134 protein-coding genes are annotated in these 182,817 nt (G+C 48.7%); 80 read left to right on the forward strand and 54 right to left on the reverse strand.

Annotated elements, in window-relative coordinates:
- The 6 genes from EKK48_07720 to EKK48_07745 form a co-directional block, all read right to left on the reverse strand.
- A partial coding sequence (locus EKK48_07720; GenBank protein ID RTL43624.1) for a hypothetical protein occupies window positions 1-425 on the reverse strand: 425 nt, incomplete at its 3' end.
- A 359-nt stretch (window positions 426-784) separates the two neighbouring features.
- Entirely contained in the window at window positions 785-1,141 is a 357-nt protein-coding gene (locus tag EKK48_07725) for a single-stranded DNA-binding protein (protein RTL43625.1), read from the reverse strand.
- Window positions 1,142-1,832: 691 nt separating this feature from the next.
- The gene (locus tag EKK48_07730; protein RTL43626.1) at window positions 1,833-2,915 is read right to left on the reverse strand and encodes a J domain-containing protein; all 1,083 of its coding nucleotides are present in this window, start codon (window positions 2,913-2,915) and stop codon (window positions 1,833-1,835) included.
- Window positions 2,916-2,961: 46 nt separating this feature from the next.
- A complete protein-coding gene (locus tag EKK48_07735) occupies window positions 2,962-3,375 on the reverse strand; it encodes a hypothetical protein (GenBank protein RTL43627.1) in 414 nt (137 codons plus the stop codon).
- 75 nt (window positions 3,376-3,450) lie between these two features.
- Window positions 3,451-3,675: a DNA-binding protein gene (locus EKK48_07740; protein RTL43628.1), complete on the reverse strand. Its 225-nt coding sequence runs from the start codon at window positions 3,673-3,675 to the stop codon at window positions 3,451-3,453.
- A 15-nt stretch (window positions 3,676-3,690) separates the two neighbouring features.
- A complete protein-coding gene (locus EKK48_07745; GenBank protein RTL43629.1) occupies window positions 3,691-3,966 on the reverse strand; it encodes a DNA-binding protein in 276 nt (91 codons plus the stop codon).
- Window positions 3,967-4,547: 581 nt separating this feature from the next.
- Here EKK48_07745 and EKK48_07750 point away from each other — a divergent pair.
- The 3 genes from EKK48_07750 to EKK48_07760 are packed head-to-tail and all read left to right on the forward strand — an operon-like array spanning window position 4,548 to window position 10,379.
- Window positions 4,548-6,110 carry a type I restriction-modification system subunit M gene (locus EKK48_07750; GenBank protein RTL43630.1) on the forward strand — a complete coding sequence of 521 codons (1,563 nt, stop codon included), beginning with the start codon at window positions 4,548-4,550 and terminating at the stop codon, window positions 6,108-6,110.
- A gap of 1 nt (window position 6,111) precedes the next feature.
- Window positions 6,112-7,296 (forward strand): restriction endonuclease subunit S, encoded by a 1,185-nt coding sequence (locus EKK48_07755; protein RTL43631.1) that lies wholly within the window; start codon window positions 6,112-6,114, stop codon window positions 7,294-7,296.
- Complete coding sequence (locus EKK48_07760; GenBank protein RTL43632.1) at window positions 7,293-10,379, forward strand: type I restriction endonuclease subunit R; 3,087 nt, start codon at window positions 7,293-7,295, stop codon at window positions 10,377-10,379. Before EKK48_07755 ends, EKK48_07760 begins: the two co-directional genes overlap by 4 nt.
- A 52-nt stretch (window positions 10,380-10,431) precedes the next feature.
- Here EKK48_07760 and EKK48_07765 read toward each other — a convergent pair whose 3' ends face one another.
- From EKK48_07765 to EKK48_07780, 4 genes are all read right to left on the reverse strand, one after another.
- On the reverse strand, window positions 10,432-15,402 hold the full coding sequence (locus EKK48_07765; GenBank protein ID RTL43633.1) for a hypothetical protein: 4,971 nt from the start codon (window positions 15,400-15,402) through the stop codon (window positions 10,432-10,434).
- Complete coding sequence (locus tag EKK48_07770; GenBank protein RTL43634.1) at window positions 15,395-17,194, reverse strand: hypothetical protein; 1,800 nt, start codon at window positions 17,192-17,194, stop codon at window positions 15,395-15,397. Before EKK48_07770 ends, EKK48_07765 begins: the two co-directional genes overlap by 8 nt.
- Window positions 17,195-17,215: 21 nt before the next feature.
- A complete protein-coding gene (locus EKK48_07775; protein ID RTL43635.1) occupies window positions 17,216-21,265 on the reverse strand; it encodes a hypothetical protein in 4,050 nt (1,349 codons plus the stop codon).
- Window positions 21,266-21,442: 177 nt separating this feature from the next.
- Complete coding sequence (locus tag EKK48_07780; GenBank protein ID RTL43636.1) at window positions 21,443-21,802, reverse strand: hypothetical protein; 360 nt, start codon at window positions 21,800-21,802, stop codon at window positions 21,443-21,445.
- A gap of 397 nt (window positions 21,803-22,199) precedes the next feature.
- Between EKK48_07780 and EKK48_07785 the strand changes: the two genes are divergently transcribed.
- Window positions 22,200-23,093 (forward strand): WYL domain-containing protein, encoded by an 894-nt coding sequence (locus EKK48_07785; GenBank protein RTL43637.1) that lies wholly within the window; start codon window positions 22,200-22,202, stop codon window positions 23,091-23,093.
- On the opposite strand, the gene EKK48_07790 is transcribed toward EKK48_07785, so the two are convergent.
- Window positions 23,090-23,413, reverse strand: coding sequence for a hypothetical protein (locus tag EKK48_07790; GenBank protein ID RTL43638.1), 324 nt, complete (start codon window positions 23,411-23,413; stop codon window positions 23,090-23,092). The genes EKK48_07785 and EKK48_07790 overlap by 4 nt on opposite strands.
- A 253-nt stretch (window positions 23,414-23,666) precedes the next feature.
- On the opposite strand from EKK48_07790, the gene EKK48_07795 reads away from it, so the two are divergent.
- The 4 genes from EKK48_07795 to EKK48_07810 all read left to right on the forward strand — a co-directional run bounded on the left by EKK48_07795 (window position 23,667) and on the right by EKK48_07810 (window position 26,897).
- Complete coding sequence (locus tag EKK48_07795; GenBank protein RTL43639.1) at window positions 23,667-24,350, forward strand: hypothetical protein; 684 nt, start codon at window positions 23,667-23,669, stop codon at window positions 24,348-24,350.
- 614 nt (window positions 24,351-24,964) lie between these two features.
- Window positions 24,965-25,720: a hypothetical protein gene (locus tag EKK48_07800; GenBank protein ID RTL43640.1), complete on the forward strand. Its 756-nt coding sequence runs from the start codon at window positions 24,965-24,967 to the stop codon at window positions 25,718-25,720.
- 173 nt (window positions 25,721-25,893) lie between these two features.
- The gene (locus EKK48_07805) at window positions 25,894-26,340 is read left to right on the forward strand and encodes a helix-turn-helix domain-containing protein (GenBank protein ID RTL43641.1); all 447 of its coding nucleotides are present in this window, start codon (window positions 25,894-25,896) and stop codon (window positions 26,338-26,340) included.
- A 5-nt stretch (window positions 26,341-26,345) separates the two neighbouring features.
- Window positions 26,346-26,897, forward strand: coding sequence for a PIN domain-containing protein (locus EKK48_07810; GenBank protein ID RTL43642.1), 552 nt, complete (start codon window positions 26,346-26,348; stop codon window positions 26,895-26,897).
- Between the two features lie 201 nt (window positions 26,898-27,098).
- On the opposite strand, the gene EKK48_07815 is transcribed toward EKK48_07810, so the two are convergent.
- The gene (locus EKK48_07815) at window positions 27,099-27,614 is read right to left on the reverse strand and encodes a hypothetical protein (GenBank protein ID RTL43643.1); all 516 of its coding nucleotides are present in this window, start codon (window positions 27,612-27,614) and stop codon (window positions 27,099-27,101) included.
- Between the two features lie 223 nt (window positions 27,615-27,837).
- On the opposite strand from EKK48_07815, the gene EKK48_07820 reads away from it, so the two are divergent.
- Window positions 27,838-29,724, forward strand: a complete 1,887-nt coding sequence (locus tag EKK48_07820) for a PAS domain-containing sensor histidine kinase (protein ID RTL43644.1) — start codon at window positions 27,838-27,840, stop codon at window positions 29,722-29,724.
- The gene (locus tag EKK48_07825; protein ID RTL43645.1) at window positions 29,654-31,474 is read left to right on the forward strand and encodes a PAS domain S-box protein; all 1,821 of its coding nucleotides are present in this window, start codon (window positions 29,654-29,656) and stop codon (window positions 31,472-31,474) included. The genes EKK48_07820 and EKK48_07825 overlap by 71 nt, the downstream gene beginning before the upstream one ends.
- A 5-nt stretch (window positions 31,475-31,479) precedes the next feature.
- Here the strand turns inward: EKK48_07825 and EKK48_07830 are convergent, their stop codons facing one another.
- From EKK48_07830 to EKK48_07840, 3 genes are all read right to left on the reverse strand, one after another.
- Window positions 31,480-32,157 (reverse strand): response regulator transcription factor, encoded by a 678-nt coding sequence (locus EKK48_07830; protein RTL43646.1) that lies wholly within the window; start codon window positions 32,155-32,157, stop codon window positions 31,480-31,482.
- Window positions 32,158-32,200: 43 nt separating this feature from the next.
- Complete coding sequence (locus EKK48_07835) at window positions 32,201-32,653, reverse strand: sel1 repeat family protein (protein ID RTL43647.1); 453 nt, start codon at window positions 32,651-32,653, stop codon at window positions 32,201-32,203.
- Between the two features lie 191 nt (window positions 32,654-32,844).
- Window positions 32,845-33,684 carry a hypothetical protein gene (locus tag EKK48_07840; protein ID RTL43648.1) on the reverse strand — a complete coding sequence of 280 codons (840 nt, stop codon included), beginning with the start codon at window positions 33,682-33,684 and terminating at the stop codon, window positions 32,845-32,847.
- Window positions 33,685-33,880: 196 nt separating this feature from the next.
- On the opposite strand from EKK48_07840, the gene EKK48_07845 reads away from it, so the two are divergent.
- The 3 genes from EKK48_07845 (at window position 33,881) to EKK48_07855 (ending at window position 39,443) form a co-directional block, all read left to right on the forward strand.
- A complete protein-coding gene (locus tag EKK48_07845) occupies window positions 33,881-35,599 on the forward strand; it encodes a hypothetical protein (GenBank protein ID RTL43649.1) in 1,719 nt (572 codons plus the stop codon).
- Between the two features lie 302 nt (window positions 35,600-35,901).
- Complete coding sequence (locus EKK48_07850; GenBank protein RTL43650.1) at window positions 35,902-38,154, forward strand: LysM domain-containing protein; 2,253 nt, start codon at window positions 35,902-35,904, stop codon at window positions 38,152-38,154.
- Window positions 38,155-38,189: 35 nt separating this feature from the next.
- The gene (locus EKK48_07855; protein RTL43651.1) at window positions 38,190-39,443 is read left to right on the forward strand and encodes a glycosyl transferase; all 1,254 of its coding nucleotides are present in this window, start codon (window positions 38,190-38,192) and stop codon (window positions 39,441-39,443) included.
- Window positions 39,444-39,489: 46 nt separating this feature from the next.
- Here EKK48_07855 and EKK48_07860 read toward each other — a convergent pair whose 3' ends face one another.
- Window positions 39,490-41,847, reverse strand: a complete 2,358-nt coding sequence (locus EKK48_07860; GenBank protein RTL43652.1) for a glycoside hydrolase family 31 protein — start codon at window positions 41,845-41,847, stop codon at window positions 39,490-39,492.
- Between the two features lie 248 nt (window positions 41,848-42,095).
- Here EKK48_07860 and EKK48_07865 point away from each other — a divergent pair, with 248 nt between their 5' ends.
- Window positions 42,096-43,052, forward strand: coding sequence for an NAD(P)-dependent alcohol dehydrogenase (locus tag EKK48_07865; GenBank protein RTL43653.1), 957 nt, complete (start codon window positions 42,096-42,098; stop codon window positions 43,050-43,052).
- Between the two features lie 80 nt (window positions 43,053-43,132).
- Window positions 43,133-43,762 carry a hypothetical protein gene (locus EKK48_07870; GenBank protein ID RTL43654.1) on the forward strand — a complete coding sequence of 210 codons (630 nt, stop codon included), beginning with the start codon at window positions 43,133-43,135 and terminating at the stop codon, window positions 43,760-43,762.
- Between the two features lie 73 nt (window positions 43,763-43,835).
- Here the strand turns inward: EKK48_07870 and EKK48_07875 are convergent, their stop codons facing one another.
- Window positions 43,836-45,542, reverse strand: coding sequence for a hypothetical protein (locus tag EKK48_07875; GenBank protein RTL43655.1), 1,707 nt, complete (start codon window positions 45,540-45,542; stop codon window positions 43,836-43,838).
- A 262-nt stretch (window positions 45,543-45,804) separates the two neighbouring features.
- On the opposite strand from EKK48_07875, the gene EKK48_07880 reads away from it, so the two are divergent.
- The 3 genes from EKK48_07880 (at window position 45,805) to EKK48_07890 (ending at window position 53,493) form a co-directional block, all read left to right on the forward strand.
- Window positions 45,805-49,608, forward strand: coding sequence for a hypothetical protein (locus tag EKK48_07880; GenBank protein RTL43656.1), 3,804 nt, complete (start codon window positions 45,805-45,807; stop codon window positions 49,606-49,608).
- A 234-nt stretch (window positions 49,609-49,842) separates the two neighbouring features.
- Window positions 49,843-51,177 carry a hypothetical protein gene (locus EKK48_07885; GenBank protein ID RTL43657.1) on the forward strand — a complete coding sequence of 445 codons (1,335 nt, stop codon included), beginning with the start codon at window positions 49,843-49,845 and terminating at the stop codon, window positions 51,175-51,177.
- Window positions 51,178-51,294: 117 nt separating this feature from the next.
- Complete coding sequence (locus EKK48_07890) at window positions 51,295-53,493, forward strand: hypothetical protein (protein ID RTL43658.1); 2,199 nt, start codon at window positions 51,295-51,297, stop codon at window positions 53,491-53,493.
- Window positions 53,494-53,537: 44 nt separating this feature from the next.
- Here the strand turns inward: EKK48_07890 and EKK48_07895 are convergent, their stop codons facing one another.
- Complete coding sequence (locus tag EKK48_07895; protein RTL43659.1) at window positions 53,538-54,071, reverse strand: hypothetical protein; 534 nt, start codon at window positions 54,069-54,071, stop codon at window positions 53,538-53,540.
- 128 nt (window positions 54,072-54,199) lie between these two features.
- On the reverse strand, window positions 54,200-55,582 hold the full coding sequence (locus EKK48_07900) for a hypothetical protein (protein ID RTL43660.1): 1,383 nt from the start codon (window positions 55,580-55,582) through the stop codon (window positions 54,200-54,202).
- Between the two features lie 546 nt (window positions 55,583-56,128).
- On the opposite strand from EKK48_07900, the gene EKK48_07905 reads away from it, so the two are divergent.
- Window positions 56,129-57,598, forward strand: a complete 1,470-nt coding sequence (locus tag EKK48_07905; GenBank protein ID RTL43661.1) for a hypothetical protein — start codon at window positions 56,129-56,131, stop codon at window positions 57,596-57,598.
- A gap of 350 nt (window positions 57,599-57,948) precedes the next feature.
- Here EKK48_07905 and EKK48_07910 read toward each other — a convergent pair whose 3' ends face one another.
- The gene (locus tag EKK48_07910; GenBank protein RTL43662.1) at window positions 57,949-58,629 is read right to left on the reverse strand and encodes a hypothetical protein; all 681 of its coding nucleotides are present in this window, start codon (window positions 58,627-58,629) and stop codon (window positions 57,949-57,951) included.
- Between the two features lie 862 nt (window positions 58,630-59,491).
- Between EKK48_07910 and EKK48_07915 the strand changes: the two genes are divergently transcribed.
- Both EKK48_07915 and EKK48_07920 read left to right on the forward strand, forming a co-directional pair.
- A complete protein-coding gene (locus tag EKK48_07915) occupies window positions 59,492-60,460 on the forward strand; it encodes a hypothetical protein (GenBank protein ID RTL43663.1) in 969 nt (322 codons plus the stop codon).
- Between the two features lie 71 nt (window positions 60,461-60,531).
- Entirely contained in the window at window positions 60,532-61,899 is a 1,368-nt protein-coding gene (locus EKK48_07920) for a peroxidase (GenBank protein ID RTL43664.1), read from the forward strand.
- A gap of 1,429 nt (window positions 61,900-63,328) precedes the next feature.
- On the opposite strand, the gene EKK48_07925 is transcribed toward EKK48_07920, so the two are convergent.
- A complete protein-coding gene (locus EKK48_07925) occupies window positions 63,329-63,427 on the reverse strand; it encodes a YSIRK-type signal peptide-containing protein (protein ID RTL43846.1) in 99 nt (32 codons plus the stop codon).
- A gap of 569 nt (window positions 63,428-63,996) precedes the next feature.
- Here EKK48_07925 and EKK48_07930 point away from each other — a divergent pair.
- From EKK48_07930 to EKK48_07940, 3 genes are read left to right on the forward strand one after another with little or no spacing between them, the layout of a single operon-like run.
- Window positions 63,997-64,698 (forward strand): hypothetical protein, encoded by a 702-nt coding sequence (locus tag EKK48_07930; GenBank protein RTL43665.1) that lies wholly within the window; start codon window positions 63,997-63,999, stop codon window positions 64,696-64,698.
- Window positions 64,691-65,884: a hypothetical protein gene (locus EKK48_07935; GenBank protein ID RTL43666.1), complete on the forward strand. Its 1,194-nt coding sequence runs from the start codon at window positions 64,691-64,693 to the stop codon at window positions 65,882-65,884. Before EKK48_07930 ends, EKK48_07935 begins: the two co-directional genes overlap by 8 nt.
- Window positions 65,881-66,555, forward strand: coding sequence for a hypothetical protein (locus EKK48_07940; GenBank protein RTL43667.1), 675 nt, complete (start codon window positions 65,881-65,883; stop codon window positions 66,553-66,555). The genes EKK48_07935 and EKK48_07940 overlap by 4 nt, the downstream gene beginning before the upstream one ends.
- Window positions 66,556-66,926: 371 nt before the next feature.
- Here EKK48_07940 and EKK48_07945 read toward each other — a convergent pair whose 3' ends face one another.
- The gene (locus tag EKK48_07945; protein RTL43668.1) at window positions 66,927-67,148 is read right to left on the reverse strand and encodes a hypothetical protein; all 222 of its coding nucleotides are present in this window, start codon (window positions 67,146-67,148) and stop codon (window positions 66,927-66,929) included.
- Window positions 67,149-67,205: 57 nt separating this feature from the next.
- Between EKK48_07945 and EKK48_07950 the strand changes: the two genes are divergently transcribed.
- Window positions 67,206-67,922, forward strand: a complete 717-nt coding sequence (locus EKK48_07950) for a GNAT family N-acetyltransferase (protein ID RTL43669.1) — start codon at window positions 67,206-67,208, stop codon at window positions 67,920-67,922.
- A gap of 53 nt (window positions 67,923-67,975) precedes the next feature.
- Window positions 67,976-68,188, forward strand: coding sequence for a hypothetical protein (locus EKK48_07955; GenBank protein ID RTL43670.1), 213 nt, complete (start codon window positions 67,976-67,978; stop codon window positions 68,186-68,188).
- Between the two features lie 96 nt (window positions 68,189-68,284).
- Here the strand turns inward: EKK48_07955 and EKK48_07960 are convergent, their stop codons facing one another.
- Both EKK48_07960 and EKK48_07965 read right to left on the reverse strand, forming a co-directional pair.
- Complete coding sequence (locus EKK48_07960; GenBank protein ID RTL43671.1) at window positions 68,285-70,021, reverse strand: caspase family protein; 1,737 nt, start codon at window positions 70,019-70,021, stop codon at window positions 68,285-68,287.
- A 40-nt stretch (window positions 70,022-70,061) separates the two neighbouring features.
- Entirely contained in the window at window positions 70,062-71,186 is a 1,125-nt protein-coding gene (locus EKK48_07965) for a hypothetical protein (protein ID RTL43672.1), read from the reverse strand.
- Window positions 71,187-71,252: 66 nt separating this feature from the next.
- Here EKK48_07965 and EKK48_07970 point away from each other — a divergent pair, with 66 nt between their 5' ends.
- The 4 genes from EKK48_07970 (at window position 71,253) to EKK48_07985 (ending at window position 77,028) form a co-directional block, all read left to right on the forward strand.
- Window positions 71,253-72,518, forward strand: coding sequence for a hypothetical protein (locus tag EKK48_07970; GenBank protein ID RTL43673.1), 1,266 nt, complete (start codon window positions 71,253-71,255; stop codon window positions 72,516-72,518).
- Window positions 72,519-72,597: 79 nt separating this feature from the next.
- Window positions 72,598-73,266 carry a response regulator transcription factor gene (locus tag EKK48_07975; protein ID RTL43674.1) on the forward strand — a complete coding sequence of 223 codons (669 nt, stop codon included), beginning with the start codon at window positions 72,598-72,600 and terminating at the stop codon, window positions 73,264-73,266.
- Entirely contained in the window at window positions 73,235-75,145 is a 1,911-nt protein-coding gene (locus EKK48_07980) for a sensor histidine kinase (GenBank protein ID RTL43675.1), read from the forward strand. The genes EKK48_07975 and EKK48_07980 overlap by 32 nt, the downstream gene beginning before the upstream one ends.
- Window positions 75,146-75,225: 80 nt before the next feature.
- Window positions 75,226-77,028 carry a HAMP domain-containing protein gene (locus tag EKK48_07985; protein RTL43676.1) on the forward strand — a complete coding sequence of 601 codons (1,803 nt, stop codon included), beginning with the start codon at window positions 75,226-75,228 and terminating at the stop codon, window positions 77,026-77,028.
- On the opposite strand, the gene EKK48_07990 is transcribed toward EKK48_07985, so the two are convergent.
- Window positions 77,017-78,192, reverse strand: coding sequence for a hypothetical protein (locus EKK48_07990; protein RTL43677.1), 1,176 nt, complete (start codon window positions 78,190-78,192; stop codon window positions 77,017-77,019). The two genes, EKK48_07985 and EKK48_07990, sit on opposite strands and share 12 nt — an antisense overlap.
- Before the next feature lie 155 nt (window positions 78,193-78,347).
- On the opposite strand from EKK48_07990, the gene EKK48_07995 reads away from it, so the two are divergent.
- The 4 genes from EKK48_07995 to EKK48_08010 all read left to right on the forward strand — a co-directional run bounded on the left by EKK48_07995 (window position 78,348) and on the right by EKK48_08010 (window position 93,230).
- A complete protein-coding gene (locus tag EKK48_07995; GenBank protein RTL43678.1) occupies window positions 78,348-88,142 on the forward strand; it encodes a hypothetical protein in 9,795 nt (3,264 codons plus the stop codon).
- Between the two features lie 42 nt (window positions 88,143-88,184).
- The gene (locus tag EKK48_08000; protein ID RTL43679.1) at window positions 88,185-89,573 is read left to right on the forward strand and encodes a hypothetical protein; all 1,389 of its coding nucleotides are present in this window, start codon (window positions 88,185-88,187) and stop codon (window positions 89,571-89,573) included.
- 171 nt (window positions 89,574-89,744) lie between these two features.
- Complete coding sequence (locus tag EKK48_08005) at window positions 89,745-91,388, forward strand: response regulator (GenBank protein RTL43680.1); 1,644 nt, start codon at window positions 89,745-89,747, stop codon at window positions 91,386-91,388.
- Window positions 91,389-91,598: 210 nt separating this feature from the next.
- Window positions 91,599-93,230: a hypothetical protein gene (locus tag EKK48_08010; protein RTL43681.1), complete on the forward strand. Its 1,632-nt coding sequence runs from the start codon at window positions 91,599-91,601 to the stop codon at window positions 93,228-93,230.
- 6 nt (window positions 93,231-93,236) lie between these two features.
- Here EKK48_08010 and EKK48_08015 read toward each other — a convergent pair whose 3' ends face one another.
- Together EKK48_08015 and EKK48_08020 are read right to left on the reverse strand one after the other, a co-directional pair.
- Entirely contained in the window at window positions 93,237-93,491 is a 255-nt protein-coding gene (locus tag EKK48_08015) for a hypothetical protein (GenBank protein RTL43682.1), read from the reverse strand.
- Window positions 93,492-93,593: 102 nt separating this feature from the next.
- Window positions 93,594-95,384 carry a PAS domain S-box protein gene (locus tag EKK48_08020; protein ID RTL43683.1) on the reverse strand — a complete coding sequence of 597 codons (1,791 nt, stop codon included), beginning with the start codon at window positions 95,382-95,384 and terminating at the stop codon, window positions 93,594-93,596.
- 83 nt (window positions 95,385-95,467) lie between these two features.
- Here EKK48_08020 and EKK48_08025 point away from each other — a divergent pair, with 83 nt between their 5' ends.
- From EKK48_08025 to EKK48_08035, 3 genes are all read left to right on the forward strand, one after another.
- Window positions 95,468-96,145 carry a response regulator transcription factor gene (locus tag EKK48_08025; protein ID RTL43684.1) on the forward strand — a complete coding sequence of 226 codons (678 nt, stop codon included), beginning with the start codon at window positions 95,468-95,470 and terminating at the stop codon, window positions 96,143-96,145.
- Between the two features lie 339 nt (window positions 96,146-96,484).
- A complete protein-coding gene (locus tag EKK48_08030) occupies window positions 96,485-97,588 on the forward strand; it encodes a hypothetical protein (GenBank protein RTL43685.1) in 1,104 nt (367 codons plus the stop codon).
- Between the two features lie 142 nt (window positions 97,589-97,730).
- Entirely contained in the window at window positions 97,731-98,873 is a 1,143-nt protein-coding gene (locus EKK48_08035) for a hypothetical protein (protein ID RTL43686.1), read from the forward strand.
- Between the two features lies 1 nt (window position 98,874).
- On the opposite strand, the gene EKK48_08040 is transcribed toward EKK48_08035, so the two are convergent.
- From EKK48_08040 to EKK48_08055, 4 genes are all read right to left on the reverse strand, one after another.
- Complete coding sequence (locus EKK48_08040; protein RTL43687.1) at window positions 98,875-99,096, reverse strand: hypothetical protein; 222 nt, start codon at window positions 99,094-99,096, stop codon at window positions 98,875-98,877.
- Window positions 99,097-99,244: 148 nt separating this feature from the next.
- Window positions 99,245-101,032, reverse strand: a complete 1,788-nt coding sequence (locus tag EKK48_08045; protein RTL43688.1) for a hypothetical protein — start codon at window positions 101,030-101,032, stop codon at window positions 99,245-99,247.
- 195 nt (window positions 101,033-101,227) lie between these two features.
- The gene (locus tag EKK48_08050; protein ID RTL43689.1) at window positions 101,228-101,812 is read right to left on the reverse strand and encodes a hypothetical protein; all 585 of its coding nucleotides are present in this window, start codon (window positions 101,810-101,812) and stop codon (window positions 101,228-101,230) included.
- Between the two features lie 40 nt (window positions 101,813-101,852).
- The gene (locus EKK48_08055) at window positions 101,853-102,938 is read right to left on the reverse strand and encodes a hypothetical protein (protein RTL43690.1); all 1,086 of its coding nucleotides are present in this window, start codon (window positions 102,936-102,938) and stop codon (window positions 101,853-101,855) included.
- A 303-nt stretch (window positions 102,939-103,241) separates the two neighbouring features.
- On the opposite strand from EKK48_08055, the gene EKK48_08060 reads away from it, so the two are divergent.
- Window positions 103,242-104,483: a cytochrome P450 gene (locus EKK48_08060; protein RTL43691.1), complete on the forward strand. Its 1,242-nt coding sequence runs from the start codon at window positions 103,242-103,244 to the stop codon at window positions 104,481-104,483.
- Window positions 104,484-104,492: 9 nt separating this feature from the next.
- Here EKK48_08060 and EKK48_08065 read toward each other — a convergent pair whose 3' ends face one another.
- The 5 genes from EKK48_08065 to EKK48_08085 form a co-directional block, all read right to left on the reverse strand.
- Window positions 104,493-105,680: a type II toxin-antitoxin system HipA family toxin gene (locus EKK48_08065; GenBank protein RTL43847.1), complete on the reverse strand. Its 1,188-nt coding sequence runs from the start codon at window positions 105,678-105,680 to the stop codon at window positions 104,493-104,495.
- A gap of 76 nt (window positions 105,681-105,756) precedes the next feature.
- Window positions 105,757-106,098 carry an XRE family transcriptional regulator gene (locus EKK48_08070; GenBank protein ID RTL43692.1) on the reverse strand — a complete coding sequence of 114 codons (342 nt, stop codon included), beginning with the start codon at window positions 106,096-106,098 and terminating at the stop codon, window positions 105,757-105,759.
- A 183-nt stretch (window positions 106,099-106,281) separates the two neighbouring features.
- Complete coding sequence (locus tag EKK48_08075) at window positions 106,282-106,947, reverse strand: hypothetical protein (GenBank protein ID RTL43693.1); 666 nt, start codon at window positions 106,945-106,947, stop codon at window positions 106,282-106,284.
- A 220-nt stretch (window positions 106,948-107,167) separates the two neighbouring features.
- Window positions 107,168-107,686 (reverse strand): response regulator, encoded by a 519-nt coding sequence (locus tag EKK48_08080; protein ID RTL43694.1) that lies wholly within the window; start codon window positions 107,684-107,686, stop codon window positions 107,168-107,170.
- A 169-nt stretch (window positions 107,687-107,855) separates the two neighbouring features.
- A complete protein-coding gene (locus tag EKK48_08085; GenBank protein RTL43695.1) occupies window positions 107,856-110,525 on the reverse strand; it encodes a S9 family peptidase in 2,670 nt (889 codons plus the stop codon).
- A gap of 308 nt (window positions 110,526-110,833) precedes the next feature.
- Here EKK48_08085 and EKK48_08090 point away from each other — a divergent pair, with 308 nt between their 5' ends.
- The 8 genes from EKK48_08090 (at window position 110,834) to EKK48_08125 (ending at window position 124,892) form a co-directional block, all read left to right on the forward strand.
- Window positions 110,834-111,934 carry a DUF1624 domain-containing protein gene (locus EKK48_08090; GenBank protein RTL43696.1) on the forward strand — a complete coding sequence of 367 codons (1,101 nt, stop codon included), beginning with the start codon at window positions 110,834-110,836 and terminating at the stop codon, window positions 111,932-111,934.
- Between the two features lie 141 nt (window positions 111,935-112,075).
- On the forward strand, window positions 112,076-115,897 hold the full coding sequence (locus EKK48_08095) for a DUF4132 domain-containing protein (GenBank protein ID RTL43697.1): 3,822 nt from the start codon (window positions 112,076-112,078) through the stop codon (window positions 115,895-115,897).
- Window positions 115,897-117,060 (forward strand): AAA family ATPase, encoded by a 1,164-nt coding sequence (locus tag EKK48_08100; protein ID RTL43698.1) that lies wholly within the window; start codon window positions 115,897-115,899, stop codon window positions 117,058-117,060. The genes EKK48_08095 and EKK48_08100 overlap by 1 nt, the downstream gene beginning before the upstream one ends.
- On the forward strand, window positions 117,053-119,581 hold the full coding sequence (locus tag EKK48_08105; protein ID RTL43699.1) for a hypothetical protein: 2,529 nt from the start codon (window positions 117,053-117,055) through the stop codon (window positions 119,579-119,581). The genes EKK48_08100 and EKK48_08105 overlap by 8 nt, the downstream gene beginning before the upstream one ends.
- An 82-nt stretch (window positions 119,582-119,663) precedes the next feature.
- Window positions 119,664-120,737, forward strand: coding sequence for a VWA domain-containing protein (locus tag EKK48_08110; protein ID RTL43848.1), 1,074 nt, complete (start codon window positions 119,664-119,666; stop codon window positions 120,735-120,737).
- Window positions 120,737-122,971: a hypothetical protein gene (locus tag EKK48_08115; GenBank protein ID RTL43700.1), complete on the forward strand. Its 2,235-nt coding sequence runs from the start codon at window positions 120,737-120,739 to the stop codon at window positions 122,969-122,971. The genes EKK48_08110 and EKK48_08115 overlap by 1 nt, the downstream gene beginning before the upstream one ends.
- Before the next feature lie 128 nt (window positions 122,972-123,099).
- Window positions 123,100-124,116: a DUF4253 domain-containing protein gene (locus EKK48_08120; protein ID RTL43701.1), complete on the forward strand. Its 1,017-nt coding sequence runs from the start codon at window positions 123,100-123,102 to the stop codon at window positions 124,114-124,116.
- On the forward strand, window positions 124,107-124,892 hold the full coding sequence (locus tag EKK48_08125) for a hypothetical protein (protein ID RTL43702.1): 786 nt from the start codon (window positions 124,107-124,109) through the stop codon (window positions 124,890-124,892). Before EKK48_08120 ends, EKK48_08125 begins: the two co-directional genes overlap by 10 nt.
- 135 nt (window positions 124,893-125,027) lie before the next feature.
- Here the strand turns inward: EKK48_08125 and EKK48_08130 are convergent, their stop codons facing one another.
- Complete coding sequence (locus EKK48_08130) at window positions 125,028-125,654, reverse strand: hypothetical protein (protein RTL43703.1); 627 nt, start codon at window positions 125,652-125,654, stop codon at window positions 125,028-125,030.
- A 248-nt stretch (window positions 125,655-125,902) separates the two neighbouring features.
- On the opposite strand from EKK48_08130, the gene EKK48_08135 reads away from it, so the two are divergent.
- From EKK48_08135 to EKK48_08150, 4 genes are all read left to right on the forward strand, one after another.
- Window positions 125,903-126,925, forward strand: a complete 1,023-nt coding sequence (locus EKK48_08135) for a radical SAM protein (protein ID RTL43704.1) — start codon at window positions 125,903-125,905, stop codon at window positions 126,923-126,925.
- Window positions 126,926-126,943: 18 nt separating this feature from the next.
- Window positions 126,944-128,800, forward strand: coding sequence for a hypothetical protein (locus EKK48_08140; protein ID RTL43705.1), 1,857 nt, complete (start codon window positions 126,944-126,946; stop codon window positions 128,798-128,800).
- Window positions 128,801-128,839: 39 nt separating this feature from the next.
- Window positions 128,840-130,687: a hypothetical protein gene (locus EKK48_08145; GenBank protein RTL43706.1), complete on the forward strand. Its 1,848-nt coding sequence runs from the start codon at window positions 128,840-128,842 to the stop codon at window positions 130,685-130,687.
- 168 nt (window positions 130,688-130,855) lie between these two features.
- The gene (locus EKK48_08150; protein RTL43707.1) at window positions 130,856-132,280 is read left to right on the forward strand and encodes a hypothetical protein; all 1,425 of its coding nucleotides are present in this window, start codon (window positions 130,856-130,858) and stop codon (window positions 132,278-132,280) included.
- Window positions 132,281-132,355: 75 nt separating this feature from the next.
- Here the strand turns inward: EKK48_08150 and EKK48_08155 are convergent, their stop codons facing one another.
- The gene (locus tag EKK48_08155) at window positions 132,356-133,501 is read right to left on the reverse strand and encodes a TIGR02281 family clan AA aspartic protease (GenBank protein RTL43708.1); all 1,146 of its coding nucleotides are present in this window, start codon (window positions 133,499-133,501) and stop codon (window positions 132,356-132,358) included.
- Window positions 133,502-133,625: 124 nt separating this feature from the next.
- Between EKK48_08155 and EKK48_08160 the strand changes: the two genes are divergently transcribed.
- From EKK48_08160 to EKK48_08180, 5 genes are all read left to right on the forward strand, one after another.
- A complete protein-coding gene (locus tag EKK48_08160) occupies window positions 133,626-134,342 on the forward strand; it encodes a tetratricopeptide repeat protein (protein RTL43709.1) in 717 nt (238 codons plus the stop codon).
- A 13-nt stretch (window positions 134,343-134,355) separates the two neighbouring features.
- The gene (locus EKK48_08165; GenBank protein RTL43710.1) at window positions 134,356-135,372 is read left to right on the forward strand and encodes an NAD-dependent epimerase/dehydratase family protein; all 1,017 of its coding nucleotides are present in this window, start codon (window positions 134,356-134,358) and stop codon (window positions 135,370-135,372) included.
- Window positions 135,373-135,595: 223 nt separating this feature from the next.
- Window positions 135,596-137,506 carry a hypothetical protein gene (locus EKK48_08170; protein ID RTL43711.1) on the forward strand — a complete coding sequence of 637 codons (1,911 nt, stop codon included), beginning with the start codon at window positions 135,596-135,598 and terminating at the stop codon, window positions 137,504-137,506.
- Window positions 137,499-138,584, forward strand: a complete 1,086-nt coding sequence (locus EKK48_08175; protein ID RTL43712.1) for a hypothetical protein — start codon at window positions 137,499-137,501, stop codon at window positions 138,582-138,584. Before EKK48_08170 ends, EKK48_08175 begins: the two co-directional genes overlap by 8 nt.
- Window positions 138,585-138,923: 339 nt before the next feature.
- Window positions 138,924-139,430 carry a hypothetical protein gene (locus EKK48_08180; GenBank protein RTL43713.1) on the forward strand — a complete coding sequence of 169 codons (507 nt, stop codon included), beginning with the start codon at window positions 138,924-138,926 and terminating at the stop codon, window positions 139,428-139,430.
- Between the two features lie 307 nt (window positions 139,431-139,737).
- Here EKK48_08180 and EKK48_08185 read toward each other — a convergent pair whose 3' ends face one another.
- The 3 genes from EKK48_08185 to EKK48_08195 all read right to left on the reverse strand — a co-directional run bounded on the left by EKK48_08185 (window position 139,738) and on the right by EKK48_08195 (window position 143,234).
- Entirely contained in the window at window positions 139,738-140,694 is a 957-nt protein-coding gene (locus EKK48_08185) for a hypothetical protein (protein ID RTL43714.1), read from the reverse strand.
- Window positions 140,695-140,731: 37 nt separating this feature from the next.
- Window positions 140,732-141,847 (reverse strand): TonB family protein, encoded by a 1,116-nt coding sequence (locus tag EKK48_08190; GenBank protein ID RTL43715.1) that lies wholly within the window; start codon window positions 141,845-141,847, stop codon window positions 140,732-140,734.
- A gap of 217 nt (window positions 141,848-142,064) precedes the next feature.
- Window positions 142,065-143,234 (reverse strand): alpha/beta hydrolase, encoded by a 1,170-nt coding sequence (locus EKK48_08195; protein ID RTL43716.1) that lies wholly within the window; start codon window positions 143,232-143,234, stop codon window positions 142,065-142,067.
- A 93-nt stretch (window positions 143,235-143,327) separates the two neighbouring features.
- On the opposite strand from EKK48_08195, the gene EKK48_08200 reads away from it, so the two are divergent.
- The 6 genes from EKK48_08200 to EKK48_08225 all read left to right on the forward strand — a co-directional run bounded on the left by EKK48_08200 (window position 143,328) and on the right by EKK48_08225 (window position 148,431).
- Entirely contained in the window at window positions 143,328-143,933 is a 606-nt protein-coding gene (locus EKK48_08200; GenBank protein ID RTL43717.1) for a hypothetical protein, read from the forward strand.
- 200 nt (window positions 143,934-144,133) lie between these two features.
- Window positions 144,134-144,820, forward strand: a complete 687-nt coding sequence (locus EKK48_08205; protein RTL43718.1) for a response regulator transcription factor — start codon at window positions 144,134-144,136, stop codon at window positions 144,818-144,820.
- Window positions 144,798-146,189: a sensor histidine kinase gene (locus EKK48_08210; protein ID RTL43719.1), complete on the forward strand. Its 1,392-nt coding sequence runs from the start codon at window positions 144,798-144,800 to the stop codon at window positions 146,187-146,189. The genes EKK48_08205 and EKK48_08210 overlap by 23 nt, the downstream gene beginning before the upstream one ends.
- A gap of 362 nt (window positions 146,190-146,551) precedes the next feature.
- Entirely contained in the window at window positions 146,552-147,193 is a 642-nt protein-coding gene (locus tag EKK48_08215; GenBank protein ID RTL43720.1) for a GGDEF domain-containing protein, read from the forward strand.
- A 53-nt stretch (window positions 147,194-147,246) separates the two neighbouring features.
- A complete protein-coding gene (locus EKK48_08220; GenBank protein RTL43721.1) occupies window positions 147,247-147,456 on the forward strand; it encodes a hypothetical protein in 210 nt (69 codons plus the stop codon).
- Between the two features lie 222 nt (window positions 147,457-147,678).
- Window positions 147,679-148,431: a DUF4240 domain-containing protein gene (locus EKK48_08225; GenBank protein ID RTL43722.1), complete on the forward strand. Its 753-nt coding sequence runs from the start codon at window positions 147,679-147,681 to the stop codon at window positions 148,429-148,431.
- A gap of 31 nt (window positions 148,432-148,462) precedes the next feature.
- Here EKK48_08225 and EKK48_08230 read toward each other — a convergent pair whose 3' ends face one another.
- Window positions 148,463-149,194 carry a hypothetical protein gene (locus EKK48_08230; GenBank protein ID RTL43723.1) on the reverse strand — a complete coding sequence of 244 codons (732 nt, stop codon included), beginning with the start codon at window positions 149,192-149,194 and terminating at the stop codon, window positions 148,463-148,465.
- 532 nt (window positions 149,195-149,726) lie between these two features.
- Between EKK48_08230 and EKK48_08235 the strand changes: the two genes are divergently transcribed.
- Window positions 149,727-151,352: a class I SAM-dependent methyltransferase gene (locus EKK48_08235; protein ID RTL43724.1), complete on the forward strand. Its 1,626-nt coding sequence runs from the start codon at window positions 149,727-149,729 to the stop codon at window positions 151,350-151,352.
- Window positions 151,353-151,424: 72 nt separating this feature from the next.
- Here the strand turns inward: EKK48_08235 and EKK48_08240 are convergent, their stop codons facing one another.
- From EKK48_08240 to EKK48_08265, 6 genes are all read right to left on the reverse strand, one after another.
- Complete coding sequence (locus EKK48_08240; protein RTL43725.1) at window positions 151,425-151,733, reverse strand: hypothetical protein; 309 nt, start codon at window positions 151,731-151,733, stop codon at window positions 151,425-151,427.
- A gap of 1 nt (window position 151,734) precedes the next feature.
- Window positions 151,735-152,889 (reverse strand): hypothetical protein, encoded by a 1,155-nt coding sequence (locus EKK48_08245; GenBank protein ID RTL43726.1) that lies wholly within the window; start codon window positions 152,887-152,889, stop codon window positions 151,735-151,737.
- A gap of 78 nt (window positions 152,890-152,967) precedes the next feature.
- Window positions 152,968-154,119 carry a 3-keto-5-aminohexanoate cleavage protein gene (locus EKK48_08250; protein RTL43727.1) on the reverse strand — a complete coding sequence of 384 codons (1,152 nt, stop codon included), beginning with the start codon at window positions 154,117-154,119 and terminating at the stop codon, window positions 152,968-152,970.
- A 141-nt stretch (window positions 154,120-154,260) separates the two neighbouring features.
- Window positions 154,261-154,983, reverse strand: coding sequence for a hypothetical protein (locus EKK48_08255; protein ID RTL43728.1), 723 nt, complete (start codon window positions 154,981-154,983; stop codon window positions 154,261-154,263).
- A gap of 279 nt (window positions 154,984-155,262) precedes the next feature.
- Window positions 155,263-155,442 (reverse strand): hypothetical protein, encoded by a 180-nt coding sequence (locus EKK48_08260; GenBank protein ID RTL43729.1) that lies wholly within the window; start codon window positions 155,440-155,442, stop codon window positions 155,263-155,265.
- 161 nt (window positions 155,443-155,603) lie between these two features.
- The gene (locus tag EKK48_08265; protein ID RTL43730.1) at window positions 155,604-156,119 is read right to left on the reverse strand and encodes a DUF1269 domain-containing protein; all 516 of its coding nucleotides are present in this window, start codon (window positions 156,117-156,119) and stop codon (window positions 155,604-155,606) included.
- 330 nt (window positions 156,120-156,449) lie between these two features.
- On the opposite strand from EKK48_08265, the gene EKK48_08270 reads away from it, so the two are divergent.
- The 4 genes from EKK48_08270 (at window position 156,450) to EKK48_08285 (ending at window position 162,361) form a co-directional block, all read left to right on the forward strand.
- Entirely contained in the window at window positions 156,450-157,478 is a 1,029-nt protein-coding gene (locus tag EKK48_08270) for a hypothetical protein (GenBank protein ID RTL43731.1), read from the forward strand.
- Between the two features lie 119 nt (window positions 157,479-157,597).
- The gene (locus EKK48_08275) at window positions 157,598-160,225 is read left to right on the forward strand and encodes a WG repeat-containing protein (GenBank protein ID RTL43732.1); all 2,628 of its coding nucleotides are present in this window, start codon (window positions 157,598-157,600) and stop codon (window positions 160,223-160,225) included.
- Window positions 160,226-160,235: 10 nt separating this feature from the next.
- Window positions 160,236-160,610 carry a cysteine methyltransferase gene (locus tag EKK48_08280; GenBank protein ID RTL43733.1) on the forward strand — a complete coding sequence of 125 codons (375 nt, stop codon included), beginning with the start codon at window positions 160,236-160,238 and terminating at the stop codon, window positions 160,608-160,610.
- Window positions 160,610-162,361: a hypothetical protein gene (locus tag EKK48_08285; protein ID RTL43734.1), complete on the forward strand. Its 1,752-nt coding sequence runs from the start codon at window positions 160,610-160,612 to the stop codon at window positions 162,359-162,361. The genes EKK48_08280 and EKK48_08285 overlap by 1 nt, the downstream gene beginning before the upstream one ends.
- 46 nt (window positions 162,362-162,407) lie before the next feature.
- Here EKK48_08285 and EKK48_08290 read toward each other — a convergent pair whose 3' ends face one another.
- A complete protein-coding gene (locus tag EKK48_08290; GenBank protein ID RTL43735.1) occupies window positions 162,408-163,076 on the reverse strand; it encodes a VUT family protein in 669 nt (222 codons plus the stop codon).
- Window positions 163,077-163,455: 379 nt separating this feature from the next.
- The gene (locus tag EKK48_08295) at window positions 163,456-164,229 is read right to left on the reverse strand and encodes an AAA family ATPase (protein RTL43736.1); all 774 of its coding nucleotides are present in this window, start codon (window positions 164,227-164,229) and stop codon (window positions 163,456-163,458) included.
- 80 nt (window positions 164,230-164,309) lie between these two features.
- On the opposite strand from EKK48_08295, the gene EKK48_08300 reads away from it, so the two are divergent.
- Window positions 164,310-165,386 carry a hypothetical protein gene (locus EKK48_08300; protein ID RTL43737.1) on the forward strand — a complete coding sequence of 359 codons (1,077 nt, stop codon included), beginning with the start codon at window positions 164,310-164,312 and terminating at the stop codon, window positions 165,384-165,386.
- Between the two features lie 97 nt (window positions 165,387-165,483).
- On the opposite strand, the gene EKK48_08305 is transcribed toward EKK48_08300, so the two are convergent.
- Complete coding sequence (locus tag EKK48_08305; protein ID RTL43738.1) at window positions 165,484-166,083, reverse strand: TetR/AcrR family transcriptional regulator; 600 nt, start codon at window positions 166,081-166,083, stop codon at window positions 165,484-165,486.
- Between the two features lie 355 nt (window positions 166,084-166,438).
- Here EKK48_08305 and EKK48_08310 point away from each other — a divergent pair, with 355 nt between their 5' ends.
- From EKK48_08310 to EKK48_08360, 11 genes are all read left to right on the forward strand, one after another.
- Window positions 166,439-166,738 (forward strand): hypothetical protein, encoded by a 300-nt coding sequence (locus EKK48_08310; GenBank protein RTL43739.1) that lies wholly within the window; start codon window positions 166,439-166,441, stop codon window positions 166,736-166,738.
- Window positions 166,739-166,813: 75 nt separating this feature from the next.
- The gene (locus tag EKK48_08315; GenBank protein RTL43740.1) at window positions 166,814-167,878 is read left to right on the forward strand and encodes a hypothetical protein; all 1,065 of its coding nucleotides are present in this window, start codon (window positions 166,814-166,816) and stop codon (window positions 167,876-167,878) included.
- 119 nt (window positions 167,879-167,997) lie between these two features.
- Window positions 167,998-169,278 carry an exo-alpha-sialidase gene (locus EKK48_08320; GenBank protein ID RTL43741.1) on the forward strand — a complete coding sequence of 427 codons (1,281 nt, stop codon included), beginning with the start codon at window positions 167,998-168,000 and terminating at the stop codon, window positions 169,276-169,278.
- 40 nt (window positions 169,279-169,318) lie between these two features.
- Window positions 169,319-170,119, forward strand: a complete 801-nt coding sequence (locus EKK48_08325; GenBank protein RTL43742.1) for a class I SAM-dependent methyltransferase — start codon at window positions 169,319-169,321, stop codon at window positions 170,117-170,119.
- Window positions 170,120-170,280: 161 nt separating this feature from the next.
- Window positions 170,281-172,230: a serine/threonine protein kinase gene (locus EKK48_08330; GenBank protein ID RTL43743.1), complete on the forward strand. Its 1,950-nt coding sequence runs from the start codon at window positions 170,281-170,283 to the stop codon at window positions 172,228-172,230.
- Complete coding sequence (locus EKK48_08335) at window positions 172,230-172,718, forward strand: metallophosphoesterase (protein ID RTL43744.1); 489 nt, start codon at window positions 172,230-172,232, stop codon at window positions 172,716-172,718. The genes EKK48_08330 and EKK48_08335 overlap by 1 nt, the downstream gene beginning before the upstream one ends.
- 17 nt (window positions 172,719-172,735) lie before the next feature.
- On the forward strand, window positions 172,736-173,092 hold the full coding sequence (locus EKK48_08340; protein RTL43745.1) for a hypothetical protein: 357 nt from the start codon (window positions 172,736-172,738) through the stop codon (window positions 173,090-173,092).
- A gap of 101 nt (window positions 173,093-173,193) precedes the next feature.
- The gene (locus EKK48_08345; protein ID RTL43746.1) at window positions 173,194-174,042 is read left to right on the forward strand and encodes a hypothetical protein; all 849 of its coding nucleotides are present in this window, start codon (window positions 173,194-173,196) and stop codon (window positions 174,040-174,042) included.
- Between the two features lie 179 nt (window positions 174,043-174,221).
- Window positions 174,222-175,325 carry a citrate synthase gene (locus EKK48_08350; GenBank protein RTL43747.1) on the forward strand — a complete coding sequence of 368 codons (1,104 nt, stop codon included), beginning with the start codon at window positions 174,222-174,224 and terminating at the stop codon, window positions 175,323-175,325.
- Between the two features lie 15 nt (window positions 175,326-175,340).
- Window positions 175,341-177,497, forward strand: a complete 2,157-nt coding sequence (locus EKK48_08355) for a hypothetical protein (protein ID RTL43748.1) — start codon at window positions 175,341-175,343, stop codon at window positions 177,495-177,497.
- Between the two features lie 93 nt (window positions 177,498-177,590).
- Window positions 177,591-178,649, forward strand: a complete 1,059-nt coding sequence (locus EKK48_08360) for a hypothetical protein (protein RTL43749.1) — start codon at window positions 177,591-177,593, stop codon at window positions 178,647-178,649.
- A gap of 4 nt (window positions 178,650-178,653) precedes the next feature.
- Here EKK48_08360 and EKK48_08365 read toward each other — a convergent pair whose 3' ends face one another.
- Window positions 178,654-179,610, reverse strand: coding sequence for a tetratricopeptide repeat protein (locus EKK48_08365; protein ID RTL43750.1), 957 nt, complete (start codon window positions 179,608-179,610; stop codon window positions 178,654-178,656).
- A gap of 220 nt (window positions 179,611-179,830) precedes the next feature.
- On the opposite strand from EKK48_08365, the gene EKK48_08370 reads away from it, so the two are divergent.
- Together EKK48_08370 and xth are read left to right on the forward strand one after the other, a co-directional pair.
- The gene (locus EKK48_08370; GenBank protein RTL43751.1) at window positions 179,831-180,475 is read left to right on the forward strand and encodes a hypothetical protein; all 645 of its coding nucleotides are present in this window, start codon (window positions 179,831-179,833) and stop codon (window positions 180,473-180,475) included.
- A 31-nt stretch (window positions 180,476-180,506) separates the two neighbouring features.
- Window positions 180,507-181,280, forward strand: a complete 774-nt coding sequence (gene xth, locus EKK48_08375; protein ID RTL43752.1) for an exodeoxyribonuclease III — start codon at window positions 180,507-180,509, stop codon at window positions 181,278-181,280.
- A 9-nt stretch (window positions 181,281-181,289) separates the two neighbouring features.
- Here xth and EKK48_08380 read toward each other — a convergent pair whose 3' ends face one another.
- Together EKK48_08380 and EKK48_08385 are read right to left on the reverse strand one after the other, a co-directional pair.
- On the reverse strand, window positions 181,290-181,703 hold the full coding sequence (locus EKK48_08380; protein RTL43753.1) for a peptide-methionine (S)-S-oxide reductase: 414 nt from the start codon (window positions 181,701-181,703) through the stop codon (window positions 181,290-181,292).
- Window positions 181,704-181,965: 262 nt separating this feature from the next.
- Window positions 181,966-182,322, reverse strand: a complete 357-nt coding sequence (locus tag EKK48_08385; GenBank protein RTL43754.1) for an arsenate reductase family protein — start codon at window positions 182,320-182,322, stop codon at window positions 181,966-181,968.
- Between the last annotated feature and the right edge of the window lie 495 nt (window positions 182,323-182,817).

Raw genomic sequence — 182,817 nt, forward strand, 5'->3', positions numbered from 1 at the left:
TGCCGAGCTTCCTTTTCGTGCAAACTAGTGCATGGCACTGTTTCATTGCGCTCCTCCGAGTTACTCGGAATAGTCCGGAACTCTGGATATTCGCCAACATCATGAATGCGCAGTGTCCAAGGTGTGTGGCTCTGGGTGCCGGTTATCGAGGCTGCAAGCCAGTCGCTCGGTCTAACTGTGTCGATGAGCGAGATGAGATTTTCTGCGAGACGTTCGGGACCTCCGTTCGCCAGGAGAAGCTCAATTGTGCGAAGGTTGCGTTCCCGACGGGCTTTCTGGCCGCTTGTTCGATACCGAACTCCGTTTCCATAGCAAACCTTTTTGCAGATGTCGGTCGCGCCGATGCAAGTCGCGCTGCGCGGTAAGCTGAAGGCCCAAGATGCCTTGCTGTTGTTGGTCAGCTCAAGACCGTAATTCTTTTCCATGTTCATACCTCTGGTTAGTGCGGCGTTTCGCCTCAAAACCGGGGGGGGGGGCACGGGGTTGGCTCCGTGGGTCAAGCGGAGATGTAAGAGTGGAGAGAAATGTGCTGCGATGCGCTTGACGCGCGGTGGCGCCGACCTCGTAAACTCAAGGAAATAGAAACGCTAAGACAAAGTGCTGCTGCGACTGATCGCGATACGAGCTAGGCAAGGCGTCATCGCATTCGTATATTCATATAACTACTGCGGGGCGATACTTAAGTACGGCTACGAGAAGCAGTGACGACAGCGCATGAAGGAAGAAAGAAAAAGGAATTAGCAGGGACTTGCGCCCCTGCTTCAATCCCGATTCAGGACTAGAGCTAGGCGGTCTGCGCCTCATCGCGAGCTGGCTTCTTGCCACAGAGGTGGAAGCTGGTGAGCTTGATGACAGGTTTTGTCATTTGCACTTTGACACCGTTCACTTCCTTGGGATAGGTGCTTATCGCTAGCCGGCCATTTACCACCACTTCGCGTCCCTTTGTGATGCTCTTTAAGACGCGCTCACCAAGACCGTTCCAGGCGTCAATGTCGATCCACATTGTTTTGTCTTCGTCGGTATTGGAAGAAAACTCTTTTACCGCTACCGAGAATTTCACGACCTTGTTACCGGTGTCTCCGAAAGAGACTGTGTGGGGGGCTTGTCCGACATGTCCGACGATAGTGATTGAGTTGTTCATTTGGCACCTCCAGTGCGTGTTAGTGCCTCGGAAAAAGACACAAGCGTCAGCCGCGCACGCGCTTTTTGCTGCTGCATGGACGCGTAGCGCCCTTTAGGGTTTGCCATTGCAGCAAGCAAAAAGTTGTGTCACTGTTGGCACGTTAAGACATGCACCGGTGGTAGCCAATTACTTCAACTCGTTCTCGGACGGGCTTGTTGGTGTGCGCTCCAGTTTCCTTCGGTGCAAACAACAAGGCGTGTTGCCCGGTCGCGGAAGAAGGCCGGAGTCAATGCAGCGAAAACAAACAACGTAATTGTCGGCGGAACTGGTCGTCAGCGGCGCAAAATCACAATGGAAAGGGGTGGCAGCAGGCGCGGAAACACAACTCATGGCAGGAATGGTTGGTTGAGTTACAGTCACCGGTCCCAGCCGGGCAATCGAACAAGCGCGGTGCTACTGCCGGATTCGTTTGTCCTGAGCGGAAAGGATCGAGGCGGGTGTATCAGTGCGCTGCTTTGCTTGCCCTGTGTGTCTTGACCGCTCCGCTAAAATCTCCAGGGCGAAGGCGCGCTTGTTTTGCATCTGCCGTCTATCGCCCGCCTTCGCTCGTAAAGTGAGAAAGCGGGGCGAGTCAAGACGGGTCGTCAGGTTCATTCAAGGACTAGTAAAAGAAACGGACCCGGCGTCCAGCCGAGCCCGTCGATGAGTTTTAAGCTGCTATTTCTTGCAGCTCCTTCTTGAGGTCAGTAACAACCTTTTCCGCAACTCGCTTACAGGAGAAGGAGTTGATTGGTGATGTCGCTTTGACTTCCATTGCGAATACCACTGCGTAGGCTCCGGGTCTGGCTTCGAAACGAATCTTCAAGCAACGGGAGCGCTTCACTTCAGGAAAGACTTCTTCTTCGAAGTGTAGCGTTGCTTCAGTAGCGCCTCCAGCTGCGACGAACCTCCAGCTTCCATTTGGAACGGTGTGCTTTTCGATGATGCTTTTCGCGAGGTCAACGGTATCACCGAGGCTGCGACCACTGCGGAAGTACATCTCTTTCTGCTGGAGCTTTATTAGTTCAGCTTCTGCGAAGAACCAGCGAAAGATGTAGCATGTGCACCAACCAGAGGCACCCAACATCGTCATCATCAGCCAATCTGGGTAGTGTCCTGGCAGCTCCGGGAATACGGAGCCGAGCGTTCCCGATATCACGAAGAGCGGTCCGAAAATGGCCGCGAATGCAAGAATCATTCCGAGGAATGATGGGTCGGTGCCGCTACAGCAGTGTTTGTCGATCTTCTCAACAAGGTCTTGCATCGGCGTAAGCTTTAACTCGGAAGCTGTGAACCAGCCGGTATTTGGAGGCTTTGCCGACGCTCCTTGCGATGAAGTTGACGACTTCGCTTGCGAGTTGGTTTGCCGTTGGTTTTGGCTCGCATGCGATTGCTGTTTGCTTTGAGTTCCTTGTTTTGTTTGTGAGTTCGTGTTGTTTGATTGAGATTTGTTGGCGTTGTTGTTTGACGTATTCGCGTTCGCCGATTTGTTCTGCGTCTGCTGAGAACCACTTGTGCTGCCGGGCGGGGTTGCATGCGGGTTCGTCTCAAACCATTTCTTCAAGATGTCCCGCGCATTGTTCAATTGCTTTTGTTTTTCAAGTGCAATCTGATAGTTCTTGGGATTGCGCGCGTGACGATCAGGATGATGGATTCGTGACAACTTCCGCCAGCGTTCGTTAACTTCTTTAAGACCAGCACCGAAGGGTAGTTCGAGTGCTCGATAACACGCTTCAAAATCCATGTTAGCCATGTTCAGTTCCTCTTGATGCGCTTGAAACAAGCGAGAAGAGCGGGCATTACTGCCCGCTCCGTATTGAAATTGGTTGTGGGTTCACTTGAAGTACAAGAGCAAGCGCGTTGTATTTCATTGCTTCGCGATGCTTGCCTTGTCTGCAGCAAACGTGACCGAGAAGCTTGTAGATCGTGATGATGCGCGCATTGTCTGCTGGAGCGATCTTCGCAACGATTCGATATGCCGTGGTCAGCGCTTTTTCAGCGAGGCGGAAACCATTTCGTCGTCCGACTTGTGCTTTCGCTGCTTTGATGAGGGCATCGGCAACGCGTTCTGGTGATTCGATGCGATTTGCTACATCTTCTCCAAGTGCGTAAAGTCTTTCGACGAGTTCTTCGTAGAGAGCTTCGGCTCGGTCGAGTCGCGTGAACGCTGAATTGCCGAAGGCCACAGCGTCTTTCAAATTGAGTTTTTCCATGATGTTTCTCCTTAGGCAGGAAGGAGAGACCCAAGAAATTCAGCCCTCTCCTTCCGAAAAGTTTTTGTTTAGCGATTAACGGAAGATGATTCCGCTTCTAGGACACACGCTTGGTATTGCGTAGGTGTTCTTTTTGATTAGGTGTGCGATTCCGCTCCTGGTGACCATGATGCGCTGTTCAATTCGAACCACTGGCAGCTTGCGTTGTTTGATCAATCTGCGAATTGTGTGTTCCGACATATCGAGCAATTTTGCTGTATCACGCACGGTAAGGAGCTGAAGGTTATTCGCATCTGTCATGATGTCCTCCAGTAGTTAGGCGATTTCGTTCTCGGCATTTCGATAACCGCAGCTGATCGTGCGGCTGTTGATGAACGCATCGAGGTCGGCTTTTCTATATTTTGCTAACCGCCCGACTTTTACAAACCGTAGCGGATAACGCCTAGTAGAAGCCCATACAGCGAGCGTTTCGGGAGTTACTCCGAGGTATGCTGCTGCCTCTCGACGGGTGAGAAGATCTGATTGAAATCTTGGTGTGATTGCGGGACTTTGGGTCGATTGAACGACCTCTAGTTTTCTGTCGTTTGACATTGTGTTCTCCTTATGGAGCACCATTTACGGTGCGCGAAAAACGCGCTCAGGAAATGTCGAAGCCTGGTCGGATGTATTGAAGAAGCAAAAAAGAATTTGCAGGAAAAACCAGAAATGTCCATCAAATCTGGTCAAACAAAAAGCCCGAGGCGCCTGTATCTTCAGCTTGCCTCGGGTTAAATTGGCGCGTCGAGCGCCATGTATTTATCGTACCGCCGCTTTCGAAAATCGCACCATAGGGAAAACCCTGGGACGAAAATTTAGATATGGGCAATTCTGTCGACTACTGTGATGAGTTCCGCAGCCCCGCCCGAGCAAGTCTGATGCGTTGCCGCTGCATGCCGATAGCCGCGGATGCATAACGGCGCTGCAATGGATATAAAAGGGGACAAGCCTCGAAATCTTACGCCGCCGCAGAGATTCGGCGGTTGTCATGATCGGCTTAAAATGCATTCTAGGTTATTCTTACATGTTTACTTACTAATGCGATTCGGTGGTTGTCAGTGGCTCGATTCGAAAAACTAAGTTCTGCGGTGCGCGTCAAACCATCAGATGACATTGATATTGTCGGGAAGGTTCGAGTGAACAACAACAAGGAAGCAGAACGAGCGGAACTACACAAAACGATCTGGCGTATTGCCAACGACTTGCGCGGCAGCGTCGATGGATGGGACTTCAAAAGCTACGTGCTCGGTATGTTGTTTTACCGGTTCATCTCAGAGAACCTGACAGCTTACCTAAATACGCAGGAGCGCAAAGCTGGCAAAAAAACATTCGACTATGCAGCTCTGTCCGATGAGGACGCTGAATATGGCCGCGTCGAGACAGTTAAAGAAAAGGGCTTCTATATACTGCCGTCCCACCTGTTCGCCAATGTGCGGAAGCAAGCGCAGGACGATGGGAATCTAAACGAAACTCTGTCCAAAGTGTTCAAGGGCATCGAAGGCTCGGCCGTTGGTGCGGATAGTGAGAACGACATCAAGGGATTGTTCGACGACCTAGACGTCAACAGTAGCAAGCTCGGTCCATCGGTTATAAAGCGCAACGAAAAGCTCGTCAAACTGCTCGATGCCATCGGCGATCTTCCGCTGGGAAATTTCTCAGACAACACCATCGACCTTTTTGGCGATGCCTACGAATACCTGATGCAAATGTATGCCTCCACAGCGGGCAAGTCGGGCGGAGAGTTTTACACGCCTCAGGAAGTCTCCGAATTACTCGCTTGCATCGCTGTGGCAGGCAAGACAGAGGTTAACAAAGTCTATGACCCCGCCTGTGGGTCAGGGTCGTTGCTGCTGAAAGTCGTCAAAGTACTGGGTCAGGACAAGGTGCGCCAGGGGTTTTTCGGACAGGAGGTGAATCTGACGACCTATAACCTGTGCCGGATCAATATGTTCTTACATGACGTGAACTATGAAAAGTTCGACATCGCGCACGGTGACACACTCACAGACCCGCAGCATTGGGATGACGAACCCTTCGAAGCTATTGTTTCCAATCCTCCGTATTCGATCAAATGGGCGGGTGATAGTAACACGTTGCTTATCAATGACCCACGCTTTTCGCCGGCTGGTGTGCTGGCGCCCAAGAGCAAGGCCGATCTTGCATTCACTATGCACATCCTGAGCTGGCTTGCTGTCAATGGTACGGCAGCGATCGTTGAATTTCCTGGTGTCCTATATCGCGGCGGTGCGGAGCAGAAAATCCGGCAGTACCTGATCGACAACAACTATGTTGATACCGTTATCCAGTTGCCGCCTGACCTGTTTTTTGGTACTGGAATTGCCACATGTATCATCGTGCTCAAGAAATCCAAGCGCGACAACGCGACGCTGTTCATCGACGCTTCGTCCGAGTTCATTCGGGTTGGTAACAAGAATAAGCTTACCCAGGACAATCAAAAGAAGATTCTCGATGCCTTCACCGCGCGAAAAGACATTGCCCACTTCGCAAGATTGGTCGACAATGGCGACATCGGCAGTAACAACTACAATATCGCGGTGTCCTCGTATGTGGAGCACCAGGACAAACGCGAAGCGGTGGACATCAAGGCGCTCAATAGCAAAATCGCCGGGATTGTCGCTCGACAAACGGAACTGCGAAGGCAGATCGAAACCATAGTTGCGGACCTGGAAGGGGAATAACATGAGCCGCATTAACGATCTGATTGGGCAGTATTGCCCGGATGGCGTGGAGTTTAAGCCGCTGGGCGATCTTCTGTCATACGAACAGCCTGGAAAGTATCTTGTTAAATCGACGGCTTACGACGATTCTTATTCTACTCCAGTACTTACCGCAGGACAGACCTTCATCCTTGGATATACGGATGAAACGGAAAACTTGTACCCAGCGTCATCGAAAAACCCCACCATCATTTTTGATGACTTCACGACGGCCTTTAAGTGGGTTGACTTCCCGTTCAAGGCTAAATCGTCAGCAATGAAGATGCTTACACCTAGACCGACGGAAGAGGTCAACTTCCGGTTTGTGTACTATGCAATGCTCTGCATCCAGTTTACCCCACAAGAGCATGCACGCCAGTGGATCAGTCAATACTCCACGTTCCGCGTGCCGGTGCCGCCGCTGGATGTCCAACGGGAGATCGTGAAAGTACTCGACACTTTTACGGCGTTGGAGGCAGCGCTGGAGGCAGAGCTGGACGCACGTCGTCAACAGTACAAGTACTACCGGGACGAGCTCCTCACCTTTGATCATCGCGCGCCGGAAACAAGCAAGGAATGGACAACCCTGAGTGAAGTTGGCAAGTTTACGCGGGGACGGCGATTCACTAACAATGATTTTGTAGAATCCGGTGTCGGCTGCATCCACTACGGGGAGATCTACACCCACTACGGTCTGAGCGCGACGGAGACCAAATCCTTTCTGAACCCTGAGCTGGCAGCAACTCTCCGCAGGGCGAAGAAGGGTGAGCTAGTGATCGCGGGCACCGGAGAAAGCGTCGAGGATATCGGCAAGGCGGTCGCGTGGCTAGGCGACGACGAAGTGGCTGTCCATGATGATTGCTACATTTTCAGCCATTCTCTCAATCCGAAGTACATGGCCTACTTTTTCCAATCGAGCCATTTCAATGAGCAGAAAGTGAAGCATGCTGCTGGAGCAAAGATGATCCGAGTGTCCAGCGAGGGGTTGGGAAAAATCCGAATCTACGTTCCGCCAGTTGAAGAACAGGAACGCATTGTCTCCATCCTCGATTCTTTCGATGCGTTGATAAATGACCCCACGTCCGGTCTTCCAGCTGAAATTCAGGCGCGGCGGCAACAGTACGAGTATTATCGCATTCAATTGCTCACATTCGAGGAAGCGTCGTGAGCGAAAACCAGAAGCCCAGCCGCTATGAGCCGATTGCGCTTTCGAGCGAAAGTACGGTCGTTGCTGAATTCGTGCGCGAGAACAAAGTGCGTGAAGAAAGTTACCAGACCGAAGCGGAGCTGGAATCAAACTTCCTTAAGCGCCTACAAATTCAGGCTTATGATTACCTGCGTATCAAGAGCGAGGCTGATCTCATCGCTAACTTGCGCCGCCAGCTGGAGGCGTTGAACAAGATCGAATTCAGCGAGAGTGAATGGCAACGCTTCTTCAGCGAAAAAATAGCTGGAGCAAACGATGGCATTGTTGAAAAAACTACACGCATTCAGGAAGACCACATCCAATTACTCAAGCGCGACGATGGCACCACAAAGAACATTTACTTGATTGATAAGCAATCAATTCATAACAATCGCCTGCAAGTTATCAACCAATACGAAGTAGAGGGGATGCGCAGTAACCGATACGATGTGACTATCCTGGTAAACGGACTGCCGATGATACATGTTGAACTCAAGCGTCGGGGCGTGGAAATCCGCGAGGCGTTTAATCAGATCAACCGCTACCAGCGAGACAGCTTTTGGGCTGGCTCCGGGTTGTTTGAGTACGTCCAACTCTTCGTAATCAGTAACGGTACTCTCACAAAGTATTACAGCAATACCGTCCGCGAGGGACACCTAGCAGAGCAGCGCAATAAGCGGAACCGAAAGAAGACCTCAAACAGTTTTTCCTTCACCAGCTGGTGGGCCGATGCAAAGAATAAGCCGATCACGGAGTTGACCGATTTCACGAAGACTTTCTTCGCTAAGCATACGCTGTTGAATATCCTCACCAAGTACTGTGTGTTCGATGTGGATCGGAAGCTGCTAGTAATGCGTCCATACCAAATTGTTGCAGCCGAATCGATCCTGCAGCGCATCGTAACAGCAACGAACCATCGACAACTGGGCACCATATCAGCTGGCGGTTATATCTGGCATACGACGGGATCCGGCAAAACACTGACGAGCTTCAAGGCGGCGCAGCTGGCACGTGCACTGGCGGAGATCGACAAGGTGCTATTCGTTGTTGATCGAAAGGATCTGGACTACCAGACCATGCGCGAATACGAACGCTTTCAAAAGGGCGCAGCTAATTCCAATACTTCCACTGCGGTGCTTCAACAGCAACTCGAAGATCCAGCGTCGCGCATCATAATCACCACCATCCAAAAGCTCAGTCGCTTCGTCGCGAAGAACAAAAAGCACTCGGTTTACAACTCACATGTCGTAGTAATTTTCGACGAATGTCATCGCAGCCAATTCGGCGACATGCACACAGAAATTACGAAAGTGTTCAACCGGTATCATCTGTTTGGCTTTACTGGTACGCCAATCTTCGCCGCCAACGCCGGGAGCGGTGGCAATCCACAACGCCGGACCACGGAGCAAGCATTCGGCGACAAGTTGCATACCTACACCATTGTCGATGCCATCAATGACAAGAATGTCCTTCCTTTTCGAATCGACTATATCAATACCATAAGAACCGCAGCAAACGTCCGCGACAAAAAGGTGTCGGCCATCGACAAAGAGCGGGCACTACTCGCCAAGAAACGCATCACTCAAATAGTGGGATATATCCGTGAACACTTCGACCAGAAAACGAAGCGCGGTGGCAATACTGTCTATCAGCACGGAATAGTGACAAATGTAGAAGAGGTTATCGCCAGCAGAAATAAGATTGAAGAAATCCGGCGTAGCCAGCGAGTCAGTGGATTCAATTCCATTTTTGCCACGGCATCTATCGACGCCGCGAAACGCTACTATGCTGAATTCACTAGCCAACAGCAAGACATCCCAATTGCTCAGAAGCTGAAGATCGGATTGATCTACAGCTTCGCCGTCAATGATGACGATGAGGACGGTCTTCTCGGCGAGGAAGAGTTCGAGACCGAAGGGCTGGACCAGAGCTCGCGGGATTTTCTGGAGGCTGCTATCAAAGACTATAACGCTTTGTTTGCCACCAGCTATGATACCTCTGCTGATAAATTCCAGAACTACTACAAAGATTTGTCGCAGCGGTTGAAGAACCGCGAGCTTGACGTCGTTATTGTGGTCAACATGTTTCTGACGGGCTTCGATGCCACCACATTGAACACACTGTGGGTCGACAAAAATCTGCGCGCGCACGGATTGATACAGGCATACTCCAGGACAAATCGCATCCTCAACTCAGTTAAGACTTACGGCAACATTGTTTCTTTTCGGAATTTAGAAGAAGAAACGAATGACGCGCTTGCGCTTTTCGGTAATAAGGACGCCAAGGGCATCGTATTGCTCAAGCCCTACAGGGACTATTATTCGGAATATCAGAAGAAAATCGCCGAATTGGTCAGTAACTTTGAACTAGGGATGCCGATCATCGGTGAGAATTTGCAGAAACAATTCATCAAACTGTTTGGCTCGATCTTACGACTCAAGAACATTCTCAGATCATTTGACGATTTTGCTGGAAATGAAATACTCAGTGAACGAGATTTTCAAGACTACCAGAGCGTGTATTTGAATCTGTATGCCGAATTCCGCAGCGCTTCCACGGCGGAGAAAGAATCCATCAACGATGATGTAGTGTTTGAAATTGAGCTTATTAAGCAGGTCGAAATCAACGTCGATTACATTCTGATGTTGGTGGAGCGATACATTAAGTCGAAAGGTACTGGTGAAGACAAAGAGATCCTGGCTACCATCGAACGAGCGATCAGTTCCAGTCCGTCGTTGCGTAACAAGAAGGACCTTATTGAAGAGTTTGTCGATTCTCTCACAACGGCGGCCAAAGTTGATGCAGACTGGCTTACGTTCATCAAGGTCAAAAAGGCAGAAGAACTAGATTGCATTATCATCGATGAGAGCCTCAACGCTGAGGAGACAAGGTCATTCGTGGAAAATGCTTTCCGCGATGGGGCAATACCGACCAGCGGCACAGCAATTACTAAGATCATGCCGCCTGTCTCAAGATTTTCCAAAGACAGCGGTCATTCGACGAAGAAACAAACGGTCTTGGACAAATTGTCGAGGTTCTTTGAACGCTACTTCGGGCTTTCCTAAGGCGCGCAGGCAAAGGTCTCAACGACGGTCTTAATCGTTCGTTCAGTCCAGCTCACAGTTTGAGGAGCGAAATGGTTTCAGGTCGCGGCGAGCCTTCGGTAAAAAACATCGCATTGTGCTTTGGCATAGTTTTGAGGCGATCAGTGATGCGACTGACCATGTCGGTCGGCGCGACATTCTTCGCTGCAATTCGTGCGTCTGTATCCGTTAGGCGAAGGAGCAGATAGTTGGACACGGCAGCGAACAGAGAGCTGCTAAAGTCTTTGACTTCCTGTGATGCAACTAAAAGCGAAATGCCATATTTTCTGCATTCTTTGCCCATACGTCCCAAGAGGCTCAGTTTTGATGCTTTGTGTGCTTCGTCGAAGATAACCGCATCGCAAATTCGATTGCGTACTCCCCTTATGAACATTTCTTGATAGATGTTATACAGAACGAATGAGGCAAATGCTTTTTGGAGGGACTCGTTGCTAGTTTGGTGTAACCGAACTATCTTGAGACCGTCCTGGGTTAGGGCGCTTCGCATCTCACCAGAGCTTGCGAAGAATCCGTAATCATTCAGCTCAGCCAACCGCGCCATCAGCCCGGGATTAACGCGTTCTTGCGAATTCAGAATGTCGAAAAACCGCTGGAACGCGGGTATTGCTCTTTGTTCTTGATTCGTATGCTCGGACCCCCACCCAAGTTCCAAATAGCTTTGCTTAATCGATTCGCGAATGCGCTCGGTCTGTAGGTCTCCAAGCTCTGAGAAAATTGCAGAGAAGATATCCCGGAGCATTCCTGCATTATCCAAGTATGCAAGCGGGTTCTCAGTCACGATCCGCAATGGATTGAATCCTAACCCACGATAATCAATGAACGAAATGTTGTCACCGCCCACGATATCAGTGATCCGTTGATCAAAGTCATCATGATAGGAAAAGACAACCGGATTTATCCCGGCTTGCAATAACTGCTTAGTGATCGTAATCAGCGTCGTAGTTTTTCCCATACCGGGCAGTCCGACGATCATCAGATGTGGATTGTTGGAAATAGACGGACGCCAGATGACCTCTTCTCCGCTCGTTAGACTTGTCCCGAGAATTATCTCGCCCACGGGAATTTTGGACTCAATTTGCCCACTCGGCGGTTCGGCAACTGCGACAGAACCTGGACTGGGTGGGTTTTCCTGCTGACTATCTATGGGTTCGACGGGATCAGACTGCAGCTCATTAAGCTGTTCTGGATTTGGGGTGACTGCTGGGAGTCGTGGAGAATGTACGGGTTCATCACGCAGATCGTGAGTGAGATCTTTGGAAGGTTGTGGGCGCGGCTTGCCATGGTCCGGCATTTGCGCCGGCCCGAAAAGATGTATGTCGACTTGTTCGCTGAACGGTATCATTTCAGGTGCGTCACCGGGAAATTCTGGGCAGAAGATGAATCCTTTGTCCGGCAATAGATTGACTTGATACTTGTTAGCTTGAGAGATGAATTTGTCTATTTCCTTTAACAGTCGTAAAAACACATCCTCTTTCAGATAGTGTCGTCGCGCTTTTTCAGCATAGAATCGCAGGATCTTTCCGACCATACTCCGCCGTATGCTCGCTTCTGATGGTGTCAGTGAGTCGGAAAGGAAGAACGTTTCCCAATGCGTTCTAGTGTTTGTCAGTTGAGAGTGAATCGAGTTCAACAAATCTTCTGTTCGTGCCATTCGCAAATGACGTCTATATTTGACTTCCACGAAAGAGAGGCAAAGCGATCCCCGCTTAGTGGCGGTCACATAGACGAGATCCGCTCTAACTTGTGAGGCACCGCCGTCTTTTTTCGCCGGGCACAATTCCGGGACATCATCGAGGGGAACGAAAAATCCTTCATTTAAATCGCACCAACCGGAATGTTTTTCACGCAGGCAATTCGAATACAGAAGTGAAAGTGCGATTAGTTCTCCAGGCTGCTGAGAAGAGTTTGCTAACCGCATCGCCAACCTTCCACTGAGCCCTTTCAATTGCATAAGGAGGAACTCGCAATTCCGTGGACTGCAGCTCAGATTCATCTCCACTAAGGGTTTGGCTAACAGCGTCGTCACCTCGCTCAGATGAGTGGTAGAGGTGACGAGTTGCATAGTGCCGAGGGAAGGTCTCTCGGGAACGCAGTCTATTACATACGCTTCATAAGTATCCTTTGCTTCACACGGAGAATCAAAGTACTCAAGTCCACCGTGCCGATCTATGGTTATTACCCAATCGCTCGTTTCATGGACTTTCGACAGTGTGTTCTCTTCAGATTGACTCAAACTGGTTTTGAGCACTGCATTTCCTAACACCGCAGGTCCCGATTCTTTTGAGATAGAACGAGAGGTGGCAGAGAGCAAGAAGTTCTGAATGCGGAGTAAGCGATCTGTAAATACTTTCCCAGCCGGATGTTTTTCACCGTCAACGCTCGTTGCATTGCCCGTCATCCAGACTGGGTGTGGACGCATTTTAAAATTGCGATAGATCGGTGCAACCAATCCATACACTTCTAATGGTCGAGTTTCAGGAGGTCCTGCTGCGACATCAGGGACTACCGAGGTATCGAATGTGTCAAAGGAAACTGATAAATGCGACGGGGGCGGAGAATCGGCTTCGAACTGCTTTGCCCAATTTAGACGGGGCAATTGTTGACCTTCGAATTCATAGGACTCCAGCATCCATCTGTCTACTCGTGCAATTTGGCCAATACCAGCGCGGCGTTTTTCACTACTCTCCGTGAGAAAGCTTCCGGCCGTCCCATGTTCTCTGGCAGAACCGATTAGCCGCAAAGTAAAACCAACGTCTTGTGTGATGGGTGGGGCGTCTGGTTCATCAGCAATGTCGGTGCCCAAACTGCATCCAAGCGATCTTGCAATTGTGCAGCCATCGCCCGCTTTAAATGCGTTAACGTGAATATTATGATAGCTCTGGTGCAAATTCGCATAGCGTGCGATTTCGCGGCCGAGATAGCGGCTTACAGAAGAACTGATCGAAGCAGGCACAGGATTCGCTTCGTCAGACAGTGCTTTCGATAAAAGTGCTATTGATGCCCGCGGTTCTGTATCAGACTGTAGAACCATTGCAACGCAGTGAAATCCCAACATATCGCCGAAGACAAAGTTTTGATCTGGTTTCGGTCCCGGAATAATCAGCGGATAGTGTGCGCCGTTTAGTGAAGCGACAAGTCCTTCAATGCGTTTTACCGATACATTCTCTTCATAGGCGAGCTGCTGCACGAGCGCGTCGTACGAATAATGCCAGGCGACTCTAACAGGGTGCCAAGGCAGAATTATCAGTCCTATGGTTCTCCCGGAAAGGCTTTGCACTTCGACAGTGCCTGCAAGACAAAAATCTGGCGATCCTTGTTCAAATGTCGATGACCATGCATTTATATATTCATCAATAACTTTGCTTTGCTGATAAATAGCGCCATAAGTGCTTCTGCACTTGGCAATGTAGTCAGCGAATTGGCGACACGCATCCGTGAGACGCGACGTGGATGGGTCGTCCATTTGAATGTATTCAATCGCCGAGTGTCTTGTGCCGTCGGGTCGGAGCCTCACAATCCAGCGGGATGGACGACCACGGTTGTCATTCCACTCGGTTTCAAGAAGCTTGACAAGGGTTGGGCGGTGAACTCGATAACTGCGTTGATTTGCCTTGAAAACGATGTAGCCACGACGATCTTCGTTGTAGCACTTGTCCACATCTGGTGAGTTGAGAAGAGACTGAAGAACATCTCGTTCAAGTGCTATTGCTCCATCAATAAGACAACGAAGATGCTGTCCACTTGCGGAGCGCACGTCTTTCGATTCTCTACCGATGGAAAGAATAAACTCTTCTGTTTCAATTTCGCGGACGTTTTCGATACCGACCGCCTTGATGATTATCTTCGCCTCGAACTTCGAGCCCTCTTCTATGTCGGCGAAGTCCTCTTCGGTAAATTTACTTTTCTGCGGGTCCTTTCCAGAGTGCGATACAACTTGCTCCGCTAAGACCTCGTCTCCTGCGACCACTGTTACATTGTACTGAACCGCATCGCGCTTGAGCCCTTCGGGTATGGCTTTCCATCGTACTTCCAGCTTAGACCGTTCTTTGGCACTGCTCGGAGTCGGATTAATGGCAATTTTGAGCATGCCACCGTCAGCCTCACTCAGACTAAGTCCTGACCATACCTGCGCTTTTGCGTCATTGCGCCCCCGCCACTTCAATAGCTCCAAAGAAACGAGGTCGCTGGAACCGAAGAAACCTGGGTTAATGCTATTCAGCCACAGCTCTTCTTTATTTCTCAAGTCTGTCAGGGCCTGAGTCCATCGTGTCCCGGTCGAACTACGAACAAATGATTCCAGCTCCTTGATCTGCGCATCAGAAGCGTCGCGCAATAGCAACGAAGCGACTCTTGAAGAGGGTGGTTGAGCGGCGCCCGTGGCTAAGAGCAATCGCTCCACTAACCTAACTGATTTTTCTATCTCGGCTTCGTCCGGCGGCTCGTCCGAAACCTTGATGGGCCACAATCCTAGGTCGATAAGATGGTTTCCAAAGTCTTTCAAATCCGCAGCACACTTTGCGAGGAAAGCAAATTCCGCCATCGGCGAAATGGTGTTCTGCCGGCCAATCTTTCTTGTGCGATCAACTGCTTTTTTGCAGATCGGCTGCCATCGCTGGTCGATACGAAGCACCGCCAACCTAATTGCTTCTTCGAAAAAGGCCTGTTCAGTAACTTCGAAACAGGCGCTGTAGATGCCGTCCATTCCGCTTTTTGCGCGGCTCGGATCTACGAGTAATAGATGGCTGCCTTGTTTCTCTTCGCGTAACTCAACGGCTTTGTCTGCGCTGATCAATCTGTTAGAGCTCTTACTTACGTCTATGACGCCGTTTGCGGTCCATCCGGTGACATCAAAAGTTTGCGACTGGCAAAGATCTTCAATAACTCCACCATCCAAGAAAGTCACAAATGCCACGTTACCATCAGCCGGTTGTGGCAGCAGTTTTGCGAAAGCTTGAGATAGAAGTTGGCATTCAAAATCAGTCATTGCTATTGTCCTCAGCCACATACCGCGCCGTCAGTCGTTTCATTGTTTCCGCATCGTTGACACCAACCAACAATCCGAGGTCGCGTAAGCGACGTTCCAGGAACTTCTTATTCGCTGACAACAATTCGTTTGCGATTGGCATTCCTTCTGGAGAGCGATCCACGAATAAGCCATACCGTTCTCGTAGCAAGACAAGGAAATTCTGCAAGCTAAGAACTTGTTCGCCTTTTCCCTTTTTGTCTTTTCGCAGATGTCGATGTACAAGAAAGTCAATCATCGTATTGGTCAATACGATTGACCGGGCCTCTGTAAGCCGCTTCTTACCCATCGTGGATACCATTACCTTTCGCTTACTTGCGAGGCCGCTTGGCGAATCAACCATAAGGCAAGATTCGAGAGCTTTCTGAAAGTGCGATCGATTGAGCTTGTCACCCATCAGAGCAACCAATGCTTCGCCAAGTCTTGTTGCTGGCTCGACCTCGGGATTTCGGAGAAGCTCCGTGACAGCCAATTGCTCTTCGTCCGCTTCAAGTGCATCCGCTAATTCGCGGCACTTTCGTTTTAAATCCTTCGCTAAAAATTGGGAATTTTCATGTCTGCCATCTCTAATGGCGCCTAGGAGGTTGAGCAATCCTTCGCTGTGAGGTGATTGCTTCAGAGACTTCACCTCGGCACGCATGTCCTCGTCATAAGACACTGCTTGATCGAGAATTCTCATGGTCATCAACGTTATTGGTAATCGATCAAGTCTTCTGAAGCAGTCTTCAAAGGACTCTTCGGCCAACCGACGTAAGTCATTATTCGCGCCAGAAGAACAATCAACGAATAGCTGCCATGGACGATCTTCTTTGGGCAACGAGAGTTCGTTTGTCTTTTCCCAGCCGAGCGCCAGCTGCGCACTTGAAAGAAAGATGTTGGAAAGCCCGAGCGAAAGGCAAGCTTCGAGCATTGGTATCAATGCATGCCTCGGAATAACGGTTCCATATGCCTGTAGAAAAACGCTCAGGTCTCGCGAGAATCGTTGTGCAGCGTTTTTTGATAGTGGCTTAGAGTTTGGTATTAAACCACTTTCGCTCGGTCCCCTCAATTTCTGGGGTGCCTGTGTACAAGATTGTGCCATTCTCACAGTAAGTAGCTGATCGATTCCTATTTCTGCGCTTTCTGAATATCGCTCGGCAGAAACGTTGGCTTCTCGACCTTCAGAATACACGCCAGTTCCAAGGAGTTTCAGTAATTCGTTATCCTCCATACTCCTGCCGGCCGAGAATCTCGATTTAACACGCCCCGACTCGATATGCGAACCGTCCGGTTGATCAACGAGCAGCGCAACAATCATTTCGGGAACAGAACGCAAGTGTCCGATCTGTTTGGGAAGATCTATCCAGCTCGCGAAATAATGGGTAGGAAAAGCTCGGATAACTTGATTCGTTCGGCCCGTTGAATGGTCCGTATTTTCCAAGCAATAAGTCAGTAGCAGATCGCCAAGTATTGCTAGAGTTGTTTCATCCTTGAAATTTGCAAACCACTGATCCTTTTCGACAAGCTTTTTTGCGATTTGATCAATCGACAGTATCGGTTCAGTTTCGCTTGTAAATGCAGAAGCGAATTTGCCTGCGCCTCTACGATGTCCCCAGCGAAACATGTACAGCACCGCAGGCAGCACCGCTTCCATCGAAAAGTCTTGCGGCGTAATCGGAATGACTGCGGAGTAATTGGACGACCAAAGCTCTCTGACGCGTTGAGGCGTTAGCACGTTCTCGACTATAGTTTTTGTGGGATTTGTTTGCCGCATTGCAGTCCTCTTTCTGAGAGATCAATGGATTTCCAGACAGCGAACTTCATTCTGAAGACTCGCGGTAAGTTTGTATGTCTTGTTCTCATTTGCTGGGTTCCATGCCATCAACTCGGTCTGGTCCTCCTGAGCTAACCGACCGATGAATATCGACAAGTTAGCGAAGGTATCGTCGAGCGCAGCATTTACGAACTGATGCCCCTCCTTTAGTTCCATCAATATGGAGAACAGGTCGGCGCCAAGGTAGAGATCTTCATTGAAGCCATTCTTGTACTGGTAAGTGAGTACCAGATGTGTGTGGAGGGCTTCCATATCGCTGTCCTGATCACTCAGAGCGCAGCGAAGCGAAAAGCGCGATATTGGTTTGTTGACCCAGAGTACGGTTTCGGTCGGGGTGCGCGGAGTTATTCGTAGCGGTACTTGATCCGGTTGGTTGAGAACTACGTCTGGCAGGTCAACGAGTCTCGACAATCCTACGCAGAGGTCGCGGCAGATTTGAGATTTTTCTTCGGCCTTCAGTAATGGAAACCTTCTAAACAGCTGGAAGTGGGCCGATCTGCGAATGCCGAAGAGGTTCGCACCATTACTTGCAAACTTCGCGACTTCCTCGTCATTCCATTCAAAGAAGGCTCGTCTGCGCGCGGATGATAGTTCCAGGTCGGGGTAACGGGGTGAAGACGAACCTTCGTTAGTTTGTTCGAGTCCTAGCAGGAATCTGTCGAGATTCGGATTAGATTCAAGTGCCGGATCCAGCGTGCAGAGCTCCATCAAGACCTCGCCTTGCCGTCTGGGGGATTTTGCCGAAAACGCACGATCCCAGAATGGGAGATATTCCTCCATCCTTTCCGCGTGTATGTCTTTGCAGTTGTGAAGTCCGAATATGATGTAGCTTAGCGCTCCCCGGAGGTCCCTAGCGGTTATGTGTACTTCGGCTCTTTGATGTACGGCCTGCAGTGCCGTATACAATCTCTGCCTCATTAACAGAGCATTTTCTTTGGTATATGAGTTTGTACCGCGTACGCGCGAGACGGTGTTGAAAATAGGACAGGACGGTTGCGCGGTACAGCTGGCGCACGGTGACCAAATTTCATCAGCTTTCTCAGAACCTAGCAACGCATCAACAAGTTGATCTACGAATTCGGTCGAGATCATGTTTTCACCGCGATTGACTCCACCTACTAGAGACCGATCATTGAAATCGATGAATCGCAACCAACTCGGCAAGTCTTCATAGTTGCCTTCAATCGCTGACCAAAGTGCGGAAATCAGAACTGACTCTTTGCCGGGATTGCGTCCGGCAAAGTCCTCTATCCAAGCCAGAAGAGGGCCGCTGTTGATGGCCACTAAATGAACCGCTATTGGGGAAACGGCACCATTGTGGAATTGGCCGAATAACTCATCTAATAGTTCGGTAGCGCTTCTTCCTTGATAGGAAGCCGAACCATCCAGATTGATTCTCACTCGGAGACCGTTAGATATTGTTTGATCGACAATGCGCGTGCTCGATTTTTCGACCGGGACACCTAATGAATTTGCCAAGTGTTGTAGAAATGCGGTTTTACCATCGCCTGCGTTACCAGTTAGGATCACAAGTTTCACGTCACGTTTCATTATGCCTTGACAAAGATTTCGCTCCAAGTCAGTCTCAACGTAGGTGTGTTTAGCAAAGTCACTATCGAGTCCGCGAGTCTCTGCGTTGCCGAATCTCGATTTTGGGTAAGCTTTTAAAACCTCGGTCAACCAAAGTACTTCGTTTGGTGTTCGATTTTCATCCGCCGCAGAACCCGTCTCGAACTCACCCTCATCGACTCTTTCAAGTCGGTTGTTAAGGAACCGAATCGCTTCGGAAGCTGAACGCAGGCGCGCGGATTCATCGGGAGTAGTACAGAGTTTCAGAAACTCGATAACATTCAAAAACTGGTCACAATCAACTCCGTCCCAGTTCAGACCAGCGTTTTTTCGTAGCTCGCCATTAAAGTCAAACGGAAGCTTGTCAAACAGCACATGAAAAAACGACGCTCCCAGAGAAAAGATGTCATCGCCGGGAGCTAGTTCATGTTCAGTTTGCATTGCCGACGAACAGTACGGCAAGGTACCTTTGCTGATTGATTTCAAGCCAATTCTGGTTGCAAGATCATAGTCGGTTAGGAAAATATCCTGTCCGACTACAATGAGATTCTTTGGCGTAACATCTCCGTGTACGTATCCCGCCTGATGTAACTGAGAAAGTCCCTGGCAAACGCGTACTAGCCACTTCATGACTAATTCTTCGACGGAGCTTTCGCCATATTTATCTGCGTACGCTGAAATCTCTCCCGTCAGCGATGCGAGCGGAACTCCATCGATCCACCTCATTAACGCTACAAAAGCATCTGGTCTCCATCGCTCTGCGATTTCATGGATCATTGAAAGCGAATTGTGTATTGTATGCGCACGAATCTTTTTGTATGCGCGTATCGCGCTGTTACCTTCGGATTCAGTGTGAATGGCTTTTGCCACGTACGTCCCATATTCTTCATCACTAGTCTTATCGATTTCGACAACCTTGAAAGTGGTGCCCCAGCCGCCCGAACCTAGTTTTGAAACAACACGGTAACGAGATTGGTTGAAATCAAGCTCCGTGCCTTCATCCCAATATTGCGCCGATGGTAATGCTTCTGGTTTCGTAATGGACGAGGTGGTAGGTTGTTTGATTTGTTCGCCAATTTGAGATGCAATCATTGCGGCTGACGGACGATCTTCCGAGTTCGCATTTAGACCAGCTTCAAGTAGTTTTTGAACTTTACCAAGTGTTGCTCCGGTACCTTCAGCAAGCAGATCTTTGAGACTCGCGCACATCGAGTACACGTCTGAAGCTTTCGACGCTGCTGCAATCCCACCACTTATCACTTCTGGGGCCGTACAACTGTCGTGCTGTTGCGGAGCCGGCTGGACCGGAAGAGAAGTCATTTCCGCGATTCTGCTGAGGCGCAGACCGGTAAAAAGCGGGTTTCCATTTGTTCTCACGTGGATAGTGCTTTGATTCAAGTTGCGATGGATAATGGCTGGGTTGTCGGGATCAGCTGGTTCGTGAAGATCCGAAAGCGCAGAAAAACATCGTGCCACGAACGCAATTTTGTCGTCCGTTTTCCAATTACGATCAACCTTTCTCATTAGGACTGTTGGTGCGCCCGGATCTACGAGTGAGAAAAAATAGAGTTCGCCCGGATACTCCGGTGCTTCTTGAAACGACTCCATAAGCTTTGGCAGCCACGGCGACTTTTGCAATCGCTGAATCGTCTCGAATTCTCGTCTTGCAATTAGATCGGGATTATTCGAATCTGACGCAGAGTAATCGTAGATGTGAAGGACAACTTTGTCTTGCGTTCTTGCGTTCTGACCACGATAAACGCGATGAACCCTGTCGTCGCGTGGTGAGGATAGTTCTAAATTGCTATAGTTTCCGAAATGTCGAATATCTCCAGTCAGCGTGACTCGTGCAGAAGGCATGATTGACGATGCAAGTTCATCTGTTTGTTTCGCTGTCAACAATTGTTTTGCGCTAACATCTAACAGTTCTTTCCAATCACGCAATGCATAGAATCCGGCTCCCTTTATGGGTGACAATGTACTGGCATAGGAAATATTTTCACCCTTCGTCAGTAAAAACTTTCCTTGAATGAAGTTGGCCGACGCCCATAATCTCTTCACCTTCCCTGCGATCCGCCGCGCTTTCTTGTTCAGAATTTCGGACTGGTCGTCGACTGTAAGAGCGTTGGCTTTGTTCTCAACGTACTTGTTGTCCCAGTGTTTGGTTTCTAAAACGTGGACACCAGATGGACCCACCACCAAAAGATCAATCTCGTCCGGACGGCTGGATGGTGTCGTCCCAAATTCGATGTTCGAAAAGAGAACCCACAGACCATCCCCGCTCAACGATTCCAATTTTTCTTTCAAAAACTCTGTTGCCCGGCGCTCGCTATCATTGGCATAAGGACCGCACTGTATGAGTTTTACTTTCATTGAACACCTGACACTTGTGGCGTTTGAGGAAGAAATGGTTCGCTCGACACTTGGAATCAATCTAAGCATCTGCCGCTGCAAATAATATGCAGTGCAAAATAGCCTGATAAGAGATGCCTGTCGGATACCGAATAGGCGGTCAATTATAATGCAAGTTTAAGGCTTGTGAGTTACCAGAAGGTCTTGGAAAGTGCCGCGCCATAAAAACGAAGACTGCCGCATTATCTGTATTCGCAAAACAAAAATCTATTTGCGCGACTTCGAGCTACGTTTTGACTTAGCGTTAGAGGATGACTTGCTCCGAGCTTTGTTCGGGCCATCATCAGCCGCATTTATAGTCGGCTCTTGCGCCTGACGTTTCATTGCCTCAAGCCAAGCTTGTTGGGCCTTCTGCCTTGCTTCTAGTTGAACTTGCTGGCTTGTCCGAATGTATGCCTTCAGCGTAGTTCGAGTGTCTGTGTGGTTGAGCGCGGCTCTGACAACCGAGACGTCTGCCCCAGTATTGGCCATTGATGAGGCCAAACTTCTGCGCAAATCGTGTATCCACAGATCGCTCATTTCAAGCTTCTCGCGCAACGTTTCCCATGCGTTGCCTGGATCTACCATGTGCCCGGCCGCTCCTTTCCCGGGAAAGACACGTGATTCTTAACTTTAGCTGGAGTCGTATTTCACAAAGGGGTGTTCATATGATTCAACGAGTCGATTGCGGCTTGGCCTTCCGTAACATTCGAGACATTGTGTCGGATATAGTCGTCATTAACTTTCTGGGAACCCGTCACAAATCTTTGCCTAATCTTCAAGACAACTGTAAGCACGAAAAGACCCGAACCCAGAACTACCAGGTCACCAACAGATTTGGGTATATACGTCAAACGCGGCTCGAAACCGAGCATAGTACAGCGGCCCAATCTTTAATACTAGTAAAACCGAAACACAACCCGATAAACCACGATGACATCAAAATTAGAGCGCCTAATCAAAATGGAAGACGAAATTCTGCGAGATGTTCGAAGTCCAGCCAAGAACAGTCTACGACGATATTCGAGAGTTGAAAGAGCGCTGCGGGCTGGACATCGAATTCGATAGATTCAAAAACGGCTACTACAATAAAAATCCGAAAAAGCAGCTACCGACATTCGAGCTTTCTGACGGCGAGCTGTTTGCCATCACACTCGGGAATGAAATGCTGTCAGAGTACACAGGTACATCGTTCGAGCCAATCTTGAGTAGCGCGCTCGAGAAGATCTACGAGCGCATGCCAGACCGCTCTGAAGTTGACTTGGGCGAACTACGGAGCATGGTGAATTTCAACGCCGGCTCTGTGATCAAAATCAAGCGAAGAACGTTTTTCGATTTCAACAGCGCCTGCGAAAAGAATTTAGTGATGACGCTGGAATATTTCACAGCCAGCCGAGGTGAAGTAACAAAGCGCGAGATTGAGCCGTACAGGCTACTAGAAAGCAGAGGTACCTGGTACGTGGTGGCGCATTGCCGCATGCGCAATGCACTAAGACTCTTCGCACTGCATAGGATGCGCGATTACTTTATTAAGGACGAAAAATTTACACCGATAGATGACGGGAAAATTCAAGAGTGGATTGATTCTGCGTTTTTCCTGGAGCACACGGAAAAAGAAAGCAACATCAAGATCAAGTTTGACCCTGACGCCAGTCGATACATTCGAGAGCGGAAGTGGCATCCATCGCAAGAATTGATTGAGCATCAAGACGGCAGCTGCACTCTATCTTTTACGGCACCCAGCCTTGACGAAATCAAAAGGTGGGTCATGTCTTATGGCGCTCAAGCTGAAGTCCTGGAGCCGGAAGAACTCAAGTTGCTCATGCGCGTGGAATTCGAGGCGGCGCTGCAAATCTACAAGAAAGACGGAAGCTACTAGTCGGGCAACTTCTCGGCCTGCACGGTCTTAGTTCGATAGATTTGCGCTTCCACCACAAGTATTAACTTGCTACATTTGCTGTCCATAACAGTTTTAGTGTCGACAGAATAACCGCGCATCGGCAAGCGTGCGCAGACGATAGAAATTTCGTGGCGGTCATAGAGATACTTGTATTCACTCGACGGAAATTCTCTCACAGCAACAACGACCTCACCGTCGAATGCGGCTGCTCTCTCGCAATCAGCCTGGAGATCGGGACTGCTGCGGTCGACTGATATTTGAACTTGCCGCTTGGCTGGCTCAGGAGAATCGGTTGGCATGTAACTACCCCTAATACTGGGTGTTGCCCCGCTTAGTTGGCTGATGCGGGTGGGTCTGGACTAATCCAATTTAAATGAGGTAACTGCAGCATGTTCGCAGTACAGAAAAAATTTGGCGGGTTCTCAGTAATTAATCAAACGGAAAGACAACATGACTGCAGATATTTTGCAGTGAAGTCCTATATGCTTAAACAAACGCCGATTTGATACTCTGCTTGCGGGCGCTTAACCAGTCAGCTAAAGCGAGGTGCTTATGGTTATTCACTCATACGGCTATGCAGCATCGTCGGAAGCAGATGCTGGAAGTCGAAATCGTTCTCGTGACTTGTTGCTCCAGAATTTCGATCTGGTGCTTAAATGCCACCACAAAATACTCAGTTGCGCAGAGTATTTTTTCTGCCAGCCGTCATTTGCAAGTTGCTCGTGGCCCTACGTCGGCGGCGACGGTCCGCTTCCAATCGGTTACCTTCTAATTGGTTGGCTCGAAGGTACACTTGTTGAGCAGTGTACAAAATGTACTGACAATGTGTACTTGACGTCCTTCAGTGGATCAATGCTATCAAACAGCACTTGCTGGACCGGAATTTGCCGCAGCTGCCGATCTTTCATTTCAGGCAAAGGCTCTACGCATAAATCTTTCATCGAGCGAATTCAGTTCATTGCAAACCTGCGCCGAAAGTATCCCGCACAAGTATCTGAGTGGACCGAGTACAACGGTCATATCTTCAGCTGGGGCGGCAATGGCCTGCAACCATCGAAAAAGAGACGGCTAACAATAAAAGCGACGGCGAATCCAATTCCATTCGATCTCCTTTTGTCTGAACTTGCCAGTGGCGTCGAGCGTTTAAACGATCTTCCCAACGTGGAGTTGTTAGAGTTTTCAACCGGAATCAAGTTAGGCAGAGGAACTCAGATAAGCAGTGAACTTTATAGTTGAGAATTCCTTCTTATGAGCCCCCCCTGTTTCTAACTGACACAACTTACGTGATCGGCTGATGCCCGCATCACACAGGCATCAACCAATCTCAAGTGCGCATATCGTTACGCGAAAACGAAAAACGCTACTCTGAACACCGGACCGATCACTGGAATGGTGCCGAGAACTTTCTCTGCCATCCAGATCAGCGCCTTGTTGAACAGTCTGCTCAAAACATTTCTTTTGCGGTTCTTCATGACTCGCCCTCCTAAACGTGTATGTGGATTTCACGTCGGAACGCGCGCAAAGACGCAGGCTTATTCATCCGCTAAACAGCTCAATTTCAATCCCAAAAAATTGCCAGCCTGGTCCCTACGCGCGGCTTCTACTCGAAGGGCGTGCCAGGAGCTTTGCAAGCAAATATGCATCAACTCGTCTCAGTATGATGAGCATAGCTTCCTCCGGGTCAATAAGGGACACAAAACCACTACTATCCAGTCTAACCCAGCCTTTGAAATCTGCGCAACTCACCCTTCATCCATTATTAAGTAAAGGTTCAAATTAAAATGTCTTGAAACCGCTGAGCCAAATATCAAGTAAATTAGCGTCCGGAGCGTTTTCAGCGAGGCGGTGTCATGCGATTCAAAACTGACCCATTCTTACTTGAACTAGAAGCTGGCAAAAAGGAAGAACTGCATCGCATTCTCTCGCGACTCTCATCGTCTGATGAGAGCATCCTCAGGCTGACAAAGGATATCGCAGCTTTTACTTACAGCGAGGAGCGTCAAAAATCCGACGTCATTGAGAATCGCGCATTTGGCTTGATGCAATTTGCCAAAGTCGGATTGACCATCATCATCGGAATAGCCGGGCTGATCGCTACAACTAACGTGCATGATACCCCGTTCCGAGAATCGCTTATTTTCCTGCTTTCCATCGCCGCTGCTTTTCTGGCCAAGCTGTTTTATCGCGGACTGAATGTCGTAAAAATCGGAAGCTTTTTTCGCCCTCAATTCGATGCTTACGTCAAGCCAAATGAAAAAGACATCTATGAAACGCAAGACGGCGAAACATACATGGTGGCATTGAAGCATCACATTGCGAGCACGATCTGGTATTTGCAGTACACCGCAAATGATAATCACATTCGCAGCATTCAGTGTAAGTGCTGCTACGTCAATTCCTTTGGTTTTCTCATCGCGTTTCTTGCGTTCTTTGTCTTGAGTATGGTGCATTTGCTGGAACCAAGCCTTACACTGAACATGCCAGAGCACCGGATCATCGGCGCCATCCTCTTGGCTCTGGCTTTGACAGCCGACAATATCGCGCAATCAATGCGTTTGGGTTGGTTCGATATTGAACCAGCACCAGCAGAAGCAACAACGGCATGATGGTTTAGGAATCGTTGAATCTCAATTCAGGAGTCTAGACTAGTCCTGAATTACTGATACCAAACCCTGCTGTCTCGGTTAATCGCACACAGTCGCTGAAAAACGACACCTTGCAATAATCGAAGCAATCGAATATAATCGAAATATTCGAAATCATCCAAATTAGGTGCCACATGGTTCAATCAACCTCACTCAGAGAACCAATTTACGCTGAAAGAGAGCAGGCGGCTGCTGTACAGGCGTTTGGCAAAGCGCTGCATACTATTAAACAGGCACGCCTGGTAGGTCCAGAGGGGCAAGAAATACCGCTTCCTGAGCCCCTTTACCGTGTTCTTGAGCAGGTTGTTCCATTACTTGCAGCCGACATGGCAGTGTCAATTGTTCCAGTTGGACATTTGCTTACTACGCAAGAAGCAGCGGATTTGCTCAATGTGTCGAGACCGTATCTCATCAAACTTCTACAAGAAGGAGACATCAGTTTCGAGCGAGTGGGAACGCATCGACGCATTCGATTCGAAGATCTCATGGAGTATAAACACAAGCGCGACAAGAAGCGTAGAAGCGCGTTAAAGAAACTCACGAAGATGGCACAGGAAGCTAGCCTTTACGATGAGGAGTAAATCGCTTGGCAGTTTTTCCAGCTGTTCTTGACGCGTGTGTTCTTTTCAATCGTCCCGTAACAGATACCCTTCTGCGGGCGGTCGAATACGGGCTCTACCGTGTGCATTGGTCACAGCTTATTCTTGACGAGACTACGCGAAACCTCATAAAACGAAGAAAAATGAATGACGCTCAAGCAGCACATTTACAAGAAGAGATGGCTAAAGCCTTTCCAGAAGCAATGGTGTCCGTACCGGACAAGCTAATCGAGCAGATGACCAATGATGAAGGCGATCGCCATGTCACTGCTGCCGCTGTAGTCGCTCAGGCGCAAGTGATCGTGACTTTCAACATAGACCACTTCAAACCGAAAGATCTTGAACCATGGAATCTCGAAGCGCAGCACCCAGACGTATTTCTATCGCATCTGTTCGACCTGGATTCTTTTCTCTTCCTTCAAATAATCGAAGAACAAGCTGAAGACTTGACTGACGTGAGCGTGCCAGAGCTTTTAATGAAGCTTGAACCACATGTACCAAATTTTGTTTTACAGGTTCGCTCGCTCGCATCGTCGTAGATGATAGTGGGAAAACCCTCAAAAACTTCAGTCAAGGTCGGCGCTTATTGACTACCTCAGAATAGACATCACGAAAAACTTAGCGCCAATTTTTGGCAAAGTCCTGACATGACGTTTGGTCAGCTGGTAACTTCAAACAGACCCAAGATCGGAATCACTCAAGTTTAGTCGGAGCATCGCGAACGTTCAGCAGGTGTCGATCTACTCAAGCCAATCTTCGAGCGCAGCGTTACCCGGCAAAGGACGCGCAGGATAGTGTTTCGTCTTACCGTTCGCTTCGTAAACGATCTTACTGCCGTTTTTCTTTTCTACTGTAACTGTTTCAATTTTCTCGCCATTTTTCTTTGATTCAGTCACGCTCACGACATCTCGCTCCCTGCGTGCGTGTTCGGCAATCTTGTGTTGAACTTCGTTGGCGCTTTTCACGATTTCGTCCCAGGATTTCAACTTAGGCAATTCATCAGGGGCTGAATGCTTGACGCCCTTTTCTGCCTTGTCGTACAAAGGTTGTGATTTAGTGTCATTGAATTGTTTAAGCAAATCATCACAGGAAGGAAGGTCACAGGTCGGCAAAAAACTCTTTGAAGCGCTGATCGCTTTCTTGTATAAGTCGTTGCCGCCCTGGGTGAAAAGCGCTTCTGTAGAAAGTGCCGTAGTAAATTTCTGGCTGGATTCGGTGCGACCTTCAAAACTCTCAGCGGCTGAATTAAATGCCATTTCCGTATTCCTCACTTTTGCTCGACGCATGGGCGTTCTCTACCGATGGAGGGAGAATACGGAAAACTTGTATACAAGTTGTTTGCGTGCTTGCTGACGCGAATTCTGAAACCAGGTCTATACGCGCAAGGTTATTCTGCTCCTGCTCGAACTAAGTTTCGTGACCCTCCACTAAACATCGACACAAAAGTCTGGATCCTGGCGACGATTCGGGCATAATCTATTGCAATCTAGTGCGCAGGCACACAGCCGCAGCAGGGAAGGGGCAGCTCTGAATCTACTATCAAATCTCAATGCCAATCAGAAGGGACTGCTCTTGATACTGGTTCCTATCGTTTTTGAATTGATTTCCCTTTCGGTATTGGCAGGCACGCTCCTCTCCGCTGAAAAAGAGCTCACCACTCTGGAGCACGAGCAGCAAGTACTTCTCGATCTGCACAACATCGCCCGAATTTGCACACAAGCCTTTTTTGTGGTTGGTCGTAGCGACCAATCCGCAGACACCACCGAAGCTTTACGCGAGCTGGAGAAAGTCGAAGAACTCCTCAACACCATAACGAAAAATCGAGCCCTCAATCGAACTATCAGTCCTGAATTGAACGAAGTCATGGATGAAGCACAGTCGATGCTGCGAAGCATCTTAGCTATCGAGCAACAAGCAAAACGATATTTACTGGGTCCTCACGAGAGAATCACCCACATCGACGGCTTCCGCAGAGAAGTGGTGTCAACTGTAATTCAGTTCAGTGAACTATCGCACAAAATCGTCGCTATAGAATCAACTGTAGAAGCGACCAATGAGCAAGCGGTGTCAACCATCCGCCTCAAACTGAGTTTGTTGCTCTTATCAATCATTTCTTTGAGTGTACTCCTCACAATCGGACTGGTTTCGCTGTTTACGCGCGACTTACTTGGACGACTGTCATTGGTGAGCGATAGCGCAATCAAGCTAGCCATACGCGAGAAGTTGCCGCCATCTCAAGGCGGCAAAGACGAAATCGCCCAACTTGATCGAGCGCTCCATGATGCCGAGACAATTTTGACCGATGCTCGCATGCATGAAATGGCTATCCTAGACAACGCAAAGGACGTCTTATGCTCGTTAGACAAAAATCTGAAATTCGTCACGGTAGGTGATTCTGCAGTAAAAGAGTGGTCGTTCGAGCAATCGTCTTTAATCGGGAAATCTCTATTGACCCTGGTGACTGCCGGTACTCTAGAGGTCACTAAAAACACACTTCAGCGCATAGGAACTGGTCCAGCGGAAGGCACACTTGAAAATGCCATAGTCTGCGGAGACCGCTCGATAAAATACTTGCGCTGGTCGATACGTTGGCTAACGGCAAAGCAGATCTATTCTTGCGTCGTACATGACATTACAGAACTGGTAGAAATAGAACAATTGAAAAATCAGTTCCTCAGAATTGTCAGTCACGATCTGCGCACACCACTCAATTCTATCGGGCTGAGTGTTGACCTGCTTCTTTCAGGAAGGAACGGCATTCCAGGTACAGCCGTTGAAACGCAGCTACTCAAAATTCAACCGATCAGAGTTCGATTAAAGACTCTTATTGACGAACTTCTCGATTTAGAAAAATTGAAATCAGGAACCTTTGTTACTAATACAAAGTGCTTGCGAGTACATGGCTTTTGCTCACTGGGAATTGAGGCGGTGAGCTCATTAGCAGAAGCCGCTCAGATAACTATAGTAAGACCGATGAACGACGCTTTTGTTATGGGCGATGAGGGACGCCTGATTCAAGTCGTCGTCAATTTGCTATCCAATGCAATAAAGTTCTCCCCACCTGGATCGCGCATTACTGTAAAAATCGAAAAGCAAGCAGACGTCGTGGAAGTGCAGATTTCTGACCAGGGATGCGGTGTGCCTCCCGAAGATTTGAGCGTCGTTTTTCAAAAGTACAAGCAATCGAGAGCTACCGCGAACCGCACTAAAGTTCATAGCAGTGGACTGGGGCTAGCTATAGTGAAATCAATAATCGAAGCACACGGCGGAACTCTGGGAGTATTTAACAATCAGGATGCCGGAAGCACTTTCTGGTTCAATTTGCCTCGCTATCGCAATCCCGAAATCGAAGATGAGGAGCTCTAATATGAACCTGCTCCAGCGAGGCATACTGGTCACAACTTTTCCGCTTATTTGCCAGATCCTGTTTGTTGGCTGGCTGAGTTTTCTTTTGTGGCAAGTTCAAACATCACTAATCAGAATTTCGCACGCACATCAGATTACGAAAGAGACACACGAGTTAGTTGCGAATCTCACTCAAGAGAACGTTATGAATTTACTTTCTCTGGAGCCGCAGCCAATCGCAGCTACCATGGACAAATTCAATAAAAGCATCGACCATTTAGCATCCGAGACCAAAGACGACCTGGCACTGCAAGAACAATTGAACAAAGTACGGGCAGCATCCGATAACAATTTCCGCGTCATCTTGCTTCGCGCCAGGCATGGACCACAGTGGCATCAGCTCGAGATCGATCGCCAATTAATGAAATACAGCAGTATTTTTTACTCTGCCAGTTCAGCCCTGATCGATCAAGTGGAAATGAAATACGGGGCGCATCCGGTCGATATAGACAATTTAAAAATGTACATTGCCTCGGCTATCGCCTTTGCCGTTCCAAGCAGCCTGATTATCTCGTTTTTGCTAGCTCGAAGTTACGCGCGTGGAATTCGAAACCCATTAACACACATTTGTGCGAACAGCCAGTTGATGTCCAATGAGCAACCACTCCTGGAACCACTTAAGAGTCATGACGAAATTGGTCGTTTAGATCGCCTGATCCATCAAGTTGCACGATCGCTGGAAGAGACTCTCGCCAGAGAAAGAGATCTCATTAGCAATGCCGCAGAACTGATCTGTGTTATCGATGTTAATGGATTTTTCGTTAGCGCGAACCCTTACGCCGAGCGCCTTCTTGGCGTTAAATCTGAACAAATTATCGGCAAGCACTTAGTCGATGTGGTGGCTCAGCACGATAGAAGCACAGCAGACGACAAGATCGGAAAGACACACGCTGATCAGGGATCGTCTGTTTTTGACCTACAGCTTGTGAGAGCAGACGGTGAACTGATTGATACTACCTGGTCAATTTTCTGGTCAGCGATGAGGCAAAGTTTCTTTTGCGTGGTGCAAGACGTTACGGAGCAAAAAAAGGTTGACCGCATGCGTCAAGATTTTGTGGATATGATTAGCCATGACCTTCGCAGTCCGCTTTGCGCGATCAATGTTTCGCTAGAAGTTGCGTATGAGCACGCAAAGCGGCTTGGACTAGATGACACCTTATCAGAATTGAAGTCTTCTATAAAAAACACAGAGCTCTTGATAAATTTCGTTAATAGCCTTCTCGATTTCCAGAAGTTGAAGTCAGGCAAAATGGAAATTCAGCGAGTGAGATGCGACATAGTGCAGCTAATATCGCAAGCATCCGATTTGGTGCTCAGTTCTGCGGAAGCGAAAGGCATCAATGTCGAGATTCCATCCAATCAATGTTTCGTCGAATGCGATCCTCAAAAAATAATTCAAACAGTAATGAATTTACTCAGCAACGCCATCAAGTTTTCAAACAAGAACACCAGTGTGTGCGTCTCAATCGAACATCTTGCGAATTTTACAAAGGTGCTGGTCAGCGACAATGGTCCCGGGATTCCGGAGGAAAACCGCGAAAACATTTTTGATGCCTTCTATCAAATCGGCGCAGCCAACTCAAAAGAAGGCACTGGGCTCGGTCTGGCGATATGTAAGCTAATCATTGAAACGCACGGCGGAACAATCGGCGTCACAGGCAACCATCCTAACGGCAGCATCTTTTGGTTCACGCTGCCCAACTCGCAATAACTAAACTACTCCTGATTATCGAGTAGATAGCCGGACCCTTGCACGGTGCGAATCAGATCAGACTTACCGGCACTCTCCAGCTTCTGTCGAAGGTTTCGCATCCAACTTCTTACCGTCTGGCTGGAGGCACTTTTATCTGATGGCCATACCGCATCTAGTATGTCTTTCGATCCGAAAAAACGATTCGGATGTCTCAAAAAATGCTCAAGCAGTGCAGATTCAGTTGGCATCAAGCGATAGGGAACGTTATCCACGAACATAGTATGCGAAGGCGCGTGCAGAACCAAATTCCCGCATCTCAGCTCATTATGGAGCAGACCAGCTGTTCTGCGCATTACGCTGCGAATGCGGCTTGAAAGTTCTCTCACGTCAAACGGTTTAACGAGATAGTCATCAGCGCCAATATCCAATCCTTCTAATTTATCTGTTATTTCGCCGCGCCCAGTCAGAAAAATAATGGGCGTTCTCCCGCCGGTTGCACGGAATCGCTTGCAGACCTCGGTTCCAGAAATCCCTGGCAAAGTACGATCTAACAGCACGACATCGAACTGAAAATTACTCAACATCTGCAGAGCGTCTTCGCCCGTGTTGACCGATTCGAAAAGATAACCTTCGTCAGAAAACCAAATTTTGAGTTTCTCTGCTAATTCGCCATCGTCTTCGACCAGCAATAATTTTGCCACTTTTCATAATCTCGGCCAAACACACACAAAATAGCATATTCCCCTAGGCCACCATGGCTAAATTCTTTCGCGCAGCCTCCAGTCCCTTGGCAGCTGCGATGGCAAAACTTACTCTGGCAAGGGTGAGATCTGCTTCTTCCGTGAGACCAAAACCCATCATCAGACCTAGATTATTTTCTGCACTCGGGCATCCTCTTGATACAGCCTCTTCGAGGAGGAATCTGGCGATAGTGTAATTTCTTTCCACGTGGATCCCCTGCACATACATGTAAGCCAGGTTTGAAAGTGCGGAGAGGCAGCCATGGTTGCACGCAGTCTTGAACCAGTAATAGGCCGCGGAACTGTTCCGATCAATATCTGTGCCAGCCAGAAGCGCGACGGCAAAGGAATTTTGTGCCTCAGCATCATTTTCCAGAGCTCGCAGCCACAATTCGCTTGTTGCAATGTTGAAGGCTATTTTCTGTTCTGGAGCAAAATTTTGAAAACCGCATTCCATGTGTCAAAATTCCTTGTGATTGAATTTCCTGGCGATTAAGGTTCCTGGTGATTGAAGTTCCTGGTGATTGTTGATGCCTGTAGTCTTTGCTGATAAGAGTTCAGCAGTCACGCTGATTGCGATAGCGAAACTTCAAGTGAACTCAAGATAGACTAGAGAGCGTGCAAAATGCGTGCAACTCTAATGCCAGGCTAGCGGCTGGCATTTCCCAAATTTGACATCAGACGCTTCAATCTGTCTCTATCTTTATCGTAATTAGAACGACCGACCTCTTCATCGATATGAGTGCCGATAGCCGCTCCCGCTAACGAAAAGACAGCAGCACCAACTAACATGGCCGGGAGCTTCGGAAATGCATTCACTGCTCGCCCGAGAAACGCAGCACCAGCCTCTCCCTCACAACATTGACTGAGAGAGCGGAGGAAATTCATTCTCAACCGAGCACCGGCTCCTGCTCCCAGTATTGAACCGGCAGTGACACCAAGAAAACCAGCACCGATCTCTGTTCTGGCTGTCTGTTCATACAGTTGCCGCTCTCTATTGCTGGTGTCAGAACAACCTCCGTCCACTCTTGTTTTATATATGTCATGAAAAAGTTTGACATCTTCTTTTCTGATACCACTATTCAATCCCCAGGAGGCTCTGCTAAGTCCTTTTAAATCGTCAAAATTTGCAGACAATTCATCAAGCATGGCTTCGCGGCGAGATTCTGCAGGATTTATCCAGGTGCGCAGAGATGACGGCAGTCTTAAAGGATTGTGCTTATATGTTTCAATATCCGCCTCTGTTATTTGAGTTCGATCCCGAGAAATGGTCTGGAAAGAGTCGTTGAACTCTTTATAAAATTCTTCGGCTGTCAGTGCCGGTTTGGCGTTAACTGGTCTTGCTTGCTTTCCAATCAGATCTAGATATTGATTCGTCAAAGCGGAGGGTGAATGTTCGCCAAACGATGAAGGCTTCTCGTGGTCATCGGATACGGATTTCTTTGCTAAACGCGTATCTTCGCATTTTGTCGAACTCTCAAGTGTCATATCTTTACTCCAAGCTATCTTTTGAAAAGATGCACCAAAAATGCTTCACCTTCGGACACCGTCACCTTAGCAACACAAGTGTGCAAATACCGTGCAACTGCAAAAGCCGCGCAATTGAGCAATTGCCACAGCTTTGCACGCTATTTGCACCCGGAAAAATCTATGTTTAACGTACCTATATCTGAGGCAAGCGTATATGGCAAGTGAGATCAAAACCGAAGAATTTGCCCTGACTGGCAAAAACGAGCAGTCATCGGTGGCAGCCGCGCTGTTGGCTGATACCTACAATGCTGTGAAATTTGCCGACAAGTATCCGACCTGGATGTATGAGACTGTCCAACCGCTGTTGCTTGGTTTGGCGAGCGACAATAACGATAAATTAGATGAACGACAAAAAAACTTCTTTTCACCAGGCGAAACAATTGCGGCTGAGGAATCCAGTAAAAAGAATGAGCCTCGTATTGATTTTGATAAAGTTCCACGTCCCGGCGATTTTAGAGGCAGTATCCAGATTGATGGAGTCGAACGTGAATATCTGCTGCACGTGCCACCCGGCTACAGCGGCAGCCAACCAATACCACTCGTGGTGGCTTTGCATGGATTAGGCGGCAACGCCAGCCAGTTTGCGCGTGAGAGCAACATAAGCACCCTGGCCGACAAACATAACTTTATTGTAGTTTATCCAGATGCAAGACCATGGTTCGGCGAGAAACAATTGAAGATCTGGGACGCTGCTAACGGTCTGGTGAACGGGAACCAGGGCGACAACGAACTCAAGTTTTTACGGTCCATAATTGAGAAAACTCAAAGCCAAGCCAGCATCGACAGCCAGCGCATATACGTGACCGGAATTTCGAACGGTGGCATGATGACGTTTGATGCAGCGGCGGCTCTGTCCGACAAAATTGCAGCGATTGCCGTCGTCAGCGGTGCGATGAGTGGTAAAGAAAAGCCACCCAGTCAACCGCTCTCAGTACTAAATATACATGGCACCGATGACGCCATTATTCCAATCGAGGGTGTCGAAGGAGTGCCTTCTCTTCTTTCCGAGGCAGGAATTCCAACGCTTAAGCCAAACTGGTATGTGTCGAATTATTGGAATGCAGTTAATGGCAACGCAGAACCATCGCAAATCGAATTTAAGGAGAATCAGGTCATTGAGCGCTGGACCAATTCTAAAAGCGGCGCCGAAGTCGAGCAGAGGATCATAATAGGTGGACGGCATAAACTGGATGAACCAGCACAGACAGCCGATGCTATCTGGCAATTTTTTATGCGCCACCCAAAGATCGCTTCAACTGAGACCAAAACTCCACCGCATGATCATCCTCAAGACTCAGTAGCCGAACAAGCAAATGAAAACAGCAACACTGTTCTACCAAACTCACAGATAGGACATTTAGTGGAGCGTGTGCAGAACCTTCCTGATGGCTCCTTCAACCCCGGCAAGCTCTACTCGAAGCTAGAAGGTGGCTTGCACAATAAGCTGAGCACTAGATGCGATCAGTTAATCAGGGCAATAAATACTGCGTCGAAACAGGGAAACCATTTTGAGTTAAAGCTGAATCAGTCTGAAAAAATTCCATTGTCGACTCAAGTTCCTGCGCTTGGCACCACGGTTAGCCTGGACGATCTCGAAATCGGCAATCTATCGTTTGATATGAGCAAAGAAAACAATCTGGTGCACGTAGAGCATGTTGCCGGTCTGACAATACATGGCAACTTCTGGGGGTGGAACTTATCGAGTCGCGTGGATCAACTCGCTGAGCAGGTAAACAGGGAAGGGCAGCATTTTTACCGCCTTCAATTCGACAACCCGATGCCGTATGTACTTCGACAGGTTTCGATGACTCCAGAGAAGTTGTCCGTTGATGTCAGAATGGAAACGGATGGAACGGCGACGATTATGCGCTAGGCTAGAAAGCTTTCCTGACTTATACAAAACTCGCCACGCTGGATCCAAGGGTTTATCAGCTAAATAGCTGCTTATCTCTGCAAGAACCGTGCTTCTTGAATAACCTCACTCGCCATTAACTGCTATTCAGTTGCCCTATTCAAGCCTAATCGACAAAATTGGCAAAGTTCTGGCAATCGAACCGTCCTGCCCACCGGTTTAATTAGCCTTTTTGCCAAAAATAACTTACTATCTTCAACACCCTTGGCATCCTTCTTACCAGTACCCCCTGCTCTTCAACAACGCCTTGGACGTGTCATTAAATGGCATCGGACAAACCTGATTCTATTGAACGGGCACCTGCCCCGACAAACGCTGTCTGGACTTCCGATCTAATGGACGGCGGACGTATACAGCGGCGCATAAACAGGGCCCTGAGCGAGTCGCTGGGATTGCCGAAGGTAGCCATCGACTTTGCCGACAATCAAGACCATACAGTTGCTCTAAACAACAACGCGGTTCAGCAAGACTCACGCTCGCCCGACGAACGAGTGCGCGACCCGAAAAAAGCCGATGAGCGCGGGCTCGGTCTCGAACACGCACATGAGCAGGATACACGCCCGCCTGACGAGCGCGTGCGTCCTGCTCAAAAAGCAGATGCCAGCTGGGATCCATATGAATCGCTGCAAGCAGGCAACGGCGATTTATCCGATCTTTTAAATCAAGTAAGCAACTATCGCGGCGCCGAAATTCACTTAAAAGTAGAACCCGGCACATACACTGCTAAGCCGGGTGAAACGCTCGAACGCATCGCTGAAAAGCACCTCGGTCCTACCGCAACGAAGGAACAAATAGCACAGCATGCCGGGGAGATAGCTCGCTACAATCAAATTTCGCCAACAAGAGAAGCCGGATTCGGTCTGCATGTTCTGCGGCCGAACGAACAAGTTAGATTGCCTGGACACGACAAAGACGGAAGCACGATCTTCACAGACTCGCAGGGCACACGCTTCACCTACAGCACCGACGGCAAAACAAAAGCTGAATTCAAAGACGGCACCACTTACGTCCGTACTCCTGACGCATCAGGCGGATACACCGACGTTCACAACGGACCCAGACCGGAAGATCGTTTCGAAGTCACAATCAACAAGGATGGCAGTGTCGAGAAAACAACTCGTGCAGAGGCACCAACACAGGACAAAAATGCCGAAAGAGAAAAGCTCGATCATCTTGCTGACACTAAAATAGGACTACTCAAAGAACGCGCTCAATTCAAAGAAGACATGATAGCTTTCGAGCAACGCGCCAGAGAGCAGCACCTGAGCGACGAAGAAGTGGCGAAAACTTATCACGAAATCTCTCGGGTGCTTGAAGCAAAAGGCACGCAACCGATGGACGATCGCAAAAGAGTGCGCGTCGCTCTTGGCATAATGGCGGTGGCAGCCGAGCCGACTTCTAACGATCAAGGGATGCACAATACCTGCAATGTCACGGCAATAGAAAACAGATTATTCACGCGCGAACCATCCAGCGCTGCGAAATTAGTCGCAGATGTCGCCACCACCGGCAAATACACTGCGCCTGACGGAACCACAGTGAAATTAGACAGGTCCAGCTTCTCCACATTCGGCGAAGAAGCCAACAACGCGGCCCGCGGCACAAACGAACGAAATTACGCCAGCCAACTCTTCAACGTCACGGCAGTGAATTTGCTTCTGGTGAAACACAACGAAGCCACCATTCCTCCAGGCGATCTTCGATACAGCCAGGAACGGTCGACAGGTCACAAAGACAGCGGAGAACGCCTTCGCGACTACTCTACTAATCCGCCCACCAAGATCGCTGAAGATCCTAATGAAGCTGCCATGTTTAACGGCATGCTCACTATCAATACGACGCTTACTGGTCGTTTCGAACCGCAAGCTTTCATGAGCCACAAAGATTCAATAACGGCGCAGGACGACAAGATCGCTTCATATGCAACCAAAGAAGAATTTGAAGCGAAACTAGCGGCAGCCAAAGCCGACGGTACCTTTCCAATCGTGCTGGGCGTGCACGCAAGCAATCGTCCATTCTTCGACCCGAATTCGAAACGTCCGTTACATGTGGACCAGGCACTCGCGGACGGTCACATTGTTTTGGTGACGGGTTACGACCCAGTCAAGCACACTGTCACCTACGATAATCAGTGGGGTAACAGCGAAGATCACAGTGATGACAAGCCGGTTTCGATTGATGACATGTTCAAGGCGACAAAGCGTGTGTCAGCGACTGAGTGGCTCGATCGCATTGAGCAGAGACACTCGCAGATGACGGAAAACCAATATGCAAATAACATCGAGAAACTCGTGAAAAATTACGAGATGCTTTGGAACGCTCAGAAAGGTGGCGATGTGCCTGGAGCAGTAGATGAGCAGGATCAGCTAGCAGCGATCGCTAAAGTCAACGCAATGCTGAAAAAGATCAGCCCGGCACGAGCCGATCTGGTGCGGAAACACTTGAAGGATTTTCTGGAGCATAATGAAGACCCTCCAGCTGTGAATAATACAATCGCCCCGCCAGTAGCAAACTGATTCAAGATTCATAGAACCGCACTGAATTGTACCCGATGTCAAAATACTATTTTTTTAGTGGACCACAATCTGGAAACGTTAACCCAACTCTTGCTATTGCGCAGGGTCTCGTAGAGCGCGGCAACCAGGTTGTGTATTACTTGACGGAGGAATATAGAGACGTCATTGAAAGCACTGGTGCAACCTTTCGTAGCTACAATTCGGTCTTGAAAAGCTCCATCGGTAAACCTCAGTCCGATACGCAGAGTAATCGAGACCTGCAAGTGAGCGCTCCCTGGATTAATAGCAACTTGGTTAAGGAGTGCTCAATCGTTGTGCCAAACGTGCTCCAAGATTTGAACACCGAAGCAAAGCCAGATGCCATCATTTACGGACAAATGGCACTTTGGGGACGAATGCTCGCACAGATTCTGCAGATACCAGCCGTGTTGCTTCGGCCAACATTCGCGTCGAACGAGCACTTCAATCTTCTTGAAACGTTGCACAAAATGTTTTACACCGCTGAACAAAGACAGGAACGTACTTTAACGTTTGCGAAAGCAAATAAGGAGATGCATGAACTTTGCGAACACTATGCTATTGAGCCATTTCCGGTTACTGACGCGATGGATTACGGCGAACCCTTAACGCTAGTGACACAGCCACGCTCGTTTCAATATGAGGGCACCACCTTCGACAAACGCTTTCACTTTGTTGGACCGTGCATCCTACCGCGTCCTGATTTCAGTCATTTCCCACTTGAGCAAATTGAGTCGAAGCCAACTCTGTACATCTCTTTGGGCACCGCATTCAATGGCAATTCGGAATTCTACAATATGTGCTTTAAGGCCTTTTCTGATACCAAATGGCAGGTCGTGCAATCCATCGGCAATCGGTTGAAATTAGAGCAGCTTGACCCCGTGCCAAACAACTTCATTGTCTCCCCATACGTGCCGCAGCTTGATGTATTAAAACGATCAGACATATTTGTGACGCACGGTGGAATGAACAGTGTGATGGAGGGACTAAGCAATGGGGTGCCGCTTGTCGTTGTCCCACAATCGGGCGAGCAGATGTTGAGCGCGCAACGCGTTGAGCAACTGGGTATCGGTCTTGCCCTGCACCCTCGCGACGTCACAGTATCCAGCCTGCGGAAGGCAGTCGAACAAATCTCCAGTCAGTCCTCTTATCGTGAACGCGCAAGTTCACTTCAGGAGGATATACAACGCGCTGGCGGCTACCAAACAGCAGTGGATGCTATTACCACTTACACAAAAAATCGCAAATTGCCCGGGTACTCAATCCTTTGACGACGCTTAATTTGACTCCGCAAAAAGGAATGAGCCGGAAATTCTTCTACTGCGCGCGAACCGTTATTGCGGAGCCAGGCAGAGGTTTTGCAACATTATCTCTGTCCGATGCTGATGTCGCGTTGCCGCCCTTGTACTTCAGTGTGAAGTGCTCGCAGACTCCCTTCAGATAAGCCGGCGTCGTGCCATCGTCCTGATACAAATGACCGACGGCAGCACCTTCACTGTCTGGATAGACTTCGTATTTAATCGCATCGCCACCAGGCTGTCCGACAAAATCGACTGCTGCGCCGGTCGGTATGATGCTGCCGGCTTTGACGAAAAGAGGCACCGTATCAAGTGGCGCATCGACCGAAATATACTGACCGCCCTCGTACTTTTTACCGGAGAAATAGTCATACCATTGACCTTTAGGAAGATAAAGATCGCGTTTGGTAACGCCGGGATGTAAAACCGGTGCAGCAAGCAAGGCATCGCCAACCATAAATTCATCGTCGATACCGAGAACATTGTAATCGTCTTGATCTTCGAGAATCAGCGGACGGAACCATGGCGTTCCCGTCTCGTGCGCTTCTGCCAAAACGGTGTAGAGATAAGGCAAAAGGTGATATCTCAACTTTACGAATTTCCGAATGATGTCTTCGTATTTTTTACCGAAGCGCCATGGTTCCTGATCGTTATGATCGACAGCATGATGATTTCTGAGAAACGGAGTCAGGAAACCAATCTGATACGAACGTGTCAAAAATTCCCCGTCACTTCGCCCCATATAGCCGCCGAGATCGGCTCCGACAAAACTCTCGCCGCTCAGACCGAGCGTTTCAAACATCGGGATACTGAGCGCCAGAGCTTCCCATGAAGCGTTGCTGTCACCAGTCCACATGGTGGCATAGCGTTGAATACCAGCGTATCCGCTTCGCGTGATCACATATGGGCGCTCGTCAGGACGCAACCGTTGAAGCCCCTCATAAGTTGCCTTGCACTCCAGAAGAGCGAAAAGATTGCGCATTTTGTCATGCTTTGAATGTTCGCCATCATCGTAGTTGACGACATCTTTCCACAATCCGCCGTCACGACTGACAAAATCGGCAGGTTCGTTCATGTCATTCCAGATGCCTGAAACGCCTGCATCCAATAAGCTTCTGTGTTGGTCGCCCCACCACTTTGCCGCATCGGGCAATGTGTAATCGACAAACACAGACTTCCCTGGCCAGACCTCTCCGACATATGGTTCACCATTTGCCTTTTTGAGGAAGTAGTTATGTACAGTGCCCTCATTGAACACGTTATAAGTGCCGCCTGACTCGTGTTTCACACCCGGGTCGATGATTGTCACAGCTTTCACGCCCTGTTCGTTTAACCACTTTATCAACCCTTTCGGGTCAGGAAAGCGCTCATGGTTCCACGTGAAGACGCGGTAGCCGTCCATGTAGTGAATGTCTAAATGCAGAGCATCCAGTGGAATATTTTCCTTCTTGTAACGGGTAACGACGTCTCTAACTTGCTGTTCGTTCGCGTAGCTGTAGCGGCTTTGCTGATTGCCCAGTGCCCACTTCGGCGGCAGCGGCATGCGCCCTGTAAGTTCTGTATAGCGGTTGAGAATTTTCTTTATGGAAGGTCCATAGAAAAAGTAGTAATTCATTTCACCGCCATCAGCCTGAAAAATAACGTGCTCAGGATCTGTGGACGACAGGTCGAAGTGAGTGCGATAGCTGTTGTCGAAGAAGATGCCATAGGCAGAACCGCGCCAGGCAGAATCGGCGGGGTCCATCAAAAGTCCAATGTAAAACGGGATGCTCTGGTAGATCGGGTCTCGACCGAGCACATAGCCAGGTGTATCCGAACTCCACATCTCATAAGCATCGTGGCGCTTGTCGAGATGCGCCGCCTTTTCGCCCAACCCGTAGAAGTGCTCTTCAGAACTTATGGACTTGGCTGCTGCCACCGCACCAGTCGACGAGTTATATTGCATCGGCAGCCCGTCTGCATTGATCAGTCGGTTAGTGTGCGCATCGTAGAAGGAAATCTTCAAAGGTTTGCGGCTTACAACTACGTGCAGCTCGGATGTGTCCAACGAGAGTTCATCCTTAGTCTGCGAAACCTTGAACGGAACGCTATCCCATTTTGTACGTGCAATTGCCCACGAATGATCGTGCTGCGGCAAACTGGTTTTAAACGCGGCCCGCACGCGCACCAAATCTGGTGCAAGAACTTGCAGACGTATATGGCTATTATCGTCACAATCGATCAACACACCATCATCTGTTTTCGTCATTCCAGCAAAATTGCCAATCGCCTGCATGGTGGTCAAGTCAACAGCGAACGCTTGCGAACCACTTGAAAGCATCAACAGACAAATAAGCAACAGGTACGCCACTACTTTAAAAGACGCTGGGGATCGCATGACATTCCTTTTCGATGAAGGCTGGAGCTGCAGTCTCTGAGGCGGTCAGAACACTTCTGGCAGAGCCGACCAGAATAAGGCAGGTTCTTCCGCTTATCCGCAACAAATATACTAGACCAGCAGATAACCGGCTAGGTAATGCACCGCGCTAATTTGTCCCGCGTCGACTTGTCACACTTTGACTTGTCACACCCTGCCTTCTCCCACGCTGTAGTATCCTTTAGCTCCGACACGCAGGGGAGAATGCAATGCGCGCTTTAACCATCCACGAATATGGCTCACCAGATGTATTCAAGGTGGAAGATATCGAAAAACCGATACCTGGAAATTATCAGGTTCTTGTCGAGGTGAAAAGCTCATCAATCAATCCGGTTGATTGGAAAATTCGCGCTGGTCATTTATCTCTGATAATTCCAAAACATTGGCCGAGAGTATTAGGCGTCGACTGCGCAGGCGTAGTTGCAGAAGTCGGCAGCGCCGTTCGTAAATTCGCGCCTGGTGACAAAGTTTTCGGAATGTCAAACCCGCTTAGAACACCATTTGGAGCGTACTCTCAATACTGCATTTGCGAAAAGGACAGCCTCGCAAAAATGCCAGAGGGACTTTCGTTCGAAGATGCAGCGTCAATTCCAGTTGCCGCACTGACCGCCTACAAAGCCTTCAAGCAGCAAATTAAACTACAGACCGGTCAAACTGTTCTCATCAACGGTGCTTCCGGTGGAGTCGGTAGTTTCGCTGTCCAGATCGCCAGATCGATGGGCGCAAAAATTGTGGCGACATGCGGTGCCGACAATATAGAATTTGTCAAAGAACTCGGCGCCGACGATGTGATCGATTACAAAGAGCAAGACGTGGCGAAGCTTACGCAAAAGTTTGACGGCATATTTGATGCCAGCGCGAAGCTGAATTTTCGTACAGCGTCGAAGATGTTGAACAAGCATGGTGTCTACGTTACAACGGTACCGGATGCATACACGATTCTCGGCTTGCTGACGTCACCTTTCTGCCGACAGAAAGCATATATTGTCAGTGCCGGAAGCGGTGCATTTGTGTCGCAAGAGCTCTCGGAAATCGCCGAACTGGTTTTATCAGGACAGGTAAAACCGATCATTGCAACATCAATATCGCTGGAACAAGTGCCGGAATTTCAAAAACTTTCAGAGGCAGGACATGCGCGCGGAAAAACAGTCATAAAGGTCTCTTAGTGAGCTTAAGGCTCTGTCGGAAACAAAAGATGATATTGTTGAATTTCCGTTGGTAAGATCCCGTAACTGGAGGAAGCATAATGTCTAGAACTTGGTTGAGAGTCGTATTCGCTATATCTGCAATTTTTTCTCTCAATGCATCCGCAGCTGACGCAGCAAGTCATGATGTCTTCCTTTCGCCGTACTATTGCCTGCCCGGCAATGGTGTGACTGATGCCACAGCATCATTCATCACGATCAATGGTGGTCGAGGCTCTATTCCTGCGTTGAATCTCGTTGTACCGCAGAATAGCGCCACGATCGGCGCATACGGTCTTGTACAAAGTGCAGCGCCAGTCGCATTCGGTTCGCTGAGCTTTGACGCTAAAGATACAAACCGCAGTGCTTTTGTCGTTGTACACGTGACCCAAAAGAATGGTCAGCCGAATGCCGGGGTTGCTTTTTTCTCGGACTGTGTCACGGCGCCAACCCTTGACACCCCTTCTGGTTGGTCTCACTGCGTAGCCCTGACTAGTAAGTTTTTTGCTTTCGACAATGGTCCTTTCGATAAGGACGCTACCTTTGCGTACGCTACACTTCTGCAATTTGAAGACAGCAGCGCCACCCGTTCAACGCAAATTGCCAATGTTAGACTAAATGCTCAAGCCAAAAATGCCGTTGCGGTGACGCGTCAAGCCGAAAATAACTGTGCGCTGATCGACGAGAAATAATTTCACGGTTTTTTTTACGTCAGTTTGTTCTTCAGGTGCGCGTTTTACCGCCAGCCTGTGGAACCCAATCCAGTCAACCAGCACTGATTATTCTGAGCCGATCCTTTAGCAGCTTCGCGATTGCCAGTTGTTTTCGTGCGACGGCTCTCTCTGTCGCTCTTCGCAGTGGTGCAGTTAAGTCATCCTTACTGTCGTCATCAATGCGGCCTACCTGTTTGTAGAAACTCAAAGCTTCATCATGACGGCCCAGCAAATCCAAGAAGACTGCCTGCTCTAAGGTCGCATGTGTCCACGCCTTCGAATCCTCTGAGTAAGAGTCACGAAGCCTTTCTAAGTGCTCGATCGCATCCTGGTAGTGGTCCATCGCTCGACAACAATCGATAATCCGCTGACGCGCACGCAATTGATTTTCAGTCGTAAGCCGCACGAGTAGAGGAATGAAAAACCGTCTGGCGGCAAAGTATTCTTTCCTCTGAAACAACATTTCTCCATATTCGAGTTCGGCTACTGCAATCTCTGCTTCACTTGCTCCAATTTTTTTCAACCAGTCGATCCTCGAGAGCGCATTGCCTTCTCGTTCATCTTCGTCCCTGTTTTCGCTTTGGCATAAAAACTTGAAAGTTCGTCTTATTGCCTCATGATCGGTAATGCCGAAGCTAGTTCTAATAGCCTTTGCTCTTTTTAGAAGCCATGAATCAAAAAATCCATCGTGTGTGATCGCGACGAGTTCCATCAAATCCACCTGCTCGGCACGGGTCATTGCGTGCCGATTTATAGCGGTCACAGCCTGATCATAAGTCTGATTCTTCTCGCTCAATCGCTTTGCTAACCGAACACGATATTTGTCTGCGCGTTCTAATTCTCCAGCCCCATCACAGCTGATAAGCAACGTCACTAGTTCAGATGTCTGCAGATTCTCTTCGGGCATACCAAAGCTGTCAGGAACCTTTTCCAGAGGAGTGCTCATCGGGACTCGACAATTTGCTTTGATACCGTTTTCGATGGCATCAATTGCTCGCTTATACTCGCCGTAGCCATCCAACAAACAATTTGCAAGCTCGTACATGTAGTACGAGTATTGCGGGGCAAGAGGAAAGCATCCGGAGTGTCGCTTGTCCATCGTTTGCTTGCGAATGTCCTTTTCTGCTATTTGCTGTTCAATCATTTTGAGAGCAGCCTCGAAATCACCGATTTCCAAATAGCACCTGATTGATAATGCTTCCTCGCGCATTTTCTCAACGTAGAGCCGAGCTAGCCTGTCCTTCTGTCGTGTGCGCTTGAATAGCCTTTCGAGAGCCAGAGCCATGTCAACATTCCGATTGCCAGGCATTTGGTAACTTCGCTCCAGATTTATAATCGCTTCGTCCAGATCACCCAACGATTGGTTTATTTCCGCCAGGCGCCTTGCTACTTGAGGGTCCTTATCACTGTGGGCGTGTTTCGCGTCGGTACGAGGAAAGTGCCTGAGCCGCTCGTCTGGTCTCCCCCAAGTTTCATAGAGGTGTGAAATCGAATGTCCCAGGCTGTGCAGAACGTGAAATCTGTGCTCCGGGTGGGTCTCTGAGTAATTAAAAGCGCGCAGTAGAAGCGGCTCTGCGTCGACGAAGTTTCCATTCGAAAGATAGAATTCGCCGAACAATCCTTCAATTTCAAGCAGAAGGCTCTCCGGGGCCGTCTCACGCAAAACTGCAAACTTTTGTTCTGCGGTTTCGACGTCTCCTGCTGCGAGCAGCGATGAAATCAATCTTGCTACTACGATCTGTTCAGGTTCTTCAGACATTTTGCGACCTGGCTAAGTGTGTGTAATCTACAATCTTATCCCTCGCATACAGCACCGTCAAAACTGACTCAACGAAATACAGGAAAAACCCTGTAGATAGCCCAAAGCATTGTCCGTATATTAAACGAGCCACCTTCAGGCAAGTTCGACTGACCGCACTTACTACAATCAAAGATTCGGCACTGCTATCGTTATTTGATGGCAGCTGAATTTGACTGAGCACCTAACGGTGTTGGGTTTAATTTCTAGCGAGGATTTTTATATGTCTTCTGACCACGAACCAAACAATGGCAAGAATGGTGGTACGGCGCAACTTCCATCACCGCCTCTACCAGCCTCGCCACACACACATTCATCGGCACCAATCACTGCTTCGCCACAAGCACATTCATCGGCACCAATCACTGCTTCGCCACACGCACCTACCTCGCCACATCAGTGCCCCGGCTGCGGTGATAGCAGCCACATTTTGTATCCATTAGCAGATTTATTGAAGGCAGTAGCCTCATCATTGCAAAGCCAAAATGGACACAGCCCCGAACAAGTTGCTGAAAGGTTGATGGAAGAAAGTGCGCGGCAAACACCCGCGCAAACTGCTGCCGCAGAAGAGAATTCGAGAACGCCCGCACAAAACGCTCAGCAAAATTCAGCTCGCACATTCATTGAAAATTTCGCGCAAACTTTGAACACGCCGCTCTTCAAGCCGCAGAGCAAAGCGGAGAGCGCGGCGACGCAAGCGAAGTCGCCTCTACCGCATCACCGGGCAAGCAATGAGGCTGCATCGCATGCGAACGGTATAAATGAAAGTCCAAACCATCAAGCAAAAACGGAACAAGAGCATGAAAACGACGGAGGTGGAAGAAGCAAAGAACTAGAACATGAGGAACCCAAATACAGAGACCAGATCGGAGAGGAATCAGAAAGAGAAGAAGAAGGAGAAGACGAGGATGAAGACGATGCTATAGACGAATCTGATGTGACCAATCTGGCTGCAGCACGCTCAAAGAAGCGTTCGCACAGCGACGCCCGCAACAACAACAACAACAACAACAACAACAACAACAACAACAACAACAACAACAACAACAGCCACAGCAGTGGCAGTGGCTGTGGCAACACACGCAAGTTCCCAACGAAACTAATCAACTTCCTCCGCCCCAACCAATCAAGTGATAGTGCGGAAGAAAACGAAAACGCCGAAACCAGCGTCGATGAGTGGGGCGATCCGATCCCTCAAAAGCCCAAACCCAAACGATTCAAAGTCTGGCAAGGGTTAGACGGCATTGCCGTCATGATGTTCGGTGTGATCATTCCTGCCACGATTTTGGCTGCAAGTTGCGCATCTGTGCCGAAGCGACTCACCCTCGTTTTACTCGATCATCCTGTCGAAACAATAGTTGAACTATTGCTGCTGGCTCTCATACCGCTAACGAATTACGCAATGTGGTCCGCTTTCCGCAAAGACGACGTGCGCATGACCCTGAAGCGCGGCATTGCACTTGGCTCGGCAATGATCACTTCCCTCGCCGTGAGCGGAATCTCCATGGCAGCTCTCTGTAACAGCAATCAGACGATGCTTGAAACAGAAATCGGCACCAGTTTCGACGCTGGTTTCATATGGCTTTCAGTCATGGCTCTGGCAGCAGCAATTTCGACAGGATACATTGTCTACAGCTTCCAGAAGACACTAGATTTTGCCCGGTCGCGCCGAATGATAGTGGCTTACACCGCAGCAGGAGCGGCGCTTACTTCGGCAACAATTCTTGGTTCCGAGGCGAACACATGGAACGTGCGCATGGCAGAGCGCCTGGCTGTTTCCACTAACAAGCAAGAACGGCTGCAAGGTCTGGAACGACTGAGACCAATTTTTTCGGAAAGATCTATGCGCATGGAGTGCACAGACTCACGCGCCGCCGGCTTGAGCGGACTGTTCTTTCCAATAAAAGACACTCCGCACCAGGAATTATATTTCAGAATGACTGGCAGACCGTTCTCATTCAAGGACGAGCACAATGACATCGCTGTCATGCCCGACGACTACGTTACGCGGCACGCAGTTGGAGACAAAATAAACGGGCTTGGATTGGTGCGCTCCGAGATGAGTGCGGCGGTGCAGCCATCGACACTGACCACGGCTGTCGACTGGACATTCGTTTTCGGCAACGAATCGAACAATACCGACCAGGCTCGCACCGAAATCAGTGTGCCACCAGGTGCGGTGGTAACGGGAATGACCGAATGGGTCAATGGTCAACAAATTCACGGCACCTTCACAGCCGGAAAAAATCAGCAAGACACGAGCTGGGGCTCCGCCACTTCTGCCGCTGTCACAGACCTCGGTCACGGACGGGCATTACTGCGTTGCTCCGCGGTTCCTGCCGGCGCGCAACTGAAGATGAACGTCAAGATGATTGTGCCGCTCAAACCAGAGAGCGTCAAAACCAAGGAAGGACGTCAGACAGCGTCATTGCTGTTGCCGAAACTAATTGCCACCAATTATTCGGTTGAAGATGAAAACGTCGTTCAGCTCTATTCGCCATTAAAACTTTCAAGCGACTTCGCTGAGTTGAGAAAAACATCGTCGAACGGAGTGCAACGTCTCGCCGGAACTCTTGAAGGCAAGCGTCTGGAATCAGCTGAAGTGTTGGTGACGGTCGAGCGCCCAGAGCCTGAATCGATCGCAGTGCTGGACAAGACTGCGGTCAAACTGAAAATGGAAGACGACCGCCGTCTTGCAGAGAAACAGCGGGCTGCGCGTGGATCCAACTACACACCACTGCCTCAGCAACTGACCGTCATCGTGGACGGTCGCCAGGGGCTGCAACAGCAGTTAAACCAGCTCGCTACAGGACTCAATCATCATCGCGACGCGCATGGTCTTAAGCCAAGCATTAGAACGGTCAAACCGCTCTACGTTGTTCAAGATGTAACGCGCGTCAAAAATACTGCCCCCAAACACCTGCTTATCGTGGTGGATGGTTCAGAGGCAATGAAGCCACATCTGGGTGAACTGAAGCAAGCGCTTACGAAAAAATCAATTCCGGTCGATCATGTTGAAATGATGATTGCATCGCAGGATCATCCGGAACTGTCACGCAAAGTCTCGCTTGACCGCGGAGTGAAACTTCTGGAGGAAAAGAATTTCGGTGCCGGTCAAAACAATTTGCGCACAGTGATCGACGCCGCCGAAGAAGCTGGCTCCGCTAAAGGCGGCGCGGTACTCTGGATTCACGGACCACAACCGATATCCAGTGGTGAGGTGTATATCACTACACCTTATGCAGCGCATCCAGCATTGTACGAATTGCCGATTGCCAACGGCGAGATTGATACTGCTGAATTCTTCAAAAATCACAGCGATATCGGTCAGTTCATGCAGGTATCACACAAGTCCAAGTTGGATACTGATGTTGCCTGCTTCTTCGACAAGTGGCAACCAGACAATATCGACTACGTTGTAGCGATGAAAGGTGCCAATGCCAAGGCAGCAACCGTGCGCGAGATCAGCGAAGTGGAAGGAAAAGGAATCCTCCAGCTGAATGCCTACAACAAATGTATGCAGCTGCTCAGCGAGCACAAGTCAGGCGCCGCAGCACGTATTGCTATTGCCTACGGAGTGCTGACACCGGTGAGCTCGATTGTCATCGAGCAAGCCGCTCAAAGCGCTCAAGCAGTTTATGGCGCTCAATCCGCTGATGGCGCGCAATCAGATGAGAGTGCGCAATCAGAAGCACCATCACTTCAGGGAGCGACGAATGGATCGATTGGGCCGCAAGGCGCAGACGCAACTTATATCACAGGGGTGAATACAGCCGGAACAGTTCGGGTGAACAATCTGGCTAACCTCGAAGCGCTACTGAACATCATCGCCAATGGAATGGAAATCCTCGGCGTTGTCTGGGGAGGTGCGACGATGATCATGGGCTTCATGCGCCTGGGATCAGGTGCTGATGGAGCCATAAGCCGAATAATTCTCGGCGCAGTCGGAGTGTCTGGAGGATTGTGCACGCCAGGCATCATCAACTGGCTTGTTGCCTCAGCCCGCGATGCGAACTTGTTCAGCTAACTTGCGAGGATAAAAGGAGAACCGTCTGAGCAATTGCGAGAATGAAGGAGAAGCTTCGGACTCACCCGGTCCGAAGCTTCTTTTTGCGCCGGCATGGTCAAAGAAATTTAGACAGCTGCCTCCAGATGGATTTGTGAAATTCCAATAGATACCGTCCCCTGTGCAATTACACATTCAAGTCCGTTCGAGCTTCCTATACGCTCAATTATGTCAAACATCACCGGAGAGACAAAAATGAGCCCTTTTGACTTAATCTATTCAGACCCGAAAGATAGGCAAACGCGTTTAGAGAACTCAAACCTATTTCAGGCATCTAGCAAATTTATTGAAGACACATTCCAGAATCCAAATGCTAGAGCGAGGCAAGCTGCTGCTCTAGTTGAAGGATGTGTTGTCGGCGGCATTAAGTCGATACCGGATCGGATCGTCAATCATCCAGCCGAAACCTGCAATCAAATTTTGATCGGCGCTGGAACTGGAGCACTGTTCGGGATGGCAGCTATGCTAAATGCACCGATAGTGACCGGAGCTCTGGCAGTGGGTGGTACAGCAATGACACTTGCATATACCTGGGACTTGGGACAGCGCCTGGGTCAAGACCGAGGTCTACAAAGTTCGCTCGACGAACTATGGCGCAATGGTGATTCGAAAACCTACAATTCGGCGCTGCCCATTATTGAAAATAGGCTGGGAAAAGAAGCCTTTGATTGTTCAATAGCCCTGTTGTCAGCGGGAGCAGGAGCAAGAGCGGCAAAATTGGCAGCTGAATTGATCTGTCCAATTAGCGCCAATCTCAGCTTAGCAAGCGCACCGCTTGCGATGACAGAGAATGTTTCTCCGTCTAGAAAAACACCGGATAATGTACTCGCGATGGTTTGGCACAGAGACAGATTCGGCTTTACAAGGGACAAAACTGATCCAAAAACACTTGAGTCATACATACAAAAAGCACCATTGTCGCAAAGGTTAGACACAATCGAGACAGCCATCAACAAAGGCGAACTCAACAAAGCGTATAACCATGCTGAAGCCAACCTCAAGTGGCACCAAGAAAGATCGGGGTCTTACGACGATGAACACGATCGCCTGAGCCGCGAGTTCATGAACATCGCCATGGTGACAAGAAATGCTTGGGACACCAGCGACAACTTTTGGTTGAACAAAGCCCGAGAACAGATTACGCAAATTCGTAAACAGTTTCCCAACAAAACCGGATGGCCAACAAACTTGAAGGTCGATCCAGACAATTTGACGAACCTTGCACGATTAGCCAGCACACCACTGACGAGGCGGGTAGCGGAAATACAAGCATTGGTCAATCATGGAATGTTCAAAGATGCAGCGCGACTAGCTAACACTAATTGTATTTTGCATCGTACCACCCAAAGCAGTTACGCGAGAAACAACATCAACGATGCGCCGACGAACCATCAGCGGGACATCTCTGATGAATTCGACAAATTGTTTTTACACCTGCACAGAATGTATGATGAGAATTTGGAAAGTCTGGTGCCAGAGACCTCACTTGCAGTAATCAGCGAGCACCTCGCAGCGCTCAAGAGAATCTGAAAGAAGACCGATGCATACTTATTCTCGTTACTAAATGCCTGCGATTCAGAATTCATCAACGCTAAGCCGTGCCAGTTTCCCAGCTGGGTATAACAAAAATACCAACTGGTAAGAGAAATGAGCACAAGCGCCCTGAGCGAATCCCAATTGGAGACCCTGGTTAATCTGGCGCTAGCCTATGCAGAAGGCAGCGCGGATTCAGGCGTGCAGCTGATCGCAAGCGTCGACGAAGAGACAATTCCGCTCTTGCCGCACGAGCTCAGAGTCACGGTCCTCGACGCGCTACTGACGGGAAAGAAAACGGCACTCGACGATCGCAGTAAGGCGCTAGTGCAAGCCATTCTCAACGCAACGACCGACGAGAGCTTCCTCGTCAAGAAGGCTGAATCCTACATCGAAGCACGCGAGCAACTGGGCGCAGAAACACTGCTCAAGTGGCGAGTCAAGCAAGCGGCGCGGAAACAAGCAGGAAGCAACGTTCACGTTGAGGCGCTGATTGACCTCGGCGAGGTCTATCAGTCAGGCGGAAAAAGCAACGATGCTCGTGCCATGCGAGAGGCAGCAGCCAATGCCTGCGAGTCAGGAGAGGTTCAGAAAGCAGGCGTCGGGAAACTGCTGGTGAAGGTTGCTCAGTCGTGTTATGACGCGTCCGATTTGACTCAGTCCCAAGAAATTTTAAAACGCGCGGTCAATCAGTTCGAGACATCTGCTAAGGATGTCTCACCTGATGATGCAGCGAAGCGTTCTACCGAGCTCAAAGATTGCCTGCGGCTGCAGCACTCCATCGCGCAAAAAGTGCAGCCCAGTGACGACGCACTGTCGGTTGCTCGGCGCATTCAAAAACTTCTGGGCGAAAAAACCAGAATCGATGAAATCGACCGATTGCTGCTCACTTACGCGAACCTGCCCGATCAATTCGATCTCACTGTAAGACCCGATGGAGTCGATTTGATTTCTGATGATTTTCCAAAGATAGTTAAAGAGTTTTCTGGATTAGACCTGGAAAGATACTTTATCGACGCCTTCTCGCAATCGCCTGGTCTCACCGACGAGCAGCGAACCAGGGTGGCAGCAGACTTGTTCAACGTACTGCGGACGGTGACAAAGATTGTAACTTCGACCACAGGTTCGACGTTGACACTTTCGGAGGAAGTCTCAGTAGATTTGCCCCGGGGTCTATCGGATGGCTACGTTCAAAAAGTAAATTTCGGCACCACCGTAACATTCACGCTCGTTCCAATTCCACCCGATGAAGCGATCTTTGCCAATTTGACCGGTATCACATTCAGTGTCGGAGGGAAATTGATTGCGGTGCCCCAGCTAGCACTGAAAGCCGAAGGAAATATTTGCATCGTCAAACCGACGCTTGCCGAATGCGGTACAGTTGCACAAACAGCGTCGTCAAAGTTGCAAGCAATCGCAAACCTGGGCAGAAACATCGTTGTCGGACTGCTACTGAAAACGACAACGTTCTCAACCAAATTGCCCATCGATCAAAACGAATACCGGAGTTACCTGGATAGTGCCATCAATCTTAAGCGAGCATTGCAATATCAGGAAAAGGACTTGCTCTCACTCTTCGAGAGATGCGCGCGTATCGAAGTAACCGACCCGCTGACCAGATCGATTTTTCAAAATGGCACACGCATAGGCAGAAACGTGGAAAGCGTTCAGATCGTTCGACAGGGCGAATCGTCCTGCGACTTTAATGGCGTCGCCTTGAAATTCGCCCCGACTGTCAATCTGGACATGAAAAAGACAACGCGCGAACTAGACATAACCGAACTGGAAGGAGTTGACATGAGCGTGGCGTTCAACACGCCATCAGAACTCAGCGCAATAGGTCTTGACTTGAGGCGTTCTATCCCCTCGCACATAGAAGCGATCAATCTCAGCCCTCCCAAAAATCATTGCCGCCGTATTGTTGTTCGGACAGCACCAGGCAGATGGATCGGATTAGATCTCAACGAGCAAACGATGCTTCCCGCCTTCGACCAAAATGGATACTGGATGCTATTTGGCGTCACGAGCAACCCCATATCTGGTGCTACACAAAGCTTTTATTTGAGATTGGACCGCAACAACGAATTGAAAATGTCCACACGCGAGCTTACATCATTGGTTCGCCAAACAGCTCTAAAAGGTTGGGACCCTGGCGACCCTTCAACATGGCAATGGGGCGCCGTAGCAATTGGCGCAGAGACCGTGCTAGCCGCCGGCACCATCTTGCGAGGCACCATCGGCGATGAGGAAACCGACAAAATAGTCGACGAAGTAAAGGACGTGGCGAAGTTTTTCAAGGACTTGTTTTTCTAAGCTACTTACATCGAAGGGTTGTACCCCCCCTTGCCATCCCACCTTCAACAACTCGCATATGGCATTAACTCCAGATAGATAGCCTCGTCCAACCTGACGATCGCGAGTAACAGTGGCTCAAGATCGAACGGTGGCGAGGATGCGAAAGTCCAATTGTTTCGTTCCCAAGTTGCGTCGTATGAGCCATGAATCCACTCAATTGTACGCACGTTTCCCTTGCCACCTTGAACAAGAAATCGATACTCGCACAGGTCACTCTCGGATTTCCGCAACAACTCGTCATCATCAAACAAGACATTGTATGTTCGTCCCAAAATTGGATTGCTTGCACGATCGACAACAACTGTGCGAGGTGTAGCTCGCGCACTTGAAAAATCGGGTAAGACAACACCCCTCTCATTTGCCAATGCAAGGCAGTCTACGGCCCTGTCGATGCACAGCTCACCATCATCATCAGACGTTAGCGCAAAGAAGTATTTGTCGTGTAATACTGCTCCATTTTCGTTGAATGTAAATACGAATTCAGACTCAAGCTGCGTATCATCTTTTTCTATTTCGCAAACTGCTACTTGACGCATGATGCTAAGCAGCTGCGCATGGTCGTCCTTTCCGATCTGATCGAATCTTGGCCGACAGCGCAGCCTGCATTCATCCGGGCTCACAACCGTCAGCGAAACTGGTTGCAGTCTTTTCATCACTCCCCCAATCAACGTCTCGCCACAGCTTGTCCTGTCCAATGGTCCATGAAATCATTCATCGTCATCTGATAAATTGTACCGTCACCAGGGTCTCTAATCACAACTCGACCGGCGACATTAACACCATCGACAACCACAGCGTGAGCATCGACCTGGAAGGCTTTAAGCGTTACCGCAAAAGGCTGTTTGGTGGTTAGTAGCTCTTCAAACAACGGCTCAAAGTCTATTCCCTGTCTTTTTGAGACGGTTTTGAACTGCCAGTCTTTTCCAAGTTCAACGGCTAAATCCTGAAGAGCAAGCAGTGACTCCTTCCCTCTCAACTCAGGCAATAAATATTGTTCCAGTCTTTGAACCAACGAATTTTGGTCAATTTTCCCTTCTGTAAGCATCTCGCCAGCAGCCGCTACGCATGCATTTTTATGGCACTGAATCGGGACCTCAGGAGAACGAACCTTCTCGATTTCTTCGTATTTGAAACGTCCGTTGGTAGCTCCGGCGAAGTGCTTCTCGCCGTCTGCATGATGTACTTCACCAGCGCGTTTTGAAACATTGTTTGACTGAATCTCTTCTGGTAGCAGTGGTTTCTTTGCGGCAGATTCAATGCCGAAATGCAAACGATTTGCGTCAGCTTTCAACTTGAACGCATCCATCTTTTCTAACACACCTGCGAATGCTTCGGATGCAGTGGATAGCACTTTTCCAGTCGCAATACCAATTCCAACGCAAACAACTTGCTCAGTGGCAACGCTGGTTTTCTGCCCGGGTGTAAGTTTTTCGAACTTCTCGTATTCTTTGTGCGCGACATTGCCCACATCAGTCAACGGCTTAGAGTAATCGCCTCTGGCCTGCGCCTCTTGTACGGATTTAGCGTAAGCGCCGACAGCATGCAAGAATTTTGCGTCATCTACGATTGCTTTGCCAACATCGTCCCCGAATTTCGCAGAGTCTTCGATTGCTAAGGCTGGGTTTTTAATCGTGTTTGCCAACCAATTTCCAACCCTTGCTGGCGGGGAGACGATCGCATTTCCAATCCCTGCAAGACCATTCCCAACTGAATAAACAGCCTTGACTGTTCCAACTTCTAGAGCAAGCACGTGATCGCTGACTGACCCATTAGAATGTGCGAGCTTCTTTTCTGCTTCGCCCAAACCATCTGGAGGCTGAAATCCACCGAACGGCTTGGCGCACCAGTCTCTCAATGCATCAGAGGCAGCAGAATTGGATATAGTCACGTGTCCAAACTCGTCGATAGCGCTGGTTTGCCGTGTTTCATGCGAGTGCGACGCTTTTGGTCCCCATACATCTAGCTGAATGCTGCGTACTCCTGAGTCAGTACTGCCAGAACTCTGATGAGCACGGTCGCCAGGGTTGTGTTGTTCGATGCTAGGCATGCTAGGCGTCCTTGTAAGCCACGCCTTGATACTAGTGAAAAGTTTTGGCACGTTGTTGGCACGGCTGCGGCTAGGACGATCGCCAATTGCAAGCCACTGTACCACAGTACAACGAACCAAATTTCTCAACCAGAGACGACCAAGCTAACTAAATAAAGACCCAAACATGGCAAAATTCTGAGTTAGGCGTCCATTAAGATCGTTCCTAGAAAGAACTTTATAGCAGCGAAAACTCAAGAGATACATAATCTCTGTGCAACCATCGCACAGTGTCACTCAGATTCAATTAGTTGCATATACAAAAAGTGCCTGCCATAATATTCAAGGAGACACTTATTTCCGCTATTGTCCTGCAATGACGACTTTGGGTTCATTGAAGCAGGCTTCATTCCAAAGGTCGAAATAAAAGGCGCTCCAAGTTCGTGCGAACGATAAAACCTCTTGGAGCTACGTTTCGACTACCAAATTCACAATCAATCGCTGAATTCAGCAATTGTTTCTGATTAGAGTGAAACTTGATAAAATTCTACCACCAAGAGGTTTAGAATGTTTCTCGTTTTGCAATTGCCATTTACAGACATTCGACGATTTCTATCAGTACCCACAAATCTCCTACTTCAGCCAGAATGGGCAATTTCGCCTGAACCCGGTCGACATTTTGTACGCTCTTTCGGACGTATCGCTCGTCGTCCAAGAGGTTCAAAAAACAACTGGCACTCATCACATCTATTTTGTCGCGTTAAAGGATTGATCAAATTTGACGCTAAGACGGAATACGCACCTTCCTTTCAGAGCTTCTATTCCGATGGCGTGGGCAAATCAATTTATGAATTTGGATTCGCATTCGCACCCAGCCAAGATTTATTTGACTTGCAAACACTTCTCAAGCAAACAGTTGCAATTAGAAGTCGCGAGAACAGCATAACAACCACAAGATTGATCCGGATTTCGAAACACCTAGCCCATCGAATTCTCGATTCGTCAACATCGAAAAGAATAACACCACAATTAGCAAATTCTTCAAAAGCATCGGAGATCTTTGTACCGCAAGACTGGTGGATCACACCAGGACGCCCATTGCTGTTGATCGACTACGATCTACATGAGAATTTGAAAGTGTCCCGGTACGCTATCCCCGTTCAAAGCGAATTTCTTAACGACTCTAACATCAAACTGGCCCACGCATGGCTGCAATGCGAAAATACCGAGATTCGTACTTGGCTCATAGGACATGATGACGGAACTGATCTGGACACATTGCAAAGGCTGCGTTTCTATCTCAGTGGCGTTCATTCCGATATGGAAACACTTCAAGACATAGTGCGATTGCTTTCAACCCAAGAGCTCTCTTATGTAGAGGGTCTTGAATGTTCCAAACTCATGGGCAACTACATCGGGACAATTGCGTCAATATTACAAAGGAAATCAAGAAACGGAGTCAAGCAGTCTGATATCCTCGATGTTGCACTCGAAGTTGACCGCATGATCACAGAAGACGACCGCACACTGGTACTATCCGCGGTGGATCGTTTACGAGGAATCAATCCAAACTTTTTGAACAACATTAAAAATGTTGTGGGACAACTTAGTGACCGACAACCGGCTATTTCAGCAGAAACCATCCTATTCAACATAAAGGAGATAAATGTGACTAACCAAATCACGTCGATCAATGGTGACAACAATGTTGTAAACCAATGGGCACAGAGCACCGTAACAAACAGTCTGAATAATTTGAAAGACAGCTCATCACAAAGCGAAGTCAAGCCAAAATTGGAAGAATTACACAATGAAGTCGAAAAGATTCTACCCAAACTCCCAGAGTCAAAGCAGAAAGAGGTTGCCCAAGACCTCCAGACTTTTACATCAGAGGCTATCTCCGAAACGCCAAGGAAAAAGTGGTATGAACTGAGTGCAGAAGGCTTAATAGAAGCAGCTCAAACTGTTGGAGAACTCGCAGAACCAATAATCAAAGTTGTAAAAATGATTCTTGGCCTAATTTCAGTTGGACACTGACTGCTATCCGCATCTAATCCTACGTGTCAAGCTAAATGACTGCCGGATCAACTCAATACAACCGAAAAGCAAGCATTTTGGCTAAGAGTTGATTCGGCTTTTTTTGGCATTACTCACGTCAACAACACGAAACCAAACTAGCTTTTTGGTCTGGATCGAAAAATCCCAGATCACGCCGCTTTTACACGCACTGATGATCATTTCCTTTACCGTAAATTCGGTCCTTTGTCGACAACTACTTCTTCCGTCGAAGCGCGCAACAACTTGATTCGATGAACATATCACCCTTCGAGGTCAACCAGCTCATCTAAGTCTAAGTAGATAGTCACTTACAAATGCAATCCAGAGATTCAGGCTTTTACATTATTGTAAAACTTCGCAACACCAGCAAATATATTTGCAGAGTCTTTTCGAGCAGTTGGCGAACCCTGAATACGCAACGACTCTTGATGCCCGAGATGTGCTGCTTGCAAAATTTTGCCCTCTATCGCAGTGTCAAAAGTTACAGCCAAAACGTAGATGTTGGTCAATTCAACGCACCGATTTAACCATCCACCCGCCCACTTCACCTGTGACGGATTTCTCTTCATTATCGCGGAATAGGCAGAGAGCCGTTCCGCCATAAATTGTGTGAATATCTGCCACTTCGGGTTGGTCTGCTTATACTTAGCAACAGTCGGCTGATCAATTTTGCCCGTGCGAGCAACACCAAGAACACGCTGAAGAAGCCGAATAGCGGTGACAGTCCCTAAATTAACTCCAGCATCTATCAGCTGCTCTGCCATGGGATCATCGCCCAAGTCTAAATAGCCGGGCGCTTTTACATAAAGAGTCTTGTAGATCAAACAAGCCTCGGAAAGCTCTAAATTCTTCACGTCACTAGGCGTGACTGAATGTTTGCGCCAACTTGCTAATGTCTTCTGAGTAATGCCGTACTTAGTTGGACCACCTGGATCCTGCGGATCATTTGTATATGCACCTTCCCGATTGCATATCTTTCTAATCACAGCATCAATGTAAGTATCAGCCATTTAGACCCGCGGACCTCCTGTTGTTCGTCAGCACGTCTGCCTCCTAAAGTCATCGAATAAAAGCAGATACGGTCAGAGGTGAAACGAACACCTGTATTCTATATCGGCGACGAAATCGTTCGATTGATTATGATCATATTGCGCTCTTCAATTCGCGCACTATGATCATAAGTTTGTAGGTTGTAGATTATAGGTTTCCGGGAATCCGATGGCTCTAATACTTTCACAAAGAATTCTATTTGAAAAGTACAAATATCAGAAAATAATTTAGACACTTGCATTCGACACAAGCGAAACAAAGATGAACAGGGCACTTACCAAAAAAATAAAATCTAAGCACCTCAAGAGTGAAATTAACGAGAAGGGACTTGGGGCTGCAGATACACCAACACGACTGCAATCTATCAACAATCAAACGGATGGCACGAGTGGGTCGATGCCGATGCTGTTCAAAACACCCAAAGTATGAAATGATCTCGAATGGAAGCCCGAGTTGAACAAACTTTGCTCAAAACTTCTTCTAAGATCAAGTCAAGCGATGCCGTATTCCATATTCACCGTTGTGACGCGGATCCTACCAAGCAAACTTTCAGTTTTGAAGTCACTGCTTAACGACATAGGACTAGATCCCGCAAACAATCCATTGCTTCCGTTAGCCAAGCTCGAGTCGCTTCACTTCGCAAGCCTGACTATCTTTGAGGAAACTTCCTGTCCATACCTGGTTTTTGAACACAATGTCGATGGATTCACAACAGTCTATTTAACGGATCTCGTATCTAAATTAGCGCCTGGTCTGCATGAGATCTATAGAAATTGTGCAGACTATCGTGCCTCGGACTCGTCGGCAAAAGATACTATTCTGATGTTCCTCAAAGATCACATAGTACATCCAAGCGCTTATCACATTGGCACACCGGGACGATCACAATTACGAATAAATACAGAACAGAAGCTGCATAACCTAATTGAAGAACATCTCGACTCGCAAACGGAATGGTCAAACTTGGAGTCGTTATCAAAAAGCATACACGAATCTGTCAACCAACATTCCAATGACTGGTGTGTCAAAATACAACCAAGAATCGACCGATTCGAATGGTTCTACGCACGACGTCGTACCTGGCTTCTACTCGCGCTTATTCTGCTCCTTGGCTATACTCTAATCCAAAACTATGGATTGATTTGGATACCTTTTGCTGCCCTCGCAGTTTCTTCTTTTGTAATCCTCTGGTCCGCGATTCTATGGCATAAAAACGCTACAGATAAGTTCGTGCCAAGTCAAATCAGACATGAGCATATCCAGCAAATCTCCGTGAGAGAAGATGCCGCCACATTTGTTCAAAACCATTTTGCGAATGTAATCGATGTGAAACCTGGCTGGTTCCGCCGTTGGAATTTAAGACTTGTCTTTTTGATAGCAAGCCTCACCACTCCCTGGTCCGACAAGGGTGAATTAAGCGGCATCCCAAGCATTCACTTTGCTCATTGGGCGCTTATCGATGGTGGAAAGAAGTTACTGTTTCTGAGTAACTATGATGGTAGCTGGGAAAATTATCTAGACGATTTCATCGATAAAGCTAGCGTTGGTCTAACAGGCATCTGGAGCAATACTGTTGACTTCCCGCCTACCAAACACTACACCGATGAAGGATCAAGGAATGGACCACTCTTTAAACAATATGTGCGAGATCGGCAGTCCTACTCACCGGTTTGGTACAGTGCTTATCCGAGGCTGAGTGTACAAAATATCGACAGAAATACTGAGATTGCGCAAGGATTTGCGGAATGTCCTGCTGGAAAAGAGTTGAAAAATTGGTTTCAAAAACTATGAAAAGTAAAAACGCAGACATCATTCTTGAACGAAGTGACATTCAAGGCATACTCCTTACGTCATACAGCAAGTTGCCTTACGCGGCTTATGTTTTAGTGCGATTCAATGCTACGAAATCAGCAAAGGAATGGCTTTCGGAGGTAGCAAAAAGATGCACTCCTGCTGATGTTGACAGCGACGTCGAAGCGTTGAATATCGCCCTCACCTACTCGGGTCTACTAGCCTTGGAATTAGATCAGTCTATAGCGGATTCATTTTCACATCCCTTTATCGAAGGCATGATTACAGAACGCCGGTCGCGAATTCTTGGTGATACTTATGAAAACAACCCAAAATTCTGGACTTGGGGAACAGCGCAAAATCCAGTGCATGCGCTAATAATGCAGTTTGCAAACACCCAATCACTACTCCAGGAGAAGTTGGAGGAGGGAAACAGGTTGTCCAAGAAATACGAAATTTCAAACGCAGCCACCATTATTGCCACAAAAACTGAAAGTGACTATAGAAAAGAACACTTTGGCTTCGTCGATGGCATTGGACAACCGGTCATTAAAGGAAGTGATCTACGAACAAACCAATTAAAGAGAACGGGACACGCTACAGAAATTGAAACTGGTGACTTTATATTGGGGTATGACGATCAGTACGGCTCGTACGCTCATGGTCCAATTGTACCGAAAGAGCACGATCCGCGCGTGGTGCTACCCAAGTTATCACTTAAGGCAGCCACGATTGTTGACAATACTAAGTTCCATGATCTTGGCAGAAACGGCAGTTACTTGGTGTTTCGACAGCTCGCTCAGGATGTAGCCAAGTTTTGGCAGTACATGGATGACGCCCAAAAGTTGAGTCCAAATCGGATCCCTTCTCCAGAATGGCTTGCATCGCGCTTTGTGGGACGCTGTCCTAATGGTCAATCGTTGATGCTGAATGACATGACAAATGCGAAGGAAGAGACTGACACTAGGAACGACTTCGGCTATCGGCAAGATGAGCGTGGCACCAAGTGTCCGTTTGGAGCGCATGTGCGCAGGGCGAACCCGCGAGACTCCCTGGGACCGAATGCAGAACAATCGCTGCTTTCGGCTAATCGGCATCGCATTTTGCGGAGGGGGAGATCATACGGTGAACCGATCGCTAACAATAGGGTAGACGATAAAAAACCCAGGGGTCTAAATTTCATCTGCATAAACGCAGATATTGAAAGGCAGTTTGAATTTGTGCAACAAACATGGATTGGTAATCCGGTTCTTAATGGACTTTTCGATGAAGTGGATCCATTGACTGGAAGCCAGAATGCAGAAGGTGGAACTTTTAGCATTCCAACAGAGGATGTACGAATTAGAGTCAAAGGCATACCTCAGTTTGTAACAGTCAAGGGTGGTGCATACTTTTTTCTGCCTGGAATCCGAGCTTTAAAATTCCTAGCAGGCATGTAAATACGTCGTCGCGAAATATTGAGGTAGGGGTTCTGTTGCCATAGCCACTTATTCTAAGTTGCATAATTTGTGACCAAAAGTCAAAACCAGCCGCTCTGAACTTCGCTTTCCAATTAACCTAAAAACTCAACAATCGATAGCGAACTGCGGTATCATTCTCGCTCAGGTGTCTTAAAAAAGTCCGACGTTCAAACTTTGTCGGAAGCATTACTTGCTGCAGAGCGCGAGAGCTCGTATCCAGCAACCTTTTACGCATGCTCATTCAAGCGGCGTGGTGCCATTTAATCACTAGCACTCAAAGGAGAAAATCCATGGCAGGAGTTTTTAGTCACACGAGTTTGTTCTCTCAACCAAGTGGTACACCTATAAAATTGGTCGTTTATGGCGACGAATTCTATGCGCGCCGTGAAACAGAAGATGGATATACAGCCGTGTTCGACGCGACCCTTGGCTTGTTTTGTTATGCCATTGTAATCAATGGCTCTTTCATTTCATGCGGTATCCCCGTAACAGAGCCTGCGCCATCAGAAATTCGCAGACACCTGCATGAAAGCCCTGCAATAGTCAAAAGAAGTAGAGCACAACGAAAAACAGTGTTTTCAGTGCCTTTGAGCGAAACCACTATTATGCCCCACGGTAACATGCTCACGTTCGGACCTCAAAATGGTTTGCTTGAAGGACGAAGAATAAGTGAGGGAGTAGTTCGAGGACTCACCGTTTTAGTAGAATTCGACGACGTTCGCGCCACCGTTGAAAAGAGCGAGTACGAAGATCTACTAAATGGTGACAATTACACGGGACATGGCAACATTAGCTCAGTTAGGCAGTACTATCTGCGAGTTTCTTCCGGCTTCCTCGACTACAGCAACGATGTCGTCGGCCCGATTAGATTATCTAAACGACGCTCACAGTACATCAACACTTTACTCGTAGAAGAAGCCCTCGAAAAGGTATCCCAACTTGGAATTGATTGGTCTCGCTATGATTGCCGCGGCGAAGGAATTGTAGATGCAATCAATTTCGTTTACGCCGGTGACACGCAATTCATAGGAAACCTATGGCCGCACAACTCATACAAGAATGTGAGAGTTGGAAATTTGCGAACGTATTATTACATGCTTACCAGCATGGGTGCATCTCCGGATGAGCTAAGGATAGGCACGTTCTGCCATGAAAACGGACATATGCTTTGTCGATTTCCTGACATGTATGACTACGGAACAAACGATGCAGGCGAGGGGGACTTAACTCCTAGTGCTGGCATCGGTGATTATTGCTTAATGGGTTCCGGCAATTATAATGACGACTTTGGAAAAGCGCCGTCGCCCGTGTGTGCGTATTTAAGACATTTAGTGGGTTGGTGCCCAACCGTGATCAGCTTGAACCAAGCAGGAAAATTCACCGCCAAGCAGGGCGCTTACGACACCGTTCACATTTTCCGAACTAGTAAACCGACGGAATACTTCCTTATAGAAAATCGCTTTAAGACTGACTTGGATCGGGGTCTGTCATCTAGCGGACTCGCTATCTATCACTGCGATACGAGCGGCTCAAACGAGTATCAACAAAACAGTGCAGACAAGCACTATCAGTGCGCACTACTCCAGGCTGATGGCAAAAACGATCTTGAACGCAACATAAATTCAGGTGACGACAAGGACTTGTTCGGAAAAGTAAACGGTATGGCCATAAATAGCAAGTCGAATCCAAGTTCTCGAATGTGGGACAAATCGGAATCCGGACTCACCGTTTCGAATATTACTGCACCAGACAAAGCAATAACGTTTGAAACAGGACAAGGCAATCCATCATCCATACATCTAACACCCTTCCATGTTTTGGCTGAGGTGCCAGAAAACTTAATCCCGCAAACACTAGCCCGAAGGAATAGAGTCCAAGCGACGCTCAAGTAATCACATATCGGTCGTGCATTTCCTATTGGATGATGAGTGGTGGCAATGACATTGCCACCACTCATCACTGCACGTACTGGACTCGAAGAAGCATTGGCGAAGAAATTTCATCAATACAATCCACAATGCGCGCGTTATATAGATGACAAGCCGGAATGGACCTAAATGAGCTTGGTGGGCAATTATGCTGCAATTAGCACCTTGTAGGATCGAAGTAACCTTGAAAGTCAGATCGCGATCGCGGTATAAATTAGAAAAGGAACCCCGGCATTCTTCCAAATCAAATTACAACTTTACCTTGCGCTCTCAAGGCAGGGAATTTCCCACATCTATTTCCAAAGCCATGCATATTTCACATAGTCAACTAACTCAAACTTTGCTTCTCTTCCTAAAGAATATTGCCGAGCCAAACGAAAACGAGGCTTTTCTTGCAACTAAAATCATGCTGTGCCAAAGCGATTTAATACTTCCTGGAATTGATATGTTGCATCACCTTGCAGATGAAGACCTTCTCCACGAGTATAGAAGTCCTAACTTATTTATGCAGCCGATAGCTCAATGTCATGATTTCTCATTCGTCTTCAAGAATGAAATCGATCAGCGGTGGCGAAAAGGCTTCCTGGATAAAGCAAAATCCGGTCTGCCTTTAGGACTTTGCTATCCGCTTGCCGTTGGTTTGATCATTATGGAAACCCATATGATGAATATCGCGCTAGCCGAAACCAGCGCCGATACACAAGGTTTGTTTTTGATAGACACAATGTTTAGGCAGGTTAGAAATTTCTCGCCGACACTGGCCCCTTCTCAGACAGCGAGACTTGATATCAAATCATTTCTAAATGCTGGAACATCATCAAGATACGAGGTAAACGCGATCTATGTATAAAACCCGACTAAACCTGCCAGCCATTCTTATTGGTCTGTTGATTACAGCGACTAACAATCATGTCTACGCGGCTAACGTGAAAAGCATTCCGTTTCACTGTAGCGGAGACCAGCGCGTTCCGATGAATTCAGGCTTTACCTATCGGCTTCCTAAAACACTGATTAGTGTCAAAGGAACATTCGGGGTTTATCAGAAGATCACGTATACGGACAAAACAAAAAGCAGAACGTCTGGTTCGATCACGTACATGTTGGTGCTAACGAAGCCCTTAGAATTAAGCTTTCCGAACGTTGCCGACTACAAAACACAATTTTTGATCCGTTCAAAAAACTTGCAGTCATTCACCGTAGCAAGTATTGCGGGATTTACATTTTCTGAAGACGGAACAATCAACACAGCGAACGCAGACTTCGAAGACAAAACGGGCGAGATAATTAAGGACTCTGCTCAGACAGCAGCGAATGTTGGCGCGATGATTGCAAAAGCAATCGCAGGTAAAGAAGTAACAGAAATAAAATTGGTTAAAGAGTTTACCCAGGATCTTGGTCCTTATGATCCTGAAACTTTCGCACAGCAGAACGAAACCATTATTACAATTCCCATTATCGAAGATACTCCTGCCGATCCTGTGCGCTCGACATTTTTCAGCGCTATCGAAGAGCAAGGCGATGATCCAAACTCTGCCGCGGTATTAAAGAGATTCTCAACCATAAGTTTGGGGCTGCATATTCCGAAAGCGCAGCCAGAGTCATCAAATGAAATGATGGAACGTCGAAACCATGAATATAAGTCAGAAAACTTATTAGCCAATATCCCCTTACTGGAGATACTGCTCAAGCAAAAAAGCTTCGACGGGCTCGTAGTTCGAAATCCGAGGCCGCTAAAGACAACTGTTGCGGTAACTTTTGATGCCCAGGCATATTCCGTTTTCAATCGGGAAGTGCCGTTTGCTCAGTACGGAGATATAACGATACTGCCTATGCGCTCGTCGCTATTCGTTCATAAAACTCACAAAGTAGCGATGTCCAAAGCGGGAGGAGTAAGCTCTTATGATTTTACTGCCACCAGCAGAGGTGCCACAATTGCTAAGAGCTTAGCTGATGCCACCGACTCACTAAACAAAGGATTCGATGCGTTCGCAGGACTTTTTAAATCCCCATCAAGCAAGTCGACGGCAACAAAATGAAAACACAACTTTTAAAAATCCTAAGCATTATCTATCTCCTAGTTATGGCTAGCCCAGCACTATCTGCCGGGCTAGCTTCCGACGCAGGCAAATCGTCAAATGTTCAAGGTCAACTACAATCAGACCCGAAACTAATCGGAATAAACCCTTTCTGGAACCAGCCGACTGATGGACGTTTCCAGACAAAACTTGCAGTTCCATCAGGATCAATATTAACATTCAAAGTTAGAGCACAAGCCAACTTGTCAGATAGCGATGAGATTTTGGTTCGTTTGATGGATGATAGCAACAACCTTTTGAAAACAGCTGATGGAAAAGACGCTCAGTGGACCTTTAAGGGTGTAGGGCAAATCGAAAGGGCAATTGTTCCGGAGTCCACTCATCTAATACTTCGAGTCGGCACTGAAGAATGGCTGGATCCGCACGCGCAAAAACCTGCCTTTCATGACTGGAAAGGTATAGAGGATAGTTATGTTCACGAACAAGAAAACGTTATGTTTGCATGGCATTCGGACGCCCCCACTCAAGGTCAGGCGCCGCTGCCTGGAACAGACACTGGGATTTCCTCTGGATGGTCCACTCCAGCTAACGATTCAGTCACGGAGAACAAGGCTAATCAAACAAGTAGCAAACTTCAGTTTTCCATAAAGGTTATAGGACCAGCCTTTTAAGGCTGGCAAAGGAATCAGACCATTCTAGTTATCCACCAAAGCGCGCCCAGTAAACAAATGACATCTCCGTTTAGAGCGAGCGGCACTTAAGTGTTGCCATACTGCGGTCAGCAAGCCAGCGCTCCGAAAAATAAAATGAAGCAATGGACCGATGCGGTTGATACAAAAACATTGATAAAACCAAACTACAACCAGCGTCCGATGACTCGTTAGTCAGCCCCTACCTTACAAGACGCAGCGTGACCAAGAACTCTTGAACCATCTTTGAGATCGGAAACCTGAGGAGCCCAACCGTCGGCAATATGCCAGGCAAGCAATTCATCAGCATTTGGTTGCCTGTACCAAACGGCGACCGCCGTCAAAGATCCTACTCACGTAGAGCCAAGCACCAAATACTTCTCGCTTTGCGCGAATGGTATCAAGACATCATGCGTGAACTCGTCTTGCGCGATTACATCCATTGCCGACAATAGAAACGTTTTATTCGTGCGCAAGTATCGAAGGGCACGATCAAGATTTGTGCAAGCGGATAGCGCTGAAGCCAGCTCAGGGAAAGCTGCTCGCAAAGCCTCGATTCCATCCTGATAAGACAACTTGAATTCCTCACAGCGTTACTAACCTAATCCAATCATCTTTTTGTTGCTTTCACAATACGCGATATCGAGTATCGTCCTCGCACAGAACTCGCAAAGCAATGTGCTTCTTGTCGATCTGAAGTTTCTTTTACCGTACAATCAAATAAACAACCATCATCGAACGCGATCCATTCAACAAGCATCATCGGACCCAATCCATTGGCAATCGAAATCACCGCCGAGACACATATAACGCTGCCAACATACGGCAGTGTTTCCATCGCCTTCGAAGTGGATCGCATTTACGAGATCACAACGAATGACGCTGGTCAGTTCGAACTAACAGAACGCAAATTGGAAAAACCATATCGAAAAGACTATGACGAAATCCCAGGAAACAGACCTATCAACTGGAGTCAGTGTTTTGATCTTACCAATTGGGGTTTCATAGTAGCGCGAGAAAACGACCGCAGAGTAGGCGGCGCCGCCATAGCACACAACTCCGCTGATATTCACCTGCTTGAAGGCAATGAGAAATTGGCACTTTTATGGGATCTGCGTGTCAGTCCAGATTATCGAGGACGAGGACTTGGTCTGGAGATTTTCCAAAAAGTGGAAGAGTGGTGCCTCTCTCGCGGCTGCACTGAGTTAAAAATTGAAACTCAAAGTACAAATGTCTCTGCTTGCAATTTCTACAAGCGACAGGGATGCGAGCTAAGAGCAGCAAACCGATTTGCGTACAGTGATTATCCTGATGAAATCCAGATGCTCTGGTATAAGAGTCTCTCCTGAGATATGGAAACTAATGGGTCCCAAAATTTTCGCAATCAAAGAAGGAAAATAAAATGGCAAAAAAACAGTCATCTGGTCGCGATTCAAAAACAAATCAACATGGTGCGCAAGCTGAGGCGAAAGCACCTCTGAGTGACATGATTTACTGCTATTACGATGGACTTTCGTATTCACCAGGAGCTTTTCTAAAGATCGACGGCTTCCAACGCAAACTTCTATACTGCAATTCGCTTGGCACGTGGGATGTTAAGGACGAACCTTCCTAGGTGCGATGCCGATCCCTCGACGCAAAAGTAGCAAATACACCTGAGCAGCGATGAGAAAGCTCACGATGGCATCTTTTGGCACGGAATAGGGGCTTGTTAGGGCTGGTCTTTTTTCAACGTGGTCTGAATATGCTTCAGTATAGCCTTGGCGCAGGCCGGCATCATTGTGTTCTCATAGTATTTTGGACCACCGAGTAAGTCTCCATTTGTAGGCGACTTTGAAACTTTCAGTCGATCGATGAAGATAAGATCTTGCCCGGTATCGCCTGATACCACTTTCGCTGAAACATAGGTTGTATATTTGTTTGCCATCATGGATGTGGCCCAGTCAGCGGCGTCGATCCAGCCCGTGATTATATATGCAGCCTGAAGTGACTGAGCAAGCTTTTTCCATTCTTCAGGAGTCCACCGGCGAGTGTCAACTTGATCGGTGCGAGTGAGGTTAGGAATGGTAGATAAAGACATATTTGTCAAACGAGGACCAAGAGCGCGGTCATGGTACTGTGATCGCAGCGCATAGAACATGCTCTCGGAGAGCCTCGGCGCCAGTCCAGCTAATTCTGCAGCTGAAGACACTTTGCCCCAGAGAACTTTCGCATTTGGCGGTAGTTGCTGAATTCTGCAAATGAGTGGACCGACAAAGGGCACAACGGCAATATTGGATGGTAGCGCATTTGGTGCAGAAGCAACAAGCGGTGAGGCAGTCGATACGGCTACAGTATCAGTCTTGCCTGAAGGCGCAGTCGTTGTTGTTGTTGTTTCGGTGACAGTTCCAGTTGTTGCGGTGGCAGTTCCAGTTGTCGCTGTGGCAGTTCCAGGTTTTGTGGTAGCTGTCGTTGCGATTGGTGATGAAAGTGTGTCGATCGTGGTTGGAGGAAGCTTGTTGACTGGAGGTAATGAAGTGACTAACGCATTTGGTTGCTTTTCGGCACCTGCTGGTGTTGACGGTGTTACCGTCCCTGCGAGCTGTCTGGTTGGTGTTACAGCTAAGATTGGCGGCTTACCAACCCACGTACTTTTCAGCACAGGAGTCTGTAACACACCACGCTCCTTCAACGCAGTGCGTTGAACGGAAGATTTGAGCGTTTTAAACGCATCAAACAAGCTCAGGTTCTCGGGTGAATTACTCAAGGTGTCGATAAGGAGTCGCGTGAAAATGCTGTTATGAATATCCTTCATTTCCCACGAGACTTCTTCTGGCAAGCTCGAAGACAGGACCACGCGACCTTTTCCCAACGCCAACTGATTTACATCAAAGTTGCTGCGTGACAAGCCCTTACCACCAACCTCGAGGGCACCACTGTGACAGGCGTCGACTATCAAAATGACGCGAGCGGCATGAATTCGCTTGGATACAACCTCGACTAAATCTTGCATTTCCAGCGCAGTCGTATAGAGATCGTCAGGGTCTGAGTCATGTGCGAGGATGTAATTGACGCCAGCTGTATCCATGTACGCTGGACTGCCATGACTCGAGATAAAAATCACCACCAGATCATCTGGCGCAGCGACGTGCGGAAGCCACTTCCCACCGAGTTCGGAGACGATTTCCTTCTCCGTCGCTTGTTCATCTGTCAATAGTTTCACGTGGTCGGGCGCGAATTGTCCTTTAGAAATCAAATACTGATAAAAGTCTTGAGCATCTTTCGCAGCCCACCTCAAATTGAGCTTTTCGTTTTTAAATTTGCTCACGCCGACAATCAAGGCCCACTTGTCAGCAACAGGAGTGTTGTAGGCGTCGTCTTCAAGTGCAAAAGCCGGCCCCACATTCGTGACGCAGAGAAGCAATATGATGACCAGACGAAATGGGCGTTCGAACACAACATACTCCATCGTGACGGACCGTTACTATCTTCCCCAATTAGCTCAGATTCTACTGCGAAATTTTCCTCAAATCGATTAAGTTGCCAGTACTTAGAACTTGCTGCACGTGCTCGAATATCGCCTCGTTGTGAGAGTCGAGCGCGCATTGTTCCGATTCAAATTTCTCCAGGGTTTCTTGCGCCTCTGCCTGGCGTCCCATTTGCTCCAGTATCTTCACGTGCAAAGTGAGTGCATAATGCCGCAGCGGGTCGCCCGCGCCAAGATCCTGAAAGTACTCCCTCGCAGAAGTTAAATGCAAGAGAGCCTCTTCCAGTCTATTTTGCAGATACCGCAGCTCGGCAAAGCCGATTTGTACTTCTCCAACAACCTGACCCATGTACCGACGGCGAGACTCGATCAGCTTTTGCACTTCCGAAAGTTGCATCTCTGCATCATCCAGCAGACCGAGCTGAATGTTATTGCGCGCGATATTTGTAAGGACATTTACTTTCAATTCAAAATTTGAATTCCGGCACAGTGCTTTTGCTTCTTCGAGATAAGTTTTCGCAATCTCCGGTCTACTGAGCATCATATTGGCGAAGCCAACGTTGCTAGCGACTATTGCCTTTGCTATGAGATCACCGTTCGATTTCACGTACTCGTAGCGCCGCAAATGAACTTCCGCGGCACGTTCCAGGCACTGTCCTCGACCCATCAGGTTTGCCAGAGTTGTATCGGACATCGAGCTGATCTTGCTGAGCGGCCATAAAGCATAAGTTAGTTGAGCTTCAACGATTTTTCCTTGTCGAGCGAGCAGAACAGCCTTGACTTGATCAAGCTGCATTTGCGCGAACCAGTTGTTACCGGAAATCCTTCCCAGCATCAGTCCAAAGTTGCACAACTTTTCCGCTAAACGATAGTGCCCAGACTCCACTTCATGAATCGCCAAAAGCGTGATCAGCATAATTGCTAGTAAAACTGCGATCAGTGCGAGTGCAACAGGCCAGAAGATTGAAGCACCTGCAACGGCGCGAATCAAAATCATTGATGCGGACAGTACTATCAGTCCCCAGTTGTTAGCAAGGAACGACGGTCGATGTGATTGCAACAACGCGAGTTGTTGATCCGTGAAGCAAAATTTGCTGGATTTGTTCTCCAGGGCGGGCAACTGCCGATTTTCGTTAGTATCCCTCACTGCTCCTCCAGACTCACAGGTCCACTTCGAACTGTTGACTCCATCGCTTGTAAAGGTCAGTGGCTGATGAGTTTGAAGTTCAATCATACCGGTTCAAACTCGCTCAATACAACTTCAGATGCCCAGTTCGCCCACCGCATCGGAACCGGCAGCGTAAATGCAAGACCCAGCAAGACGTTTCGGCATTCCGGAAAAATTCACAAACGGCTTGCTAATATCCTCAAGCTTCCTGACGGTGGGTTATACGCTATGCAAGACTTTGTCTCGAACAGCTATGCTCCTCATTTTTCTGAAAGTTTCGGTGTGAGACAACCGACAAACTTCCCGCCAGCCCTGGATTTGTCTGCACAGACGCGATTTAGAGCGCCGGCAACGCCTCACCCCACCAGTCGCGGCGAGCTAATCTTCCAACAAGAAAGAAGGATTCGCAACGACTTCATACGCAAACCGAGTACAAGTTCAAATCGCTCAAGTCTGACTGTCCTTGCGAGCGGGAAGGTTTTGCAAAGCAAAAAATACGAAGGAACAAATGAACATGCGCTTTCGGAACGTCGACTGAAGTTCATCGCATCGACTGTTGCCTTCGCCCTCATACTCTTCACTGGATATATTAGTATTTCATTCTTGACCCAGCCATTCACGTCGCAAACGTTGTGCAAATCGACACCGAAACAATCTATTACAACCACACCCCCCATCAATTCGATGGCATCGACAGGAACCGTTGCCACTTTATCCAGTGGCACAACGAGGACCGAATTGAGCCGCAATACAGTCGAAGACGAAGCACGCGAGATGAAGGATTTGATTGCCATCGCCCGCGCTCACGCGATGGCGACAAAACCTGGAGAGAGCCAGAAACAACAAACCGAGTCGGATTCGTCTAACCAGAACGATGCAAATCTTGGTAAGACAAGCGATCTCAATCTAGATAAAACAAGCAATCTCAATCTAGATAAAACAAGCGATCTCAATCTAGATAAAACAAGCAATCTCAATCTAGATAAGACAGGCAATGTCAATCTCACGGCAATGACCACCGTCGACCTGGTTAAAACTGGCTACGAGAAACTGCGCTCAGGCTCCGCGCAAGAGTCAATTACGGTACTCAGCGAAGCAATACGACGAGACAGCAACGATCCGACTAGCAGACGATACCTCGGATACGCGCTGTTGAAAATGGGAAGACCGGCTGAAGCCCTCAATCAATACGAGGCAGTGCAAAACTTGAGCGGACTGATGGAAACCGATCGTATAGCCGTTCAGCACGCTAAATACCTGCTCCAGACTGGAGACAAACCGACTGAATCAGAATCAAGCAAAAGTTCCTGATTCTCAATCAGTTCAGGCTCGGCTGTATTAAAATGAGGGGAACTCAGAAGAAGTCCAGTCCGCCTGAAACCTCTCCTAAATGGCAAAGATCCTGACAATCGAAGACGACGCGAATCTGGCCAATTTGGTTCGCTCGTTTCTGCTGGCAGAAAATCATCAGTGTGACGTTCTTCACGACGGGCGCGAGGCGATGGCGCACGTGAAAGCATATCCATATGACGTCATTATCCTCGACTGGGATTTACCGGCGATGAGCGGCATCGACATTTTGAAGGAATTCCGCTCCTCAGGCGGCAAAACACCAATCCTGATGCTCACGGGAAAAGACACTGTAGAGCAGAAGGAAACTGGCTTAGACTGTGGCGCCGACGATTATTTGACCAAGCCATTTGCTATGAAAGAACTCGGCGCCCGCATTCGTTCGCTACTGCGTCGCCCCGCTTTATTGGTAGACACTGCCATCAGCGGTGCAAACATTGTTTTAGATGCCTCGAAGTATCGAGTCATAAAAAACGGCGAACAAATCACACTCCTTCGTCGCGAGTTTCAATTGCTCGAGTTTTTGATGAGGCATCCAAATCAATTGTTCAGCGCAGAAGCTTTGCTCAATCGAGTCTGGCCGACCGAGTCAGACGCAACACTGGAAGCACTGCGCTCGACTATGAAACGACTTCGCAAAAAAATTGACCCTGACAGTAAAATTCTTCGTACAGTTCATGGAGTCGGTTACATCTTTGAAGTCGGCTAGTTTTAGCACTCCATCACTTTCACTCGCCTGGCAAGGCACAATCCTCATTGCCGTAATGCTCGCTTTCGAGCTGCTATTCGTCGGGGTTCTCGGCTTGTTGGTGCAGCAAGCAGAAGACGAAGCGACAAGGCAAATGAGAGCCCAAGATATAGATACAAAATCATCGCAACTTCTGCTCACCATATACGATACCGGCAACTCAGTCGGAGAATTCACACGAACACTCCAGTTCGGTGCCACTAAAAGATTCGAATCATCGAAAGTCGAAGTCACGAGCCTTCTTGACGCACTCAAGGAAGATTTGAAAGACGACGAGCATATGCAGCCAGTCCTCAACAGACTCGAACAAAACATCAAAATTTGTCAACCTGTAATGACACGAATCAAGGAGGAAACTGCTCACCTGGACCGCGAAGAAGCTGCAAATCTCTGGCGCCAGGGAATGACACAGGTAGTCGCGGGGAAAAAAACTGTCCGGGATCTGGTGGATACCGAACTGATTCCCGACACTACACATCTGATGAGCGAAGCCCGCAAAATAGAACAAGAAAAACCAGACGTGGAAAGGCGCCACCGAGATCTGGTCAAAACAGCCTTGTTAATTGGACTGGTCATCAACATTCTGTTTGGTATAGCCGTCGTGCTCTTTTTCACGGGGCGAATTGTGTCGCGGCTCAATGTCTTAGTCGACAACACGAAAAGATTGAAAGAAGGCATGGCGCTGAACCATCAGCTTGAGGGTCGCGATGAGATAGCGCAAGTAGACGCCGTTTTTCATGAAACGGCTGCGGTACTGCAAAAGGAAGAAAAAATACTGAAGGCAAGTGAAGCGCGTGTCAGAGCGATAATCGAAAATGTTCCTGTCGGCGTTATGTTGCTAAGCCCAATCGGAACAATCGAATTCACTAACCCAACGCTCCAAAAAACCTTCGGCTTTGAATCGCACGAATTGCTTGGGAAGAGCGTCACAAAGCTTTTGCCCAGTGAAAAGATTGCGGGTGGCACGCAATTTGTTTCAGAGCTCTCAAAAAAAGCCCTGGGCCACATAATTGAAATTCAGGCTCAACATCGAGATGGGCATGAGGTGCCAATAGATTTCACCATGGCTGAAGTAACGCTGAGCGCGGGGGGCGATGCTCAGATCATGGCGATGACGCTCGATGCTACTGAGCGTTACGAAATCAAAAAACTGAGACAGTCATTCGTACAAATGGTCAGCGAAGAACTGCGAACTCCGCTCACCAAAGTCTCGGATTTTCTAGGCAAGTTTGGAAGCGGAAAATTCGGCGAAATGCCGGAAAAGGCTGTCGACCAATGTCAGAAGTCCGAACAAAACATTGAACGATTGATTACTCTCTTGAACGACCTGTTCGATCTCGAAAAACTCGAGTCAGGCAAAATTGATATCACGAAAGCGCCCGCCTCGCTGCAAGCAATTTTGGACAAATCTCTCAATGCAGTCTCGATGTTTGCTCAGAAGCACAACGTTACTGTCGAAATTCCGCAAACAGAACTTCAACTCTACGTCGACTCGAACCGCATCGTTCAGGTTTTGGTGAACCTGCTTTCCAACGCCATCAAGTTCTCACCGGCACAAAGCAAAGTGACAATAGCAGTCAAGCAATCGGACTCTCAGTTGGAGCTTATGGTAATCGATAAAGGGCGCGGCATCCCCGCCAGTCACATCGGTTCGATGTTTCAAAAGTTTCAGCAAGTCGAGGCCGGTGACGCAAAGAAGAAGGGCGGAACAGGATTAGGACTCGTCATCTGCCGAGCAATTGTCGAAGAACATGGTGGCACCATCGGTGTCGACAGCGAGGAAGGAAAAGGGAGCACCTTCTGGATTCGCCTGCCACAGGAGGCAATCATACGAAGTTAAGACTGCCTACCTTCAAACTTGCTCACCAGGGCATCTTCATCGTCTTGATTCTTCTTGGGTTCGAGACGCTTTTCGTTGGAATGAATTGGTACCTGCTATCTGAGACTGAGAAAGAATCGAGAAGAGAAGAGTCCTACAAAGAGATAAGCGCGAACTCCAGTCGTCTGCTGCAAATGATATTCGACACTGGTGACGCTGCCGGGAAATTCTCTGTAAATCACCAGGGAAGCGATTTAAACCGGTATGAGGCAAGCCGTGCCGAGATTCCGAGGATTTTGAGTTGGCTGAAAGATAGACTTCAGAACAGCCCCAGAGAAATAAAGCTGCTAAATCGAATCGACAAAGATGTGCAACTCGGATTGCAAGTACTGGAAGAAATCAAGAAAGCAGGCGAAGCAGGTGACGAAGAAGCAGCCCAACAAATCGCTTACTTCGCCATGAGAAGATTGCAACCGCGAATAGACTCGCTTTGCCGCAATCAAATTGCGTTTCAGAAAATACAGCGCGAAAAAATTGCAAAGATGCCCGCTGAACTCAAGAAGCGGCGCGACGATACCAGACGACTGCTGGCTGCGGGTCTCGGGGTCAACATTCTCGGCGCAATTCTCCTGGGTGTATTTTTCATTCGAAGCATCACGTCACGCCTCAAGGTCATCACTGAAAATTCTGAAAGATTGAGACGAAAGGAAGAACTACGTCCATCTATGAAAGGTGGTGACGAAATTGCCCAACTCGACACGACATTTCACCAAATGGCTGATTCGTTGCGGGGCGAGGAAGAATTGCTCCGAGCCAGTGAGCAGCAGGTGAAATCGATGATCGAGCAAATGCCCGTCGGTCTCCTCGTCACAAAGGACGCAGACATAGAGTTTGCCAACCCGATGGCTGAACAGCTGTTCAAATACTCACGCGGAGAGATAATCGGCAAATCTCTGGGAGATCTGTTCGCCGCGAATTCAGAAACAGTCTCGAATTCGGGCTCTAGCTCTAGCTCTAGCTCGAACTCGGGCTCTAGCTCAAGCTCGGGCTCGGCATCATCGCTTGCAAGTTGGCTCGAAGAGAAGGCTCTCGACCATGTGGTTGAAATGAAAGCATTCAAAAGCAGCGGTGAAGAATTTCCCATCGAATTCTCGATGTCTGATGTTTCACTCGGGCGCGCTTCAAGACGATTAGCAATGGTGCTTGACGTCACGGAAAGATTTGAAGTTCAGAAAATGAGACGAGAATTTGTAGCGATGGTAAGCCATGAGCTACGAACGCCACTAAATTCGGTATCAGGCTTTCTGCAACTTTTGCCAGTAGGAGTATTTGGCACCTTGAGCCAGGAAGCCATTGCACAGGCAGGTTACGCCGAAGAGAACATAAACAACTTGATCGGTCTGATCACTGACCTGCTTGATCTCGAAAAAATGGAAGCTGGAAAGATGGATCTAGCCAGTACGGCATCACTGCTCGAAGACATCATCGACCAGGCGATCAACGACATCACAGATGCAGCTAATGAGCGTGAAATATCGCCCTACTTCGAAGGGTGCGAAGTCGAAATCAAAGGTGATGTGGAGCGATTGCAGCAGTGCATCACAAAAATTCTTTCCTTCATGATTTCGTTCACGCCGACTGGAGCAGCAATAAACATTTCAGCCGGGAAAGAATCCAACGGGAGCATCAAAATAACAATTTCGAGTCGCCTCCTCACCATTCCAGAGGACTTGCTGACGACAATCTTTGAAAGGTTTCAACAATTAGATTTGCCAGGCGGGCGGGGCAGCACAGGTCTCGGCTTGCCACTAGCCAAAACTATTGTCGAGCAACATAAAGGCTCAATTCAGGTCACGAGCAACGACAACCACGGCACCACTTTCTCAATTCACTTACCCGAATGACAGCCTTCTGCTCTTAAGAGTCACTGTCGCCGCACTATCACTAGTGTCATACGAAACCTCTCCGGATTCTGCATCAAGAGCCAGATTGACGACCTCAAAAAACGCGCCAGAACGTCCTGGGCGATCAGGCTCTTTCACAAAGAAACTGTCTTTTGAATCTCGCGAGCGATACTGATGTATCTGCCATCCATTGTTCAAGAAAGCAGCCGTGTAACCACCCTGGTTTGCTTCTGCATAAACATTTCCGGTGAGTGGGTCGACCATCAAGCCAGAAAGAATGTAGATACGTGGATGAAGCCGATCGTTCGCTCTTTGCACCATCACATATTCATGCCGGCCTTCCGCTCTCCTGATTTGCGTTCCGTCAGACATAACGATCTGTTCAATTTCCAGTCCGTCGTAGTGAATTCCCCACAAAACATTTCCTGCCGGAGCGTGCACAACAAGATCAAACGGACGTTCCTCACCCCATGGAGCGCACGCGTCCCGCGTGCCAGAAACGTCATCGCCTCGATCGAAGCCAGTCTCCGATTGCAATTCGCCCTGTTCACCCTGTTCGCCATCATCCAAGTGCGCACCATCATCCGATTGATCGCCATCATCAGACTGCTCACCATCGCCATGCCGATCATCAGACCGCGCATCATCACGCTGTTCGCCATCATCCGATTGGTCGCTATCATCAGACTGCTCACCATACTCCGGGTCGCCATCAGTATCTCGCCGCGACCTCGTGAACTCAGCCTCGTCAATCACATCGAGATTGGCAAGCATGAACTTCCGCTGCCCATCCTCGACAAAGCAATTTACGACTTCGCTTTCACCCTCCGCCGTCATCACCGAAACGCCGATGAAATCAGCCAACTGATCGGCACAGCCTGCAATCAGATCCTCAACAGCACTTCTCAAAGCAGCGCGATCGTATCCGTCAGCAAATACGGGCTCATCCAGCTCACGTCCGACCGTCAGCGCGCCCGTTATCTTTGGCGGCACGACCTCAAGCACATCAGGCGGCAAAAGCTCGGCGGCACGCCCAAATGCGGCGCTTATTCCACTCGAATGCCCCTGCTTAAGTCCCTGAATGTAGCTCTTGTACTTCTGAATATGCTCAACCATCCCCCCACCGCCTGAGGTCGGCTGTTCATAATCGTCTTCCTCGCCCAATGTCCTTCCTCCAGACCTTTCTCACATATTAATGGATATCTCGGTGGTACAAAATCATCAGTCTTTTAGTTATCTGCCACGCGTGACCCAATTTTGCCATGCGCCCGCCTGATAATTACGAGCCTTAGATCCCAGGACGCCCGAGGAGCCCCAAAATGGGCAAAGACAAGCCAAAATCTCACCCACCCGAATCTTCTGACAATATGGTCACGAGGACCATGAAGTCAACAGTGAAGGCTTTCTCCGGCATCGCCAGGTCAATTTATGGCGACAGCCATGGACCGGCAACAAAATCTGAACACAAATCGACCCATGCATCTGAGAAGAGATCGGCAAAGCCAACGGAGTCGTCCAAAGCCAGCGACGGACACGCCAACAAAGGTGACGCACACTCCAGCAAGGGCGTCGTAAAACCTCAATCCGATGCAAAATCAACGGGGACAAAAGCCACTCAACACCAGGCAGAAATCAGGTCCGACATGAAATCCGCCGAGGGGCGCAAGTCGGTACCGAAACACCCAGAGAGCACAACCGAGGCGAAACACGCCACCCAAAAGAATTCCACCGACTCAAAGCACCCCAACCCAAAGAATTCCACCGACTCGAAGCACCCAGCGACCGAAAAGCCCGCCGAAAAGACCAGCCTTTCCAACTACATTTACCAGCTCAAAGAAAGGGCAAAAACCAATATCACCGAGGAAATCGCAAAAGTCAAAACAACGGCCAAATTCCTGGAAGACAATCTACACAAGGTTGAAAACACCGCCGCCAAGACTCTCAAGGAAATTTCCGCCCCGCCCAAAGACGCCCCCCGGGAACCAAAGCCCCTCGCTCTCAATAAAATGACGCCCGAGCAAAGAGTCCGGGCAGGACAATTCGAATACACCGACGAGAAAACAAACGTTAGCTACAAGTACGACAAGAAAACGGGCAACGTGCAGGAAATGCAGCGGGGCGACACAACCACCCACTTCAAATACGACAAAACAGGCAACGCGGCGAGCATGGAAGTCAAACAGGGCAATCACATCCTTGCCCAGCTAGACAACAAAGATTCCAGCAAAATCAAAGTCGACCAGGTCACCGGCGCAATCAACGTCGAAGCGGTCAACAAAGACTCGAAGTCGCACGTTAAAAAAGAGACGACCACCTACCAACCTGACGGCACCGTAACCAACGTCGGCTACGACGCGAACGGACACAGAACCTCAAAAGTCGGCTTCGCGATGGAAGGCGATCAGCTCTCGCGAAAGTATCGAGTCGACTACGTCTACACACAGGGTGAAAAGGAAAAGCCGGGCGAAGTTTTCAGCGTGACAAGAAATCTGGAAGAAAAAAATCCAGCCAAACAAGTCGTTGAGAAGTGCTGGTACGACGATCCAAAAAATGTCGAAAAACAAACACCTTCGATAAAAGAAAAAATCAGCAGCGATCCAGACAACAGCACTAAAGTCACGAGAGCATACAAAGACGGACGCAGCGAAGAACTTCGACTCGATTCGCACGGACACACCACCGAGTTTCACGTTCGCAATCCGAAAGGGCACACCGTCAAGTACGAAGTCAAAGACGACAAAATCGTTGGTGCTAAAGTTGACGGCGAAGAATTCAAAGACGCCACTGCGCAAGCAAGCGCGCAAAAAGATCTGGCGCGAATGAAGAATCTCTACAACTTCCAAATCAAGGCAGCACAGGCGGAAAAAGTCGAACAACCAGTTGGACTCACAGACTACGCGCTTACAGAAAGCAAGACAGGAACAATCGTCCTCGAAACTGACGACGGCATTCACTCATACCACGCGCGATTCGGCGAAGTCAGAGACAAAAACAAGAATCTCATCGGACACCTGGACAAAGACAACAAGCTAACTCTAGAGAATGGCGTCGACCTGAAAATCGGCAAGCAACGAATCAAAGATGGCACATCACTCGATCAAATGGAAGGTTCGTCCTTCTTCGATACACACGACATCTTGAATAATCGTCAGGCAATCGAAAGCAATGGTCCTGGCAAGAATGGCATGCTACTCAAACCAGACGGTCGACTCGGCGGCATCATCACAAAAAACAATGTGTTTGACGAAACCGGCGAGTACCTCGGAAAGCTTGACAGCAGCGGCACTCTGACAAAATCAATCGAAAGTGGCAAAGGCAAAATCGACATCAACTCAGAACTTCGCGGATACTCCTTCATCGGCAAGGAGCGAGGTCAAGATCGAAGATTCATCATGTCGTCCAACATGAGCAATGGCGAAATTTCGCTGGATGATCCGCCCGGAAAACACAAAGTCGAAATGGGGATGATCCTCGTCAAAGACCAAAACGGCAACATGGTTCAGAAAGGAATCGTGGAAGCACCAAACTTTGCCGGCGGCAAATTAGATGGTGGCAGTATAACTCTATTCAAGGGCAAAGAGTCTGAAACGAAACCACTTTGCGCATCGAAGGGAACTGTCATAGACCTCGAAATCAAAGGTGAAGGCGCCGTAAAGAGTCAACGAATTCAGGCTGTCTGTTTGGGAGAGCAAGTTGTCGCTCCAGATCAAAAATCTATAGTGAGCGGAGGATTCTTCGACATTCAAGACGCGAAGGCGCGCGAAAAACAACTCGTTCGCGACGCAGAGACGAAGTTGAAAGAGAAGGACGACGATGTTGTCGGTCATTGGGCCGGGGGATTTGCACAACTCGGCGGCAAATCCGACTACGACGCACTGAAGGAAACAGTCGAACTCACACATCGCAGAAGCGATCAAAAGCTTGCTTCGCTAGATCAAATCGTAAAAGACGGAAAAGTCGATTTGAACTCCCTCGGCTTTTACAACCGAGAACTGGAGCACCTGACACAAACTCCAAAAACGAAACCAGAACCCAAAAAACATGAAGAACCCAAAACGGTGCTCAAACGCCCCGACCTCAAAGACAAAGTCATCACAGGAAAAGCAAGAGTCGGAAATGAACTAATCGAATTCAAAGACAATCACGTCATGGTTGATGGAAAATCCGTTGGCGAAGTCACTCCCGACTATGTCATAAAAATAAAGGGTCGCGCGCCGATAGATCTAAAACAAGAAGATCGCGTGTTGATGGAATTCAAATTCGAAGGACCCGGTGCATCCAACGAAACACATCAACTTGTCGGTCTGGGCAGAACAAAAGTCGGACTCAACGGACGAATGTACGAAGGCGGGCTAGTAGACACCAAATCTCTTACCGCTGAGGCTTCTCAACGACAGGTCGACATGGAGAAAGCCATCAAGGAGTACAAAGATGGCAGACACATCACCTCTGGAGTCAGCAACTACTTGCTGGGCGACGCTGAAGGCACCATGGATCAACAAGTTGCAACCTTCCGCACGCAGAAGTCCGGTCTGGAAAAGGAATTCCAAACCCTATTCAAAGAAGGATTTAATCCTAAGAACCTGGACAACAACCGCGTTGATCAATGCACTAGAGCAACTCAACTAATGATGGAAAACTGTCGCACCACGACAGCCGATGGCACAGAATTAGTTCAGAGAACAACACAGCTAGAGCAACAAGCCAACGAAGGCTTAATCATGGCTACCACTACGATTGCCACCATGGGAGTGGGCGCAGCATTCAACGGACTTGCCAATGCAGGCAAACTGGCAAACTTATCCAGAGTAACTGTTCTCACAACTGAAGTAGGGGCTACCGGTCTCGCCGGCGGTACCATCTCCGTCATTGGTAGACACACTGAGAAAGGTGGCTGGAACGAAGCATATACAAATCTGGCGTCAGGCACCATGGAGGGTATGGCGAACTCGCTGAATGCCTTCGGAACCATGATGAAGGCTCAAGGACTCGGAAAGCTGGGAGTCACCATGAACCAGTTGAGCCAAGCCGAAGTCAATATGGCGAACCTGGCAAAAGCAAGTGTACGAGTAGAGCAATTGGTAAAAGGTGACATTGAACTTGCTCAAGTGAGCAAGGCTATGGTAACTATTGAGAACCTCAATAAAGCGGGGCTCACAACTAAAGGTCTAGCCAAAGTTGGTATCACGGCTGAGGAATTGAAATCAGGCGCTGTCAGCATGGAACGACTGATGCAAGCCGGACTCAAAGAGAAGGATCTGGCGAAAGTCTCCTTCTCGGTAGAGGAACTCGGCAAACACTCCCTCGATCTTCAAAAGGTTCCCGTAGCACTGGAAGAACTGCAACGCTGCGGAGTGCCATTAGAACAGCTGGCGGCGAAGGGTGTGCAAATCGCTGGACCCGGCGAGAAGATATTTACCACTGCGGATCAGATGTTATTAGACAGCAACTTTGGCCAGCTTTCGACCAAGATCGCAAACAATCCAATCGCAAATGCCGTGCTGAAAAATAGTCTGCAACTCGGAGAGGGTGCGGCGCAAACAGCTCTGTATGATTTGGCCGCAGGCGTGAGAAGTAAGGACGGACTAAACTTGCAAGAATCGTTGGGTCCAGAAAGACTTTTAACGGGAACCCTCTTCAACGTAGGCGCCCAAACGATTGGCAATACAGTCGGAAACCTTGGCAAATTGTCACAAGAACTCGAAGGTTCCAAAAACAAATTCCTCAGCTTCCTGGGCGAAGAGCGCGCACTCTCTGATATTCAATTTAGATCCAAACGCGTCTTCAATGATTTTGCATCGGAGTGTTTCACACAGTTCGCCAGCAGACTCCCCTCCGAAGTCAGCACAGCTTATGCAAACGGCGCCATGTCGTCAATTAACGATGCAATCAAAAACGAAAAACAAAGAGTAGCTGAAAAACTCGGGCACGCTCCGACCGAGCAAGAACTGTATGAGAACATGAATTACACAAGAGTGCTTCAGGAGATTCATGAACAGGGAGCTATGGCAGCAGCTTCCAGTCCGCTTATAAGCATTGCAGGAAGCCCTATTCACGCCTGGTCAGAAAAATACGCACCAAAATCGCGCCCGTCCAGCGAATCAGTCGAATCAATTCAGCCGGAACAAAGCACTACAGGTAGTGTTCATGATTCGACAGCAAACCAGTCCTACTCAAAGACGGCCCACGACACGATCCCTACCCAACCAGACTCAAAGACGTCCCACGACTCGACACCAAAACATATTGACTCAGCCACGACAAAACCAGAGACACCAAAGAGTGTTTCCGACTCGTCACCAGAAGCCCCCGCAACAAAAACTCGAATCGAGCCCGAAAGTCGCGCTGGAATCGAACTTGAAAGTCCCGCTGTAATTGAGCGGCAACGCCAATCTCTCGAGCAATTAGCCAGCCAACACACTAAAGGATGGAAGCATGAGCACGGCAAGGAACCGGGACTGAAAGTAATCGATAAAGAAGGACGAGAACAATCTTTTCTCGAAGCTGTCAAAAAAGCAAGCGACGCGCTCTGCAATAGCGGAGAACCTGGCGACACAAGACCGATTCGCAAAGACATGCTCCACGAAGTGAACATCGTCAAATCTGCGTTAGCAGACAACCCAGAACAATTGAAAATCTATAACGAGTATGTAGAAAAACGCCAAGCATATGAAACTTCTGCCAGAGAGCTACACACCGAGTTAGAGTCGCGCAGATCCGATGTACAAAAAATGATCGACGCGTACTGCCGAGAAAATGCTCTTGCGCCAATCGAAGTGACGCATAGTCTCGATATCCACACTACAGCAAAAGGCTACCGCAACGGCAAACTTGACATAGCGATGAGCTGGTTGCTGAAGGAACGCCTGAACGAAACAGAGCTAAACACTTTACACGCCGAACTCAGGAAAGTCGGACGAGAGAACGAAACAGTTGAATACAAGGTCCGGGCAGCTCAAGCAAAAACCGAAAGACAACTTGCCGATCTTGAAAAAATCTGCACAGATAACACCAAAAACTGGCGAGAAGTCGGCAATGGAGAAGTAGGACTCGCGGTCATCGACGCAGATGGACGATTCAAGATCAGACAGGAGATTACAGAAAAGCTAGTCGACGAGCTATGCCACAAAACAGGCGCAGACGGAAAGCCCATTATCCAGCCAGAGCGCTTCCACGATATCGACTATGCAAGAACAAAACTAAGTGGCGACCAACTCGCACAGTACGAGAAGTATGTCGAAGCACGCCAGAAACACGAAGATGCAGAGCGAACACTCCGAAGATTACTCGATGAACGACTCAACGTCCTTCAAGCGGTAATGGATCAATATTGTGAGCAAAATCATCAACCTCACGTCACACTGAAACGCACTCATCAATTAACGGATACAGGTAAGGAGTACTCAGATGGATCAATCGTCATCGGCAGCCGTGAACTACTAAAATCTGGACCTAGCGACGCCCTTCGTGAATTCCTCGTCCGAGAGTCATCAAAAGCCGAATCACGCGCACCAGAATTCGACGCCATACTGAAGGATTTCGATCCCCATCAGCAAAAGATGCGCAAGTCCCCCGTCGACTACTCATTCCGTCGCATCCACGATTTTCCGAGCGAAGAAGCGAGAGACCGTTTCCTTTACCTGCAAATGAAAGTAGATAAGCACAAAGTTCTACAGAGGGAAACGATTCGCAAGTTCGCTGAAAACGTAAAGCAAATCGGAGATAGTTTCACTCCCGTCGACAAAAATCTCAGTCAAGAAGAAAAGCAGGTGATCATAAAAGAGCGCTTAGATGCGCTGCGAAAAGCACACATAGAGGCTTTCGGTGAGCCGCCCCCCAGAATCGTAGTGCTGTCAGATCGAGAAATGGCTGAATCTGGAGCAGATGCAGGCTACCTCAGAGGACGCGGTATAACCCAGCTTCGTGAAAGCGAAATTCTCGGATATAGCTTATTCTCACCCAAACCATTCATTCATGAAGGCGTGCACGTCACTCAAGACAGAGCAATTATTCAAGCACTTGCCACAGATCTGATGCGACAAAAGGGCATTGATTCGTTCGACCAACTCAAAGCGCACGATGGTAGCTGGACGCCCGAAGGCAGAACGTTTTTGGCAGAGTTGCAAAATGAATACAAGTCGCGCACAGCCTTCACTGAATTCGTTCCACTCAACGAAAAATTCTTCCAGCAGGCTATGGATTCGTCGCGCAAATATCTGGAAGAATCTGTCAAATTATCCGCCGACGCACTGAACATCGACCCCGAATATGTGCGCGGAAGTCGATTAGCAAGTGACCTGCACAAGAAAGAACAACGCTCAGCAGAGCGTCAAGCAGATCTCTCCGAAAAGATGCTCAACCTGGCAAGAGCGCTGACTCCGCGAGACTTAAGCGGCAACGGACTGAGAAATTATTTGAATGAGCTCTTTACTCAGGCACATAGAATTGAAGATGGACCAAATCCACTTGCAGAGTTCGAAGCCAAAAAGCTGCTGCAAAAGGTTTGCTCAAATCCAATGTTCAGAAACGAATTATTTGGAAATAATCATCACCTTACTGGTGGAATCGGAGAGTTCAATCGAAAAGACAGACAATTCGAAGACATGCTCTACCGAGCTGTATCTGACAACAACGCACCTGATTTCGTAGCAAACATCGTTGAGGCAGCAATTCGGAGAAGCGCAAATCCAGGTCTCAATCCAACCGAATCGAGAGAAGTCTGGTTGAGGCAAATGGAAGAGCATCTCAATGATTCGGCCGCAGCACCTTCAACTCCAAAAGCATTTAATCGCACCGAGCTGCGCACTTATGCGTTCCTTCTGGAACACTTCAAAAATCCACGCAATGGCTCAATCGGAAGTCTGACCCGACAACGATTCGAAGAAGCTCTACCAATTCTGATGAAGGAGCTTGTCAAAGACAGCATAAAAGAAGCAATCATTCACGACCAACTTGTCTATTTCGGCAACCTGGCTGAGACAGAGACCAGACACACGGATTCACTTGTGGATGAGTGGGCAAAGGGAAGAGGTTCCGGCGAAGAAGCGCCGCTGACTACAAGACAAAAAATGTATTCAGACAAACTCGGCAAATTCTGGATGTCTGGAGAGCAGAGCCTCGCATCAGGGCCAAGCACTTCAGATGGTGTCATGAACATGAGGCAGGACAATCCGCTGCTGCGCATGATGCAGATTCAGCAGATGCAAGAACAACAAAAATATGGCGACCTGAATATGGTTGAGCAAGGTGCAATACCAGACAATTATTACAGAACCGAAAACTCGGAAGAACAGGCACGACAATCTAAAAGCCAGCAGACTGACGGAGCCGATTCAAGCACCAGAGACGATAGCAAAGGTAACAACCAAAGCGAAAAGCGTCTCCAGAACCGGTCAGACGGTCAAAACTACAAAGAGGGCGGCACAGGAGAGAAGTCGCAACTCCCATCGGGAGACGAGTTGGCTGACATGCCACAAAAGCCGGCGCAGAGTGTTGGCGACGTGCCTAAGCAGCAATCCACACAGTACCCGCAAGAATATCACGCTCAATTAGAAGCGAACCGGATAAATCGACTCAACATACACAGACATCTTTCCAAAGGCAACATTCTGGATCATGTTGCGAAAGCTCAAAATCTCATAGCAGAACTGAGCAACGCACCAGCTGAACTCAAAACTGCTATTCAGGTTATGGCTCACTCACACGAAAAGGCGCGCATACTCGAACAGGTAGTCAAATATCATGACCCAGCAGCTCTTCCAGAAAAGCTCTCCGACGCGATTCGCAACGAAGAACAACTGACTTACGCCGAAATGCGTAAGGTTATGATCGATTGTCATCCGTCTGATTTGCAGGTTGGATTGCGCTTGACTGAAAGAGTTTCCAATCTTTCAGATCCGGAAAAAGTAAGAGAATACTGGAAAGAAGCAGTGCAATCTTACACTCGCATCGATGAAGAGAATCTGTCGAAGGTCGAACGCGCACAGTATCAGAAACTGGGCACCAGACTGGAATCTGAAATGAGAAAACGTGTTAGCGATATTACCGCTTACCTTGAAGCGCCACAGAATGAAGGGGCGCGCAAAAACAAACCCACAGACGGATTTGTTGCTAAGCAGGGCTATGCACCCAGGTATAACCCGCAGGACGGACGCGCACAGGAAGTGACTTTCGCAGCGCGCGCGGCGACAGCACTCAATTCCCGACTACTGTCAGATGTTGTCATAGCAGAGCAACCGCAAGTTCTGTCGAAAGACAAACAGCTCGTCGACACAATCAAACGAGACCTCAAAGATGAACTGGCTTCCGAAACCGCATACCTGGTCAAAAGAGGAGTCAAACAGGATGACGCGGAGAGACAAGCTCTTTTCACAATTATTCGAGGACTAACCGATTCGGTAGGTAATAAAGATGCTGCAGAATACACAGCTGTAGAGCAGCAAGTAGATCGCGCCATCAACGACGCGATGAATCGAGGCAAAGATTGGATCGGACTGCCCATCCCCTCGAATTGTGTATTAGACAAGTTTGGCTGCGATTACCTTCTTATCAACAAAAGAACAGGCGAGTACTTTCCTTTAGATGTAACTATCCACGGCATCGAAAAAATTACTGGACAACTCGTGGATTGCCGAGCGATGAATCCAAATTTGAAATGGGATGCAGCTAAAACTATTCCTTCAGACAGAGAAAAATGGATCATGTCTGTTCCCTCTGAAAAAGAGTGGAATGACGCATTGTTCCAAAGCAAAAAGGAAGCCAACGGCGATAGCAACGCAGGACGAGCCCAGCTTGAGCAAGATGCCGTCGAACAGATCTCGGTTGCATTGCTTGCGACAATTCAATCTCCAAGCAGACTTAATCTGATCGACCATCCTCTGCCACAAAATCTTACCACTATGGTGGCAACAGATGAATTGGCTGCATGCACTGCCTTTACTCGAAACCTGGCACGAGCAGGAATGCACAGATGGGCTACAGACCTTCAGCTTCGAGCCGTGCCCTACATTCAAAACCAAATACAAAAGCAAGCACAAGTTCAAGCACAAAATCAAGCCCGAAGTAAACCACCACAACCACCAAATACGCCACCAACTACGCCTCCGACAATATAAGAGACGATCAAAAATAAGAAGTGTCAAAGGAGCCGCCGTCCAATGAAAGACCACAACCTTGGTGACCAGGTATTCACAGAAACCAAGATCAAAGACAAAGATGGTAAAGAGAAGCGCATCAGTGATGTAGCCCAGGACAGTTGGGGTGCACCGCCGAAAGACTCGACAAAGGCTGCACGCTCCGCAGTTGAAGGTGCTATCAGCGCAGCCGAAAAAGCGAGCGGTACAAATGAAAAAGTAAGCAGCGCAACCGAAAAAGCGATCAATGCAACAGAAAGAGCAAGCAGCGCAATTGAACGTACTCTTGGTGCATCTGCAGAAAGAAGAAACGCCGAACAAACTGCAACACAACACCAGGAACAGTTGATCGAAGCCAGCAAACGAATCAAACTTCTCAATAACGAATTGCACAAACCCGGCGGCGCATTAGCAAGCTCAGACTTAGAGCTGATCGGCTTTGACAAGACCGGAAGGCTGCTCATGATCCACCGCGATAAGAGCGGCCATGTCGATGGAAAGTTTCTCGTCGATCACGAATCAGGGCAAATAGTTGCCAAAACGAAAAAGGGACAACTCGACAAATGGGATAAGAGTCCTGACTACGATCGCAAAGATCGTGAGCGCGGAAGCCACCCCAAAGATTGGCACTCTGAGCCATCTCACGGAGCCACGGTTTGGAAGGATAGTCAGGGACACCTTCGAGAAGTGAATCGTCCGAATGGAGACAGAATATCAGTAACTCTCGACACCCAGGGTAAGCCATCTGAAATCAATGTCAGTTATGCAGCCAGAGACGGCAAATCTGGGAGGGTGGAACAATTCAAAGTTGCTGCGAACGGCGACGTGATTGTGCAATCGCAAGGCATAAAGGAAGCCTGGCTCAAACTGCCCGACAGCGCACAAAAAGCCGAAATTCTCAATGATGGATCGCTGCAGTTACAACTAAAAGAAAACGAGCGGCGCACCTTAAGACCAGATGGTTCCACAATTGACACCAGGCGAATCAATGGACAGTGGGTTACCACGCAAGTTGCCGATGCATACGGCGATCGCCGTGAATACAAGTGGGATGAGAAAGCAACCAAATTAACAGAAGTGACAATCACTCACGCCTCGAACAAAACAAGCGAGACTTTCAGACCGGGCGGGAGCGTCGATGGTGTTCAGCAGGACTTTTGGTATAGATACCCTTCAGATCCCAAAAATCCAGGGAGCGGTCAAAAGTTTCAGGTTGACAGCGACGGAACACTTACGCAATTTGTGAAAGCAACTGAGTTCATCATTGCTAAACCAAATGGCTCAGTGCACCACACTGTTGGCAATGAAACAACGGTATTGCGCCAGCCCTTCAGATTGCCGGAAACTACAGACCCAAATCAGCTACTGAGCGTTCCGGAAAACATCGCTCCAGAACCGTACCGCAAGATATAGCCAGGTCGACCGGATTCACGGCGCCAAACGCAAGAGACAACCAGGTCGACCGGATTTACCGTGCCAAAAGCAAGACTTAGACGGGGAACTCAACTCCACTAAACGAACATCGCCCAACGCCTCTTTACTTCCCGTAGCCGCTCGCTCCGGTTAGTGCTAATCTGTGCTGCCATGGCTAAGGTACTTTTAGTTGAGGACAACCAGGATTTGGCGGGTCTAGTCCGCTCGATGCTGGAGTTTGAAGATCACACAGTTCATGTCGTCTACACAGGCACAGAAGGTCGTGACAACATTCTCAAGCATCCATATGATTTGATAATTCTCGACTGGGATCTCCCTGGACTTTCCGGCATTGAAATTCTCAAAGAGTTTCGTGCTCAGGGCGGCACAACACCAGTTCTGATACTGACAGGACGGCAGTCGTCAGATGAGAAGGAAACTGGCCTGGACGAAGGCGCGGACGACTATTTGACCAAGCCTTTCGATATGAAAGAACTCAACGCCAGAATAAGAGCTCAGCTCAGAAGATACACAAAAGTCCAGAGCATGAATTCGTTGCTGCTCGGAGACATCGTTTTAGACACGACAAAACAACGCGCAACCAAAAGTGGACGAACAGTCGTTCTTACACCCAGAGAGTATCAACTTCTTCAATTCTGCGCAAAATACCCCCATCTGGTTCTCGAATTTCCAGACCTTGTAAAACAAGTCTGGCCAACAAATTCCGAAACGACATCAGAAGCGTTAGCAGACGCAGCAGAAGAGATGACAGACGCGATCGCCAGGACAACGCTTCGAAGATTGAGAAAGAAACTAGATCCAGAAGGACAAATCATTTTTCCGCACATTGTCTCCGTATCTGGTACCACAGCAGCAGAAAAACAAGACCAAACTATCCAATCTGGACAAATAAAAAGTGCCACCACCTCTGACTCAGAAGAATCAGATTGTGATGATGATGCCGATCCGTTTATCGGCACCATATTTGACCAGAAGTATGAACTTGTAGAACTCCTGGGTGGTGGTGGAACAGGGCTTGTTTATCGCGCTAAACATTGCACGCTCGGTAATACTGTTGCCGTGAAATTGCTCTATCCGCACCTGAACTTTCGCTCCGAAATCGTGCGAAGGTTCAGTCAAGAAGCCAGGTCATCCGGCATCCTCTCACACAAGAATGTAATTGAAATCCACGATTTTGGGCAAAACGACATGGGTCAACCATACCTGGTTATGGAACTTCTGATCGGAACCAGTCTGGGAGAGATGATTAAAAAAGCAGGCAAATTGCGTCTGTCTCAAGCCGCAGACCTTTTCGTTCAAACCTGTAATGGTCTTGCGCACGCCCACGAGAAGGGCGTTTTACACAGAGACGTGAAACCCAGCAACTTGATGATTGTGACGGAATCAAATGGTTCCATCACTGTCAAATTAGTGGATTTCGGCATGGCAAAACCAACGACCGATCAATCCGTGGAAAGCCTCACGAGAACTGGCGAAGTCTTCGGCAGCCCACCCTACATGAGTCCAGAGCAATGCCGCGGACTGAAAGTAGACCATCGATCCGACATCTATGCGCTGGGCTGCGTGTTGTACGAGATGCTTACAGGAAAACCACCCTTTCTGGGTGCGGACGCCCTGCAAACAATCATGTTGCACATAAATGCCGAACCACCGCACCTGAAACTCTCCGACATCCCTGATGAACAAAACATCTTGTTGGACAGAATCCTCCAGAAGTGCCTGGAAAAAGACAAAGAGCAGCGCTTTCAAACCGTAGACGAACTAAGAATCAGCTTCGAAGCATTATTTCAATAGTTCCACTGTCGCGACTGTGGGCTCGAACACGAACACAATCCCGACACAACAAGTCTCGATACTATTTCCGTCGGCGGATCAACAAGTGGACTGTTAGCAATAGACCCCGGCATGGAACAATGCCGATACGATGAATGTACAAACTCTGGCACCACTCTGACCCTAAGGCACAAACTCTAACCCAAAATTTTTTTGCGGAGCTAAAAGTCAATGTCCTGCAAACGCGCCAGACGACACCGCATTTTACGTTCATGTACAGGGAGTTCCCTGGCACTTGTAGTAACCGTCTTTATTGGGATTCTAGTCGTTCTTGCCTTCTTCGCACTGAGCTTTGTCAGAACAGTTGGCGGGCACCAGGAGCAAGAGACGGCTATTGAGGCTGCTTCACTTGCTGCAGCCAAATCACTCAGCAAGGTGGTAGTCGATGATCCGGCAGTTGGACTGGTTGGTCTATCAAACTCACCGCCCGCATATAAAAATACGATGGCACAAGACAATTACTACACCCCGGTGCGGTCGATTAACTCATTACTGGCGACAAACCGTCTGGACATGGTGATAGCTGACTTACTCGACGATGATTTACTCAGGCAGTGCGCAGACTTCGACTATGCGAGGTTAATGCAGGCGCGGCAACGGTTGTCTGCCGAGCTGGTGCGTTGCGTAGAGCGCGGCGCGCATGCCACTGATGCTGACGGCGGCACCCTCACACCATGGGACGATGCACTCGCGGCCTACGAGTCAAATGGGCAGCGCATGACTGGCTCTCAGACGAAACTCCTCGTCGATACCCTGAAAATCACTCTTGGCGGAGCCGAAGCCATAGCGACCAACTGTCCGATTCCGAGACCATCCAAGTATGCACGACTAAACACAGACGAACAGTCAAATTACAACTATGTTGCCTACAAGAATATCGTTTTCAGAGGAAAGAGTTTCGTATTTGCTGGAACAAGCTCTTCGTCATGCCTCGTCGACGTGAAGAACTTTCGCGAAACCATGCCCAACTTACCGTACTTCATTCCGTGCGTAGTGAAATGCGAAGGCACTCAAGAATTCGTAGAGAAAAACAGCCGGCGTCTGGTTCACTGCGCAGCATGCGCCCAGCCGCCGTGTCTTCAAGACACATGTCCGCATCCTGGTGCTCTGTCTGTGAGTTTTCCCGGTAAAGGCGCTCCCGAGATCACTTCGCTTTACAGTATCTTCGCCAACAAGAACATCACGAAAAGTCCTACCGACCTTGTCCAAACGCCAACAGCAGCAGACTACCCCAATGCACCACTAACAGTGGTGCCTCTTCCCGTGCTTGGCGAAGAGCATCCTCGCAGCGAAAAGGTCATCAGACTCGCGTTTTACGACTGGATAAGGCGAGGAGGCGAGACACTTGATGTTCAATCGCTGCTGGAGGCAATGACCAAACCAATCGACACGACGAGCGGTGGCAAATCCTTTTTGTACGAGTGCCAGAAAGACGGAGTTGTAACCGTCACGTCGAAAGCGATTAACCCGCTGCCGGAGCTGCCGGTCAGTCAGAATCAGTGGCGATCGGTGTCAGGTATTGCACTCCACAGCACGAACGGCAGCTTTTTCGACGTCATCGTGAAAGACTATGTCAACCAACCGGGGCGAAATTTAGGGGGTCTGCACGCAGGAGAGCCTCTCGGAGAGGTAGAACCATCGAGCGGCGGCCCTATAGCGAACAATTCAATTAGTGACCCAAGAACATCAGTAGGAACATTTCCCATGGGACCTGGCGGCGGAGCGCCCCGACCAACCTACTTCAGCGGTGGTACAGCTGTAGACATAAGATTCAGAGAGCGAATCGTGAACAAGGCGGGCTAAGCCGCCTTACTTCATAGCGACAGTTTTACTAAGAATTCCTTCGTCAAACTCGATTGCTACTAATTGACCATTGGAATATACAGGTTTAGCATCGATTCCGACATTCTTCTGCTCTTTCAAACTAGTTTCAGTAACACATTGCTTGATTTCATCCATCGAATGCACGGACCGGTACTGATTTAGGGCGTCTTCGAGAGCATTCGTATCACCGCGGTCTAGTAAGTCTGCAAATTTTTGAGATTCGCTGCAAGATCTGGACACGACTTGTTACCTCCATAAAAGGGGCGTCATCGGTATTTGTTTCGGGATGTTTCCTGCTGTGATTTTGCGACAAACCAGTGTCTGTGTTGTGTCCATCAGTCCCTATTCGCCTTTAGGCAAACGGACGGTGAAAAGACTGCCTTTGCCGGGCTCGCTACTGCATGCAATCGTTCCGCCATGCAGTTCTACGAGCTGTTTGCAGATCGCCAGTCCCAAACCGGTTCCCCTTCTCTCTGTCATGTCACCGCGCTCAATCTGCCGAAAACGATCAAAAATTACAGCAGTCATATTCGCTGGAACACCTCGCCCCTGGTCGGCGACTGTCAATTCGACATAAGAGTATGATTCTTCGGCTCCGAGGCTGACAGTGCCTCCGTTCGGCGAAAACTTAATGGCGTTGGAAACCAGATTCGCAATTATCTGCACCAGCCGTTCGCGATCTGCAAAAACAGTTGCGGAGGCGCCCGACAAACTAAGATGCACGTTCTTTTTCTCAGCAATCGTCTGCATAGTTTCCAGAACTGCGTCGAATACTTCTAACACCGGCACTTTTTCTTTTCTGATTTCGAGCATGCCAGACTCGAGTTTGTCGAAGTCCAGAATATCCATGGATAGCGTCAGTATGCGCTGACAATTGTTCTTAGCGAGAGTCAAAAGATGCTGACTCTGTTGTGATTGGGAAGAGTCGTTAGATTTGAGAAGGAATTCGACGGCTCCCTGAATTGTGGTCAACGGCGAACGTATATCGTGACTGACCATCGAAAGCACTTCTTGCTTGAGCCGCTCGACTTGCTTGCGTTCAGTCAAATCATGCACAACACAAAATATAGAAGACTCCTTTGGCACCCAGCGCATCGACCACAGCGTTTCAACTCGCCTCGCATCAGTGCTGCGCATTGCCAATTCAACAGTAAAAGCCTTGTCCGTACTTCGTGCCCGAGTCAACGAATCCTTCGCGTCGTTCAGACTTTCAGGATCGGTCAGATCGAGCAAAGAACGCGACTTCAATTCTTCATGAGGAATACCGAACAGATCGTCGGCCGCAGGATTTACTGAAATGAAATTGCCATCGGCGTCGATAGAACAAATCACATCGACTGCATTTCGAATAATGGCGCGCTCCTTCTCGGCGGCTTCGTTGATAGCATTGGCCATAGCATGGAATGTGTCATCGAGAAGAGCAACTTCGTCATTGCCTACGATTGCCGGGTTGAGGGCTTCACCCCGCGATAGACGATTAGCATTATCGATCAGAGCTTTGATTCGGCGCCCTACGGTCCCCCCATAAGTAAGAGTCGACAGCAATGCAAGCAAAACGTAGAAAGCCAAACCAGCGTACATGAGAACGCGAATTAACTTTCGCTGCGGCACGACATCTTCGAAATTGGCTTTGAATCGCCCTCTTTCGCTAGCCAGAAGTTTCTGACGTAATGTAATAGCTTCGTTCCACAAAGGCAGAAGCTCGTTACCAGAGAAGAGCGCTTTCACCTGATCGGGGCGGCTCAATTCCTTCTGCGAATCAAGCACCGTCAGTCTCTCATCCAGGCGGTGGTTGATCGACAACAACTGGCGAGCTTCATCACTTTGAGTCTCATTGGCCGCATACAGCGCAGTCATGCGCTCGTTCTCCTCGGAAAGCTTGTGTTTGACCGATTGCAAGACTTCCCGATACTCAGGTCGAGCTGTCAGCTTGTAGCCAGTCCAACAGAGCGCCACAGAAGCAGCTAGAAATTCGCTCCAATTTGCGCGTCCGATCACCTCTTTACTACGATTCTCGTATTCTGCCATCAATTCGGAGCGTTCCAGCAGGATCCCGATTACCACCGAGAAAAGCATCTGAAATGCAAGCGGCAGAGCAATAAAGAGTCCGAGTTTTGTTCTAAGAGAAATCACGGCTAGAGTTTTTGAGACACGCCCATTTTACTCGTATTTGATAAAATGCAGGAGTTTGGACCACTGAAGAAGCGCCATAGTAGATGTCAAAGATCCTGCTCGTAGACGATGACGAAGAGCTCACATCGATGGTGGCGGCGTGGTTAACGGCGGAGCATTACATCGTCGAGGTAGTGCACGATGGTGCAGATGCACTTTACAGGCTGGAACAACTGAGCTACGACGCTATCATTCTCGATCTCTCACTGCCTCACATGGATGGCTTGGAAGTGTGTAAGAGATTTCGCGAGAAAGGCGGAGTAACTCCCATTCTTATGCTAACGGGCAGAGCCACCATCGATAACAAAGAGACCGGTCTCGATTCTGGAGCAGACGACTATCTAACTAAACCGTTCGACATGCGCGAGTTAATGGCGCGTATTCGTTCCGTGCTGCGCCGCCCTGAGACATACAAAAGTAATATGCTCCACTCGGGCGATATTGTCCTGGACACAACCACTCGCGTCGTAACCAAGGGTGGCAAAAGCATTTCAATAATGCCGGTCGATTTGGCTCTGCTCGAGTTTTTCATGCGGCATCCCAACCAAGTGATAAGCACCGATGCCATCCTCGATCGTGTATGGCACTGCGATAAAAGCGTCACTAGCAATGCCCTCCGTTCATCGATCAAACGATTGAGACGACACTTGGATGACGAAGGAGCTGACTCGATTATCGAGAATATTCAAAAATTCGGTTACTGCTTCAAGCCTAGAACATAGCTTGCGCATCAACAGCGTCGCTCGCTCATAGAGCCACCACCAGGCGCCGTGCACTCGGGACGAGGGCGTTCCATGAAGCCTCCACGAGAAGCGCTAACCTGCGCTAACACAGGCCGGAACATGCGACGAACTCAAGTCCCTCTGAGAGCCAGGCGATTTGAATAACAGTTGACACACGACAGACACAAGCTTCCGATACTATTAAACAAACCCACAACACCGACTATGCGTTGAGAATGCAAGACTCACGGTCCAATGTATCTAATTGCGCATTTGCGCATATGTTCATGCAACTTTTGGCACATTCGCGGGAACAACATAAGAGGAGGTAACAGCCGAATGCCATGCAAGCGGACACTGCGAATATCCTCCCGGCGCAATCGTCTCGGATCCGCCGGACTGGCTGAATTTGCTCCAACAATTTTTGTGCTGGTTTTCATTACGTTCCCGCTGATCAATCTCATGGGAGCAGTCACCGGTTACGCATGCGCAACGCTGGCAGCCTGGCAGGCAGCCAGGCGCGCTTCAGTCTCATACGATATTCCGCAAGCCCTTGAAGCAATGTCCAGTGAAGTGACAGCCATCACCGCCTCTGGCTTCGGCAACTTCGCTCGGCTGGAGCCGATCAACGGCTTTAAAGACTGTGGCAGTGATCTCTACATCGAAGCCACCGACGTCTACAGCGGGAAAACCGAAACATATGGTCCAAATGTAGGTATTCCGCCACCTGTTGACACGGCTTCACATGTGTACGAGGCAATGACAAAAGTCACGATGAACGTCGGACCAGCCATCAACATGGCAGCAATTCCAGGACTTTCGAACATACCTGGTTTGGGGAAGCCGGCGCAATTCCAAATCGCATGGCGCAGAGCAATCGAACACCCTGAAAACATGACGGCGGCAACCCGGGCAGCACTGGCTGGTGGAACGGCACCATTCACGACCGGTCCACTACTGGAAAGCGGATACTCGAGGGGAGGAGGGTTACCACAGGTCGACGAGAGCGACTGGAATTACCCGACCATTTACGACATGATTGCTGCTGCTGGTGAGACAGTCATCGATGACAATGTAATACAGGTATTCGCAAATAACTCAAATTGGACTCCATCTGGATTGGACGTTCAGCCTGGCGACAAAATCTGGATCGACATGCGTGCCGACGGAGAGTGGAACACGTTTCCATCACAACAGACTCAGGGAACCGATGCCGATGGCTACGTCGGAACCCAGGTTCAATGGAACAATCTAGCAGGTTCGTCAATGATTGGAACGCTGGATGACGGTGCTCATATGTTTTTGCTGGGCAAGAGACAGTGGAACATGGTGCCACCGACTCCAGGGAAATTGAGCATGATGATGAATGACGCAATGAAAAGTCCAGCCTGCTATGACGACAACACAGGCGTAATGAACGTGCGCATCATCATAGCGAGGTGAGTTGACACCCCATAGACACAAGGTTGCACAAATATAAAACTCAGCCTCGCGACTAAATTCAACTATTTGCGCAGTTGCGAAATTATTTACACAATATTGTCCACAGAACCGGGAAAAGAGTGAAGGGAGGTATATAGGCCCAATGCCATGCAAGCAGATACAGCGATCATCCTCCCGGCGCAGTTGCCTCGGAGCAGCCGGACTAGCCGAATTTGCCCCGACACTTTTCGTACTTGTTTTCATCACTTTCCCCCTTATCAATCTCATGGGAGCAGTCACCGGCTACGCGTGCGCAACACTGGCAGCCTGGCAGGGAGCCCGGCGCGCCTCAGTGTCATATGACATTCCGCATGCCCTTGACGCAATGTCCAACGAAGTAGCTTCCGTTACCGCGTCTGGTTTCGGCAAGTTCGCTCGCCTGGAACCAATCAGCGGCTTTGACAATTGTGGCAGCGATCTCTACATCGAAGCCACCGACGTCTACAGCGGCAAGACTGAAACATACGGTCCAAACAAAGGTGTTCCGCCTCCTGTCGATACGGCTTCGCATGTTTATGAGGCCATGACGAAGGTCACTATGAATGTCGGACCGGCAATCAGCATGGCGGCGATTCCGGGACTTTCCAATATCCAGGGTTTGGGAAAACCAGCTCAATTTCAAATCGCGTGGCGCAGGGCAATCGAACATCCAGATAACATGACTGCGGCAACGCAGAAGGCATTGGATGGTGGCACAACCGCAGTTCAGACCGGCCCGCTGCTAGCCAATAACGGCACCACCCCCGCGACACATTATCTCGACGAAAGTGGTTGGAACCATCCGGATATTTATGACCTGATACGTGATGCCGGTCAGCAGGTCGTTGCGGAAGACGTGATTCAGGTGCGCGCTGACAATGCTGTCTGGACCTCCCCCGGTCTGGAAATCACACCTGGCGAGAAACTGTGGATCGACTATAGAGCCGATGGTGTGTGGAACCACTGTTCCCCACTAGAAAACAAACCTGATTGCAATGCTGACGGAGACATGGACATGGGACTGTCTAGTACCAATGGATTTCCAGCTGCCGCAATGATTGGCAAAATCGGCTCGACGACGATGATACTAGGCATCGAAAAGCAGAATTTCGTGCCGCCAGCGACTGGTCCACTGAGTTTCATGTGCAATGACGGCGGAAACTTCGGATATCCGGGTGTGCTTCGAGACGGAACGATTCCAGCGGACACGCTTGCGTGGCAGGACAATCGCGGCACAATGACTGTTCGAGTCATCATCACAAGATAGACTAGCTGCCGTCATCCACAAGATAAACAAGGCTACGACGAGTGGAATGTCCAACCAGTGCGGAAAAAACATTGGCCAGACACGGTGCCATTCGTTTGTTGTTGGCAATTCGGTTTGTTGTTGGCAATTCGATTTGTTGCTGGTAATTCGTTGTCACGAAATCTGAACGACCTGCCGGCACCACTATCGAGCCGTTGTGCAAGATGTATGTATGTGTTCGCAAACATTGCCAATCCTCAGTAATGTGCCATACAGGCTCCGTATATAGGCTCCGAAGAGGGAGCACTGCATCAATCCGCACTGTAGTGAGAACGGCAATGTAAGCGAAGATGAGTTCTACTATGGTTCTCTATTTTGAACTGAAAGAAAGGCTAAAGATAACTACGATCTTCCTGCTCCGGTGGAGCAGCTAAATGACTCTTACGAAATACCATTACTTTCTCGAACCCATTTTTGTTCCAATTACCATTCTGGTCGTGCATGCCTTCTGTGAATTTCTCAGGAAGTCCCTCACCACTAATTAGACCAGTGTGGCTGTCATTCTCGTAGAGTTTCCCTGCTCCTTTGTAGATTGCCGAATGACCAGGCATCGTTCCAGGTCTGGCGCCGATGATAACATCACCAGGGCTCAGGTTATCGGTCGAAAAACCGTCGGGCTGGGGAAGCATCTCGTATCCATGCTTTTGCAGCAATTCTTGCAATCTTCTGTTGTTGGAAGTGACAGGGAAGTTGGAGTCCAGTTCGTGGAGGGCGTTAGAAACAGCCAGTGCACATCCGAGTCGCGGATCAATACTTGGATCTATTTCTCTGATAGAGCCGCCCTCACCGGGAAGCTTCAGTTCTGTCTCTCCACTCGGGAGCTGATTTTCGGCTCTATTTCTATCGGAATCGAGTGGCTTGCCTTGGTCCTGCTCATTCTCAGAGAGTTCGATTTTGTCGGGGAGCGCATCTGGTGTAGGCATTTTGTCAAAATAGCCGTCTCCAGAAAACTCCTTCGGTGTCGGCATAGCGCCTGAAGTAGTTTCGTCCCCATATGAATGAAAACTTGGCATTGCGCTGTTGAATGTCATCTCTGAACCTGGAAACACTCTGTTTTCCATGTCTGCTGTTCTACCGGCACTGATTAGGTTGTGATGAAAAAAATCAGTCGGCTGCAAAGGCTCTGAGTAAATACGGTTTGCATCATCGGATGGTGCAGTTTTTGTATGCCAATCTCTATTGTCCACATAGTCTTTGTCAAAGTTCAAACCTGGCTCTGCGACCGCTCCTCCGCTATATAGGCTATTGACGTAAAAGTCTTTATTGGATCTCTCATTTCCGAAAATGTCCGGCTTAAATGCTCCCTGCCCGGTTGAATGATCAACATCGACACCGGCAAATGAATTCTTAAGAGCAGGCATAAACCCGCCAAAATGTCCTGATGAATAATCTATAGAAGTGTCAACCCAGTCTGAGCGGTTCGGGTTGGCTGTGTCATTACCCTTCAGTGAGCCGGAAACATAGTCATTTCCTACCTTGAAGTTGTATTGAAGCGATTTCTGTTTTTCGTGGTATACAACTCGATCGTCTTCCTCCGCGCCGGTCACTACTTCTCCATCTTTGAGAGCGGCGCCCACGTGGTCTTTCTTGCTTGGATCATAATGATAAGCCTTTCCGTCACCGGCAAATAAGATCTTTGTTCCGCCACTCAGTGTGACGCATTCACGGTCGAAAACGGTTGCCTTAGAATTGGGATTGGTAGGATCAAACTTAGCAGTTTCTCCAACTATAGAATTGCCATCCTTTGATTGAAGCAGCATCACATCTTTCCCTGCTTCAATTTGATCATCCACCTGGGTCCCATCGTCAGCGACCAGGTGGGGATCTCCCCAAACGCGCTTCTTACCGGCTTCATCGTTGTACTCACATCTGCCTCCCCTGGCACGGTCGTGTGGTTCTGACTCTGAAGTTGGCTCACCATAAATAGCTCTGGTATCAAAAACAAGCGAGCCTTTGTCCGAATGCAATGAGCCTTTGTCCGAATGCAATGAGTCATTGCGCCCAGTTGAAATTATCTTGTTGGTAAGGATGTCGTGACGAGCTGCCAGGTCTACGCCGAAGGAAGGCCGATCTAAGCTGGAAACGGATCGTTTATGGTCGTCAAAAGTCTCAATGGCCATAATTTCTCTCCTGATTGTCTTGTGGTCTAATACACGCAAACATACTGACTAAAGCCGGTGTCAAATTTGTGTTGAGTTTGCGCGGTCTCTCGTCTATAGAAGATCTAGGAGACATAACTTTTGCTTTGGTCAATGATGAACACTGACCAAAAACTGTGTTTCACAAATTTCGTTTGCGACTTGATGGACGCGAAATCAAAAACGAGCCGGATTCAAATAATACAAACGGTCTTTTCCAAAAGGATACGAGGTGAGGCGAATACCAGTTTGGAATCCCTTTTTGACCTGCAATCCAGGAAAGAACGAATAGTGTCCCAGCTCGCTCGCAATCTGGTCGTATTTATCCATCGGCACGAGCACCACAGCCATGGCAGCACGCTGCAGTTCAAGCTCTAATAGCAATCTGACAATGACGTTAGCGGCAGCGGCGTTGTTGCTACCACTTGGTGCAAGCACGACTACACCATACTGGTAAGGAGCGATTTTAAGTTGACTGTATCTCTTCAGTCCGATCGGAACACTGTCGTGATACCAAAACTCTTCGTACAATCGCGACGGCGTACTCACTGTCTCACCATCAGCATTTTGCGGAAACGTTCGCGCGCTGATTTTAAATGCAGTGAGCGGATTCAACTGCGAGCTCGGATACTTCAGAAACGGACGATCGTTCTTCATCTCGACGAACATCGCCCATTGATACTCGTCCTGGAAATAAGGATCATCAAGCTTAGCGTCAAACTCCGCATTACACGGAGTTTGACAGCCGAAAGCTAAAGACATCAACGCAACCAGCGATGCAATAAACGCGCCGTAGCAGCGATTAGTGCGAGCGTGCAGCAACCTGATTTCCATATCTCAGGAGAGTTATTGTTACGGTACCACCAGCGGGAACAGCAGGATTTCCATTCGGACTAACACTCAACTGACAGATACCATATCCGGTACTAGTCTGAGTATTAGCAGGTGCCAACAAATGGGTTTTACTGTTGAAATAACGACTGTATGGCAATTTATGAACACCCGGAGGAGGATTTTCATAGGCGGTATAACGACCGTTCGGTGGCGGTTGGCTCACCCATGGCGAATCGCCGTTGTTCGGATAATAGTTGATGGCGTTGTCACAACCAAGATCCTGTCCGGGATAAGTGAAAGTACAAGGAACGGCAAGATTTCCGGGAGGAGTGGCTGGCGCAGTTGCGTTGTTATAGCGCGATACGCAATTGCTGCAACCAAAAGGAAACACACCGGGATTACCATAATCACCATAAAAGGTTGGCGAAGCGCCCGGGTGATTCTCTACGTGAGGGACTTGAATGATATTACCGCTGGGGGCAGCCCAAGCACCAGTGATCCATCCACCATTCGGAAGATCGATGCTCCAGATTGCGTTAACGCCGTTGACTTCACTGATATCACAGTTATCCGACGAAGCTGCTGCCAGCGAAAACTCCACGAAAGTGGCACCGGTTGAAGTGGTGCATTGGTTCACGATGTTCGGGTTGTTAGGGTCCTGACCATTTGTACTTGAGTCCGCAGGGCAGTATAGAGCCACCTGGCTGCTCAACGGGTTACTGTCGTACCCAGTGAATCGAGCCGTTTGCTTCTTCTTCAAGTAAAAGTAATAGTACGGCGCGCCCACATTTGGCACAGCAACTACTGGAATTGGCTGATTGGTTTTGTTGTCGACAAGAGTGAACGGCGTAGAGCTTGGATTCTTGACGATAATGATTTGCTTGGTTCCAACTGCATCAAGATTGTGATTGACAATGAGCAAGTTGTTAGCGCTAGATCCCTGAGCTAGAGCGGCAGGTGTTGCAATCAATGAAAACGGTGTTGCAATCAGCGCGAAGAGCAGCATCAACCGCACAAAATTTGCGGCATTCGAAAGCCCGAAAAGATTCCCCATCAGCAGCCTCATGTTGCCACCTCCGTTTATGCTATAGACCCATGCGAGAACCGACACTATATCACCAAGCACATGAAGTTGATTTCCACAGGTGGATTAATTGTCGAGTCAAGCTATGGGCACTTGTTATTTCCTACCCCGAATTTACTAAAATGAGAGGTTTTGGAGAAATAAAACAGGATGACAACCACTTCCAAATCAGCAGGTTCAAAATGACTGATCGCAGCATCGCCGGAGAATGGGTGGGGCGCTACATCTAGACGACATACTCTTTGGAACAGCCGATTCGCTGCCGGAGCACAGATGGTTACAACCAGCACTCAATACTGCAACCCGATCACTAACACAGACCAAAACTTCCTGAACAATCCATATCCGGAGCTGAAAAGACTTCGCGAAGGTGCTCCTGTTTACTGGGTTTCGGAGCAAAAATATTGGCTGGTCAGTCGTTACGACGATGTTCAAACAGTAATGAAAAACAATTCTTTCGGCAAGCAGATCCACACATGGAAACACAGCCGCAGACCGCTGTTGGCAATTTTCTTTCCCCAGCTTTTGTATCTGCGGAAAACAATCGGCAGTTGGCTTCTCAATCTCAACCCGCCCGACCACACTCGCGTGCGAACTCTCATTGCCAAGGCATTCACGCCCAGCAGCATCGAGGCACTGATGCCCGAAATCGAACAGCTTGCGGACAAGGTTGCACAAGAGATGAGTAAGAAGTCGTCGCCAGAAGTTCCGCTAGATATTGTTCATGAATTTGCATTCCCGTTTCCGCTTGCCGTGATCGGTTTGATCTTGGGAATCCCAGTGCACGACGGAGACAAATTGAGGTTCTGGTCGCAGCAGGTCGTGGGTCTAATCGGCGGCAGTAGAGAGCTGAAGAAGCTTATGACTGCCGGCTCCGCCATGAAACAATTTGCCGCCTACATCAAACCACACATCGAAGCACGTCGAAAAAATCCGACGAACGATCTCCTGTCAGTGCTGGTGCAGGCAGAGAACGAAGGCGACAAGCTTAAGACGGAGGAATTAGTTGCGAGCAGCATTCTTTTCCTCGTCGCAGGTTTTGAAACGACCGTCAATCTAATAGCTAACTGCTTGATCTGCATGGATCGCTTTCCAGACCAAGCAGCCCTGCTCAAAGCGAACCCCGAGCTGGTTAGCGCGTTTGTAACCGAAACACTCCGATTCGAAAGCCCGGCACAGGTGGCGCCTCGATTAGCCCAAACGGATACAACCATCGGCGGTACCAGCATCAAGAACGGCGATATGGTCTGGCTATTGCTGGGAAGTGCAAATCGCGACTCTGCAAAATTCGCCAATGCAGATACATTTGACATGCAACGTCAGGAATCACGCAACCTTGCCTTTGGCGACGGAATTCATCGGTGCATCGGCGCCGGACTGGCCGAATCGGAAGCCGCGATAGCGCTGAAAGTATTGAACAAGCACTTTCCTGATCTGCGCATACAGCAACCGGTAAACTTCCAGTCACCATTTGGACTGAGAGGTCCGAGCAAACTGCTAGTCACACTTTCGTGAACTAGCCTCTTACTGATTCTCTTTAGCTGCAAAACCATCATACACAAATGCTCTGCGGATTGTCTCCGCATCTTTCATACTGACGCCGCATGAGCGAACCACGCTATTCCAGCTCGCTTTGATTTGATCTCGCATATCCGAAACGATATGCGCAGCCTGATCACGCTCAAGCAAGAAACGAGGGCTCTGCGACAAGAGATTATCCATGTTTGCAAATCGTCCTTGATCTCCACATGCCATAGCGAGATCTCGGCGCTCTTCGGAGATAACAGGCGATGGAGTCAAATCGTACGCAGGAGAAAGTTTCCAGTCCATATCCATAGCAATCAGTGCGTGATTGCGCGGATGGTCATCGAGATTGGAAATAAGCGCATTAAAGCACATACGGCGAAATAATTCCGTCGCATCTTTTCTCGGTTCAGCGACGACCCTTCGCAGTTCTTCAGCTAGAAGCACGTATGACCATCGATTTCGCTGCTGTGCTGAATCCTCAGCACGAAGCAGTGTCAAACCGCTTATCATCCGAGCGCGATTATAACCACGACTGGTTTTCTCACGGTCAAATCGCTGCACCAGCAGAACGTCTTTCCCAGCAACGTTTTCAAGCCGGCTGCGGGCAACATTGATACCACATTGTCTGGCAAGTTCAAGCATCGCGTATTCGACGCGAGGATTATTCCAGCGATCATCAGGCCGGCTGAATTTCGCAACCCAGAGTCCGATGTTGTCCTCCACAACCGCTTTTGGCCGAGCACCACCCATAGAGGTACCAAGAAGAATCAAATCTTGAATCTGAGTAGCCAAGTGATCTGCATGCTCAATCTCATCGCGAATCAAAGCATCGGCCAACTGATGAAGTCGCTCCAGATCAATTGTTTGGTTGAACTTTCTTTTGGGCGCTGGCGGTTCCTTTCCCAAGCCAAACGCGAGTGCACCGGCTCGGTCGTCAGGCGATTCTAGAAGATAATCAAGCTCGCCAAGTTGCGACTTTCCTGAATGCTTTTCGATTACGCGTCGCCCCCAATAGTCAGGACCAGCATCGCGAATAGCACCAAATATGCCACTAAGTCGCACAGTCTCATAAGTGCGCTTCGTGAGCTTCAAATCGAGTGGATCAATTTCAACAGCATTTGCGCGTGACAGATATTTGTCGCCATACACAAAACGCCCGAGTGAGTTTCCGAGCCGATCTTGCATCAATACAAACTTCCCTGCCGTGACGCTGGTGGTCTCTCTCGGCAGCGTAATGTATACAAAGCACTCGGATGACTGCTTAGAAATCACGATCTAAGTCTCTTTTCTTGCGGACCCGCTTGCGTTCACGCGCTAGTGCCAGCGCTAATCCCACTTCGTCGTTGGAAGGATCTGCAACATTCTCAAGTTGATTAAGTTGATCGTAAAGCCACAGCAACGCTGCATAAACCACCAGTCCCGTTGCAGGTTTACCCTTCTCTGCGTCCATCACCGCACGTGGACCCGTACCAATTCGCTCCGCAACATCCTCTATCGTCAAATGACGCCGAATACGGGCGACTCGCAAATTTTCGCCAAGTCGTTTCATGCACTGCTCCACGTCATAAGGGGGCGCCTGAAGTAATTTGTTAGTTCTCACCATATGCTTTTAAAAGCGCCTCGCATGCGTTAAATTGCTTTTAAAAGCATAACACAAAACAGGAATACTAGCCAATATATGCTTTTAAGCGGATCTTAAACACTTTGAGCTGCTTTTAATAGCACATACTGACTCTGGATATACGCTCAAGCGACCCCGGAACGTTTTGCGCACCATACGACAGCCTTACTTCTGCTTTCTGTGTAATATCTCGGCGTTGACTTTCGTCTCGACTTCCTGAGCAGTAACTTCGGGACAACCGAGTTTCTTTCGCAAAGCATTCACTTTCTCGATGGCTTGATCTGCGCTGTGCCCGAACGTCGCCTCGAACTTATGCCCCTTATCGTCAGTAAGATCTGCAAAGCCAGTGGTAACTGACGTAGTTGTGAAATGTCCCTTCATGTGCCGTCCGTCTTCGCACTTCACATGGATGTAGCCTCGCTGCCCCGCACCACTGCTATTTAGCGGGACGTGCGTGACCTGGGCGACTCCGTGACATTTACAACCGTTTTCACTGTTGAAATCAATCGATGCTCGCCCCAAAAACGGATTATCCTGCACCATTCCGTAGAAGAATTCGCAGTCAGCTGCGTTCTGCGCTGCGAAATAATAACGCAATTTGAGGAAGGAAGGTCCGTGCTTAAGCCAGAACCAATGCTTCTTCACCTTCTCAGGCGGAGCGGTTTCGAGATCCGACTCGTCGTAAATGTTCGTCTTGGTATTGTTCGCATTACCACCAGTGGAAGTCGCTGCTGGTTTCGTCAGATTTTGCACATCAGTGGACGGCGCAGCCGGAGTTGTCGGGTTCGACGCTTCAGCAGATATCGCAGCCTGAGCCGCCGAAGATGGCACACTACTCGATTCCTCCGCGTCGGCGACTGAACACCCAAGTGAAGTAAAGACCGTGAGCGTCAGCGACACGACAAATATCTTTGTGAGTAAAATAGCGGGGAATCTGATGATCGACTGAGCCCTAACTTTCGGTTACAAGCTTCATAGTAACTCGTTATCAGCTCCAATGGTTGATCAACAACGGTAGTTGGAAAGTCATCATCCGGAGACCAAGCTAGATTTATCCATTACTCCGGTTTCGCTGTCTCAGTAACGAACTCCGCAGCGCTCCAGATTGATTGTGACCTTCGCTTTTATCATCGCCTAAATTTTTACCAGACTGCAGACCCAACCGCTTTTGGATCAAACAGCGGCAATCACTCTCGTTCAAAATAGCTTGAAGCTCCTCTCGAACGATTGGTTTTCGCAAATAGCCAGACATTCCGAAAGGAATACTTTTATCCAAATCAGCATGCTCTTTCATCGCGATTATCGGCACCGCATCAGCCGCTTTCGACCGCTCAAAATTACGAATCAATCTGGTCGCTTCATATCCATCCATCATCGGCATATTCAGGTCCATGAGAATAAGCCGACAGGCTGTGGTCTGCGCAAGGCTCACTGCTTCCCTGCCGTCCCGTGCAATGATGACCGAATAGCCGAGCTGCCTCAGATGCGACTCAAGCAACCAACATTGCGTCATATCGTCTTCCGCAATAAGTATGTTTTCCGCCATAGAGTCTCCAGCGCACCCGCGCATGCCGTTCAGCTATTACGGTTGATGACTCTACTTAAGCAAAAACGAGTAAAGGAAGTATTTGGAAATGTATGGACTGCGAAACAATCCGAACATTTCTCGGGGTATATGCAGACGAACTAGCGCCGACATTACACAATTGATTTGATTCAATGTGGCGATGCCGCACCAGTTAGTTGGAACTCGACACAGCCGAAGTAGTACGAGGCGGCGCGTTTTTCACATACTTGTCGAACCAGGTCAGCATGTCGTAAACAAGCTGCTCATTCGACTCAAGCGCAGTGTACCAGTGCGGCTCGTGCGGCAGCATGACCAGACGCACCGTGCCACCATTGCCACGAACAGCTTCGTAAAGCATAGTCGCCTGCAACGGCGTGGTACCAGGGTTCGCATCCTCTGCACCATGTACGATGCACAACGGGGTCTTCAACTTATTCGCAACGAAGAATGGTGACACCTTCAAATAAACTTCAGGTGCCTCCCACACAGAGCGCCGCTCATTCTGGAATCCGAAAGCCGTAAGCGTCTTATTGTACGAACCGCTGGTGGCGACCCCGGCCCTGAAGAGATCCGAGTGCCCAACCAGGTTCACCGTCATCAACGCACCATGGCTGTGCCCTGTTACTCCGATACGGTCAGGGTCAGCAACTCCAAGTCGAACCGCTTCATCGACGGCAGCCTTTGCGTCGGCAACGAGTTGATCGAGATAAGTGTCGTATGCCTTCTTCGGATCGCCAACGATTGGGAAAGCCGCGTTGTCGATAATCGCATAGCCAGCAAGCAACAAGAGTTTGTAGTTACGCAGTCTGGTGAAGGTCGATTGCGAACCAGTGACTTGACCAGCGACTGAAGCATCCGCATAGTCGAGCGGATACGCATACAGAATCGTCGGCACCCGAGTTCCTTCCTTGTAACCAGGCGGAGTGTACAAGGTGAAAGAAAGGTCGAGCCCATCGGCGCGCTTGTACTTCACCAGACGCTTTTTGATCGCGCGTACTTCCGGCGCAGGGTCAGGGAGGTGAGTTAAGGCAACGCTCGTCGAAGCAACAGTTGCTTCCCCCTCTGGTGCGTCCACCGGTTTGCCCAGCGTGCGCACAAAAACATTTGGAGGGTCAGTTGGAGATTCGTGCCAGGTTAAGAAGGTCTGCCCATCCTCACCGGTGAATGCCAGAAAACGCTCGAGAGCAGTCTTATCACTCCGGAACAAGCGTTGCGATTTTAGTGTTTTGGTATCGAGACAATCGAGGAACGGTCGATCGCCATCGGCAGAGGCACCAGTTCCGGAAAGATAAATCGAATCACCTTTCTGACGCACCACAAAAGCACCATTGGCGAGTCGGCGATGCACAGGATTGCCAGGATTCTTGTACTTTTCGTCAGTGGAAAGATCCCACAACAAACGCGGCTTTCCTTGCCGATCATCAACGTTGACAATAAAAGTGCGCTTCCAGTGTCTGTTCTGATCCTGCTCTTGCAACAAGGCGAAATTCGGCTGTTCGCCCCAATCGAGCCCGTCGTACCGCTGTTCCATTTTTGTAATTTCAATGGGAGCAGAGTCGAAAGGCGCCCTCAGCATCATCACTTTATCACGCGCCGGCACCTTAGCATTCCAGTCACCGCCGTCGAGAGCTTCAGCCCAAACAAGCGTCGCTGGCTCGGTCGAACGCCACGAGAATTCGCGCGGACCAGTCGGCACACCGTGAATAGGAACGCGGTCTGCAAGCGGCAGAGAAGCAACAGTTTTCTTAACCACCTGTGCTGGATTTGATACGTCCCAAACTTCGACATCGTGAGGGAATCGATCGTAAGTAGTTATGTACGAGTACGGTTTATGGATTGAATAAACAAGGATATGCTTGCCGTCTGGCGCAGCATCAACTGTTTCGTAGCTTCCAGGCTTGCCGATCTTGGTGATCTTTCCTGTCGCAGTATCGACTAAAGCCAACTGAGTCGCGGAATAGTAGTCGAAGAGATCTTCGTCGTGTTTATTGCGCAGAGTATCGCGAGTTTCGTACGTGCTGCTCTGGCCCTTCTCACCTTTCGACTCCTGGATGCTGGGTCCGATCGGCGTCACAGGCTGAGGCGGCGGCGCGCCCAATTCATCAGGCACGAGCTTGACCAGCAATGTTTTCTGGTCGGGCATCCACTGCAGTTCGTTATCCAGCATCGGGTTCATTTTGGCGCCCGGAATCTGGCGAGCAGCACCTGTTTTTGCATCCGCAACCCACAGTTCAACAGAATCGGCTGCGGCATTCACAAATGCGAATTGTTTTCCGTCAGCAGCCCAAAACGGATTACCAGGACATCCAGCCTTGGGCAGTGTGACATGCACCATTGCACCATCGGCGGTGCGAACAACATCAAAGTTGCTTGCGCAAGGGGTTATGCCATATCCACCAGGGCTATCATGTTTACTGTGATTCTTAGGCTCAACGCGCACGCCGGCGAGTTTCAGAAACGGAGTTGCGACGCGAGCAATAGATGGATAATCTTGCCAAGATACAAGCAGAACAGAATCATAGGTCGGACTCACTTTCGGCATGGGCGGCGCGGGCGCGAGCATGACATCTAGAATGTTTTTCGGCGGCACATTGTAGCCGCTAGCGCCGTCCGCTGCTCTGGCCGTAGCTGCTACCGCTGAACCGGAGGGTTTCTGTGAAAGCTCCTTCGCATGACTCGTCGGTGAACCTGCAGTACTCGTGGACACGACCTTCGGATGACTCGGCGACGAACCTGCAGTTCTCGTGGACACGACCTTTGCGTGAGCCACCGTCGAGATGAGTGGCGCTGCGGCAGTGACCACGCTGATGAGTTGAATGCCCAGTAGTTTCCGGATCGACATAAATTCCTGCGCCTCGATAATCGACAAACCCTGACAAAACATATGCCATTGCTGGCAACAACAAAATTTTGCCAATTATCGCATGCCTGAATCTATCCCCATGCTTATTAAAGGAAACGGCGGGAACCTTTAATAAGCTCCCCTGCAATTAAAGGTTCACTTAATAACAAGGTTTGATCAGCTCGATTTGACACATCGTCAAGTGGAACACTATTGCTTCCCAAGTCTCATACAAAATTCTGAAAGGAAAAATGAGCTCGCTCGATTTTCAAAGATGACACAATAGCCGAGTCAAACGAGCCAATTCTGTGACAGAGCAGACACCGAAGCGATTCCTTCCACTAGACGTATTCAGAGGCATGACCGTATGCTTCATGATTGTTGTCAACACACAAGGAACTTCGAAATTAATCTACCCGGCGCTTGACCATGCGAAGTGGCACGGCTTCACTCCGACAGATCTTGTATTTCCATCTTTCCTATTTGCCGTAGGCAATGCACTCAGTTTCACCCTGAGCAAATACGAGGCAAAAGGCAATCGCGCGGTGCTGCTAAAAACACTCAAGCGCACCGCGATAATATTCTTGATCGGATTCATAATACTCTGGTTGCCTTTCAAAAAACCGCTATCGCACACGCGCATTCTCGGCGTCTTGCAACGAATCGCTCTGTGTTACTGCGGTGCATCACTGATGATCCATTACTTGCCGCGCAAAGCAGTAATTGCTCTATCGATAATATTCTTGCTCGGTTACTGGGCGATCTTGTACTTTTGCGGAGCACCAGGTGATCCATACAGCTTGCAAGGAAACGCCGTACTTCCGCTGGACCGGCTGATCCTGGGGGACGCCCACATGTACAAGGGCGAAGGCATTCCCTTCGACCCGGAAGGCATACTCAGCACGATACCAGCAGTGGTGAATGTCCTGGCTGGATACTACACGGGGTGCTTCATTCAAAAGCACGGAGATAAAACTGACTCACTGATCAAACTCGCTGGTGCAGGCGGCATTCTTATCGCTCTCGCACAGCTGTGGAACATCGTCTTGCCGATTAACAAAAAACTCTGGACGAGCTCGTATGTTTTGCAAACGGTCGGCATAGACTTAGTGATACTGGCAGCGTTGATTGCGATAATCGAAAAATTACACTGTGTAAAATGGACGGAATTTTTTACCGTCTTTGGCAAAAACACTCTCTTCATCTATGTTCTCAGTGATCTATTCATAATTGCGATGATCCACACGTACGTTTCCAGCGATATGAACGTCTATCGCTATTTCACAGAGCGTATTCAATCTATTGTTCCGGGAGAACCGGGCTCAATGTTATTCGGCATCAGCGCTATGGTTCTGTGTTGGGGCATTTGCAAGATTCTGGATTGGAAGAAAATCTACATCAAGGTGTGACACTCATTTCGAAAGCAACTGGCTAATAACAGGGTCCAAGCAAATTCATTTCTCATATAATGAACTGGCAAAGATGCATTAATCTTCCCCAAAACGGGGCACAAAAGGTCCAGTACAAGAAGTGGCGAGGGGTAATAACCAGTGGACTTTTTCAAAAAAATCTTCCAGCTCGGTCAAAAAAATGACGGACCTCGTCTAGAGAATCCTCTCGGGTTAAGTAACGAACTAATAGACACTTACAGCAAAGCGATTGAGCCCGTCGCACAAGTCGATCCGGCGCTTGCCGCAGACTTGTTGCGATTTGTAGTTGACGATAGCGACGAACAGTGTCTCTTGAAACTGCGCGGCAACGCAGCAGCAGCAGAAAAAATGGGCTATGGACCGCAAGTTTATCTCTTACAAAGTGATCCATCGATAAACAGGCAGAGAGTTTTCCACGCTAAGCACAGAGCACCCGCCGAAGTTTGCTTCCGATACTGTCGCGTTCTGGAAGCCGCCTCACACGATCACTACGGTTATCGAGGCATCCTCAGCGCGGGATCGCCAGATTGGTTGGTGATTCTCCTCATTGAAGCTTGCCACTGCTACTCTTACCTCAAGTCAAAAGAACCGCAAGCGCCTCCACAGTGGACAATTACAGAACTCGAAAAAATTCTGGCTGCTGGCGGATTACCCGAAGACATACTGGTCAAGCTCTCGCTCAATCAGCAATGGAAGTATCTTTTTCGTAGCTACAGGTTCGATGCATATTCAGGAACTGTGTCCAACACCTTTAGTGGATTGAGAGAACATTTGGAAAAACACAGCAAGACTGTCAAATCTTGCTTGATGGCTTCTGACGCCGAAGAGCGCAAGTATGCGTTGGAGATTTTGAGCGAACTATCATTTAACTTCAAGGAAATGCCTGAAGTGCTGGTGGCTTATGGCACCGGCAGTTCTAAGACGGTAAGAGAACAAGTGCTGCCTCTGCTAAGCGCGTACAAAGAATTTTATCGCTCCCATATTGAGAAAGTTCTCAAAGAAGGTGGTGCCAGCGAACGCAATGAAGCAACAACGCTACTCTGGCGATTATATGGCGAGGAATGCACAGATACGCTCGAATCACACCTCGCAACGGAAAAGGCGGATCGAGTGCGTCAAACTATAGAAAAATATCTAGCCGCACCAAAAGCAGTGGCTGTAGAAGAGCCGCTCAAGGTGTGCGAAGTCAACATTGATTTAGAACCGCACGATTTGCCTGCAGAAGTGCGGAGCCAGTTCAATAAATACATGGAAGATGGCTACAAGCTCGCCCTTAAGTTTTTCGAAGGACAATGCAAGCTGTACGACGAACAACGCAAACAAATCCCCAATTTGCCACAACCGGAAAAGCCGGTACCCCTGACACAATCAGAATTCGACCAGATCGTCAAGTTCATCGAAGGCAAAGACAACAGCAATCCGTTTCCGCTGTCAATAAAAACACAACAATGGTCACATACTTTTCCAGCAGTTATGGGCGAGCATTTAGCACCACCCGCAGTGACTCTGAGCCACATTGTGCGGTTTATGTACTTCTTACGAATGTTGAACGTTAATGCTTATGGAACTAATGATCGAGTCTGGCTTCAGCACAACAACATACTCGAGCCCTATCGCGAACGTTGCGGTAACACGTTTGGGCTGCGCGAATTCGACGCCGCTGCGGCTACTTTACCCGACCTCAAAGCAGGACTGGTGTCATCGACATATCTTCTGTCCAACACCTGGTCGAATTTTTGCGATTGGGAGCCTGAGGCTATCTGGCCTGCATTCGCCGAGAGACCAGAATTGATTGAGCGCGCTTTGTCGACCACTACAGGGAGCATCTATGACGGCAACCGCAGCACGGCATACAAAGTATTGGCAATGTTCCCGACTCTGCCCGCACGATTCATACCACTTGTCTGGGATCAGGCTCTAGCTGAATCGAAGTCAGACAGACGCTTGGCACAGGATGCACTAAATACAGTGCCAGGTAAAGTGGAAAAGATCATCGGCTCACTTTCAGATGGTAAGGCGAACGTGCGTTCAGCCGCTGCCGAATGGCTAGGCCGACTCGGCGACAAGTCTGCCATCGAGCCTCTCAAAAAAGCTTTCCTGAAAGAAAAAGGTGAGTCAACCAGAGGCGTCATTATCCAGGCGCTCGACAACTTAAAGGCGGATGTAAACGAATTTCTTGATCGCGATAAACTCTTGCAAGAAGCAAAAGCAGGATTAGCAAAGAAGCTTCCCACCGGTTCCGATTGGGTGCCTCTCGATAATCTGCCGGTACTGCACTGGCAAGATACCGGCGCAGAAATTGATGCAAATATCACAAAATGGTGGATCGTACAAAGTATTCAGCAGAAGTCGCCCTCGTGCGGTCCAATCCTCAAACGCTATCTCGAGATGTGCAATCCGGGCGAAGCAGCGCGCTTTGCAAGATTCGTACTACAAGCATGGGTGGCACGCGACACCGCCACCATCTCACATGAAGATGCGACAGCAAGGGCTCAAGCGGATGCCGACAGACTATGGGCACAATATTCAACTCATAAATGGTTCTTGGATGCACACAAGAACGACAAATCGAATGTCTTCAAAGCACAATATGACAATTACATGGGCACGTGCTTGTACTCGGCGATTGAACAAAAGGGAATGTTGGCGATCGTATCAGCAGCCGGAGACACCGATTGTGTCAAAATTGCAGAACAATATATTCGCAAATGGTACGGCAATCGCGCCGCGCAATGCAAAGCACTGATCGAAGTTCTGTCGCGAATTTCACACCCGCTGGCACTTCAAACTTTACTCTCAATCGCCAACCGATTCCGAACCAAGAGCATCAAAGAACTGGCAACCACATTTGTCAATTCCGTCGCGGAGCAGAGCGGGTGGACCCTGGACGAACTAGCCGACAGAACAGTCCCTGACGCGGGATTCGAACGACCAGTAGACGAGAATGGTGAACCTATCAAAAATCGCTGCATTCTTGAACTAGACTATGGTGCGCGCCAGTTTGTGGTATCACTTAACGATCAGCTCGAGCCTATGGTAACAGCGAAGGGCGAATCCAAAACTATCAAAGCCCTGCCCGAACCTGGAAAGAACGACGATCCGGAACTGGCAAAAGCAGCAAAGAAAGAGTTCACAGACGCGAAAAAAGTTGTGAAAGAAGTCATGAAGCGCCAGACGGAAAGACTCTACGAAGCACTATGCACTCAGCGTCAATGGAAATTCGAAGACTGGCGAGAATATTTGGCTGAACATCCTATTGTCGGCCGACTCTGCGTGCGGCTCGCATGGGTAGCGTTCGAACCTCCGAAAGCAGAGGGAGCGGAACAAGAAAAACTCATTGGTGTCTTCCGCCCACTCGAAGACGGCTCACTGACAAACGAGCAGGACGAAGCGGTGGACATTCCAGCTGATGCAATTGTGAAACTCGCACACTCCTGCAATATTTCGAAAGAGCTTGCAGACGCCTGGACAAAGCATTTCCAGGACTACGATGTGACACCACTGTTCGAACAATGCAATCGCCAGGTCTATGAGCTTCCGCCCGAGAAAGTGAAGGAAACCGACGTAAAAGATTTCGTTGGATACTTGATTTCGACCTTCAAACTCCGCGGACGAGCTGTAAAACTTGGCTATGTGCGAGGTGAAGCTGAGGATGGTGGATGTTTCTGCGTCTATCGGAAGAACTTTACCTCCCTGAACATGCAAGCCGTCATAGAATTCACTGGTAGTTACTTACCGGAGTCAGACATACCTGCCGCACTGAGGGAACTCTATTTCGTTTCAACCGCAGGCAATGCAAATAACTCAGTCTGGTCCCAAACAAAAATCGTTTTGTCCAAAGTTCCCCCTGTTCTCCTCAGCGAATGCTATAACGACATGAAACGCATCGCGGCCGATGGCAGCGGATTCGATCCAAAGTGGGAGGAGAAATCAAGATTCTGATGGACGAAAGTTTGAAAACCGCTGAGCGTACGAATCATTCAGAGCTTTTGCGACAGCCCGTCGAGATTCGCTTTGCCGAAGAACTCGAAACCCTGGCCAAGAGCGATACTGGCACAAAACCGCCAGGTTGGAATCTGAGCCCGCGCGCTGTTCGAACTTTTATTTTGGGCAGCGATTCTGCGCAGGGCAAAGTCAAAAAAAATGATGGCTCAGCAGAGTTGAAAATTGGAAAGAAGTTCCATGGCGAGCCGGCCATGATTGACAGAGCAATTGTCTCATTGATGAGCAATCGCGGTCTTCTCTTAGTCGGTGAGCCGGGTACAGCGAAATCAATGTTGTCCGAACTGCTCGCTGCGGCAATCAGCGGCTCAAGCAACTTGACCATTCAGGGCACCGCAGGCACTACCGAAGATCAAATCAAATACTCCTGGAATTATGCGTTGTTGCTGGCAGAAGGACCGACGAGAAAAGCTCTAGTCCCAGCGCCTCTTTATCATGGATTAGAGCACGGAAAGATCGTTAGATTTGAAGAAATCACACGTTGTCCGCCGGAAATTCAAGACACAATGATCAGTGTTCTCAGCGACAAAGTGCTAAATATTCCTGAACTGAAAGAGTCAGAAAACATCCTTTTCGCCAAGCCGGGGTTCAATGTCATCGCTACGGCGAACACGCGCGATCGTGGCGTTCACGAAATGTCAGCGGCGCTTAAAAGGCGCTTCAATTTTGAAACAGTACCTGCAATTGCAGATAAACACTTCGAGCTGGACCTGGTCCTGGAACAAGCGAAAGAGTTGCTGCACAATGCTAATGCCGCAGCAATTGTAGAGCGTGATGTTCTCGATGTTCTGGTCACGACGTTCATTGAACTTCGAAAGGGCCGCACTGAAGAAGGCACCGTTGTCGACAAACCGTCGACCACGATGAGCACGGCAGAGGCAGTCGCCGTTGCTTTTGCGGCGGGTCTCGACGCTTGCTACTTCAGCAGCGATGGCAGGTTGAAAGGTGAGCATCTCGCCAAACAGATAGTCGGCACCGTATTGAAAGATTCAGACGAAGACGCCAAAAAAGTGCGGCAATATTTCGACATCGTCGTAAAATCTCGCGCCAAAAAAAATGAACACTGGAAGTCTTTCTACGACGGTCGAGGCATTCTTGGTTAGTAATCATAGCTTGAGCGACTCCGTGCCACGCAATGTCGGGCAAGGTGAAGCTGCGCCGAACGATCCGCAGCAAATCGTAGCCAGGCTTCTCCAGAAACTTCGAACTGACCGAATAACGTACTTTCCAGTTCGTCACCATTCGCCGGCTTGTGCCGCCTTGATCGAAACATGGATTTTAGAAAACAAACCAGCTTCAATATTGGTCGAAGGACCTTCAAATTTCAACTCACGAATAAACTTACTAACCGACGACGATTGCAAGTGTCCAGTCGCGCTCTTCACCAATTTTATCGACAAGAAGGAACGACTCCAGAAACTTATCCTCAAAGACTGTCCACCACGCTTCTCCGCCTACTACCCATTCTGTGATTACTCACCAGAATTGGTGGCACTACGAAGCGGCCGAAAAATCGGTGCGCGTTTGCAATTTATTGATCTGCAGTACGGCGAAATGATTTTGAATCAATACAGAGTTCAAAAGAAGCCAGAGGACGAGATTGTGCACATAGATTCTCTGGCAGAAGATGAGCACCTGAAGAAGAGCCGCTACATTCAGTCCCTATCTCGCGAATTGGGCTGCCGCGATTTTGATGAACTCTGGGATCACCTGTTCGAAGCCGGCAGAGAAACGCTTTCTGTCGAAGCGTTCATAGATAGGCTGACAACCTACTGTGCTATGGCGCGACTTGAATACACGCAAAGAGATCTGGAAGTGGATGGCACCATAGCAAGAGAAGCCTGCATGGCAGCGGCGATCGTGGAAGAATTGGAAAACAACTGCGGCGGCAAAATTCTGGTTGTCACCGGTGGGTTTCACACCGTAGCACTACCCGACCTGGTAGAGCAAAAAGTAGAACGACCGAAGAAGATTGAATTTACTGACGATGAGCAAGGTATGTGGCTGATGCGCTTTAGCTTCGATCGGCTTGACTCACTGGCTGGTTATTCCGCGGGAATGCCGTCACCAGCATTTTACGACCGGCTGTGGCATTCCGAGCGCAGCTCAGAAAATGCAACTGCACGTATAAGGGAATCAGAACGCGCCGGTGCTGATTTCATTGTGGAAATATCCAGGCGCACGCGCGAATTAATGCTGCCGAATCTGATTACCACACCTGATTCGATCGCCGCGCTGCAAATGGCAAAACAACTTGCAAATTTACGCGGGCATCCGTGGCCCATGCGAGAGGATGTGCTGGACGGCATTCGCTCTTGCTGCGTCAAAGGCGAAGTCAACGTTGAAGGCGCGGCACTTTCAACTATCGTCAGGCAAGTCATGGCTGGAGACCGCATCGGTGAGCTTCCTCCCGGTTGCGATAGTCCACCAATCGTAGACGATTTCTACAGAGAGGCTAAACGGTTTAAGATAGCCCTGGATCGCGTCGAACACAAAGAATTCTCTCTGGACCTGTACCGCAACGCCAATCATCGCTACGTTAGCCGTTTCTTTCACCGGCTGTCTTCGCTCAATGTGCCATTCGCTCGATTTGTAGACGGGCCAGATTTCGTCCATGGAATGCGGCTCGATTTGATCATCGAGAGATGGGAGACGAATTGGTCACCAAATGTCGAAAGCGGGCTGATCGAAGCATCTACTTTCGGCACCACAATCGAAGAAGCTGCTGCGACACACCTGCAAACCCAACTAGCGAATCTGGAAGATAACTCGCAAGGACGGTCCAGTGCTACCGCCGTAGAATTGCTGATCAAAGCTTGCCGCCTTGGTCTGCATACGCAGTCGCTGAAAATGGTGCCGCTGATAGATATCCACATCGCGGAAGATCCGCTGGTCTCGTCTGCAATATCAGCATTATCGCAACTGGAGCTGCTTCTGCAAGCGCGCGAACCACTTGAAGCATCGCACCTGACAGCCGTGCCGCAATTGATGCAAGCGGCATATCACCGCGCCTGCCATCTGCTTAGCGACACGGCACGATGCCCTGCAGATCGAGTGGAAGAATTTGTTGCAGCCTTGAAGATCCTCAGAGAAATCGTCAACTCCGATAGCAACGAGTTTGATATCGACCTGTTCTTCAGCGGGCTCAACTCTATCATCAATTGTCCGCCCCACGAAGCTCAGTCTATGCTGGTTGGCGCTGCGGCCGGCATCCTCTACGGCGAAAGTCGAATTGACCATGAGAAATTGATCGCTATCGTTTGCGGCTATCTTGGTGGCACCAACAATGACCCGAAAAAAACTGCCGGTATCCTTCGAGGTCTGCTCACAACTGCCTGCGAGATAGCCTGGCAAGTAGCCGAAATCATTCAGTCCATCGATGCACAGTTCCAGACCTGGGAGGAAGAAACCTTTCTAAATTTGCTACCCGAATTGCGCCTGGCATTTTCACTTCTCACTCCCTCCGACATCTCAAGGGTCGCTGAGAAAGTGTCGAATGTATACGAAGGTGCGGAGTTGGGACCGCTCGTCCACTACGAGATCGCTGAGGGCGATTTGCAACTGGGGTTGACTCTAAATGATCGCGTACTGAAAATTCTAGAGGCGGACGGAATACGTGAATAGCGAGAGACGCAAAACACAGTCAAAGAATGCGCCAGCGCTTTCCCGCTGGAGGCTCGTGCTTGGGAAGTACGCCAAGCCCAAGATGCCTTCGGTGTTAGATCAAAATCAAGAACGGATGGAGGAAGCTCTAGAGAAGCTCTATTCGCGCGAATACACGGGACGAGGCGTACGACAAGACGCACGTCTCGGACCGGGCTCTCTCGACCCGTCGCAACTCAACGTTACGACCTGGCTGGAGGAGATTCGCGAACTGTTTCCTAAAACCACCTGCGAAAAGATCACCAAGCATGCGCTTGAGCGATACGGCATGGTAGACATAATCAACGATCCAGAAGCTTTGAAGAACCTTGAACCCAGCACCGAACTGCTGGCACTTATGCTTACCCTCAAGGGTCACATGCGCGGACCGGTTCTTACTGAAGCGCGTCGTCTGATCGCAAAAATAGTTGAAGAAATCAAGCGCAAACTTCTGAGTCAGATTCGCAACGCAATGTCTGGGCGCTTAAATCGCTTCTCTTCCAGCGCTTACAAAAGCGCTCGCAATTTCGACGCTCGAAACACGATTCGACGAAATCTCAAAAATTGGGACGCAGAGAGAAAACAGATAGTTGTCAGCGACCCGAGATTCTACCAGCGAGTGCAGCGGCACATGCCATGGGAAGTAATCTTGTGCATCGACCAGTCAGGCTCGATGATTAACAGCCTTATCCATTCAGCGGTAATGGCCGGCATATTTTCTGCTCTGCCAATGGTGCGAGTGAGACTGGTTGTCTTTGACACGTCAATAGTCGACCTCAGTGCGCACGTTTCAGACCCTGTCGAGGTGCTGATGAGCGTTCAACTCGGGGGCGGCACCAACATTGGCAGAGCAGTTGCCTACTGCGAGAAACTGGTATCACAGCCCAAGCGCTCGGTGCTTGTTCTTGTGACCGATTTCTGCGAGGGTGCCGATCCGCGCGTGCTGATCGGTGCGATAAGACGTCTGCGAGAAGCCGGGGTGAAATTGATCGGATTGGCATCACTCGATGAAAAATGCGGCGCCTTTTACGATGAAAAGTTAGCCGGAAGACTTGCCGCAGAGGGCATGGAGATTGCGGCTCTAACGCCGGTTGAACTGGCACGCTGGCTGGCCGAAGTCATGCAAGGGAGCCGCTAATGATCGACGCCGATCGAATCAAACTAGCAACAGTTCTATCCGCTGTAGACGAAAACTTTCTGGTTGCTCTGGCAAATAAAGGCCTCGTGCGCAGAGCCCTGAAAGACCTTGAGGGGCAAACACTGAAAATTGAAGAAACCGACAATGCTATCAAAGTTGTAGGTCCGGACTGGTCTGTGATGATGCCCGTCGAAGGACCAGCGAAAGCAACAGACGACACAATCGCTTCTGGTATCACTCGGCAGATACTGGCGGCTGCCATATATTTGCGCGACAACTGGTCACCAAAAGTATTATCAACTCTGGAAGACATAGAGCGCCCCCATCCCGGGTGCACTCCGCCTGATGCTGACACAGTTCCGACCACAAAGTCCGCAGCTCCTTCTAAAACGTCCTCGGAGATCGATCCCGCACGCCTTCGAGAAACGCTTCTGTCGCTAACCGTCGATGACCTTTCTAAATGGGCCGGTAAGAAACTGGTATCAGATTTACTTGTTCTATTGAACGACTCAATGGAATTAGAAGTCGAGAGCAAACTAGGACTCTTGCTCCGCCTTCCTCAGCACAGCATAGAAATCCAGATTATGCCCGGCAGAGAGCGGGGCTTGAAATTGCTTGAAAGCATGCTGTCGACCGCCCCCAAACAAATGCACAAGAAATGGGTCGCGACGGCCATTATCCTTCTACAAAAGAGAGCAGGAAAAGACCTCAAGCCAGGTCTAGCTGAGAGAATTGATATTGAGTCCCCACGAACTCAGTTGCAGGTTCTGCAGGAATCACGAAAGTTGTTGGTGAGCATGATGGATATTGGGGTCGCCCATCCGTCCACTCGCTTGATCGAGCGACTATTCACTCTGTCCATATCCGCATCAGCTGTTCATTTACCGCGTCTATCAACCTTACTAAAGACCATTTCAGATCAAGTCTCCCAGCTGGTTTCAAAGAATGTAGCAGCAGATTCCCAAAACTTGTTTTCGACTATGAGTCGCGCCTTCTGTTTGATCAAAGCACTAGAAAAATTTGCCGAGAAAAATGCAGACGAGACAGCTTCATCAATTAATTTTCCTGCCCACCTGGCAGGGGTTGCGCGCAGCCAGTATGACCCTGCCGGCGATATCAAATTGACCGGTATCGGAGCCTATAACTGGCAAACGCGATCCGGATTCCATGGTCTTACGTGTCTGTTCTGGGAAGCGGAGAGGAAGCGATTTCTTTCATGGTCAATAAGTCGACCCAGCAACACTTTCAGCATCAGTGATGCGGAACAAGCATACAACATGGAGCAAATCTGGTCGGCAGACTCCGCTGATAAGTTATGCCGCTCTTCATTCACTCTAAAGGACGCGCGGGTCAACCCTTTCGGCAGAATATCAAATGCTCAGCAAAGTTCAGTCGCTGAAATGACGAAGGCGATGTTTGACGCGAAAACGTTCGAGGGACGAGCATTCTCTGACTTCGCCGACGCAAGAGCGTACGCAGCGCATCAATTTCCAATCGGTCTAAAAGTTTCAAATGCACTCGATCGCGTCGTAATCTTAGAGCCTAAATCCTGGGGCAATCGCACATACGACGAAATGCGCCAGAGGTTTTGCTGGGAAATTTTTGATTCGTCGAACCACTCGATACGTTTGACATTGCCGTGGGAAAGCGCCAATGAGAGAGCAATCACATTTCTCGAATCTCTGAAACCAGCCTTAGACAAGATCAATCGTATCGTGGTACGGCTGGAATTCTCAGACGACGACGTAACATTCGAGCCAATATCGCTCCTCAGTCAAGGCAGCAGAAGCGATGATACAGTGCTAAATCCCTATTTCGACCAGCAATTGATAGAAATCGCTCAAACTGGCTTGCTTGACCGCCTTCGGGCCAAATTCGGGCGGCAACCACGGATACAAACGACATTATCCGATGATGAAAGCTGGGACCATGTCCAGAACTATTTCGACATAAATGAACAGTCACCACCTCATCTGATTGCAGCGCTATCAGAGACGGAAAATTTGCTCTTACAACTCGCCGAATCAGGAACAAAACGATTGAACGAAAACCTGGCAGAACGCATTCAACGGCTGGGAACGCAACTGTCACGCTGGGGACTCTCTGAACTGGGCGCAAGCATCCAGTCGATAGCCGAAGCGAAGGGTTCGTGCGGAGAGCGTGTGCTCTGGAGCGACTATTTATGCTCACTACACAGACAGCTACTCTGTATGCAAGCCGTATCGAACAAGTGATTGCTCTTCGTTTAGCGGCTTTGCCTCCAGGGTACTGATCAGTTCAGGAAGCTTGAACAAACCATCCGTTGCGGGTATAAATTCCAAAACGATCGAGACTCGAAATTCTTTTGGGCTGGGAGCTAGACATGCGACGATTCGAATACAGCGCGGGCGGCTCAGACAAATTTTGGGAAATCCAGCTCGATGATAATTCATTCACAGTCAACTACGGAAGAATCGGAACAAACGGACTGAGCTCAACCAAAACTTTCAATTCCAATCAAGAAGCAAAGAATGAACACGATAAACTTGTGCAAGAAAAACTCAAAAAAGGCTATGTGGAAATAAGTGGCGGAAGCGCTTCAACTAGCCCTACGAAGCGGTCAAAGGACAACCTGATTGCACAGCTAAAAGCAGCCGGAATCGACACCTCGACATTCCAACGAGTTTCCATTGAAGGTGGGGAGGACGAAGATGAAGAGAGTAACAGATCGGACCCGGCCGACTCGTTCTATATGATCGACGTGAGCGCCGATAAAAGCTTCCAGACCTGGAAGCTTGCTCGGTCGCTGATTGAGAAAACTGGATACTATCCGGTTATCACAGAAGATTATGATCAACTCTTCGAATACATGGAATTCGAAGACGAAAACGACACCGCTGTAACCATAAAAGCAGCGCTTTCAGCGAACTTAGCCGAGTTTTTCAAAGAGCGCACGGAGGAATTGTCCGACGCCAACGATAGGGAAAGAATTGGCGACTGGGCTACAGCGCAAGAAGAAACTGCCAGTGAGGATTTCTACCTGGTTTCTCGTTCAGGAAGCGATGCGATCTTGCAGCTTGTATTTTGCCCGACCAAAATTTCCTGGCAAGTTTGCGCTGTGTTATGTTGGGGTAATTCAAACGATGGCATCGCGCCTGCCAATCACTCCGCGGTGCACAGATACTGGGGCACCGAATATGATGCCGAACTGGTTTGCATTACAATCGACCTGATGGAGTTCCTGGTGCACAAACCTCCAACAACGAAAGAAGCCGCAATGAAGCTCGCGCACGAACAGTTTGTGTATTGTCCTGATATTGTTCACCAGGGCGTTCAGACTGTCGCGAACCTGGGCAAGTCGCTGATTAACAGCAAGAAGTGGTTTTTCTGGTGGGATTAGAAAAGTTTATTTCCATTATCATTCTAGCAACGGCTGTCGTCGCACATCAGGCTGCAGCACAAGAAGCCTCACATGGACTTAAATCCACGAATAACCCAATTAGGAATAACCCAATCATCACCAATAACCCAATCACCAATCACGCGATCGAAAACAACGAAATCCCCAATGGAAAAATACTGAATCCATGCACCAAACTTCCAGTTGATATTATCCCGCCCCCAAAAGACCAACCCAATGCACTGGACTTCGTGAAAGACCGCGATCCAGAGCTTTACAACCAGATACAAGCAAAAGTATCCGACCCTCGCTATATTGGCGAGTCGGGCAACGTGACTGTTTCCACTCATGACAAAGACGGCAATGTCAACGGCTGCGTCTTCATTCAAAACGTTCCATACTGGGAATCCGGACCGGCAGCGCAAGCGCTTTTCGACGTAAACAAAGAACTGGCAAAGGTCGGCAAAAAACTGGAGACCGATCCTCTCAACGGCGCCGGAAGAACGCTCGCGCAGGAAGAGGCAATAGCGTGGCGCAATTCAGGAGTACACGCAAAAGTCGGCAAATCGAATCATGGGTTTGGCAACGCAATCGACTTCAAAGACAACCCTGATCCCAAAGTGAAAGTGCAAATTTATGACGATCCATTTGTCAATGCAACACTGCATGCGCGTGGATGGCGACAGGGGGACTCGAGGGGTCCGATAAAAAACGACTTTCATCACTGGAGCTTCGTCGGTCCGGGTGCCGCGCAAGATGGTCAGCCCTCGCAATAAAGACTACGCTTCAATGAGCAAGGGCACGCGAGCTGACTCAATTCACTCACTAAACCCCAGAGCGAATGTTTGTGACTGATCTCGATCTGCAACCTAAAAGCTTCGGCAAGCAGCTGCTACGATCTCTCTATTGCCTCAGCCGCAACCGCCACAGAAAGCGCTCGCAGCATCAAGCTGGTAGTTCACTGGAACTTTGTCAATGAACACATTCTGAACAAATGCGGTTTGCTTGCCAGTAACACAGTTACCATCCAACTCGAAATCTATTTCGGTCAACGTAGCGCCTGCAGGGACTCCGCTAGATCCGCCGGTCACCAACAGAAACTGATTTCCTTGTCTAAACAGACCGCCGTTGGCGACGGTACAGAAACTAAAATGTTCAGTCTGTCCATCCGTCCAAAAGACATCGACTCCGAAGTTCGCAACCGGTGCAGGATCTGTACCCAACCCGGTGACAGTAAATTGAATCGTCTTCTTCAGCCTTGTGCAGTCAACGCCTCTAATGCCGGCTAAGGCGTAAGTTGAGTCGCAGCAGAACGGCTGCGTGACCTGCAATTGAGCGCCAAATCCCTTTCCTGTTACGTTCAAAATCTGGGCGCTGGCTTCGTTACCGTCACAACAATTGGTAAACAGATCACCCAGTTCATAATGCCCGTCACGAAACGGAGCATGAACGTGTAAGAGATTTTTGTGACCAGCGAAACTGGGCTGCGCCGATAAGACAGTTGATAGGGCTGCTACGGCAATCGATATGTTCTTCATAAAACCCCTTGGTAAGACGGTAGGATAGGGACTCCACGTAACCAAGCCTGTTGACCAGCAGCCCGCATGACAACCGATCGAACTTCCTTAATGCTTATATCAAAGTTTCAGCATACTCATCAATATACGGAACTGCTCGTGCCCGTTAATTTAATCAACAAATTTGAAAGGCTGGCCCACGATATTTCAATTACCGGATCAGTCGATTACCCTTATCGGTGATTTCTGACTTTGCAATAATAGACATCATGACTATCATCAAACCAGCAATAGTTCGCGTGGATGCTTCAACAGTATGCCAGTTGCGATGCACCAGTTGCCCCACAACTGCCGGAGCAATCGACACATTCGTAGGCACCGGATTCTTGAAACTTAGTGATTTTCGTCACTTGATCGAGAACAATCGATTCATCAAACGTGTAGAACTGACTAACTGGGGCGAGATCTTTTTAAATCCTGAACTGCTCGACATAATCAAATACGCGTACGAACAAAGTGTCGAGCTTGTCGCTCTCAACGGAGTCAATTTCAATACCGTAAAACCGGAGGTACTCGAGGCTCTTGTTAAATATCGATTTCGCGCTATCAGTGTCTCCATAGATGGTGCCACACAATCCACCTATGAAAAATATCGAGTTCGCGGTCATTTGGAGACGGTGCTCGGCAACATCAGAAAGCTGAATGATTATAAGAAGCAGTACCGTTCTTCCAGACCAGAGTTGCAATGGCAATATGTCGTATTCGGCCACAACGAACACGAAATCGAACAAGCTCGTGCGCTCGCGACGGAACTCGGCATGCGATTTCAACCGAAGTTAAACTGGGAAAATATGTATGATCTACCATTTTCGGCCGTTCAAGACAAAGAACTGGCCAGAAGAGTGCTTGGTGCCGCCGATCGTGAAGAGTTCCACCAAAAGCATAATAAACACTTTTGTTCAGTTGTCTGCGGTGAAATGTGGACCAGTCCGCAAGTAAGTTTCGATGGAAAAGTACTCGGCTGTCCCGTGAATCATTGGTCTTCATTTGGAAATGCCTTCGAGGAACCTCTGGTCGATATCGTAAACGGCGAGCGAATGAATTACGCGCGATCGATGTTAGCCGGACAAGCTCCGGAGCGAGACGACATTCCATGCACGAGATGCAAGGTCTATCAGTCGATCAAAGAGCATGGCACTTGGATCAAACCACCTGAAATACAGCCCGAACAACCGACGAATGACAATGTACGCGTGCGCCGCAACATAGCGCGCGGCTACGACACGTTTTGATTTAGACTAACGACTATCATGCCTGACCAGACGGAACCATCGGCTCCCCGCTTTCGGAGTCAACCAAATTTAAGCCGGTATCCAGTCGGTGATAACGCACAACTGGTTTATTGCCCTGTCACCAACGACACTCAGCTCGTGTCCAATTTGCACATGCAACTTGTAGAACGGTGTCAGGCATTTGCCACTCTCGATCAACATGCAGTCCGCTTATGCAACGAACTGGGATTTGGACCTCTACACGTCGCTGCAACGAAGGCGATTCTCAATCAACTTGGTGAAACAGGTCTGCTGCTAAGCGACCAAGAAATGCGCAGACGCCTTGCGCACGCGTCAGTATCAAATGATGATTCAGAACCTGCTCCGGTGCCACTGATTTCGTCGGTTGGAATTCCTACGCGCGACCGTCCGAACGAACTCGAACGTTGCATCAGGAGTTACGCTCAATGCTGTAAGTCATTCGATCGCAAAATGAAATTTGTCGTTGCGGATCAATCTACCGAAGAAAAAATGCGCCAGACAAATCTAGCGATACTGAGGCGCTTAAAAGCCGAATTCAATTTAGATATCGAATATGCTGGGGTCAAAGAAAAGCGCCGCTTCGCCGATATACTCTCCAAGCACTGCGATATCGAACCAACTGCGGTATCATTCGCCTTGCTCAACATCGACAATTGCGTGGTCGATACTGGTATCAATCGTAATGCCCTGCTGTGGAGCACACAGGGGCAACTAACCGTGCAAGTTGATGATGACAGTATTTGCCGTCTGATGACGGCTCCTTTGTCGCAGGCTGGTCTGAACCTCGACTCAAGATTCAATGTCTACGAAAATTGGTTTCCACCAGTACCTGAAATTTTGAACCTCACTGAACAATGCACCACCGACGCAGATTTTTTCGCAATTCATGAACAGCTGCTCGGACAGCGATTGCACAGTTGTATCGAGCAATTCGGCGGTGGTGAACTAAATTTTGATCACGCAAGCGCTAGATTGCTTCGTGGCGGCACTTCCCGCACCGTCTTGGCTACTTCTATAGGAGTGACCGGAGACTCAGGCATCGGTTCGTCGCACTACTATCTCAGCCTTGATGGAGAGGAGAGAAGACGACTCATTGAAACCGAAGCGAATTATCGCTACTACATGTTCAATCACAAACTTATTCGCTCCGTCAAACGTGCCACCGTTAGTGATGCGGCCTTCTGCAGCGGATTTAATTTGGGATTGGACAATCGAAAAATGCTGCCTCCATTCCTTCCAGTGCAACGAGGACAGGACTGTGTATTTTCAAACTTACTGCATGTTTGTCTGCACGAACTGACAGGATTCTTGCCCTGGGCACTTCGCCACAACCAGTCCAACCCTGAAAAATTCCTTCAAGCGGATCTTCAAAAGAGAATTCTGTATCGAAACAGCGGCGAAATAATTGAACGACTTGTAAACGGACTAGCGCCCGAACCAGATCTTAGCAATGCGACAAAAAATACGGTGGCCTTGGGAAGAGCTCTAAAGGAATGGGGAACCGCTCCGTTTGCGGACTTCGAAGATCTGCTGCGCAGCATCATGTGGGAAGAAATGAGTAGAAATCTGTCGACGTTACACTACTCTCTCAATAAGCACAAGGGTGAGCCCACTTACTGGGCGAACGACATAGCTTCGGCTATCTCATGGTTAAGCAAGGGTCTCACAGACGATAACATTTCAGTAGCCGCCGACTTATGTCTAGCATTTGGCATAGAGGAAGCGCGCACGATAATGCAAAGATTGGTGCGCCGGTTCGGCGAACTGCTAATGTCGTGGCCGGCTCTTATTCAGGGAGTCTCAGAGCTAAACGCGCGCGAGGTATACTTGCCTACGACAGTCGAGATTCACTAATGCCCGAAAATTTTTGCGCCGATTCGGAATCCGCTAAAAATGTCCGAAAATAATTTCAAAGATCAAGAATACTTGAGTCTTACCGATTGCTGGCGCATTGGCGTAGGCACCAATAAAGAGCTTGTATATTGCCCCACTACGCAAGCGACTCATGTGCTGTCGTCCAATACAGTGAGACTGCTCAGAGAATGCACCGAAACGCAAACGTTAGATCTGCATGCGGCACGATTGTGTGAGCGATTCAACATTCCATTAAAACGTTTTCCTGAAATGCGCCAGCAACTAAATGAATTTGTAAATGGCAAACTGCTTGTCTCAAAAACGGATTTGCTGACCATGATAACGGAGCATTCTTCCCCTCAAAGCCCGCTTCCAAAAATCGCTTCGCTTGCCGTTCCCACGCGAAATCGACCTCAGGTGTTTCGACGCTGCCTGGATAGCTATGCTGAGTGCGCCAAGCTTTACGATCGTAATGATCTGACGCTCCTGGCTATGGATCAATCTGATACATCTGATTTGCAACAAGAGAATCAACAAGCTATAGAGTCGGTTCGAAAAAATCACGGCATCAAATGCCTCTATAGCACCGCCAGAAATGCAGAAATTCTTGCTCGCGATATTTCAAGCATCTCGGGAGTCGCACCAGACGTGGTTAACTTTGCCCTCATCAACGATGACAATATGCCGCAGGCTCACGGGCTTAGCCGCAATTTCTTGCTGCTCAGTACAGTTGGTGATCTAACCGTGCAAGTTGATGACGACACTATATGCAGTGTCTTACCGTGTCGTGAATTCAGCTTCGACTTGACATTAACATCGCAATATGCACCGCAACAGTTCTGGTTTTTGTCCAAGTCGGAAACAGAGACATTTGGTGACGCCTTCACCAGAGAAGATTTTTTCGCTCTGCACGAGCAGCTGCTAGGCCGGTCAGTTGCATCTTGTGTTAATGAGAGGTGCTCCGACGATCGCCTTGAAACAAGCTCAATCAATTTCGAGCAGATCAGTTCTGAATTCTTCCACAGATTGACGAAACCGGGTGGACGAGTCGCTATCACGTCCCTTGGTGTAGGAGGCGAAGCGGGCATGGAAGGTTCATCCTACTTTCTTACGGCAGACAGAAAGTCCCGCGCCCGCATGATGAAATCTGAGAGTGATTACCGCTTCACTCTCAACAGCAATCAAATCTTACGCTCGGTCACGTCCGAGACAATCAGCAGTGGATCGGTAATAACTGGACACAATCAGGGTTTCGACAATCGTAACTTTCTGCCCCCCTATTTCCCTCTATGGAGAGGCGAAGATATGGCGTTCGGAGAATTGCTGGGTCAATCGGACGAAGGCGCTTTCAACGGCTACATGCCGTGGCACCTCCTTCACAAACCGTTCATTCCCAGAAACTATTCCGCAGAGCACCTGCGCTTACGGGCCTCTCGGCTTTCGTTTGGTGCTATAATGGAAGCGCTGCTGCAGTCTCTCAAAAACGAGCGGAGACGCACGCCCAAACAGAGTATCGAGGCAATTGGAAGATCTCTATTGGATTGGGGTAAGGCTCCCCTCGCCGAATTCGAAGAGATGCTCACATTACAGCTTTTGAATCGAGTCAGCATACAATTGCTTCGACTGGAGACAGAATTAAAACAGAACAATAAAACGCCTGCATACTGGGCCGCCGACATTGAAATGTGCATGAACGCCCTGCGCCAAACCGTAGTGAAAAAGACGTACATAGTCGGTAGAGATTTAGAAGACTACTATGGACTGGACACAGCCCGCAAAACTCAGCAAAAGTTAGTGCGTAGATTTGGAGAGTTATTAATATCCTGGTCGGCAATCCGGGATGCAGCAATTGCACTGAGAAAAAACATGCAAGAGAGAGAAGTTTAGTGGCTTCCTTATTTCGCCTCATACAAACACAAGTTCCTTTTCAGTGGTAATCTCTCGGTAATCCTAACCTGGTCTAATTACAGAAAGCCCGATGGAATGGAACCCAAAAAACTCGACTGTAGAAGCCCTTGCGGGCTTCGCTGTACCTCCTGACGCAGGTACGATTTTATGTCCCTCGAACACAACGACAGAGTCAAAGAAGCACCCGACGCGAGCGCCCATCGCGGGTTGCAACACGTCGATCGGATGGAGCTGTTCCAGGACCACTCAAAGCTTACAGAACGCACGAGCACAGCGCAGCTGCACGACCTTACCATTACAGACGACTCCGCCCCCGCTAACAAAACCAAAGACGGTCCAAACGCCCCAAAAGTAGAAGGGGGTCTGGATAAAGGCACTGGCAAAGACAACAAAGGCGGGGCGGAAGAGCCGACAACAGAACTGGTCAAAAAGACAGAAAAGGATCCGAAAGCGCCTACGGTTGCCTTCCTGGACGAATTCAAACGCAAAGATGTAGACCTCGGCGATGGAACCTTCGTTGCGCACGGTGAAATCAGCAGGGCTGCCGCTGAAGCGAATGGATTCAACACAATCGCGCTGCAAAACGGCGACAAGCGAGACAGAAACGACGATTTCGACTATTCGAAGCGACTCAATGAAATCGGAAAGAAGATCGATGCTGGGGAACTTAAGCTGGGTCGCGGTGACGTACTAAATGTGAGTATGGGCAACAATGACCCAACCTTCGAACAAGCCAACCAATTTCTCGGTTTCACTGGTGACAAGGCAATCACCCGCGAAAATCTTGCAGCAAACAAAGACGCGATACTCAATCGCATGAGAGAAATCAGCCAGGATTCGACTAGATCAGATGCGGACCGCACAACGGCCCAGCGCGTTGTCGATACAAACAAAGCAATTGATGATTTGAAGGCTCGTGGAATCGAAGTTGTGCACGCCGCCGGCAATGACTCAGCCAACAGATTCAGCTGGGATTTTATGAATTCCAGCACGGAATTAGCTTCAGTCAAACCATCTGGAAAACCAGATGATTTTAGCGCCAGCCATAGCCTCACGACACCTGGAGACGGCGTAGTTCCAATTCACGTTGTAAATGAAGCGAACCTTCTTTCACCCACTCCACTTGCCAGCCAGAAGGGCAATCTCGAGATTGGTGATACTGGAGCAAAATTCCCCAGGACAGGAAGAGACATATTTCCGGCGGACAATCAAATATTCAACCGCGAAAACTTTCAGCTGGGCGGTCGAATGGACAAATTAAAAGCTGAACCAAAGCCTCTAGATCCAACGCTCTTTGACGCCACGCCAATAGACCAGCGCACCTTATCTGGTGCAAGTGTGCCGCCCACTGACCTGGGGGCGCCAATACTTCCATCCGACAGGTTTAGTGGAGCGGCTCCATATCCAAAGAAATTCGACACCATCAGGAAAGAGAGAGACGAATTCGCGCAACCACTCAAGCCCGGCGAAATTGCAGTCGAAGGTGTAATTTCAGGAACATCATTTGCAAACATCAACTACTTGAAGAGCGAGTATGAGCGACTACGCGGGCTGAAGTCTGGCAGCAACTAAAAAGCTGGATCCGACAAACAAACAAACAAACAAACAAACAAACAAACAAACAAACAGACAATAGTTTATTCGTGCTTATCTGTTAACCAACCAAAGCTCTGCATGATCAGAGTCCAATGTGACTTTGTAGTGCGACAAGAACGACATTCCCAGAAGTCCGGCTTCGCCATCTTGGCTTGGAATGTCGTGGACGATCGCCTCTACATCGAGTAATTTAGCATCCCCGACTCGAATCGAATTTAAACGAACCTTACGACCTGTTGCCTCGCCCGATGCAGAACCGAAGGCAACATCACGCGCCGAGGCCAAGTTCACACCCGCCCTTTTCGCCACGTCATTTGAAATGACGACAGAAGTTGCACCAGAATCAACTACTAATTTCGTTCGTACTTTTTCGTTGACCACAACGTCCGCGAAGAGACTCATGCCAACCTTCTGCAGCTTAATCAGATAGATTGGCTTGCCTGCGGCACGCGTTAGTCGCTGAAGCAACGCGCGCGCATCATCATCTTCTTCATCAAGCGCTACCGCTTTTCTCAGCGGTGCGATTGCATCATTTGGATGCTTACTACTGGAGAGAATCAAACCTTCCTCATAGTAGAGAGAACTCGCATCAGGCAACACTTTGAGCCCCTGCTTACAAGCTTGAAGCGCTTCAGACGTTTTGCCTACGCCCTGCAGCACCGAGACCAGATCGCACCAACTCTTCTCTTGGTGCGGATCTAGTTTTACAGCTTCACGCGCTAGCTCCAGCGACTTCTTATCGTCGCCGACCTGCTCATACAACCACGAAGCCTGCCTTCTCAAAACAGCATCTTTCGGACGCAACGACAGCAATTTAACTTCCGATGGAACAGCCTGCTCGTACTTTCCCAGCGTTTCCAAAATGGCGACGTAGCGATCAAGCTTATCTTGATCATTGGGCGCCAACTTGACCGCTGCCTCCATTTCCACAGCAGCCTGATTTCGGTCGTCATTATCGGCCAGCGCGTCGCCCAACAAAGCATGCGCATCAGCATTCGAGGGATCACAATTGACCGCCTCTCTAAATTCTGCAATGGCGTCGCTAAATTGTTCTTTTTCAGAAAGGTCTTTGCCCTTAGCAATATGCTCGGCAGCACCGGCTTTATCAGGAGCGAACGAGTGCAAGCTGTTACAGCTCCACAGAAGTGGAACAGAAAAAATATAGATACAAGCCGACCAAAATCGTGCCTTTCTCATAACCCAACTTGCCTTTCACCTCAAGAACAATAGATATAGTAGAACGACACGATGTCGTCAAGCCAAATAAACGAGCGATGAAACCCGACGAAATGCGAGAATATACAGTCCAAGGAGAATTACCATGAATTACCTACGGACCGCCTGGATCGCAATATGTGTAGTGCTGAGCGCCAGTACAACATCGCTCGCCGTTGCCAAAGAAGATGACACGTTGTCCAGAATTCCTTCAATAGAAACTTTGACGCAGAAAATCAAAGAGAATCCAGACGCGCTTGAATACTATTATTTGAGGGGACACTTATATCAACAGGAAAAGAAATTTGCACAAGCGGTTGCAGACTATACCAAACTGATTGATGCGAAATTCAAAATTGACGGATTTTTCGCCGACAAGGGACAGATGGCTTACGGCTCCCGCGCCGTCGTATACATGCAGATGAAAAATTTCGATGCAGCGCTAGCGGATCTGAATAAAGGACTCAGTATTGCGCCAAACGATGCAATGATGCTTGCCAATCGAGGCGCTGCATATCTAGAAAAGAAACAATATGCACTGGCTATGAACGATGACATACGAGCACTCAAGATTGATCCCAAACAACCCACCGCCTATGAGGGAATAGGCGAGATATACTACAAGACCAAACAATATGCACGTGCGATGCAGTATTTGAACAGCGCCATAATGTTGAACAGCAAAGATCCTGATGCGTACTACTATCGCGGTGCAACACAAAAGGCGTTGGGCAGAAACGTAGAAGCACAGAGAGACTTCGAACGGGCAGAGAAGCTCGGTTTTAAGCTGGGAGAAACGACAATTATGACGGTAACCCCATAATCAGCGAGGAGCGATGAAGATCCTAATTCTAGGCGGCACCATTTTCGTTGGACGCCATATTGTCGAAGCGGCACTCGCACGTGGACACGAAGTGACTCTTTTCAATAGAGGTCGCACCGGATCGAATTTATTCGACAGCGTAGAACGAATCTCGGGCGACAGATCCGAATCATTAGAAGCGCTCAAAGGTCGACACTGGGACGTAATTATTGATACCAGTGGTTATGTACCGCGGGTGGTGCAAAAGTCTTGCGAAGCACTGCAGAAAAGCTGCGAATCATACGTCTTCATCTCTACGGGTTCCGTCTACAAAGACAAAAGTAAGCCTGGAATCAGCGAGGACAATGAAATACTCGTACCGAAAGATCCTGATGCTACCGAATGGACAGACGACACTTACGGCGAGCTGAAAGCGGGTTGCGAAGTCATGGTGCGAAACGTGTTTGCTGAGCGCGCACTGATCATCAGACCGGGGGTGGTTGTAGGTCCGCACGACCCGACTGACCGCTTCACATACTGGCCAGTACGAATCAAAGCTGGCGGAAAAGTTCTGGCTCCGGGCGCCTCAGATCGACCAATTCAATTCATTGATGGACGCGATCTCGGCACATGGACAATCTCGTTGAGTGAATCAAAAGCTACAGGAATTTTCAATGCCATTGGACCGGACTATCGACTCACAATGTCTAAATTTCTCGACACCTGCAAGACAGTAGCAGATTCAAAAGCCGAATTAATTTGGGTTTCGGATCAGAAGTTGTTCGAACATAAGGTTGAAGCCTGGACCGAGATGCCTTTTTGGATTCCGGAAAATTCCGAAACCAGCGGCATGGCTTTGCGCAACAACAGTAAGGGCATTCAAGCAGGTCTAACCTTCCGCCCGCTGCCTGAAACTATTGCAGACACTCTCGAATGGTGGCAGCGCGAAAAATCTGATAGCAGCTTGAAAGCGGGTTTGAGCAAGGAACGAGAAGCGGAATTGATAAATAAGGTTATCCGCGAACTTGCACAAAAGCTGAAACAACGGTGAACGCCGAAAGGCATCAACTACTAGCGTTAGTTTCCACTCTTGCGACCAGTCAGAACAGTTGAAAAACTGTCGGCTCGTTTGCCGAACCGGAGATTTGCGCTCTATACTGACAATATGACCATTCCTGAGCATAATCAACCGAATGCTCAGAAAAAACATGTTGCACTGGTCCTGAAATCCGGAAACTCGTTTGCGAAGAACACATAAATTCTGGTGATTTGCTATGGAAAATACGATCGATGACACGAATACTTCAGAGACGCTGCCAGAGGAGCGCCGCATCGAGTACATTCCATTCAAAGCAGGAACAGAAATCGTCAGACGCCAGAGCGACGGCGCCCTGCTGCAAGCAACGCTTCATGACGAGCACAAAATTTACAACTGCGAATTCGGTGCAGGCGACATACTTGAATTTTCGGGCGAAGAAAGAGGCGCGCTTGTCAAAGCAACAATCAGCGGTAAAAGAGAGATACAGGGCGTACTCTTGAACACCGCAAGTCAGCCAGTCACGTTACACTTCCACTATCTAAAACACCAACTGCGTCCAGGGCTCAAGAGTGCCACCGTTAATGGTGATACTCTTACGGCGAACAATATCGCATTCAGGCGAAATAGCGTGCTGTTCTTTCATCGCCCGGGACACATCGGAGCCGGAGATTTGGACAGGGATGTTCTGATCGATAATCTCTGGTTTGGACCACAACAAGCTCAACCTACAACGACGATATCATCCGAAGAAGCGGGAATAAAACGACTTTCCGGAATAAGCACAGTCAGTTCGCTCAAGCTCCATTCTGGGCCGAAAGTGACTCTGAACAACGACATCGGATTTTATACTAACGGACGTGTCGCATATGGCACATTATCCAGAAACCAAGTTGTTAACGGATTACTTCTTAAAGCGGGAAGTCGTGTTTTCTTCTACTCAAATGGTCAGCTTTGCGCCGGCAGATTAGCCGAGCCAACCACTATAAATGGTTTCAAAATTACTGGACACTTTAGATTCAGAGAAACGGGCACTTTGTTTTCAGCAGAACTCGCCTGCGAACAAATTATTGATGGAGTAAAATGCACCGGGCAAGTAAGACTTTATGACGACGGCAAACTCTACGGCAGCACTCTAGTAGGCAAGCAAACACTCGGGGAGTTCCTTTGCGAAGGACACTTCATTCTGCGTTCAGATGGTAAGCCCTGCCAGTTCTATCTCGCAAAAGCATATCCGGAAAAAGGTTACCCATATAAGGAGGGTTGGTTGATAAGATCGAATGGTTATTCCGCGAGACGACCGGGTGCGTGGAAAAATGAGTCCTTCGATCTTGTCAATCCGGAATGGGACTTCAAAGGGTACTACCAGCCAATCGCAGCAACTTGTAAGGATCAAACGTGCACATGTCGTGCTTACGATCCGATAGATTGGTTCCGGTTCAGGAACGAAATTCAGGCTTACCTGGACAAATCACGCTTGCTTATGGAAAGGCAAAGGCTTGATGAAGCAACGAAACTGCAAGAGACGGCGCTAGCGCTTTCGCTCAGATATCGGCGTAATTATAGCGGCGAGCTTTTACCAACGATATGCCGCGACATGGCCACCAGACTTGTCATCGAGAATCAACTCGACGCCGCTTTAGCAATGCTCGACAAAGCCGAGAGTTATCGACAAGAGTTCGGAAGCGATCGACGGTACTACAAAAGTGAAGAATGCCTGATTGCCTTTAGAAAATGCCAGATCTATCTTCAACAAAAAGATTTCTCCAGATTGGAGCCCTTGCTGCAATCTGTAATCAAATTTTGCGAGAATGATCCTAGTGACCATGGTTCAAGTTCTCTTCCACCGCATGAGCAAAACACAGCAATAAAAATGCTCGGCGACTGTTACGCCGAAAGGAATCAATTTGAACTGGCTGAAAAGCACTACAACAATGCGATCTCGAAGGGCAGAAGTGAGCTCAGTTCGCTGGATGTGTTTCGCGCCTATCATGTATTACTGATCAAAATGGAACAGCACGAAAAAGCTGCAGAACTAGCACACCGAATCGAGCAAATCGGAAATGCGCCTCGAGGTTGGCTCTGCGGACAGGCCTACGCAACTGAGCAACGACATCTGCAGTGGGAACCCACCTTGAATCTTGATTGAAACATTCAGCGCGACGTCGCACTTCGTCGTGTATGAGATCCTTAAAACAGCCAATCTGTGGGGCGAAAGCACGGTTTTCCCCATCCACAAATTAGCTAATCACATTTATGCTGCTGCCATAATCCTTGTTATCGGCGCACAGGCAATAGGTATTTCCCAAGTGGAGCATAGCGACAAGTCGCACAGAAAAGACCGCATCGGGTCGAGCGATTATGCACACGGTGAGCATTCGATAGGTCGCCACGGCGGAAGCGATCACGAGGTCGATCACTCCGCTTTTGCTGCATACAGTTATAGCTCGCCCGCATTCAGACATTCACTAAAGCAGTTGGCAGCAAACACGAATGTACCACCGGATGCGGAAAAGCAAATTACTGGTGACGCATCGAAACCAGCAACATTGCCGGCAACTTCAGCAATTCCAAATAAAGCTCTCGAACAACTGCAAACCCCAACCAAAATATTCGATCCATGTGCCAAGGTCGACGTCGACGTCATACCGCCTCCTGCGACCCGACCAAATGCTTTAGAGCCCGTGAAAGACCGCGACCCGGCACTCCATGAGCAGATAAAAGCGAAGGTCACCGATCCTCGTTACACGGGCGAGCTGGGCAACATAACCGAGTCGACTCATGACAAAAAAGGGCGCGTGAACGGATGCAAGTTCATTCAGAACGTCCCTTATTGGGAGTCAGGAGCCGCCGCGCAATCGTTCGTCGACGTCAACTTAGAAATTGCGAAACACGGCAAGAAATTAGAAGCCGACCCACTGAACGGAGCAGGCAGAACTATTGGTCAGGAAGAAGCAATTGTCTGGCGCAATTCGGGAGCACACGCAAAAGTAGGCAAATCGAATCACGGCTTCGGCAGAGCTATGGACTACAAAGATGACCCGAACGCTAAAGCGCAGACCTACGACGACCCATTCGTCAACCACACACTCCACGCCCACGGATGGCGCCAGGGTGACTCCCGGGGTCCGATAAAAAATGACCTGCACCACTGGAGTTTCGTTGGGCCAGGACCGGCACAAGATGGAACCCCACCGCACAAAGCCAAGCATGGACACCACAGGTGATGCGGCAACTCAACTAGTCCGACGAAGACAGCTCGAGCACGCAGTTACCATCTAAAGAAGATGCAATCATAAGCCGCATCACTTCCGTTTCAGCGAACAGCCATCTACCGAGCTTCGTTCGCGGGTCAAGTCGACGCACCGCAACGAGGGAAAATATATACTGGAAGAATGAAAAGAATTCGAGACTTCGACATAATAATAACTCGGTGCATATTAATCTCATGCCTGACACTCACATTGGTTCTCGGCTCCAGCAGCACCGCGTGGAGTCAGGGGCTTAAGGGTGTTAGATATTTTGGTTGGCCTTCACAAAACGAGCTCGAAGCTGGCGAGCGAGCAGTGAAATCACATCCAGATTCATTCAAGCTCCGCGAAGAATTAGCCGAAATGTATTACTATCGCAGAGACTCAAGACGATCGATAGAACAATTGCAAGAATCAATCAGATTGCGCCTTGGCACAGCGGATCGCCACCCGGATTTGGAAGGTCTTGCAAATGCGTACTCAGATTTAGGATTGCAATTTTTCGATATCAAAGAATTTCCTCTCTCTGAAGCAGCACTGAGAAAGTCCATCAAATGCTGGAAAACTCTCATTCAAACCGACAGGACAGGTAATGCAAAATACCGACTCGAGCTCGATTTAGACAGGCTCACAGCGTGTTACGCCGATTGGGGAAACGTAAACATGGCGCTCAAAACCTACAGCCAGTTGATTGGGCAAATGAAAGTTCCAAATGATGGACATGACAATATCTCCGACCTAAATAAGAAGCTGAGAAAACTCGGTATTCTTCGACAAGACAACTGCCCAACTAACAAAAAGCACGCCGAGCGTTCCATTTAAAGTGCCCAAGCTGTTACGCTGATCGAAATGGCCTGGAGAACTCCAGATCCGGTTTGCTAATCCGCGATCACTGCCTTCTGTCGTCTGACTATCTTCTCTGTATTCGATTCGTGCTTGGTCGTTGGTCTCGCTGCTTCACACGTCATGTCATTTACACCAATTTCTCGATGCTACGGACATTAAACTCTGCCACCCGTAAAATCGATATGAAATCACGCAATCAAGGCGCCAGGACCGACAAACTATTAGTTCCGCAGACTGCCCAAATCGTCGGCAGCGATAAAACGACTTCCAAAATCATTCCAAACTAAAATCGAGCGAAAATAAGACGCTTATGCGCCAAATCGTAAGTTACTCTGAAATTACTCAAGAAACCATCACCGACTAATCCATCGTAAATGATTTTCTGGAACTGAACCTTCGGCTTCTTCTGCGTAAATAGTCGCGACTGCGCCAGGAAAACATCCTCGGGCAGCTTCGTAAAATATCGAACATATGAATGTCCGGTTTCGTCGATTCCTTCGACCTTCTTCACATCCATGCTGTCTTTGAAGACTCCGAGTTCCCTCATGTATCTTTCATCGAGAATAAGTGCACCGCTACCGGTGTCAACCTCGACTCTGGCGTAGCTTCCGTTTGAGAACCACAGTAACATGGTGATACTGGTTTGGGCACGTTTGTGAGTAATCTGTATAGGAACAGAAACGCCTTCGCTCAAGCGCTTTTTCAAGCTCTCATCTGTCTCAATGAATATCAATTTTTTCGCATAGTCAATTGTGAAAGGAACTTTCCTGAAAAACTCGAGGGACACTAAGCCTTCAACTTGAGTGAGATCAGGTGCACCACCAAAAACGTCTTCCAACTTCCAGGCAGCAATAGGCAGATTACGCTGCAGACACGACCCAATCTGGAGAGCCGAAAGATTTACAAGCTTCATAGTCATCGTCTGACCAGACATTCTCTTACCGGCGACTGTGCCAGCAGGTGTGCAGCCCAGCTTCGCCGCGAGTGTTTCAGAAATCACATTCACCCCGGCGCCCGTATCAAGAACAAACGAAGTTTCCTTCCCCCCAACTACTGCCGGAATGACAAGGATGTGGTTGGCTGCATATTTGAAAGGAATCGCGCTCGCAATGGGATCTTCAGCGTTAACAGCGGAAGCAAAAGACAACGCAAAAGCTAGCGTGAGGGAACAGACTAATCTCTTTGACAGCAAAAACACTAAATTACTCCAGGATAGGTTCGGCACGCAACAATCTAACAGCTGCTGCTACGCTCCGACAATGTCAACACCCTCAAGTCTACTTCACCGCCCCCTTCGTACCTCCATCTCTTACGCGACAATCGAACGTTATTGAAAAATTTGCGCGCTCTTTGGACCCGGGCGGAAGCGGTCTGAAAGGCTGTGCGAGCCGAACCGCATTTAATGCAGCTTCATCAAAGGAAGATATCCCGCATGATGTTCCGAGATTCAGGTCGGTGAGTGAACCGTCTCTATGCACCACAAAATTTACGATCACAAGATTGCTCTCCGAAGTTGGAGGAGGAAACCAACAACGCTTAACACGCCTCTGCAAATCAGCAAGATACGGTCCGTAGTCAATCCCAGAAGTTGTCATCGACCTGGACATCTGATCTGGCACCACCGGATGCGGTGCAGGCGTGGAATGCACAAGATCTGGAATCAACGGCCGAACAACTACGGTGCTCTTTGCAGAGTCCGAGTTGAAAGACACCAACAAATCTAGAGACTGCCCCCCAGCAAGGGAAGGAACGGTCACCGATTTAAACAATGCGAGGATGGCATTTTTTTCAGCTGTACGGTTGTTCGAATAACTAATTTCAGCCTTGCCAAACTTTCCATCTGACTCAACTGTTACGGTTAAGACCGTAGCTGTCGGCGAGGTTGACGACGCGGGCGAGGTCGGGTGCCAGCTGTCTTGCAATGCCCTCTCAATGGAGTCGACGACACCGTATATCAACTCACTTTCGGATAGAGTCGACAACAACTCACTAGCCAGTTTATTCTGTTTGTCAGGGCTGAAACGCATTGCTTGCTGATACTCTGTTATCGCTTCAGCGAACTCGCCTTTTTTCTGCAAAGCCATTCCCAGACCAAGATGATTCTCCGGAGAGACCGGATTTTCCTTCACCGCCAGTTCCCAGACCTTCACGAGATTCAAGCGAATCGAGCGGTCGTCCGGATCATGATCAGCCGCCTCCTGATATGCAGCAATAGAGTCAGCGAGCTGCCCCTTGGACAGACAAATTTCAGCTCTGGCAACCAGTTCATCGGATCTAATCGGCTTAGCCCGCTCCCGCGCGTCACCGGTCTGGAGGGCACAAATCAAGGAAAAGAGCAGCGCGCAGATTCTAATCGCTCTTACTGACTGACTGCTAACCACAACGTCGCGCATTTGCTCCGCGGTACTCGTCTCTTCCAGCTTGTCTGGCGACAAACTGGCTCAAGCACACCCCTCGCACTCTGAATACGACCCCAATAGTCGACGTCTTATTCAAAATACATTAGGTACTTTCGGACAGAATAACAATAGGGGTTACACCAGGCAAGTCGATCAAAACAAGCCACATTAAACAACGGTGGTGGCAGCAAATTCGGAAATAGTCGACAATCTATTGTTTATCAACTCGCACAACCTTCTTACAGAATCCAGCCTGTGACGAAGTAGCGTTGAAGTCCTGCTTTTTACTGACAAACCGAGCAAATCTGCTGGCATCAACCGCCGATTGGTCGACCAACGCGAGATCTGGGCCGGGTTTGTCCGTTGTCACCATACTCGATATCAATTTGCACGGAACTTTATGCCCCATAAAACCAGTATCGAGATTCGTGAAATCTATACGCTGAAAGACTATTGCCTTAACATTCTTCGAGTTGGCAGCATAGGTAGGGTTAGCTGCCTCGCCTAAGCGATAATAGCCACCAGCAAGAAGACTGGCGAGGGGTAGGGCTTTATCGCGATTCGAAACATAGATACGAAGTTTCGCATCGAGTTGCTGCCGTCCCAGTGTGTAGTGACGGCAAGTATCTGCATCCATGTCGGCTGATACCAACTCCCAATCTTTGATCAGGTTTTTTCCGTACACCACAGGCAATCCTCTGATTACCAGACGATTCCCCATGCTATGAGAAATACTGATCACCTCGAGAGGATGAGCTTCATGCAACGCCAACAAATCAGTCAGGAATTGATCAAAATGCGCCTGCGACCATTCCACATCAGTGCTGTCGATGAAATAACCACGAAGACGAGGATCTGACGGCCATGAGTACAACACGAGCGGCTTCTGTATCGCGTACGCCATCAACGCTGCATCTATTGTGCAATCTTCAAAGCCATCAGCAGCACCATGGACATAAAGACAGAGTTCGGGTGAACCAGCTCGGTCGAGCGAGTCTTTCAATCTTTCCATGAACGCTTTTTGGGCCGCGGGATAGTCCGTCGGATCAATACGATCCTTCGAAAAGATCTTGGGAGGCTTCTGATCGACTATTTTCCAGCCCAATGCTTTGAAAAGCGCTGGATCGTTCTTGTTGTCAACATTGGGAATAATGACGTTCGCGGTTCCATAGTACATCTGGTGCTGGCAGTCAGTCTTATAGCGCCGATTAGGACCAAACGTCTCACCTACCAGTTCACGGTCAGTGACATAGTTGACCGGAATCGAAATGTATGTCACTTTTCCCTGCTTCTTGGCAAAACAGGGCTGTTGTAGCGACACCGCGACGACAAACAACAAGAAGAGCAAACCGAAAAACACTCTAAGATTGAGACGCCGCATGTGAATTCCTCGAAAACTATAAGATGGTGGGCAGCTACAGTATATGCGAAACTATGCTGTGGTTGATCGACTATTATCCGGCTGGAACTGAAGATGAATTACAAGATCCAATGCGCTATAGCACTGCTTCTAGCCTCGTCCTCCGCCTCAAGAGAGGTTTCGCTGGCATCAGATGCACAGAGTTTTAAAGAAATTGAAGAAAGCGTCTCCAAAGATCCTGGCGTTGTCGAAAGCGTGAAGTTTCGCACTGTTCCAGTTGCTTTCACCACGCGCAAAATTCCAAAGGGACATGTATTCACAGCCGCAGACCTGGAAGATCACAACATCAAATATCGAAACGCTCCGCCTGATGCCGTCATTTCATGCAAAAAACTTTTTGGAAGGAAGTGTGTTGAACCACTGAACGCAGGGAGTGTTGTATCTGTTCAGGACATTGGTATACCACTGATGATGAATCAAATCGTTTCAGCTAAAGCGAGAAATTGGGAAAACAGCAGGGAAAAACTGGGCACAATTTGCATCACCAAGACATCACTAAAAGCAGGCGAACAGATCAAAAAAACCAGCGTAATAAATTCGCGGATGCCACTACGGCTAATGCCTTGTGACGCAGTCCCGGATGCTTCGCAGGTCATCGGCAAAAAATGCAAATTTGGTTGTGAGACCAAACATATTCTGATGCACCATGACTTATTCTAAGTGACCAACAGGTGTGTCCCCAAAAACGCTTCGCAAGGTTCTTGCCAGCTTCGCCAGTAAACTGAAATGAGAAGACTACTTGAATTGACGCTGATCAAGGAGGAAACTCACTGGATTAAAGTGCCTGAGAGGCACATGAAAGAAAACTGAAACTTCCATGTGATTGATAGAAATCAGGATCAGTCTACAGAAGGGAAGACATGAAGATTCTAATAGCAGAAGATGACGCGCTTCTGGGAGAGTCGCTAGTTCATTCGATCACTAGACACGGTCACATGGTCGATTGGGTCAGTACAGGTTCCGAAGCTAAAGGGGCGCTGGCTGACCAGATTTATGATCTTCTGATTCTAGACCTGGGTCTTCCCGATATCGATGGAACTACGTTGCTCAAAGATTTAAGGAGCAAAGGATTTGCTCTACCGGTTCTCATTCTGACTGCAAGAGACGGCATCGAACACAAGATCGGGGGGCTCGAACTCGGCGCCAATGATTATCTGACAAAACCATTCGATTTCCGCGAACTCTACGCCCGAATGAAATCGCTAATGCGCCTGCAAGCGTGGTCGAACAGTTCCGAAATAGCTATTGGTCGCTTACGGTTTGACACGGGTGAACGGGTTGCCACACTCGATGGCAAGATTTTGCCGATGACTCCAAAAGAGTTGAGTGCATTCGAGATACTCTCCAAGAATCTAGACAGACTTGTAAGCAAGTCAGAACTAATCGACCGACTAAAAGACTGGGATGCGGAACTAAGCGAAAACGGCGTAGAGACAGTAATTCACAGACTGAGACAAAAATTGAAGGCTGCCGATCTGTCCATCAAAACAGTGAGGGGATTCGGATACACACTGGAAAAACCGCATGAAAATGTCGATTCGTTCTAGTCTTTTGACGACACTGATCATTGCCATGTCGGTGCTTTATCTGGTGCGCCTGGCGGCGGGATACATTCAAACAGTCCAATTAACAGACGAAGTCTATGACGAAATGCTGCTCAATTCTGTAGACTCGCTGGCAGGCTGGCTCGATGCAAGCGCAAAAGGTTTTGACATCAAGATTTCGTCGGCAAGTTCCGCAATTCTTACTCACAACAATATCGATAAGTACTTCTATGAAGTCTTTGACGCGGAAGGAAAACGACTTACCGGCAACACAAATTTAATAGATAATGAAACTGCGCTGCGCAGTCTTGTAAAAAGCGGACCTAAAACAACTCGTGTAGAAAACAGCGATGTCCGGATAATGGCGGCTGATGTTCCACTGACCCGAGACCAGCTAAAGTCAGTGACGATCGTACTCGCCGAAACATTAAATGCTCGCAAAAGATTCTTCGAAAAGACTTTCGTCGCAATTGCAATCACGCAATTTCTTGCTATGTCACTCAGTATCGCCTGTGTTTATCTCTTCGTCTCAAAAGCATTCTTACCGTTCAAAAAATTAAAACAGAACATAACCGAAAGAGATACCAGCCGATTTGCCCAGCTTCCAGAAGCTGGCGCGCCCGCGGAAATGGCACCGTTTCTCGCTGAATTCAACAAAATGTGCGCCGCGATCGAGCAAGACGTGCGCTCGCGAGAACGGTTCATCTCTAACGCCGCCCATCAACTCAGAACACCGCTTGCCGGGCTGAGAAATTACGCGAGCTTCGGATTGGAATTAGACAGCAAAGAGGAACTTAAAGACGTTGTCCTCAGAATAGATAAGGGACTGAGTGGTCTGACTCGGCTGGTCAATCAGCTGCTGGCACTCGCTCGTGCTGAACGAGAGTATTTTATGCAGGAACATTTCGAAAGAGTCGAGTTAAACAATATAGTGTCTCGCACGATATCGCTACTCGAACCCGAAGCCGTCAACAAAGGAATAGAGCTGTCTTGCGAACTAACAACCGACTCGACATGGCTGTACGGGCACCCACTAGGTCTCGAACAGCTCGTCGCCAACCTGATCGAAAATGCCATTGCATACTCACCAAATGGTGGCGAGGTAATTATTCGAACCGGGGGCGGTCCACAAATAGTTTTTATTGTTGAAGATGGCGGACCGGGCATTCCAGCAGAAGAGAGAGAAAGAATTTTTGAACGGTTTTATCGGATTCGAGGCAGCGCTGGAAGCGGTAGCGGTCTTGGATTGTCGATAGTCAAGGAAGTGGCCACCTGCCATCAGGCGGAAGTGACTATAGAAGACGGCAACAACAATAAGGGCACTCGATTTACCGTCAAGTTCCACGAAAAAACCGCAAGTTCGCAACTATGAACTTGTGATTGCAAGGAAACTGCAAGCTAATTACCAGTTAGATGACAGCTTGACAGCTAAACTGTATTTTATTGAGACACCGTTAGTTGCTCCCACTCAAGAGGTGCTTGCGATGAGAAATATTTACCAAGAATGGGTTTGCACTCAGTGCGATACCGTAATCGGTGAACACAATTGCTGCGAAGAATCGATTACAAATATTCCACAGCCGCCGGAGTCCAGCTGCCCAGGCTGTTCGGCATCGAATGAAAAGTTTGCTTTGTTTGCAAAGGTAATTTTAGACCTGGTGGATACAAACACCATCTGGTTGTATGAACCTCAACCCGTGTGCGCCTGACTAAACTTTTAGAAGGAGTCTGATCATGAACGCAATGGTGCAGCAAAATTCCGCAAGCGAGAACAACTTGAGTGTTTTGAAGGTCGCTCAAGCTCGGGCAAAACGCCTCAGTAGAGAAGATATGCTTGCGAAAAGAATCAAGGAACTCGAGGCCTTAAATGCTCAACTCGAATCTCTGGTGAGCACCGACCCACTGACAGGATTGCTGAATCGTAGGGGACTAGAACAGTCGCTAGCCAGAACGATGGCAGAGTCCAATCGCAAAGCCATCTATTCTGTTGTGGCACTTCTAGACCTGGATTCATTCAAACGTATCAATGACCAATATGGACATTCTGCAGGGGACGAAGTTCTAAAAACGGTCGCCCAAACAATAAAGGAAAACGTTCGAGCAATTGATTCGGTCGCAAGAATCGGAGGTGATGAGTTCGTCATTTTAATGCCGTCAACATGCTTGTACGAAGGCACTAGAGTCGCCGAACGGATCAGGCAAGCAATTGCAAATCTAAACTTGTATCCCGACGATGAGGGGCGTGTCGTAACGACTAGCATCGGAATCGAAAGACTGCCGTTAGGTCCGTCGACAGTTCAAGCGGTCGTCACAGCCACAGAGTCAGCGTTACACACAAGCAAAACCATAGGAAAAAACTGTGTTTCGGTCGCATGACATGGTTGATGCCGAACCGGCTTTTGACGATCAAATATCAGGAGGGAATTGCGATGCCTGTTAGAAAACTGAAAAAACAACTCCGAACCATGCTGCAATTCAATAAGAAGTTGAGAAAGCAAGACATCATGCGAATTCGCGATTGGATTCTGGAAGATGGAATCGTCAGCCGTGGCGAACGAAGAGTTATTAAAGACATACTCAATCGCAAGTTTTGCGAGAGCCCCGAAGAAATTCAACTAACATCACTGCTCGCGAAGTAAACGGGAGAATCATGACACGTACTCAGGCGCCCGTTTTGATGACTTGATTCAGCGGCTTCGTGAGAAAGCTGATGCGGAAGGGATTCCTCGACAAGAACTACAAGCCGGCGCTAGCTCGTTGAGGAGCGTTTGTTTGACCATATGCCGTGGCAAGTAATGCGTAAGGCGTCAAGCGATTAACGGAATCGCGGTTTGACTAAGCTGAACTGAGCGAGGTGAAGAATGCCGCGATTTGAGTTTATTGAAGGTTCTTCAAAAAAGTTTTACGAGATCAGTTTGCGTGAATCGTCGATTACGATACGATTCGGCAAAATTGGCACAGAGGGACAGCAAAACTTTAAGGTGTTTGACACGCCACAAGAAGCGAAAAAAGAATATGAAAGTCTGATCTCTCAGAAAACCAAGAAAGGCTATGTAAAAGTTTCAGATGAAGTTGCAGCCGTTAAAGATGCGGGCGATCAGGCTTCAAAGAAAGAATTGTCGAAGCAGGAATTCTGGGCTCTTATCGATCAAAGTAAACGTGCAACGGAGGACGTCGAAGAGCAGTTAGAGAAGCTCCGAGAGATGCTTGGTCGATTGAGTGCGGACGAGATTTTATCTTTTGATATGCGCTTCAACGAAGCAATGCGTGATGCGTACCGCTGGGATCTGTGGGGTGCAGCATACATAATAAATGGTGGATGCAGTGACGATGGTTTTGACTATTTTCTTGGTTGGTTAATAGCCCAGGGGCAAAAGTACTATGAGGCTGCTCTTGCCGATCCAAACAATGCGGGTAGCAAAGTCGAACCAGGTGATTTTGTAGAGTGCGAGGACATCATGTACGTCGCTGCTGAAGCATACGAAAGCTTGACCGGCAAAAATGACTTCACCGATGTCGCGGTAAACGTACAGCGAGAAATTCAGGGCGAATCATGGGAAGAAGAGCATGTAGATAAACTGTTTCCAAAACTCGCTAAGAAATTCTCGCAGTAACGGCTTCTCAACTGAAGGGAGGCGAGTTAAATCACCTCCGGCTTCCGTAGCGGCTGTTTCTCTGAGCAGCCAGCGCACCTTCAAGCGATAAGGAGGGATCTTCACTTGCAGCTTGCGCCATGTAGCCATTCAAGTAAGTGCCACCAAGCAGCACGGCGCCAAGCAGTATCAAAGCGATGCTGGTATACAACTGGCTCTTGTCGGTCTGCAATACATCAGGGTCAAGCACTGATTTGTCTGGATGATCTTTGTCAAAGCGAACTTTGATCGGCTTGTACTTCATACCGAACGTAGTTCCTTCGGTCAAAGCCGACATCATTTCCTTATCAAAAGCAGAATTATCAATTGCACCGGCGGCGTTCCGCTTTACCTCGAATTTTTTCATCAGTTCGTCAGTGCTCAGCTTCTCGATTTCAGGTTGACGAAAAGTCAAAGCTCGTATGTAACTTAAGCAAGGACCACCATGCTTTTCACCTGAGTACTCTCTGCCGTTGACAGTGTAAGTGTACTTCGCGTACGGAGTCACAATCGGCAGGAATTTACCAACAAACGCCATGCTGGCACCCTGGTCGACAATCTGTTCCAACTTCCCTTGCGTGGTTGGCCAGGCTGCGCTATTGGAAATGTCCTGGTTGTCCATGATGTAGGCGATGAATGCGACAACGCCTATCAGAATGATGCCACCGAAAATGATTTTGACGCCAGAGTCACCGATGCTGTAATGAACGTCTTGTGCTACTTGTGCGTGACTTCTACCATACATAATTCGTCTCTCCCGCTAGTGTTCTTCCGTGGCTTCATCTTCGTGATCAGTTGTGGTTTTTTAGTGTCCTTTTCCGCTCCAATAATGAATAGTTCCTTAAAGCCGACGCCCCAAACTTGCACGAACCGAGACACCATATTTAGTTGCATAAAGCGCACCCGTCCCGGGTGCACAATCACACGCATAATTGAAGCCAGTAAGCGCACCCGTCCCTGGTGCACAATCGCACTCATAATCGAAGCCAGTAAACGCACCCGTCCCGGGTGCACCTTCGCATTCACCTCGTAGACACGGAGCGCACCCGTCCCGGGTGAACGTCATCGGTAACTATTCAATTGTGGAAGCCGTGACACCAGATGCAATCAAACTGCTATCTTGGCAGGTTATTCCCATCTGTCGATGCTTCAGACTGCTATTCAGATAAAATAGAGCGGCGTGCATCCCAGTTAACCCAAACTACCGCATCCCAGTAAACCCAAGCTACCGCATCCCAATCAACCCAAACTACCGCATCCCAACAAAGCCAACGCACATGTCATTAACCAAACAAGACAAAGCCGATCTCCGCGCCACGATATTTCGCCATCTTGACGGCATAGCTACTGCTCCAACCGCATACACGCTGCTTGAACGCGGCGTACTGGAACACCTGCTCGAACAGAAGAAAGCAGACGTCACGGAACTCGCGGAAAAGTTTCGCGCCAACGAGGGCTATCTTAACGTTGCCCTGCGCCTACTGGCATCTCAAGGTTGGCTCGATGCTGAAGTCGACAACAAAAACAATCGCGTCCAATACAGCGTGAACGCCCGAAGCGCCACTGCCTTCGAACACTGTCGCTTGTATAAAGATGTCGTGTCGCTGCTTCGCCATTCCGGTCAGTTTCACAGGCGCAAGTTCGAACGGGCTCCGTTCACTTTGCTGGAGACAATCTTCAAGAAGTATCGCGAGAATTATGGCATCGAATTTTCAAGCGACCCCGAAGTGTTATCCATTCAGCGCCAAATTTTGACGCACATCGAAGGTATTGCCATCGGTCCAACCGTTGTCTCCCTTGGCATGGGTGGCATGTTCCACAAGTACTTTATGGAGGCGTCGTTCAAACCTGAGGAATTCCACGAAGACTCCGAAAGCTTCGACAAAATTCTTGATTTCTTTGCGTTTCTTGGATGGTTTGAAAAGAAAGCACAGACCTACCGCTTCACCGAAAAGGGGCTATTCTTTGCGCGCAGAGCCAGCGCTTATGGTGTAACCGTATCGTACATTCCGACCTTTCGAAACCTGGATGAGCTCATATTCGGCAATCCGGAAATTTTGACGAATACCAAACCCGAGCTGCCGGAGTTGCATGTAGACCGCGAAATGAACGTGTGGGGAAGCGGCGGCGCCCACATGAGTTATTTCAAGAAAGTAGATGAAGTAATCATCGATCTCTTCAACAGCCCTCTTGAGGAACAGCCTAAGGGAATTGTAGATATGGGCTGCGGAAACGGTGCATTTCTACAACACATTTTCGAAGTAATTTCGCAGCGCACTCGGCGCGGAGAAATGCTGGAAGACTATCCTTTGTTTCTCGTTGGCGCTGACTTCAACGAAGTTGCGCTCAAAGTCACCCGCGCCAATCTCACAAAAGCAGACATCTGGGCGAAAGTAACCTGGGGCAATATTGGAAGACCAGATTTACTGGCGCGCGACCTGCGAGACAACTACGGTATTGCCCTGGAAGATTTACTCAACGTCCGAACCTTCCTCGACCATAATCGTCCGTGGGAAGAACCATCCGCACCGCTAGCCGGTCGTACCAGCGCCTCATCTGGTGCCTATGCATTCCGAGGCAAACGCTTGAGCAACAATGAAGTGGAAGCGAGCCTATTGGAACATTTCCGCCGCTGGGAGCCATTTGTCCGGCGTTTCGGCCTTCTTGTTATTGAGCTGCACACCATAGCGCCAAAACTTGCCGCCGCAAATATCGGCGCCACTTCCGCCACCGCATATGATGCCACGCACGGCTATTCGGATCAATACATTCTGGAAGTTGATGTAGTCAATCAAATTGCCGCGGAAGCAGGTCTATTTCCAGACCCAGCTCACTTCTCGAAATTCCCTCATTCAGAACTGGCAACAGTCAGTATCAACCTGCTCAAGGGTTCTTCCAAATAAGCGTTCAGTCAGCATCAGTCAGCTTGCTGGTTCAACAAAATAAGCAGTGCAAAAGTCCGTATCGGCCCTGAATCAACGCAGCAATTGCATCTGCAATGAAATCAGTTCATGATTCACGGACTGATAAGCAGATTGCTTAGCGTTCAAACTCTTATGCAAATCATTTATGCTCCGTTTTAGTTCGAATATTTCACGCGATAGATCATCTGCCCGCGCTAACAAACTCTTTTCCCGAGCAATCAAGTCGTATTGAGCATCTCGGGATTGACGCCAGCGTTCGTCTTCGTCATCAGCGCGGGCCACACTGATCACAAATATAGTCATCGCAGAAGAAATAACCGCAACTAAGATCAGCGGCAATATTTTAAAACCGGGTTTCATACTAATTTTTAAACTCCAGTTTAGGCTGACCGAGTAAGTCAGGTCTCGGAATCTGCAGTGTTTTGCTCGGCATGGATGTGGTGGCGACCTGCTCACCTACAACATCAAGAGATGGCGCGGCCAGCCATGAAGAACCGCTTCCTGACTGCATAAAACCATAGGTAATTCGGTGTGCATTGGCAGGCACAGGTAGAACGACGGAATAGTTAGTCCATTCCGTGGTGCCTTTAATCGGACGACTTTCCATATTGTCAAACGCAAGCACTGAACCGCCGCCATCTACTCGCATCCACAATCCGCACCAGTCGCTGATGTCTTTAGTTTTTACGCTGCCACTGAAACGTAACTTCTTCCCACGATAGTCTTCGGCTCGAATGCGCTGATAGAATGTCGCAAAACCACGCGGCGATTCAGCCGTTGCACTGATTCTCCCAGTTTTGGCGTCACGAAATAAATTCAAAGCATCGGCATCAATTGCGTAATCAGAACTCGAATGCGAGCTCCAATTCAATAAGTCGACACCTCTGACTTCGGCGCGACCGCTCTTAAACGTCAAGTCAGGTTTTTCCCCCAGACGCCCAGAAACAGGAAACTTTTCCTCATCGACAGCCGATGCGGTTGTTTTGACATTTCTGGATACTGGTTCTAATGACAAATTGGAAATCCATGTTTTACCAGGTCCAGTCTGCGCACATCCAATCATCACTGAACAAGCGTTTTTCGGCACATCAAGAACTAGCGAATACTTTTTCCACGTGGAAGTGCCTTTAGCTGGATTCTTTTCCATGGTGCTCATTGAAAGCGGTGACTCGTCAGCATCTTCTACGACCATCCAGATACCTGACCAGTCGCGAATCTTCTCAGTCTTTAAGTACCCAGAGAATCGCACACGCTCGCCGACATACTTTTCAGCTCTAAAATTCTGAAAGAGACCGAATTGATCCTTCGAATCCTGATCTGTCTGCAATTTGACAGAAGGGTGATCTGCATATACGACACCCGGGTCTATGCTCACGGTGTGCGTTGGTCGAGTACGCCATTTTGTCCACCCATCTATGAACTCTGAGCTCTTCTCGCTAACCGCCCATGATGCTTGTGCACAGAAGAAAAAAATTGCGGCGACCGCAGCAATTCCAAATGCATTTTTATTCAACAAGATTTCTCCAGATAACATTCTCAAACGTAAGCACGGTGCAAACAGATGTCTGCACCGTGCTCAATCAAGCCAACAAGTCTATCGTGCAGCCTTCTGCAATTCTGGTTCTACATCACCAACCAGCGGATGTCCGTCCGATCCGCTGAGCGGTTTGCGAAGCTTACCGTCGGTTGCAGGATATCCGATGAACCCAGCCTGACCCGACTTGCGATTTGGTGGCAAACCGAGGTTCTGCAGAGTCTCTTCGACCGAATTGTAGGTTACACCAATCTTGAGAATTTCACGAGCCTCATCGCCGGTTGCAACTTTACGACCCAATTCCTTAGCGATTCTTATTTGCTTCTCGATCATCTGAACAGTGGTGAGACGCTTGCCTTTTTCAGTGTCCCAGAGATTCTCTTCGATACCGGCACGAGTGTGTTGTCCTAACGCAATCATGATCGCCGCGAGAGGATGAGACAGGCGATGAACGCTCTGATACGTGAAAACAGAACCGTGCGGAGTGCGACGAACAAGCTCCATCCAGTCGAATGGATTTGCGCCGCATGAGCCACCACCACCCATACTGAAGAAACCGTTGACTGGACCCATGTAAAGTCCACGTCTGATCAAACGCTCGACAATTTCAAGACTGTGAATGTGCCCAAGAGCAAAGTATGGCTGGATGCCATGCTTATGCAGGCGCTTCAAATGCTCAATATAAAAGTCGGGGGTGGCGTCCACAACCATGTTGGAAAACGCCCATAACATCTCTTCTGTTGCGACGTGAGTGCCGGCCCAGTCTTCCATCGTCGTCAGAGAAGTAATATCCCACTGGCAAGAACCGATTGCCACCGTTATTTGATCCGGCTTCGGATCTAACTCTGCCAACATATGACGAGTGTCATAACCTTGCCACTGCGCCTTGCTGTGATCGTCGGGAGGAGAAAATGAAATCGATCCACCAACTTGCAGAATCATTTTCGGAACGGCTTCGCGCAAACGTCCGATGAATTCGCCATACTCTTTGAAGTTTTTAGATACCTTGCCGGTCTTTGGGTCGCGCACGTGAATGTGCAATATTGTGGCGCCGGCGTTATAGCAATCCACAGCTTTCTGAACTTGTTGATCCCAGGTTACTGCGATGTCTTCAGGATAATCTGAAGGTAGCCAGACCGGTCCGTATGGGGCGGCAGTAATAATTAGCGGCGTCTGGTTCTCTGGAAGCAGCGAATCGTCTGTGAAATACATTGGTTAGCGTCTCCTTGGTTTTCGTTTCTCGTCTTAGTTGTCCATATTTGGACTTGCTGATTTGTACAAGCTGATTTGTACCAGCTGCTTGGATTATTGGAAGCCAAGTCGAAACTTAGCTCCAGTCAATAATTCTGTAATCTATTTACCATCAAATTCTGCCAGCTCCTCCGCCAGAATTCGCGTGCCCATGCGGCACGACTCCATTCCAAAAGCAACACAAACTTTCAGAACCTCCATCACTTCTTCCACGGTCGCACCAGCCTTGAGCGCGCCTTTGATGTGGCGGCGAGTGCCAGGCGCGTACATGTGCGTGATGGATGCATCAAATGCGATGCTCAGTAATTCAACCAGCTTCGGAGACATAACAGCGCCGGAATAAAGTCCGACCGCAGCGGTCATAACTTCATCGGTCCAGAGTGGATCGAGATTGAAGAAAGGATCCCAGGCTACATTCCACTGACCCAACTGCCGCATCTTGTCACAAGCCGGCGTCGATGCCTGCTTCGGGGCAGGAGAAACAGAAGCGGCTTGAGCTTCTTCCAGTAGAATCGGGGCACCAAGACTTACAGAGTGAATCGACATGAGCGATCCCATCTTCAGAACCATTACAAGCTCTTCGCGAGTCGCACCGGCTTCCAGAGCGGCGCGAATATGTCGCCGTGTCGCACTCTCTTGCATGTTCGTGCAAGCAGCATTCAAACCTACGCAAATCAATTCAATAATCTTGATCGGCAGAATGCCATTTTTCCAGGGATTGGAGAAGGCTTTTAAGTACTGCTCAGCCCAGACTGGATCGAATACGTGCATCTCGGTCAGCTCAGTCGAGCTTTCGCGGCACATTTCAACAGCTTTGTTGGTCATGGATAACACCCACTCGCTTTTGCATCCACTAGTGATGAGTTAGAATACCCCCTTTGCATCGAATATGTATTAGTTACACACGCACAAGATATTCAGCATGGCGACTGGGTTACCGATGCCATCACATTTTTCATGCTGTAGCTGAGCGACTACCTCAACCAAAGTGGAAAATAATGCAAATCCTGCTCATCACAGCGATGAACAGGATTAACTATGTCCACATCTATGCCCACTTTTGCCTGACCCTACATCCAAACTGCTGAGTTCAGACAATCACCATCAGGCAACCTCACGTTGCTTCGAGACTGGACGACCGTACTTACGAAGCTCTAGAGGTGTGCGGCGCAGTTCTTCAATGGCGTGAATCAAAAACGCTGCCTCATCAAGCATTCCTGCGTCCAGGAGCATTTCTGCACGCTCCCGCAGCGCCTCTATTTCAATTTCAGTGCTCGTATTCATTGTAGATTCCTCAGCTTTCCATCTGCCTTGTCGAAATTGTGGGCAGCGAAGTTCCCGAGTGATAAACAATCTGCAACCAGGAAAGCGAAGAGGAAACCGAAGAGAAACGGGAAAGCGCATATTGCACTCTCCCGCCTATTCTCTTATTTAGTGACGCTCGATTAGACCTTAGCAGCTTGCTTTGCAGGAACTGCGCAGAAATCAGCGCGCAACTTCTCTTCTTGCTCGTGAGTCAAGCTAGATTTGATAAGCTCGCCCTTTTCCATGTCTTTGAATGCTTCAGCGACTTTGTCTTCTGTGACTTTGCCGGTCAACAAGAACAGTGCTGATTTGCCTTCTGTAACCTGCGTGCGCACTTTTTTGATGAACTCGTCATCAATGCCATAGTCAGCAAAATGACCAGACAGACCGCCAATTAAGGAACCGACAGCGGCTCCAACGAGCGGCATGAAGAAAAGGAAACCGAACAGCATTCCCCAGAACGCTCCGTCGAGAGCGCCCAGAGCTGTCGTCGGTACAAGCTGGCGAGTCGTCGGCTTCTTGTGACCAGGTGCCCAGGTTACTGTGGCAGCATCGACCACTTCAACCAACAATTCTTTCTGTAATTCCAGAAGTTTAGCTAGAGCTTTGTCGGCACCATCAACGGTGTCATACTTCCATACTGTTAGTGTTGTCATTTTATTCACCTTGCCATGAAAACTTCAGAGGTTTAAGCCAACCTCTTCACTTTGAATGTATCGGGCAGATCATTGTTTGCCCGCGCAAAGCATATAACAACCAGACACTAAGTACATTAGATGTGGGGGTTCAGCAAAACGAAGTTAGAAAGCGCCAACACTTGACCACTCGAATGCAATCCAGGACGATAATATTCTCGCGAACTTCTGAGAATCCGCAATCAAAGCATCAGAGCGGCAGCATAACCAGGACTAGCCGCACCTGTAGCGCCAGTAGCGCAAGAACGCGCCTTAGCCTACGCGACCCAAACCTTACCTGAGGATCCAGCAATGAGTAAAAAGAATGCGAGACCACCACGCCTTGATGCTCGCGCCAACGAAAGAATCAGCTGGAAATTGACAAGGTACTTCAAAGAGAAAGGCGTTCAAACACCCGCGGAAGCTAATTCGATGTTGGACCAACGCCTCTCGTTCGAGGATGTGGAGGACCTGATTAAACCTGAAACTGCGCTCGAGAAAGCTCAAGATCTCGTCTGGCGAGCCTTCGAGGAGCCTTCTAAACGCAAGAGAATAAGCATGGCGAAGGACGCCTTAAAGCTCAGTCCTGACTGCGCTGACGCCTATGTTCTGCTCGCTGAGGACGCGGCAGAGGATCACACTGAAGTGGAAACACTCCTTCGCAAAGGAATCGAGGCAGGACGGCGCGCCCTCGGTGATTCGACAGTACAAAATCTCGAAGTGGATTTTTGGAAAGATTTAGAGACGCGCCCATTCATGCGAGCGGTGGACGGCTTGGCAAGGCATCTTCAGGACTATTCCAGAACGGAGCAAGCCACCGAACTTTGGCTGGAACTACTTCGGCTGAACCCCGAAGATAATCTTGATGTGCGCATCCGGCTCGTGCCTGCTTTGGTAGAAATCGAGAGATTCGATGAAGCGTCCAAATTAATCGATCAATATAAGTGGGAATTAGAACCAGCGCTGCTTTTCTCAAAGGCGCTGATGCTTTTCAAACAGAAAGGTGATAGCGACGAATCTCGCAACGCGCTTTACCATGCGATGCAAACCAACAGGTTTGTGATTCCGAAACTGCTGAACCTTGACGCGGATCTTCCCGACATCGGTGAGGACGAGGAAGGGACAGAAGAAATTGAAGAAGCGGCGGCTACAGAGTATCTCACGCATAACTTCACGGATTGGCTGGATACCGAAGGCGCCATGAATTGGTTGGTAACAATTTTGGAGCGAAGCGTTGAGCAGGAAAAGAAAAAAATGAAACTGGAGACTACGTTTCCTGGGCTTCGCCAGGTTGACACGGCTCCAGGTATTCTAGAGTTATTGAGCCACATACGCGATTGAGATCGGGATTTCTAATTCCTTTGCAATCACTTGATTTCTAAATAGAGTATTACGGTATCTTCAATCCTGCCTGGCGATCAATAAACTGGGCCGTATGACGCTACTGGAGGCGTGTACCAGTGATAATCATTGAGACAGAAGAAGACATCCGTCGAGCAAAGCTTTTCAATGAATCTGTCAATGCCAGGTGGAATTCCGTTCTCGATGGACGCCCTCCAACTCCGGCACTTCTCTACTTCAAAACACGAGAGCCCGGTATATTCGAATATGTCGAAATCGGCTGGTCAAAAGAGTCGGCAAAAACCGAAGAAAGAGCCTCTTCCGAGTTGCAAAAGCTGACAGCCGAAGACGGTCTTCACGACGGCGTCAGCATTGGCGAAGGTTACTGGATAGGCGTAGCACACGATGAAATGGAAAAGTTCTACGAGACCCGAGGCGAAGCTGCCAGAATTCATCCAATCGATTTCGAGAGAGCAGTAAAGCTCCTGAAAGACCATATAAGCCACATCGAAAAGAATATCGATACTAAGTTTCCCCCGATTGCGGATCTGTATTTTTCGCTTGCACTGATCTACGCAGAACACGATAAGTTCGAAGAGCATGACACCGCGGTTGAATATGGTCTGAGACTTTTGTTCGAGAATCTGGAAACCAGATCCAGATATTTCGGATACCAATTCGCCAAAGAAACCAAACGGCTTGCACAAACTTATCTCAATCGCGATGAATTGACGCCCGCATTGGGAGTATATGCGCGGCTAAAGCAAGCCAGAGCGATGGTGCCCGAAGAAGTATCAAAAATCATGTTCGAAGATTGGAATCTTCTGGCAGAGTTCTATGAGCGACACAAGAGAATTGATGATGCGGCTGCGTGCTATCGCTCAATTGGCGAACAAATAGACTGGAAAGATGGACCTCACTCGGAACAGCAGGAGAATGTCCGACTCGCCGCGTCCAAGCTCATTGAACTAGGATTCGATGCAGACGCAGAGAAACTGTACGAAAAGTTTTTGCAATTTGTTCTATCCAAGAACTCAATCAGAAAAAACTGCAAATTCTGTATCATCGGCGGACTCATATGCGGTCACTGGTTCGAGCCTTATATCAAGCTTTTACAAAAACAAAGTCGCTCCGAATATGCTTCAGAATTGATCAGAGAATTTGGACTGGACGAACGAGACTTTCGCCCCGCCCGAATCGAAGATCTGTTCGGCTACGTCGATCTAGATGGTAACTGGATAATTCCTCAACGCTTCGCAAAGGCAGGAAGTTTCATCGACGGAAAAGCCGAGGTCGTCCTAAGTGAAGACGAAACCAGGTATGCGCGTTGCCGATGTATCGACAAGACCGGCAAAGTCATCGGCTTTTCCAGTCAAGGACGCCTCGACAATCTCATGCCGGACGGTTACAGACAGAACAGACCAATGAGCGAAGGTCGTATCGTGGTATACAAAGTCTCCGATAAAAGCAAAACCTATCCTATAAGCAGTCGTCCTGAACTGTGCGGTTATGCAGATATTGATGGGAATTTAGTAATTGAAGCCAAGTTTACCGAAGCGAAACCATTCTATAGAGGCGTCGCAATTGTCGCTGTAGGCGGTTATATCGGTCTGGCGGGTTGTGTGATAGGACTTCAGGATGGCAAGTATGGACTCATTGACCGCACAGGCAAAATATTGATCGAACCCAAATATCGCGCGCTCCACCGATTCAACCAGGAATTCGATGATGGCTTGATGACTTATCAAACCGAGGATGGTGGCGGCGTCATCACTACTCAGGGAGAAGTCCGGAGCTACCTTCCGGGCTGCAACGATTTGTTCTACTGCTCAGAGGGACTGGCAGAGGTTGAGTGGAAAAACGACAAATTGCCCGGCTCACCTCTGAAATATGGTTTCGTGGATAGCGCCGGAAGAATCGCCATCGAGCCGCAGTTCGACTATGCAGGTTATTTCGTTTGCGACATGGCTCCAGTGAGAATCGGTCGATTGTATGGCTACATCAATCGAACCGGTAGCGTAGTCGTTGACACCATGTACGATGATGCAAAACAATTCAAAAACAGACTTGGTATCGTCTGCAAAAATGGACGATGGGGCTGCATTGATGAAAATGGAAAGTACATCGTGGAGCCACGCTATGACGGACTGGACTGGAGCAAAGACAACTTACTTTTAGCAAAACAGGGAGAGAAAGTAGGTTTAATCGATTGTTCAGGCAAAGTACTCTGCTCACCGCAGTTTGATGAAATCGGACAGTTCTTGGGCGAATATGCGATTGTCGCGAACCAGGGATTGAAGGGGATAATCGATAGGTCGGGGGCTGTAACAATCAAACCACGATTCCACGACCTCGACGTTTTTGCGGAAAACCTTGCGCGAGCAGCGGTGAAAAATGATAACGGACAGATGTTGTGGGGATATATTAATCCACAAGGAGAATTTGTCATTCCACCAACCTTCACCGAAGCCAAATCATTTTCTGACGGACTGGCTGCCGTGAGATCGACAGACTGCGGCAAATTTGGATTCATCAGCCCCGAGGGAAAACTGGCAATTGACCATCGGTTCGACGATGCTTATTCCTTCCGTTGCGGACGCTCAACTATTGCGGTTGCCACCGAAGGCGGTGACAAACTTTTCGGAATTATTGATACGACCGGCAAGTACACCTTACCGCCCGAATACGAAGAAGTCGGCACAGGATATTCCGAAGGTCTGTGTTTTGCAGGTAGAAAGAGAACTTAGGCACAGGCTGATGTCACACGTCTACGAAGAGATCTACAAAATCGTAAGAACAATACCGAGGGGCAAAGTCTTGACCTATGGGGTCATCTCGCACATGATCGGCGGCAGAATGAGCGCGCAAGGAGTGGGATGGGCACTAAAAGCGCTGGGCAACAAGAAACGTTCCAATCCATCGAGCAAAAAGAAACCGGACAAATCAGAATTCGATTTTGAATCAGTTCCCTGGCAAAGGGTGGTGAATGCGAAAGGTGGCATGAGCACACTTAAACTCGCCGATGTTCCACCAGGACTTCAGCAACATCTTCTCGAAGCTGAGGGAATAATCTTCGATGAAGAAGGAAACCTTGATCTTTCCAAATACCTGTGGATCGAAGGAACGCGCTGATGATCGGTTCAATTATCTGGTTCCTGCTTCGCATCGTAATGGGCATCCTCTTTTACGCCACCCCGGTGATTGGGTTCTGGCTCGCATCATCGCTAGCAGCATATCTCGGTGCCGCACCATGGATTGCCTGGACTGTCGGCGCGCTGCTATTTCCAATAATTCCTGGCATTCTGGAATTTCACGCCTGGGTATGGCGCGACCCAAATAAGAAAACATGGTTTACGCCGCTGGACCGGCTCAGCCTGAAGACCTTCGCAATTGGACTGACATTCATAATCGCCCTGCTCTACTTTTATCCGCAGACTGCGTTCGTGGCTATAGCTACGCGCGGTGATTGGATGCTGGATGGAATGAAAGACAAGCGCGCGGAAACAGCCAGGCAGTATTTATATGCAGCAGCTAACGGGTTGGAATGGCTATACAAATACAGTAAGAAAAATCCGTACAAAGACTACATTGATGCCCAGGCACGCAAGCGAACAGAGAAAGCAGAGCAACAAGTAGCAAGTCAGGAAGCGGCAGCAAAGAACAAAATCGCTCAACGCCCGACCAATAGTAGTGACAATGGAGATGGAAACCGAGTAAGCAATCAGAATGACAATAGCGATCAAACCAATCAAAATCAAAATGAAAATGAAAATGAAAACTCCGGCATCGAGAGCACCGAGACCTCGTCCGCAAGCGAAAACGAAATAGCGACCAGCTCGGACGGCGAAAACAGCAACTCCGCTAATAATACTGATGATGATAATGATGATGGGAACCAAGCAAGCGCCGATCAAGCAAATAATGACCAGACCGATAGAAAGCAGACAAAAAAAGTACAGAAAAAAGAAATCCCGGATGTCGCATCTCTGAAACTTTCAAAAAAAAGATGGCCGTGGAAGCAAACAACTCTGCATCCCGTGGTTGCAAAAATGCCTCGTTCAGCCGAAACAAGCATTAGCGCAGTTGCACATTACATCGCTGCTCGCGAAAAGGATCCGGTTTTACGAATTAAAGCATTGCATGATTGGGTTGCCGATCGAATCGCATACGACACCGTAGCTTTCTACTCTAACAACATTCCGGATCAGAGTGCCGAACGCACTTTCAAAAGTCGCCGAAGCGTATGTGCTGGCTATGCAAATCTTCTCGCAGCCCTCGGAGCAGCAATCAACGAAACGATTATCGTAGTCACGGGAGACGCGCGAGACCGAAAGTTGGGAGACAGACTAACTGGAATGGGTCACGCATGGAATGCCGCCAAAATCAGCGGTCAATGGTACTTAATTGACGCAACCTGGGATTCGGGGTACTGCAGCCGCGAAAAAGGCTTCACAAAGGCATACAGGACAGAATATCTGCTGCCACCACCAGCAGTGATGATTGAAGATCACTTCCCTGAAGACAAGACCTGGCAACTCCTTGCACATCCACTTAGCCAGGGAGATTTTCTACGCCAGCCCATGTTGAGCCCGGCGTTTCAATCTGTTGATCTAACACTTATTACACCAACATGTGCCAAGAATGAAATGGGATCAAAGGCAATCGCAGTAGTCAAAAATCCAGATCAGGTATGGCTCATGACTGATCTGGAACAAAACGGAAAACGACTTGATACTCCGAGAACTGCATCCAATAACAAGATTGTTCAATTAGAGCAAGATCTGCCAGACAAAGGGACGTACCGAATGAACATCTTCATGAACCAGAACAATCAATATGGACGCTACGAATATGTCGGCTCGCTAGACTTTGTGAATCGATAACACAGGGCTAAATAGACCTGACTACTAGCACTGAACCTTAATCGAACTACTTCAAAGAGAACGGATTGAAATCAGTACTGCGATCGAAGAAATCTTCTTTCTCGATTTCCTTGACTTTGTTGATTACAACATACGTAAGCGGTATGAGCGCAGTCTCAACGGCACACTTGATCAACCAGCCGGAAATGATCGATTCAACAAGCAACTTGTCTGGAATTACCCCGTACAAACCAACTGTATAAAACAAAGCAGTGTTTGTCAGTTGTCCGACAACTGTGGAACCAACCAGACGCAACCAGAGATGCTTTCCGGCTGTCCATACCTTCATCTTTGCGAGAACAAAATCGTTGAGGATCTCGCCGAAAAACACGGCGACCCAGCTTCCTAAAACGATACGCGGAACCTGACTGAGGATCTGAACATAAGCGGCATTGCCGCTAAACCCTGGTGCTGGCGGCAGCCAGGCCGCGAATTGATAAAGAACAGCAGCCAGCGCAGAACATAGCAATACAGTCCAGAGCACCCGACGACCGACAGCATAGCCGTAGACCTCGGTCAACACGTCAGCAAATATGTAAGTCAGAGGGAAGTAGATCGCTGTGACTGAAACAGGAAACGAAAAAATTGGAATTAGTTTGGCGGCAGTAACATCCGACACTAGCTGTAGTGTCACGTACAAAACCGTTATCGGACCGACCAACTTGTAATCTTTCATCCACACATTTTAGCAGCTCGTTTCACACCTATTTGGGGGGCTGTGCCCTTAAAGGCGTGACGGGATAATCGAAGTGCATGCCGACTAGACACTCCGGGTGCCGAAATAACCATTCGATCATACCCAAAATTCCAACAGGCTGTTCAATACTGCCCTGATGAGAGCGAGCATAAGACTGTTGAATAAAAACAACGCAAAACAGGAGAAGCGACACTTTGGCAAATCGCTTTAGTCCATTGATTGACTCATATTTTTGATACTCGGTTAGAAGCATAATCAGGTCCTCTCTTAACACAGGCAAGCATTATGCGTTGAAACCCTGATCAGAATTAGTCAGAACAAACAGTGCATCAATTGTGGTTTACATCAAAAATCTTGATTAACTGTCCTCGTCACTCTCAAATAGCTTTTCAAGCCGTTTTGGATAATTGTTCAAGAAATCGCGAGTGACTTGAAAGTGTTCCGTTTCTTCGAATTCAACCTTCGTGCAGCCACTTTCACTAAAATGATAGATGGCGGCTCTAGGGTATGACAATAAAATGGGTGAGTGCGTTGCGATAATGAACTGCGAATTCTGATTTACTAACTCATTTATTCTGATAAGCGCAGCGAGCTGACGCGTTGGAGATAGAGCGGCCTCGGGTTCGTCCATTATATAAAGACCGTTGCCCTTAAATGTCTGAGTGATAACCGTGAGAAACGATTCGCCGTGCGAACTCCGATGAAGAGACTTGCCACCATATCGCACAAAAGCCCTGGCTACACTTCCAACCATGGCATCAGGATCCCGCGCCAAATCCTCGAGATAATTTCCAATGTTATAGAAACTTTCTGCACGCAGGAAATATTTATCCTTTGGTCTTAGTATGTTCTTTTGCGGTCTAATGTACTCTGAAAGTCCCGACTCACCATACTTATCCCTCGTTGTATGGCCGCCCGTTCCACCTTCGCCACCAATTCCCATAACATCAGCAATACCTTCAACTAAAGTCGACTTGCCAGACCCATTTTCACCCACAAAGAAAGTTACATCGGGATGAAATTCAAGCAAATCCAGATGTCGAATTGCCGGGATATTAAATGGGAACGCTGCGCGAAGCTCATTCGGGGCATCTAGAGTTATAGACTTCAAGTAAGGCTTCAGACTCTTCATCCAATAAGCATAACACCGGATCTCAGCGCCGCTGAAATTGCGTGCTCCGAAAAGGCAAGTGTGCGAAAATAACCAGTACTATGACAGTGTATCCTCACTACGAACTTTCGCGCGTCCAGAATGAGCATGAAGCGGCTGAGCTCGAGCAGCTTCTTAAAGAAAATCCTGCTGATCTTAAGTCACGCCTGGAACTGACAATTCACTATTTGAGAGACAGCAATGACAGAGCGCTTCCGCACGTCATCTGGCTGATCGAGAATGAACCAGAGATTGACTTCAAAAAATACAATGTCTGGGTAGGTGCTCAATTCATTGAACCGGTAGAAGCGGCTTGGAACAAGGCTATCGCAAAGGCACCCGAAAACTTGACGATCCTCCGAAACGCAATATCATCCTGCAGCCTACTTTCAAAAGGGAATGACAAAAAATGGCTGGAACGTGGTTACAAGATCGACCCTTCCAACGAGGAATGGCCGAATGAATTGTCATTCAAATACTACCTGGACACCCTGGACAAGCCACTTGAAGAAGGGAAGAAAAGTGCATTTGATTCAGTGAAACTGGGAAAAGAAGCTATCGAGCTTTACAGACGCGCGCCTAAGGAAGGGTATTTTCAAAACTGTTTAGGACAAACTGTCGACCGACTTGCGGAAATCTGCTTCAAATATGGATGGCTCGACGATGCGCAATACATGGGCGACTATCTCATCGAGCACGGAGCCGAGCAGCAGAAAGCAGGTACAGCAGTCAAACTGCGTTATGGCGTCTCCGAAGTTCACCTCGGTCATTCCATCTTGGGTCGCGTTTCACTCCGAAGGAATAATCTCACGGAAACGGATTCACACATGCAAGCGATGCCTCTTATGCGCGATCTTGAATTTCGAATCGACCTACAGCTGGCAAAAGATCTGCTCAACCACAGCCACATTAACCTGGTTTGTGCATACCTGGACCGATGCATTGAACATTTCAATGACATGATCGATCACCTGGTGCCCGACGACCCATTCTACGAAAATATTATTCGAACCTATGACCTACCAATTGATGGACCGGACTATATTCCGCGTAACCTCCGGGTCCACATAGATCGAGTTCAAAACTGGAAGGACTCTATAAACGCAGGGAACGATGTTCAGCTACCGGACAATATATAAGAGGAATAGTCCGCGCCATTCTTAGCGCCCGCTCTTCGCATCGATCTAATTAGTCAAATCGATTGGTGCGTCGAGTCGACTTACTATGATTCCATTTCTATTTGTTAGCCTGGATCAGTCGATTCGCGGCCAGAGTCAAATCATCAAAAAGAGCGTGTTGAAGCACCAGAATAGCAGTGCCCTTAACCTCATCAACGCGATGGTTGTGGCACTGACCTTTGACCACCCATTTTATTGTTAGCAGAACAAACTCAGCCAGAGTTTGTGGGTCGCTGTAGCGACGAACCAAACCTTGCGCCATCAAATTCGCAAAAACTTCTGTTAACTGGTTGAGCAACACCATACGGCTGTCTGACGTCTCTGCACTGGGAACCACTTGTTCGGGAAGCGCCAGAACATCGCGCTCTTGCGTAGCAACTTCCATTGCCCAATCCAGAAGCATCTCGACACTTTCTGGTCCACGGAAGTTTTTTACTATTTCCCCAAACTGCTCACTAAGTCTCTTGAAGAAATCCTCACCGATCGCACAAGCCAGAGCCTCTTTTGATTTGAAATACAAATACAGAGTTCCAGAAGCAACTCCTGCTTCCGCTGCAATATCCGACATCTTCGCGGCTTCATATCCGTCTCTACAGAACGTGACACGGGCAGCATTCAATATAGCGGCTCTCTTCGTTTCGTTTAGCGTACGGGCCATCTTGGAACTTCCCGGAATCCTTTATATAAACGAATGAACTCATTCATTCTAAAGACAATCCAGCTTCTTAACCGAATGAACTCATTCATTATAATAGAAGGATATTCACTCAGCAAGGCTGAATTTTAGCAAATTCTGAACGTGCACCGTGCCACAGTGCCTGCTCCGCATTGATGGGCTAACCAGCTCCAAGCAAGCAACAAGGACATCTTGAAAACTGTAACCGACTACATTGGATTAGCTAAAGGTTTCAAAGTTTTCTGTCACGAGTGCTTGACCTTTAAACTGAATCGGTTCATTATATTCGCGTGCTCTGAAAACAACGGAGCAATTCGAACTAGCTTTAAGGTGTCATATGAACTGCGAAAGAAAATACGGAAAGTTCGACGTGAAAAATCTCACGCCCGGGCAACAAGTTGTTTTCAAACCAGCACTCTCGTTCCTTCAAATTGGAGCGTCATTTTATTTGTCCGAGCTACTGAAGCCTGTGCTTCTGCCAGTTTTACTGATCAGCATTGCGGTGGTGCTGGTAGTAGTGCTCAAATCGAAGAAGCAATCTCTCGATTATGCCGAAATACCAACAGAACAAGTTGTCGTTTGTTTGCAAACAGAAAATAATTCGTTTAAAAGACCTGTCGAACTAACCAGAAACTGATTGTCCAAGCGTCGTTGAACAGCACTTAGAACAACCTCAAATCAGCACTGACGGTCGAACCTGGAGACCAAGATAATGCGGAATCTCAAAAAACTCTTGACCATTTTAGCGACGAGCTTATTGAGCTTGACGCAAATGAATGCAGCCCTTGCCGAAAGACAAATATCCTCTGAAGAATATCTGATCGAACAATGCAGCAAACCACGTCCGCGCGTCGCGCTCGTTTTAGGCGGTGGTGGTCTTCGAGGAGCTGCCCATGTAGGCGTTCTAAGAGTACTTGAACAGGAAAAAATCCCCATCGATCTGATAGTTGGCACCAGTATGGGTGCAATCGTCGGCGGACTTTATTGCTCGGGCATTCCCACAGAGAAATTGGAAAGTGCCTTTGTACCAGGATTCATTTCCAGCTACTTCGATTCACCGCTCCTGGTGCAAGCACTAAAGATAAACACCGGGTTGCTTTTTCTGCGCAAACCAGAGGGACTATACAACGGCAATGGATTTGCTAAATGCATAGAAAAAGCTATTCCCGAAGAACGCCGTGAAATAAGTAACTTCCAACCCCGATTTGGTGCCGTGACTACTGACCTTGTTACAGGTAAAACCGTGGTGCTCACCAAAGGAGACCTGGCAAAAGCGCTGAAAGCAACAGCAGCGGTGCCATGCTACCGAGATCCGGTCGCAATGGAAAATTCGATACTTGTCGACGGTGGCATAACGTGCAACTTACCGGTAGAACAAGCCAAGCAACTCGGCGCTGATTTCGTAATCGCAGTCGATGTGGACGAAAAAATAGAAACTACCAATCCCAAACTCTTTCGCGGGAATATGGGAAAAATCGGTTCGCGTGTAGTCTCGCTGATGCTTGCCAAAATAGATGAAGCGCAGAAAGCTCAAGCGAACTTGTCGATTGAACCAGATGTCACTGGAATATCTCTACTATCGAAAAAAGTCTCCGACGGAAACCGCGCCATGCTAGCCGGCGAAGTTGCAGCAAAACAGGCACTGCCTGAGCTTAAGCTAAAACTCGCGCTGGCTGGAATTGACCTCGAGAACAGAAGCGATACTGCTCATGACTTACCACAGGCGATACCGGTTGCTGAGCTTCCAACTGCCGAGATTTCAGTTGAGAGCAGATAAAGCCTCTTTGCATCACCGCCGCTTGTAAACTTTTAGCAGCTTGTAGCTCAGGGCACTTCCGCCCTGTCGTCATATGTCGCTTTAGCCGTCCTACGACGGACAAACAACTCACGGATACCATGCCAGCAACAATCATGGAAGCGGATTGTGAGACAATTGCTGAACTAGCGGAAACCCAGAGCAGGATGGAGTCACACATGAGACGAGCAGCACGGTTGTCAGCAGCCTTAGCGTTAAGTTTGAGCCTCGCAACTCTGGCTGTGGTTGCACAGGCGCACACGCAGGTTCTAGGCACCGGACACACACCGTCTATCGCTTCCAATGGGAAGGGGAAGATGTGCATCGTGTTCGAAGGAATGAACGAACAAACAGGCGTTTCCGACGTGTTTTGCTCAATAAGTGACGACGGTGGGAAGACATGGACGCCCCGAGTCGACGTCTCGCCGACTGTTGGTGTTTCAACTCGCCCGCGAGTGGCAATCGAGAGCACGGGCGCGATTGATGTTGTATGGACTGATACCGCATTTGGTGAAAACAATCCCGACATCTTTTTTAGCAGGTCTGCAGATTACGGACGCACCTGGAGCCGAGCTACCAACATAAGTCACACGCCCGGCGCATCAAGAGATCCCGAAATCGCTGTTGGTCCGAATGACCAGCTCCATGTTGTCTTCGCAGAAACTCCAGCTTCAGATTTGGCGACCCGCGATATTTGCTACTCAACGTCGGCGGATGGCGGAAAAACATGGACCGAAGAGCATAGCCTGGAGAACGTGAGCCAAACCAAGAGCGATTCAGCAGAGGCAAGCCTCGCCGTCAGTGCGGATGGTCTTGTGCATGTCGCATGGAAAGAAGAAAATGCGTCAGCCCTCGACAGACCACAGATCTATTATTCACACCGTACCGCATCGGGATGGGCGCCTGGAATAAACGTCAGTAAGAATCTGCGGTATTCCTATCACCCGGTCATCGCATGTGGTGCCAACGGAAACGTATTTATCAACTGGCTCGATAGAGCGCGCGCGGAAGGTGCAGCAGACATCTGGTGCATCACGGTGAAGGACTGCGTGCCGATGGAACCACCGACTCGAATTACACACACGGGCTCGATTGCCAGTGCAGCTGAAATGACGGCCGACAAGGCTAACAGAATTGCAGTCGTCTGGCCGGACCGTGCGTTGGGCTTAAACCTGCCGCGAATTCGTATAAAAACAATGGCGAATGGAACGGCAAACCCATCCCACTCGAAAAAATTCGCGCATAATTCATCAGTTCAACTGGCTCCAGCTGTCGCAATTGACGGTAACAACTTGACCGTGACTTGGGAAGAGCGACGGCTCGATCGAAACCCAATCAAAGTTCGATCTTTCAGTATGTCTGAACTGCTATCAACCAGGTAAAACTACCAGGCACTGGTATTTAACAGAACAACAAAAAACAATGAATAAGCTGGAAGAGTCGATGAGGGCAATTTATGGATCGCAAGATCTGGCAGCCCATCCATTTTTTCAGGGCGGCTTTATCAACTTTGGGTACTGGAAAGACATTCCAATTACTCATGGTATAGAAGTAAATGCTCGAACCTCAGCATCCAGGGCTCTGTACGAGTGCTTACTGAATCAACTAAACATCACTGCCGGTGATACTCTGTTGGAAGTAGGATGCGGACACGGTCTGGGTTGTGCTCTGATCTGCGAGCGCTGGCATCCAGCTTCCGTAATTGGAATCGACTTGATGCCCGAGCAGGTAGAAAGAGCGAACGAAAACTTGCATCGCCTGACGAAAAACGACTGCTCCATAACGTTCCGTCAGGGACGCTCAGATGCGCTAGACTTCCCAGCCGATACGTTCACCAAAATCTATACTGTTGAAGCAGCGCAGCATTTTCCATCCATCCCTAAATTTTTGGAAGAATGCTGGAGAACTCTCAAACCGAATGGACAACTCGGCATCACAACATTTTTCGCTGAATCAACCGATGCATTAGAGCAGATGAGGAAACATATCCCAGAACTCGATTTAGTGATGAATCCGATAAGTCCCCTTTCCACCTTAACGGAAGCTGCGACGAAACTCGGGTACAAAATCAATGTGCTCGAACGAATTGGCGAACACGTATTTCCTGGATTTCAGAAATGGGTTGAACTTACAAAATGCAAGGATGACTGGGGTCCTATTTGGGAGAAAGCCTATGAGCTAAAACTCCATGACTATTTCAACATCGTTCTGCAAAAACAGTAATCTCAAACTCTTGCAGATAATCTCTCACACCATCGGCACAACAACGCAAGCGCAGATTCAATTTACAACAGCAAAGACCGAATCTCCGACGACAAAACCGCGGTCCTCGTCAGTAGCGCCAACGGGTGATAACATATAGAGGATTCTTCGAGAGAACCTTTGTGTCAGCAGAAAAGTCGCCAGCCGAAAGCATAGAGAAAGACGCGCAAGACGAATTGCAGAAGATCGTCGTAGACGAACCTGACCCGAACACCGATTCAGCAACAGATTTTCCTCCGCAACAAAAAGATGGCGATCCTTCTCAACGAAAAGAGTCCGCTCCAGCGCAAAAAAAAGAAGAGGGACAAGAGAAAACTCGTGTGACCAACAATCGCATGGAAGCGATGCAAGCACCGCCTCCACGACCTGCAACCATACTCGGTGCAGAGAACAGCGAGCAGTCGCCAGCAGACGAATCTGATGCTGAAACAAAATGGACGCAGGAACACATCGGCACAATTATTGCCGGTCGATATCGAATTCTCGAATTACTGGGGATCGGTGGTATGGGCTCAGTGTTCAAAGCCGAACACATTATGTTGGGCACTCTGGTCGCCGTAAAAATCTTGAATCGAGATCTGGAGACAAATCCGAAAGCACTGAAGAGATTTGCGCAAGAAGCAAAAGCGGCAAGCTCGCTAAAACATTCAAACATAGCTACGGTCAGCGATTACGGTTTGACCGAAAGCGGATTTCCTTATTTTGTCATGGACTTGATTGCAGGCAAGAGCTTGTCTGATTTGATAGACGCAAAGACTTCTCTGCCATGGCAGCAGGCTATAGATTTTGGCATCCAAATTGCAGATGCGATGGCTTACGCACATTCAAACGGCATCGTCCATCGCGATCTCAAACCGGCAAATATCATCATCTCTCCTACAGCCAAGGGTGAAGAGCGCGCAACGGTTGTAGATTTCGGCATAGCCAAATTTGCAGATGAAACCCAAGAAGCATTGAACATTCAAAAGCTTACCCAGACCGGCGAAGTCTTCGGCAGTCCTTTGTATATGAGCCCGGAACAGTGCACGGGGAAGACTATGGATGGTCGATCAGACATTTACTCGTTCGGCTGCATGATGTACGAGATGGTGACAGGAGAGGTGCCATTTTACGGAGCCAATGCGGTTCAAACCATATTGAAGCAGATAAACGAACCACCCCCCAGCCTGCGCTCCACCGGTAATCTTCAAGCAGCCGGATCATTTCCAAGCGGGCTGGAAACGGTGATTTTGCACTGCCTTGAAAAAGTTCCGGAAGAGCGCTACAGATCCATGGACGACGTCAAAGCTGACTTGCAGTTAGTTAAGCGTGGCGCTCCCCCGACGTGCAAGAGCGTCAGGCGCTTTCGCTTCAAACTGAAGGCGCCGAATCTTTTGCAGACCGGCTTAGTTACAGCAATTGGCACCATTACTATATTTCTCGGAATGGCGTTCTGGATCAACAAGTGGCAGTATGAAATGGTGCCATGGCAACGAGATTATGCTCAAGCAAAACGCGAATTAGAACGCGGAGAATATGGTCAAGCAATTATGTCGGCAAAACACGGCATCAAGGTAGCTCTCGAACGAAAAGCACCAAAACATGAACTGGCAGCACTCTACATAATGCTTGGGGACGGTTATCGCGGAGCCGCTAACAATGCTGATTACAACGAGGCGCACAAAGCTTACCAATCGGCTATTGCCGCATCCACAGACCATGACTCTGCGAAACAACAGGTGCTGAGCAATGACAAACTCGGTGAAATAGAAGAGCAAAAGGGTCAGTACAAAGATGCGCTGGAAAAATACGACAAGGCTCTGATAAGCTTCTCCGATCGATACACGGAACCAGCAGAGAAAGCGCGTCTCTATATGCACAAAGCGAATACACTGCGAGCCATGAATGATTTTGACGGCGCCGCCAGGCAAGCGCGAGAAGCTATAAGTCTGTACCGATCGATGGACAGCGTCAACACACCGGCTCTGGCCGACGCGCTTACACAGCTAGCAGGTATCTTGCGCGAAAGCGGTCATAGCGCCGACGCACAGAATGCGGAAGACGAAGCCTATAAACTGAAGAGCAATTATTAATGCTAATTGCCGTACTGGCTGACACCCATATTCCAAAGCGCGCCAAAACACTGCCTGAATCCGCCTGGCAAATTTTAAAATCGGCAGAGGTGATACTTCATGCAGGAGACGTGTTGACCAGTGATTTTCTCGATCAGCTAGCCCAAATCGCGCCATTATATGCAGTGCGTGGCAACAACGACACTGATCTAACAAAGCTGCCGGAAACACTCGAGTTCGAATTATCAAAAGTGCGCATTGCCATGATTCACGACAGCGGGGAAAAGAAGCAACGAGCAGCACGGATGAGGGCTCTATTTCCTCACGCTGATTTGCTGGTGTTCGGGCATTCACATATTCCAACCAATCAACTAGAAGGTGGATTGCTGCTCTTCAACCCAGGCTCGCCGACAGACCGCCGAATGCAACCGGAGTTGACGATGGGGCTGTTAGAGATTGATAATGGCAAAATAAAAAACGCGGAAATTATTCCACTCAAAAAAAACTAGTTAGTGCAGAGTGCATTATGGACGAGACGAGCAAAATAGCCGAGCTCAGTGTCGATGACAGCGAAGTCGCAAACATCGAACCGGAGAAAACGATTCTCTGCAAAACTTGCGAGCACGAAATCACCAAGCCTTCGCTAGCCATTCAGCCGCATGAACACACATTTACCAACCCGATGAACATGGTATTCCATATAGCTTGCTACAGAGATGCTCCGGGTGCTGCAAGCTTCGGTGTTCCAACGAAAGTTGCAACGTGGTTTCCCGGATATGCCTGGTCGTTGGCAATCTGCCTGGACTGCAAAAGCCATATCGGCTGGTGGTTTGAAGGTGACGACAAGTTTGTCGGTCTTATTGTTGATAGAGTGTTGAGATAGCTCAGTAGGGCCAAAAGCTGCGGCATAAACAACATTGATACAACTCCTGGATAAAGTGCTTATACGTTCCAAACGTACTGGCAAAGCAGGAGAATCAAGAGATGGGCAGAGATATTGTCGCAGCCGCAAAAGAGTTCGAAGAACACGCCAACCATGGCTATCTTCCGGACGTGTTAGCAAGAGAGTTGCACAGCATGAGTCCGGAAGACCGTCTGGCCATCGCAAAACAAGTCGACTGGGACATGAAACATCAAACTGATAAAAGTCTGCCCAAAATCGACTTCTACGACTCGGGTGACCTGAAGTCAGTCGAAACAACCGGCAGGTCCGGCTCGATGAACTGGTCCAAACACGTAGAACTAGATAAGAACCAGAGCAATACCAAAGCCGAAGTCTACACCACCAGCGAAGACAACGGGAATAATCACAGCTCAACCGTTGAGCTGACCGAAAAAGATGCACGCGGGCATCTAACCCACTCGTATCGCTCAAGCACTGAACTGCATGGCGTAGACCTGACTGTGACCATCAGCGATGACAACTGGTCATACGACGCAACAACAGGAAAGCAAGTCTCCCACGACAGATCGACATCCTGGGGAGAGAAAGTACATGAAGAGTATGATGCCGCGACGGGTAAAGAAAAATTTGCCGACATAACAAATTCCAGGGGCTCGATTCACCGCACTTACGATGCGAGCACAGGCAATTTGCGACAGGAAGACATCGACAACACCGATAAAACGCACGAAACTATCAAATACAATTCCAATGGCGACAAGCTTTCTCGAGAAAAGCAATACGGCAATCACGGCGATAAAGGTACGCGAGAATGGGTCTACAGCCCCAGAACCGGCAAGGAAGTCTATTCAGAATGGCGTTCGCCCGATGGAAAAGTGACGAAGCACAATATCGACGATGACGGACACTGGCACGAAATAACGGAGTGATACCCGGAAGCATACATTGATATATTGATTAATCATAATCAACTAATCATTAATTTATTCTGGAAAGTGCTATTCAATTGCATAACAATTCGCCACAGTTGATATATTGATTGCCAATCAGGACTAGCCATAGAAAAGCAACCTCCTGACTTCTCAGCATACGCAGAAGAGAGGCGATCATGGGCAATACAGCAGTAATCAGCAATGGTTTGGACGGCGTAGTCGTGGCAGAAACTAAGATCTCGGAAGTAGACGGAGCCAAAGGTAAGCTCATTATCTGCGGGCACGATTCTGAAGAACTGGCATTCAACTCCACATTCGAACAAACGTGTTCACTGCTCTGGACAACAGGTGGCACAGCACCGACATCAGAAGCGGCACTCAAAAGTAAGTTCGGCGAAGGACGACTGCAAGCCTTCGCACTGCTCAAGAAAAACACTTTTGTTTTAGAGCAAGAGCATCCGATGGATTCGCTGCGAAGCGCCACCAGTTTGATGTCTAGCGGTACTCAGATCGACTGGGCTGAATACGCTCGCATAACCGCAGCTCAAGCAGTTTTTGCAGCCAACTGGTCAAGATATCATCGCGGTCTGGAGTTAATGAGCCCCGACACGAACTTAAGTCATTCCGCTGATTTCCTCAGATTATTGAATGACAAACAGCCATCAAAAGAAGATAGTGACGCTCTCGATATTTACTGGACGACGATTTCAGATCATGCCTTAAACGCTTCCACTTTTACAGCTCGTGTTGTGGCATCCACTGAATCAGACAACATCAGCGCTGTTGTCGCCGCAATCGGCGCACTCAAAGGTCCATTGCACGGCGGCGCACCAGGACCAGTCCTTGAGATGCTGAGCGAAATCGGTACGCCTGAAAATGCAGAGAAATGGATTCGCGATTCGATAAATTCGGGCAAACGAATCATGGGCATGGGACACCGCATCTATAAAGTTAGAGATCCTCGCGCCGCTATTTTCGAGAAAGCAATTCGCAAACTGGAATCCTCCGGTGGCCCAGCAACTCGACTGGCTCTTGCTCGTGCCGTTGAATCACAGGCAGAAAAAATTCTGGCTGAAAAACATCCCGACCACCCACTCAAAGCGAATGTCGAATTTTATACGGCGGTTCTTCTTGACACCATTCACATCCCTGCTCACCTCTTCAGTTCAATGTTCGCAGCTGGGCGCGTGGCTGGATGGCTGGCACATATCGCCGAACAACGCTTGCATGGTCGCCTGATTCGCCCGGCATCACGTTACACAGGTCCCATGCCTCGCTAAGCAAGACGAACAAAAGTGTTAGAAGACGAAGATAAGTATTTCAGTGGCGCACAAGCCGCCGAATTTCTGGGAGTGAAACCGGCCACTCTCTACGCTTACGCAAGCAGAGGCTTGATCGAAAGTTTCCAGGCAGAGAGCGGACGAGAACGCGCTTATCGCGTGGCGGACCTGATTAAGCTGCGGCAGGCTTCGCGTGGTTTCAAAAACACTAGAGATCTCACGCCACCTGGCTGGACAGGACCGGTAATCAAATCTGCAATTACTGAAATCAAAACCGATGGACATAGATATCGAGGGCATAGTGCCATCGAACTAGCCCGGCTGAGTTATCCGTTTGAACAAGTTGCAGAGCTGCTCTGGGGCACAGACGCTGATTTAAAAAATTGGCGACAAGCCCTACCGATTCCACTGCCAAAATACTTGAAAAAATTGTCAGCCGACGAAGTTGACTACATAGACTTTATAAAAGCTCTGATTGCATCAGTAGAAATTCTCGATCCAGTTACTAGAAAATTGCAAAGCGATGAACTGTATACAACCGCTCGACGTCTGATCGTAACAATGGCTCTGGTTCCGGCTCTAAACGAAAGCGACAAAAGCTATATGGCGGATGGTCAGTTTCCGATTGCCCAATCGTTGCTGGCATCGCTTCAGTCGAACCATTCGCACGAAAAATCAGCAGTTGTGAATGCAGCACTTGTGCTCTGTGCCGACCACGAGTTGAACGCATCTGCTCTCGCCGCTCGAATCGCCGCATCATGTGATGCATCGCTGTATTCGACCTTACTGAGCGCCCTTGGCACCTTCAGTGGCAGCCTTCATGGAATGGCGAGCCGACTCACCGAAAATATCATAAGCAATTCGATGAAATTCAAAAACACAAGCGCCTGGCTCAAGGACTATCTTCGCCACAACGAAACGATTCCTGGCTTTGGCAGCACGCTTTATGAGCACGGAGATCCGCGCGCAAAATACTTGCTAAATGCTGCGCGCTCTGTTTCGAACAAAGACTCGAGCTTGAAGAAACTCTTTGAAATTGTTGATTGCGTCGAAGATAAAATTGGCACCAAACCAAACCTCGACATAGGTTTGACCGCAATAACTTATGCACTCTCTTTGCCGCCCGGATCGGGTTCGACTATTTTTGCAGTAAGCCGCACTGCAGGCTGGATTGCGCACGCTATAGAACAGCGATCCTATGGAGGTGTGATTCGACCGCGCGCAAAATACATCGGCAAAACTTCCGCAGTAACACGCGCGCTCACGGTAATATGCCTACTGATGGCAACTCTGCTTGCTCAAGCCGGCATCTGCAGCGTACCGCCGGAAACCGAAAACAAAAGCAATTTAGTAAGCCGCCCCAAGCGCGAATTGTTCACACCAATGCCGCTCGAATCACTGGATGAATCGACTCGTGAACTGGCTGAGCAACTCGAAATTATGCCTTTTCTGCAAGAGCTCTACAAAAACAAGAGCAACACTGAACAACGCCGCATTGAACTAAGGCAAAAAATTCAAGAAACAATTCTCGAAAGCTACCTCGATTCGCAGAGTGTAAAGGCAGAAGCCGACCGAGAACAGGTACGAATATCGCTGCAACGAGACTCGCTACTAGCGAAACGCGATCGTAATGTGGAACTCAACAATGCCGGCAACTTCATCATGTCAGGAACTCTAAACACAATCGGTTCCATTTTGGGATTCCCGAAAAGTGCAAACCCCGTTTCCGGAAACCTCAATCAAATGCTCTCCGGCGTTGTTTCAACAAGTATGTCCATGTACGCATTAAAACAGAACGTTGGTGGAAAGGCGACAAGTCATGGTTCACCAACACTTCTGGCGGAACTTTTCGGCCGTCCAACTGATTTTCGAACCTCCTATCCCGAAAGCATTTGGAGATTTTTGCACAGCAAATCACTGGATACTCCAACCAAAACTCGCGTGCAACTTCTTGAAGAGAGTTGGATACAAAGGCACCTTTTAGAACCGCCAGGTTCGGCTCACGAAATAGCAAAATTAGATGCCGTTTGCGGAAAGCCCGGATTGCGAATGTCCATCAATGACTTGAACGATCAAATCACAATGATCGGCGAGATTGAAGCCGTTACTGAATTAATAGACCATCACTTGCGTGATTTGTTGCGTATGATCGACTCAGACGTGAACATCTAGATTTGCAGCCCAATACTACTCGCCTTCTACAGCTACGACGTGGAAAATCTCCAGACGCTGTTATAAGATACGCTTATCGCAGGAGGAAGATTTGTGCCTAAACAGCTGCAAGAAATAATCGATGAAATCGATGCAGGACTCACCGGGGATGATACCAGAGACCGCCAGTACCTGTACGCCTGTACAGAAAAATACAAAGGCGAGCCGAATCAACTTGAAATTCAAAGACACATAGGTCGGCACGTTGCAGCGAGACTTACCGACGAAGAGCGCAAGGGCTTCGAAGAGGCATACAATGCGGACGTGCAACGAAACAAAAAGATTCTAGCTGAAATCATTGAGTTGGTTAAAGCAAAAAACATTGCCGCTGCGGAAAAATTGATGGAAGAGCACGATATGTCCGAAGGTTACAGCCCGGATATGGCGTATGACGATGAGGTAACGACATATTTAGAGTTCGAAAATCCCATCGAAGAGGCTTATTACCAGCTCAAATTCAAGCCGGAAAAGCGCATTGCAGACATGGGTATTCCGTTCAAGACTTCATATCAAATTGCTGCCTTCGTTGCCGTAGAAAAGAAAGACTTAGACAAAGCTCTTCGTATTCTTGAAATTGGACTGAAGCGATGTCCATTCGCGGCTGATCTCCTTTTCGAACAAGGCGAAGTCTTCAAAATGCAAGATCGGCTGGACGAACTCTATAAGTCAATGACAGCCAATTCTGAACATCTTTATCGGCGAGGCGATATCGCACATTATTTTCGCAATTTAGGCTGGTACTTCAGCAGCAAACAAGATTGGGACACAGCTATTTGCTGCTACGCAACAAGCGCCATGTGGCAAGATCATCCTATGGTGAATAACGAACTGACTTACATTCATCAAACAAGCAAACGCTCAATGGAAGAGATGACGGCTCTTGTTCAGAGCCCAGAACGATGGAAAGAAGTTTTAGCCAAACATTCATTGAGAGTCATTCCAGTCGATCCATTATGGGTCGAATTATTCGCATATTTCGGTGAAAAAGCAGAGCAATCTGGTCAGTACGCTTACGCCGCAAATTGCTTCCACCTCCACTACGATCTGACGCAAAGCGATGAATCAAAAACGCGCCTCGAAGCTTGCGTAGCCAAGTTACCCAAGCAAGAGTGAGCGTTCAGTCGTCAGTCGTTTCAGAATCCCAATCTTGAATTTGTTCTATCAAACTGATAAAACCGACGACAGAGGGATCTGAATCGGTCTCCGACGCTTTATTCACACATGCTTTCGCTTCGTTGAACTTGCCACGCAGAGTATGCACACGCGCTAGCCCAAGCCAGGCACCCGCATAGTACGGATTAATTTTGACGGCGTCAGCAAAATGTTCTTCTGCAGGACTGAGATCACCATGACGCAAATAAATTGATGCAAGATTGCCGTAAGGCCATTCAAAGTCTCGATATTTTTCAATCAATTCCAAAAAGATTCGCTTCGCACCACGATAATCTTTTTGCACTTCCATCAAGTTATAACCCTGGATATTCATTTGCTCTGCCATCAATGGCACCGGATGCCGTGGCACGCGCGTGCGCAGATATTGCAATGCTGACCTTCCGGTTGCACCGTCACTATCCATATCAATTGCCAGCTTGAGAGCCTCTCGAGCAAGCTCTGTCCAGCCGCAATCTTTGTATTCTTTTCCAAGCTTGAAATACTCTTCCGCTGTCAGTCCCTCTGGAACATCTCGCGGTGGAGGCGACGATGTATAGGCCTGATTTATCGAACTGACTGCAGTCGAAATCAACTGCTCCATCGCCTCTTGCGGAATAATGCCTTTCAGGGGCTCCAGCGCTGCTTTCAGTTTCTGCGGCAAATCGTCCCGACTATCCTTCGACTCCTCCACAATCTTCAAAAGTTTCAAAGCAAAATCTTGCCCGGCTTCCGAGGTCATTGAAATCTGTTCATTGACGCTGAGTTCCTTGAAATTCGGATCGCTCAAATTCACCTGCGGACATTTTTGATTTGCCTGCGCGGCCAGCTCACGATTTCCCATGATCACATAGAGAATCGATAATCGCCGATATTCCTGCTCCGATAGACCTTCCGGCAAAACCAGTGGCGGAATTTTGAACATACATCCCTTTGGCAAGCACTAAAAGCGAACACATCAATCAATCAATCAGACAGCCGACCACATATTGTCGCAGAAAACGGCGGCTCATAAACAAAATTCAATACTCCTGTAAGCACGCGAAGGGCGCCAGTTGCTTTGCAGTTAGGCGTCTACAGCTAAGTGCCTGATTGACTGCAGCTGAAGCCAAACCATACAATTGTTCCTTCACTTCGGAGGTCCTATGAACAAAGGCATTTACAACAAACTCTGGTGTGCCGGCTTTCTTTCCGCTCTGGCCATTGCCGCTCAACCTCTCGCTTTTGCTTCAAACCCGAAGAACATTCCTTACGTGGTTGGGGCTTATTGCGGTGGGCAGGGACGCGGCACTCCCAGCGTTAGAGTAATCACACAAAATGGACACCATGCCCTGCAAGTCTCCGCTGACAACCAATCGTCAGGCGGTGAAAGTTTTGCTGGTTGGGAGGTCTTCAGCAGCCATCCCGGCGTGATTCCCGGCTACATATTCCCAAATCCTACAACGCGTGCGACGCCGGGCACGTATTCATTCACTGTCAGCGGATTACCAACGACCGGCAATACCCTGTTGGTCGTCAGCATAGACGCGCTTGGAAATTCAAACAGCACCAGCAAAACAATCACAAATGGTTCTGTGTCTGTTGTTGCTCCACCGGTTCCAGACTCAGGCTCGCCTCTTTGCGCGGTTTACTTCTGGATCTTCACGAACTCAAACCAACCGCTAAACTCTTATACGGTCAATAATTTTCAAATCAACGGACACATACTTGGTATCGATGCCAGTCATATTGATGATGACACCAAAGCTGGTGGCCCATATGTGAAATACACCTGGTGCCTTGAATTTTAAAACAGGGATGGAAATAATTAAGTAACTTCGAATGAAAATAGCAACCTACAATGTAAATGGCATAAGCGCTCGACTTCCTGTTCTCTTGCGGTGGCTTGAAGAAACATCTCCAGATGTCGCATGCCTGCAAGAGTTAAAAGCGCCGGAAGAAAAATTTCCGCTGCTGGCAATTAACGCTGCTGGATATAACGCCGTCTGGCACGGTCAAAAAAGCTGGAACGGCGTTGCTGTGCTGGCAAAAAACGGATTAGAACTGGAAGAGTCCGGACGCGGACTTGCTGGCGATCCAACCGATGAACAGAGTCGATTTATAGAAGCGCATGTCGACGGCATCCGCGTTTGTTGTTTATATCTTCCCAACGGAAACCCGGCACCGGGACCGAAATTCGACTACAAAATGGGTTGGATGGAACGATTGCTAACAAGAGCAAATGCTCTCGTAAACGCTGATGAACCGGTGGTCATGCTGGGCGATTATAACGTGATACCAACCGACCTGGACGCACAGAGACCCGAGCGCTGGATAAAAGATGCTGTCTTCTCTCCGGAAGCTAAAGAAGCCTACCAACGATTGCTTGCTCAGGGTTGGACTGACTCGATTCGCGAGCTTTATCCTGACCAGAAGATATTTACGTATTGGGACTATTTCCGAAATGCATTTGCTCGCGATGCAGGAATCAGAATGGATCACATTTTGCTAAATCCTGTGGCAGCACCTCGACTGAAAGAGGGTGCGGTCGATCGAAATGTTCGTGGTTGGGAAAAAACCAGCGATCACGCTCCAGTCTGGATCACAATCAACTAAATAATTCAATTACTTCAAAACTCTGCACAGTCCGAGGCTATGCTTCACGTAATACTTCTGGTGATACTCTTCTGCACGCCAGAAGGTATGAGCCGGTTCAATTCGAACTTGTAATTTCTTGCCAGTCTCTTTTTCATATTCGGAAACGGCTTCTTTGATTTCTGGGATTTCCGATTCCTTTTCATAGAAGATGCCCGACCGATACTGACCGGCAGAGATACCGCCAACCAGCCCGGATGCGAGGTATTCTTTTACGATTTGTTTGTATGAAACTTTGGACAGATCAAAAGTAACTTTGACTGTTTCCGCGTGACCGGTTCCTCCCGAGCAGACCTGCTCGTACGTGGGATTCTGGGTTAAGCCTCCAGTGTAACCAACGACAGTGCCAGTTACGCCGTGGAGCCTGCTTAACTCATCCTCCACACCCCAGAATCAGCCAGCGCCAATGATAATGTGACCCGCTTGAGGTGGAGGAGTTTGATCCGAAACGACAGGCAATCCGACCATAGCTAGCACCAGTAGAGAAACAATTATACCCAGAATAATTTGTTGCATTTTCTTGTACCAGATTTGAGGTTACTCGCAGAGCACACGCACCACGTCTGTACTTCATTCCGCCCTGATTTTACATCCGAACTTGTGAAATCCGTATGGAGCCACTGTCCACGCAAAACGAAAGTTGCAGCTAACCCAAAATTTCGCGAATATTCTCGACCGGTCTTCCAAGAACGGCTTTAGCGCCTTTCTCAACAATAGGACGCTGAATCAAATCAGGATGCTTGATCATCAACTTGATCAATTCATCTTCTTCTACTTCTCTTTTACCGAGCCCGAGATCTTTGTATATCGCTTCACTTGTACGCAACAGTTGGCGCGCCGACATACGCATCTTCTTCAGTAACTCGCGCAACTTCTCTTCGTTTAGCGGTTCAACGTAATAGTTGATTTTCTCGTAGTCGGAACCGCTCTCGCGAAGGATTTTGTCCACTTCGCGACACTTCGAACACGTTGGCTTTTCGTAGACTGTAATCTTGTTACTCATGCAACCTTATCTCCCTGCGCCTGCGCCTAACTTCCTCAACGCCCGTGCGCCTTAACCCGTCGACCGAGTTTGTTCATTCTACTGCTTGCCACGCAACAGTACATGACTGGCACAACCCAATGCCAGCACGGACGAAGCGGCATTTCTGGAAAATATAATTTGACTAAAGCCAAGCCCATCATTAAGCTAGATTAACCTCCTTGAAATCCATATTCCGGCACTTCAGCGGTGCGATAAATAAGTAATGGTGAGTTTGCGACGAGCACTACCACCATGTACGTGTGCTGGGGTTTCATTAGCTTGGCGGCATAAGGTGAACCATGGCATCAGATGCCTTTGAAAATCTGCGTACAGGCCCAAAGCAAGACCTTAGTTCTTCATCGTCTTCACTCGCCGAATCAACTCATGAGAACTTATCCACGGCTGCTGGAAGTAAATCAGATTGGTGGCGAGGAACGAAAACGTCAGATCAAAATTCACCGAATCGCGCGCCAA

This window comes from Candidatus Melainabacteria bacterium (assembly GCA_003963305.1).
GTDB lineage: Bacteria > Cyanobacteriota > Vampirovibrionia > Obscuribacterales > Obscuribacteraceae > PALSA-1081.

What these genes read in the sequence shown, in the direction of transcription:
- EKK48_07840 (RTL43648.1), bottom strand. Translation starts at nt 33,684, where the DNA reads ATGACACTTGAGAGTTCGACAAAATGCGAAGATACGCGTTTAGCAAAG.
- EKK48_08045 (RTL43688.1), bottom strand. Translation starts at nt 101,032, where the DNA reads ATGGCCATTGAGACTTTTGACGACCATAAACGATCCGTTTCCAGCTTA.
- EKK48_08005 (RTL43680.1), top strand. Translation starts at nt 89,745, where the DNA reads ATGGCTAAGGTACTTTTAGTTGAGGACAACCAGGATTTGGCGGGTCTA.
- EKK48_08285 (RTL43734.1), top strand. Translation starts at nt 160,610, where the DNA reads ATGATCGGTTCAATTATCTGGTTCCTGCTTCGCATCGTAATGGGCATC.
- EKK48_08240 (RTL43725.1), bottom strand. Translation starts at nt 151,733, where the DNA reads ATGAAACCCGGTTTTAAAATATTGCCGCTGATCTTAGTTGCGGTTATT.
- EKK48_07940 (RTL43667.1), top strand. Translation starts at nt 65,881, where the DNA reads ATGAAAACACAACTTTTAAAAATCCTAAGCATTATCTATCTCCTAGTT.
- EKK48_07880 (RTL43656.1), top strand. Translation starts at nt 45,805, where the DNA reads ATGTCTTCTGACCACGAACCAAACAATGGCAAGAATGGTGGTACGGCG.
- EKK48_08250 (RTL43727.1), bottom strand. Translation starts at nt 154,119, where the DNA reads ATGTATTTCACAGACGATTCGCTGCTTCCAGAGAACCAGACGCCGCTA.
- EKK48_08055 (RTL43690.1), bottom strand. Translation starts at nt 102,938, where the DNA reads ATGGGGAATCTTTTCGGGCTTTCGAATGCCGCAAATTTTGTGCGGTTG.
- EKK48_08190 (RTL43715.1), bottom strand. Translation starts at nt 141,847, where the DNA reads ATGCGCGACGTTGTGGTTAGCAGTCAGTCAGTAAGAGCGATTAGAATC.
- EKK48_08070 (RTL43692.1), bottom strand. Translation starts at nt 106,098, where the DNA reads ATGGTGAGAACTAACAAATTACTTCAGGCGCCCCCTTATGACGTGGAG.
- EKK48_08060 (RTL43691.1), top strand. Translation starts at nt 103,242, where the DNA reads ATGGTTACAACCAGCACTCAATACTGCAACCCGATCACTAACACAGAC.
- EKK48_08385 (RTL43754.1), bottom strand. Translation starts at nt 182,322, where the DNA reads ATGAGTAACAAGATTACAGTCTACGAAAAGCCAACGTGTTCGAAGTGT.
- EKK48_07765 (RTL43633.1), bottom strand. Translation starts at nt 15,402, where the DNA reads ATGACTGATTTTGAATGCCAACTTCTATCTCAAGCTTTCGCAAAACTG.
- EKK48_08335 (RTL43744.1), top strand. Translation starts at nt 172,230, where the DNA reads ATGCTAATTGCCGTACTGGCTGACACCCATATTCCAAAGCGCGCCAAA.
- EKK48_08155 (RTL43708.1), bottom strand. Translation starts at nt 133,501, where the DNA reads ATGAGAAAGGCACGATTTTGGTCGGCTTGTATCTATATTTTTTCTGTT.
- EKK48_07995 (RTL43678.1), top strand. Translation starts at nt 78,348, where the DNA reads ATGGGCAAAGACAAGCCAAAATCTCACCCACCCGAATCTTCTGACAAT.
- EKK48_07735 (RTL43627.1), bottom strand. Translation starts at nt 3,375, where the DNA reads ATGGAAAAACTCAATTTGAAAGACGCTGTGGCCTTCGGCAATTCAGCG.
- EKK48_08120 (RTL43701.1), top strand. Translation starts at nt 123,100, where the DNA reads ATGCGACGATTCGAATACAGCGCGGGCGGCTCAGACAAATTTTGGGAA.
- EKK48_07960 (RTL43671.1), bottom strand. Translation starts at nt 70,021, where the DNA reads ATGGAGTATGTTGTGTTCGAACGCCCATTTCGTCTGGTCATCATATTG.
- EKK48_08080 (RTL43694.1), bottom strand. Translation starts at nt 107,686, where the DNA reads ATGCGCGGGTGCGCTGGAGACTCTATGGCGGAAAACATACTTATTGCG.
- EKK48_08365 (RTL43750.1), bottom strand. Translation starts at nt 179,610, where the DNA reads ATGTTCAAAATTCCGCCACTGGTTTTGCCGGAAGGTCTATCGGAGCAG.
- EKK48_07900 (RTL43660.1), bottom strand. Translation starts at nt 55,582, where the DNA reads ATGCCTAGCATCGAACAACACAACCCTGGCGACCGTGCTCATCAGAGT.
- EKK48_08205 (RTL43718.1), top strand. Translation starts at nt 144,134, where the DNA reads ATGAAGATTCTAATAGCAGAAGATGACGCGCTTCTGGGAGAGTCGCTA.
- EKK48_08160 (RTL43709.1), top strand. Translation starts at nt 133,626, where the DNA reads ATGAATTACCTACGGACCGCCTGGATCGCAATATGTGTAGTGCTGAGC.
- EKK48_08300 (RTL43737.1), top strand. Translation starts at nt 164,310, where the DNA reads ATGACAGTGTATCCTCACTACGAACTTTCGCGCGTCCAGAATGAGCAT.
- EKK48_08135 (RTL43704.1), top strand. Translation starts at nt 125,903, where the DNA reads ATGACTATCATCAAACCAGCAATAGTTCGCGTGGATGCTTCAACAGTA.
- EKK48_07805 (RTL43641.1), top strand. Translation starts at nt 25,894, where the DNA reads ATGGTTCAATCAACCTCACTCAGAGAACCAATTTACGCTGAAAGAGAG.
- EKK48_07770 (RTL43634.1), bottom strand. Translation starts at nt 17,194, where the DNA reads ATGCGGCAAACAAATCCCACAAAAACTATAGTCGAGAACGTGCTAACG.
- EKK48_07975 (RTL43674.1), top strand. Translation starts at nt 72,598, where the DNA reads ATGGCAAAGATCCTGACAATCGAAGACGACGCGAATCTGGCCAATTTG.
- EKK48_07800 (RTL43640.1), top strand. Translation starts at nt 24,965, where the DNA reads ATGCGATTCAAAACTGACCCATTCTTACTTGAACTAGAAGCTGGCAAA.
- EKK48_07865 (RTL43653.1), top strand. Translation starts at nt 42,096, where the DNA reads ATGCGCGCTTTAACCATCCACGAATATGGCTCACCAGATGTATTCAAG.
- EKK48_08310 (RTL43739.1), top strand. Translation starts at nt 166,439, where the DNA reads ATGAACTGCGAAAGAAAATACGGAAAGTTCGACGTGAAAAATCTCACG.
- EKK48_08225 (RTL43722.1), top strand. Translation starts at nt 147,679, where the DNA reads ATGCCGCGATTTGAGTTTATTGAAGGTTCTTCAAAAAAGTTTTACGAG.
- EKK48_08050 (RTL43689.1), bottom strand. Translation starts at nt 101,812, where the DNA reads ATGTCTTTAGCTTTCGGCTGTCAAACTCCGTGTAATGCGGAGTTTGAC.
- EKK48_07790 (RTL43638.1), bottom strand. Translation starts at nt 23,413, where the DNA reads ATGCCAACCGATTCTCCTGAGCCAGCCAAGCGGCAAGTTCAAATATCA.
- EKK48_08115 (RTL43700.1), top strand. Translation starts at nt 120,737, where the DNA reads ATGATCGACGCCGATCGAATCAAACTAGCAACAGTTCTATCCGCTGTA.
- EKK48_08165 (RTL43710.1), top strand. Translation starts at nt 134,356, where the DNA reads ATGAAGATCCTAATTCTAGGCGGCACCATTTTCGTTGGACGCCATATT.
- EKK48_07885 (RTL43657.1), top strand. Translation starts at nt 49,843, where the DNA reads ATGAGCCCTTTTGACTTAATCTATTCAGACCCGAAAGATAGGCAAACG.
- EKK48_07780 (RTL43636.1), bottom strand. Translation starts at nt 21,802, where the DNA reads ATGGTAGATCCAGGCAACGCATGGGAAACGTTGCGCGAGAAGCTTGAA.
- EKK48_08220 (RTL43721.1), top strand. Translation starts at nt 147,247, where the DNA reads ATGCCTGTTAGAAAACTGAAAAAACAACTCCGAACCATGCTGCAATTC.
- EKK48_08195 (RTL43716.1), bottom strand. Translation starts at nt 143,234, where the DNA reads ATGCGGCGTCTCAATCTTAGAGTGTTTTTCGGTTTGCTCTTCTTGTTG.
- EKK48_08130 (RTL43703.1), bottom strand. Translation starts at nt 125,654, where the DNA reads ATGAAGAACATATCGATTGCCGTAGCAGCCCTATCAACTGTCTTATCG.
- EKK48_07860 (RTL43652.1), bottom strand. Translation starts at nt 41,847, where the DNA reads ATGCGATCCCCAGCGTCTTTTAAAGTAGTGGCGTACCTGTTGCTTATT.
- EKK48_07835 (RTL43647.1), bottom strand. Translation starts at nt 32,653, where the DNA reads ATGGAATGCGGTTTTCAAAATTTTGCTCCAGAACAGAAAATAGCCTTC.
- EKK48_08340 (RTL43745.1), top strand. Translation starts at nt 172,736, where the DNA reads ATGGACGAGACGAGCAAAATAGCCGAGCTCAGTGTCGATGACAGCGAA.
- EKK48_07980 (RTL43675.1), top strand. Translation starts at nt 73,235, where the DNA reads ATGGAGTCGGTTACATCTTTGAAGTCGGCTAGTTTTAGCACTCCATCA.
- EKK48_08260 (RTL43729.1), bottom strand. Translation starts at nt 155,442, where the DNA reads ATGAATACGAGCACTGAAATTGAAATAGAGGCGCTGCGGGAGCGTGCA.
- EKK48_08305 (RTL43738.1), bottom strand. Translation starts at nt 166,083, where the DNA reads ATGGCCCGTACGCTAAACGAAACGAAGAGAGCCGCTATATTGAATGCT.
- EKK48_08345 (RTL43746.1), top strand. Translation starts at nt 173,194, where the DNA reads ATGGGCAGAGATATTGTCGCAGCCGCAAAAGAGTTCGAAGAACACGCC.
- EKK48_08065 (RTL43847.1), bottom strand. Translation starts at nt 105,680, where the DNA reads ATGCAAGATCGGCTCGGAAACTCACTCGGGCGTTTTGTGTATGGCGAC.
- EKK48_08295 (RTL43736.1), bottom strand. Translation starts at nt 164,229, where the DNA reads ATGAAGAGTCTGAAGCCTTACTTGAAGTCTATAACTCTAGATGCCCCG.
- EKK48_07745 (RTL43629.1), bottom strand. Translation starts at nt 3,966, where the DNA reads ATGTCAAACGACAGAAAACTAGAGGTCGTTCAATCGACCCAAAGTCCC.
- EKK48_08085 (RTL43695.1), bottom strand. Translation starts at nt 110,525, where the DNA reads ATGTCGATCCGGAAACTACTGGGCATTCAACTCATCAGCGTGGTCACT.
- EKK48_08235 (RTL43724.1), top strand. Translation starts at nt 149,727, where the DNA reads ATGTCATTAACCAAACAAGACAAAGCCGATCTCCGCGCCACGATATTT.
- EKK48_07930 (RTL43665.1), top strand. Translation starts at nt 63,997, where the DNA reads ATGCTGCAATTAGCACCTTGTAGGATCGAAGTAACCTTGAAAGTCAGA.
- EKK48_07970 (RTL43673.1), top strand. Translation starts at nt 71,253, where the DNA reads ATGAGTTTGAAGTTCAATCATACCGGTTCAAACTCGCTCAATACAACT.
- EKK48_07905 (RTL43661.1), top strand. Translation starts at nt 56,129, where the DNA reads ATGTTTCTCGTTTTGCAATTGCCATTTACAGACATTCGACGATTTCTA.
- EKK48_07785 (RTL43637.1), top strand. Translation starts at nt 22,200, where the DNA reads ATGTTCGAAGTCCAGCCAAGAACAGTCTACGACGATATTCGAGAGTTG.
- EKK48_08100 (RTL43698.1), top strand. Translation starts at nt 115,897, where the DNA reads ATGGACGAAAGTTTGAAAACCGCTGAGCGTACGAATCATTCAGAGCTT.
- EKK48_08325 (RTL43742.1), top strand. Translation starts at nt 169,319, where the DNA reads ATGAATAAGCTGGAAGAGTCGATGAGGGCAATTTATGGATCGCAAGAT.
- EKK48_08025 (RTL43684.1), top strand. Translation starts at nt 95,468, where the DNA reads ATGTCAAAGATCCTGCTCGTAGACGATGACGAAGAGCTCACATCGATG.
- EKK48_08290 (RTL43735.1), bottom strand. Translation starts at nt 163,076, where the DNA reads ATGAAAGATTACAAGTTGGTCGGTCCGATAACGGTTTTGTACGTGACA.
- EKK48_07730 (RTL43626.1), bottom strand. Translation starts at nt 2,915, where the DNA reads ATGGCTAACATGGATTTTGAAGCGTGTTATCGAGCACTCGAACTACCC.
- EKK48_08030 (RTL43685.1), top strand. Translation starts at nt 96,485, where the DNA reads ATGCCATGCAAGCGGACACTGCGAATATCCTCCCGGCGCAATCGTCTC.
- EKK48_08350 (RTL43747.1), top strand. Translation starts at nt 174,222, where the DNA reads ATGGGCAATACAGCAGTAATCAGCAATGGTTTGGACGGCGTAGTCGTG.
- EKK48_07985 (RTL43676.1), top strand. Translation starts at nt 75,226, where the DNA reads ATGAATTGGTACCTGCTATCTGAGACTGAGAAAGAATCGAGAAGAGAA.
- EKK48_07910 (RTL43662.1), bottom strand. Translation starts at nt 58,629, where the DNA reads ATGGCTGATACTTACATTGATGCTGTGATTAGAAAGATATGCAATCGG.
- xth (RTL43752.1), top strand. Translation starts at nt 180,507, where the DNA reads ATGAAAATAGCAACCTACAATGTAAATGGCATAAGCGCTCGACTTCCT.
- EKK48_07895 (RTL43659.1), bottom strand. Translation starts at nt 54,071, where the DNA reads ATGCGTCAAGTAGCAGTTTGCGAAATAGAAAAAGATGATACGCAGCTT.
- EKK48_07855 (RTL43651.1), top strand. Translation starts at nt 38,190, where the DNA reads ATGTCAAAATACTATTTTTTTAGTGGACCACAATCTGGAAACGTTAAC.
- EKK48_08270 (RTL43731.1), top strand. Translation starts at nt 156,450, where the DNA reads ATGAGTAAAAAGAATGCGAGACCACCACGCCTTGATGCTCGCGCCAAC.
- EKK48_07955 (RTL43670.1), top strand. Translation starts at nt 67,976, where the DNA reads ATGGCAAAAAAACAGTCATCTGGTCGCGATTCAAAAACAAATCAACAT.
- EKK48_08010 (RTL43681.1), top strand. Translation starts at nt 91,599, where the DNA reads ATGTCCTGCAAACGCGCCAGACGACACCGCATTTTACGTTCATGTACA.
- EKK48_08215 (RTL43720.1), top strand. Translation starts at nt 146,552, where the DNA reads ATGAACGCAATGGTGCAGCAAAATTCCGCAAGCGAGAACAACTTGAGT.
- EKK48_08370 (RTL43751.1), top strand. Translation starts at nt 179,831, where the DNA reads ATGAACAAAGGCATTTACAACAAACTCTGGTGTGCCGGCTTTCTTTCC.
- EKK48_07850 (RTL43650.1), top strand. Translation starts at nt 35,902, where the DNA reads ATGGCATCGGACAAACCTGATTCTATTGAACGGGCACCTGCCCCGACA.
- EKK48_08145 (RTL43706.1), top strand. Translation starts at nt 128,840, where the DNA reads ATGTCCGAAAATAATTTCAAAGATCAAGAATACTTGAGTCTTACCGAT.
- EKK48_08110 (RTL43848.1), top strand. Translation starts at nt 119,664, where the DNA reads ATGCCTTCGGTGTTAGATCAAAATCAAGAACGGATGGAGGAAGCTCTA.
- EKK48_07825 (RTL43645.1), top strand. Translation starts at nt 29,654, where the DNA reads ATGCCGGAAGCACTTTCTGGTTCAATTTGCCTCGCTATCGCAATCCCG.
- EKK48_07875 (RTL43655.1), bottom strand. Translation starts at nt 45,542, where the DNA reads ATGTCTGAAGAACCTGAACAGATCGTAGTAGCAAGATTGATTTCATCG.
- EKK48_07915 (RTL43663.1), top strand. Translation starts at nt 59,492, where the DNA reads ATGTTCCTCAAAGATCACATAGTACATCCAAGCGCTTATCACATTGGC.
- EKK48_08210 (RTL43719.1), top strand. Translation starts at nt 144,798, where the DNA reads ATGAAAATGTCGATTCGTTCTAGTCTTTTGACGACACTGATCATTGCC.
- EKK48_08035 (RTL43686.1), top strand. Translation starts at nt 97,731, where the DNA reads ATGCCATGCAAGCAGATACAGCGATCATCCTCCCGGCGCAGTTGCCTC.
- EKK48_08320 (RTL43741.1), top strand. Translation starts at nt 167,998, where the DNA reads ATGCCAGCAACAATCATGGAAGCGGATTGTGAGACAATTGCTGAACTA.
- EKK48_08000 (RTL43679.1), top strand. Translation starts at nt 88,185, where the DNA reads ATGAAAGACCACAACCTTGGTGACCAGGTATTCACAGAAACCAAGATC.
- EKK48_07740 (RTL43628.1), bottom strand. Translation starts at nt 3,675, where the DNA reads ATGACAGATGCGAATAACCTTCAGCTCCTTACCGTGCGTGATACAGCA.
- EKK48_08140 (RTL43705.1), top strand. Translation starts at nt 126,944, where the DNA reads ATGCCTGACCAGACGGAACCATCGGCTCCCCGCTTTCGGAGTCAACCA.
- EKK48_07870 (RTL43654.1), top strand. Translation starts at nt 43,133, where the DNA reads ATGTCTAGAACTTGGTTGAGAGTCGTATTCGCTATATCTGCAATTTTT.
- EKK48_07775 (RTL43635.1), bottom strand. Translation starts at nt 21,265, where the DNA reads ATGCTTAGATTGATTCCAAGTGTCGAGCGAACCATTTCTTCCTCAAAC.
- EKK48_08265 (RTL43730.1), bottom strand. Translation starts at nt 156,119, where the DNA reads ATGACAACACTAACAGTATGGAAGTATGACACCGTTGATGGTGCCGAC.
- EKK48_08150 (RTL43707.1), top strand. Translation starts at nt 130,856, where the DNA reads ATGTCCCTCGAACACAACGACAGAGTCAAAGAAGCACCCGACGCGAGC.
- EKK48_07815 (RTL43643.1), bottom strand. Translation starts at nt 27,614, where the DNA reads ATGGCATTTAATTCAGCCGCTGAGAGTTTTGAAGGTCGCACCGAATCC.
- EKK48_07795 (RTL43639.1), top strand. Translation starts at nt 23,667, where the DNA reads ATGGTTATTCACTCATACGGCTATGCAGCATCGTCGGAAGCAGATGCT.
- EKK48_07935 (RTL43666.1), top strand. Translation starts at nt 64,691, where the DNA reads ATGTATAAAACCCGACTAAACCTGCCAGCCATTCTTATTGGTCTGTTG.
- EKK48_08280 (RTL43733.1), top strand. Translation starts at nt 160,236, where the DNA reads ATGTCACACGTCTACGAAGAGATCTACAAAATCGTAAGAACAATACCG.
- EKK48_08315 (RTL43740.1), top strand. Translation starts at nt 166,814, where the DNA reads ATGCGGAATCTCAAAAAACTCTTGACCATTTTAGCGACGAGCTTATTG.
- EKK48_07755 (RTL43631.1), top strand. Translation starts at nt 6,112, where the DNA reads ATGAGCCGCATTAACGATCTGATTGGGCAGTATTGCCCGGATGGCGTG.
- EKK48_07890 (RTL43658.1), top strand. Translation starts at nt 51,295, where the DNA reads ATGAGCACAAGCGCCCTGAGCGAATCCCAATTGGAGACCCTGGTTAAT.
- EKK48_07725 (RTL43625.1), bottom strand. Translation starts at nt 1,141, where the DNA reads ATGAACAACTCAATCACTATCGTCGGACATGTCGGACAAGCCCCCCAC.
- EKK48_08230 (RTL43723.1), bottom strand. Translation starts at nt 149,194, where the DNA reads ATGTATGGTAGAAGTCACGCACAAGTAGCACAAGACGTTCATTACAGC.
- EKK48_08170 (RTL43711.1), top strand. Translation starts at nt 135,596, where the DNA reads ATGGAAAATACGATCGATGACACGAATACTTCAGAGACGCTGCCAGAG.
- EKK48_08255 (RTL43728.1), bottom strand. Translation starts at nt 154,983, where the DNA reads ATGACCAACAAAGCTGTTGAAATGTGCCGCGAAAGCTCGACTGAGCTG.
- EKK48_07845 (RTL43649.1), top strand. Translation starts at nt 33,881, where the DNA reads ATGGCAAGTGAGATCAAAACCGAAGAATTTGCCCTGACTGGCAAAAAC.
- EKK48_08200 (RTL43717.1), top strand. Translation starts at nt 143,328, where the DNA reads ATGAATTACAAGATCCAATGCGCTATAGCACTGCTTCTAGCCTCGTCC.